Raw genomic sequence first — 226,562 nt, 5'->3', positions numbered from 1 at the left:
TTGATGCCGTCGCTGGTGGCGAAGACGACGCACTCCACGTCGCCCTGGATCGGTGGGCTTGTAGTTGCGGCGCTGATGCTCAGTGGCGCGGCGGCGGTCCTACAGGGGCTGCGCCACCCGGCGATCCGCTCCTTGAAGCTGGGTGCCGTGATGCTTGCTGGCGGCCTGCTACTCGTGCTCGTCGGCGAAGTGATCGGTTCGGGCGCCTGGTTGCTTGGCGCGTCGATCATTACGGGTGCGGGCTTCGGCGCCTCGTTCCTTGGCGCCGTTCGCAGCGTGATGCCGCGCGCCGAACCGCATGAGCGCAGCCGGCTCATGGCCGCGTTCTATATCCAGAGCTACCTGGCTTTCAGCGTGCCGACCATCGCCGTTGGCGCGCTGGCACAGCACTACGGTCTGTCGGCGGCGATCCATCTGTACGGCGGCGTGATCGTGGCGCTAACGCTTGCCGGGCTGGTGTGGATCACGGCGCGTGCGCATCACGTGCACGCGCCGGTGACCCCGTAAGCGTCTTAGCCGGCCGGGTGCGCGAGGGCGTAATCGATCGCCGCACGCACGGCAGCTACCTGCGCATCGTTGCATTCCTTCGGCGTGGCACGCGGGCTGTCCGGATACACCTCGGTGGTGGTGCAGTAGCGCGCCGGGGTGATGCCGGCGCACAGGCCGAGCGGCTTCAACGCATATTCGATGACGCCGTGCGCGACTTCGGGTGAGCCGATGATTTCGCCGTTGGCATCCGCCGGCGCGATGTGGGTGACCTTGGCCACCGCTTCGATCACCGCTTTCTGGAACTCGGGCTGCGGCTTGTCGGCGTCGTCGACGAGGTAGAAACCATCCGGCACTTCGCCCGGCTCGTACTCCTTGCCATCGCGCGCGGAGAGCGCCGGGCGGAATTCGGATTCGTCCGTATCGGTGGTCTCGTGCAGGTCGATGTGCATGAGCACTTTGTCGGCGATCGGTGCCAGCAGGCTCACCAGCGCCGCCGACTCCGCCGCCGGGCTGCCTTCACGGAAATTGCGGTTCGGGTCGATCGCATCGTAGTTCCAGCGATGGATGCGCTCGTAGGCCCACGGGCTGACGCACGGTACGACGAGTACGTTGGCGCGGCCGGCGTAGTCGTTGCCGTGTTCGCGCAGGAACTGCAGCGCACCGTGCACACCGCTGGTTTCATAGCCGTGCACGCCGCCCGTTACGACCATCACCGGCAGCTCATCGCGCCAGTCGCGAGTGCGTAGGGCATGGAAGGTGTACGTCTCGCCGGCATAGTTCACCGAGCCATAGTTTTCGACATCGAAGGCGCCGCTCAGGCCATCGATCGCCTTCTCCACTTCGTCCGCGTAGCTGCGCTGTTTCGCCTGGGTCGCACGCCACGCTGTGAACTCAGCCGGGCCCCAGGGCTGGCCGGGGGTACCGATGGGATAAGGCGCGGGGTGGTTCATGGCGTTGGCTTCTACGGCTGCGGAAGGCCCGATTGTATACGCCGGAGGGAAGTCTCAGTCCGCGTGGAGCGGCGCTGTCGTGGCACCGACGGCGTCGCCAGCGCGCGATACCTGGTTAAGCATGAAGACGCGGCTCAGGCGGAAGCCGAGGCGTTCGTAAAGGGCGATGGCCGACTGGTTGCCGCCGAACACGTGCAGGAACGGGATCTCGCCGCGGCGTTCGATCTCGTCGCGTAGCACGTTGATAAGCAGGGCGGCGAGGCCGCGCCCGCGCTGGGCCGGGTCCACGCAGACCGCGCTCACCTCGGTATAGCCAGGCACGCGCATGCGTTCGCCGGCCATGGCGATGAGCTTCCCCTCTTCACGTAGCCCGATATACCGGCCCATCGCGTTAGTGCGGCGAGCGAAGGGACCAGGTTTGGTTAGCTGGGTGAGTGCGAGCATGTCGTCGACATCGGCGTCGGTCAGCTCAAGGATCCCCGCGCCGAAGCCTGCGGCCGGATCAATGCGCGACTCGGCGACCATCTGGTGCACGGCACCTAGCGGTGTGGAGCGCAGGCCGGGTGGCAGGGCGAGTGGCTCGCGCGAGAGGACGGCGGCGATCTCGCCCGGGCGCATCAGCTCGGCGAGGGCATCGAAAGCTTCCGGCAGCTCCTCCGCGACGGCGGCGAAAGGTGCCACATCCGCCTGATAGCGCCGGGCCAGCACGTTGGCTTCGCCAAGGTGCGCCTGCCGCGTGCCCAGCGCCTGCCAGATCGGGGTGGAAAGCTCTGCGTGCGGTTCGTTGCCCGGGTCGCTCACCATCCACCTCCTCGATCAGTCGCACACCGTGCGTGGCTTCTGCATTGTAACCGCCGCGGCGTATAGTGCCGCAGGCTCACAGGGGATGGATCATGCCGGCGCACCACAGGTGGTGGGTGGGTGTTGTTTCTTTTTTGTTTCTCGCCAGCGCTACGGCCGGCGAACTGCACGACATACCTGGCCCCGCGCATCGTGGCGATTTCGTGAATGGCCATGATTTCAGGATGACGCCCGTGGTAGCGGTGGACGCTTCCGGGCAACCCATCACCGACATGCCGGCCTACCGCCTCGGTTACCGGGATACCGATGGAAACTGGCAGGAGGTAGGTCCGCCGACGCCGGTCGATATCACTATCCCCCCCGATTTGCGCGACCGGCTCATGCTCGTCTTCACGGGAGCCTGGGCGTTGATGCCGCGCGGGTGGCGGCCCAGCATGGTTATGCTGACCAGCAATAGCACGATGGGTATCGAGTTCGATGCGCCCGGTGGTTCGGCACATGGTTGGCTGTTTGACGGGATGGTTTTAAGCGCGTGGAGCGCGATGGAGGAGGCCGCGCCGTTCTTTCCGCACGTGCGCAAGGAAATGCTGGCCAATGACATGGCTCAGCCAGGACAGCGTTTTGCGATGCGGGAGCACGTGGTCCGTCTCTCGCACCCTGATGCCTGCACGGCCATCTACGATTACGTTGAGAAGGATTCCCCGCTGGTGCATGCGTGGATGAACTTTGTCGGTATAGAAAATGGAGAGCTCTATACCTTCGCCATCGACATGCCCGAGTCGGACAAGCGATTGCGTGATGCCGTGTTCGCGTCGCACACGACGGCGCAGGGGCCGTGCCCATCCAGTCGCCAAAAGGCGGGCCCGTAGCGATCAGCCTTCGGGCACGGCTGTCGTCGACCCGCGTGCGCGCGGTGCTTTCGCTGCCCAGACGCTGCACGGATCCCCCGCGACCGCCCGCCGCCGCGTCGCCACGGCCAGCCAGCCGAAGCCCGCGCCCATCGCCATGGCCACCAGATCGACGCCGAGTACCTCGTAACGGCCCTCTGCCAGGGTGCGGCTCAGCCGTTCGCCGTGCAGCGCGATGTCGAGTACACCCACCGCGACCGATGTCACCGCCGTGGCCCACAACAGGTCCACAGCGGCCTTGGCCGGCCGCCGCCAGAACGTCCAGGCGATGGCGGCGAAGAAGGTGATGAAACAGACCGGTTGCACGACATGGGTAGGTTCGGCGCCCAGGTACGGCGCGAGGTGATTGGCGATGAACATCACCGAGATGGCGAAGCAGGTGCCGAGGCAGACACCGACCGTGGCTGTCGCCATCGCGCGCACCTTCATCGGCTGCTCGGCCTGGCGGCGCTTACGTCGGGTTTCGATGTAGAGCAGGTTGCCCGAATAAAACAGGAAGGCGCCGGCCAGCCCCAGGACGAAATAGAGCCAGCGGAGCGAGAGGCTGCCGAACGTGCCGAAGTGCAGGCCGAAGATCGCCGAGTACGTCGCATGGTTCGCATCGCGCGCGCCGGTGAGCTGCATGTTGATGATGCGGCCGGTGCTCGCATCGAGCGCGACCATGCCGTACTCGCCGAGGGTTTTTTCCGAGGTGCCGCGCACTTCCGCCGCCGCGCCCGGCTGGCCGTAGTGCACGTAGCGCATGTAATCAGGTTCGAAGTTGGCGGCACCGGCGGCGATCGCCGCCTTCCGTGCGATGGCGCCAAGTTCGGCCGGTGCGAGCATCGGCACCGTGCCGTCACTCTTCGGCGCGGCCGCGGTCATCGCCGCCGTATCCGGCAGCGCACTAGTCATGCGTTCAAACGCACTCATCAGCTTGCCGTCGAAGATCACCGTATTGAACGCCATCAGCGCCACCAGGGTGAGGCAGAGCAAGGCGCCGGTCACGGCAAAGATGATGTGGAAGGGCAGGCTAAGGATGCCGATGACGTTGTGGGCGTCCTGCCACAAGCGTTTCAGGTTGTGACCCGGGCGTAGGGCGAACAGTTCGCGCAGCAGGTTCGGCAGGTGGATCAGCACGCCGGTGAGCAGGGCCAGGCCATAGATGACGCTGACGATACCCATGAGGTAGATGCCGATCTCGGGAATGCCGAGGTCGTAATGCAGTTCGTAGACGAAGTCGGCGAGGCCGTGCTCGTGATCTTCCGCATCGTGCGCACCGGCATCGTCGATGGCCTGGGTCATCCAGGTGCCATCCTTCTCCATCCAGTACGCCGACACCTCGTGCGAGGGATGGCCCGCCGCATAGGTGACGCCGATCGATTCGCGCGCCGCCGGGTGCTTCGCCACGATGTCGGCCATCATCGCGCCGGCCTTGTCCATCACCTGCGCATCGGCCAGCTCGGCCTTCGGGAGGGCCCAGACATCAATCGGGTCATGGAACATGGTGATCGCGCCCGCGTAGAACGCGATGAACAGCGCGAAGCCGGCGAGCAGGCCCGTCCAGGTGTGCACGGTGGTGAAGGTGCGGAGGGTGCTGGACTTCATGGCTCAGATACCGGGCAGGGTGTGCTTGGCGAGGAACAGCGCGGCAAACGCGCCCACGTTGGCGATGGCCAGCCAGGCCCATGCCCTCACCCCGGTGCGGAACATATAAGTAGCGGCGATCACCACCGTCCATAGCGGGAAGAACCCCGCGAGCCAGGGGATCAGCACGGACTCGGTCGACCCTGGCCACAGGTAGGCACCCAGCCCGACGATGGCCATGCACAGCGGCAAGCCCAAGAGAATTCCGGCGAAGGTCTTGGCAAGCATCAGCGGGGTTTCCGTTCGGCTGCCGGTTTCAGGAGCCAGAGCACGTAGGGGAACACCACCGCGCCGAACATCAGGGCGGTCAGCGTTGAGAAAATTCCCGGAAGCGTGGTTTCACCGGCCACCCAGCAGACCAGGGCCAGCACCGTCAGCACCGCCGCTACCAGCTTGCCGCCACGGCCCAGCGGCCGCGCCAGCGCGCGCTGGTTGCGGGAGGAAAGGTAAGCGAGCGCCATGGCGGCGAACGCCAGCAGGCAGCCAAGGACATTCATGGCGCGACCGGTCGGGTGAGTTATTGATAATTGTTATCATTTGCCGCTGGCGGGTCAAACCCGTTGGCCCCGCGCCATGCCGCTTTCCGGCTGGCTCACACGCTGGCTGGTCAAAAAATGCCCAGCGCTCAAGTTTTGACCAACCCATCCGCTAACTGAATATGGGGGTTTGGTAAAACTAGCGTTAACCCCTCTCGTTAGTTTAGAGTTAACCCCTCATTCGATCAGCGTGGTGCGCGATCTCGGTGCGCCGCGAGACAGGAAAACAGCGTAACTACTTGATGTAAATGCCATGTTGACTATCGCCCTCCTCAGCACCGTCCTTGTCGCCAGCGTCCTCACGGTCGCCTCGTTCAAGCGTGTGCCGGAAGGACAGGTCTTCAGCGTGCGTCGCATCGGTCGTAGCCCCGCCCTCCTGTCGGCCGGCACCCACGTGGTGCTGCCCTTCCTCGATCGCATTACCCACAAGATCGACCTCGGCGGCCAGGTGCTGCGCTTCGAGGGTGGCACTGTCTATTGGCAGGTGCTCGAGCCGGAAGCGGCCGATCCGGTGATCGATGAAGCCCCGGAACTCATCCGCAGCAACGTTGTTGCCGCCCTGCGCGATTCCGCCACGGCCCACGCCGCGGATCGCCGCGCGGTCGGCACCCAGCTCAAGCACGCCGTGAATGGCTCGCTTCGCGCCCGCGGCATGCTGGTTACCCGTGTCGAGCTCGACGCGGCTTAAGCACATAAGAAGAGAACGCGTGTGCGTTTTTTAGAAGGCGACGGCAACGTCGCCTTTTTTTATGTCACGGCCGGATGCGCGCATCGAACGTGAACTTGCCCAGGTTCTCGGCTTTCAGCTGATCGGCGTGAGCGTGCAATGGATTGATGAGGATGTTCTGCTCGAGTGGCACGACCACCGAGGGCACGGCGTGCAGGCAGCTGCTGCCGCGCTTGATCCAGTCTTCGCCAAAGCGTCGCGCCGTCAGGCCAGCCGGTTCGGCATCCCAGCCAGCGGGAGCCGTATCCTGGTTAATCGCTTCGCGGGCATCCCATACCGGATCGGGCACGGCGATCCGGATGATGTAGCGGTTGAGCGGTATGGGTGCGCGGGGCAGGTGGACCACCACCTCGAGCGCGGCCAGGGCGAGCGACGTAGCCGCGTACACCATTGGCGTGCCTTTCTGGTTCCAGCGGCCGCCGGTGAGTTCGGCACCCTTGCCGGTCATATCGTCAGCTGTATATGCGGCGGCCTCGGTGGCGATCCGCCACAGGAACACCGTCACGCAAACGCCCCGGACTGCATCTGCCCGACCAGCTGCAGGACCGTCTCCTGCCCGTACGGGTTATCCATGAAATCGAGCGGAGGGTGCCCGCCCAGCGCGGCGACCGGTTCGCGCAGCCAGACGCCCACCCACTCGGCGGTGTCAAAGTCCTTCAGCTGCTCCGGGTCGCCACTTTCAGCGAGAATGCGCTCAATTTCGCCGACGATGCGCGCCAGACCGAGCGCTACGGCGCTTTCCCCGCTCGACAGCGCTTCGTGGTTCTTTGCCTTGCGGGTAAACGTGCTGCGTGCGATGCCCATCGAATCGGTGAGCACCGATTGATCAATGGCCAGGTCATGAGCCATCTGCTTCACGAACGCGGGCGACAGGCCCTTCCGGACCATGGTCGACTTTTCGCTTGGCGAACTCAGGGCGATCGAGCGGTACTCGATGTTCAGCCGGTACATCGGGCTGCTATCAGCGACGCTCCGAACGCGACGCGCCCGGGTCTTCGTGCCTTTCTTCTCGCTCTCGGCCATGGTTGCCAGCTCCGTAAGCCATTTGAGTGTTCAATATAGCTCATTTAAGCTTCGTGTGGGTCGTGGTGTGCCCGGCTGCTTACGGCGATAATTTCCGCTTCGTAGACGATGTTCAGGCCATGACTGCCCGCGACGACCTCAAATCCCTGCTCGAACGCGGCATTGCCCAGCTCGACGTGACCCTGCCCGAAGGCGCCGTGGAGCGCCTGCTCGATTACCGCGAGCTGCTCGAGCGCTGGAATTCGGCCTACAACCTCACCGCGATCCGCGAGGACCGGGCTCAGATCAATCTCCATCTGCTCGATTCCCTGGCCATCCTTCCCTACGTACATGGCCGTTCGCTGGCCGACCTGGGCACGGGCCCCGGCCTGCCCGGCATCCCGCTGTCGATCGCCGAACCGGCGCGCGAAGTGCTGATGGTGGATTCGAACGGGAAGAAGGTGCGCTTCCTGCGCGAGGCCATCCGTTCGTTGAAGCTGGGCAACGCGAAGGCGCTGCAGAGCCGGGTGGAAGACGTGGAAGGCACCTTCGAGTGCATCACCGCCCGCGCGTTTGCCTCACTGGCCGACATGCTCGGCTGGGGTGGGCACCTGCTGGCGCCGGGCGGAACCTGGCTGGCGATGAAGGGGAAGCATCCCGAGGACGAGCTGGCGGGCGTGCCGGCGGGCTTCTCGGTGGAGGCTATCCATACGCTTTCCGTGCCGGGGGTCGACGGCGAGCGGCATCTGGTCGTTATCCGGCGCGATTGAGCGTCGGCGCTGGCGCAATCGCGTGCAAGCGCGCTCCCACGGGAGTGGCCGCATGGGGTGGCCTGCAGGGTTTACGCGCTAGATGCTACGCTAGCGCCCCTTCCGTGCACGGTAGCTAGCGACTTTCCATGGCCCGCATCATCGCAGTCGCCAACCAGAAGGGCGGCGTCGGCAAGACCACCACCTCCGTGAACCTCGCCGCGGCGCTTGCTGCCGCGAAGCGTAAGGTGCTGCTTGTCGACTTCGATCCGCAGGGCAACGCCACCATGGCGTCGGGTGTGGATAAGCACGAAGCCAAGCCCAACGGCTGCGAAGTGCTGCTGGGTGAAGTCGGTATCGCCGAGGTGCTGGTCCGTACGGAGGCCGGTTACGACCTGCTGCCGGGCAATGGCGACCTCACCGCCGCCGAGCTCAAGCTCATGGACGGCATGGCCCGCGAGCAGCGCCTGAAAGAGCAGCTGGCCAAGGTGGCCGACCGTTACGACACCATCCTTATCGACTGCCCGCCCTCGCTGCACCTGCTGACGCTTAACGCGCTCACGGCGGCCGATGGCGTGCTGATTCCGGTGCAGTGCGAGTACTTCGCGCTCGAAGGCCTTTCCAGCCTGCTGGATACCATCTCGGCCGTGCGCCAGCGGCTGAACCCGGCGCTGGAAGTGGAAGGCCTGCTGCGCACCATGTACGACGTGCGCAACAACCTCGGTAACGAGGTCTCGGCGCAGCTCACCACGCACTTCGGCGACAAGGTGCTCCGCTCGATCATTCCGCGCAACGTGCGCCTTGCCGAGGCGCCCAGCCACGGCCAGCCCATCCATCTTTATGACCGCGGTTCGCGCGGCGCCATCGCCTATATTGGCCTCGCCGGCGAGATCATCCGCCGCGAACGCGCCCTGGCGGGTGCCATCGCCGGTAGCGCCGAAACCGGGGAAGCCTCGGCGGACGCCACCGACGCGACCCCGACCACGCCTTAAGGAGCCACCATGGCAGCAGCGAAAAAACGTGGCCTCGGCCGTGGCCTGGATGCCCTCCTCGGCGGCGGCGCCGGTCCGGAAGCCGCGCCCTCGGTGATCGAGCAGGAAGGCGAGCTGCGCACGCTGCCCATCCACCATATCCAGGCGGGCAAGTACCAGCCGCGCCGGCACTGGAACGATGAAGCGCTCGACGAACTGGCCGCTTCGATCAAGGCCCAGGGCCTGATCCAGCCGGTAGTGGTCCGTTCCATCGGCAAGAACAGCTACGAACTCATCGCCGGCGAACGCCGCTGGCGCGCCGCCCAGCGTGCGCAGATGAGCGAGATCCCCGCGCTGGTGAAGGATGTGCCCGAGCAGTCCGTGCTCGCCATGGCGCTCATCGAGAACATCCAGCGCCAGGAGCTCACCCCGCTCGAAGAAGCCCAGGCCCTGCAGCGCCTGGTCGATGAATTCGACCTCACCCACCAGCAGGCCGCCGATGCGGTCGGCCGCTCGCGTGCGTCGGTGTCCAACCTGCTCCGCCTCAACGAGCTGCCCGCTTCGATCAAGCAGCTGCTGGACGAGGGCAAGCTGGAAATGGGCCATGCCCGCGCCCTGCTCACCCTGCCCTCGACCATCGCCGAACCGCTGGCGCGCGAAGCCGCCCGCAACGGCTGGACGGTGCGTGAACTCGAGGAAGCCGCGCGCAAGGCCCAGCTGGAGCCGAAGGGCAAGGCCAAGTCGGCCGGCCCGATGGACCCGAACGTGGCCAACCTCGAGCGTGAGCTGGCCGAACGCTTCGCCACCCGCGTCGAAGTGGCCCAGGGCCGCGGCGGCAAGGGCAAGCTCGTCATCCATTACCACAGCAACGACGAGCTGGACGGCATCCTCAGCAAGATCCGCTGAGCCAGGCCGTGGTGTAAGGAAATGGCGAAGCTCCCGGTCCAAGAGGATGTGAACCCGAAGCAGCGCCAGTACGAAGCCATGGTGCGCGCCCTCTCGGCCGACCTCTATCGGTTTGCCTGGTGGCTGACGCGCTCCGAAACGGTCGCCCAGGACCTTGTCCAGGAGACCTTCCTGCGCGCGTGGAAAAACCTCGATGCGCTCCGCGATGCGGAGTCGGCCAAGCCCTGGCTGTTCACTATCCTGCGTCGGGAACACGCCCGCCTTTACGAGCGCAAGCGGCTCGAAATCGTCGAACTGGACGACAACGTCGTCGAAGATGCCGCCTTCGCCAGCCCGGAACGCAGCGGTGACGCCGCCCAGGTTCGCGATGCGATCAGCCGCCTACCCGACAAGTATCGCGAGCCGCTCGCCATGCAGGTACTTGCCGGCATGAGCGCCGACGAGATCGCCGAAAGCACCGGCCAGAAGGCCGGCGCCGTGATGACCCAGTTGTTCCGCGCCCGCCAGCAGCTTAAGCGCCTGCTCGGCGGCCGCGCCGCGGCCGAGGGGGGCCGGACATGAACTGCCTCGAATTCCGCCGCCGGCTGACCACGGAACCGCGCTCGCGCGATCCGGAACTGCTCGCCCACCGCGATACCTGCACCGAAGGGTGCGCCGCCTTCTGGCAGCGTACCCAACGCTTCGAGGATGACATCGAGGCCGCGATGGCCGTGCCGGTGCCCGATGGGTTAGCCGATCGCATCCTGCTGGCCCAGGCCACGGGCGAGCGCCGCACGCAGCTCGGCCACCGCCGCGCGTGGATGGCCATGGCCGCCTCGGTGCTGATCGCCTTCGCCGGCGTCGGCATGCTCTGGCGCTATACCGACCAGCATTCGCTGGCTGCGATGTCCGTGGCGCATATGCCGTATGAAATGGCCTCGCTGACCCTCACGCGCCCGATGACCGACGATGACGTCGAAGCCGGCTTCATCGGCCGCGCTACCCATCTGAAGGGCCCTGCCCCGGCGATGGTCACCTACGTCCACGATTGCACGGTGGGCCAGTACCCGGCCGTGCACGCCGTCACCCGCATGGACGACGAGCCGGTCGTGGCCTTGTACATGCCCGGCAAGATGGATAGCACCCCTGGCACGTTCCACCGTGGTGGCTGGGATGGTCGCGAGGTCCAGCTCAGCGGGGGCACTCTGGTGATCCTCGCCCAGGGCGCCAGCCACAAGGCCATGGATACGGCCGAGCGCGGCTGGCGCGCCGCCATCGACGGTTCAAACCTCACAGCATCCCTGTAGGAGCGCGCCGGGTTAGCGGACCTGAACGAGTGCCGGGGGCGCGGCCTATTGCAACGTCGCATGGGCGATAATGCCGCCCGACTCCTGCTACCCGCCCCGGAACCGCGATGACCGACCTCGCCGTGGTCGTGCCCGTCTTCAACGAGCGCGACAACATCCCGCCCCTCCTCGCCGAGATCGCTGCGGCCCTGCGTGGGCGGATCGACTTCGAAATCATCTACGTCGACGACGACAGCAGCGACGACAGCCTCGCCGTGCTCAAGGCGGCCCAGAAGGATTACCCGGAGCTGCGTGTGCTCCACCACGTGACCCGCAGCGGGCAGAGCACCGCCGTGTGGAATGGCGTGCGCGCGGCGCGCGCGCCGTGGGTCGCCACGCTCGATGGCGATGGCCAGAACGACCCGGCCGATATCCCGAAGCTGCTGGCCGCCCGCGCGGGCGCGGGTGCCGATCTCAAGCTGTTCGCTGGCTGGCGCGTGACCCGCCGCGATAGCTTCAACAAGCGCATCTCCTCGAAGATCGCCAACGCGGTGCGCTCGCGCATGCTCCAGGACAGCACCCCGGATACCGGTTGCGGTCTGAAGCTGTTCGAGCGCGAGACCTTCCTGCGCCTGCCCTACTTCGACCACATGCACCGCTACCTGCCGGCGCTGGTCAAGCGCGCGGGTTACGCCAGCCAGAGCGTGCCGGTGGGCCATCGTCCGCGTACGGCGGGCACCTCGAAGTACGGCATGCTCGATCGCCTGTGGGTCGGCCTGGCCGACCTGCGCGGCGTCGCGTGGCTGATGCGCCGCGCCAAGGTCACGAAGACCGAAGAATTCTAACCCCTCGTAGGAGCCCACCCTGTGGGCGACATCTTTCGCCAAGGCGCTACAGGCCCTGCGGCTCTTTCGCGAACGGCGTCGCCCACAGGGTGGGCTCCTACGGTTTGCGGGGTGCTAGTTCTCGCGGCACCCACTTATCCAGCATCGCCTCGGTGCGCTCGCGCCCCAGTTCAATGAGCTCGCGCGCTCGATAGAACTCGTACACCGCCGAGACATTGCGCGGCAGCTCGACCAGCAGGTCGGGCTGGTACGCGGCCAGACGCAGGCGCGAAAGGTTCGCTTGCATCAGGTCCATCGCCTGCGTCATCAACTCGAACGCGCCCGGATCGCGGCGCAGTTTCGATTCAGCCGAACCCGGCAACACCTTGCCGATGAGCCGGCCCAGTTTCGCCGCATAGCCCTGGTCGGGCACGGCGGTGACATCCTTCTCCGGCGCCTTCTGCAGTTCAGCGGCACCATCCACGCTCACTGCCACCACGTAATCCGCGTCTTCGCGCATCAGCGGCAACACCGGTAACGGATTAAGCAGCGCACCATCGACGAGCCGGCGGCCTTCATGCGCATAGGGCCGGAACAAGGTCGGGATGGCGATCGAAGCGCGGATCGCATCGAACAACGGCCCACGCGTGAGCCACACCTCGCGCTCGCGGTCGATATCGGTAGCGACGGCGGTATACCCGATCGGCAGCTCTTCGATATTCACTTCGCCGATCAGCTCGCGCAGCGCGGCCATGATCCGGTCGCCCTTGATGAAGCCGCCACCGGAGAAACTCCAGTCGACAAGGCGCAGCACATCGAAGCGCGCAAGCGTCGACACCCAATCGCGGTACACGTCGAGCTTGCCCATGGCGTAGATACCGCCGACGAGCGCGCCCATGGACGTACCGGCGACCGCGACGATTTCAAAACCGCGCTCTTCCAGCGCTTCAATGGCGCCGATATGGGCAAGGCCCTTCGCCGCGCCCGCACCGAGGGCGAGCGCGACGCGGGGTTTGCGAGGTTGGCCACTCGTGGCGGGCAGGGCGCCGGGATCGGCGATATCAAAGTCGCTCATGGAACCCTGTACACGATCAGTGGTGGTTACCGTTGTTGCCGTTCTGGTAGCCGGAGAGGGCCAGCTGCAGCAGGATCTTCATTTCCTCGCGCAGCGGCAGCGGTGCGACGATCTCCGCATCCGGGCCGTACTTAAGCACGTCCATCAGCAGCTCGCGCGAATTCGAGTACGGCACCTTCAGCTCATAGCGGCCATCGGGCAGCCACTCGCCCTTCTGCTGCGAGTGCCAGTGCTCATCGGCGACCCAGCGCGCGGCGTGCGAGGAGAAGCGAATGGTCGCCCATGCCTTCGGCTTGCCGGCGAAGATGCCGTAGCTCGACGCCAGCAACTCGTTGAGCTCGGTCTCTTCCACGTCCTTCGCGCGCGCTTCCTGGGCCTGCGGCTCGGCGATGCGATCCACGGCGAAGCTGCGCAGCGCCTCGCGGTCGTGGTCCCACACATCGAGGTACCAGTTATCGCGGTAATGCGTGAGGCGCTGCGGCGACACCGTGCGGCGCGTATCGGAATTGGTGGTGCGGGCCCGGTAGCGGAAGGTGACCTGGCGACGCTCGAGCACCGCGCCCGCCACGATCCGGAACACCTGCTGGTCGAGCTTGCGTGCACCCCAGGAAATCACCCGGATGCGATCCACCGGCAGGGCCTTGCCACTGCCATGGTCCGACAACAGGCGCTCGATGCGCGCCTTGAACGGTGCGAGCGCCCCGGCCAGCACGCCGGGATCGGAACGCCCGATCAGTTCGTTGAGGGCCATGAGGGCAGCCAGTTCATCACTGGTCAGCCACAGGCCGGGTAGTTCGAAACTATCGCCCTCGCCCGCTTCATAGCGGAAGGAAGCCTGGTCGCCAGCCACGCTCTGCACCGGGGCGCCCAGCGCATCGCGCAGGAAGGCCACGTCGCGGTAGAGGGTGGCGCGCGAGCATTCCAGCTCATCCATGAGCCGCGAAAGCGGAACCGGATAATGCGCGGACTTCAGGAGTCGGTGCAGGGTAAGAATGCGCTCGTAGCGGTCCATGGGTTTCGCCGGCAGGTGGAGCTAAGCAAAGTGTGTCCGCGCGGGCGTGACGCCCGTATCTACGCGCAACAAGCATGGCGTTGGCGGGGGCCGTCCGCAAGGGTTGCCGCACTACGCCAGACGGCCAGGTGCCCGGGCCCGGGTGGCCGGCGTTTGCGCCCGGGGCCATTAGGCGCAAAAATGAACCCCTTTGCCATCGCCGAAACCCCCGACCATGGCGCAACCCGACGACGCACCTGCCGTCGCGCTGGGCCCCGATGGCCAGCCGGATGGCGGTTTGCGTGCCCAACGCCTGTTCTCCCTTCCTGCCGTGGTCGTCCAGACCGCGACCGCGACGGGGTACGGCCTGTGGATGGTCCTTGGCACCGCCGTGGCCCTGGGTTCCTACCCGGATGGCCGGGGCGACGTGCTGGTGCCGCTCTCGTTCGGGCTGGTGCTCGTGAGCCTGGGCCTGGTGGCCACGTGCCTACGCCTTGGCTTCGCCCGGGAATGGCATGGCTGGGATCCGTTCAGGCGCATGTTGCCGACCACGGAAGGCATGGTGGCGATGGCGAATTACCTGCCGATGCTGGCCCTGGGTGGGCTGGCGCGGGGGGATAACGATTTCTGGGCCACGCGGCTGGCTGGCGCGGCGCTGATGATCTGCAGCCTCGCCACGCTGATTTACACGGCGCGTGGGCTGGCGCGGGACATGCCGGCACCGCTCGCCTCGGTGGCGAACGCGCAGCCCCTGGGGCGCGCGGTATCCGCCGTGTTCGCAGGCGGGCTATGGTTCTGGCTATGCGTCGCACTACAGAGTGAGACGGTGGTCGGCCCGCTGAATCCCTGGCGGCTCAGCATGCTGGCCGTCGGTCTGGTCCTTGGCGTGATCGAGGGCATGCGTTGGCGGGCCTTGCGCCAGCTGGCGGAAGAGCGCGGCGCAGGCCGGTTCTTCGCGCCGGAAAGCGGCGTGGGCACGCTCCTGGCCTGGTGCTTCGGCATCGCCGTGCTATCCGTAGGGTTGCCTTGCACCCTGCTGGTCTCACACCCGACGGGCCCGCTGGTGGCGGTGGCCGCCGGTATGGCCGCGTTAAGCTGCGTTATCGGTCAATGCCTGGAGCAACGGCTGTATGGGCGCGCCCTGGCCCAGTTCGCCGGGCGCTGAATAAGCAGTCCACCCCCAATACCACTTTTCTTTCCACATTTCGGGTAGACGATGAAAAAGATCCTCCTCGCCTCGCTTGTCCTTGCCGCGCTGCCGTTGGCCGCCCACGCCCAGGACACCTTCTCCACCGCCAACGAGAACGGCGGCGCTGCCCCGAGCTCCGATGCCTCCAAGAACGGTGGCTGGACCGGTACCGGTGAATTCGGCTTTGCCTCCTCGCGCGGCAACTCGCGCACCGAGAACGCCAACGCCAAGCTCGGCCTGGCGCAGGAAAACGAGGTGTGGAAGAACAACTTCTACCTCAACGGCCTGCGCTCGAAGGGCGATGTCTCGGTGGTCGATTCCGAAGGCAACACCATCGACAAGTTCAGCACCACGGCCAACCGCTACGACAGCGGCGCGTCCGTGGGTTACAAGTTCGATCCGCGCAGCTACGTGGTCACCGCGGCGCGCTATGAGCATGACGATTTCGGCGCCAACCTCTGGCAGGGCATCGTCTCGGTCGGTTACGGCTACATCGCGCTGAAGAACGAGCGTGCCGAGCTCTCCTTCGAAATCGGTCCCGGTTTCAAGCGCTACCAGCCGGCGAAGACCACCGAGGACGTGGCCCAGCCCGATGGCACCACGGTCGCCGTGACCACCCAGCCCAACGCGCAGAGCGAAGTGGTCGGCCGTGGCCTGGTGAATGCCAAGTACCGCCTCACCGATAACACCGCGCTGGAAGATACGTTCCTGGTGGAAGCGGGCTCCAAGAACCAGTACTACCAGAACGATCTCGGTCTCTCGGTCAGCATGACCAAGAAGATGGCGCTGAAGCTTGGCTACCAGATCCGCTACAACAGCGACACGCAGCCGGGCACGGTCAGCACCGATAAGCTGATGACGACGAACCTCGTTTACAACTTCTGACGAGCCGTCGCTCTTTCCGTAGGAGCCCACCCTGTGGGCGACATCTTTTGCCTCACCGCCGCAGGCCCTGTGGCGCTCTCGCGAAAGGCGTCGCCCACAGGGTGGGCTCCTACGGGGGATTCCCTTAACGCTGGGGTTTGAGGAACTCGTCGGCGCCTTGCTCCAGCAGCATGGCTGCCACGGTGTGGCCCAGTTCCACCGGGTTATCGCTCGTCAGGTCCGCCTGTGCGCGGATCAGCTCGCCGGTGTGCGCATTGCCCACCAGGCCGTGCAGGGTCAGGCCAAACTCGGCCACCACGCACATCGCGCCGATCGCCACGGCGCAACTGCCGCCCAACTGTTCATTCAACGCCCGCTCTGCATCGATCGCCAGGCGCGTGTCGGCGTCGTCGATCGCCGCGAGCAGTTCGGCTACGTGGGTATCGCCGTCGCGGATCTCCACGGCGATGGCGCCCTGGCCGGGTGCCGGCAGCCAGTCGGGGCTGGCCAGACGGGTGCGGACGCGGCCCCCCATCCCGAGCCGGTCCACGCCAGCGCAGGCCAGCACGATGGCGTCGTAGTGGCCTTCATCGAGCTTGGCAATGCGGGTGTTGATGTTGCCGCGCAGGTCCAGCAACTGCAGGTCCGGGCGCAGGGCACGCAGCTGGGCCTGGCGGCGTAGCGACGATGTGCCTACCCGGGCGCCGTTTGGCAGCTCGGCGATCGTCGAGTAGGCGTTGCTGATGAAGCCATCGGCGGCGTCCGCGCGCGGCAGGATGGCCGAGAGCGCGAACCCGGGCTCCAGCACCGCCGGCACATCCTTCAGCGAATGCACGGCGATATCGGCGCGGCCCTCTTCCATCGCCACTTCCAGTTCCTTGAGGAACAGGCCCTTGCCGCCGATGGTCGCCAGCGAGCGGTCGAGCACCTCGTCGCCGCGGGTCGAGAGAGGCACCAGTTCGACGACCAGGCCGGGATGCGCCTGGCGCAGCAGGGCGGCCACGTGTTCGGCCTGCCAGAGGGCGAGCGCGCTCTTGCGGGTGGCGATGCGAAGCGGTGCGGGCATGGGGATTCCGGAGGGCACGTAGGGCAATACCCTAATTGTCCCGTAAAACGCTGTCGTCGCGCAGCGCGGTCGTAAGCCGCAAGCGGCTTACGAGTCGGCCCGCAGCATCAGCCGCACGGTGGCGAGGTTACGCCGGCTCACCTCAGGCGCGCTCTCCGTGCCGGCCAGCCGGGCGAGGACCCGCCCATCCGCCAGGGTGCGCAGGCCCACCAGCCGGTCGCGCGGCACCAGGCAATTGCGATGCAGGCGAATCACCCGCTCGCCCAGGGCCACTTCGAGCTGGCGCAGGGAATCGTCGATCAGCCGCGAGCCGCCGGTGTGCTCCACGGTCACGTACTTCTCGCCGGCGGTGAGTAACAGTACATCGGCCAGCGGAATGCGCACCTCGTCGCCACCGCTGCGCGCCCGCAGCCAGCTGCCGCGGACGGGCTGCGCGGCCACGAGGCGGGCCGCGGCACGGTCGAGCGCTTCATCGAGCCGCTCCGCGCGCACGGGCTTCAGCAGGTAATCGGTGGCGCCGAGATCAAACGCACTCAACGCGTGCTGCTCGTACGCGGTGCAGAACACCACCTGCGGCCTTACGGGCAACGCAGCCAGCTTCGCCGCCACCGCCGTGCCGGAAAGCCCGGGCATCTCCACATCCAGCAGCAACACATCGGGCCGCTCGCTGGCGCAGGCCGCGAGCGCGGCTTCGCCGTCGGCCACGCTGCCGACCAGCTGCACGTCCGCACGGCGGGCCAGCAGGCTCGCCATGCGCGCGCGGGCCAGCGGTTCGTCATCGGCGACCAGGACGCGCACTCGCTACCTCCGGCAGGAACAGGGTGACAATGAAGCGGCCATCGCGCGCTTCGGCTTTCACCGTGGCGCGCTCGCCGAAATGCAGGCGCACGCGCTCGCGCACGCTACGCAGGCCATGGCCGGTACCGGGCGTCGTCGGCCCGTCGGAAAGCGGGTTATCCACCGTGAGGGTGACGCCGCCCAGCGTATGCCGCCCACCCAGGCGCAGCACGCCGCCTTCGCGCGACGGCTGGATGCCATGGCGGATCGCGTTTTCCACCAGCGGCTGCAACAGCAGCCGGGGCATTGGCATGGCCTCGGGCACGGCGATATCGCGCTCCACGCGCAGGCGATCACCCAGCCGCAGCGATTCGATATCCAGGTAGTGATCCACCAGCCGCCACTCTTCGCCCAGCGTGCCCTGCGCACTGCCCTCGCTACCCAGCGCGGCACGGAACAGTTCCGCGAGGTTTTCCACGGTGCGTTCGGCGGCCACGGGGTCGACCGGGATCAGAGCGGCCACGGCATTCATGCTGTTGAACAGGAAATGCGGGCGGATCCGCGCCTGTAATGCGGCGACCTGTGCCTGAGCGACCGCCTCCACGCGGGCCTGCCATTGGGCGACCACGTAGAAATAGCGCAGCAAGGCGGCCCCCAGCAGCCCGGTCGCCAGCAAGGTATCGCGCACGAACCGGGCGATCGACACGGGGGTCAATCCGGAACCCAGGTTATGGTCGATCCAGGCCACGGTGAGGCTGGTGATGCCCACCATCGCCATGAGCACGCCCCAGACGCCGGCATACGGCAGCATGCCCGGTAGCCGCTGCATCAGCGGCCGCGCCTTGCACAGCACGACCGTAAGCAGCACCGAAAGCCAGGCGCTGTAGAGCACACCGACCGACAGCGAGCGAAGGTGGAGTTCACCGCCCGGGGCAAGCCACATCAGGCAGGAGGTGATCGTGCCCACCACCAGCAACGCGAACAGCGTCGGCAGGCTGCAGAAGTCCGGCAGCGGTGCCGACGCGCGAGGCGTCGTGGGTTGGTCGTGGGTCGCCCTGGGCATGCGGCGAGTATGCCGGATGCCCGGCAGGCCCGCCGCGCGTAGCGTCACGCCTCGGCGAAGATCCCGCTCATCCAGCTACGGATATCGTTGATCTCCGGCAGGCTCACCTGGTGGCCCATCGGGTAGGTATGCCAGTCGATGCGGTGACCCAGGGTTTCCAGTAGCTGGCGCGACTGCTCGCCCAGTGCGAGCGGCACGATCGGGTCGGCCACGCCGTGGCCCCAGAACATCGGGGTCGCTTGGTTCGCCCCGCTACGCTCGGCTTCGATCGTGTCGTGCAGCGGCAGGTAGGCGGAGAGCACCAGCAGGCCGGCGAGCGATGCCTTGTGACGCAGGCCCGCGGAAAGCGTCATCGCGCCACCCTGCGAGAAACCGGCCAGGATAATCCGCGAGGCAGGCACGCCCCGCTCTTCTTCGCGTGCAATGAGCTGTTCGACTTCGCCGATGGAAAGGCGGATGCCCTCGGCGTCCTGCTTGTCGGCGATGGCCAGGCCCTTGATGTCGTACCACGCACGCATCGGCACACCGTTGTTCACCGTGACCGGGCGCACCGGCGCATGCGGAAACACGAAGCGGATGGCCGGCCACGACGGATCGACCAGCTCCGGCACGATCGGCGCGAAGTCATTGCCATCGGCACCCAGGCCATGCAGCCAGATCACCGACCACTCGGGTGACGGGCGGGTTTCGTGTTCGACGGTGGGCAGGGGCATGGGGATCGGTCCGGCGTGGAGAATACCGGGATCGTACCAGTCCCCTGTTAGCGAAACAGATGCGGCACGAAGCAGCTGGTATTCCGCGTGATGCGGTCGTTGTCCTCGCGGATGCCTATGCCGGCGGGCTCATCGCCGACGATCCATGAGCCAACGAGAGCGTGGCGGCCTTCGAATACCGGCAGCGAGGCTAACGCCTGATACACGCGATGCGGTGCGACGACCGCGCCCTGCTGCGCATCGAGGATGCTGATGCCTTCGCCTTCGCGGCCCCAGAACGGCTTGGCCACCGCCTGGCCGGCGATGTCTTCGCGGCGCAGGCTGGCGGGGAGCAGGTTCGGGTGGTTCGGGAAGTATTCCCAAAGCAGAGGCAAGATGGCTTTGTTCGAGAGCAGCATCTTCCACGCCGGTTCGATAAAGCGCGTACGCGAAGGTGCAATGTGCTTCGCGAAGGCCTCGTCGAGCATCCACTCCCACGGGTACAGCTTGAACAGGCGATCAATCGGGCGATCCGCGAGGTCGATGAAGGCGCGGCCGCTCCAGCCGATCTCTTCGATATCGAGTGCCTGCACCTCGTGGCCTGCCTGCATGCAGGTGTCGAGCAGGTAGTCGGTGGTCGTGCCGTCTTCGGGGTTGTCGTAGCAGGCGGCGAAATGCACGCGGTTGCCGCCGCCCACTTTCGGCCAGCGTTCGATCAGCTTTTCATGGATCGAATTGAACTGGTCCGCATCGGGATAACACCCTTCCAGCCAGTACCACTGCACGACGGAGGCCTCGAACAGCGAGGTTGGTGTATCTGCGTTGTACTCGAGCAGCTTGGGCGGCGTGACGCCATCCCATGAAAGATCCATGCGCCCGTAAAGCGACGGCTCGCGATCGAACCAGCTGCGTTCTGCGAGCTTCGCGGCATCGTCGTTGAGGCCTAGTGCGTCGTAGCGACCATCGCGGACAATACGATCCACCGCTTCCAGGCACATCGCGTGGAGCTCAGCCGTCGCGGCTTCGACCTCGTCGATCGCGTCGGCCTCGAACACGTAGCACGCGTCCTCACGCCAGTACGCCTGGCCATCGATGGTGTGAAAGCCGAAGCCGATGGCTTCGACATCAGCCTGCCAGTTCGGCCGTGGCCGGATGGATTCGCGGCGCATCAACCACCCCGTGAACCGACGCGGCCGCTCGAGCCAAAACCGCCGCGCGAGCCGAAGTCGAAACCGGTGGGACCGTGGCCGGTAAAGCTGCTGCCACCGCTCGCGGCGCTGCGGTTCGAACGACCGGGGCCCGGATCGCCGGCTACGGTGTTCGTGCGCCAGTCGCTGCGGTACCACGGCCCGTAGTAGTGGTAGCTGCTGCCGCCGTAGCCGCCGCTGCTGCTGCCCTTCGGCTGCTCATACGTGCACTGCCCCGAGACGTAGTCCTGCTCGCAGTCTTCCTTGCTGGCGTAGCTGTTGCGCTGGACGTCGGTTTCCGGCCAAGCGGCATAGCCGACCAGGCCCATCACGCCGACGACCACGGCCGCCGAGCGCATCCGTTTCCCGCGTTCGCCGAAGTTGAACAGCGGTTCCGGCTTGCCGTTGGGATAGAACGACGGATGCCGGTAGTTCGCTGGCAGCGGAGGCTTTTTGGGCGTCTTCGCGATGGCTTTCGAACTCGACTGGCCCGACGCGGGCTTCTTCCCCTTGTTCGCCATGGCCGCTACCTCAGTAGGTCATGGCGGCGGCGTTGAGCGCGCCGACGCAGGTGGCGACCGTGGCCACGAACAACGCGACCGAGCACAGGTTCGCTTCGATCTTGCCGCGCAGGTCGCGCACCACCATGCGGAGCACGAGGTGGGTCAGCAGTTGCACGACCCAGGCCACCAGTCCCCAGAGGGCGAGGTCGACCAGGTTCACGCTATGCGCGATGGCGCTTGCCAGTGGGAGTACGAAGCCGATGGCGGCACCGGCCAGGCTGATCGCCGCGGCCAGGTTGCCCTCGCTGATCAACGCCATCTCACGCTGCGGCGTGATCCAGATGTACGTGACGATGAAAGCGATGAAATAGAGGATGCCCAGGCCGAGGTAGGCCACGAAAGCGGGCAGGGTGAACAGGTCCGATGCGAACACGAGGGCTTCCTTGGTGGGTCGCGGCTCCCCATGGCCGCGGCGCCACTATACACACGCCGCGACGAACTGAGCGCGTAGCCAATCCAGGCCCTGGTCGTGCTGGCTGCGCGGGTGCCAGGCCATGGCGAGAGCGAAGGCCGGCAAGGCGAACGGAAGCTCGACCAGGTCGACGATGGTGCGGTAGCGCTCCAGCAGGCGGCGCGGAAGCGTCGCCACGCTATCTGTCTGCGCGAGTACCAGGGCGACCTGGTTATAGCTGGGAACGGCGATGGTCACGTTCCGCTCCCGCGACAGGCTGGCAAGCACGTCATCGACGGGACTATGGAAGTGGCCGCGCTGGGACACGATGACGTGGGATAGCGTGCAGTACTCGTCGAGCGTCGCGGTCTGCGTACCGCGCGGGTGACCGATACGCTGTGCCATCACGAACGGGTCGCTCCTGAGAAAGCGCGCCTTGAGCGCCTCCGGGACTTTCACCGTGTCGCCGAGGAAAAGGTCGACCTCGGAGCGCGCCATGCGTTCGACGAGGTTGGCATCGTTCGCGGGAACAATGGCGATCTTCAGGCGCGGGTTACCGAGGCGGCTTATCGCGGCGACCACGTTCAAGCCGGCGATGGTAAACACGCTGTCGTTGGTCGCGACGACAAAGGTACGCTTTGACGTGAGTGGATCGAAGGCGGCGCCATCATCGACGGCCACCCTGAGTTGGGAGAGGGCCTCGCCTAGCCGCGCATGGACGCCGTGGGCGCGCTGGGTCAGCACCATGCCGCGGCCATTCTCGGAAGGCACGAGTAGCGGGTCACCGAACATGTCGCGCAGGCGGGCGAGCTGGCCCGAAAGTGCGGACTGGCTTAGGTTAAGCCGCGCCGCGGCGCGCGTGACATTGCGTTCTTCCAGCAACGCATCGAGCGAAATCAGCAATGGCAGGTCCGAGCGCTTGATATCCAATTTGGCGATACCTCCTATCGGGAATACGGGCTCACGGGCCGGGCGATGCGGAGCGTAGATTGCCGGCATTCCCTCTTTCCAGCCGGTGAGTCACATGCTCCAGTTTTCTTATCATCCCACACGCACGCGTCGCGGCCTGCTGAAAGCGTCCGTGCTCGCACTGGCTCTATGGGCAGGCATGGGCACCGCGCTGGCGGCCGATCAGCCCGCGCAGGCGGGTGTCTATCGCTACAAGCTCGGTGACTTCGAAATCACGGCGCTGAGCGACGGCACGGTCCCGCTGGATATGCACAAGCTGCTCAAGGGCGCGAGTGCGTCCGAGATCGATGCGGCGTTGGCGTCGTCGTTCCACGGCAATCCGGTCGAAGAATCGATCAACGGCTACGTGGTCGATACCGGCTCTCGCATCATCCTCATCGATACGGGCACGGGCGATTTCTTCGGCGAAGGCCACGGCAAGCTGGTCGCACGGCTCAAGGCGGCTGGCTACGAGCCGTCGCAGGTGGACGATATCCTGGTGACCCATCTGCACACCGATCACAGCGGTGGCCTGGTTCACGATGGGAAGATGGTGTTTCCCAAGGCTGTCGTGCATATCGGCCAGGCCGATGTGGACTTCTTCATGGCGCCGGCCAACCAGGGTGGCGTAGGCGGCTATGACAAGTCGTACTTCGTGCAGGGCACGGCAAGCCTGGCTCCGTATAAGGCTTCGGGCCACCTGGCGCCGTTCAAGGGGCCTACGCAGTTCGTGCCCGGCATTACGGGCATCCCGACTCCGGGCCATACACCCGGCCACGCCTTCTACCGCGTGGAGAGCCAGGGGCAGTCGATGACCTTCATCGGCGACGTGGTCCACGCCGAGTCGATTCAGTTTGCAAAGCCGGCCATCACGATCAGCTTCGACGTGGATCCCGCGAAAGCGGCGGCACTGCGCGCTGCGCAGTTCGATAAGTTCGCAGGCTCACGCGAACTGGTCGCTGGCGCCCACCTGCCGTTCCCAGGCATCGGCCACGTGCGGCGTGAGTCGACGGGCTACGACTTCGTGCCCGTCGACTACGCGGATCGGGACGGGCAGTAATGCCCGTTCCGCTTACTCGCCCAACCCCAACTCGTTCGCGAAGAACGTCATGGACAGCGCGGCATTACCGACACGCTGGCTGAAGGGCGCGCCGATGCCGTGGCCGGCATTCATGCGGGTGAGCAGCAGCACCGGGTTGCCCGAGGTGCTGGCATCCTGCAGCGCGGCGGCGAACTTGCGCGACTGCCACGGGGCGACGCGCGGGTCGTTGGCACCCGTGGTGAGCAGCACCGACGGATAAGCCGTGCCCTTCTTCACGTTGTACAGCGGGCCGTAGGCGCGCATGGCCTTCGCCACGGCGGGATCCTTGACCGAACCGTACTCGCTCTTGTTGTACGGGCCGTTGGCGAAGGCCGTTTCGTGGCGAGCGATGTCGTAGATACCGACCATGGCGACCACCGCGCGGAACTGCTCCGGGTGCTGGGTGAGCGAGGCGCCCATCAGCAGGCCACCGTTGCTGCCGCCCAGGATGCCGAGGTGCTTCGTGTCGGTCCACTTGTTATCGATGAGTGCCTGCGATGCCGAGAAGAAGTCATCGAACACGTTCTGCTTGCGCGTGCCCTGGCCCTGCTCATGCCACTGCTCCCCGTACTCGTTGCCGCCGCGGATGTTCGCGTAGGCAAGCACGCCGCCGCGTTCCAGCCAGGCAAGGCTCGGGCCGATGAACGAAGGCGTCACCGGGATATCGAAACCGCCGTAGCTGTACAGGATGGTCGGGCGCTTGCCGTTCGGGGTGATGCCATCCATCGAGATCACGGTGACCGGGATCTTGGTGCCGTCCTTCGACGTGCCCTCGATGCGGCTCACATGCACCTTCGAATAGTCGGCGGCCGGCTTCACTTCGAACACGGTCTTCAGCGAGCCGCTGGCGCCGTCGTATTCCGCCCAGCGGGTCGGCTGGGTCCAGCCGCCGTAGGTGATCAGCGCCTTGTCCTGGCCCTTCTCGGCAGCGACGCCGCCGATGGTGATGCCGGTGGCGGGCAGCGGCAGGCGGCGCACGAAGGCGGCCTTGGCGTCGTACTGGTCAGCCCACCAGTCCGGGCCGGCGCTGCGCACGACGAGGAAACCGCTGCCGATCGGCGTCACGCGCTGGATCGCGCCCTCGCCCTGCGGGAGCACGTCGCTCTGCTTGCCGGCCGCGTCGAATGCGACGATCTTGCCGCGCGGTGCGCCGGCGAAGGTCACGACGTACAGGTGATCGCCGACCCAATGGGCTGAGCGGACATCGGCCTCGTGACCGAGCACCTTCTTGAACGCACCATTGCCTTCGCGCAGGAACACTTCAGCTGAGCCGCCGTCGCCTTCATTGGCGAGCAGCGCGGTGGCCTTGCCGCCGTTACCCTCGAGCAGGATGTATTCGGCGATGGGCGAATAGCCCTTGCCGAAGACGACGGTGTCCTTGTCCTGGGCCTGCCCGATCACGTGGTGGGCCAGGTAGGCGTCGAATTCCTTGAGCGGCTTGTCCTTGGTCGGCGCATCGAAGCGCGCATAGGTCACGCCCTTCTCATCCGCATCCCAGGCCAGCGCCTGCGGGGTGGTGCCGCCACCGGCCCAGGCCAGCGCATCGCCGAGCGCCTTGCCGGTCTGCGTATCCAGGATGTGGATGGTGGTGAGCTCGCTACCGCCCTCGGCCGTGCCGTAGGCGAGGTAACGGCCGCTCGGCGAGGGCCAGTACTCGGTGATAGCGGTGTTGCCGTCGCCCTTGTTCAGATCGACCAGGGTGCGCACCGGGCCGTCCGGCCAGGCCTTGGCGACCAGCACCGGCTGCGGCTGGGGCGGGGTGTTTTCGAAGTAGAAGAGCGTGCCGCCGGCCAGCTCGGGTGAGGAGCGGGTGGTCGAGGTGATCGCCAGCTCGCGGATGCGGGCGGTCAGTTCCTTGCCGAGCGGCGCCTTGCCGATGGTGGCTTCGGTGTAGGCGTTCTGCGCCTCGATCCACTTGGCCACGCCGTCGCCGTCCGGGTTTTCCAGCCAGCGGTAGGCATCGACGATGGGCGCGCCACCGAGGGTGTCCTTCACCTCGTGCTTCGGCGTGGGCGGCGGGGTGGTCGTCGCGGCGTGGGCCGAGCAGGCGGCGAACAGGCTCAGGGCGAGCAGGCGGGGGGCGATGGCACGCATGGGGCAACCTCGTGGGCGGGATTTCCCGAGCGTAACAAACCCATGACGCCTGGCACCCCTGCCGCCAGTTGGGTTGGCACAGCAGTTATCCTCAGGGGATTTGCTGCTGCCGGAACCGCTCATGCGCACGCTCGCCACCGCCCTCCTCGCTGCCCTGGCCGCCGCGCCGGCCCTTGCCGCGCCGCCTCCGCCGCTGGATATGGAAACGATCATGGCCGATCCGGACTGGATCGGGCAGGCGGTGGAAGATCCGTACTGGAGCGTGGATGGCAGCCAGGTCTATTACTCGCTCAAGCGCGATGGCAGCCCGGTGCGCGAGCTGTACCGGGTGCCGGCCGCGGGCGGCGCCGCGGTCAAGCTCGACCCGGCCGGGATGGCGTCGGCCGATGGCACGAAGCAGGTCTTCGACCATGAGCACCGCCACGTCGCGTTCCTCCGCCACGGCGACGTGTTCCTGCGCGACCTCGGTACCGGTTCGACGGTCCAGGTGACCCGTTCGGCCAAGCCGGAAACCTCGCTGCACCTCTCGGCCGACGGCCGGTTGCTCACCTGGCGCTCCGGCGATGACTGGTTCGCCTATGCGACCAGCGGTGGCCCGGCATGGCAGGCCGCCGTGGTCTCGGCGAAAGACGACCCGAAGAACGACAAGCGCAGCGATCTCGAGGACCAGCAGCAGGCCCTGTTCTCCACGCTGCGCGGCATCAAGGCCGATGACAAGGCGATGAAGGACGATGCCGACGCCCAGGCGGCGGCGGATCCGTCGCACGCGCCGCAGACCTTCTACATCGGCAAGGACGTGGCCGTCGTCGACAGCTCGCTCTCGCCCGATGGCCGCTACATGCTGGTGGTGACGAAGGCGAAGGACGCGGACGGTGGCAAGGTCGCCGACCTCACCCATTACGTGACCGACTCCGGTTATGCCGAGCCGGAAGCCACGCGTTCGTACGTCGGTCGTAGCGACCCGTCGCCGCAGGCGCTGAAGCTGCTCGATCTGCGCGCGCATGCCGTCTACAACCTCGATACCACCGGCCTGCCCGGCATCCACGACGACCCGCTCGCCGATATCCGCGCGAAGACCGTGGCCGCCCTGCGCAAGGAAGGCAAGGACGACCGCGCCGATGCGCTGGCCGCGCCGAAGACCCGTCCGGTGATCGTCAACGCCGAATACAGCCCGGGCATCGTGTGGAGCGATGACGGCCACGAAGTGGCCGTGCAGCTGGAGTCGGTGGACAACAAGGATCGCTGGATCGCCACGGTGGACTTCGACCGCCACGCGCTCGTCACCCAGCACCGCCTCAGCGACAAGGCCTGGATCAACTGGGACAACAACGATTTCGGCTTCCTACGCGACGGCCGCACGCTGTGGTACCAGAGCGAAGAGAGCGGCTACGCCCACCTGTATACCCGCGCGCTGGGTGGCAAGGCGGTGGCACTTACCTCGGGTCACTTCGAAGTGGACCACCCGGTGCTCAGCGCCGATGGCAAGACGTTCTACGTGCGCTCAAACCAGGTGGCGCCGTATAGCTACGACATCTACAAGGTCGCGGTTAGCGGCGGCGCCCTCACCCGCGTGACGAAGTACGAAAGCCTCGATGATTTCGCGCTCTCGCCGAATGGTCGTGAGCTGGCCGTGCTGCATTCCTCGCCGTACGTGCCGCCGCAGCTTTCGACGGGGTCTGTCGACGGCGGCACGCCGCGTGAACTTACCCACACGGTGAAGCCTGCCTTTGCCGAGCGCGCGTGGATCGCGCCGAAGATCGTGCAGGTGCCCTCCTCGCACGGCGCCGGCACCATCTACGCGAAGTTCTACGGCCCGGCCGATGCGGCCCAGGCCGCCTCGCGCCCGGCGGTGCTCTTCGTGCATGGCGCGGGCTACCTGCAGAACGTGCACCTCTCTTACCCGTCGTACTTCCGCGAGCAGATGTTCCATAACCTGCTGGTGCAGCGTGGCTACGTAGTGCTCGACATGGATTACCGCGCATCGAAGGGCTACGGCCGCGACTGGCGTACGGCGATCTACCGCAACATGGGCCACCCGGAGCTGGAAGACCTGCTCGACGGCAAGGCCTGGCTGGTGAAGAACCAGGGCGTGGACCCGAAGCGTGTGGGCATCTATGGCGGCAGCTACGGCGGCTTCATGACCCTGATGGCGCTGCTGCGCGCGCCGGGCGAATTCGCTGCGGGTGCGGCCCTGCGCCCGGTGACGGACTGGACCTCGTACAACCACGATTACACCGCAGGCATCCTCAACGATCCGCAGCTGGACCCGGAAGCCTATGCCACCAGCTCGCCGATCCAGTACGCCGACAAGCTGCAGGATCCGCTGCTGATCGAACACGGCCTGATCGACGATAACGTGCTGGCCAGCGATTCGATCCGCCTGTACCAGCGCTTCATCGAGCTGCACAAGAAGAACTTCTGGATGTCGCTGTACCCGATGGAACGCCACGGCTTCGTCCATCCCGATTCCTGGCACGACGAATACCGCCGCATCGACGAGCTGTTCCACGACCGTCTGGGGCAATAAGCCCCACCCCGTAGGAGCCCACCCTGTGGGCGACATCTTTCGCGACAGAGCTGCAGACCCTGTGGCGACAGTACGAAAGGCGTCGCCCACAGGGTGGGCTCCTACCAAGTTCGTCGGGCCTGAAATTTACGCGGACTTTACGGCGGGCCCCGGGCCCCTTACACCGTAAATATTCGCGGGAGCGAAAAATACGCACCGTCCTTTCATGACGGAACGCTCCCGTGGAATTCCTGTACGTCCTCCTCATCGTCGTGCTCACGGCGGTGACGATCGGCTTCCTGATGATCTGCGACCGGCTGGGTCGCCGCTAAGGAAGCCGCCATGTCGCTCATCTATATCGTTGCCACCGTGATCGCCGTGGCCCTTTGCGGCTACCTGTGCGTCGCCCTGTTGAAGCCGGAGTGGTTCGAATGACCGCGAACGACTTCTTCCAGATCGGGCTATTCCTTGCCGTGTTGCTGGCGCTGGTGAAACCGGTGGGTCACTACATGGCCCTGGTGTTCGCCGACGAACCGAACCGCGTGACCCGCTTTGGTGCGCGCGCCGAACGCGTGCTCTACCGCGTCGCCGGTATCCGTGCCGATGAAGACATGGGCTGGAAGCGCTATGCGCTGGCCATGCTCGTCTTCAACGTGGCTGGCCTTGCCGTCGTCTATGTGCTCCAGCGCACCCAGCAGTGGCTGCCGCTGAACCCGCAGCACCTGGCCGCGATCACGCCGGATTCGGCGATGAACACCGCCATCAGTTTTGCCAGCAACACCAACTGGCAAGGCTATGCGGGCGAATCGACCATGAGCTATCTGACCCAGATGCTGGGCCTGGCGGTGCAGAACTTCCTCTCGGCTGCTACCGGTATCGCGGTGCTGATCGCCGTCGTCCGTGGTTTCAGCCGGCGCGGTGCACAGGCTGTGGGTAACTTCTGGGTCGACATGACCCGCACCACGCTCTACGTGCTGGTGCCGTTCTCCATCGTGATCGCGCTGCTCCTCGTATCGCAAGGCGTGGTGCAGAGCTTCGCGCCGTACGTCGACGCGCAGATGCTCCAGCACGGCACCCAGCAGCTGCCGCTCGGCCCGGTGGCCTCGCAGGAAGCGATCAAGATGCTCGGCACCAACGGCGGTGGCTTTTTCAACGCCAACTCCGCGCATCCGTTCGAAAACCCCACGCCGTTCGCCAACTTCGTCGAGATGCTGGCGATCTTCCTGATCCCCGCCTCGCTCTGCTACACCTTCGGCAGCCTGGTCGGTGACCGCCGCCAGGGCTGGGCCATCCTCGCCACGATGCTGCTGATCTTCGTGCCGCTCGCCGTGGGCCTCGTCGCTGCCGAACAAGTCGGCAATCCGGCGCTGCACGGCCTCGCTGTCGATGCGCAGGCCTCGGCCACGCAGGCCGGCGGCAACATGGAAGGCAAGGAGACCCGCTTCGGCATCGTCTCGTCGGGCCTGTTCGCCGCCATCACCACGGCCGCTTCGTGCGGTGCGGTGAACGCGATGCACGATTCGCTGACCCCGCTCGGCGGCCTCATTCCGATGTGGCTGATGCAGCTGGGTGAAGTGATCTTCGGCGGTGTGGGCTCTGGTCTGTACGGCATGCTCGCCTTCGCCGTGGTCGCGGTGTTCATCGCAGGCCTGATGGTAGGCCGCACGCCGGAATACCTTGGCAAGAAGATCGAAGCCCACGAGATGAAGATGGCCAGCCTGGCCGTACTGATCCCGTGTGCCCTCGTGGTCATCGGTACGGCCATCGCGGTGATGTCGCCGGCCGGCAAGGCGGGCGTGGCCAATCCCGGTGCGCATGGCTTCAGTGAAATGCTTTATGCCGTGACCTCGGCCGCCAATAACAACGGCAGCGCGTTCGGTGGCCTCTCCGCCAACACGCCGTTCTGGAACGTGTTGCTCGGCATCTGCATGTTCCTGGCCCGATTCCCGCTCGCCATCGCCATGCTCGCCATGGCCGGTTCGCTGGCCGCCAAGCGCCATACGCCGCCCTCCGCCGGCACCTTGCCCACGCATACGCCGTTGTTCGTCACGTTGCTTGCCTGCGTGGTCATCGTCGTCGGCGCGCTTACCTTCCTCCCGGCATTGGCCCTGGGGCCGATCGTCGAGCACCTCACCGCCGTCACGGGGCACTGATCCATGACTTCCCATGCCCATACCCCGCGCGGTTTCGATCGCGCGCTGGTGGCACGCGCCCTGCGTGACGCGTTCACCAAGCTCAATCCCCGCCTGCAGTTCCGCAACCCGGTGATGTTCGTCGTGTTCGTGTGCAGCGTCCTGACCACCCTGCTCTGGGTGCAGGGCCTGTTCGGCCACGGCGAGGCACCGACGGGCTTCATCTTCCAGATCTGCCTGTGGCTCTGGTTCACCCTGCTGTTCGCGAACTTCGCCGAAGCGCTGGCCGAAGGCCGCGGCAAGGCGCAGGCCGACGCCCTGCGCGGCTCGCGCCGCGATGTGGCGGCCAAGAAGCTCACCGCGCCGGATCGCGAGGCGCAGATCATCTTCACGCCGTCGAGCGAGCTGCGCACCGGCCACCACGTGCTGGTCGAAGCCGGTGACATCGTGCCGGGTGACGGCGAGATCGTGATCGGCGCGGCCAGCGTCGACGAGAGCGCCATCACCGGTGAATCCGCACCGGTGATCCGCGAGGCTGGCGGCGACCGCAGCGCCGTCACGGGTGGCACCCGCGTGCTATCCGACTGGCTGGTGATGCGGATTACCAGCAACCCGGGCGAGAGCTTCCTCGATCGCATGATCGCGATGGTCGAAGGCGCCTCGCGCCGCAAGACCCCCAACGAGATCGCACTGACGATCCTGCTGGCGAAGTTCACCCTGATCTTCCTGCTGGCCTGTTCCACGCTGCTGCCGTATTCGATCTACAGCGTGGAAGCCGCCGGCAGTGGTAACCCGATCACGCTTACCGTGCTCGTGGCCCTGCTGGTCTGCCTGATCCCCACCACGATCGGCGCCCTGCTCTCGGCCATCGGTATCGCCGGCATGGATCGCATGATCCGCGCCAATGTCATCGCTACGTCGGGCCGTGCGGTGGAAGCCGCGGGCGATGTGGACGTGCTGTTGCTCGATAAGACCGGCACCATCACGCTTGGCAACCGCCAGGCCGTCGCGTTCCACCCGGCGCCGGGCATCGAAGAGCGCGAGCTCGCCGAAGCCGCCGACCTTGCGTCACGCGCCGATGAAACGCCGGAAGGCCGCAGCATCGTGGCGCTCGCCGAGTCGAAGTTCAGCATCGCGGGTCGCTCGCGCCGTGACGAGGCCCGCGCCGAGTTCGTGCCGTTCACTGCGCAGACCCGCATGAGTGGCGTGAACACCGGCACCCGTCATATCCGTAAGGGCGCGATGGATGCCGTCGAGCGCTACCTGGATAGCCAGGACAGCCACATGCCGCCGCTGGTGAAGCGCATGGCCGAAGACGTCGCCCGTCGTGGTGGCACCCCGCTCATCGTGGTCGATGGCGCGCTGACTCTCGGCGTCGTCGAGCTCAAGGACATCGTGAAGGACGGTATCAAGGAGCGCTTCGCCGAGATGCGCCGCATGGGTATCCGCACGGTGATGATCACCGGCGATAACCCGCTCACCGCTGCGGCGATCGCCGCCGAAGCCGGTGTTGACGACTTCCTTGCCGAAGCCACGCCGGAAGCGAAGCTGCAGTACATCCGCGACATGCAGGCCGAGAACCGTCTGGTCGCGATGTGTGGCGACGGCACCAACGACGCGCCGGCGCTCGCCCAGGCCGACGTGGCGGTGGCCATGAACAGCGGCACCCAGGCGGCGAAAGAAGCCGGCAACATGGTCGACCTGGATTCGAACCCGACCAAGCTGATCGAGGTCGTCGCAATCGGCAAGCAAATGCTGATCACGCGTGGTGCGTTGACCACGTTCTCGATCTCCAACGATATCGCCAAGTACTTCGCGATCATCCCGGCCGCGTTCGCCACGACCTACCCGGCGTTGAACGCGCTGAACGTGATGCACCTGGCGACGCCGCAGAGCGCGATTCTGTCGGCGGTGATCTTCAACGCGCTGATCATCATCTTCCTGATCCCGCTTGCCCTAAAGGGCGTGGCGTACCGCGCGCTTGGCGCGGCCGCGCTCCTGCGCCGCAACCTGCTGGTCTACGGCCTGGGCGGCGTCATCGTGCCCTTCATCGGCATCAAGCTCATCGACATGTTGCTGGTCCTTTGTGGGCTGGCCTGAACCGAGGTTCCCCATGCATACCGTGAAACTCACCGTGCTTATCGACGACCCGGGCGACATCGACATGGAAGTGCGCCTGGTGGCACCCGAAGCGGCCACCGCGGCGACCAGCGCGGCCATCACGCCACTCAAGCCGCGCGTCGTCACGACCACGACCACCACGCGCGATGCCGTGGCTGATGACTACGCACTCGGCGGCTACGCCGGTATCTGATCCCGTTTTTCCACACACACTCTCACACAAGGCGTCCCGCGAGGGACGGTTCACGATGCGCACCACTCGCTATGCCTACCTTGCCGCCCTGCTCGCGGTTGCCCCGGTCTCCCAGGCGCTCGCCGCCAGCAGCGATGACTGCTCCCAGAGCTTTGCCAGCCGTTTCGCCGCGGCCTACCGCGAGGACGCCCAGCCGGCCGATCCCAACGCAGAGGCGCCGGCACGCCGCGCCATGCCCTCGCCGTTCCCGTCGCTCCCGTTCCCCTCGGCGGAATGGCAGCTCGGCGGCGTGGCCTACCCGATCGGCGTACCCAACCTGAATTCGCAGTACCCGCTGGAAAAGGCGATGGCCTGCAATGCCTTCGGCAAGTGGATGAAGGACAACCGCATCGAGATCTACGGCTGGATCAATCCCTCGTACAACGCGAGCAGCTCGGCCAACACGAACTACCCGCTCTCGTATGCCACGCGTCCGAACCGCGTGGAGTTCAACCAGGCGCTGCTGCGCATCGAGCGTATTCCAGACACGGTGCAGACCGATCACCTGGACTGGGGTTTCCACCTCGATAACCTCTACGGTTACGACTACCACTACACGACCATGAAGGGCGTCTTCAGCAACCAGCTGCTGAACAACCCGCGCGCCAGCCAGCCGTTGAACGGCAAGACCTACGGCTACGATCCGATGCTGTTCTACGGCGATATCTATATCCCGTGGGTGGCAGAAGGCATGGTGGTACGCATCGGCCGCTACCTGTCGCTGCCGGATATCGAAGCGCAGTTCTCGCCGAACAACTACCTGGTGACGCATTCGGTGCTGTACACGGCTGACCCGTATACGCAGATGGGCATCATGACCACCACGCGGCTCAACCAGCAGTGGACGATCCAGCTGGGCATCAACGGCAGCAACGATACGGCGGTGTGGAACCACAGTGCGCGGCCGACGCTGCAGGCCTGCGTGCGCTGGGTGTCGGCCGATAACAACGACATGCTGTATCCCTGCGTGAACAACTGGAACACCTCGGACTACAACTACAACAACGTGCAGATGTACGTCGCCACCTGGGGCCACCGCTTCAGCGAGAAGGTGCACATCCTCACCGAGGGTTACTGGATGTACGGCCGCAACATCTCGGGCTTTGGCCCGGATGGCGAGCCGGGCGTCGTGGGCTCGTCGCCGTATCCGGGCAAGGCAGCGGAATACGGCGTGGTGAACTACATCAACGTCGAGATCAACCCGACCAACATGCTCTCGTTCCGCAACGAGTGGTACAACGACCAGAAGGGCCAGCGGACCGGCTACGCCACGCGCTACACCACGCATACGCTCGGCATGACCCATTGGGTGAGCCAGGATCTGGAGATCCGCCCCGAGCTCCGCTACGAGCGCTCGTACGATGTCGACGCGTACGACCACGGTAACAAGGGTTACCAGCTCACCGCGCTCGTCGACGCCATCTGGCATTACTGAGGAAAGCGGCCATGGGTACCCTGCTGCGCAATGCGCTTGTCCTGCTTCTGCTGCTTACGGCCGTTACCGGCATCGCCTATCCGGTGGTGGTCGGTGGTCTCGGCCACCTGTTGTTCTCGCATGAGGCGGGGGGCAGCCTGATCGAGAAGGACGGGAAGGTGATCGGCTCGTCGCTCATCGGCCAGACCTTTACGGCCCCGGGCTATTTCTGGGGCCGCCCGTCGGCCACCACGCCGGATCCGTATAACGCCGGTGCGTCGGGCGGCTCCAACCAGGGGCCGTCGAACCCGGCGCTTACCGAGGCCGCGAAGCAGCGCATCGCCACGCTGCACGCCGCGGATCCGGCTAACACCGCGCCTGTGCCCGTGGATCTGGTGACGGCCTCCGGTAGCGGCCTCGATCCGGAGATCAGCCCGGCCGCGGCCGAGTACCAGGTAGGCCGGGTAGCCAGGGCGCGGCATATGGAAACGGAGAAAGTGCGCGAGCTGGTGGCGGCGAATATCAAAGGCCGCCAGCTAGGCGCCCTCGGCGAGCCACGCGTCAACGTGCTGGAGCTAAACCTCGCGCTGGACCAGGCCTCGCGGTAACCCCGCCCTGTAGGAGCCCACCCTGTGGGCGACATCTTTCGCGATAGCGCCACAGACCCTGCGGCGGCTGTACGAAAGGCGTCGCCCACAGGGTGGGCTCCTACGGGAGGAAACGGGCCAACGCCGATATGACGCGCAGCCGGCCGTTAGACGCTATCACCCGCGCCTCTACTCACCCTGTATCGTTCGCCCCATGACCGACACCCGCGACGCCCGCGCCGATGCCTTGCTCAACGCCGTGAAGGACGAGGGCGGTCAGCGCCTGAAGATCTTCCTCGGCGCGGCCCCGGGCGTGGGCAAGACCTACGCCATGCTGTCCGCCGCGCGCGATCTGCGCCGGCAGGGCATCGACGTGGTCATCGGCTTCGTCGAGACACACGGCCGCGCGGAGACGGCCGCGTTGCTGGAAGGCATCGAGGTCTTGCCGACCCGCACGGTTCACTACGCGGGCCGCGACTTCCAGGAGTTCGACCTCGAAGCCGCGCTGGCCCGCAAGCCGGCCGTGCTCATCGTCGACGAACTCCCGCACACCAACCTGCCCGGTGGACGGCATACGCGCCGCTGGCAGGACATCGCCGACCTGCTTGATGCCGGGATCGAGGTGTACACCGCACTGAACGTGCAGCACCTCGAAAGCCTCAACGACCAGGTGCGCCGGATCACCAACGTGGCGGTTCGCGAAACGGTGCCGGATGCGTTCCTGGACCGCGCCCGCGACATCGTGCTGATCGACCTGCCGCCGCGTGAACTGATCACCCGGTTGAAGCAGGGCAAGGTGTACGTGCCGGAAACGGCGGCGGTCGCCCTGGATGCCTTCTTCTCGCCCACCAACCTGGCCGCCCTGCGCGAGCTGGCGGTGGAGACCGTGGCCCACCATGTCGACAGCGACCTGCGCGAACACATGCTCGCCCGCGGTGGGGCCATGCCTGTGCGTCGCCGGACCATGGCGGCGATCGATGGCCACGCGCAAAGCGAATACCTCGTGCGCATGACCCGCCGTATCGCCGAGCGTCGCGGCGGCCCATGGAGCGTGCTGTTCGTCGATACCGGCAACGTGGATGGCGAGCGTCGCGCACGCGTGGATGCGGCCATGCGTCTTGCCCGCCGCCTGGGCGGTGAACCCGTGATCCTGCGCGGCCACGCCGTGGCCGACGAGCTGCTCGCGTGGGCCGACCGCGAAGGCGTGGGCCAGATCGTCGTGGGCCGCACGCGCGAGCGACCCATTGCTCGCCGGATGGGCTTTTCGCTCACCCAGCAGCTGCTGCGCCGGGGCGCCCATCTCGAACTCACCATCGTCGCGACGCCGGCCGAACGGGCCCGCGCCCGCCATCGCCTGCGCGTTGCCGATGTCGGTACTCGCAAGGAGTATGCATTCGCCACGGCCGCCACGGCGATCGCCATGGCGCTCTCGTTCGTCGCCGATCGTTATCTTTCGGTCGCCAATCTCTCGCTGATCTTCCTCACGGCGGTACTGATCGTCGCTGCGCGTACGCGCATGGCGGTGGCAGTGTATACGGCGATCCTCTGCTTCTTCGGTTACAACTTTTTCTTCGCACCGCCGCGATACACGCTGGCGATCGCGAACGCCGACGACGTGCTGGCTGTCACGCTGTTCCTCGTCGCGGCGCTGGTCTGCAGCCGGCTGGCGACGCGTCTTGCCGGGCAGGTGCAATCGTTGCGCGCGGCGCAGGTGCGTGGCCGTGCGCTCGTCGCGCTGGGCCAGCAGCTCGCGACGAGCGCTGACGCGGAAAGCATCCGCACCGCTGGCGCACGCGCCCTCGCTCGTGCGCTCGATGCCGAGGTGGCCATGCTCGCTCGCGATGCCGGTGCGGATCTGCAGGTCGTGGCCTCGATGCCGGATGCGTTCGCCCTTTCCACCCAGGACCGCGCCGCGGCGGACTGGTGCGAGGCCCACGCCGAACCGGCTGGCCGTTACACCGATACGCTCAACGGTGCGTCCTGCTGGATGCTGCCACTCGGCAGCGAACAACGCCGCGCCGGTGTGGCTGCGTTGCGTTTCCCGTTGAACGCGCGCGAACCCGACGCGGACCGTCGTGGCCTGGCGCTGGCGATGGCCGAAGATATTGCCCTCGCGCTCGAGCGCGCACGGCTTGCGGTGGAACTGGAGAGCGCACGCGTCCAGGGTGAAACCGAGCGCTTGCGCAGCGCGCTGCTCTCATCGGTCTCGCACGACCTGCGTTCGCCGCTTGCCTCGATGATCGGGTCGGCCGGCACGCTGCTGAGCTATGACGCGCAGTTGCCGGCGGAAGAACGCCACGAACTGCTGCAGGCGATCCTCGGCGAAGGCCAGCGCCTCGATCGCTACATCCAGAACCTGCTCGACATGACACGGCTCGGCCACGGCACGCTCAAGCTCAACCGCGATTGGGTGGATGCGGGCGAGATCGTCGCCGCCGCCGTATCGCGCCTGCGCAAACTGTTCCCCGATACGCGCGTCGACGTGCACCTGCCGCCGGATACGGTGCTGCTCCATGTGCACCCGGCGCTGATCGAGCAGGCCTTGTTCAACATCCTCGAAAACGCCGCGCGCTTCTCGCCGCCGGGCGAAGCCATCCGGGTGATCGTGCGCACCGAGGCCGGCCGCCTGCTGGTGGATGTGGCCGATCGCGGCCCGGGTATCCCCGAGGACGAGCGCACGCGCATCTTCGATATGTTCTATTCGGTCTCGCGCGGCGATCGCGGCAAACAGGGCACCGGCCTGGGCCTGGCGATCTGCCGCGGCATGATCGGCGCCCATGGCGGTAGCGTGGAGGCCTTGCCCCACGCCGGCCAAGGCACGACCATCCGGGTCTCGCTGCCCTTGCCGCCGCCGCCCGACGAAACCGCATGAACCCTGCCGCCCCGCGTGTCCTGGTGATCGATGATGAAGCGCAGATCCGGCGCTTCCTCGATATCGGCCTGCGTGCCGAGGGCTACCAGGTGGTGCTCGCCGCCAATGGCGCGGAAGGCCTCGGCCTCGCGGCTACGCAATCGCCGGACCTGGTGGTGCTCGATATCGGCCTGCCCGACATGGAAGGCCACGACGTGCTGCGCGAGTTGCGCACGTGGAGCCAGGTGCCGGTGGTGATGCTCTCCGTGCGCGATGCGGAAACCGAGAAAGTGAAGGCGCTGGATAACGGCGCCAACGATTACGTCACCAAGCCGTTCGGCATCCAGGAGCTGATGGCCCGCCTGCGCGTATTGCTGCGCCAGAGCGCGAAAGCCGGACAGGCGGAAGCGCCGGTGCGCTATGACGAAGGCGGCCTGGTCGTGGACCTCGCACGCCGCGAGGTCTTCCTCGATGGCGTGGCCGTGGCGCTCACCCGCAAGGAATTCGCTGTGCTGGCCATGCTCGTGCGCCACCCCGGCCGCGTAGTGAGCCAGCAGCAGATCCTGCGCGATATCTGGGGCCCCACCCATACGCAGGACACCCACTACCTGCGCATCGTGATGGGCAAGCTCCGGCAGAAGCTCGGCGATGACGCTGCTGCCCCCCGCTGGCTGAAGACCGAACCCGGAGTCGGCTACCGCTTCCCGGCGCACTAGGGCAAACCGTCAACGGTCAAAACGTGCGTGAGGTCACAAGCGCAACGATTGGCCCGATTTCTCAGAATAGTCTGATTCCTTTCGCGGGAACGGCCCAGCAGGCTCGTCGGCCCCAGTGCTTTCGGAGCCATTCCATGCGCCGTCTCCCAGCTTTCCTGCTCTGCCTCAGCCTTTCACCCGTGTATGCGGCTACGCGCTGTACCGACGAGCGCTACGTCTTCGGCAACCACCGCTTCCCTTCCCATGCGGAAGCGCTGGCTCAGTGTTCACGCGACGAGGCCGAGATGACCCATGCCGAAACCGGCACGTACGAACGTGGCGGCGGCTGCCACGATGTGGGCGATACCGGTACGCACGATGGCTGGACGTATGGCCGCGTGGCCGTGGACGTGGTGGCGCGGGATAGCGGCGAGCCTTATACGTTTGAGGGGTTGTGGATGTGTAAGGCGGTGGTGGATTGATGTTTGGGCGGGTTAGGCGGCGGCGGCTTGTCTTGAGAGGTAGCGGCCTGGGGTGTCGCCGAAGGCTTTGCGGAACATCGCGACGAACGCGCTGGGCGTGGCGTAGCCGAGCGAATCGGCGATGGATGACACGGGCTCGCCTTCGGCCAGCCGCTCGAGCGCGCGGGTGAGCCGCGCGGTCTGCCGCCACTGCGCCACGCTGCACTGGGTCTCCTCGCGGAACAACCGGGTGAGCGTGCGCACGGACAAGCCAGCCCACGTCGCCCAATCCTCGATGCTGCGCGTGTCTTCCGGATGTTCGACCATCGCCATGGCCACGCGGCGCAGCCGGCGGTCGGTGGGCATGGGCAGATGCATGCGCTCCACCGGGGCGTGGCGGATTTCGTCCAGCAGCACGGCGAGCAGGCGTTCGCTTTCCGGCGAGGTCGGCGCATCCGGTGCCCAGGTGGCCACGCGCTTCACCACCGCGCGGAAGACGTCATCGACGCCCACGACGCAGGCATGATCGGGCAGGCCCTCGGAAGCATCGGGCGAAACGAACACGCCCCAGGCGCGGCTCGGCCCCGAAATGCTCACCGTATGCATGAGGCCAGGCGGCATCCAGCCAGCGCGATGGGGCGGTAGCAGGTAGGTACCGCGCTCCGTTCGTGTAACGATAAGGCCTTGCTCTACATAGAAAAACTGGCCGCGAACATGCTGGTGCCAGTCGATCTCGAGCAGCGCCGTATCGCGCTCCATCGCATAGGCGAGGACGGGCGGGCCATCGGCCCGGTCGAACATCTCGTGGAACGCTTCTTTTTCCATTTTGGCCGGATCTCGACACTAATTGGCCCGATAACGATATCAGGCCGATAGGGGACATGTATAACATTTGCATCCCCAAGCAACTGTCCCGCGCGCGGCATCCGCCGACAGCCCGCGTGCCGGACCTCGACGCCGGAGGTCCCCATGATCCGCCTCGTCACCACCGACTTTTCGCAGCTTAACGATGACACCGCCGCTGGCGATGCCCTGGTCACGTTCGTGGCCTGTGCCCACGCCATGCTGGATTCCACCACCTCCGAGGAGCAGCGCCGCCGCCTGGAACCTCGCTTGCTGGCCCAGTTGCCCACGCTCCGCGCCCTGGGTGTGTTCGACCTGTTCAGCATCCGTGACCCGGCTCTGGCAGCCCTGCTGGCCGACGAGGAGTAACTAGCCGCCCCTTGAAAATATCTGGCGCAATCATATTTGCCTTGACAACTATCAGTCAGGCAATAGAATGCGCGGCATGAATACCAACCTGTGCGCTTCCCCGGACGGCCGAGACAGCCTCGGCGCCCTTATCGGCATGGTCCGCGGCGAAATCGTGCGGGCTATCGAGGCTGACCTGGCCGCGCTGGGCGCCGACCTCAAGTTCACCCAGTTCCACGTGCTAAAGCGCCTCGCCAACCTGGGCCCGATGACGGCCACCGAGCTGGCGCGTGCCGTGGACCTGGACGGCGGCGCCATGACGCGCCAGCTGGACCAGCTGGAAGCCAAGGGCTACCTGCGCCGCCAGCCGCATGAGCAAGACCGCCGTGCCCTGCGCATTGAACTGACCGAGGCTGGCCTGGCGCTGTGGCGCCACCTGCACGAAAGCAACGTCGCCACGCTCCAGCGCGCGCAGAAGGATCTGTCCGCGGAAGAGCAGGGCCACCTTCTTGATTACCTGCAGCGCGTGTTGTGTGCGCTGCGCGAATCGAACTGAATTAAGAAAACCTGAGGCAAAACGCATGCGTCTGCACACACTCGTGGCGGCCATCGGTGCCGCCTTCGTCCTTTCCGGCTGTGTCACCAGCCGTGGACTGGAAACGCAGGGCCACCTGACCGACCCGGCCACCCTCCACGCCGAGAAGAGCCTCGGCCGCGGTGATGCCAGCCCCTCGGCCTGGCCGGCCGCCGATTGGTGGACAGGGCTGGGCGATGCCCGCCTGTCGTCGCTGATCGACGAAGCACTGAAGGACAGCCCGAACCTCGCCGTCGCCGACGCCCGCGTGCGCCAGGCACAGGCGCAGGCCGGCTCGGCTGACGCCGCCCGCGACCCGACCTTCAACGTCGGTGGCGGCGCCGCCGGCGCGCACCTCCCGCAGGGCCTGGTCGGTAACGAACTCGGCCACTTCAGCTGGACGAAGTACGGCTACGGCAACTTCAACTGGGATCTCGACCTGTGGGGCGGCAAGCGCGATGCGTTTGAAGCTGCGGTGGGTTCGCAGCGTGCCGCTGAAGTGGACGCCCGCGCCGCGCGCATCGAAATCTCGACCAACGTGGCCCGTGCCTATGTACAACTCGGCTACGCGTTCGATCAGATGGACGTGGCCAAGGCCGAGCTCGACCGTAGCCGTGCCTCGCGCGACCTGACCAAACAGCGTGTCGCTGCCGGCGTCGATAACCAGATCCAGGTGAAGCAGTCGGATAGCGAAGTCGCCTCGGCCGAACGCGAGATGGCCGTGGCCCAGCGCGCGATCGACACGGCGCGCACCCAGCTCGCCATGCTGCTCGGCAAGGGTCCGGATCGCGGCCTCGCCATCGAGCGCCCGACGACGCTGGCACCGTCCGCCGTCGCCGTGCCGGCCAACGTGCCGGCCGATCTGCTCGGCCACCGCGCCGACCTGGTCGCCGCGCGCTGGCGCGTCGAAGCCGCCTCGAAGGATATCGATTCGGCGAAGAAGGAGTTCCTGCCCAACGTGACGCTCGGCGTGCTCGCGGCGCAGGTCGCCGGTGGTTCGAGCAACCTGTTCTCGTCGGCTGCACGCTTCTGGCAGGTGCTGCCGGCGGTGAGCCTGCCGATCTACGACGGTGGCCGCCGCCGCGCGAACCTTGCCGGCAAGGATGCGCAGTACGACCTGGCCGTGGCGCAGTACAACCAGACCCTCGTGGGCGCGGTGAATGAAGTCGCCGACGATCTCGCTGGCCTGGATTCGCTGAACGCGCAGATGCAAGCGCAGCAGCGTGCCCACGATGCGGCCCAGCAGGCTTACGACCTGGCCCAGCAGCGTTACAAGGCGGGCGTCGGCAGCTACCTCGACTCGCTCTCGGTACGCCAGCAGCTGCTCGAGGCCGAACAGCGTCTCGTGTCCCTGCGCGCCGAGCAGGTCGATACCTCCGTGCAGCTCATCCAGGCCTTGGGTGGCGGCTTCCGCCCCGAAGCCGGCGACCAGCCCGTCGCCGACGCCGCCCACTAAGAACACACACACTTTCCAAGGCATATACCGATGTCACAAGAAACCACCGCACCGACCGGCGCCACCGTGGCGCCACCGCCGAAGAGCCGTCGTGGGTTCTTCCTCAAGCTGCTCGTCGCCCTCATCATCCTCGCGGCCATCGCGTGGACGGTGTGGTACTTCGTGGACGGCCGCTGGTACGAAGATACCGATGACGCGTACGTCAACGGCAACGTCGTGCAGATCACCCCGCAGATCGCCGGCACGGTCACCTCGATCGGCGCCGACGATGGCGACCTCGTCCACCAGGGCGATGTGCTGGTGAAGCTCGACCCGAGCGACGCCGAAGTGGCCCTGGAAAGCGCACGCGCCAACCTCGCCACCACCGTGCGCCGCGTGCGCGGCCTGTACAACAACGTGACCTCGGCCCAGGCCGATGTCTCGGTGCGCCAGACCGCCGTCGACCGTGCCCGTGCCGACTACAACCGCCGCCGCGATCTCGCGAAGACGGGTGCCATCTCGGCCGAAGAACTCTCGCACGCGCTCGATACGCTGACCTCGGCCGAAAGCAGCCTGTCGTCGGCCAAGCAGTCGTACAGCAGCAGCAAGGTGCTGGTCGATGACACCGTCGTCGCCTCGCACCCGGATGTGCGCGCCGCCGCTGCCAAGCTGCGCTCGGCTTACCTCGACTACGTGCGTTCCACCATCGTTGCCCCGACCGACGGTTACGTCGCCAAGCGCAGCGTGCAGGTCGGCCAGCGCGTGCAGCCGGGTGCCGCCCTGATGGCTGTCGTTCCGCTCCATGAGGTGTGGATCGATGCCAACTTCAAGGAAACCCAGCTGACCAAGATGCGCATCGGCCAGCCGGTGGACGTCACCGCTGACGTGTACGGTGGCGATACGGTCTACAAGGCGAAGATCCGCAGCCTCGGCGTGGGTAGCGGCAGCGCGTTCTCGATCCTGCCGGCGCAGAACGCCACCGGTAACTGGATCAAGATCGTGCAGCGCGTGCCGGTCCGCGTGGTCTTCACCGACCCGAAGCAGCTCGAAGAAAAGCCGCTGCGCCTGGGTCTGTCGACCAAGGTCACCGTGTCGCTGCACGACCAGAACGGCCCGCTGCTGGCGCAGCAGGCGCCGACCAAGCCCGAATTCTCGACCACCGTGTATGACAAGCAGCTGGCCGATGCCGACAAGGACATCGCGAGCGTCATCCACGAGAACGCGTCGGCCGGCGATGGCGCCGAGCAGCAGAAGGCGCCGAAGTAAGGGAAGGCTTTGCGGGCGCACGCGTTGAAGAACAGTGCGCCCGCGGTTCCCTCACTGCCACTCTCTAACGACCAGGCTTATCCATGAGCACCGAATTTCGACCGCCAAACCTGGCGCTGTCCACGGTCGGCCTATCGCTCGCGACGTTCATGCAGGTGCTGGACACCACCATCGCGAACGTGTCGCTGCCGACCATCGCGGGCAACCTTGGCGTCAGCTCCAACCAGAGCACCTGGGTGATCACCTCGTTCGCGGTGAGCAACGCGATCGCGCTGCCGCTCACCGGCTTCCTCACCCGTCGCTTTGGTGAAACCAAGCTGTTCGTGTGGGCCACGCTACTGTTCTCGCTGGCCTCGTTCCTGTGCGGTATCGCGCAGAGCATGAGCATGCTCATCCTGTTCCGCGCCATCCAGGGTGCGGTGGCGGGTCCGATGTATCCGATCACGCAGTCGCTGCTGATCTCAATTTATCCACCAGCAAAACGCGGCATGGCACTCGCCCTGCTCGCGATGGTCACCGTCGTTGCGCCTATCGCAGGCCCGATCCTCGGTGGCTGGATCACGGACAACTACACCTGGCCGTGGATCTTCTTCATCAACGTTCCCATCGGCATCTTCGCCTCCATGGTGGTCTCGAACCAGATGAAGGGGCGCCCGGAGCAGACCGAAAAGCCCAAGGTCGATTACGTGGGCCTGATCACGCTGATCATCGGCGTGGGTGCGCTGCAGGTGGTGCTCGATAAGGGCAACGACGAAGACTGGTTCAACTCGCCCTTCATCATCGCTACGGCGATCGTGGCAGCGATTGGCCTGGCCGTGTTCCTGATCTGGGAGCTCACGGACAAGGATCCGATCGTTAACCTGAAGCTGTTCCGCCATCGGAACTTCCGCATGGGCACCTTGTGTCTCGTGCTGGCGTACGCGGCGTTCTTCGCGATCGGCCTGCTGGTGCCGCAGTGGTTGCAACGCAACGTGGGTTACACCTCCACGTGGGCCGGCTTCGCCTCGGCACCCCTAGGTATCCTGCCCGTGATCCTTACGCCGTTCGTCGGCCGCTATGCACACAAGTTCGATCTGCGTGTGCTCGCGACGGGCGCGTTCCTGGTGATGGGCGGTACCTGCTTCATGCGTTCGGAGTTCTACCTCGAGGTGGACTTCTTCCACGTGGCGATGGTGCAGCTGATCCAGGGCCTGGGCGTGGCGTTGTTCTTCATGCCGGTGCTCTCGATCCTGCTCTCCGACCTGCAGCCGCGTGAGATTGCGGCCGGTTCGGGCCTGGCGACCTTCCTGCGTACGCTGGGCGGTAGCTTCGCGGCCTCGCTCACCACGTTCCTGTGGGATCACCGCGCCATCGTCCACCACGAACGCCTGGCGGAGAACATCACGCCGTATAACCCCAGCGCGCAGGCGGCGTTGACTCAGATCGGCAATGGCGATCCGACGTATGCCGCCGCTTCGGTGAACCAGATGATCACCCAGCAGGCGTACCAGATCTCGTTCAACGAGGTGTTCCACATCCTCGGCTTCGTGTTCATGGCGCTGATCTTCGTGGTGTGGCTCGCCAAGCCGCCGTTCGCGGCCAAGGCCGGGCCAGCGGCCTCGGGCCACTAAGGCTAAAAAAAAGGCCCGGCGTATGCCGGGCCTTTTTTTTGTGCCTCTACCGTAGGAGCCCACCCTGTGGGCGACATCTTTCGCGATACCGCTACAGGCCTTGTGGGTCTGTAGCGAACGGCGTCGCTCACAGGGTGAGCTCCTACACAGGGGATCGTGTTTCCGCGGTTAGATATCGAACCCGAGACCGATGAGCGCCATCGTCTCGCCGCGGTTCGGCTCCTTGAAGCTGCCGTTCGAGATGTGGCGGAGCTGGAAGCTGATGTTCTTCCACTGCCAGCCCAGCGTGCTTACGAACTCGTAGCCCGAGGACAGGGCCTGGGTGCGGCCACCGGCCGTGCCGGCGACCTGGAAGCTGAAGAAGAACGGGTGGTACCAGTCGCCATCCACGCCGTAGTGCAGGCGGGCGCCGGCGGCGCCGACCCAGACGTTGTTGTTTACGCCCGGGTGGGAATTTGCGTAGCGGCCCACGTCGCGGCCCTTGATGTAGCCGATCGACACGTCCGGCGACCAGGTGAAGCGGCTGGCGCCAATCTGGTAGGGGTTGAAGACCGACTCGATGAAGAAAGCATCCGTCGGGTGGCTGTCCATGTAGCTGCGGCCACCCTGGACTTCGATATGGGTGTCGGCGGCGGCCGGGAGCGAGGCAACGGTGAGGGAAAGCGCGGCGAGGACGCCGAGGGCAACGCGGGACGAGCGCATGGGGGAACAGGTCCTTATGGTGGGACGTTTATGTGTGGCGCTGGGGCGAAAAGCAAATTTCAGAACTGGATCGTTCGGTAAATAGTGTCCAGCCAGCGTGAATAAAGAGGGTAGGGAAAGAATATTTCCGCCGATTAACCGCAGGCTTGGAACGATGTGTGCCGACGGGTCATCTCAAGGGCGGACGGGAGTGGCCGATAAAGCGTATAGGCCTCGGCATACCCGGGCCTTTCAAACGGCACGGGCGAGGCACTACGGAAGTGACAGGGGCGGTGGACAAAGGAGCGACCAGGCTACGTGCGCGCCGTATCCGGCTGGCGCTCAGCGTGGCCGCAGCCGCGCTATCCATCGGCGTGGTCGCCATCGTCGGCTGGCTACAGGTGGATGCCTACCAACGCATGATCGGTGCCAGCCACCGCCAGATCGTCGGTGCCTCCGCTGGGATCATCCGCGCGCTCGACCAGGACATCGATTCGAGCCTTGGGCCGCTGCTGGCCCTGCGGAATAATGTGACGAGCGCCGACCCGGGTCCGCTCAACACGGCCCTGGCCGAGGTCCAGGCCCGGCATCCGGAATTAGGAAATTTCGTAGCCCTGGATGCCGACGGCAACGTTCTGGCCGCCACCCACTCCCGGCTTCCGACCGACTGGAAGCCGACCATGGCCGCGCCCCGGCACCAGTCCCTGGGTGCCAGCGTCCGGGTAAACGTGTCGCCGGCCCACCTGAGCCTTGGTCCCACCGTCAGGGTGCTTGTGGATTCGCGCGTCGCCGAGCCGGATTCATTCGGTGCCCGCATCGATAGCGAACGTGCCACCGAGATGCTTCGCCACGCGATGTTGAGTGCCAGCGGAGTGCTCAGCGTGTTCTCGCCGGAGGGCCATCTGTTCGCCAGCAACCGCGAATACACCGGCCAGCGCTGGACCCTCAAGTCCGTGGCCCCGGGTAGCCAGGGTACGTACGACGAGGGCGACTACATGTACGCCTGGTCGGCCTCGGCCATGTATCCGCTGATCGTTCGCGTCGGGGTGGACCGCAGTGCCATCCGTGCCGAATGGATCCGCCAGGCGGAGGCCACGGTCATCGCGACCTTGGTGCTCCTGCTGATCCTCAACGGCGTGGCCGCCTGGCTCGGCCGTGCCTACGAGCGCCAGGGTTCCCTGCTCGAAGCGCTCACCCGCAGCGCGCGCCATCTCGGCGATGTGCAGCGCAGTGGCCATATCGGCCTGTGGGAAGCCGACCTGCGCTCGCGCACCATCGTCTGGTCGGGGCACGTCTATGAGATCACGGGCCTGTCGATCGATCGCATGGGCGGCCGTTTCGGCACGTATTACCAACTGGTCCATGAAGAAGACCGGCCGGCGATCGCCGCGTGGGTCGAACGCTTCACCCACGGCGACGGCCCCTACGAGCTCGAACACCGCCTGTGCCGCCCCGATGGCCACGAACTGCGGGTGAACCTGCGCGCGGCGCGGATTACCAACGAGGAAGGCACCACCATCCTCGCGGGCACGATCAGCGAGATCACCGCGTTGCACGAGACGCGGCAGCGGTTGCGCGATTCCGACCGCGACCTGGCCGCGAGCGAAGCGGCTTACCGCAAGCTGCTCGCACGCATGCCGCTGCCCCTGCTGGTGGTGCGTGACGACTACATCGATTTCGCCAATCCGCTCGCTGAGGAGCGGCTTGGCATGCCGGGCCAGGTCCTCACGGGCCGGGGCGCGGCGGAGCTCATGGATAACGACGCACTGGCGGCGATCCGTGCGGGCAACGGCGAAAGCGCCGGTGTCATCGCCTGGCTCGAACCCATGCAGGGCATGCCGTTCGAGGCGGAGCTGGCGCTGTCCGAATACAAGGACTCGCGCGGCCGCGGCACGCTGGTGATCGTGCGTGACGTGACCGAGCAGCGCCGTTACGAAGAACGCCTGAACCACCAGGCCACCCACGATGAACTTACCGGCCTGCCGAACCGCCGCGCCTTGCGCGAGCAGCTCGACGGGTTGGTGCGCGAGTGCATCCGCGACAACACCGGCCTCATGGTGCTGTTCATCGACCTGGACCACTTCAAGTTCATCAACGACGCACTGGGCCACACGCTGGGTGACCAGGTGCTGCGTGATGTGACGCTCAAACTAGGCGATGCACTGGACGGCCTCGGCCATATTGGCCGCTTCGGTGGCGATGAATTCGTGGCGATGCTGCCTTTCAGTGGGCCACCGGCGAAGGCGCTCGATGTGTTGCCGCGGATCCAGCGTGCGATCGAAGAGCCGATGGAAGTGGGCGGCACCGTACAGCGGCTGAAGTGCAGCATCGGCGTGGCCTTCGCGACGCGTGACGGTGCCGATGCGGATACGCTGATCCGCAATGCCGATACCGCGATGTACGATGCCAAGCGCTCCGGCCGGCATACGTGGAAGCGCTATTCGGCGGATATGCACGCGACGGCGATGGCGCGTCTTACCGTCATCAGCCGGCTCGCCCCAGCCAACCTGGACCAGGAACTCGCCCTGGCCTGGCAGACCCAGCACGATAGCCTCACCGGCAAGCCGATCGGCGTGGAAGCGCTGTTGCGCTGGCCCATGGCGCCGGGCGACCTCGCGTGGCCCGACCAGTTGATTCCCTTGCTGGAAGAAACCGGCGCCATCGTGTCGGTGGGCCAGTGGGTGCTGCGCGAGGCCTGCCGCCAGCAGCGCCGCGTGGTGGAGGTGTTGGGGGAAGGTTGCCGTATCGCCGTGAACATCTCGGCGCAGCAGCTCGCTCATTCGGATCTGGTCGCCGAAGTGCGCCAGGCCTTGCGTGAAACCGGGGCCAGCGCCTCGGCGCTGGAGCTCGAGCTCACCGAGAGCGCCTTCATGAACGAGCCCGAGCGGGCCATTCGCACGCTGCACGAACTGCGCGCCATGGGCGTCAGCATCGCGCTCGATGACTTCGGTACGGGCTATTCGAACCTCACCTATCTGTCGCGCCTGCCGCTCGACAAGATGAAGGTGGATCGCCATTTCACGACCTCGCTGCTCGAAGACAAGGCGGATGCCTCGATCTGCCGTTCCATCATCTTCCTGGCCCGTAGCCTCAACCTGCGGGTAGTGGCCGAGGGCGTGGAGACGCAGAGCCAGCGCGAATGGCTCGAAAACGAGGGCTGCATCGCCATGCAGGGCTTCCTGTTCTCGCGGCCGGTGCCGCTGGACGAGCTGGGCCGGGCGCCCGCACTCGTCGGCTGAACAATCCGTTCGCGCCACGGTGATTTATCCGCGCGGCGGCGATGCCTACATTGAGTGGCATCCCCCACCCCCGCCGCCAGGCACATCGCCATGCAACGCGCACCTGCACTCTTCGTCTCCCACGGCTCCCCCACGTTCGCCCTGGAGCCCGGCCTGCTCGGCAGCCAGCTCACGACGCTCGGCGAGCGCCTGGCTGGCGCTACGGCCATCGTCGTGGTCTCGCCGCACTGGCAGACGTGCGGCGTGCGGGTCATGGGTGCACCCCGGCCCGCCACGATGCATGACTTCGGCGGTTTCTCGCCGGAGCTCTATACGTTGAGCTATCCGGCGCCCGGGCTGCCATCGCTCGCCGCCGAGACGGCAGGCCTGTTGATCGAGCACGGTTTCACCGCCCTGGTGGATGCGGAGCGCGGGCTCGATCACGGCGCGTGGGTGCCGCTGCGTTATCTACGGCCGGAGGCGGATACGCCGGTGCTGCAGGTCTCCATGCCGCACAACCTCGACGTCGACTCGGCCCTGCGGCTTGGCAAGGCGCTGGCGCCGTTACGCGACCGCGGAGTAGCCGTGCTGGGCTCGGGCAGCCTGACCCATAACACCCGGGAAGCGCGGGTTACGCGCGAGCCTGAGGATTACACCCGGCAGTTCGCGGCGTGGGCGAAGGCGGCGGTGCTCGCTGGCGATACCGAAGCGCTGCGCGACTATCGCCGGCGTGCCCCCTCGGCCTTGCGGGCCCACCCGACCGACGAACACTACCTGCCCTTGCTGGTCGCGGCGGCCGCGGCCGCTGGCGATACGCCTATGGCGATCGATGGCGGCGTAACCTATGGCGTGCTGTCGATGGATGCCTATGCCTGGGGCATCCACTGAGATATTTTACCCGGGCACTATTGACGTACAATTTTTACCGGGTAATATCTGGCGGGTCCCGGTGGAAGGAAGACCCCCATGCAGAATCATTACACCGCCTTCGATGGCACCCACCGCGTGGGTAGCGGCCCGCTCGCCGTCGTGGCCGAGCGCTGCAAGGCGCATCTCGATAGCGAACCCAACGCCAGCCCGATCATCTACGACGACAGCACCGGTCGTCCTGTGGATATCGATTACCGCGGCACTACCCACGATGTCCTGGCGCGCCTCGAGGCCATTGAGCCTGCGCCGGCCCGGCGTGGTCCAGGCCGGCCGAAGCTCGGCGTGGTCGCGCGCGAGGTCACCCTGCTGCCGCGTCACTGGGAGTGGCTCGCCGCGCAGCCCGGCGGCGCCTCGGTCGCGCTACGCCGGTTGGTCGAAAGCGCCAGCCGCGAGAACGTCGATATCGACCGCACCCGGCAGGCGAGCGAGGCCGTCGACCGGGTGATGCTGGCGCTGGCCGGCAACCTGGCCGGCTATGAAGAAGCCTCGCGCGCGTTCCATCGCCGCGAAGGCGAACGGTTCACCGCGCTGACCGAGGCGTGGCCTGGGGATGTGCGGGATTACGTGCGCGGGTTGGCCGCCGCCGTGCTGTAAGACGCGTTAGCACCGCGCGCCTTGCGCAGCTTCACCCACCGCTTGTACCGGCGCTTCAGCTTCCGCCGGTACTTGCGCTCCTTGCGGTCGTGGTTCCACAGGTAGATCGCCGGTGTGCTCAGCAGCGTCAGCAGCTGCGAGACGAGCAGCCCGCCGACGATGGCGATACCCAGCGGCCGGCGCATCTCCGAACCCACGCCGAAACCGATGGCCAGCGGCAGCGCCGCGCCCATCGCCACCAGCGTGGTCATCGTGATCGGGCGGAAGCGCACCAACGCCGCCTGGCGGATCGCCTCGACCGGCGACATCCCTTGCTCGCGCTGCGCTGTCAGCGCGAAATCCACCATCAGGATCGCGTTCTTCTTCACGATACCGATCAGCAGAAGCACCGAGATGATCGCCATCAACGTGAGCTGCGTCTGCGTGACCAGCATGGCCAGGAACGCACCGGCACCCGCTGCCGGCAGCGTGGAAAGAATCGTGAGCGGGTGGCCCAGGCTCTCGTAAAGCACGCCCAGCACGATGTACACCGCCAGGATCGCGCCGATCAGCAACACCATGCCGTTGGACTGCGCGTCACGCAGGCGCTGGTTGGCGCCGGTGAAATCCATGCGCACGCCTTCCGGCAGCGAGAGCTTCGCCACGGCCTGTTCGACGAGGGTATTGCCCTTGTCCGGCGTGATCTTCGGCGCGAGGTTGTAAGTGATATCCGCCGATTCCAGCTGGTTCTGGTGGGTCACCGCGCTAGGCGTGCTCACCGGCGCGATATGCGCCACCGCGGAAAGCGGCACCATGTTGCCCACGCTGTTCTTTACGTAGGTGTTCAACAGCGTCTCGGGCGAGAGCGACTGCGCTGCCGCCGCGGTAAGCACCACCCAATACTGGTTGATGTCCGAATAGATCACCGACACCTGGCGCTGGCCGAACGCGTTGTAAAGCGCCGTATCGATCATGCCCATGCCGATCTGCAGGCGGCTCGCGGCATCGCGATCCACCTGTAGCATCTGCTGCTTGCCCACCACGTCGAAATCGCTGCCGACGTCGCGGAACTCCTTCATGCCGCGCATCACCTGCACGAGTTTCAGCGTCCACGGCTCAAGGCTCTCGCCGCCCGTGCTGATCAGCTGGAACGAGTACTGGCCGCGGTTGCTGTTACCACCACCGCCGCCAAGGAACTGCACGGGGTTGAAGAACACCTGGACGTCGGAGATCTTCTCGTACTCCTTGCCCATGCGATCCATGATTTCCTTGATCGACTCATGGCGATGATCGGGGCCACTGCCCTTCGGCTTCAGGTCGATGAACATCAGGCCCTGGTTGCCCACCGCGCCGCCGTTGTCGCCGCCGAGGATCGCGGTGACATCGGCCACCGTCGAATCCTTGCGCATGATGTCGGCGACCTTGGTGAGACGCCGGGTCATTTCATCGGGCGAGATGTTCGCGTCCGCGGTGATCTCCGCCTGGAGCATGCCGGTATCTTCATCGGGCATGAAGTTGCCGCCGGCGGTCTTCACCACGGCCATGGCCAGCAGGAAGGTGGCGATCAACAGGGTGAGCGGCTGCCAGCGCATGATCCGGCGGTGGCGCATGGCCCAGTCCAGTGCGCGCGAATAGGTGTTCAGGAAGCCCTTGTCGAACCTCTCCAACGCTTTTTCCAGGCGTCCCGGTACGCGATCCGGCTCATCGTGCTTGAGGTAGCGCGCGCACAGCGCCGGGGTGAGCGTGAGCGAGACAACGGCCGAGATCAGCACCGCCGAGGCCAGGGTCACCGAGAACTCGCGCAGGAGCTTGGTGATCATGTTGTTGCCGAACAGCAGCGGTGCGAACACGGCCACCAGCGAGATGGTGATCGAGATGACGGTGAAGCCGATCTCGCGCACGCCCTCCAGCGAGGCCGGCATGGGCGCTGAGCCGTTCTCCATGTGGCGCACGATGTTCTCGATCACCACGATGGCATCGTCCACGACGAAGCCGATGCATAGCACCAGCGCCATCAGCGACATGGTGTTCAGCGTGTAGCCCAGGGTCCACATGACCACGAACGCGCCAGCCAGCGACAACGGCACGCTGAGGGTCGCGATGAGCGTGGGGCCCAGGCGGCGCAGGAACACCAGCATCACCAGGCAGACCATCACGATGGAGATCATCAGCGCGACCTTCACCTCGTGAAGCGCCGACTGGGTCGTCTGGGTCAGGTCGAAGATGGGTGTCACCACCGCATCCGCCGGTAGCATCGCGCGGAAGCGTGGCAGCGCGGCGCGGATCGCGTCGGCCGTCGCGATCGAGTTGGCCTCGGGCCGCTTGCTGATCTGCATGGTCACCGAGCGTTCGCCCTGGAACCACGCCTTCTGGTAGATATCCTGCTGGCCGCTGGTGACGTTGGCCACATCGGACAGACGCACCGGCACGCCGTTGCGCATCGCGATCAGGATGCGCGCGAATTCATCCGCGTCATGCAGCCCGTCGTTCGCGATCACGGTCATCTGCGAGTGGCCGTCGGAGAGCAAGCCCTGCGGCGAGTTCACGTTGGCTGCCTGCAAGGCGTTGCTCACATCGTTGGTCGTGAGCCCCTTCGACGACAGCGCATTGGTATCCAGCTCGACGCGCACCGCATGCGGCGTGCCACCGAACACCTGCACGCGCGCGACGCCGTCGATCTGCGACACGGTTGGCCGGATCAATGTATCGACCACGTCGAACAGTTTGTCCGCCGGCATCGTCTTCGAAGTGAACGAGACGAGCAGTACGGGGATCTGTCCCGTATCGAACTTGAAGTACTGCGGCGGGCTGGGCATGCCCGGCGGAAGGTCGGCGATGGACGCATTGATCGCCGCCTGCACATCGCGCGCGGCCGCGTCGGTGGAACGATCCATGTTGAAGCGCAGGCGCACGAACCCGGCACCTTCCGTGCTGTTCGAGTACATCTGGTCCACACCGGGAATCTGGCCCAGGTGGCGCTCCAGCGGCGCAATGATGGTGTTGGCCATCGTCTGCGCATTGGCGCCCGGCATCTGCGTCTGGATGAAAACCGCCGGCACCTCGATCGAGGGCAGCGCGGCCACGCCCAGCAACATGTACGCCAGTGCGCCAGCCAGCGTGAGGCCTGCCGCGAGCAGCGACGTTCCCCGGGGCCGGCGGATGAAAGGAGCAAAAAAATTCACGACACATCCTGTGACAGCGGGAACGCCCGCGCCGGGCACTTTATGCCGTCATGGCCTCCCGTGTCGCCTGTGCCACCCGTCAGCCCCTGCCGAAAGGCACGGAATGACTGTTTAAGCAGGCATATCCAATGGCACCCCCCATGCCCCGCTGTTGTAGGAGCGCGCTTGCGCGCGATAGGTGCTCGCGGCAAGACCCCATCGCGCGCAAGCGCGCTCCTACAGGGGTGTGTCAGCCCTTACGGGTTCGGCGCGAAGCGCACCGTCACGTAGTACGTGCGGCCCAGCTGGTTGTAGTACGCAGCCGTCTCATAGTGCTTGTCGGCCACATTGGCCACGCGGCCCTGCACGCTCCACGCGCTGTCCAGGTGCCAGGTGGCACGCAGGTCGGCCGTGGTGTAGCCGCCGAGGCGCGTGGTGTTGGCCGCGTCGTCGTAGCTGTAACCCGCGGCATAGACCGAGCCACCCACGGTGAACGCGCCGAGGTCTTTGTCCAGGTCCACGCGGCCGGTGCGACGCGGACGGCGCGCCAGCAGGTTGTCGTCATTCGGGCCGTTGTCGCGGTTCAGCGGCTGCTGCAGCGTGGCGTAGGCACGCACGTGCCAGCCATCGACATCGGCACCCAGCTGGCCTTCGAGGCCGCGGATGCGCGCCTGGCTCACATTAATCGGCAGGAAGTTCGCGTCAAAGCCGATCAGGTCGTCGACCTTGGTCTGGTAGGCGTTCACCGCCCAGTTCCAGATGCCCGGCGTGCCACTCAGGCCGATTTCAGCCGTGCGCGACTTCTCCGGCTTCAGCGCCACCGGGGTGCCGTACGGGTAGTACTCGTCATTGAACGTCGGCGCGTGGAAGGCAGTGCCGTACGACGCCGTGATGCGCATACCGTTATCGAAGCGGAAGCCGTAGGCCGCCGAACCCGTGTTGTGGTTACCGAACTGGGTGTTGTGGTCGTGGCGCGCCGAGAGCTGGATCTCGTGCGGGCCGAAGACGCCCTGGTACAGGGCAAACACGCCGGTGTTGTTGCGCGTGGTCTTCAGGTAATCGGTGTCGCTATCCAGCTTTTCCTGCTGGTAATCGACGCCCGCGCTCAGGGTCTGGCCCGGCGCCAGGGTGAAATCGTTCTGCCAGGCGGCCTGGTTGCGCTTGGAATACAGGTAGCCCATGCGCTGCTTGTCGGCGCCCACGTGCGGATTGAAGTCGGCGTCGTACCAGGTCTTTTCCGAACCATTGAGGTAGTTGTCGGCACGGTCCTGGTTCTGGCCCAGGCTCACCGACATGCGCCAGTCGGCCATGGCGTCGAAGCTCAGCTTGCCGCCGGCGACCTGCTGCGAGCGACGGGTCAGGTTCTGGAAGTCACCGTCGTATTCGATGGTGCCCTTGCTGCGCAGCCAGCTGCCGGTGAGTTCGGTGCCGTTATCCCAGCGGTAGCCGCCCGAGAGCGCGCCGTTGTAGGTGCGATAAGCATCGTGGTCCGGCTCATCGGTGAAGCAGCCCTTGCCCGCTTCGGCCGCGCCATCGCGGCAGGCATTGATGCCAGCCGTGTACTGGCCGCCCAGGCTGGCGTTGTACCAGCCATGGGTGGTGCCGCCGGAAACGCCGAACTGGGCGGCCTCGTAGCCGTGGCTGCCACCGGTCACCGACACCGAGGGCGTCGGCGCCTGCCCGGCCTCGCCATGGCGGGTGAAGATCTGGATGACGCCGCCGATGGCGTCCGATCCGTACAGGGTGGAGCGCGGGCCGCGGACCACTTCGATATGGTCGATCTGCTCGACCGGGAGCTGCTCGTAAGCAGGCAGGCCGGCGCCGACCGTGCCGACGCGGACGCCATCGACGAGCACCAGGGTGTGCGACGAGTTCGTGCCGCGCATGAACATGGAGGTCTGCTGGCCGATGCCGCCCGTGTTGGCCATGACCACGCCCGGCAGGCCGGTGAGCAGGTCCTGCACGCTGGTGGGCTGCAGGCGGTCGATGTCGTCACGGGTGATCACGGTGACCGGGGCGAGTACCTCGTCCAGCGGGGTGGCGGCGCGGTTCGCGGTGACCACGACGGTGGGCAGGGCTTCCGGAGCATCGGCGGCGTGCGCCAGGGTGATGGACGACAGCAGGGCCGTCGCGAGCAGGGTCTTCTTCATAGGTGGAGCGTCCTCGAGCCGGCTTGCGGCAAGTCTCAAAACAAGGACGGTCACGGGAGGGCGAACGGCGCGCGGGCAAGAGACCGGAGCTGTCCGGATCCGCCCGCCGCGAATCGTCCGAAACAGAGCCACCCCGCGGCATGCCGCAGGGATGGTCTCGGGCCGGTCTCCGGACTCGCCGCTCCCCATGCATGGAGCTCTGGCGGGCGCCTTCCCACCCCGAGGGGCAGTGGCGTTTACCGCGCCAGATCGGGGCCTGGGGCCCCAGCGGCATACCGTTGCGGGGGCAGTGCCGGCCTTGCCACGCGAGTGGCGCACCGGCTTCCCGTTTCATCCTTCCTGGCCTGACGCCAGGGCGGACACCCGAACCTGGCCATTCTAACGGGAAGTGCATCGATGGGCATGGAAAGCCCACGATTTGTTAACAAGCACTTGACGTTCGTAAAAACCTTCGATTACAAACGCTGCTGGCTGCTGTCGTACGCATTTTCTTGCGTTACGGGGAGGGTTCCCGGCCGAAACCGCCATTGGGAGTGGCGGTGCAGGGGGGAACAAGACGGTAGCCGAGAACGGGCCTGGCCCTTAGTTCTTCGTGGCCGGGCTCCTTGCAGTTCATCCGGGGAGATACAGCATGCAGCGTTCCACCCTGCTCCAAGGCGCCCTGCGCCGCACCAGTCTTTGCACCGCCGTCGCCCTTTGCCTCGCGGCTAGCGGCGGCGCCCTCGCCCAGTCCAACGCGTCAGGTACGGTCTTCGGCCGCGTGGCCCAGCCGGACGGGGCCGTCGTCCACCTGCAGAACCTCGATACCGGCCTGACCCGCGATGTGAACGTGGACTCGGAAGGCCGCTACCGCGCCAGCTCGCTGCCCGTTGGCCGTTACAAGGTCAGCGTGGAGCGCAACGGCGCCGTGGCCGAAACGCGCGATAACGTCCAGGTGAGCCTGGGCGGCGTCGACGTCTCGTTCGCTGGCGCCGCGGCCGCCTCGTCCGCCAACGCCCAGGATCTCGAAGGCGTCCAGGTCGTCGGCAATGCCTTGCCTGCCATCGACGTCTCACAGGTCGACTCGCGCACCGTGCTCACCTCCGAGCAGCTGCAGAAGCTGCCGCTGGCGCGTGACGTCACCGCCGCCGCCCTGCTGGCACCGGGCGTCATCGCCGGTGATAGCCGCTACGGTAACGTCGCCTCGTTCGGCGGTTCGTCAGCTTCGGAAAACCAGTACTACATCAACGGTTATGCGGTGACGAACGCGCTCACCGGCCTGGGTTTCACCAGCCTGCCTTACGACGCGATCGACCAGCAGCAGATCTTTACCGGCGGTTACGGTGCGGAATACGGCCGTTCCACGGGTGGCGTGATCAACATCGTCACCAAGCGCGGCGGTAACGAGTGGAAGGGTGGCTTCGGCGTCTACGTGCAGCCTGCGGCGCTGCGCCAGGATCCGCGCAACATCTACCGCCAGAACGGCACGCTGTACCAGACCCGCTCGGGCAACAAGGGCACCGACACGCAGTACACCGGCTACATCAGCGGCCCGCTGATCAAGGACAAGCTGTTCCTGTATGCCGCGGGCGACTTCACCCGTACCGATAGCCGTATCGTCAGCGTCGCCACCGCGCCGCAGAAGACGTACCAGGAAAACAAAGCCACCAAGTGGTTGGCCAAGGTTGACTGGAACATCACGGATAACCACCTGCTCGAAGTCACCGGCCTGGGCGACAAGACCAACACCGAGCGCAGCGTCTACAAGTACGACTATTCGACGGGCCATCGCGCCGGTTACATCGGTACCGATAACCTGAAGAACTTCGACGCGGGTCCGGGTTCGGCGCCGGGTGGCGATGTCTACATCGGCAAGTACACCGGTTACATCACCGATGACCTGACCATCACCGCGTTGTACGGCCACAGCAAGACCGTGCACGAGCGCGACCTCTCCTACGCTTCCAACCCGAACTGCCCGTGGATCACCGATTCCCGGTCAGTCTCCACGCCGATCGTGGGCTGCGGCCTCGTCAACGGCACGGTGCTGGGCAAGGGTGCGAAGGATGAAACGCACGGCTACCGCCTCGACGTGGAATACCGCATCGGCGACCACGACCTGCGCGTCGGTGTCGATAACCAGACGCTGAAATCCACCGCCGGCAACATCTACGAAGGCGGTTACCGCTGGGTCTACCAGGATGCCGGCGAAGTGCCGAACCGTCCGGATATCGTCCCGCCGCCGGGCGACGATTACTTCGTCGAAAAGCGCCTGTTCCAGACCGGCGCAAGCGTCAAGACCGAGCAGGAAGCGCAGTACATCGAAGACCACTGGCAGGTCACCGATCGCTGGATGGTGTATCTCGGCCTGCGTAACGAGCAGTTCAAGAACATCAACGGCGACGGCGCCACCTACGTGAAGCAGCGCCACCAGCTGGCACCGCGCCTGGGCGCCACGTGGGATGTGTTCGGTGACTCCTCGTTCAAGGTGTACGCGAACGCCGGCCGTTACCATCTCGCCATCCCGTCGAACGTCGCCATCCGCGGCGCGTCCGCGTCCACCTATTACAGCGAGTACTACTCGTACACCGGCGTGGGCCCGAACGGCGAGCCGACCGGCACCGAGCAGCTGGGCGCCCGCCGTTATCTCAATGGTGAAGACGGCACGCCGCTGGATCCGAAGACCGTGGCCGCGAGGAACATCAAGGCCTATTACCAGGACGAATACATCCTCGGCTTCGACAAGGCCCTGAGTGAGAACTGGAGCTTCGGCGCAAAGGCGACGTATCGCAAGCTGAAGAGCTCGATCGACGACTTCTGCGATTCGCGTCCGTTCGAGAAGTACGCGGAAACGCACGGCATCGATATCTCCAACGCGTCGCTGCCGGGCTGCTACCTGTTCAACCCGGGTGAGTCGAACACGTTCCTGGTCAACACCGGCGATGGCAACTACGTGCCGTTCAAGATTTCCAAGGACGACTTCACCTCGCCGGCTGGCGTGAAGTTCCCGGATCTCAAGCGCAGCTACTACTCGCTGGACCTGTACCTGGAACACCACTTCGCCAACGACTGGTACGGTCGCATCGACTACACGTTCTCGCGTAGCTACGGTAACTCCGAAGGCCAGCTGAAGTCGGATATCGGCCAGCTCGATCCGTCGGTGACGCAGGACTGGGATGCCCCGGAAATCATGCAGTACACCAACGGCCCCCTGCCGAACGATCGTACCCATCAGCTGAAGGCGTACGGTTACTGGCAGGCGACGTCGGAGTTCCTGATCGGTGCGAACCTCGCGGTGGCCACGGGCCGCCCGAAGAACTGCATCGGCGTGGACCCGGTGGATGCGATCGATTACGGCGCCTCGTACTTCGAGTGCGGCCTGAAGCCGGCGCCGCGTGGCTCGCAGGGCCGCCTGCCGTACACCTGGCAGCTGGATCTCAACGCCGAGTACCGCCCGATGTGGGCTGGCGAGAAGCAGCCGCTGGCGTTCACCGCGACGGTCTTCAACGTCACCGGCGCACAGCGCAAGGTCGCCCAGGTCGACGTGGGTGAAACCGGTGCCATCCGCAACGGCGTGCCGGTGCAGAGCATCAACTACAAGCGTGCCATTGCTTACCAGAGCCCGCGTTACGTGCGTCTTGGTATGCGCTACGACTTCTCGCTGTAAGGCGAGAACGATGGGTGCCCGCGGACCATGTATCCGCGGGCACCACGCAAACTCCCCAGATCTTGCCGGCGCGGAGCGCCGGCTATTTTTTTAGGCGGCGAAGACGCGTTCGCCGCCGATCCAGGTTTCCATCACTTCGTGCGCATCGTCCATCACCACGAAATCGGCGCGATAGCCGGCGGCAATGTGACCATGGGTGCGGGCCAGGCCAAGGAAGGCGGCCGGATAGGTCGATGCCATGCGGGCCGCTTCATCGTAGGGCACGCCCACCATGTTGACGGTGTTACGCACCGCGGCAGCCATGTCGAGCGCCGAGCCGGCGAGCGTGCCGTCCGCGGTCTGGCACACGCCATCGCGCGCGGTAATCGTTTCGCCCTTCAATACGAAGTTCGGGTTATCCGAGCCCACCGGCGGCATCGCGTCGGTGACGAGCATCATCTTGGTCGGCGCCTTGGCGGCGATAGCGACGCGCAGCGAAGCCGGGTGCACGTGGTGGCCGTCGACGATCAGGCCGCACCAGCTATCACGGTGTTCCAGCGCCGCACCGACCACGCCGGGTTCGCGGCTGGTGAACGGGGTCATGGCGTTGAACAGATGGGTGAAGCCGCGCACGCCCATCGCGAGGGCATGGTGGGTCGCGTCGTAATCCGCACCGGTATGGCCGGCGCAGACGATGACGCCATTGGCGACCAGCTGCGAGAGCACTTCGTCGCTCGCGCGCTCGGGGGCGAGCGTCAGCAAGGTCACGCCGCCGTGCCGGCGCGCGACCATCGCGATGTCATCGGCGCCGGCGATACGGAACTTGGCCGGATCGTGCACGCCCTTCCGCTCGGGTGCGATGAACGGACCTTCCAGATGCACGCCGAGCACGCCGGGCACGCCCTGCGCTACCGCGTCGTTTACCGCGTCGATAGCCCGCGACATGACGTCGGCGTCGTCGCTGATCAGCGTCGGCAGGAAGCCGGTGGTGCCGTACTTCGCGTGCGCGGTGCCGATCGCGCGGATCGCATCGACCGTCGGCTCATCGTTGAACAACACGCCACCGCCGCCGTTCACCTGGCAATCGATGAAGCCGGGCAGCAGGGTGCGCCCGCCCAGATCGTGCTTCTCGGCGGCGCGCACGCGCGGGTCCGAGGGCAACGCAAGGGCGGTGATGGTGCCGTCTTCCACCAGCACGGCAAAGCCGGTCTGGAAGCCGTTATCGGTCAGCACGCGACCGTTGACGAAGGCGAGGGTCATGGGAAGGTCCTTCGGTTTACACCAGGGATCAGACGGTTTCCGTCACCTTGTTGAGGTGCGGTGGGACATCCGGGTTAAAGCCGCGCTTGATCGCGAGTGCCGCGGTCGCACGGTAAAAACTCTGCACGGTGACGAGCGGCGCCGAGATCGGCGCGGTCGTGACGAGCGGCAGCAAGCCGTCGCCTTCGGCACCCGGCGCGGCCACCCATACGGCGGCGCCGCGCTTGCGGAACTCGGCGGCGACTTCCAGCACACCCGGCAAGGTGTCGTCGTTCTGGGCGAAGAACAGCACCGGGAAATCCGGGCCCACGAGGGCCATCGGGCCGTGCTTCACTTCCGCCGCGCTGAACGCCTCGGCGTGCAGGCCACAGGTTTCCTTGAACTTGAGCGCAGCTTCCAGCGCGCCAGCGAATCCGAAGCCACGGCCGACGACGAAAAGATTGTGCGCATCGACCAGGCCTTCGGTGAGCGAGGACCAGTCTGCATCCCAGCCCTGGCGCAGCTGCGCGGGCAGCGCGGTGAGCGCGTCGGCGATCTCGGCCTTGCCGCTCCAGCGGGCGGCGATATGCAGGATCGCGAACAGCGCACCGAGGTAGCTCTTGGTCGCGGCCACGCTCTTTTCCGGGCCGGCGTGCAGCGGTACGACGACATCGGCGATGGCCGCCAGCGGCGAATCCACCACGTTGACCAGGGCCACGACGTAAGCACCGGCGCGCTTGGCGGCCTCAGCGTTACGGACCAGGTCGGGGCTCTTGCCCGACTGCGAGACGGCGACGTACAGCGCGCCATCGAGGTGCTGGGACGCGTGGTAAATCGAGGTGACCGACGGCGAAGCGGACGCGGTGACCACGCCCAGCTGGGTTTCGAACACGTACTTGGCGTACATGGCGGCGTGGTCGGAGCTGCCGCGGGCGCAGGTGATGACCATGCGCGGCGGGTGGGCGCGCAGGCGCTCCGCCAGCGCCGTGACTACGGCTTCGTTCTGGGCCAGTTGCCGCTCGACGACCTCGGCGGTCTCGTGCGCTTCGCGGAACATCAGGGTGTCTTGCGGCTGGATAGTCATAGTGGCGGTCGGCTTGGTCAGTCGCTTTGGAGTTCCGCCACGAAATCGTAGATATCGCCGCGGTACCAGGAGTTGGTGAATTCGACGATGCGTCCGTCGTCGAGGAAGCTGCGCCGTTCGATATTCAGGCCGGCGCTGCCCACGGGCAGGCGGAGCAGGCGCAGCTGGGCGGGGCCCAGTACGACGGCACGCAGGCGTTGCAGCGCGCGCGTCGGCCGGTTGCCCAGCTGGTCGAGCGCTTCGTACAGGGAATCCTCGACCAGGTCGGGATCGGGCAGCAGGGCCAGCGGCACCGCGCTGCGTTCGATCGCCAGCGGCTCGTCACCCGCATAGCGCAGGCGGTGCAGGCGGACCACCTGGGTGCCCGGCGACAGGTTCATCGCCATGGCCTCCTCGGGGTTCACCTCGCCGATGGCCTTCTCGAAGAACTCCGAGCGCGGGTTGAGGCCGCGAGCGCGCAGATCCTCGGTGAAGCTGGTCATGCGCGAGAGCGGCTTCACGATGCGCTCGGACACGAAGGTGCCGGCGCCATGCCGCTGGGTGAGCAGGCCGTCCTCGACCAGCCCACCGATGGCCTTGCGGACCGTGACCCGGGACAGGGTGAGGGCCCTGGCCAGGTCACGTTCGCTCGGTAGCGCATGGCCCACCTGGACCTCGCCGTTCTCGATCACGTTCCGGATGGCCCGGCGCAGGCGCATGTACGCCAACGGCAGGCGGGCTGCCGGGTCGTGCTGCAGGCGCTGGTACTCGGTGACGAGGGCGGTTTCCATCAGGCGAAGATACCAATAGCTGACCACTGGGGCAAGGCGGTCTTACCGGCGGTTGGCCCCCGGTTTGACCGAACGGTTGTTTGCACGATCTAAATCAGCGCGAAAACGTTTCCGTTGTGTGATCACGAAGTTACGTGGGCACGAAGCATGGCGCGAGTGGTACGGGGCTGGTACGCCGTGGTATGACACTGGTACGATCGAGCGGAACCCCTCCGCAAACCCCTCAAGAGGCACTGTCGTGAGCGCTCCTTCCCTGCCGGTCGAACCGTTCGACCTGGTCATCTTCGGCGGCACCGGCGACCTCGCCGTGCGCAAACTCCTCCCCGCGATGTACCACCGGTTCATCGATGGCCAGATCCTGCCCAAGAGCCGGATCATCGGCGTGGCGCGCGAAGGCCTCGACGATGCGGCCTACCGCGAGCAGGTGCGCGAGGCGGTGAAGAAGGGCGTATCACATGTCGCGGAGGCCCAGCTGGATGCCTTCATCCAGATGATCGGCTACCGCTCGCTCGATGCCCGCAAGGCCGATGGATGGGAAGAGTTCGCCACCCTGATGGGTGAGCGCCCGGACCACATCCGCGTGTTCTACCTCTCGACCTCGCCGGATATCTTCACCGACATCTGCCAGCGCCTCGCTTCGCTGGGCCTCAATGGCGAGGGCGCGCGCGTCGTGCTCGAGAAGCCGATCGGCCGCGACCTGCAGAGTGCCAACGCCATCAACGATGCCGTGGCCCAGGTGTTCACCGAAGCCCAGACCTACCGTATCGACCACTACCTCGGTAAGGAGACGGTGCAGAACCTGCTGGCGCTGCGCTTCGGCAATGCGCTGTTCGAGCCGCTGTGGAATGCCCAGCACATCGACCACGTGCAGATCACCGTGGCCGAAACCGTCGGCGTCGGCCACCGTGCGGGTTACTACGACCGTGCTGGCGCGCTGCGCGACATGGTCCAGAACCACATCCTGCAGCTCCTGTGCATGCTCGCCATGGAGCCGCCGTCGTCGCTGTCGCCCGATGCGGTTCGCGATGAAAAACTCAAAGTGCTGCGTTCGCTGCGCCCCATCAATGCCAGCAACGCGGCCCAGCTCACCGTGCGCGGCCAGTACCGCGCCGGTGCAGCCGAAGGCCAGGGCGTCCCGGGTTACAGCGATGAACTCGGCAGCGACCAGTCCAAGACCGAAACCTTCGTCGCCCTCAAGGCGGAGATCGGTAACTGGCGCTGGGCCGGTGTCCCGTTCTACCTGCGCACCGGCAAGCGCCTCCCCAACCGGGTGTCGGAGATCGTGGTGACGTTCCGTGCGTTGCCGCATTCCATCTTCGACCCCGCCAGCGGCGCGCTCATGCCCAATCGCCTCACGCTGCGCCTGCAGCCGGACGAGGGCGTGAAGCTGTGGCTGACGATCAAGCATCCGGGTCCGGGCGGCCTGCGCCTGCGCCACGTGCCGCTCGATATGAGCTTCGCGGCGGCGTTCGGCGTGGAACAGCCCGATGCCTACGAGCGGCTCATCCTCGATGTCGTGCGTGGCAACCCGACCCTGTTCATGCGCCGCGACGAAGTCGAAGCCGCATGGAACTGGGCCGGTCCCATCCTCGACGCGTGGGAGGCAAGCGGCGATACGCCGAAGCCGTACACCGCAGGTACCTGGGGTCCCAGCGCCGCCGTGGCGCTTATCGAACGTGATGGCCGCACCTGGGCCGAGGACGCCGCATGAACGCCAAGATCATCCGCAACGAATACGCCGACAAGCTCACGCTCGCCGACAAGCTGGCCCGCGATATCGCCGCGAAGCTGGACGCCGCCATCAAGGCGCGCGGCAAGGCCACGCTCGCGGTCTCCGGCGGCGGTACGCCGAAGCAGATGTTCGCCGTGCTGTGCGAACAGGAAATCGACTGGTCGAAGGTGACCATCACGCTCGTCGACGAGCGCTGGGTGGATACCGATAGCGATCGCAGCAACGCCAAGCTCGTCGCCGACCACCTGCTGCACCACGAAGCGCATACCGCCACCTTCCTGCCGCTGTTCGACAAGGCGCACAAGGATGATGTGGACGCGGCGCTCGCCGATGTCGGCAAGCGCATCGATGCGCTGGGCCAGCCGCTCGATGTCGTCATCCTGGGCATGGGCCCGGACGGCCACACCGCGTCGTTCTTCCCCGGTGGCGATAACCTGGAAGAAGCCCTCGACCCGAACGGCAAGAAGGCCGTGATCTCGATGCGCGCCGGCGGCGCCGGTGAGCCGCGCATCACGCTCACCCTGCCGCGCGTGCTCGATGCCGGCACGCTCTACCTGCACATCGAAGGCAACGAGAAGAAGGAACTGCTCGCGAAAGCGGAAGCTGGCGAGGACGTGCCGATCCGTGCCGTGCTCACTCAGGATCGCGTGCCGATCCACGTCTTCTGGGCGCCGTAACACGCGCCCGTTTCCACCGGTCAAAGCCCGAGAACACACGCCATGACCCTGCACCCCGTCCTCGCCGAGGTGACCCAGCGTATCGCCGAGCGCAGCCACGCGACGCGCGCCGCTTACCTGGCCAAGATCAATCCCGCGCGCGGCCACGGCGCGAAGCGCCACCACTTGTCTTGCGGCAACCTTGCCCACGGCTTCGCCGCTTCGTGCGAGCCGGATAAGGATGCGCTGCGCAACGGCCACGCCGCGAACATCGCGATCGTCACCGCGTACAACGACATGCTCTCGGCGCACCAGCCGTACGAGGGTTACCCGGAGCGCATCCGCGCCATCGCCCGCCGTTACGGCGCCACCGCCCAGGTGGCTGGTGGCGTACCCGCGATGTGCGATGGCGTGACCCAGGGCCGCCCGGGCATGGAGCTGTCGCTGTTCTCGCGCGATCTCATCGCCATGGCCACCGCGGTCTCGCTCTCGCACGATATGTACGAAGGCGCGCTCTACCTCGGCATCTGCGACAAGATCGTCCCGGGCATGCTGATCGGCGCCCTCTCCTTCGGCCACCTGGCCAGCGCGTTCGTGCCCTCGGGCCCGATGCCGTCGGGCATCCCGAATGAAGAGAAGTCGAAGGTGCGTCAGGCGTTCGCCGCCGGCAAGGCCACGCGCGCGGAGCTGCTTGAAGCCGAGGCGCGTTCGTACCACGGCGCGGGCACCTGCACGTTCTACGGCACGGCCAACTCGAACCAGATGCTCATGGAGATCATGGGCGTGCACCTGCCGGGTTCGAGCTTCGAGCTGCCGGATACGCCGCTGCGCCACGCGCTGACCGAAGCCACCGTGGAGCGTGTGCTCGCCAGTGACTGCATGGGCGAGCACTACATGCCCATCGGCCACATCATCGACGAGCGCGCCATCGTCAACGGCGTCGTCGGCCTGCACGCCACGGGCGGTTCCACGAACCACCTGCTGCATCTCGTCGCTATCGCGCGCGCTGCCGGCATCGAACTGCGCTGGGATGATTTCGACGCGTTGTCGTCGGTGGTGCCGTTGCTGGCTCGCGTGTACCCGAACGGCTATGCCGACGTGAATCACTTCCACGATGCGGGCGGCATGGGTTTCCTCATGGACCAGCTGCTTAGCGCCGGCCTGCTGCACAACGACGTGAACACGATCATGGGCCACGGCCTCGCGGCCTACCGCAAGAAGCCCGTGCTCGAGGATGGCAAGCTCACCTGGGTACCGGTCTCGCAGGAAAGCGGTAACCGCGGCGTGCTGCGTGCGATCAGCGAACCGTTCCGTGCCGACGGTGGCCTGCGCATGCTCAAGGGCAACCTCGGCCGCGGCGTGATCAAGATCTCGTCCGTGCCGGAAGACCGCATGATCGTCGAGGCACCGGCCATCGTGTTCGACGAACAGGATGACGTGAAGGTCGCCTTCGACCGTGGCGAGCTGAACCGGGATTTCATCGCGGTCGTGCGCTTCCAGGGCCCTCGTGCGCGCGGCATGCCTGAGCTGCACAAGCTCACGCCCACGCTCAGCCTGCTGCAGGATCGCGGCTATCGCGTGGCGCTGGTCACCGACGGCCGCATGTCGGGCGCCTCGGGCCGCGTGCCTGCCGCCATCCACGTCACGCCGGAAGCGGAAGCGGGTGGTCCCATCGCGCGTATCCGCACGGGTGATCTCGTTCGGGTCGACGCGGTCGCCGGTACCGTCGAAGCCTTGGTCGATGCCGACGAATGGAATAGCCGTGTCCCGGATAACGTGGACCTGGGCGTGCACCACAGCGGCATGGGCCGCGAACTTTTCGCCATGTTCCGCCAGTCGGCCGTTGCGGCCGATCTTGGTGCGGGCGTGTTCTGATCAACGGAGTAACGATGAGCAACGAAGCAAAGCAGGCCAAGGTTGAATCCACGCTGGCACTCGCCCCGGTGGTCCCCGTCGTCATCATCGAGGACGCCTCGAAGGCCGTAGGCATGGCGCGCGCGCTGGTGGCCGGCGGCATTCCTGCGATCGAAGTGACGCTGCGCACCCCGGCCGCGCTGGAAGCCGTGCGCGCGATTGCCGCGGAAGTCGAAGGCGCCTTCGTGGGCGTGGGTACCGTGCTCGCCGCCAAGGATCTCGAAGCCGCCTTCAAGGCTGGCGCGAAGTTCGCCGTGTCGCCGGGCAGCAGCCCGCGCCTGCTCGATGCCGCTGACGACCACGAACTTCCGCTGCTGCCGGGTGCCGCGACGTCGAGCGAGGCCATGGAACTGCTCGAGCGTGGTTACCGCTTCCAGAAGTTCTTCCCGGCCGTGCCGGCCGGCGGCGCCAAGCTGATCGGTGCGTGGGCTTCCCCGCTGCCGCAGATCACCTTCTGCCCGACGGGTGGTATCAGCCTCGCCAACGCCCCGGACTTCCTCGCCCTGCCCAACGTGGCCTGCGTCGGCGGCTCGTGGCTCACCCCGGCCGACAAGCTCGCCGCTGGCGACTACGCCGCCATCGAAGCCCTGGCCCGCGAAGCCGCGCAGCTCAAGCGCCGCTAAGCCGCGATCCCCGGCGGGCGCACCCCGCTGTAGGACCCCACCCTGTGGGCTACGCCGTTCGCGCTGCCGTTGTAGGAGCCCACCCTGTGGGCGACGCCGTTCGCACTGCCGTTGTAGGAGCCCACCCTGTGGGCGACGCCGTTCGTACCGACGCCACAGGCCCTGTGGCTCTTTCGCGAAAGATGTCGCCCACAGGGTGGGCTCCTACGCGGTGCGACAAGAAAAGGCAGGCCCTTCTGGCTGGTTCGTGCGATGCTTCGCAGCCTCGTATACCGCTAATCCGGCCCCATGGTTTACATCCTTCTTGCCGTTCTCTTCAGCGTCTCGGTTTCCGTCCTGCTGAAGCTCGCCCGCCGCGCGGGCATCGACATCATCCAGGCCGTGGCCACGAACTACGTGGTTGCCTCACTGTTCGCCTGGTGGCTGCTCGGCGCCACGCCGCAGGGTGTGCTCGAAGCGAAGGCCACCTGGCCACCGCTGATTGCCCTTGGCATCCTGCTCCCCGCGATCTTCGTGGTGCTCGCGCACTCCGTGCGGACAGCGGGCATCGTGCGCACGGATGTCGCGCAGCGCTTGTCGTTGTTCGTTGGCCTGTTCGCCGCGTTCGTGTTCCTGGGCGATGTGCTCACCGGCCCCAAGGCCCTCGGTATCGGCATCGCGCTCGTCGCCGTGCTGTGCGTACTGTGGCGGAAGCGCGCAGGGACGAGCGCCGCGACGATCGACGGGGACGCTGCCGCATGGTGGGCACCGCTGCTCGTGTTCTTCGGATTCGGTGCGATCGATATCAGCTTCAAATTCGTCGCGAAAGCGGGTGCGTCGTCATCCGCTGGCCTGCTCGGTGCCTTCCTCATAGCGCTGGTACTGTGCTGGATCGTCGTCATCGTGCGCGCGGCGATGGGCAAGGCAGCGATCAACGCGCGCAACCTCGGCTTCGGCCTGGTTCTTGGCGCGTTCAACTTCGCCAACATCTACTTCTACGTGAAAGGCCACCAGACGCTTCCGACGAGCCCGTCGCTGGTCTTTGCATCGATGAACGTGGGCGTCGTTGTGCTCGGTACCCTCGCCGGAGCCATCGGCTTCCGCGAGAAGCTCAGCGTGGTGAACTGGGCGGGCATCGCGCTGGCGATCGCCGCGATCGGCGTCATGACCGCCGCCTGACCTGCCCCCTCGCGAAAAAACATCGCGCCCAACGGTAGGAGCCCACCCTGTGGGCGACATCTTTCGCGACACCGCCACAGGCCCTGTGGCTCTTTCGCGAACGGCGTCGCCCACAGGGTGGGCTCCTACGGGGGATGCGCCGCCGGGTGCGTTGGGTCAGGCGGGCGTGGGGTTGTTCGCGGTGTCTTCGGGTAGCGGCGGCAGCGTTTCGTCTACCGTCAACGGTGCGTCGCTCGCGAGGAGCTCTTTCGCTTCGGCATGGTCAGCCACGGCGGGCGGTGAGCCGCGCAGCGGCAGGCCGGCGGTTTCGGTGACGAACAACATGGTAATCACGCCGATGACGGCCGCGCCCATCAGGTAGTACGCGGGCACCATCGGGTCGCCCGTGCGCTCGACGAGCCATGCTGTCACCAGCGGCGTGGTGCCACCGAACAGCGAAACGGAAACGTTGAACGCAATCGACAAGGCGCTGTACCGCACCGGTGTGTAGAACAACGCGGGCAACGTTGCCGGCATCGTGCTGGTGAAGCACACCAACGCCACGCCAAGCAACATCAGACCCGTGAAGATCCACACATCGTTGCCCGTGCCGACAAGCAACATGCAGGGAATGGCCAGCAGGAACATCGCAGCGCACGCACCGATAATCATGGGGCGGCGGCCGAAGCGATCGCTGAAGCGACCACCGACGACGTTCAGCGGCATCATCACCAGCATCACGATCAGGATCAGAAGAAGACCCTTCGCCTCGCTGTAACCGAGTGTCACCGTGAGGTAGCTCGGCATGTAGGTGAGCAGCATGTAATCGGTCACGTTGAACACCAGCACGAGACCAATGCACTTCAGCAACTGCGATCCATGGACGGAGACCAGTTCAAGCAAGCCGATACGCGGTGCTTCGCCGGCGGCTTCCATCGCTTCCGCGTGCGCTTTGAATGCCGGGGTTTCTTCCAGCTTCATGCGCATATAGAGACCAAGCAGGCCAAGCGGCCCGGCGATCAGGAACGGTACGCGCCAGCCCCACGAGAGCATCGCATCCGCACCGAGCAGCATGCTTAGCGCGGTGACAAGGCCAGCGCCTGCGATGTATCCGCCGAGCGTGCCGAACTCGAGCCAGCTACCCATCTGGCCACGCCGTGCGTCGGTGGAATACTCCGCGATGAACGTGGCCGCGCCACCGTATTCGCCACCGGTGGAGAAGCCCTGGAGCAGGCGTGCGAGCAACAGCAGGGCAGGCGCCCACAAACCGATGCGTTCGTAGCTTGGAATCAACCCGATCGCGAACGTACCCATCGCCATCATGATCATCGTAGCGGCCAGCACACGCTGGCGGCCGAAGCGATCGCCCAGCGGGCCGAACACGATGCCGCCGATGGGGCGGACCAGGAAGGCGACGGTGAACGTCGCGAACGTGGCGATCACCTGCGCGGTCGGGCTGCTGCCCGGGAAGAACACATGGCCCAGCGTGACGGCGAGGTAGCCGTAGACACCGAAGTCGAACCATTCCATCGCGTTACCCAGCGCAGCCGCACCGACGGCGCGCTTGAGCATGGATTCGTCGACGATGGTCAGGTCGTCGGGCTTGAGATGTTTACGGCGGCGGGTGAACCATCCGAAGTGGGCGTCGTGCCCGGCAGTTTCCTGCATCGTGCTTGCTCCTGTTTCTCGCGGACGTGCAGGCACGCAAAGGCGTGGCCGGGGCCAACCGTCCTGGGGATAAGGGATGCGCAACGCGGAACGCGGCGCTCGGCGCGGTCCGCTCCATGGGGGACACGCGGGATATCCACCTCAAAGGCACACGCAAGCGGCGCGCGCAGTGGATATCCCGAAAAGCTTAACAAATGCCACGTTAAGACAATGTGCCCGGGCAGAAATCAGGCACGGTAGGACCGCGCATGCGCGCGATGGCCCTCAACCACGTCCCTCATCGCGTAGGAGCCCACCCTGTGGGCGACGCCGTTCGCGGAAGAGCCACAGGGCCTGTGGCGTTATCGCGAAAGATGTCGCCCACAGGGTGGGCTCCTACGGCACGGGTGGAATCAGAGGCGGCACGGGTGGAATCAGAGGCGGCACGGGTGGAATCAGAGGCGCCACGGGTGGAATCAGAGGCGCCACGGGTGGAATCAGAGGCGGCGCGGGCGGAATCAGAGGCGGTAGGCCTGGAATCAGAGGCGGCGGGGGGCGGTGGAGCCGCGCACCACCAGATCCGGGCTGAAGCCTTCGTTGTCGATGGCGGGTGCACCACCGTCGCGTTCGATTTCGGCGATGAGGCGCTGTGCCGCGTGGCGGCCGATATCGCCGGTGTTCTGGCGGGCCGTGGTCAACGCAGGCCACGATTGCTTGGAGAACGGGCTGTCTTCGAAGCCGGCGATGGAAAGCTCCCACGGCACGTCGACGCCACCCGAACGCGCTGCGGCGAGCACGCCCGCCGCGATCTCATCGTTCGAGCCGAAGATGGCCGTCGGCGGGTTGCGCAGCGCGAGCAACTTGCGGGCACCACGGAAGCCATCATCGAAGGAGTAATCGCCTTCCACGACCAGCGCGGTATCGACTTCGATCCCGTACTCGCGCAACGCATCCTCATAACCCTGGTAACGCTCGGGGCTGGAGCGGTGTTCCTTGCCACCCCAGAGGAAACCAATGCGCTGGTGGCCGAGCTGGATCAGGTGTTCGGTGATCGCATAGGCGGCATCGCGGTCATCCACGAAGACGCACGGCCAGCCGTCTTTCGGATCCTGCCGTGCCGAGATGATCCGCACGAAGGGCACGTTCTGCTCGGTGAGCAGCGCCAGCAGCGCGGGCTGCTCTGACATGGGCGGGCAGAGCACGAGGCCGGCCAGGCGGTTGCGCCGGACCAGGTCACCCAGTTGCTCGGCCAGCCGTGGCGCGGAGGAATCACAGGGGTGGATCTGCAGGCCGAACCCACGCTCGCGGCACACCGAGAGCACGCCGTTCTGCATGGCGATCACGTAGTGGGCGTTGGGGTTGTCGTACACCAGGCCCAGCGCATAGGTGCGCGAGCTGCGCAGGCTGCGGGCGGCCTGGTCGGGCTGGTAATCGAGCGCGTCGATAGCGCGCTGCACCTTCTCGCGGGTGCGGGCGTGCACGGAGGGTTCGTGGTTGATGACGCGGGAAACGGTCTTCAGCGAGACGCCCGCGCGCTCGGCCACGTCCTTGATGGTGGGGCTACGCAATTCACGACCCTCGATAGCAAGACGGCCATCCTAGCGGATGGCCGTCACCGAGCGAAGATGGGTTATCAGCCCTTCGTATGCTGGCCGACCTTATGGCCTGCCGCGCCGTAGTACAGGATATACAGGTAGCAAGGCACCATGATGCAGAGGAACACCAGCTGGAAGTCGTGGCCCTGCTTCAGGTGGGCAAACAGCTGCGGCATGATCGCGCCGCCGGCGATACCCATGATCATCAGCGCCGAGCCGGTTTCGGTCAGCGAACCCAGGCCCTTGATCGCGAGCGGGAAGATGGCCGGCCACATCATGGCATTGGCAAAACCCAGGGCCGCGACGAAGGCTACCGAGGTGTACCCCGTGGTGGCGTACGTGCCGATCGAGAAGAGCACGCCCAGAATGGCCGAGATCGCCAGGTACTTGTGCTGCGACACCACCTTGGGGATCAGCACCAGGCCGGCGACATAGCCCACCAGCATGGCAAACAAGGTGTACGAGGTGAAATGCTTGGTGTCTTCGGGGGTCATGCCGAAGCCCTGGCCGTAGGTGCCGATGGCATCGCCCGCCATGACTTCCACGCCCACGTACACAAACAGGCAGAGCACGCCGAGCCACAGGTGCGGGAAGCTGAAGATGCTGCCCTTGGCGTGGCCGATGGCGCGTTCGGAGTTATCGGTGGACGCGCGGATCTCCGGCAGCGAGGAGCGCACCACCCAGATCGCCAGCACCACCAGCAGCACGGCCATGGCCATGTAAGGCATGTGCACCTTCGCCGCAAACGCGTTGAGCAGGGCTTCCTTCTCGTCCGTCGAAGCCGCCGCGGCGATCTGCTTGTCGAAGCCGCCGATGTTGCTCATAACCACCCAGCCGAACACGAACGGGGCGAGCGCGCCGGCGATCTTGTTGCAGATACCCATGAAGGCGATGCGCTGCGCGGCGCTATCGATCGGGCCGAGCACCGAGATGTACGGGTTCGAAGCCGTCTGCAGCAGGGAAAGGCCGGCGCCGATGATGAACAGGCCGGTCAGTGCACCCGGGTACACGCGCATGGTGACGAACTGGCCGAAGGTGGCCGCGCCGATCGCCATCACGAACAGGCCGAGGCCCATGCCCTTCTTCATGCCCGTCTTCTTAAGGATCAGGGAGGCCGGTAGCGCCAGGAAGAAGTACGACAGGTAGAACGCGCTCGGAACGAGGAAGGCGCCCACGTCATCCAGGTTGAAGGCCAGCTTCACGAAGGTAATCAGCGGGCCGTTGAGCCAGGTGACGAAGCCGAAAATGAAAAACAGGATGCCGATGATGATCATCGGCCCGACGCTCGAATGGCGTGTCTCGCCGACGGCGGCCGTAGTGGACGACATGGGTGTTCCCCTTGGGTATTTGTCCCTTTATTGACTCGTACGCGTAACGTTGTCAATCAGCGGCCACGCGGCTTGCGGCCGGCTCAGAAAATTCCTGACTTTCGATGTCGCGCTGCCGCAAGCACCTGATCGCACGGCGCTAAGGGCTTCGCAAGCCCCTGCGGCGCAAGGTCTGCGGAAAATGCACCCGGGTTCGTAAACGTTTCCTGTTGCGACGCACGATGGGTAAGGCGATGTCCTAGCCATTTGTCCTGTTGACAACGTTGTCATACGGCTCACAGACTGCGCTGGAACTAGGGGCGTCACGGAAACTTAATGTGACGGCATCGCAAGGACACAAGGGGCGAAGCGTGGGCGAGCAGGCGAACAAGCGGGAAGCTGTGCGTACGGCGCGGGCGGAGGCGTTCATCGCCGCCGACGTGGGCGGCACGCATGCCCGTATTGGCCTGGTCCGTCCGGAACTCGCCGGTGGCACCTTCGAAGTGCTGCGTTACGAACGTTATGCCTGCGCCGACTGGCCGAGCCTTACCGCCGTCCTTAAGGACTTCGTCGGCCACCTCGAGGGGCAGTTCGCCGTGCAGCATTGCGCGGTAGCCAGCGCCGGATACGTGCTGGGCGATGCCATCGTCAACGAGAACCTGCCCTGGCCGGTCTCGATCGTGGATATCCGCGAAACCCTGCACCTCGCGGGCCTTAGCGTCGTCAACGATTTCGAAGCCGTGGCCTACGCGTGCCAGTTCCTACGCGACCACGAGACCACCGCCATCATCGAGACCGCCGCGGCCCCCGCCGCCGGCCCCATCCTGGTGATGGGTCCCGGTACGGGCCTGGGTTCCGCGGTACTCCTGCCCGGTAAGCCGCACGCCACCGTGCTGCCGACCGAAGCAGGCCAGATTTCGCTTGCGCCCGGTACGCCGCGCGAAGCCGCCATCCTCGCCGAGCTCGCCAAGAGCCGCGATTACGTTTCCTACGAGACCGCCCTTTCAGGCCCCGGGCTCGTGAACCTCTATCAAGCCATTTCGACGCTGCGCGGCACGCCCGCGACGCTCGCCGAACCCGCCGCCGTCACCACGGCCGCCCTCGCCGGGACTGATCCCGCCGCGGTCGAGGCCCTGGATGTCTTCTGCGGCCTGCTCGGCAGCTTCGTGGGCGATCTCGCCATGCTTTACGGCGCCCGCGGGGGCGTGTTCCTGGCCGGTGGGATCCTGCCTCAGGTTCGCGAATACCTCGCCACCAGCAGCTTCGCAGACAGGTTTTTCAACAAGGGCGTCATGCGCGCCTTTCTCCAGCAAGTGCCGGTACGTCTGATGGACCACGGACAGTTGGGTGTGATCGGTGCCGCCGGTCTCTACCTGCACGGTTCGTCTGCTCATTGAAGAGCGGGAAAGGAACGCAGGCTCAGTAAACCACCGGGCCGAAAGGCCCTTCGATAGCAACGAAAGCGCGGCGCGGTCGCGAAACCCGCCGTTGCTACATCCTCTGAGGGGAGGACACCATGTCGCATCGTAGGAATCTGCTCGCGGCGAGCGTTATCGCCGGACTCTGCTGTATCACCGGTACGGTTGCCGCGCAGGACGCGTCGACCCAGCAGCCGGCGCGTACGCAAACCGCCCAGGAAAAGGCTGATGCTGCCAAGGCAGCCCAGCTCGAGGGCATCACCGTTACCGGCATCCGCGCCAGTCTCGAGAAGTCTCTCGATACCAAGCGCAACGCCGATGCCATCGTCGAGGCCGTCACGGCCGAAGACATCGGCAAGTTCCCGAACACCAACGTCGCCGAAGCGATGACCCAGGTGCCGGGCGTCACCATCGATCGCCAGTTCGGCCAGGGTGACCGCGTGTCGATCGACGGCACGGACCCCAGCCTCAACCTGACGTTCCTCAACGGCCAGCCGGTGTCGCAGACGCCGTGGCAGTACGGCGCACAGCCGAACCGCGGCTTCGACTTCACCATGCTGGCCCCGGAAATCGTCGGCCGCCTGGAAGTCTACAAGTCGCCCGAAGCACGCCTCACCGAAGGTAGCCTCGGCGGTACCGTGCTACTCCACACCCTGCAGCCGCTCGACCTGCCGGCCAATACCGTGCGTGGTTCGTTCGGCCTGAACTACAACGACCAGGGCACGGCGGGCACCCGCCCGAACGGCTCGGCGCTGTACAGCTGGAAGAACCAGTCCAACACCTTCGGCATGATCGCCTCGATCCAGCATTACGAGGAAAAGATCGACCGCCAGGGCTTTGAAATCTTCAGCTACAGCCCGGTCTCGAAGTGGGCGTCGAGCCCGGCCGTGGCCTCTGGCATCGCGAACGGTTCGCTCGACCCGAACGCCAAGGTTCCCGACGAAGTGAACTCGGCGTGGTTCCAGCAGAAGCGCAAGCGCGATACCGCGACCCTCGGTTTCCAGATCCGTCCGACGGATAACTGGGAAATCAACATCAACGAACTGTTCGTCCGCGAGAACTTCGACAACTGGAACCAGTCGCTGTACCCGTTCACCGGCGCCACGCCGGGTAACGTCACCAGCTTCAACCAGGGCCCGAACGGCGTGGTCACCGGTGGCCATGTCTGCGGCAACGACGATCCGGGCTGCCCGGCCATCGCGCAGGGCACGTTCGACAGCAACATCCGCAAGTCGGTGGTGCGCACGGTCGCCCACGATCTGAAGTCCACCTTCCACGGTGATGGCTGGCAGCTTGCCGGCGCCGCCGGCTACAGCAAGGCCATCAACGACAATATCTCGCAGGCGGTGATGGAGCCGGTGTACGCCGGTGGTTACACCTGGGATATCAACAAGGGCTTCAACTTCGACAGCCCGGCCGCTGCGCGTGATCCGGCCAACTGGCACATGGGCGACGTCCCGGGCCTGGGCGGCTGGCCCGGCAACTACGGTTCGTACTCCGCGCACTCGCGTGATACGTACGCCCAGCTCGACTTCTCGAAGTACTTCGATTCGTTCATCAACGAAGTCGCCGTGGGTTACCGCTGGAACCGCCACGAAGAAGGCATGAACGCGCACGTGTATGGCGGCAATGCGCCGACCAACCTTGCCGATCTTGGCTTCGGTGGTTACACCGATACGCTCGGTGCGCTGGATGGCCTGGATGGCTCCGCCAACCACGTCATGCCGGACAAGGAAGCCCAGTACGCATGGGTGCGTAACACCAACGGTGGCAACGAAGATCCGGGTACCTACCTCAACGGTACGTACAAGCTGGTCGAGAAGACCAACGCGGCTTACCTGCAGGCGAACTTCGCTGGCGGCGGCTTCCACGGCAACTTCGGCGTCCGCTACGTGGATACCAAGACCGACGGCACCGGCTTCAACTACAGCGGCGCTCCGGTGCTGCCGGCACCGGCTGGTTCGTGGCAGACCTCGTCGCGCACCACCAAGAACTGGCTGCCCAGCCTGAACGTGGCGTACGACCTGACCGACGATATCGTGCTGCGCGCTGCTGCAGCCAAGGTGATCGCGCGTCCGCCGTACAACATGCAGGTCAACAACCTGTTCCTCAACGACTCGGTGCTGACCGGCTCTGGTGGCAACCCGAACCTGAAGGACTACAGCTCGAAGAACTACTCGGTCTCCGGTGAGTGGTACTTCGCGCCGCAGTCGTACCTGGCGCTGTCGGGCTTCCTGAAGCAGATCGACAACTACACCGTCGTCGATTCCGCCAACGAAACGCAGTTCAACTCGGGCCTGGTCAACGACCCGACGACGTTTGCCCGCCAGGTGGCCCAGGGTCTCTGCACCCCGGATGGCTTCTGCGAATACTCGATCAGCCGTCCGCGTAACACCGGCGCTGGCAAGGTCCGTGGCGGCACCATCAGCTACCAGCAGGCGTTCTGGGATACCGGCGCCGGCGTGACCGCGAGCTACACCTATGCCAAGGGCACGCTCAATTCCGGTGGCGCCCTGCCGTACAACTCGCAGAACTCGTACTCGGTCAGCCCGTACTACGAAATGGGTCCCTTCAGCGCTCGCGTCACGTACAACTGGCGCAGCAAGTACCTCGCTGGCGGTTACATCGCTGGCGCGCCGCCGGCCACCACGGCCGATTACGGCGACCTGGGTGCCACGCTGGGCTGGAAGCTCAACAAGAACGTCTCGTTCACCCTCGCGGGCATGAACCTGACGAACGAGAAGTACAAGCAGTACCTCACCGTCACCTCCATGCCGGTCGCGAAGTACACCACCGGCCGCCGCTACATGGCTTCGGTGCATTTCGACCTCTAAGCGTTAGCGTCATGGCTTGGCGGCCACGGATGGCCGCACATAACCCTCGAAGCTTCATTCCCCTCGGGCCCGTCGATTTCCTTGCCGGGCCCGCTTTTTTTGCAGGGTGATAACGGACACAATCGACCCCTCGCGTTAAATCCGATGGAGCTCTCGATGCGCCGTATCATCCTCCTCGCCATGGCCACGGGCCTTGCCGCCTGCGCCAGCCAGCCGAGGCAGAACACCGCCCCCGTCGATACGACGCCGCTTTCGCTCATACCGATGCCCGCCCAGCTGGCCCGCGTGCCGGGCCACTTCCGCATCGATGCCTCCACCAAGATCGCTACCGCCTCGGGGGATACCCAGGCGAAGAAGGTGGCCACGCAGCTCCAGGCGTGGCTGCGCCAGGCGCGTGGCGTCACCGTGCCCGTCGTCGAGGGCAAGCCGGGCTCGGGCACCATCTGGCTGCATACCGAGGCCTCCGTGAAGGGCATCGAGGCCTATGCGCTCGATGTGGATGACAAGGGCATCCGGATCACCGCCAACGATGAAACCGGCCTCTTCTATGGTGCGGTGACCCTTTGGCAGCTCGCCACCGACCCTGCCGCGCAGAATGGCGTTCCGGGCGTGCACATCGTCGATAAGCCGCGCTTCGAGTGGCGTGGCCTCATGCTGGATTCCAGCCGCCACTTCCAGTCGGTGAGCGAGATCGAGCACCTGCTCGACCAAATGGCGATGCACAAGCTCAACACCTTCCACTGGCATCTCACCGATGACCAGGGCTGGCGCCTGCAGATCGAGAAGTACCCGAAGCTGACCGAGGTGGCCTCGTGCCGCACGCCCGTGGGGCCGGACATCGCCCTCACTGGTGGTGCCGACAAGCCTTACTGCGGCTTCTACACCCAGGATGAGGCGAAGCAGATCGTGGCCTACGCCGCCGAACGCCACATCACCGTGGTGCCGGAAATCGAAATGCCAGGCCATGCGCAGGCCGCCGTCGCCGCCTATCCGCAACTGGGCTCCGGCAAGAAGCTCAAGGTCTCGGCCGACTGGGGCGTCAACACGGCCCTGTTCAACACCGAGGACAACACCTTCACCTTCCTCCAGGACGTCCTCGACGAGGTGATGGAGATCTTCCCGTCGACGTACATCCACGTCGGTGGCGACGAGGCCGCCAAGGATGAGTGGGAGCACTCGCCGAAGGTGCAGGCGAAGATGAAGTCGCTGGGCATCACCGATGAGGAGAAGATGCAGGGCTGGTTCGTCGCCCGCATCGGCAATTACCTCGAGCAGCACCACCGCCGCCTGATCGGCTGGGACGAGATCCTCGATGGCAAGGTGCCGGCGAGTGCCACGGTCATGTCGTGGCGTGGCACCTCGGGCGCGATCAAGGCCGCGAACGCTGGCCACGATGTGGTGATGGCGCCGTCGCCCAACCTCTACATGGATTACCTGCAGTCGAGCCTGCCGGATGAGCCCGCGGGCCGTCCGATCATCCAGTCGCTCGAGGATGTGTACAAGTTCGAGCCGGTGCCGGCGGGCATCCCCGCGGACAAGGCCAGCCATGTGCTGGGCGAACAGATCACCCTGTTCACCGAGTACCAGCCGAACTGGCAGCGCGTGCAGCACGCCCTGTTCCCGCGCATCGCTGCCGTGGCCGAGCGCACCTGGACGCCGATCCCTGACTGGAACAGCTTCCTCACGCGCTTGCCGGCGCAGTTCTCGCGTTACCGCGCGGCAGGCATCACGCCGGCGGATAGCGCGTTCGCTGTGGCGATCGATGCGAAGGCGTCGGGCGCTGACAAGGCCACCGTCACGCTTTCCAGCCAGACCGGCTTTGGCAAGATCCGTTACACCACCGACGGCACGCCGCCGACCGCGCAGTCGCCGCAGTACACCGCGCCGTTCGACGTGACCGTACCGAGCACGGTGCAGGCCATTACTTTCGTCAACGGGTTCGGTGTCTCCGGTCCGCGCTCGGAGGCGATCGACGCCAAGTCCCTGCTGCGCCGTAGCAGCGACCAGCTTTCCACCTGTAGCGACAAGCTGCCGATTCGCATTGAGTCGCCCACGCTCGTCGATGGCGTCCGCCCGGTCTACAAGGTGGACATCATGGATACGTGCTGGATGTGGAAGGGTGTGAAGCTCGACGGTCGCTACGGTGTCGCCATCAGCGTGAATCGCCTGCCGTACAACTACGCGCTGTGGAAGGATGCCGCCAAGGTCGTGTCGCGCAAGGCCAAGTCGCGGGATGGCGAGATCGAGATCCACCAGGACACCTGCGATGGTCCGAAGCTCACCACCATTCCGCTGGCGAAGGCCAAGGGTGGCGTGGCGACGGTCGATGGGATCCTGCCCAAGCGTGAAGGTACGCACGACCTGTGCATCGTGATTACCGGCAAGCCGGGGCCCGCGACCATCTGGGCCATCGGCGACGTGCAGTTGCGTTAACGCGCTTCACCGTAGGAGCCCACCCTGTGGGCGACATCTTTCGCCCCACCGCCGCAGGTCCTGTGGCGTTATCGCGAACGGCGTCGCCCACAGGGTGGGCTCCTACGACGATCGGTTGCGCGAAAACGCGCAGGTCCGTCGGCGATCGGTTGCGCAGATGCGTGCGGATCCGTTGGCGATCGGTTGCGCGGACACGCGGAGGTCCGTTGGTGATCGGTTACGCGGAGACGCGTAGGTCGGCCCGGCGCTGCAGCGCTGATCGCGTTACCTGCTCGTCATCACCCGCCAACTCGCCGATCACGACGAACTTCCCCGCCACCATCGCGGCCAGCGGCAGGCCATCGCGAATCGCGATGCGGTTGCCGATGTTCGCCGGCACCTTCGTACCAGCGACGATGCCACCGATCAGGTTCAGGGGATCGGTCGCGGCGATGCAGACGATCTCGCCATCGTGTTCGCGGTGGCGGATCTGCCGCAGCGCCGTCAGCGCTTCAGGCAGCGCGAACTGCTCGCCGACCAGCCCATCGACGAAACGCCCACCGCGGATTTCACCGCGCGCCTCCAGCCGGTGATACACCCGGCGCAGGTCGCGCCATGCAGGCAGCCAGGCCGCCTCGCGTTCCAGGATGCGCCAACTGACCACGCCGTAGCGGCGTAGCAGCGTACGCGCGATGTGCTCGAGTCCATCGGCATCGTTACGCTCTTCGCGCGAGCGGCGGGCAAGCGACCAGCGGCCCGCGTCTTCGATCCCGCTGAGCATGTGCCGGCGCGTACGCCGCGCACGGCCGTTGTTGCGCTTGGCCGACGGCAGCAGCAAGGCGCGCAGGCCGGCGAAGCTGTCGGCGGTGACGCGGCCGGCGGCCACCAACTCACCCAGCGCGTCTTCCAGCTCGGTGCGCAACAGCCGCGTGATCGAGGCGAGCTCGTCGAAGAACAGCGCACCCTCGTCGCGTAGCGCTTCTTCCACCGCCTCCGCGCGCGAAGACAGCTTCAGCTCATCGGACGCCGGCGGTGCGGCTGCCGACCAGATCGGCAACTGCCGGCGCGGCAGAAGCACAATCGGCGTGGCGCGCACCGGGCCGCCCGTACCCGTGCCCAGGCGCAGGCGGCTCCACACGGTACGGCCGGCGCGGCAGAGATCGTCGAGCCAACCGATGCTGTAATCGCTCACCCGTGACGGCAGCAGTTCGGATTCCCACGCGCCGGCCGCCGCTTCAAAGCCCTCGAGCTGGCCGATGACGCCAGCCAGTGCGTCCGGCCCGGCGACCTGCGACGCACGTGTCACATGCAGCCAGTCGAGCAGGAAGCGCAGGAAGTCGCGCGGCGCCACGGGTTCGATCTCCCGGCGCAGCCGCCCAATCGTGTAGCGGTGGATGCGCGCCAGCAGATGGCGCTCACACCATTCCGTGGCCGTGGCACCCGGCGAGAAGGGTCCGCGCATAACATAGCCCTCGCTCTCCAGCGAGGCGAGCGCGAGGGTGATATCTGATGCGTCGACGCCGAGCGAGGGCGCGAGATGGGGTTCTTCGACCACGCCGAGCCCGCTCAGGCGGCCACGCACGATATCGACCAGCGCGGCTTCCCGTGTCCAGGCCTGCGCGGCGTATTCCGCGGGCGCGGCGATGGCGGGCTGCATGCTGGCATCCGGGTGGATCGCCCGCCACGCCGTAAGACGCTCGGCAGCGACCCAAAGCCCAGCCTCACCGGTGGAAAGAAACGTCGCGCGTGCGTCCTTCGCGAGCGCCTGCAAGAGCTTTGCCCAGCCGTTATCCCGGGCTTCGTCGTGGGTCACGGCACCCAACAGCATCAGCGCCTCATGCATCTCGTCGGCGCTGCGTGCCTCGGGCCAGGCTTCCTCGCGTACCGAAGCAATCGCTTCGGCATCGAGCCTTCCCAGGTCATCGGCACTCTCGGCCTCGTTCCAACGACGCGACTGTACAGCTTGCGTGCGGCGCTCCTCCAGCGGAGCATCGTCGAGGAAGGCATACGGCGCGGCGCTAAGCACCTCCGCCGCCAGCGGCGACGGCGTCGCCAGATCGCGCGCGACGACGCGGATGCTGCCGCTCTCCATCCCGCGCAGTACGTCGAGCCAGCCCTCCGTATCCATGGCCTCGTGCAGGCAATCGTCCAGGGTCTGGTTGACCAGCGGGTGGTCGGGCACCTCGCGTTCGCCCACGATGTTCTCGAGGCAGGCGACCTGGTCCGGGAATACGGTGGCCAGCAGGTCTTCGCTCTTCATGCGCTGCAACTGCGGCGCTACCTTCTTGCCGCCGCTGAAGCGCGGCAGGGCCAGCGCCGTGGTCGCGTTCCAGCGCCAGCGCACGCCGAACAACGGTGCATCGAGCAACGCCTGCACCAACACGTGTTCGGCGCTTGCCGAGTGCAGGTAGCGGGAGACCTCTTCCAGCGGGAAGCTGTGACTGGTGGAGAGCGAGAGGATAATCGCGTCCTCCGTTGCCGCCGCCTGAAGTTCGAAATTGAACTTGCGGCAGAACCGCTTGCGCAATGCGAGGCCCCACGCCTTGTTGATCCGGCTGCCGAACGGCGTGTGGATGATCAGCTGGGTGCCGCCGGATTCGTCGAAGAAGCGCTCCATCACCAGCGTATCGCGCGTCGGCAGGGCGCCCAGCGCCACGCGGGCACGGAACAGGTAATCAACTACTTGCTCGGCGGCGGCCTTCACCATGCCGACTTCGTTGACCAGCCAGGCCATGGCGCCGTCGCGGCCGCCTTCATCGAACTGCGCCGAGATCTCCGTGCGCAGCCGTGCCACGCCGATCGAGAGTTCGTCCGTACGGCCCGGCGCCTCGCCCAGCCAGAACGGGATGTTCGGCGGCGCGCCTTGCGCGTCTTCCACGCGCAAGCGCCCCATCTCCACACGCAGGATGCGGTACGAGCGGTTGCCCAACTGGAACACATCACCAGCGAGGCTTTCGATCGCGAAGTCCTCGTTCACCGTACCCACGATGGTGGACTGCGGCTCGAGCAACACGTTGTAGTCGCCAGTCTCCGGGATGGTGCCGCCCGAGGTGACGGCGGTGAGCCGCGCGCCGCGACGTTCGCGCAGGCGCTTGTTCACCGCATCGCGGTGGATGTACGAGCCGCGCGGGCCGACGCGGGTGGTGAACCCGTCGGCGAGCATGCGTACCACCTCGTCAAAGGTCTGGCGCTTGAGCTCGCGAAACGGATAGGCGCGGCGGATGAGGTCGTACAGCGCATCCTCGTCCCACTCCTGGCAAGCCACTTCGGCGACGATCTGCTGTGCCAGGACGTCGAGCGGTTGGTGCGGCATGATCAGCGCATCGAGCTCACCTCGGCGCACGCAATCGAGCAGCGCCGTACATTCGACCAGATCGTCGCGGGAGGTCGGGAACAGCCGGGCCTTTGGCGTACCGCCCACGGCATGGCCAGCACGGCCGGCGCGTTGCAGGAACGCAGCGATGGAGCGTGGCGAAGCGATCTGGCAAACCAGGTCGACATCACCGATATCGATGCCCAGTTCCAGCGAGGCCGTGGCGACCAGCGCACGCAGCGAGCCCGCCTTCAGCCGTTGCTCGGCATCCAGCCGTTGCTCGCGCGAAAGGCTGCCGTGGTGCGCGGTGACGGCCTCTGCCCCGAGACGCTCGGAAAGATGGCGCGACACACGTTCTGCCATTCGCCGCGTGTTGACGAACACCAGCGTGGTGCGGTGTTGTTCGATCAGGTTACCGAGCCGGTTGTAGACCAGCTCCCACATGTCGTTCGACATCACCGCTTCAAGCGGTACCGGCGGTACTTCGAGCGCGAGATCGCGCTGACCGGCGTGGCCGATATCCACGATCGTGCAGTCATCGCCACCGGTAAGGAAGGCGGCGACCTTTTCGATGGGCTTCTGCGTGGCCGAGAGGCCGATGCGGACCAGGCGCCGTTGCGCCAGCGCTTCCAGCCGCTCGAGCGACACGGCCATGTGGCTGCCGCGCTTGCTCGCGGCAACGGCATGGATTTCATCGACGATGACTTCGCGGATGTTGCGCAGCATGGCGCGGCCTGATTCCGAGCCGAGCAGCACGTAGAGGGATTCCGGCGTGGTGACCAGGATGTGCGGCGGCCGCTTGCGCATACGCTCGCGATCGGCGGACGGGGTATCGCCGGTGCGTACCGCGGTGCGGATCTCGACGTCGGGAAGGCCCTGCTTGCGCAGCTCCTCGCGGATGCCGGCGAGCGGCGCTTCGAGGTTGATCCGGATATCGTTCGACAGCGCCTTCAACGGCGAGACGTAGAGGATGGTCGTGCGATCGCGCAGCCCGCCCTCTTCCACGCCCTCGCGCACCAGCGCATCGATCGCCGAGAGGAACGCGGTGAGTGTCTTGCCCGAGCCGGTCGGCGCGGCGACCAGCGTATGCATACCCGAACGGATCGCTGGCCACGCGGCTACCTGCGCCTCGGTGGGCGCGGGGAAGGTGGCTTCGAACCACGCGGAAACGGCGGGATGAAAGGCGCTCAGTGGCATTGACGTTTGTGAATTCATTCAATGACATAGATGGGGGCTAAGGCCTCCACCGACAAGCACTGACGGTACACCGGAAGCGTCTCGCGGGTTGCGATGAAAACGTTACTGGACCATCTTGGGCCGTTTTTCACATCTACAGGAAGCTGATCATGGCCTTGCGTCGCACCGCCCTCGCCCTTGCCACCGCCGCAGGTCTCGCCGGCCTTGCCGGTACGGCTGCAGCGGCCACGCCGGCCGCCCACCCGTGGATGGATCGCTCGCTCTCGCCGGACAAGCGCGCCGAGCTGCTCGTGGCGGCGATGACGGACGATGAGAAATTTCGCCTGATCCGCACCGACTTCGGCATGAAGAGCGACAAGCACCCGCAGCCCGAGGGCGCGCTGGGCAACGCCGGCTTCATCCCGGCCATGCCGCGCCTGGGCCTGCCGGCCGTCCAGGAGACCGATGCCGGTCTCGGCGTCACCAAGCCGGGCGTGGACAACAAGGGCGCCATCTCGCTGCCGGCGAGCCTGGCCGCGGCGGCCAGCTTCGACCCGGCGGTGGCCCACGCGGGCGGCCGCATGATCGGTGGCGAAGCGCGCGCCAAGGGTTACAACGTGCTGCTCTCGGGCGGCGTGAACCTGCTGCGCGATCCGCGCAACGGCCGCAACTTCGAATACGCTGGTGAAGACCCGGTGCTGGCGGGTTACATCGTGGGCGCCACGGTGAAGGGTGTGCAGGAACGCCAGGTGGTCGCCACCATCAAGCACTTCGCCGCCAACGACATCGAATCCGGCCGCAACACCATCAGCTCGCAGATCGATCCGGTGACGCTGCGCGAATCCGATCTGCTCGCCTTCGAGATCGGCATCGCCCACGGTGATCCGGGCTCGGTCATGTCGGCCTACAACCGGGTGAATGGCACCTACTCGGGCGAGCACGACTGGCTGCTCAATGAGGTGCTGAAGAAGGAGTGGGGCTTCAAGGGCTGGGTCATGTCCGACTGGGGCGGCGCGCACAGCGGCGCCAAGGCGGCCAATGCGGGCTTGGACCAGGAGTCGGCGGGCGAAGTGTTCGATGCCGAGGTGTTCTTCGACAAACCGCTGCGCGAGGCCGTGGCCAAGGGCGAAGTGAGCAAGGCACGCCTCGACGATATGGCGAAGCGCATCCTGCGCAGCTTCTTCGTGCACGGTGTGATCGATAACCCGGTGCCGGTGAAGGCCGGCACGGTGCCGTACGAGGCCGACCGCATGGTCGCGCGTAGCGCGCTCGAAGCGGGTGCTGTGCTCCTGCGCAACGAAAACGCACTGCTGCCGCTCGCCAAGGGCAAGTCCGTTGCCGTCATCGGTGGCCATGCGGACAAGGGCGTGATGGCGGGTGGCGGTTCGTCGTCGGTCACGGACATCAACGGCAATGCGCTGGAAGGCGCGGAGCCGACCGGCTGGCCGGGCCCGTTCAATTACCACCCGTCGGCGCCGCTCACCTTCATCGGCAAGCGCACCAGCAAGGTCACCTTCGATGCGGGTACCGATGTGGCCGCTGCGGCCAAGGCGGCAGCGGGCGCCGATGTTGCTGTGGTGTTCGTCACCAAGTGGGCGGCCGAATCGTTCGACGCGCCGGATCTCTCGCTGCCGGATAACCAGGATGCGCTGGTCGCCGCGGTGGCCAAGGCCAACCCGCACACCGTCGTGGTGCTGGAAACCAATGGCGCGGTGAAGATGCCCTGGCTCAACCAGGTCGGCGCCGTGCTGCAGGCGTGGTATCCGGGTTCGGGCGGTGGCGATGCGATCACCCGCCTGCTTTACGGTGACGTGGCACCGAGCGGCCGCCTGCCGCTGTCCTGGCCGACCGATGAATCGCAGTTGCCGCGCGCGACCATCCAGGGCGCGGGCCTCAACAGCAAGGAAAAGCCGGCCGACACCATCGACTACAACATCGAAGGCGTCGATGTCGGCTACCGCTGGTTCGAAAAGACCCAGCGCAAGCCGCTGTTCGCCTTCGGCTATGGCCTCACCTACACCTCGTTCGACTACAGCGGCTTCGAAGTCGGCAAGGGTAAGGACGGCCGCCCGGTCGCCCATGTCACGGTGAAGAACACCGGCAAGGTTGCTGGCGCCGACGTGCCGCAGGTCTACGTCACCGGCCCGCAGGGTGGCACGCGCCGTCTCGCCGGCTGGGCCAAGGTGAACCTGAAGCCGGGCGCGAGCCAGCGCGTCGATATCCCGCTGGAGCCGCTGGCACTCGCTCGCTGGGATGACGCCGGCAAGCGCTGGCACATCACCGCCGGTACGTACCAGGTGAAGCTCGGCCGCACCGCCGAGGACTTCGCCGCCGACGCGAAGCTCGATCTCCCGGAAAGCTTCCCGGTGGTCAAAGCCCCGTAAGCGCAACGCCCCGGTGATCCTGGATCACCGGGGCTCTTCGCATTGCCGCGACGCGTAAGTTCGCGACAATGCCGCGCATGAACCTGCGCCCCGCCCTCGCTGCCGCCCTGCTCCTCACTCCCACGATCGCGCTGGCCGATCCGCCCGACTTCGACCGTCCCGGCGCCGGCTTCGCCACGAGCGTCCTTCCTGCGGGCACCGTTGCGCTTGAGCAAGGCTTCCCGACTTACGAGCGCGAACGTTCGGACGGCTACCTCGACCGCACCTACACCGCCGACAGCCTCATCCGCATTGGCACCGGCGGCCCCGTGGAATTCCAGCTGGGTGGCTCGGTATGGAACCGCCTCGAAGAACGCGGCCAGGGCTCGCGCCGCCACGCAGTCGGCCACGGAGATACCAGCGTCGCCATGAAATACGCCCCCGCCGGTACAGACTCCGACGGCGCCTTCAGCTGGGCCGCGCTCGGTGAAGTCACGTTCGCGAACGGCGATGAGGATTTCGGCAACGGCGCAAAGCAGTACAGCCTCGGCACCACGATGCAGTGGGAACCCGACGACAAACGCCAGGCCACCCTCTTCGCCAATGTCGATCGCCTGAAGGGCCACAACACCTGGACCCTCGCCCCGACGTTTGGCCGCAAGTTCGGCGAAAACTGGATGGCCTATGTGGAAGCCGACGCGATCCACGACGCGGAAGACGGCAACGAGCTGCAAGCAGGCGGTGGCGTCGCGTACGACATCGGCGATCACGCGCAGCTGGATGCGTACGCCCTCCACCGCATCGGTGGACATGGCCCCTCTGTCATCGCAGGCCTGGGCTTCTCCGTCTTCTTTGGCAAAGCGCCGTAGCCGTTACCGGTTGCCGCGTCGCATGGCGCGAAACAGCAGGAATGTAAGAACGAGCCCAATGGCGAGGCCGATAACCGAGCCATAGACGGCACCCGATTTCTCACCCACCAGCCAGCCCACGCCGCAGCCAAGCAGCAGAAAAATCGGAAGTGGAAGACAGCCCATAACCTGATCCTGTGTGTCGGAATGGCCTTACAGACGACACGCAAGGCGATACCTATCGTGAAGACCCGCCCGCATTTGCCGGGTGAAGTCTATCGGCAGGTCATGGATGAGTGTTCCGAAATTTCGGTGGCGGCATGCGGCACGTTCGGAGACGTGGGCACCTCGTATCATCAATGACGTCCGGTATGCGTTCGATCATCTGCACGATTTCGATATGGTCGTGTCACGTCCCGCTCGTAAGGAACTCCCAGCGCTGTGTGTTCCCGTGCGCGTCGTCTTTGATTGCCATGTGGTCACTGAAGGAGCGTCCCTCCATGATTCGGTCGCGTCAACAGATCGCGCATCGGTATGGATCGACTCCGGCGGCAGAATGCGCATCTTCAACGATGCCCGATACATCCAGTCGCTTCGCCTGCCGGCGCTGATTAAGGGCCTGCCCCGCGGCCATACGAAGTGCTACGTCGCCAGCGCCCACAACTACATGGTCTGTGAGCAACTCGGTCGCGATGGAGTCGTGGAGTCGTATCAGGTCTATTTCGACCTCTACCGTCCTGGAACAGAAGCGCGTCTGGTGATGTACGTGCAGAGCGCCTACGTAAAAGATCAACCAGGAGCAGCTAGTCGTCGGCATGCCAAGCCTTTTGCGACGCTCTGCGCGGAGAAGGCTGGCATCGTCGCGAAAAAACCGAAAGGCAACAAAAAGGCCCCGTAGGGGGCCTTTTTGCGTCCACATAGAGCGGGTCCGATTCCTCTTACCCAGCGCTTGCTGGACCCAACGAAACGGGCGGGCGGCTCCTCCCATCGGCTAGGGAGCCTCATGGTTCGAAATGCTAACGGCTCCGAAAACAGAGTCAAGTCAGCCAGTTCCGATCCGGGTTGTAAGACATGGCCCTCGCGCTCACGCGGAGGGCCATGGTGACCGTCCCTGGGTCTGGTAGCTGAGCCACCTATGCGCGGCCCGGCGTGGCCGGCGCGACGCTATCGCCGATGAAGGGGGGGATCGATCCTGGCGCTAGGGACGGACGGCATCCTGCCGTCGGATCGGTCATCGGCGACGGTGTAAGTCTTACGTACGGTGATCCGCCAGGGATATAGGAGGATTCTTAAAAATAGGCCCAATGTGCCGTCGGGCCCTCTTGCGCATGCCTTTTGTTCAGGCTGGCGCCCGCTGATCGCGCCGCGGACGCGGCGGCTGCGGGTTGTTGGCGCCGTGGCTGGTCGGGCGAGGGGCTGGCCGGGCCTGCGGCGGAACCGGCGCACCACGGCTCGCGAGCGAGCGAAGCGCTGCGCAATCAGACGTTCCGTAGTCACGTTTTCCGGATTCTCGCTGCATGGCTCGTCTCCTGCTTATCCCGCCCGGATAAACAGGTTGAGCGCGGAAGACGAAAATTACGGTGGCACGCAGGTGAATTTTCAGTGACAGAAACTCACCCGCGGATTCGGCCATGCCGCGTTAAGGCGGTGTGGAGGCCTTGGCTGCCAAGGGTCGCGGCGGCATGCGCGAAATCAGCTCGGTGGCCAGCTGTTCGTAGTTTTCATCAAAGTGATGAGAACCGGGCTTTTTGTACACCGTGACGAACGCCGGCAGCTTCGGATCCGTGCAGCCGCTGTCATCGGCATCTTCCGCGCCGTAATAGCAGGCCATCGGTGGCTTGCCACCCAGCGCCGCGATGGGCGGCATGGCGTCGGAATGCACCACTGGATTCAGCCACTGCAGCAGGCTGTGCGTGGCGGTGGTCCACCAGCCCTGGTGCATGTAGCCCTCGAGTTCGATCTCGAAGTTCACATCGCGGCTGGCCGAGAGGAGTACCAGCTGGCTCAGTCGGCTGCGGTTATCCGTACGAAGCTTGCCGACGATCGTGGGCAGCACGTCGGCGCCAAACGAATAGCCGACCAGCAGGATCCGCGTCTTGCCCCACTGCTTCGTGTACTTATCGAGCAGGCGGTCGAGATCGTGGGCGGATTCGTCGGGCGAACGGTAATGCCAGAAATACTTGAAGGTGCTCAGCCCCACGACCGGCACGCCACGCTGGGTGAACACGGCGCCCAGGCGCTGGTCCAGATCCCACCAACCGCCGTCGCCGGAATAGATGACCACCATCAGGTCTTCCTCACCCGAGGGCGGCGCCTTCAGGGCCGGTAACTCCACCGTGGCGCTTTCCAGGGACGCGTGGCTCCACGGGTGCCAGGCCAGTACGGCCAGTGCGATCGTCACGGCCAGGATGATGCCTATGTAACGAAGGATCTTCCTCACCGGCGCACGACCCCGCCCAGGCCGCCCGAGATGAGGCTCGCCACGTTCGCCAGCGCCAGCGGCAGGGCGATGCCGCCCGGCACGGCGATGTAGCGCGGCTCCCATTCGGGATCGAACTTATCCTTGTAGCGGTGCAGGCCACGGAAGTTGTAGAAGCGCTCGCCGCGGCCAAAGACCATGGCGCCAAAGCGGCTCCACAACGGCGCGGTGCGGCGGTTCTGCAGGCCCGAGAGAGGGGCCATGCCCAGGTTGAACCAGCGATAGCCGTTGGCTTTCGCCCACGACATCAGCTCGATGAACAGGAAATCCATGATGCCGGCAGGGCCTTCGGGCAGGTGGCGCATGAGATCGACGGAGGCCTCCTCCTTCGACTCGGTAAGGAACATGTTGGCGAACGCGACGAGTTCTTCACCCTGCCAGATCACCGCCATGGGCGTGCGTGAGAGATACCGCTCATCCCACAGGCCGAGCGAGAAACGCTTCTCGCGGACCTTCTTGTCACGCATCCATGCATCGGAGATAAGTTTAAGCCTTGGCAGGATAGCCGGCACGTCTTCGATGGGAATGATCTCAAGGCGCAGGCCATCGCGTTGCAGTTTGTTCACCGTGCCGCGCAGCGTCTTCTTGGATTTGCCGTCGAGGTTGAAGGTCTCCAGGCGCACCCGGGCTTCCTCGCCGATCTTCAACAGGTTCATGCCGACTTCGAGGTAGAGGTCGAGATCTTCGGGGCGCACCTGGTAGAACAGCGGCCAGCCACCGGCGCGTTCGCATTCCTCGCGGAAGCTCCAGACCAGTTCGCGGCGTGCGTCTTCGTCTTCGCCGACCGGATCGCCCATGGCGACCCAGCTGCGGCCTTCGATGTCGTACATGATGAAGGCGCGGTCTTCCGGCGCGAACATCAGGGTCTTGTCGGCGACGAGAGCGAGGTGGGCCTGGGCCGAGCTGAACTGCTTGAGCAGCGGCATGGCGCGGGCGAGTTCCGCATCGTTCGGGCGATTGCGCCGTGGCCGTGCCGGGCGGATGAGGTTGGCCAGCGCGAACAGCATGACGACAGCAGCGGCACCCACCAGGGCGCGCAGGGCGCGCGGGGCGCCACCGTGGCGGAAGCTGAATTCCCACCACAGGTTGTTGCTGTATTCGACGTGCTTGAAGCTGAAGAACACCAGCCACGTGGCGCAGGCGAATACCGCCGCGATCGCGATCACCCAGCCCGGCGAGAACGTGGCGCGGAACAGCGAAGCGCGACGGTAGAAGTGCCGGTGGGCAGGCGCGAGGGCCAGGGCCAGCAGGGTCAGCAGGGTGGCTTCTTCGTAATCGATGCCCTTGAGCATCGAAAGCACGGCGCCGAGTACGAGGAACACCAGGGTCAGCCAGTACGCCGCATCGAGGCGGCGCTGCAGGCCGCGCGCCAGGATGAGCAGCAGCATGCCGACCACGCTGGAGAGGAAGTGCGAGACCTCGACCAGGGGCAGCGGCACGAAGCCGCGCAGGATCTCCATGCGGCCCGGGATGGCCAGCGTGGCGCCGGAGAACAACAGCACGGCGCCGCAGACGAGGGTGAGCCCGGCGAAGAACGGCGGCAGCAGCCCGGCGAACCAGGGCGTGATGAGCGCGGCATGGCGCAGGGCGCGCAGCTCGCGGATGATCACCATCAGCGTGGCGACGCACAGCGGCAGCAGGTAATAGACCGCGCGGTAGGCCGCCAGCGAACCGAGGATCGGCGCCTCGAGGCCGTGGTTGCCGGTGGCGCCGAAGCCCGCAAGCATCACGGCTTCGAACACACCCAACCCGCCCGGCACATGGCTGATCAGGCCGGCCATCTGGGCCAGCACGAAGATGGCCAGGAAGTGGCCGAAGCCGCCGACAATGGCCTCGGGCATCAGCACGTACAGCACGCCGGCAGCGAGGCCCCAATCGAACGCACCGACCAGGATCTGCCGCGCCGCGACCATCGGGGTGGGCGAGTTGATGGCCCAGCGCCACACGCGGATGGGCCGGCGCACGAACACGGCCACGGCAAACCAGGCGAGCGGCACCGCCGCCAGCACGATGGCGAGCGGGATCCGCAGGTTGGATAGCGGGACTTCGGGCGGGATCGGCACGAACAGCAGGGTCGCGCCGGTCAGCGCGGCCAGGCCCAGCCAGAAGCTGAGCGTGGTGTAGAGCACCACGCGGGCGATCTCACCCGTGGTCAGGCCGGCCTGGATATAGAAGCGGTAGCGAATGGAGCCCGACACCAGCAGGGACATGCCCAGGGCATTGGAGAAGGCGTAGCTGATGAACGAGATCAGGCCGACCCGCTTGGGCGGCAGGCGCTTGCCGACGCTCGCCAGGCCGAACCAGTCGTACAGGGTCATGACCGCGAAGCCGGCCGCCGTCAGCAACACCGCCAGGCCGATATCGGCATTGGGCAGGTTGTGCACGTAGTTGCCGATTTGGCGGTACGTGACCTCGCTGGCCATGAGATGGAGGGCCCAAAGGGCCAGGCACAGCAAGGCAACGGATAGCAGCGGGCCACCCGCCCTGCGCAGCAAGGTGGCGTATAGCGCGCGCTTTACCGGGGGAGGTGGGTTAGGCGACAGCTCCGTGCCTGATGCGTGCTCCACGGTGCCGCGGCTCCAGTTTGGCTCGTAAGGTCGTGTAGGGTGCCACAGAGCGCGCCGCGACGGCAGGGAGCAGGTTCCTGCCGCCTTTGTGCATGGGCTCGTTGAAAGCTGGCGCTAAGGTTCGGGAAAGGCAACCGTAAGCGCCCTTTCTTACGCTTTTGCGACATGCTGGCCCTACCGCCGGCCCGTTCCAACGCGAGGCCCCATGCACCTTGTTTCCCCGGCGCTGCGCCAGCGCTTCCGGCCCCTGGCCTGGTATGGCGTGTTGTTCCTCCTCGTGGCCTTCGTGGTCCGGCTCATCCTCCTGATCAAGACCGGCAAGGATGTCCCGCACTCGATCGGGGCGTGGCTGTACATCTTCGGCGTGGGTCTGGGCTACGACCTGGTCACCTTCATCTACATGGGCTGGCCCATGCTGCTGGTGTTGTGGCTCCTGCCACGCCGGGCAGCCATGTCGCCGTGGGGTCGCAAGATCTTCCTGGGCTTCGCCTGGGTGCTTGCCTTCGCCACCCTCTTCGTCGCCGTGGCCGAGCTGGTCTTCTGGGGCGAATTCAGTGCCCGCTTCAACTTCATCGCGGTGGACTACCTCGTCTACACCCATGAAGTCGTCGGCAATATCCGTGAGTCGTACCCGATCGGCACGTGGATCACGATGATCGCACTGCTCGCCGTGGGCATCGTCTGGCTTAGCCGGCCCAAGCTGGCGCTGGGCGACGACGGTTCGCGTTTCGGCGGTCGCACGCTGGTGGTGCTCGGCTGGCTGGTCGCCACGGTGGCGGTCAGCTTCGGCGTGGACGCGGCCATGAAGGATGGCCAGCGCAACCAGTACATGAACGAACTGGCTGGCGACGGTACCTACCAGTTCTTCGCCGCGTTCCGCGAAAACGAACTCGATTACGCGAAGTATTACCCCTCGCTGCCGAAGGATCAGGCCTTTGGTGAACTCCGCACCCTGCTGAAGACGCCGGACGCGACGTTCACCAGCAACGATCCGATGGACATTACCCGGCGCATCGAGAACACGGGCCCGGAAAAGAAGCTCAACGTCGTGCTGATCAGCGTCGAGAGCCTCTCGGGCGATTACGTCGAAGGGCTGTCGGTCAGCAAGCACAAACACCTGATGCCGAACCTGGATGCGCTGGCGTCGAAGAGCCTGTTCTTCACCGAGCTCTACGCGAACGGTACGCGCACGGTGCGTGGCCTCGAGGCGTTGTCGCTCTCGGTGCCGCCCACGCCAGGCGAATCCATCGTGAAGCGCCCGGGCAACGAAGGCCTGTGGTCGCTCGCCGATGTGTTCAACGAGAAGGGCTACAAGTCCGAGTTCGTGTACGGCGGTTACGGCTACTTCGACAACATGAACCACTTCTTCGCCAGCAATGGTTATGAAGCGGTCGACCGCAACGTCATCTCCGACAAGGACATCCACGCGGAGAACGTGTGGGGCGTGGCGGATGAGGATCTGTTCACCCTGGTCATGAAGCGCATGGATGACGCCTATGCGAAGGGCAAGCCGTACTTCGGCCATGTGATGACCACCTCGAACCACCGGCCGTTCACCTTCCCGGCGGGCCGCGTGCCGCTGCCGCAGGGTTCGCGCCGCGCGGCCGTGCAGTACACCGATTGGGCGATCGCCGATTTCCTGAAGCGCGCGTCCACCAAGCCTTGGTTCGACGACACGATTTTCGTGATCACCGCCGACCATTGCGCCACCAGCGCGGGCAAGACGAGCCTGCCCGTGGACCGTTACCACATCCCGCTGTACATCTACTCGCCCAAGCACGTGGCGCCGGGCCGCGTCGATCGCCTCATGAGCCAGATCGATATCCCGCCGACGCTGCTGGGCATGCTCAACTTCAGCTACACCTCGCGTTTCTACGGCTACGATCTGTTCAAGCTGGAGCCGGGCCGTGAACGCGCGTTCCTCAGCACGTACCAGGAACTGGGCTACCTGCACGGCGGCATGATGGCCTCGCTGGTCCCGCGCCAGCCGGTGAAGGAAATGCTGCCTGAGGAAATCACGGGCGATGCCAAGCCGGTGACGACCTACGACGACAAGAACGCGAAAGACGCGATCACCTACTACCAGACCGCGGCGTACCTCTTCACCAACGGCCTGATGAAGCGCAAATAAAAAAAGGGCCCCGTGAGGGGCCCTTTCGCCGGTTACGCGGCAGTGTCGACCAGGACCAGCTCGGCGTCTTCCTTCGCGGTGATGCGCAGCACGCGCTCATCGCGGACGGCGGCGCCGTCGCCCTTGTTAAGGGTCTCGCCGTTGATCTCCACGGTGCCGACGGCCGGCACCATGTAGGCATAGCGGCCTTCGCCGAGCGTGTACTCGGTGGTCTCGCCGGCCTTCAGGCTGGCGCCGAGCACGCGGGCATCGGTGCGGATCGGCAGGGCCTCGCCATCACCGGGCATACCGCTGGCCAGGGTGACGAACTGACCCGAGCGCTCGCCCTTCGGGAACGGGCGGGTGCCCCACGACGGTGCCTTGCGCTCGCCATCCGGGATGATCCAGATCTGGAAGATCCGGGTGGTGCCCGGTTCGGCGTTGTACTCGGCGTGGCGGATACCGGTACCGGCGCTCATCACCTGCACGTCGCCGGCCTCGGTGCGGCCCTTATTGCCCAGGCTGTCTTCGTGGGTGATCGCGCCTTCGCGGACATACGTGATGATTTCCATGTCCGAATGCGGGTGCGCCGGGAAGCCGGTGCCAGCGGCGATGGTGTCGTCGTTCCAGACCCGCAGCGCGCCCCAGCCCATCCGCTTCGGGTCGTGGTACGAGGCGAACGAGAAATGATGCTTCGCATCGAGCCAGCCGTGGTTGGCGCCACCAAGGGTGGAAAAGCGGCGGATGTCGATCATGTCGTGCTCCCCCGGGGTTAACCGGACTGGTTGAGTGGATGGCGCTATTTTCCGCCTCCAGACTGGCGCGTGGAGCATCGGTGGGCCGAACGGATTGTTTCCCGGATGGATCGAAACGTGGTCACGATTCTCCTAGCGTCTGATCTCGCGAACGACTCGAACGGCCGGGCACCACGCGCTGCCGTGTACGCGTGCGCCGGCGGCGATACGAGAAGCCAGCTCATTGGGCGTGTGCGACGAACAGCGCGCCACCAGCGTGTCGATCGGAAGGAGGCGGTGGCGCTCCGTGTAGAACGGCCAGTGCGGGCTCCAGGGCGAGGGCCGCTGCACGAGGCGGCTGGTCAGCCGTAGCGGCTTGCCCGTGTGCAACGCTTTCACGAAGGCCTTGGCGCGCGCGTTCTCGCTGATCCGCACGATCACCTCGGGCTGGGCGGGCGCCTCCACCGACTGGATGGCGAAGAAGCGATCCGTCTGCACAGCCTCGGCGCGTGCGTTGGCCGCAGCCAGCGCAAAGGCGAGCACGGGGATAAAACGAAGAAGCGGCATCATCGGGTGGCTCCATCCATGGGGTTCGCGCAGGTAACCACGCATGGTCGCGGGGCGTCTATCGGGCGCCGCCTGAGGTTGCCTTTGGCCGAAGGCCGCCCATATGAAAGGAATCGGTGCCCGTCGCACCCCAAGGATTTGCCTCATGATTCCGTTTTCCGTCCTCGACCTTGCCCCGGTACCGCGCGGCGCCACGCCAGGCGAGGCGCTGCGCCACTCGCGTGACCTCGCCGTCCATGCCGAGCAGCTGGGCTTCCACCGCTACTGGCTGGCCGAGCACCACAACATGACGGGTATCGCCAGCGCCGCGACGGCGGTGGTCATTGGCTATATCGCCGAGGCGACGAAGACGATCCGCGTGGGCTCGGGCGGCATCATGCTGCCCAACCACGCGCCGCTGGTAGTGGCCGAGCAGTTCGGCACCCTGGCGTCGCTGTATCCCGACCGCATCGATTTGGGCCTGGGCCGTGCGCCGGGCACCGACTACGCCACCGCCCGCGCGCTGCGCCGTTCGCTCGGCCCAAGCGATGACCGCTTCCCGGATGACGTGGTGGAGCTCCAGCACTACCTCGGGCCGCTGCAGCCGGGCCAGACGGTGCGCGCCGTCCCCGGCATGGATACCAACGTGCCGCTGTGGCTGCTGGGCTCGAGCCTGTTCAGTGCACGCCTTTCCGCCGAACTGGGCCTGCCGTTCGCGTTCGCTTCGCACTTCGCTCCCGACCTGATGATGCAGGCGCTCGATGTGTACCGCACGATGTTCCGTCCTTCCGCAGTACTGTCCAAGCCGTACGCGATGCTCGGCATCAACGTCGTCGCGGCCGATACCGACCAGGAAGCGAATCGCCTGTTTACGTCGCAGCAGCAGGCCTTCTGGAACCTGCGCCGCGGCGCGCCGGGCCAGCTGCCGCCGCCGGTGAACAGCATGGAAGGCATCTGGACGCCCATGGAAAAGGCCCAGGTGGATCACGCCCTTTCCTGCGCCGTCGTCGGCTCGCCCGATACCGTGCGCGATGGCCTTGCGGCCTTCATCGAGCGCACGCAGGCCGATGAATTGATCATCACCGCGCAGGTGTTCGATCACGAGGCACGCAAGCACTCGTACACGCTGGTGGCCGAGCAGCACGCGAAGCTTGCCGCGAGTGCCGCTGCGTGACGTTGCGGGTCGTCCTCGACACCAATGTGTGCCTCGATGCGTTCGTCTTCGCCGATCCTCGTGCCGCTGCGCTTGTCGCGGCGATCGAGGGCGGCGAAGTGGAAGCCGTCACCCGCGACGATTGCCGCGAGGAGTGGTTGGCGGTGCTGGACTACCCTGCTTTGAAGCTCGATGACACGCGGCGTGCTGCCGCCGTGTCGCGCTTCGATGCACTGGTTCGCCATTTGCCCAAGGGCGATTGCGAGAAAAAGCCGCCGCGCTGCAAGGATCCCGACGACCAGAAGTTCCTCGAACTCGCTGCGTCGTCGCGCGCCTCCATCGTGTTCTCACGCGATGCGGAAGTGCTGCGGCTGGGGCGCCGCACGAAGCGTGAAGGCCTCTTCGAAATCATGCGTCCCGAAGAGTGGCCCGATTTCCGCGATGCGGATTAGTTGAGGCTACCAGCGCCATTGCTTGCCTAGTTCTTCTACGCAGAAGTCCACGAAGTGCCGGACCTTCGGTGCGAGGTGCTGCGCGTTCGCATAGACCGCATGCAGTGGTGCCGCGGGAATCGTGAAGCCTGGCAACACGCGCACCAGCCGCCCGGTGCCGAGATCATCACCCACGTCCCAGATGGATTTCTGCACGATGCCGGCACCCGCAAGCGCGAGGCTTTGCGCGGTCTCACCATCGTTGGTGATGTAAGCCGGATCGACGCGGACCGACACGCCATCACCCTCGCGCTGGAAATGCCAGTCACGCGAGGGGTGTTCGCCGAAGACCACGCAATCGTGTTTCGCCAGGTCCGAGGGCTGCACGGGCTGGCCACGCCGTGCGAGGTACGACGGCGCGGCGCACAGCACGCGAAAACTCGGCGCGATGCGCCGCGCGATCAGCGATGAATCGGCAAGCGTGCCAAAGCGGATGGCCAGGTCGTAGCCTTCGTCGACGATATTCACCACCGCATCGGTCAGGTGCAATTGCACGGTGAGCTCCGGGTGGCGGTCGCGGAACGCAACGAGCAAGGGCGCGATGTGCGATCGGCCGAAGCCTCGCGGCGCGGTGACCCGCAGCAAGCCCATCACCACATCGCGCGTCCGGGATACCGCCGCCTCGGCTTCCTGCACTTCAGCCAGGATGCGGACACAGCGCTCATGGAAGGCGTGGCCTTCATCGGTTAGCGATTGCCGGCGCGTGGTGCGCTGGAGCAACCGCACGCCCAGCCGGGTCTCCAGCGCGGTGAGGCGCTTGCTGACCACCGCCAGTGAAAGGTCCAGGTCGCGCGCGGCGGCGCTGAGGCTGCCGGCGGCGACGATCCGGGCGAAGACGGTGAGCTCAAGCAGGTTGTCGATCATTCTTCGCTTTCCGGAAAGAGTGATTCCGCCAGGGGCATCTTTGTCAGCGGCTGGGCAAGGATCATAGTGAATCCCGTCCTTCCCATGCTTGTCGAGGTTTCCCCCATGTTCTCCTTCACTGACCAGACCGTACTTGTCGTTGGCGGTAGCTCGGGCATCGGCCTGGCCACCGCCACGGCGTTCGCCCATGCCGGCGCCCGCGTCACCATCGCCTCCCGTTCGGCCGACAAGCTGGCGGCCGCCGCCGCGCAGATCGGCCACGGCACCGAGTGGGCCGAACTGGATACTGCCGATAACGACGCGGTGGAAGCCCTGCTGGGGACGCGCCGCTGGAACCATGTGGTGGTGTCGGCCGCGCAGACGCCCTCGGGCCCTGTGCGCCAGCTCGCGCTCGACGACGCCCGCAAGGCCATGGAGAGCAAGTTCTGGGGTGCTTACCGCGTCGCTCGCGCGGCCAATATCGCCGACGGTGGCTCACTCACGCTCATCAGCGGGTTCCTTTCGGTGCGCCCCAGCGGCACGTCCGTCCTGCAGGGTGCGATCAACGCTGCACTGGAAAGCCTCGTCCGCGGGCTGGCGCTGGAGTTTTCGCCGGTGCGTGTGAACGCCGTATCCCCGGGCATGATCCGTACCCCGTTGTGGGATGGCATGGAGGGTGAGAAGCGCGAGGCACTGTTCAAGGCGGTCGCCGAGAAAGTGCCCGCGAAGCGCATTGGCGAAGCCGAAGACATCGCCAATGCGGTGCTCTACGCGGCGGCCACGCCGTTTACGACGGGCTCGACCATCCTGGTCGATGGCGGCGGCGCCATTGCCTGATCGGCGTCATCAATCCGCCGGCACGAGCGCAATGAAGTTACGCAGGCTGTAATAGCGCTCGTGCTGCGGCCAGTCGACCGAGGCGATCGCCTTGTGGCCGGCGGCCCAGGGCTCGTTATCGAGCAACACTTCCACCTGGGTCTTGCCATCGCCCACGTTGCCGTAAAACACGCGGATCCAGTGGATATCCTCCGTGAGCGGCGCCGTCGAGATGGCGGCTTCCAGCGCGGAGAGGCCGTCTTCCGGGATCTCCATCGGCGCGTCGTCTTCACCACGCAGGGTGAAATCGCCGATGTAAACGGTGAAGCGGTGCGTGCCGACGGTCAGTTCGCGCACGGCCAGCTTCTTCGGGTTCACCACGTGCCAGCAGGCCGCCAGCACCACGTGGAAATCGTTGCGCGCGAAGCTATCGAGCGCATCGCGCACGCCGGCCTTGCCGCCGCCGATGCCGCCGAAGCTCTCTTCGATGGTGCGCTCTTCGTCGAGCACGATATCCAGGTCGAGGCGGCCCATGCCGCCATCCTTGCCTTCGTGCCAGATGCCGCGAATGGCGGGGTAATCGCCATCGTCGGAGCCATCATCGTCCTGGGTGAGCAGCCAGTCTTCATCGGGCACGAGGCCGACGTCGTTTGCGGCGAAGAGATCGATGAGGCTGTTCTGGATAAGTCGGTCCATGGGGATTCCGTGGGGTAGATCGTAGGGTGGATTATGCGATGCCGGCGGCCGTCGCGAGCGCCATCGCCGCCGCGGGGTTGCGTTCCTTTGCGGCTGAGATGAAGTAGACGAACGCGTCTTTTGGGGTTTTCTTCGCCTGCGGCGCGGCCACGTGGGGCAGGTCCGTGGGATCGCCACCATCCGTCCACGCCGTCGCGCGCTTTGCCCATTCGCCGAGTGCCCTGGCGGTATAGCCGGTAGGACGGTCGGCCTCGCTACGCATCAGCCGCGCGTACACGAAGGGGCCGGTGAGGTCGGCCAGGTTGGGGTAGTCCGGTGAATCGGTATAGACCGTGGCGACGCCACGCTCGCGCGCCAGTTCGACCCAGCGTGGATCAAGGAAGCTCTCGTGGCGCACTTCCACCGCGTGGCGCAGGGCCACGCCACCCACGTTCGTAGGGAGCAGGTCGAGGAAGCCGGCGATGTCGTCGGGGTCGAATGACCGTGTGGGCAGGAATTGCCAGAGCACGGGGCCCAGCCGGTCACCGAGCTCCACGGCGCCCTCGAGGAAACGCCCTACCCGCTCGCCGGTCGTCGCCAGGGCTTTTGTCTGCACGATGTAACGCGGTGCTTTCACCGAGAACAGGAAGCCATCCGGCACGGTCGCCGCCCATTGGCGGTACACCTCCGGCGAGGGCGCGCGGTAATACGTGCCGTTGATTTCGATGCTGGTCACGTGCTGGCTGGCGTACTCGAGTTCGCGCTTCTGGGTCAGGCCCTCCGGATAGAAGACGCCGCGCCAGGGGGCGAAGTTCCAGCCGCCCATGCCGGTGCGGAGGATGCCGTGGGTGCTGGATTTCTTGACCATGGTCACTCCATGTTCGCAGGCCGTCGGTGGAGGGCATGTCGTTGCATGCCGCGTCAGGACGGATCGGCCATACTTCCGCTCCGGAACCTTGCCATCTTCGCACCATGCCCACCATCCGCATCATGACCGTCGACGACCACCCCTTACTGCGCGAAGGGATCGCCGCCGTGCTCGAAGGCCAGCCTGGCCTGGAGCTCGTGGCCGAGGCCAGCACGGGCGAGGAAGCGATTGAGCGCTACCGGGTATTACAGCCCGATCTCACGCTGATGGATCTGCAGATGCCCGGCATGGGTGGTATCGCGGCGATCGAAGCCATCCGCGCCGAATTTCCCGATGCCCGGATCCTTGTGCTCACCACGTACCGCGGCGATGTGCAGGCGTTGCGTGCGTTCCGTGCTGGCGCGCAGGGCTACCTGCTGAAGAGCGAACTGCGCAAGGACATGCTCAGCACGATCACCCAGATGATGGATGGCAAGCGGCGTATTCCTGACGAGATCGCGCACGACATGGCTGGCCATGCGAACGACGATGAGCTGACCCCGCGCGAAACCCAGGTGCTCACGCACGTGGCCACGGGCTCGGCCAATCGTGATGTCGCGGCGCACCTCGGTATTGCCGAGGAAACCGTGAAGGCGCATATGAAAAGCATCCTGGCCAAGCTCCAGGCCAACGACCGCACGCACGCGGTCGCCATCGCGCTCCGCCGCGGCATCATCGAACTCTGATCAGGTGCGGGCGTGCGCGTACCGCTTGCGGTAATCGGCGGGCGTGACACCCAGCTTGCGCATGAAGGCCCGGCGCAGGCCATTCGCATCGGCATAGCCGAGCCTGGCCGCCACGCGTTTCGGCGTGTCATGCCCTTCTTCCAGCCAGCGCCGCGCGGCCTCGACGCGCATGTTTTCAACGAACTCGGCGGGCGTCATGCCGACCTCGCGATGGAACACGCGGGCGAAGTGCCGAGCGCTCATGCCGGCACGCGATGCCATGCTTCCCACCGAGTGGTCCTCGCCCGGATGCGCCGCTACGTAGCGCTGCAGTTCCTGTAGCGCGCCCCGTCCCGCGGGGGCCGCCTCACCGTGCCGGCTGAACTGCATCTGCCCGCCGGGGCGGCGGTAGAACACCACCAGCTCCGCGGCCACGGCCATGGCGACGTCGCGGCCCAGGTCTTCCTCGACGAGCGCGATCGCAAGGTCCATCCCCGCCGTGACCCCCGCCGCGGTGCAGACAGGGCCATCGCGCACGACGAACGCGTCGGCCTCGACGGTGAGCGTGGGATGGCGGCTAGCGAGCACATCGGCCACCTTCCAGTGGGTGGTGGCCCGGCGCCCATCGAGCAGGCCCGTCTGAGCGAACAGCAGGGCGCCGCTGCAAATCGAGCCATACCGCCGTGCGCGGCCGGCGTGGCGGGCCAGCCAGTCCAGCGTGTGCAGGTCGGTGGCGGCGCTGGCCAGGTCGGGCGAGCCTGCGACGAGCAGGGTATCGAGGGCCGGGATCTCGTCCTGGGTGCTGCGGTCGGGGAGAAAGCGCATGCCGGAGGAGGAGGCGACCGCCAGCGGCGCGGTGCCGACCGTGAGCACCTTGTAGGCCTCGCGCCCGGTTTGCCGGTTGGCCTCGGCGAACACATCGGCGGGGCCGGACACGTCCAGCATCTGGACCCCTGGTGGGGCGACGATGACGATGGCCAGCGGCTTGGGCATACGCGGATTATGGCGGTATTCGCTGCTTTCTATCAAATCCAGCCGGATCGGGCGCCGAAAGCATGATGTATTTGATCTGATAATCAGTCGTATTTACGATTAGCACCTTTCGCACGATCCAAGGCTGCTCCCGATGTCCCCTCGCCCCACCGTCCTGGCCCTCGCGCTGGCCGGCGCCCTCGCCGCGCCCGCCGCCTTCGCCCAGGACAACCCGACCCCGCCGCCCTCGCCCACCAACCTCGAAGGCGTGAAGGTCGTCGGTGACTGGCTGGGCGACGCCCAGCAGAACGTGGTGCAGAACCATCCGGGTGCCCGCACGGTGGTGCGTCGCGAAGAGCTGCGCGAGGCCGGTGCGACCAATCTCCGCGACGCGCTGCGCCGCATTCCCGGTGTGCAGGTGCAGGAGAGCAACGGCACGGGCGGCAGCGATGTGTCGCTCAACGTCGGCGTGCGCGGTCTTACCTCGCGCCTTTCGCCGCGCTCCACGATTCTCCTCGATGGCGTGCCGCTCGCCGTGGCGCCGTATGGCCAGCCGCAGGTCTCGATGGCGCCGGTGGGCCTCGGCAACCTGCAGGCGGTCGACGTCGTGCGCGGTGGCGGCTCCGTGCGCTACGGGCCGCAGAACGTGGGCGGCATCATCAACTTCGTCACCCGCGATATCCCGGAGACCTTCGGCGGCAGCGCGGGCGTGCAGTTCCAGGGCAGCGAGCACGGCGGGATTCGCACGAACACGAATGCGTTCGTCGGCGGCACCACGCAGAACGGCCTGGGCCTCGCGCTGCTCTACAACGGCCTGCATGGGCCGGGGTACCGCGAGCATGAAGACAACGAGAGCATCGACGACGTGATGCTCAAGGCGAAGTACGCGTTCAGCAGCGAAGACACGCTCACGGGCAGCATCCATCACTACGATGGCCAGGCAGGCATGCCGGGTGGTCTCACCCAGGCTGACTACGATGCGGATCCGTTCCAGTCGCGCCGTCCCTACGATGACTTCCACGGCCGCCGCACGGATTACGTGGTGAAGTACAGCCACGTGGAAGACCGTCGCTCGTTCGAAGTGCAGTCGTACTACTCCGACAGCTTCCGCGGCAGCCACATCGAAACGATCACCGAGAACCCGAACGGTAGCTACACGCACCAGCTCAACGCCTATCCGCGCAACTACCACGTGTTCGCGATCGAGCCGCGCTATTCGCAGCTGTTCGACTGGGGCCAGGTAACGCACGAGATCGGCGTGGGCTACCGTTACACCAACGAAGCGATGCACGAGCAGACCTTCCGCAACAACAAGTACACCTCGAACCTCTGGTACACCCCGTTCACCGGCGATCCGTACAACGGACCTTACGTCCTGTCCGGTAACAACACCGGCGGGAACGAAGCGCACGCCCTGTACATCGACGACACGATCAACGCGGGCGACTGGACGATCACGCCGGGCCTGCGCTACGAGCGCATCCGCAGCCAGTGGCAGGCGCATCCGAGCGCGACCGTGGTGGTGAAGGGGCCGACCGAGCGCCGCGAGAACTACTCGAAGCCGCTGCCGTCGCTCAATGTGATGTACCACCTGAGCGAAGCGTGGAAGCTGTACGCCAACGCGGAGACCTCGTTCGGTTCGCTGCAGTATTTCCAGATCGGCCAGAAGGATTCGACCGGCCAGTTCGCCCAGGGCCTCGAGCCCGAATTGGCGCGTACGTATGAAATCGGCACCCGCTACGACACCAAGGCGTGGGGTGGTGAGGTCAGCCTGTTCCGCATCAACTTCGACCATGAGCTGCAGCTGGTCGGCAAGCTGCCGAACGTGCCCGACTCTTACGAGGGCTGGACCAGCCTGGGCGCCACCACGCACAAGGGCATCGAAACCTCGGCGCACCTGGATTTCGGCTCGTTCGCTGATGCGCTCGACGGGCTAACCCTGTGGGGTACGGCCACGTACACGCATGCGTTCTACAAGCATGGTTCGTTCGAAGGCAAGGACCTGCCGTTCTATTCGCGCCGCACGGCCAACCTCGGCCTGCGTTACAACGTGGCGGCGTGGACCTTCAATCTCGATGCGTTCTCGCAATCGCGCCAGCACTCGCCCGGCTCGCCGAGCTTCGACCCGGCCAACCCCACGGTGTACGTCACCGAGCCGTCGGCCGATGGCGACCTTGGCAACATCCCGGGCTGGACGACGTGGAACGCGCGCGCCGAGTACGCCTTTGGTCCTTCGTTCTCCAACCTGCGCGTCGGCGCGGGCGTGAAGAACCTCTTCGATCGCCGTTACTTCACGCGCAGCACGGATAACAACGACGGCTTGTACGTCGGCATGCCGCGCACCTACTTCGTCCAGGCCTCGGTAGATTTCTGATGACCCCACGCCCGCGCCGCTTTCGCAGCACCCTGAAGACCCTGCACCTGTGGCTGGGCCTGTCCCTCGGCCTGCTGCTGGCGCTGGTGACCCTCTCCGGCAGCGTGCTGCTATGGGAGGATCCGCTCGTGGCGGCTGGGCACCCGGAACTGACGTCGCGGCCACTGCCGGACCTGGCGACGCAGGGGCGCTCGCTTGCGATCGTGCTGGCGTCGAAGGAGGCGAAAGGCCTGCGCGGTGTTTCGTTGCCCGATGACGATATGCCGGTGTGGGAAGCGCAGGCACGTGGCGGTGATCGTTTCTACTTTGACGCGACGACGGGTGAGCCTTTGCTGACCCGGCATAAGCTGAGCGACGGCTTGCTCCTGCTGATGGATTGGCACACGCACCTGCTTTCCGGGGAGATCGGTGAAACGGTGTTGGGCGTGGTCGCGTGCACAGGCCTTTTCATGCTGTTTTCGGGTGTGTGGCTGTACTGGCCCGGCCGTCAGCGCGCGCTGAAGCACCTGAAGCCGCATACGCAGCCGCCGTTGCTGCGCTGGGCCAGCTTTCACCGCGCGGTCGGCGTCGTCGCCCTTCCCTTGCTGATCGTGATGATCGGCACGGGTACCACCATGGCGTATCGCGGTGCGGTACGTAACGGTTTGACGGCGGCGTTCGGTGAGAAGGCGCCGGCGAAGCCGCCGAAGACGGCACCGCTGGATGGCCCGGTCGACTGGGTCGCCGTGCTGGCCGCCGCGCACGCTGCGGCGCCGGATGCCGAGCTCACGCGTCTCATGTTGCCCGGCAAGGACTCTGGCACGATCGTGATGCGCGTCCGCCATGCGGGCGAATGGAATCTCGCCGGGCGTAGCTCGGTGTATATCGATGGGCATGATGCGAAGGTGCTGGGCGGCGTGGATGCCACGAAGCTGGGCACCGGCGGGCGTCTCGCGGATTCGTTGTTCCCGATTCACTCGGCGGCCGTAGGTGGCCTCGCGTGGCGCATCGTGGCTACGTTTACCGGCTTGCTCCCAAGCTTCCTGTTGGTGACGGGTTTCCTGTTCTGGCGCGCCCGTAAGCGACGCCCCGCTGCGCGGGGCTGATCGCGCGCCCGTATTTCGCCACACCATGGCCCGGCGCACGGCCGGGCCTCGCCGCTATGCTGCGCGTCCATCCACGGGGGACATCCCAATGCGCCGCGCCCTGCCCTTGCTTACCGGCCTTATCGCCCTGCCCGCTTTCGCTGCTTCACCGACGGCACCCGTGCCGGCATGGAGCGAACCCGCTACGCCGCACGTGATTTATGGCAATGCTTACCAGGTGGGCACGAAGGGTCTCTCTTCCATCCTGATCACGTCGCCACAGGGCCACATCCTCATTGATGGCACGTGGACCGGTAACGCCACGTTGATCGAAGCCAACATCCGCAAGCTCGGCTTCCGCGTGCGCGATATCAAGCTGATCCTCAACTCGCATGCGCATCATGACCATGCGGGTGCGATCGGCCAGCTGGCAAAGGACAGCGGCGCTACCGTGCGCGCGACGGCGGCAGGCGCGAAAGCCATGCGCCTGGGTGGCCAGGATCCGGATGATCCGCAATACGTCGCCGGTTCAAAAGACGCCTACCCCGTATTCCCGGTGAAGGGCGATATCACCGACGGAACGGTCGTGACGGTGGGGCCGCTGAAACTCACGGCGCACATCTCGCCGGGCCATACGCCCGGCGGTACGTCGTGGACGTGGGACAGCTGCGAAGGCAGCACCTGCAAGCACATCGCTTACGCCGACAGCCTGTTCGCGTTCTCGTCGGATACGTATCGCTACAGCGATCATCCCGCCTACGTCGCCGAATACCGCAAGACGTTCGACCGCGTGGCGGCATTGCCCTGCGACATCCTGGTGACGCCGCACCCGGAACAAGGCGAAGGCAAAACCTGCGCCGCCTACGCGCAATCCGGTCGCGACAAGCTCGAACAAAAGCTCAAGGACGAAACGAAATAAAACCGATCAGACCGGCTTGGTGAGCATCTGCGCGATGCGCTCGTCCTTTTCCGTCCATAGCTGGTTGATCCACGCCTGGAAACGCTCGCGGAACGCCGTGTCGTTTTCGTAATCGCCGCGCATGCTGTCCAGGATGGGCAGCTTGCGCACGTGGATACGCACTTCGCGAATGCGCCCCGCAATCATGTCCATCATGCTGCCAGCGCCATCGGGGTACACGATGGTCACATCGAGCATGTGGCGGATGGCATCACCCATCGCATCGACGACAAATGCCACGCCGCCGGCCTTCGGGCGGAGCAGGTGCCGGTACGGCGATTTCTGTGCGTCGTGCTTGGCCTGGGTGAAGCGGGTGCCTTCGGTGAAGTTCATGATGGCCACGGGGACATGGCGGAACTTCTCGCAGGCGCGGCGCGTGGCATCGCGGTCGCGCGACTTGAGTTCCGGATGGCGCTCGAGCTCTTCGCGCGAATGGCGCTTCATGAAGGGGAAATCCAGCGCCCACCAAGCCGGGCCAAGCAACGGCACCCAGATCAGCTGGCTCTTCAGGAAGAAGCGCATGAACGGGATACGGCGGTTGAAAACCTTTTGCAGGGCAGGAATATCGATCCAGCTCTGGTGGTTACAGACCACAAGGTAGTTATCGCGCGGCGCCAGGCCATCCACGCCTTCGATCGTCCAGCGCGTACGCGTGAATGCGCCCCACAGCCAGCTGTTTACGCTGAGCCAGCTCTCCGCGATACCGACCAGCGCGGCGCCACAGGCCTGGCGCAGGGCGCGCACCGGCAGTACCAGGCGGACCAGCGTCAGCAGGAACAGCGGCAGCACGTGCAGTACCGTGTTGACCAGCAGGAGCAGGCAGGCGAGCGGTACGCGCAGGAAGATGGGTAGCGAGGCGAACATGGGGCGTCAGGCCAGGGTGGAATTCGCCAAGTCTACAGGCCCAGCTGCGACATCACGTCATCCAGGCCCTGGCGCAGCGAGTCGATCCCCTCCCAGGGGTCCTTTTTCAAGCGTGCCAGACGCTTGGGCACGCTATGGATGGTGAAGTCCGCGCCGGAGGTGAGCTTGCCGAGGTCTTCCCAGCGCAGTGGTACAGCCACCGGCGCGCCAGCGCGAGCCCGCAGCGAATACGACGCCACGGCGGTCGCGCCCCGGCCGTTGCGCAGGTAGTCGAGGTAAATCTTGCCGCTGCGCACCTTCTTTGCCGCTGTGGCGACAAATTCGGCAGAGTGTGCCTCAGCCATGGCCTCCGCGAACCCGCGTGCAAAGGTGCGCACGGTATCCCAGTCGGCAGCGGGTGCGAGTGGCACCACGACATGGAGCCCCTTGCCGCCCGTCGTACGCACGAAGGAGGTTAGGCCTATCTGCTTGAGAAAATCCCTAATCATCCGGGCCCCCGCCACCACGCGAGCCCAGGCGACGCCGTCGCCCGGATCCAGGTCGAAAATCACCCGGTCGGCGGCATCCGGCGTCTTGACGTGCGAACCCCACGGGTGGAATTCGATCGCGCCGAATTGCACCAGTTCCAACAATCCATCGGCATCCTTCGGGTAGAGGTAGACGGCCTGCGCGCCGCTTTCCTCCTTCAATTTTGCCGAACCGACATGGTGCAGCCCGTTGATCATGTGCTTCTGGAAGAAGCACGGCTCACCGATGCCCCCAGGACAGCGCAGCATGGGCATGGGCCGGTCGGCGATCGGTGGCAGGATCCACGGCATCACCGCCTTGTAGTAGTCCGCGACCTCTTGTTTGGTGATGCCATCGTCCGGGTACACGACCCGCTCGGGGTGGGTGATGGTGATCGCATCGGCAGCCACGGGCGTCTTCCTCGTCTTGGTGCGTACGGCGGTAGTGCGGGGACGGTCGCTATCGCGCAGGTCACCAGGGGATTTATCCGCGCGCAGCGCTTTCAGGCTCGGCTGCCGCAGCAGGTGGTGGTTGCCGATGCCGCGAAAATACACCTCGGCGACCACGGTAGGCTCGACCCATAGCGCGCCGTGGAGCAGGGGATCGATACCGTCGAGCGGGATGGGCGGCTTCTTCTGGCCACCCCTGGCTAGCGATTTGCCGAGCTGGCGCAGCATGGCGTCGGTGAAACCCGTGCCCACGCGGCCCACATAGATCCATCGGCCTTTTGTGCCCGGCCTCGCCAAAAGCAGCGAGCCGAACGACAGGCGCGTGCCTTTCGCGGCCGTATAACCGACCACCGCGAACTCATCGGACTCGAGTCGCTTGATCTTCAACCAGTCATCGTTGCGGCCGCTGTGATACGCACCGTCGATGCGCTTGGACACGATGCCTTCCAGCTGTTGACGCATGGCGGCCGCGAAGGCGTCATCACCGTCGCCGACGCTGTGGGCGCTGAAGTGGAGCGGCGTCTTCACGCCTTTAAGCAAGCGCTCGAGGAGTCCCTTGCGTTCGACCAACGCCATGCGCGAGAGGTCGTAGCCCTGCAGGAAAGGCATGTCGAAAAGCATGTAAGCGAGCGGCGCGTCTGCTTCGCCGGCCAATGTTTTCTGCAGTGCATTGAAATCGCTGCGGCCGTGCGCATCGAGCGCGATCAGTTCGCCATCCAGTCGTGCGCTGTCGAGACCCAAGGCCTCGATGGCTCGCACGATGTCCGGGATGCGATCGTTCCAGGGCAGGGCGTTGCGCGACCAGAGTCGGACCTCGCCCTTCGCGATGCCTGCCAGGATGCGGTAACCATCCCACTTCACCTCGTGCAGCCAGCGATCGCCCTGCGGTGGCGTCTCGCGCAGGCGTGCAAGCTGTGGTGCGAAGAACGCTGGATCGGGCTTGCCCTTTTTCGCTCCCGCGAGTGCGGCCGCCGCGTCGGCGAGCGACCGGTTGGAGGCTTGCCTGGTCCGGGAAACCCTGGGCTTCATGGCCTTCGATCATTAAGCCGCGCCGGTGAACAGGCCGTGCAGCCGCAAGGAGCCTGCTCCAGAGTTGTCGCGGTACCGCGGGCATCGTTACGCTCGGCCTCCCACCGCGTTTACCGGATCCTCGCTCGCCATGCACGGCCGCCCCCTTGCCCCGTTCGACCCCTCCCGCCGCCGCTTCGTCCAGGGGCTGGCGGTAGCAGGCGTGGGCCTGGCGGCGGGCGTGGTGCGTGCCGGGCAGGCTGATGCGTCGATGCCCGCTATGGCCGCGCTGCAGGGCCCGGCGTTCCAGCTGGCCGTGCGCGAGGCCGCGGTGGACTTCACCGGTAAGGCCCGCACGGCAGTCACCGTGAACGGTGGCGTGCCGGGGCCGACGCTGCGCTGGCGCGAGGGTGACGACGTGCGCATCGCCATCACGAACCAGCTGGATACGGTGACATCGATTCACTGGCACGGCCTGATCGTGCCGGCGAACCAGGACGGCGTGCCGGGCCTGAGCTTCGATGGCATCCCCGCGCGTACGGCCTTCACCTACCGCTTCCCCGCGAAGCAGGCGGGCACGTACTGGTACCACGCGCACAGCCGCTTCCAGGAGCAGAGCGGGCTCTACGGTGCCATCGTGATCGAGCCCGCGAGCGGGGAACGCTATCCGGCGGATCGCGAGCACGTCATCCTGATCAGCGACTGGAGCGATGAGGATCCCGAGCGGGTCTACGCGAAGCTGCGCACGCGGTCGGATATCTACAACTACGGCCAGCCGACGCTGGCCGGCTTTCTCCGCGATGCGCGGGAGAAGGGTTTCCACGATGCGGTCGCCATGCGCCGGATGTGGAACCAGATGCGCATGAACCCCACGGACCTGGCCGATGTCTCCGGCGCCACGTACACGTACCTGGTGAACGGCAGGGCGCCCGCGGGCAACTGGACCGGCGAATTCAAGCCGGGCGAGCGCGTGCGGCTGCGTTTGATCAATGGTTCGTCGAACTCCATCTTCGACCTGCGCATTCCGGGCCTGCGCATGCAGGTCGTGGCGGCCGATGGTCAGGACGTCGTGCCGGTGGATGTGGACGAGCTGAGGCTGTCGGCGGCCGAGACGTACGATGTGATCGTCACGCCCACCGACGATCGTGCGTACACCGTGTTCGCCCAATCGATCGACCGTTCGGGCTATGCGCGCGCCACGCTAGCGCCGCGTGCCGGCATGCAGGCGGACGTACCCGCGCTCGATCCGCGCCCGCGCCTTGCGATGCGCGACATGATGGGTTCGATGGCGGGTGATTCCAGTGATGGCGACATGGTGATGGCACACCACGCCAGCACCGAGTACGGCCCGAATACCGACATGCACGTCGATATGCCGCGCACCAACCTCGATGATCCGGGTGTGGGCCTGCGCGATCGTACGCATCGCGTGCTGACCTATGCGGATCTGCATACCGTGGGCGGTTCGCTCGATACGCGCGAGCCATCGCGAACGATCGAGCTCCACCTCACGGGGAACATGGAGCGCTTTGCATGGGGCTTCGATGGCCAGAAGTATTCCGAAGCGAAGCCGATCCATTTCCGTTCGGGCGAGCGCCTGCGCGTGACCCTCGTCAACGACACGATGATGAACCACCCGATCCACCTGCACGGCATGTGGAGCGAGCTGGAGCAGCCGCACGGCGGTTTCCAGGTGCGCAAGCACACGGTGAACGTGCAGCCGGCGCAGCAGGTGAGCTACGCGGTCACCGCCGATAACCTGGGACGCTGGGCGTTTCACTGCCACATGCTGTACCACATGGAAGCGGGCATGTTCCGCGAAGTGGTGGTGTCATGAAGCGCGTGTATCTGGCTTTGATGTTGTGGCCACTTGGCGCGGCGGCACAGGACATGTCGCAGATGCAGGGCATGGACCATGGCGCGATGGATCATTCGGCTATGCACGGCCAAGCGGCTGCGCAACCTGCGCAAGCCGCGTCGCCACCGGCCACCGCACCGGCACAAGACGTCCACGCGGGCCATGACATGAGCGGCATGGATGGCATGGGCGCGATGAAGATGGGCCCGATGCAGGGCGGGAAAGCGCCCGCCGATGCGAGAAATCCTGACTATTCCGACGGCATCATGCCCGCCGCGATGCATGGCATGGCCATGCACGACATGGACGACACGGCCGCGTCTTCGATGCTGCTTATCGACAAGCTCGAAGCCTTCGCGGGGCAGGGCGGCCACGGCCAGTCGTGGGAAGCCGAGGGTTGGTATGGCAACGACACCAACAAGCTTTGGCTACGCACCGAAGGCGAACGCGAAGGCCGGCGCCCGCAGGATGGCGATGTGGAGGCGTTGTGGAGCCACGCGATCGCCACGTTCTGGGATACGCAGCTCGGTGTGCGCAGTGATTTTGGCGAAGGCCCGAAGCGCCAGTGGGCGGCCTTCGGTGTGCAAGGTCTCGCACCTTACTGGTTCGAGCTGGAAGCCACGGCTTATGTGGGGCAGGGCGGCCGTACCGCGGGCCGTGTCCGCGCGGAATACGAGTTGCGCTTCACCCAGCGGTTGATCCTGCAGCCTGAGCTCGAAGTAAATGCGTACGGCAAGGCGGACCCGCAGCGCGCGCTGCGTTCGGGCATCGCCTCGGTCGAAGGTGGACTGCGCCTGCGTTACGAGTTCGCCCGCGCATTCGCGCCCTACGTTGGCGTGGCCTGGGAGCATCTCACCGGTGGTACGGCTGATCTGGCGAGCGAGCAGGGGCGGCGCGTCACCGACCGGCGCTGGGTCGCGGGTGTCCGGCTCTGGTTCTGAGGTTGGCGCGGGTATTGACCCGCGGTCGTGACTGACGGAAGGTTCGTGACCAACGATCATGAGTCTCCGCGTATGCCCACCGATGGCCGCCTACTAGGCAACCTGAGCGTCCTCGTTTCCGTGGTGGAGACGGGCAACTTCGCCCGCGCCGCCGACGCCCTGGGCCTCTCGCCTTCGGGTGTAAGCCGCGCCATCGGCCGGCTCGAAACGCGATTGGGCGTGCGGCTGCTGCAGCGGACCACGCGCTCGGTGCACCTCACCGACGAGGGCGAGCGCCTGGTGGCTCAGGTCGGGCCGCTGCTATCGGGCATTGAAGACGCCGCGCTATCCGCCTCCGGCGATGCCCAGGCCGTGCGTGGCCGTATGCGGGTCAGCCTCGATCCGATGTTCTCGCGACTGGTGGTGGCGCCGAAGCTCGCCGGTTTCCTGGCCGCGCATCCGCAGCTGGAGATCGAGATCGTCACTCGCGATGAGCTGGGTGACCTGATCACCGAGGGCATCGACGTCGCCGTGCGCTTCGGCGTGCCCGAATCGTCCTCGCTGGTGGCGCGCAAGCTGCTCGACACCCGGGTGCTTACGGTGGCCGCGCCTTCGTACCTCGCCGCGCACGGCGCGCCACGCACGCCGAAGGACCTCGCGGGCCATGCCTGCATCCAGTTCCGCGACCCGGTGACCCGCCGCCCGTTCGAGTGGGAATTCCACCGCCGCGGCAAGATCACCACCATCGACACTACCGGCCCGATCCTGGTGACCGATTCGGCCACCATGTACGGCCTGTGCGTCGCCGGGGCGGGCGTGGCTCAGGTACTGGAAGTGAGCGTCCGCGATGCGCTGGAAGATGGCCGTCTCGTTGAACTGTTCCCCGACTACGCCGAGGAAATGTTCCCACTGTACGCGTTCTACCCGACGCGGCGGCACGCACCACCCAAGGTGCGCGCCTTCGTCGACTTCTGCGTGGCGCTGGCCCGGAAAGCGTGAACGCGGCGTTGACGCGCGCGGTGCTTCGCTAAGCGGACCGCCTTGCCGGGAGCGCCACCATGCCACCGCGCGATACCTACGACGAACCCACCACCGGCTCCGGCGACCCCAGCCACGGCCAGCCCCCAGGTCCGGTCGAACCGGTGAATACAGGCTCCGGCGACCCGCAACACAAACCCGACCCACCCCAGCACGCCCCCACCCTGTAGGAGCGTGCTTGCACGCGATGCTTACGAAGCCAGGCTCACCCAGCCGCGACCACCTCCCGCACGAAGTCCTGGTACGTCCGCGGCTCGCGCCCCAACAACGTACGCAACGTGCCGCGCGCCGCAGGCTTGGCCAGCATGCCGTCACGGTGGAAGCGCGCGAGCATCAGGCGCAGGTCATAAGCGGCCCAGGCGGGTGCGCGCTCGGCGATCGCGGCCTCAGCAGCATCGAGATTCTCGCCAACGTAGTTCACCTCGCGACCAAGCGCGTCAGCCCAAACCTTCGCCGCCGACTCGCCCGTGAATGCCTCCGGCCCAGCGAGCTCGATGACTTCACGCGGCAGCGGACCGGTGGCGCGGGCACGGCGCAGCAGCGCCGCCGCGGCGATATCTGCGATATCACGAACGTCGATCATCTCGATGCCGGCCTTGCCGAGCGCCATCGGGTAAATGCCGTGCGTGGCGGCGTCCTTCAGCGGAGCGTCGTTTTGCATGAAGTACGACGGGCGAAGAATCGTCGCGGGTAGGTCGAACTGTTCGATCATGCGTTCGATCGTGTACTTCACGGTGAAGTGCGGCACATCGGTGAAGGTCTCGGCGTTGAGCACCGAGAGGTATACGAAGCGCTGGATACCCGCATCGCGGGCGAGGGTGAGGACGGTCAGGCCCTGGTTGAGCTCATCGGGCGTCACCGGGTTAAGCAGGAAGACGGTGTCGATGCCTTGCAGGGCCGCGCGCAGCGCGTTGGGATCGGAAGCTTCACCACCGACGGCGCGGACGCCCGCCGGGCCCTGGTAGTCGGACGGACGGCGGGTCAGGGCGCGCACGTCGGCGCCAGCGGCGGCGAGGCGCTCGATGACGGCGGAACCGACGGCGCCGGTGGCGCCCGTAACGAGGATGCTCATGGTGCTAACTCCTGTGCGTTGGGAATGGACACAGGTTGCGCGTCTCGAATACGGTACGATAGCCGTCATATCGGGACGTGTCGTTCCGTCAGCGAGACGACCTCCATGGACCTCCTCGCCCTCGCCGATTTCAACGCCGTGGCCACCCACCGCGGTTTCGGCGCCGCCAGCCGCGCCACGGGACGGCCCAAGGCCACGCTTTCGCGCCGCGTGCGCGAGCTCGAGGATGCCCTGGGGATCCGCCTGGTGGAACGCGGCGCGAGGCCTTTCCGGCTTACCGAGGAAGGCACGGTGCTGCATGCGGAAACCGCAGGCGTGCTCGGCCACATCGAGACCGTCGCGGCGGACCTCGCAGCGGGAGCGGGCGGCCCACGGGGACGGTTGCGGGTCAGCGTACCGGTGCTGTTCGCTCAACGCGGCGTCGGCCGGCTCGCATCGCGCTACGCGGCCATGTATCCCGCGGTGGACCTCGAGATCGTCGCCGACGATCGCTTCGTCGATCCGCTCGCGGAAGGCTTCGACCTGATCGTGCGTGCGAATCCCAAGCCCACCACGGAACTCGCTGGCCGTTGCTTTCTGCGCGATCGCTACGTCGTGGCGGCGGTGCCGTCAGTGCCGCGTCCACGCGATGGCGAGGCCTTCCCCGCGATCGTGTTGCCCGCGACCTCGCGCGGCGATACCTGGCAAATCATCGACGGCAAGAAGCGCTACGCCATCGCACCGCGCACGGTGCTGCGGCTTTCATCGATGGCCATGGTGCACGACGCGGTCTTCGAAGGCATCGGCGCCGCCATGCTGCCAGCGTCGCTGGTGGCTGGCGAACTCGCCAGCGGCAAGCTCGTGAGCTGGGGCCTGCTCGAAGGCGGCACGACGGAAGTGTGGGCGCTCTACCCACCGCAACGCCACGTCGCGCCCAAAGTCTCCGCCTTCGTGAACCTGCTGGTCGACCACTTCAAAGACGCCTCCCCCCACCACTTCGCCACACTAACGACACCCCTGTAGGAGCGCGCTTGCGCGCGACATCTTTCGCCCCAAGGCTGAGGCCCCCGAGCTCTTCGCCCAGGAGCATCGTGCGCAAGCGCGCTCCTACAAGTGTGCTGCACGACACGCGCCGCGCGTTGACACGATCGTCTACAACAGTGAAAGTCGGTCGTCATGCCATCGCGGGGAGAGGGTGTTGAACCGACGTGATTTCGCGAAGACGCTGGCGTTCGCCGCCAGCGCAGTGGGAAGCGGTTTGTGGCCAGCGAAGCAGGTGTTCGCGCAGGCACCGAAGACAATGCGCGGCATCGCGGTGGATCCTGCGAAGTTGCGCGACCTGCAGCAAGCCTTCCTTGAGCTGCGCTTCGGTATGTTCATCCACTTGAACATGGCCACGTTCGAGGAACGCGAATGGGGTGACCCCCTTCTCTCGCCCAAGCTCTTTAATCCGAAGCACCTTGATCCCGCACAGTGGGCGAAGGCGGCGAAATCCGCGGGCATGGGTTACGCCTGCCTCACCACGAAGCACCACGATGGCTTTTGCCTGTGGCCGACGAAGACGGGTAGTGCGAACGTCATGCAGTCGTCGTATCCGCACGATGTCGTGCGCGCTTACGTCGATGCGTTCCGCAAGGCCGGCCTGAAAGTGTGCCTGTACTTTTCGATCCTCGACCTGCGCCAGGATATCCGCGCCCGTACCGTCACGCAGGAAAAGATCGCCCTGATCAAGGCGCAGATCACCGAGTTGCTAACGAACTACGGCCCGCTCACCGCGTTGATCCTCGATGGCTGGAACGCCTCGTGGTCGCGCATCTCCTACGAGCAACTGCCGTATCGCGAGATCTACGATCTGGTGAAGTCACTGCAGCCTGATTGCCTGCTCACCGATCACAACGCGGGCAGCTACCCCGGCACCGCGCTCTACTACACCGACATCAAACAGTACGAGCAGCACGCGGGGCAGAAGATTCCACCGGATAGCCCGGTGCCGTCGCAATCGGGCACCACGTTGCAGAGTGACTGGTTCTGGAAAGCCTCGTACCCGACGTCCGAACTCGCTCCGGCAAAGACCATCGTCGACGACTGGCTGAAGCCGTTCAACGACAACCATTGCAACCTCATCCTCAACGTCGCCCCCAACCGTGATGGCCGCTTCGATGACAACGCTGTGGCGCGCCTTGCCGAGATCGGCAAGCTATGGAAGCCGGAAGGCGCCGTTGCCCGCATCGAACGCCAGGTGACCATCACGACGCCGAACCTCGCTTCAGGCAAGCCGGCCTGGGCCAGCGCAAGCGACGAAGCGGTAGGCCCCGATCTCGCCTTCGACGATAACTTCCGCACCTACTGGCTCGCCGATCGCGGCAAGAGCGAAGGCTGGATCGAAGTGCGCTTCGAGAAACCCACCGAGTTCAACACGCTCTCGGTAGTAGAGCCGCGCAGCGACAAGGATTACGGCGAAGCCAGCCGTATCACCGCCTACAAAGCCCAGGTGGAGCAGGGCGGCCAGTGGGTCGACATCGCCAGCGGTAGCACACCCGCGGCGTACCAGTTCCACGAGATCCCGCGCACCACCGCCACCCGCGTCCGCCTATGGGTGCAGGGCCGCCAGCCCGGCATCACCGAATTCGGCCTGTACGACGAGCCCCGAGCCTAACCTATTGAAAAATAGGTTTATGTCCGCATGTAACGTTTATCGCGCGCAAGCGCGCTCCTACAACAGCCGCGTCCGGGAGGTGTGGTCATGGCTACCGGTTGGGCGGGTGACACCGCCGTTCAGGATCAGATCGACGCCACCGTCGATGACGCGGTGAAGCGCGTGCGCAGCCACCTTGCCAAGGGCCCGGGGCTGGAACGCTGCGAGGAATGCGACAAACCCATCCCCGAGGCACGCCGCAAGGCCGTGCCGGGTGTGCGGTTGTGCGTGGCGTGCCAGGAAGCGGCCGACCGCGATGCGGCCGCGTTCAGTGGCTATAACCGGCGCGGCAGCAAGGACAGCCAGTTGCGCTGACCGTTAAACTGCGTGTTCCCCACGCGTAGCAAAGGCCCCACGATGCTCGAACACCTGATCGTCTGCCGCCACGGCGAAACCGTCTGGAATATCGAACGCCGCGCGCAGGGCAGGGGCGATAGCCCGCTCACCGAGGCCGGAATCGGGCAGGCACAGGCACTGGGACGCGCCCTCGCGGCGCGGGGCATCGAGCACATCGTGTCTTCCACACTGGGGCGCGCCCTGCACACCGCTGAAATCGTCTCTGAGATCACCGGTTGTGCGGTATCGGTCGATGAACGCCTCGTGGAGCGCGCCTTCGGCGAACTCGAGGGCAAGCGCTTCGAGGCCATGGCGCTCGATCCGGTATGGACCGCCGTCGTGCGTTGCACCGATCCGGATGCGACCGCCCCCGGTGCGGAATCGTTGCGCGAGGTCGCCACGCGTGTCCTGGCGGCACTGCACGACATCCGTAAGCTCCCGTACCGCAGCGTGGCCGTGATCACCCATGGCCAGTCGATCTCGTCGATGCTCGCTACGCTGCGCGACGACCACAGCGACTATGCCGTGTACCGCCACGGTAACTGCGGCTACACGCCCCTCCACGTGCGCGAGGGGGGCTTTGGCATCGATGCATGGAACCTGGATCCGCTCGCCGTCGAGCTCGCGGAACGCGCCGTTGTCACAGACCAGAAATAATTGATTTCGAAGGGTTTATTAAAGTAAGGATGACAGGCTGCCGATATCCCTGCAGCCAACCCGCCATCCTTGCCATGCCCACCAGCCAGTACCCCAGCGGCCGCGAGCCGTCGCCGATCGAGCAGGTCCTCTCCGGGGACGCGCTCTCGGCTGTCTTCCAGCCGGTGATCCGGCTCGCCGATGGGGATCTGGTGGCTTACGAGGGCCTGATACGCTGCAACCTGCCGCAGCTCGACCTCACCCCCACCGACCTGCTCGACCTCGCCCGTACCCGTGGGCGCCTTGGCGAATTCGAACTGACCGCGGCACGGCGCGTCGCCGAACGCTTCGTGGAGCTGGGGCTCGAAGGCCGGTTACTGGTCAACCTCAGCGCCCAGGCAGTGATGAACGAAGGCGTTGCGGCTGAAGATGTGATCGCGGCGCTCTCCGTGCCCGGCCTCGACCTGGGCCGTGTCACGATCGAGCTGACCGAACGCGACATCGTGGAGAACGCCGCGCGGCTTGCGCATGCGCTCGGCTTTCTCCGCGCGCGCGGTGTGCGCGTGGCACTCGATGACTTCGGCAACGGTCATTCGAATTTCGAAATGTGGAACGAGGTCCACCCGGAGGTCGTGAAGATCGATCGCTACCTCATTAATGGACTCGCCCACAGCGCGGAACGCCTGGCGATCGTGCGTGCACTGTGTTCGGTCGCGGAAACGCTCGGCGCAGACCTCGTCGGCGAAGGCGTGGAAGACGAAGCCGACCTGCACATGCTGCGCGAGCTCGGCATCCCCTACGCACAAGGCTTTCTCGTGGCCCGGCCTTCCGCCGAGCCTGCCGCGACGATCCCGGAGCACGTGGCTGCCGCGTTGAGGCGCGCGCATGTACCGGTGCCCCCGCGCCCCAGTGGTCCTGTTTCGGCACGTCCGCTGACGGCGGGCCACATGCTGATCGATGCGCCTGCCGTGGCACCGCGTGAAAGCAATGATGAAGTGGCGGATATCTTCGCTACCCATCCGCGACTGCACGCCGTGGCCGTCGTGGACGCCGGCGTGCCCGTCGGCATCATCAACCGGCGTACCTTCACCGAACGCATGGCGCAGCCCTTTGCGCGCGAGCTGTTTGGCCGCAAGCCCTGCACCAGCTTCATGCACGCCGAGCCGTTGCTATGCGATGAAGAGATGCCGCTGCAAAGCATGGCGGACATTCTTCGCGGCGAAGACCAGCGCTACCTCAGCGATGGCTTCATCATCACCTCGGCCGGCCATTACCTTGGCCTCGGCACCGGCGAAGCATTGGTGCGGCGGGTGACGGAGATTCGCGTGGAAGCCGCGCGCTACGCGAATCCCTTGACCTTCCTGCCCGGCAACCTGCCCGTCACTGAACACATCGAGCGCCTGCTCGCGGCAGGCCGCCCGTTCGCGGCGGCCTATTTCGACCTCGACAACTTCAAGCCCTTCAACGACCAGTACGGCTACTTCCGCGGCGACGAGATGATCCGCCTGCTCGCGAGCGTGCTTACGGGAGACCTGCGCCACGACGCGGATTTCGTCGGCCACATCGGCGGCGACGATTTCATGGTGGTGTTCCAGGGCGGTGACTGGGCCACGCGTTGCGACGATATGCGCCGGCGGTTCAATGCGATGTCCGGCAACCTGTTCGACGACGCCGACCGCGAGCGCGGTGGCATCGAAAGCGACGACCGCCATGGCCATCGTCGCTTCTTCCCGATCACGACCGTGGCCGTCGGTGTGGCGTGGTACGCCGAGAGTTTTCCCGCAGATGCGGAATCCGTGGCGAGCCTCGCCGCCTCGGCCAAGCGACTCGCGAAAAGCGACGGGCTCGGCATGCATGTCGTGACGTGGCAGAACGACGAAAGCGTGCTCGCGTCACGCCATATTCAAGCCATTGAAATAAAAGAGTAATCTGGAAAAATAGGGCTAAAGTTGCGCGGCGCGTGGCCGATGGGTGTGCTGTCCCCCACCCCCGAGCGATCCCCCCATGCGCTTCCCCCTGAACCACCTCCCCACGCTCACCCTGCGTGCGCGGCTGGCCCTGCGGCTGGCTGGCACCATCCTGTTGCTCCTCGCCCTCTGGATCGTCGGCGGTGTCCAGCTACGCCAGGCCAATAGCCGCCTGCAGTCCGTTGTCGGCGAGACGCTGGCGCCGGTCGCCAACGTCGGCCGCATCCAGAACGACTACAACGACCTGCTCGACGCGCTCGTTCACGCGACGCTGGCGCGCCTGCCATCGGCGACTGACGATGCGGTCACCGCGATCGGTGCCAACCGCCACGATATCGATAAGCAGTGGAAGGAGCTCGAAGCCAGCGGCCTCGGGCAACAGCAGAAGAAACTCGTGGCGCTGGCTGCCGAACATCGTAAGGCTGCCGACGACGCGGTCGATGCGGTGATCGAGCTGCTTAAAGCCGAGCAATACGACATTGCGCCGCTGCAGCTCTCCAATGACGTGCAGTCGGCCGTTGGCCCGCTGAAGAGCGATTTCTCCAATCTGTTCCAGCTCGCGCTTGCCGGCGGCAAGGCCGAGGCGGAAGCGCAGCAGTCGGCAGTGAGCCACGGTGCGGTGTTCTCTGCGGTGCTTCTCGCGATCGCTTTGCTGATCGCCAGCGTCATGGATATCGCCATCATCCGTTCGCTGCAGCGGCGCCTTCGCCAGGCACGCGAAGTCGCCTCCGCGATCGCGAGCGGCACGCTTGGTGCGAAGATCGACGTCGGTCGCGACGACGAAATCGGCCAGGTGCTCGCGTCGCTGGCCGCGATGGATGCGCAGCTTGGCAATGTGGTGGTGCAGGTGCGCGATCGTGCCGACCACGTCGCGCACGTCGCCACCGGCATCGCCCAGGGCAACGATGCGCTGAACGATCGCACGCGCACGCAGGCGGAACACCTGGAGCACACCTCTTCGTCCATGCGCGACATGGCCGATGCGGTGCGCGGCGGCCTTGGCCACGCGACAGCCGCGAACCGCGCTGTCGTCGAGACGCGCAGCATGACCGACGAGGGCCACCGCGTGGCGACCGATGCCATCGAGAACATGCGCGCCATCCAGCAGAGCAGCGAGCGTATGGGCGAAGTGCTGGATCTGGTCGACCAGGTGGCGTTCCAGACCAACCTGCTGGCGCTCAACGCCGCGGTGGAAGCCGCGCGCGCGGGCGAGCATGGCCGCGGCTTCGCCGTGGTCGCCTACGAAGTGCGTGAGCTGGCCCAGCGCTGCGCAGGGGCGGCGAAAGATATCCGCACGCTGATCACGGCAAGCGATGAAGCCGTGCAGGCCGGCGTGACTTCGGTGGATCGTGCGAGCGCCGTGCTCGCTGGTATCGGTGAGCGGGTCGGTGCGCTGTCAAACCTCGTCGCCGACGTGATGGCTGCCACGCAAGGCCAGACCAGCGGCATCGAACGAGTGAATGGCGCCATCGTGGTGATCGACGAAACCACCCGCGAAAACGCGGCCCTCGTCGAACAAGCCGCCTCCGCCAGTCGCGCCATGCGCGAAAGCGCCGAAAGCCTCCGTCGCGAAGTGGCCTACTTCACCCTCGAAGCCGCCTAAGCTCTTGTAGGAGCGCGCTTGCGCGCGACATCTTTCGCCTCACCGCAACAGGCCCTGTTCCGGTGAGGTCGCACCCATCGCCCGCAATCGCCCTCCAACAGGCGATGCGGCGGCGTCCAGGGTCATGGTCGGGAACGCATGGCCCACGGCGCGGCGGAGCATCGTGGGGCTGACGTAGTGCCGGTGCACGCCACGGATGGCGCGGATGTATACGCGGCCGAACAGGTTGTGGCAGCGCACCCGCGTGCCCATGGTCACATCGACCCGGCCGTGGGTGACGCGCACGGCGATGCAAGAGCGGAACCGCAGGTGGCGATCGTTCGCGCCAAGGATGACCTGGGCGAACGAGCCATCCGCCGCGATGCGCTGCGTATGCACCGGGAAGCGACCCGCGAAGACATGCTGATCCACCGGCCCTAGTAACGACGACACCGGACATCCCAATGTCGAGGTGCGCAGGCCGAGCGGTTTGACCACCGTGTTCCGCAGCGCCATCAGCCGGGTGACGCCGCGCGGCGGGTCCTTGATGAAGCCGTCGAGCAGGGATGCCAGCAAGTGCTCCGCGCGTGCCGCATGGGGCAGGGCGCCCGCGACAGGCAGCCTGAACGTATCTTCGTGGTGGAAGCCTTCGTTCAATTCACCGCGCAGCAGCGAGTCCTGCTCGGGCTCACCCAGTTCCACCACCGTATGCCACCCGATCGTCGCGGAAAGAAAGCCGCCGGCATGGCGCAGCGATGCCAACCGTGCGCGCAAGGCACCGAGCATGCGGCGAGCAAAGCCGCAAAACCGCACCTGGAGCGAGTCCGGCGCCGCTTCCAGCGCCAGGGCCATCGTGGGCACATGCAGCTGATCGACGGGCGTACGGGCGAGCCACGCCTGCACGGCATCCGGCAGCACCTCGGTCAGCGCGGGGATGCTGGCCTCGCCGGCGAGTACGCGTTCGCGCAGGTCGGGTTCCAGTTCGCCGCCGAGCTCGTTGGTGTGGCAGGAGAGGGCGAAGAAAGCCGGATGCGAACCGCGCGTCTGCAAGGGAAGGAACTGGTGCCATGTACCACCGCCAAAGCGAACTGTGAACAGGCAGTCCGGCGGGATGGTGATATGGCGCAGGGCGCGGGCGAAGTTCGCCGGATCATCCGCCAGTTCAGTGCTGGTGGCCGTGCTGAAACGCAGCAAGGCGCCGCCGCTACCCGACACCGCCGTGAACACCCGGTGGCCGGCGTGCCGGTGGAAAGGGTGGCCCTTGGCGCCGACGGCAAAGGTGTAGAGCGACGTCGCATCGCCGTGTTCGAAGTGCGTGCCGCCAAGGCGGGCCGACGGCTCATCCAGCTCGTCGATGAACGACGCATGCGCGCGTTGCCGGGCTCCGGCCGAGGCCACCAGTTGGCTGCCAGCGCCATGCCCGATCTGGGCGATGAGATTCACCTCCACGGGCAACCCGCCGGCGGCGGGCACGATGGTGGCGGAAGGAAACGATGCGGTGGCTTGCGAACGGTACGACATGGAAACTCCCCTTTCCCGATGGCGCCGGCGCGGATCAGCCGGTGGTTTTCTTGGCGGCCAGGCGGCGCGATTCACGCTTGAGCGGCTTGCCGACCGGGCAGATCTCGAAGGCAAAACCCGTGAGCGTATTCACCAGGCTATCCCGGTTGAGCTGGTAGACCACGAACTGGCCACGCTTCTCGCTGCTGACCAGGCCGGCCGCCTCGAGCACCGAGAGGTGCCGCGAAATGGAGGGCGCGCTCATGTCGAAGCGGCTGGCGATCTCGCCGGCGGTCATCTCGGTGGCGGACAGGTAAGCCAGGATCTCCCGGCGCGGCCGGGAGGCAAGGGCTTCGAAAACCTGGTCGATGGCCATGCGTAATTCGCTATTTAGCAAAGTTGCTAATTATCTAACCGCAAGTCTCCGCCCAGGTCAAGCCCGGCTGTTGTAGGAGCGCGCTTGCGCGCGATGGGTGCTCGCGGCGACCTGGGATCGCGCGCAAGCGCGCTCCTACAAGAGCTGGCTCGACCTCAGTACTCCAGCTTCGGATACCAGTCCGGCTTGCGCCCCTCGGGCGTGCAATCCAGCACCGTCCATAGCGGCATCAGGTCCGGGGCGCCGCGCGGGTCCTGGCCCGGATCCATCGTCTCGAAGCCCATTTCGCCCGCCCAGAAGTGGCGCAGCGTGCCATCGCGCCGGGTGAACACGTTGAAGGCAGGGATATCGTTGCCGTCGACGAGCGCCTGGTAGTCACGGCTGAAGTTGCCGTTGGCATCGGTGAAGAAGCGCAGGTGCTGCCAACCGCGCTTGCGTGCGAACTCTTGCATGCGTTGCACCGGTGAGCGAGAGATCACCACCAGCGCCACGTTCTGTTCGATATCGCGGGCCTCGCCATCCCAGGAGGACAGCAGCGAGGTGCACATGGGACACGGATTCTCGCGTTCCGGACCGTACATCCAGCTATACGTCACCAGGGTCTGCTTGTCCCCGAACAGGCCCTTTAAATCGACCGGGCCGTCGGCACCGATGAACTGGTAATCACCGGTCACTTCGCCACCGGGCGGCAGCGCGCGGCGCAGTTCAGCGACGCGCTCGATCTGCCGGCGCAATTCGATTTCCTGGGCGAGCAGGGCCGTTCGCGCGGCGCGGTAGGCGGCGCTCTCGTTCGGCATGCGCGTGGGGCTACGCGCGGCGAGTTCGGCGGCGGGAACCAGCGGTTGGGCACTCATGGCGTGTCTCCTGTTCAATCGCGATCGGGCGCGCCGAGGGGGAAGAGCGCGCGGTAGGGGCGGGCTTCGTCGACGGCCCGTGCGAACGAAGGCCTTTCCAACAGCCTGCGGCGGTAAGCGTGGATATGCGCGAAGCGCGCATCGATCGGGTGCGTCCAGTCGGCGTAGAACAGCGAGGGTGCCGCGCTGCCATCAGCCAGGGTGAAGTGCTCGCCCACCGCCCAGGTGCGGCCTGCCAGGTACGGATCGAGCCAGCCGTAGGCCGTATCGAGCTGGCTGCGGTACTGGGCGACCCCGTACGGGTCGCGCTGGTGCGAGGGGCGCAGGGCATCAGCGACGATCGCCTGCAGTGGCGTGGAGATGTAGTTATCGAAAAAGCGATCGAGGTTGCGCACCTCGAGGGCCGCTTTACGGTCTTCGGGCAGGAGCCGCACGGGCCCTGGGTGGTACAGCTGCAGGTGCTCGATGATGGTGCTGGCCTCCGTCACCACCCGCTTCCCATCCACCAGTACCGGGAAGCGACGGAGCGGCCAAAGTTCGGCGAACTCCGCGTAAATCTCCGGCTTGTCGTGCGAAAGCATCTTCCACTCGAACGGCGTGCCGTTTTCGTACAGGGCGATCAGGGCCTTCTGGCAGTACGACGAGAACGGGTGGGCGTAAAGCTTCAGCGTCACGGGCGGATCCTCGCTTTGGACGGGGGTTCTCTACCTCGTCGAACGGGCCGGGGCGTTTTCGACAATGCGCCTTGCTATGCTCGGCACGAACAGGGAGGTGCCATGAAAATCGCTATCGTGGGCTACGGAACAGCGGGGCAGGCCAGTGCGATCCTGCTCTCCGCCCAAGGCCATCAGGTTACCGTTTTCGAGAAGAGCCCGTCGCTTGGGCCGGTAGGGGCAGGGTTCCTGCTCCAGCCCACGGGGTTGGCGGTGCTCGGCCGCATGGGTCTGGCCGATAAGGCCCTGGCGTTGGGCCAGCGCATCGACGAGCTGAAGGGCCACACCCCGCGCGGCCGCGCAGTGATGGATATGCGCTACGCGGATCGCCGTGAAGGCTGCTTTGGCCTTGGCATGACCCGCGGCGCGCTATTCGAGATGCTGCGCGGTGCGCATGCGGATGCAACGAGGGTGCGTACAGGCGTGCGCATCACCCAGTACGACGACCATACCCACGAACTGCTCGATGACGCGGGCGGCTTCCACGGCCCCTTCGATCTGGTAATCGCCGCCGATGGCGCGCATTCCGCCGTGCGCCCGCAGTGCACCGGCAACGTGCGCCGGGAGAAGCTCTACACGTGGGGTGCGGTGTGGTGTCTCCTGCGCGTCGACGATTGGCACGCGCCCACGACGCTGCTGCAACGTTATGCCGGCACGCGCGCCATGATCGGCATGCTCCCCGTGGGCACGCGCCCCGGCCATGAAGGCCGCTGGATCACCTTCTACTGGAGCCTGCCGGGCGATCAGGTCGATGCGTTCGACGATGCAGGCGTCGCGGCGATGAAAGCCGCGGTGCATGGCATCTGGCCCGAGATATCGCCCCATCTTGCGCATCTTGAACACGCTGACCAACTCAATCGCGCCCGCTACCGCGACGTCGTGCTGAAGGCCCCGCACCATGAACGCCTCGTCGTCATCGGCGATGCCGCGCACGCCATGAGCCCGCAGCTGGGCCAGGGCGTGAACATGGCGCTGCTCGACGCCGCCGCGCTTGCCGATGCCCTCGCCGCGCACGCCGATCTCGCGGCGGCACTGGCGGCTTACCGCAAGCAACGCCACGCGCATGTACGCATCTACCAACGCATGAGCCGCTGGCTCACGCCGATATTCCAGTCAGGCTATACACCCCTGGGCTGGGCGCGCGATGCCGTTTTCGGCCCGCTGGCACGCACGCCGGGCGCACGCTCCGCCATGCTGAGTATCCTCACGGGTGAAGCCGGTCACCGCCCGACCCTACCTTTGGATGAGGGCGGCGTACCGGGTGAAGGCAGTACCCTCGACGCCCAAAGCCCTCAGGGAGTTACCGAATGACCCGCCTGCTCGCCAGCGTGGCCTTGTTCCTGGCCCTCGCCGCCCCCGTCAGCGCCGCCGTGCCCACTTGGGGTGCGAAACAGTCGAGCCCCGCGGATACGCCGCCCTCGACGCTGAAAGCCGGCGAGTGGATCTGGGGCGGCGCGCCGATGGCTCCTGGCCCGATGGCGGTCGTCGTCAGCCTGACCGAGCAGCGCGCGTACGCGTACCGCAACGGCATCCTCGTCGGCGTCACTACGGTGAGCACCGGCAAGAAGGGCCACGAGACACCGACAGGCGTCTTCACCATCCTGCAGAAGGACAAGGACCATAAGTCCAACGTCTACAACGCGGCGCCCATGCCTTATCAGCAGCGCCTCACGTGGGATGGTGTCGCCCTGCATGCGGGCGGCCTGCCGGGTTACCCGGAATCGCACGGCTGCGTGCACATGCCTACCGAGTTCGCGAAGCTGCTGTTCGCCGCGACCAACATGGGCATGACGGTCGTGGTGGCCGAAGAAGGCACGGCGCCGGTCACCGTGGTGCACCCGAGTGCGGTAATCCCGATCGATCCGCGCAACGGCAAGGATCTCGCTGTGGCGCCGTTGATGAACGGTGACATGTACAGCTGGAACCCGGACGCTTCGCCCACGGGTCCGATCTCCATGGTGCTCAGCGTGCCCGACCAACGCGTCATCGTGCTCCGCAATGGCATCGAGATCGGCCGTGCGAAGGTTGAGGTCGCTAACCCGCTCGTCGGCACTCACGCGTACATCGTCGCCGCCGGCTACATGGCCAACTCACCCACGCGCGAAGGCCTGCGCATGCCGAACTGGATCACCATCGGCATTCCGGGCCATGGTGAGGAAGCCGGAAAGGTCGTCGACGAAGCACTCGCCGATCGCGTCGCCGCCCCGCGCGAGTTCATGGAAAAGATCCTCCCCGAACTCAAGCCTGGCGATGTGCTGCTCGCCACCGACGAGCGCATCCTGCCCTCGACCACGGGCCCCAAGCTCCAGGTCATCGATTCCAACCCGCCCGACCACGCCCCCTAATCAGCACGCAAGCACGCTCCTGTAGGAGCGCGCTTGCGCGCGACCCCCTCACCCCTTCAATTCGGCAGCGGCAGCGAAATCGCCTTCGCCTTAATGCTGCTACTCAAGGCCGGGAACGGATCAATCCCAGTCTCGTCACTGATGCTGTCAATCGACACCACCGTGCACACCGGCGTATCCACGTTCGTGCAACGCCACGCAGCCGCACCGCCCTGGGCCGGGTCGTAGATCGCCTTCCACGTGTAATTCGGGACCACGACGGCATCGCTGCCGATCGTATCCGGTGTCGCGCCATCGAAGCCCGGACCCGTCACGACGTAGATCTCGCCATCCTCCGACACCATGTTGCGCAGGCTGGTCTCGATCCGCTCCCACTTGCCGGTGTTCAGCGTGTGGTTCTGCGGCACCATGTTCGCCAGCGAGAAGCTCTCGCGCTGCGCGGTGGCATTGGGCTCATCGCCGCTCGGCGTCATGTGGCCACGGTCGTAACCACTGCCTTTGTAGTCGGCGAGTTCGGAGCGGTCTTCCTCAGGAATGCCGGTTTCCGCGTGGAATGCATCTTTGCGCGGCGTATTCGACGCATCGTCGATCTGTTGCGCGGTGAGATGTTCCGCGGACCACAGCGGGCCCTTGGTGACGCCCGATGCGATCAGTGAATACGCATCGAAGCAAAGCGTGGTGGTGCGTTCGGCAAGCGATGAATCAACGAGATCCGGTGCTTGCGAGCCCTGGAACAACTGCGGGCACGAGGTATCCGAAGCGTGTGCCGCACCGGCGAGCACAAAGACTACAACGGCGCAGAAAGCGCGCGCATGGCGTTTGAACATGGTTTTTATCCCCAAATGGAAACGAAGTCCCCTGTTCGCGAGCCACAACATTCTTGCTGCGTAACGTGACGCATGCGGGACATTTATGCGCTTTGAAGTGCGACCACGGTCACGCTTCGGGACTTATCAATCGTTTGTTCAGCGATCGAAGCCGTTTTCGCCTATGGCTTCCGCAAGGTAATTCACGAACGATGCGATGCGCGCGGAAATAGCGGTGTTGCGGTAGTACACCGCATTGATCGGCTGGCGATGTTCGATGTTCTGTTTCGGCAACACTTCGACGAGCGTCCCTGCGTGGCGATCCTGCCACGTCATGAAATCGGAGAGGCACGCGATGCCGTTGCCCGCGAGAGCCAGGTGGCGCAACGTTTCGCCGCTGGACGACGCGATCGTAGGCCTGATGTGCACGGGCTGGCGCTTCGCGTCGAGGATCGGCCATTCATTGAGTGAATCGGGCTCGGTGAAACCAAGCAGGGTGTGTTTTGCCAGATCGTCTGCTTTGCGTGGTACGCCGTGCTTCTCCAGGTACGCCGGGCTCGCAAACAAGCGGATACGGCTGCTGCCGATGGGTTTGGCATGCAGCGTCGAATCTTTCAGGCGGCCGATGCGCAGCGCCACATCGGTGCGCCGTTCGAGCAGATCGATGTAGCCCTCGCTGGTGTGAAGCTCCAGTTCCACATCGGGGAAGCGTTCGCGATAGCCGCCGACCAGTGGCGCGACGACATGCAGCATGAACGGCGTCGCCGCATCGATGCGCAGCCGGCCCGCCGGGCGTGCACGCCGGGTGGCCATGGCTTCTTCCGCGCCTTCTACCGCAGCGACGATGTCGCGTGCGCGTTCGAGGAAGGCTTCACCTTCGTCAGTCAGCTCGATACGCCGCGTGGTACGGCGGATAAGCGTGGTCTGCAGCTTCTGCTCAAGACGGCCCAGCGTGCGGCTCGCCGCGGAGACGGTCTGGTCGAGCTGCTGAGCGGCGCTGGTGATCGAGCCGGTATCGATCACGGCGATGAAGTTCTGGATCTCGTCGAGCGTGATGTTCATCGTTGCGTTCACGGAAAGTGTGATTCGCTTATACGCGGCTTTTTTGGCAAAAGTAAGCCCCGGACAATGGCGCCATCCGCACTCCTTGAGGAACTCGCGTCATGTCACTTCCCCGCTTCGGCCTCGGTACCTTCCGCCTGACCGGCCAGGCTGTCATCGATAGCGTCAGCATGGGCCTGGAGCTCGGCTACCGCGCCATCGACACCGCGCAGATCTACGGCAATGAGGCCGAGATCGGCCATGCCATCGCCCATTCGGGCGTCTCACGCGATTCGCTGTACCTCACCACCAAGATCTGGACGGACCATTACGCTCCGGACCAGCTCGCCGCCAGCCTGGAAGAAAGCCTCGCCAAGCTGCGCACCGACCGCGTCGACCTCACCCTGATCCATTGGCCGGCGCCTGGCCATGCCGTGCCGCTGGAGAAAACCGTCGAAGCACTCGCGGATGCGAAGGCCCGCGGGCTCACCCGTGCCATCGGCATCAGCAACTTCAACATCGAACAGACGCGACGCGCCATCGGCGTGGTGGGCGAGGGGGAACTGGCGACCAACCAGATCGAACTGAGCCCGTACCTGCAGAACCACAAGCTGGTGGCCTTCCTGGCCTCACGAGGCATCCCGGTCACCTCGTACATGACCCTCGGCTACGGCAAGGTGCTGTCCGATCCAGTGCTGGCACGTATCGCGCAGAAGTACGAAGCCACTGTGGCACAGGTAGCGCTGGCCTGGGCCATGCAGCTTGGGTACGCGGTGATTCCGTCGTCCACCCGCCGTGAGAACCTCGCGAGCAACCTGTTGGCGCAGGATCTCGAGCTCTCCCACGAAGACATGGCCGCCATCGGCATGCTTGAGCGGAATGGTCGTGAGGTGAATCCGGAAGGGCTGGCGCCGGTTTGGGACGACTGAAAAGAAAACACCGGCCGAAGCCGGTGTTTTGAGCCCTAAGCACCTTCGCAATGCTGCGCGCACAGAGGGAGAGTAGTGAAGACACTCTGCAGCTACCCCACGCCTATGGCAATGGAGGAAGGCCGATCGTCTGTGTAGGAGTAGGCTCACACCGTGTAGGCGAATCATTAGAAGTTCCCGGGCGGTCACCAGTGAGGCGGTCTCCTGGCGACCTTCCGTTTGGTGATTACACAACGCGGGAGCTGTGAGGCAGAAAGTTCCCAGGAGTGCACATGGGACCGGATCCAGTCCGCTTGCGAAGCAAGGCCAGCACTAGGGCGGCGCCCGTTAGATTGTGATCTTCCGTCAATTCTCAGTGGAAGAACTACGCCGATCTTCACAGCGGTCTCTTCGCGCATGCGCTTCAAGGCGGGAACCATGTCGCTGTCGTTCGATATGAGAACGGCCTGGTCGATCAGGCCACATCTAGCGTCGTGATACATCGCCAGTGCGATCGATACGTCTGTCTCTTTTTCTTCGATGCGCCAGACTCTCACCTTGTCGTCCCGGTCTGGTGGCACCTGATGCCGTAGCGCGTACGCGCCATCGATTGAAAAGCGACCTTCCGTGATGAAGATCTTTGGGTTGGTGCGCAGTGCACGAAGGTACTCTGACTGTGCGTCTGTCGACGCCTGCCCTCGACTTGAGAAACCGCCTTTGATCGGCGACGTGAAGTACTTGATGCCCACTAGCTGGGATCCAGGCGCCTCGCTAAGCAAGATTCGCGTCACCAGGGCCTCCAGGTCGAGCCACTTGTAGCCCGTGCCCTTCAGGCAGCTGAAATACAGGTTGTGTCCATCCACATACCCGACCGTGCGCATCTTTCATTCCTTGAAAAGAAAACACCGGCCGAAGCCGGTGTTTTGCCCCAAGCACCTTCGCAATACTGCGCGCACAAGGGGTGAGTAGTGAAACCATTGTGCCGTCTGCATGGGCGCCGCGCAATGACGTTTTGTCGACTCGTCGCGTAGGGTTTCACCTACCACGTGTCAGATTCCCATCCTGCTTTCCCTGCGGATAGGCGGTGCGTCAGCCGGATCTTGTCCAGGAACGCGGTGTCGTGTGACACCACCATGAGACATCCATCGTATTCCTGGAGCATCTCCTCAACGGCGGCCACCGATGCGAGGTCCAGATGATTCGTCGGCTCGTCGAGCAGCAGTAAGCGACTGGGAGGCGTGGAGAGTACGGCAAGCGCCAACGCTGCCCTTAAGCGTTCGCCTCCGCTCAGCGTATCGGTCGCCGCAGTGCTCAAGCGTGCATCAAACCCGAGCAATGCAAGCCGCGAGCGAACCTCGCCCTCGTCGACTTCGGGCGCTGTCTCACGGAGTTGCTGAACGATCGAGCGCATGGGATCGAGTTGGATCAGCCGCTGATCGAGCCAGGCGAAAGGGACGAATACCTCCGCACTGCCCGCCGCGGGTTGTACCTCGCCCGCAAGAACCTTCAGTAGCGTCGACTTTCCGCTGCCGTTCGGTCCCATGATGCCGATGCGTTGTGCGCCACTGATGGTGAGGTCGATCTGACGGAGGTGTTCGGGTACCCACGGGAGCGTGACGGCGTTCAGTCGCGCCACCCGTCCCGGGCTTGTTGCGGCAACGGGCGCTCGCAGCACCACGCTCTGGTCGCGGCCAACACGAGCCGACGCCACCCGCGCACGCTCGTTAAGTTGCTCGCGATGCACCAGCTGCTGCTCGCGCAACCGCGCGGCAGTGCCTTCGCTCTTCTCCTTCCGCCGCCCCAGTAGAATCGGCGCTTGGTTGGCGGTCTTCCCTGCACGCTCACCGCGTGCCGATCGCTGCGCTACCCGATCAGCTTGTTCGCGAAGGGCTCGCTCGCCGCGACGTCGTTCTGCCTTCGCGCTGGCAAGCTCGCGGAGAGCCGCTTCGCGTTCCTGCGCTTTCTGCGCCGCATAGAAGCTATAGCCACCGCCGTAGGCATGCAGTCCCTCGGCGTCCAGCTCCACGATGCGCGACATGCTATCGAGCAAAGCGCGGTCGTGGCTGATGACAAGAAGACCGCCTCGCCAGTCCGCTAGCCATGCCATGAGTTCGGCACGGTGCGTGCTGTCGAGATGATTGGTTGGCTCGTCGAGGATGAGATAGCCCGCGTTGGCAAGGCGTGCACCAAGCAAGGCGGCCCGCATGGCCTCGCCACCACTCAGTTCCGAAGACCGCGTATGCGCAGTGAATCGCCCAAGGCCCGCATCGGCCAGCGCATCACGGAAACGCTCGCGCATGTCCCATTGCGTGCCAACGACGTCGAAGTCGGCCACATCGACGCTACCGCGTTCGATGCGCTCCAGCGCCGCGAGCACCCGGTCGACACCGGCCAGCGAGGCAACCGTGCCGTCGCCGACCTCAGCTTGCTGCGCGAGGTAATGCACATCGACGGCGCGCTGACACCGGCCAGTGGAAGGCGACAGCAGACCAGCGCAAATCTGCCCCAGCACGGATTTGCCCACGCCATTGCCGCCCACCAAGCCGGCAGGCCGCGTATCGAAGGTTTCGAAGAGATCGTGGAAGAGCACCCTGCCATCGGGCAGGACAAACGAGACGCCTTCCAGCGTCAGGAGTGAGGAGGTCATCGAGTTCACCAGGCATGCCATACACTCCCCGCAATAAAAACGGGGCGGGAGGAGAGCGGGCCGTCAGCAGGACGGCGGCATTACTGGCGCATCGGACGCTTGCCTGTGCAGGAAGAAAGGTGGGCGCATTGTAGCGCGCCCACCTGAACGCATGTCAGCTACGGCTGATCGACGCGCCACCATCGATGAGTGAGGCGGTGCCGGTCACGAACGACGAGTCATCGGAAGCGAAGAACAGCACGGCCTTGGCCAACTCCTCCGGCGAGGCCACGCGGCGCAGGGCGTGCAGCTTCGAGATGTATTCCTGCGACTCCGGGGTGTTGTTCATTTCCAGATACATGTCCGTCTCGACGGCACCCGGGAGCACGGCGTTCACGCGGATGTTCTGCGGGCCGTATTCGGTCGCAAGCGCCTGGGTAAGGCCCACCACACCCGCCTTGCTGGCGGCGTAGGCGGCGGTGCCCGGGAAGGCGAACGAGTAGCCGACGAAGGTGGAGGTGAAGATGATCGAGCCGCCGCCGTTCTTCAGCATCTGCGCTACCTGGTGCTTGGCGCCGAGGAACGAGCCGGTGAGGTTGATATCGATGGCCTGGTTCCAGCCTTCTTCCGTGACCTCGGTAGTCGGGCCGGTCTGGCCAAGCGTGCCGGCATTGTTGAAGGCGATATCGAGGCGGCCGTAGGTCTTAACGGCAAGCTCGACCAGCGCTTTGGCGTAGCTTTCGTCGCGCACATCGCCGGGTAGCGCGACGGCCTGGCCGCCAGCGGCCTCGATCTCTGCCACGAGTGACTTCAGCTCGGCTTCGCGGCGTGCGCCGACGACGACGCGGGCGCCTTCGGCGGCAAAGAGTTTGGCGGTGGTGCGGCCGATGCCCGAACTGGCGCCGGTGACAAGGGCAACTTTGTTGGCAAGACGGGACATGGTGGATCTCCGGTGGGATGGTTGATGGAGATACGATGCGCCGCCGCCCGGGGATTGTCGTTCCATGCTGGCGGTGGGAACGTTCGACCGCGTCGAACATGACGACACGCATGCAGGAAAGGGCGCAAGCTAGGCGCTTACCCTGCTACGGCGATACCCATGCGAGCCATCGAATTCAGCGAATTTGGCGCAGCTTCGGTCCTGCAACTGGCCGACCTCCCCGAACCGGCCGTCCGGCCGCACGATCTGCTGGTGCGTGTTCGCGCGGCCGGGGTGAACCGGGCCGATGTGCTCCACCGCGAGGGCCACTACGGGCGCTCGGACTTTGGTGATTCCACCCTCATGGGCCTGGAAATCGCCGGCGAGGTCGTCGGTATGGGCAGCGAGGTGCGCCAGTGGCGGCTGGGCGACCGCGTCATGGGTATCGTGGGCGGTGGCGCCTATGCCGAGTTCGCCCGGATCGATTACCGCATGGCGCTGGCGATCCCCGGCGGCATCGACTACGTTCAGGCCGCCGCGATTCCCGAGGTCTTCGTCACGGCCCACGAAGCGCTCGTCCATCTTGGCCGGCTGGTGGCCGGGGAGAGCGTGTTGATCCATGCCGCGGCGAGTGGCGTGGGCTCGGCGGCCGTGCAGCTCGCCAAAGCCTGCGGTGCAAAAGTATTCGCCACCGCGAAATCAGCGAAGCTGGACCGCGTGCGCGAGCTGGGCGCGGATGTCGGCATCGACTACACGACCACCGATTTCGCGGAAGCGATCAAGGAAGCGACGGACGGCAACGGCGTCGACCTCATTATCGATTTCATTGGCGCGCCGTACTTCAACCGTAACCTGGCGTCGCTCGATTTCGGCGGAAGGCTGGTGCAGGTCGGCTTGCTCGGTGGCAGCACGCCGCCGGAGATCGATCTGCAGCGTCTGTTGTATCGCCACCTGCATATCTTCGGCACCGTGATGAAATCGCGGCCGCAGGCGGAAAAGCAGGCGATGACGAAGCGCTTCCGCGATACGTGGCTCGACCACTTTTCGAACGGCGAATTGCGCGCGGTCGTGGATAGCGTGTTTCCGCTTGAGAAGGCGGCGGAAGCGCATGAGCGGATGGAGAGTAACGAAAGCGTGGGAAAGATCGTTCTGACACCGTAAGACCTGCTCTTGTAGAAAGAGCCACAGACCATGCGGCGGGTCGCGAAAAGATGTCGCGCCCAAGCGCGCTCCTACATGGGGGTGCTGTTATACGAGGACGTCGTCGTTTGTGCCGGTGTCTGACAGCAGTGTTGCCAGGCGTTCCAGGCTGTATTTCAGGCGGGCGCGTTCGCGTACGCCGCCTAGCGAGATGCGGATGGCCTCGACGGCAGGCGGCGTGGCTGAGAAGGCAGACGATGGTGTGACGGCCAGGCCTTCCATGCGTGCTGCCATGGTGAGTGCTTGCGCGGTCCAGCGCGGTGGCAAGGGTAGCCACAGGTGAATGCCTTCGACCGGCGTGGTGGGATCGAGGCGCAGCGTATGCACCGCGAGGCGGCGGCGTTCGGCGGCTTCCTCACGTACGCCCTCCACGACCCGCGCGGCCGTGCCATCGTGGATCCATTGCGTGGCGAGCGAGGTCATCACCGGCGTGGACATGAGGGCGATCGAGCGCAGGCTTGTGATGAAACGCGCACGCGCTTCGCGATCAGGTGCGACCACGTAGGCCGTGCGCAAGCCAGGAGTGAGCGCCTTAGAAAGCGTGGAAACGTAGTACGTGCGCTCTGGCGCGCGTGCGGCCAACGGAGCAGGCGCCTGCGTTGCCAGAGCCCAATACGGATCATCTTCGATGATCGTCAACGCGTGCGTTTGTGCGATGGCGGCGAGTGCGTCGCGGCGTGCGGCACTCATGGTGTTTGCGGTGGGGTTGCGTAGCGTGGGGTTGAGGTAGGCCACGCGCACGCCGTCCCTCGCGGCCTCCTCGAGCGCGTCGGGGAGCATGCCGTCGTTATCCGCTGCGAGCGGCACCACGCGGCGCCCCAGTTGCGTCGCCGCGCTGAGTAAGCCGGGATAAAGCATCGGTTCGCAGGCGATCGCCTCACCCGGCACCGTCAGGGCCAGCAGCAACGCGGAAAGCGCGATCTGGGCCCCCGGTGAAATGACGATCCGCTCGGGATCCACCTTGCCCAGCGGCCGGGCCAGCCACGCGGCGCCGGCCTGGCGACCGGCTTGGGTGCCGCCACCGGAGTGATAGCTCATCAACGCATGCGTCTCGACATGGGTCAGCACCTGGTCGAAACCACGACGGAGCAGGTCGCCCAGGTCGACGCCCAGCGGCGGTGGCGGCAGGTTCATGCCGAGGTCGAGAAGCTGGGCCGTATCGAAGCGTGGCGCGGAAACAAACGACCCGAGCGCTCCGCGTGCGTGTAGCAGGTTGCGATCGCGGGCTTCCGCGTAAGCACGGGTCACGGTGGTGAGGTCCATCCCGAGCGTGCGGGCCAGATCGCGCTGTGGCGGCAAGCGGTCACCGGAACGAAGCCTGCCATCGGCGATGGCCTTCTCCATGAACCGCACGATCTGCAGGTAACGCGGGCCTGATTCCGCCAGCGCCTCCCGCCATTCGTCGTCTTGCATGGACATTGCCCGCGTCGCCTTGCTGTCGATGTATGGATTTTTCGCGGATCTAGTATGCGCCGGAACGCCAGAAAACCCATACATGGCTACAACGAAGGCGCGCACCGACGTCCGTATCGCGGGACAAGAGGCCCCTCGTATCGGGCTACTTCGCCGTGGCCCGGTCGATCGCGCGGGCGAGGTTCTCGCGATCAAACGGCTTGCCCAGGCGCATCATGCCCGGGAGATCCTCGACGGCGCGCTCGGCATAGCCCGTCGTAAGCACGATGGGCAGGCCCGGGCGGGCTGCGCGGGCGGCGAGCGCTACGTCCGCGCCGGTCAGGCCGGGCATGGCGTAGTCGGTGAGCAACAGGTCGAAGCGTTCACTGCCGCGCATCAGCTCAACCGCGCGCTCGCCTGAAGAAGCGGCCGTGACGACATGGCCCATGTCTTCGAGCAGGGCTTTCAGTGTCGATAGCACCAGCACGTCGTCATCCACCGCGAGGACGCGGAGTGCGCCCGCAGGGGCCACGATAGGTGCCGTTGCGATCAAGGGCAGGGGCTTTGGTACGGTGCCGCCCTGGGTGAGTGTCGGCAGCCAGATGTCCGCGCGCGTGCCGACGGCAGGCTGGCTGCGCAGTACCAGGCGCCCGCGCGATTGCGCGGCAAGGCCATGCACCATCGAGAGCCCAAGTCCCGTGCCCTTGCCCACGCCCTTGGTGGTGAAGAACGGTTCGGCGGCGCGCGCAAGCGTGCGCTCATCCATGCCGGGGCCATGGTCGATCACGGCAAGCCGCACGTAACGGCCATCGGGTAGACCGGGCACGTCGCCATGCGGCGCCTCGGTCATATCGGCTTCGATCGAGATGCGGCCGCCTGCTTCGCCATAGGCATCGCGCGCATTCACCACGAGGTTGAGCAGGGCGAGCTCGAGCTGGTGCGGATCGACCACGACCCGGTCCAGCCGGAACGCGAAGCGCGTGGCCAACTGGAACCGCGAGCCGAGTGCGCCATCGATCAGTTCGGACATCCCGTAAACCAGATCGACAAGATCGACCGGCTGGGGTTTCAGCTCCTGCTTGCGGGCGAAGGCGAGCATGCGCTGGGAAAGGTTCTTGCCGCGGATCACGCCGGCCTGGGCGGCACCCAGCAAGTTCTGCGTGCGCTCATCCTGCGGCAACTGGCGGCTGAGCAAATCGAGCGAACCCTGGATCGCCATGAGCAGGTTGTTGAAATCGTGCGCCATACCACCGGTAAGCTGGCCGATCGCTTCCATCTTCTGCGACTGGAACAGGGCCTCGCGCGCCTCCTCCAGCTGTTGCGCGGCCATGCGCTGCTCAGTGACATCGCGGGTGACCTTCGCAAACCCGAGGATCGCGCCGCGATCATCGAGGATCCGGTCGATCACCACATGCGCCCAGAACTGGCTGCCATCCTTGCGGACGCGCCAACCCTCGGCTTCCACCCGTCCTTCCGTCGCAGCCCGTTGCAGGTTGTGCTCGGGTTCCTGCGTGGCCTGGTCGGCATCGGTATAGAAACGGCGGTAGTGCTGGCCGATGATTTCCGCAGGCGTATAGCCCTTGATCCGTTGGGCGCCGGAGTTCCAGCTGGCGACGAAACCTTCGGGGCTGATCATGTAAATGGCGTAGTCGGCTACGCCTTCCACCAACAGGCGGAATTGCGTGTCGCTCTGGCCAAGCGGCGCCGTGCCGGCCCGGCCCTGGAGTTGCCCCTCACCCATCAGTGTCGCCCCCGTCGAACAGCGCCGAGCATGGACCGGTCCGGCAAGTTCTGCCAGCCCTTATGCCGAAAGTGTCGTAACGGTTTCCTGCCGGCTCGCCTCACGTTGAGACAACGCGTCGTGGGCCATCGTGGTGGAACCCTTCCTCTCGAGGCCGTGCCATGACCGACCACGTGTACAAGACCGTCGAGCTCACCGGTTCCTCCCCCGACGGTACGGACGCCGCCGTGCGCTGCGCGATCGAGCGCGCCTCGAAAACCATCCGCGATATCCGCTGGTTCAAGGTGATTGAGACCCGCGGCTATGTCGAAGACGGCAAGGTGGCGCACTGGCAGGTGACGCTGAAGGTGGGATTCACCCTCGAGGACTAAGCGGCGAACCGCTTACGTGCCTTCGACCAGCCGACGCACGGCTTCCATTGTCTCCGGGGTGCTCGGGTTGTAGACCATCATGGTCAGGTCCGGACGCCCCTCCACCGCGAACGTGGAAAACTCCAGCTCGATCGCGCCGAGCACCGGATGGTGCAGGCGCTTGGTGCCATCGCCGTGGCTGGCGATGTCGGTGCTGCGCCACAGCGCCTCGAATTCGGGGCTGGTGCGCGAGAGTTCTTCCACCAGCTGGGTGATCTCGGCGGTGGCGCCGGCACGCGCCGCGTCGGCACGGAAGGTAGCGACCACGTACTGGGCCACACGCAGCCAATCGTCCTGGGCGGCGCGTACGCGCTCGTTCGAGAACATCAGGCGGAGGATGTTCCGGCCATCGCGGGGCAGGGTGGAGTAATCCGTAAGAACGGTTGCCGCCGCGCGGTTCCAGGCCACCACTTCCCAGGTGGCCGTGCGCAGCATGGCCGGGCTGGTCGGCATGGCATCGAGTACGCGTTGCAGCCTGGGGCTAATGCCCTCGGGTTCCCTGTAGCGCGGCTCGGGCGGGTGGCCCAGCGCCAGGATGAACATGTGCTCGCGTTCGGGCTCGGTGAGCATCAATCCCGAGGCGAGCCGGTTGAGCACGTCGGCCGACGGCGCACCACCACGGCCCTGTTCGAGCCATGTGTACCAGGTGGGGCTGATGTTAGAGCGCTGGGCGACTTCCTCACGGCGCAGACCGGGAGTGCGCCGGCGGCCGGCGCCGAAGCCGAACGTGGCAGGGTCCAGGCGGGCGCGGCGGTCGCGCAGGAAGGTGCCGAGGGTATGGCTGCTGTCGATGGGCATGGCGAGAGGGGTGGTGGCTATACCATGATAACGCCACTACTTTAACATGGAAGTTGGCGGGGCCAGACTGGGTTATCGCAACCCACTGGAGCACCTCCCATGCGTATCTTCCTCACTGGCGCCACCGGTTTCATCGGCTCGCGCATCGTTCCCGAGCTGCTCGCCGCCGGGCATCAGGTGCTGGGTATGACCCGTTCCGACGCGGGCGCGGCCTGGCTCAACGCGGCGGGTGCGGAAGCCCACCGCGCCACGCTCGAAGACGTGGATAGCATCCGCGCCGGCGCCGCCAACGCGGATGCCGTGATCCACACCGCCTTCGACCACGACTTCTCCAACTTCGTCGCCAACTGTGAGAAGGACCGCCGGGTCATCGCCGCGCTCGGTTCCGTCCTCAAGGGCTCGAACCGCCCGCTCCTGATCACCTCGGGCACCGGCCTCGGCCAGGGCCCGGACCACGGCATCGCCCGCGAGGACATCGTCAATTTCCAGCACCCGAACCCGCGCGTGGCTTCGGAGCAGGAAGGCCAGGCCCAGCTCGAGGCCGGTGTGAATGTTGGCGTGGTGCGCCTGCCCCAGGTGCACGACACGAAGAAGCAGGGCCTGATTTCGCCGTTCATCGAGATCTCGCGGGCACAGGGCCTCGTCGGTTACGTCGGTGAAGGTCGCAACCGCTGGCCGGCCGCGCACGTCGATGACGTCGCCCACCTCTATCGCCTCGCGGTGGAACGTGCCGAGCCCGGCGCACGCTACAACGCGGTGGACGAAGAGGGCGTCGTGGTCCGCGACATCGCCACGGTGATCGCCGAAGGCCTGAACCTGCCGCTGAAGTCGCTCACGCCGGAAGAAGCGCAGGCGCACTTCGGTTGGCTCGCCATGTTCACCAGCCTCGACCTTACGGCCTCCAGCAAGCTCACCCGCGAGCGGCTGAACTGGACGCCGAAGGGGGTGAGCATGCTTGAAGACCTGCGGAACATGGACTACGCCGCTGCGGTTGCGTAACCGGCGGCAACGGGGAGGCGCCTCAGAACGGCAGCTTGCCGATCGAGGCGCCGCCATCGACGAATAGCGTCTGGCCCGTCATGAACGACGCTTCGTCGCCCAGCAGGAACGCGATGGTCGCTGCGATTTCCTCGGGTTTACCGAAGCGGTGCATCGGCACGGAGGCGAGGTAGCGCTGTTCGCCTTCGCTGCCGGGCGGGTTGTTCTCGCGGAAAAGCACCGTCTCGGTCGGGCCCGGTGCGACGGCATTAACCGTGATGCCGGTACGCGCGAGCTCAAGACCCCACGAGCGCGTGAAGCTGACCATGGCGCTCTTCGCCGCGGCATATGCGGTGCGTTCCACCATGCCAAGGATGGTGAGGCTCGAGATGTTGACGATGCGGCCCCAGCCGCGCTCGCGCATGCCCGGAAGCAGCGCCTGTACGGCTTGCACGGTGGGATGCAGGTTCACACGAAAGGTGAGGTCGAGTTCATCGAGATCGACTTCGCCGAGACGTTGCGGGCGGACGAGCGCCACGTTGTTCACCACGCCGTCGAAGTCATAGCGCGCTACAAGCGCCGCAAGACCAGCCTCGGTCGCCTCACGGTCGGCGAGATCGATAGCGACCAGCTCGCCGGGGAACGACGGATCGTTCGCGCTGCGTGCCACGCCGACGACGCGATGGCCCTGGGCCGCCAGCATCTCGGACAGTGCGCGGCCGATGCCCTTGCTGGCGCCGGTGATAAGGAAAGTACGTTGTTTCATGGATTGCCTCTTAGGAATGCTCCGCCCACCGATGCGTTGTGGGGGCCGTCGTGGCCCAACACGAGCGAACACATGCATGAAGATCATCGATTCGATCGAACATCTTTCGGGCCCCCGCATGCTAGGCGGCGTGATTGTCTAACACTCGCCGCCCCGCTTAGGCTTCCTGGATGCGTACCCCCGCCGCCAGCTTCTTCCAGCGTCTTCGCCTCCATCGTGGGGCGTGGATGCTTGTGGCGTTGGCGATGCTCATCAAGTTCGCCGCGTCGACGGCGTGCCTGCTGGATGGTCCGATAGCCGGGCCGTTGGCCGCCGAGAGCAGCGCTGTCACGGTTAACGGTACGTCCGTGGCCGACGTGAACATGAGCTTCGATGACGAGCACTGTGTGCTCGGCGAAGCGGGTGGTTGCCACTGCGCCTGTGCGCACGCGGTCACCTTGCCTGCGTATGCGTTGAGTATTTCCGCAAGCGCATGGCTGCCCGGCATCGACAGCCATCCGCCGGTCGCGCCCTTGCTGGGTGCTTCGGTTTCGCCCCTGCGCCCTCCTATCGCCTAAGCACTCGCCCTGGTGCATCGCTGCTTTCCCAGCGGTGCCGTTCGCTTGTGCCTTAGGAGAATCCACCCATGTCTGCTTTACGTGCAGCGCCCCTGGGCGCCCTGTGCGTGTGGCTCGGTGCGTGCGCTTTCGCGAACCCTGTGTTCGCTGCGCCCGCGCTGGCCACCCAACCTCCCCCTGACTTGCAGGCGGCCATTCGCACCTTATGGGCAACCAGCCCGCAGGTGCAGGCCGCCGAAGCCGAACTGCGTGCCGCGCGGGAACGAGCGCGTGCCGCCGCGCAGCCCGTCTATAACCCGTCGCTTCAGCTCGATGGCGAAAATGCGGACGTCGATCGGCGAACGGTCGGCGCGAGTTTGCCTCTCGACGTCTTCGGTAAACGTAAGGCGCGTGTCCGCGAAGGCGATGCCGCCGTTCGCGCGAGTGAGGCCGCCTACGCACTTCAACGCCGCGACGTCGCGCGCGATTGGCTGAAGGCTTGGGCGGGCGTCGTACTTATCCGTGAGCAGCGGGCGCTCGGCGAGCATCGTCTCGTGCTGATGCGCCGCTTCGACGAACTTGCCGGGCAGCGCCTGAAGGTGGGCGATATCAGCAGCCCTGAGCGGGACCTGGCTGGCCTCGCGTTGGGCGAAGCGCTGGTGGAACAAGCGGCGCTGGCTACGCAGGAAGCTGAAGCGTCAGGCGCGCTCGCTGCATTGGGTGGGGCGGAGGCGGCGCTTCCGTCGCTACCGCGAAGCTTGCCGTCGCCCGCGGCCGCGATCGTTCCCATTGAGGTGGCGGACCGTCCAGACATCCTCCAGGCCCAGTCCGAACAGGAGCGCGCAGACGCCGCGGTCAACGTGGCTGACCGGAATCGCCGTCCTGATCCGACCCTCAGCCTGACCGGTGGCCAGGTGCGCAGTGGGTCACGGACCGATCGGGTGGTGGGTATCAGCATCGCCATGCCTTTGCCGGTGCTTAACAGCGGACGCTACGAGGTCAGCGCAGCGCGCGCGGACGCCGATGCGGCCTTTGCTTCGCGCAGGGCGGTCGAACTCCGTTCCGATGCGCAACTGAGGCAAGCGCAGGCCACATACGCAGCCATGCGATCCGCCAGTGAAGCGTTCCGTCTGGGTCGGGCTGGCGCCTTCAACGAGCGCGCCGCCTTGCTAGACAAGCTTTGGCAGGCCGGCGAGATCAGTACCTCCGATTACCTCGTGCAGCTGAAGCAGAGTCTCGACACCGCGCTCTCCGGCATCGCCCTCGAAAACCAGACCTGGCAGGCGTGGTTCGACTACCTCGCCGCTTCCGGCCGTCTCAATGAATGGGTCGCCGGTGACCTGAAGGATGCATCCCCATGAACCTACGTTCCTTCCGCGCGCTCGCCATCATGCTGGCATGCGCGCTCACCGCTCCGGTGGTCTTTGCGGAGGCCACGGGCGAAACCACAGCCAACCCGCTGATGCTCGATGCCAGCGCCATCAAGGAGGCTGGGCTGGTCGTCAGCACGGCTGCACTTCGAACGCTCACGGACGAGGTGCTTGCCCCCGGCGAGGTTAAGGTCGACGCTTATTCCACCGTGCTGGTGTCGCCGCGCATCGCCTCTCAGGTTGTTAGCCGTCATGTGCAACTAGGCGACGAAGTGACGATTGGCCAGCCGCTGGTCACGCTCTCCAGCGTCGATGTCGCGGAAACCCAGGGCCAGCTGATCGTCGCCAGCCAGGACTGGGCGAGGGTCGCCTCGCTCGGCCCGCAGGCCGTATCCGCGCGCCGTTACAACGAGGCACTGGTCCAGCGCGATCAGGCGAGGGCGAAGCTGAAGGCGTACGGCCTTTCCGATGGGCAGATTAGTCATCTGATCAAGCGTGGATCTTCGGCTGCCGATGGCAGCTTCGACTTGCTGGCGCCGCGCGCAGGGCGCGTGACGACCGATGATTTCATCGTGGGCGAGCGCATCGAGCCGGGCCGCACGCTCTTCACCCTGGTGGCCGAGTCGTCCGTCTGGGTTGAAGCGCGTCTTGGCCCGGGCGTGGCGGAGCAGGTACGCCAGGGGGCGGCAGCGACCATCGCTGCCCACGGCAGTGAACTCAAGGGCCGTGTGATTCAGCGATCGCACCATACTGATGAGAAGACCCGAACGGTCAACGTACGGATCCAGGTGCCGAACGAAGATGACCTGCTGCATCCTGGCGAACTGGTCGACGCGCGCATCGCCGTCGCGACGGAAAGCCAGCGCCTGGCGGTGCCAGCGGATGCCGTGGTGCTGTTGCAGAACCAGCCCACGATCTTCGTGCGGGGTAAGCAGCCTGGCCTGTTCGAGCCTGTGGCGGTGGAAGTGGGCGACACCCGGGACGGTTGGGTCGAAGTGAAGCAGGGACTCAAGCCCGGCGCCGTTTACGTCAGTAAGGGCGCGTTCGCCCTGAAGGCGCGCATCCTCCGCTCGCAGCTGGGGGAAGAGTGATGCTGGAACGTCTTGTCGCACTCTCCCTGAAGTACAAGGTACTGGTGCTTATCGCCTTTGCCGTGGTCGCGGCGCTGGGCTACCAGGCCATCCGTAACCTGCCGATCGACGCATTCCCCGATGTCACGCCGGTGCAGGTAAACGTGTACACGGAAGCCTCGGGCCTCGCCGCCGAAGACATCGAACAGCTACTCACCACGCCCGTCGAATCGGCGCTGGCCGGCTTGCCCAAGGTGCAGGAGATTCGTTCGGTCAGTCTCTTCGGCCTGTCGTATGTCGCCGTTTACTTCGATGACGACATGGACATCTACTTCGCCCGCCAGCTCGTCAACGAGCGGCTCCAGCAGGTGGGTGAGCGGTTGCCGGCCGGTTACGGCAAGCCGGAGATGGGGCCGAACACCTCCGGTCTCGGTCAGGTCTTCTGGTACACCGTCGAACGCGCCGACGCCACGTTGAAGCGCGCATCGTCCGACATGGACCTGCGCACGCTACAGGATTGGACCGTGCGGCTGATCCTTCGCACCGCGCCCGGCGTAGACGACGTTACGTCATGGGGCGGCCAGGAGAAGCAATACCAGGTGCGGATCGACCCCATGCGCCTTATCGCCCACAACCTTGGCTTCAAGGCGGTGATCGAAGCCCTTGAAGCGAACAACGCGCAAGTCGGAGGGAACTTCATCGACGTCGGGCGCGAACAGTACCTCGTCCGAGGCCTCGGCCTGGTGAAGAACGCAAAGGACATCGGCAACATCGTGCTCAAGTCCGAGGACGGCACGCCGGTCTATGTGCGCGATGTCGCCACAGTGACTGAAGCAGGCGCACCCCGCACCGGCGCCGTGACTCGCGACGGCAAGGAAGTGGTGATGGGCCAGGCGCTCGCCCGCATCGGCGAGAACGCCAAGAGTGTCGTTGATGCGGTGAAGGCAAAACTCGAGACGGTGAAGCAGGCGCTACCTGAAGGCACGGTGGTCAAGCCGGTCTATGAGCGCACCGATCTTGTGAATGCCGCGGTGGGCACGGCCGTGCGCGCGCTCATCGAGGGCTCGATCCTCGTGGCGCTGGTGCTCTTCCTGTTTCTCGGCGAACTGCGTAGCGCCTTGATCGTGGTGGTGACGCTGCCGCTCGCCATGCTGATCGCGTTCATCTGCATGGACAAGGCCGGCCTCTCCGCCAACCTGATGTCTCTCGCCGGACTCGCCATCGGCATCGGCATGATGGTCGATGGTGCCGTGGTGATGGTCGAGAATGCCTTCCGTCTCATGGCCGAGGCGAAGGCGCACGGCGGTCGCGTCGACAAGACGGCTGCCGTGCTCCAGGCGGCGCGGGAAGTGGCTAGCCCCATCGCGTTTGCCATCCTGATCATCATCGTCGTCTTCCTGCCCCTGTTCAGCCTGCAAGGGCTGGAGGGCAAGATGTTCAAGCCCATGGCGTTCAACATCAGCTTCGCCATGGCCGGCTCGCTGGTCCTCGCGCTTACCCTGATTCCCGTGCTGGCAGCGCTGTTCCTTAAGCCGAAGGAGGAGAAGGACACACGGCTTGTTGCTTATCTAAAGCGGGGTTATGCCCGCCTCCTTGGCTGGGCGCTCGGCCATCGCAAGGCGGTGATCACGGCGGCAGGCGTAGCGCTGTGCGGCGCGCTCGGTCTGTTCCCCTTCCTCGGCAAAGAGTTCATGCCCAATCTTCGCGAGGGGGCCATCATGTGGCGCATTACCTCCATTCCCTCCGCGTCGCTGGATGAGTCGATTGATATCTCTCGCCGCGTGGCGGAGCGCATCAAGGCGAAGTTCCCGGAGGTGGATACCACGCTGGCCATGATCGGCCGTGCGGAGAAGGGTGAGACGGCGGACGTGAACTACATGGAGGTCTATACGCCGCTGAAGCCGAAGGAGACCTGGCGTGATGGCGAAACACTCGACTCCCTCCAGGAGGCGATGCAAGCCGAGCTGAGTGCCATCCTGCCGACGGCGGTGGTCAGCTATACGCAGCCTATCCAGATGCGCATTGAGGAGCTGATTTCCGGTGTGCGCGCCACGCTGGCGCTGAAACTCTATGGCGAAGATCTCGGCGAACTCGACCGGCTTAGCGCGCGCATCAAGGAAGCACTGGCTACATTGCCAGGCGTTGCCGACCTTGGGCTCGAGGCTAACCTGGGCAAGCCCCAGGTCCGTATCGAGGTGGACCGCGATGCGCTCGCGCGCTATGGCCTCAACGCGGATGACGTCCTGACGGTGGTGCGCAACGGTATCGGCGGCGAACCGGTCAGCAGCTTGCTCGATGGCGTGCGGCGATTCGACATCACGGTCCGCCTCGATGATGCCAGCAAGGCCTCGGTGCAGGCGGTCGAGCGCATCCCGCTGAATACCCCGTCGGGTGCGTTGTTGCAGTTGGGCCAGGTCGCGAAGATCAGTACTGCCGAGGGCTACTCCTTCATCCGCCGCGAGCAGTTGCAACGCTATGCCGTGATCCAGATGGATGTGCGCGGGCGCGATATCGATGGCTTCGTCCAGGAAGCGAACGCGACGATCGCCAAGGCCGTGACCCTTCCGGCTGGCTACTACACCGAGTGGGGCGGTGCCTTCGAGAACCAGCAGCGCGCATTGAAACGGCTGGCGATCATCGTGCCCGCCACCATCTTCTTCATCTTCATCTTGCTGTACACCGCGTTCAACTCGGTGCGCTACGCCGTGCTGATCCTTGCCAACGTGCCGTTCGCGACGATTGGCGGCATCGTCGGTCTATTCATCACGAGCCAGTATCTGTCCGTGCCATCGGCCATCGGGTTCATCGCCGTCTTCGGCGTGGCCATGCTTAACGGCATCGTCCTCGTCAGCTTCCTCAACGAACAGCAGCACGCGGGTCTCGGCGTCCGCGATGCCGTGCTGCGCGGCACGGCATTACGATTAAGGCCTGTACTCATGACGGCCAGCGTCGCGATTCTCGGCCTCATCCCCATGCTGCTTTCCAGCGGCGTAGGCGCCGAGACGCAACGCCCGCTCGCCACGGTGGTCGTGGGCGGGCTGGTGACCTCGACGTTGCTGACGCTCGTGTTGCTACCGGTGATCTACGACTGGATGGAGCAGCGGCGTGTGCGCCGTCAGGATCCGTCCGACTCCGCCAGCTGATCGAGGTTGGCGATCACCCGCTTCAACATGCCAATGAACTGGGTGGCTTCTTCGTCGGAGAAGCCATCCAATGCATCGCGATTGCCCTGGAACAGGGTGGTCGTGGCTTTCGGCAGGCGCCGTTTTGCCGTGCTGGTCAAGGTCACGAGGCTGCTTCGCCCATCGGCCGGATCGGGGTTGCGCTCGATCAGGCCATCGCGCTCCATCCGGGCGAGCATCTGCGCCATGGGGGGTTGCTCGACCTTCGCGAATCGGGCGAGGTCGCGTTGGGTGCTCGCCTTGCCATCCCGCAACGCGACCAGGATGGGCACGTGCCCCACACCGAAACCCAGCGGCTTCAGGCGGGCCTCGCTCAGCCGGGCAAAGCCCCGCGCGGCAAGGCTGATGAGGTGACCAGGGGTGGAAAGGACGTCTTCGTTCACGGATGGACCCTTGACGGCGAAATACATATGCACATATATATCATGCCGTCGCGCTCCTGCCACCTACCCTGAGGAATCGCCGTGTCGACCGACACCATCCCGATGATCGAACGCATGTACGCCGACTTCAACGCACGCCGCATCGACGGCGTCCTCGCCGTGCTGGCCGAAGATGTCGACTGGGCCAACGGCATGGACGGCGGCTACGTCCACGGCCACGAAGGCCTGCGCGAGTACTGGACCCGCCAGTGGTCGATGGTGAGCCCGCATGTGCAACCGGTGGCCTTCGTCCCCGAAGGCAACAACACCATCGCCGTCGAAGTCATCCAGACAGTGCATGATCTCGAAGGCAAGCCGCTCACCGGCCAGACTCATGGGTTGAAGGACAAGACGGTCTTCCACGTGTTCAACGTAGCCGGGGGCAAGATAGCCCGTTTCGATATCCGCGAGGGCTAACAAGTACGCCTACGCTGAGCGCGCTATTCGCCTACATACGTCAATGGCCGTTTAGGCTTCACTTGGCCTCGTCCAATGCATACGGACCCTCGAAGACCTAGGTCAGACCCGAACGGGTGGCAACCAGGCAGGGAAGAGAGGCGTGACAAGTCTTTCGGCGCTTCCCTCGTAGAGCCCAGGTGCTTCGGCCCTGGGCTCAGTCATTTCTGAAGATGGGCGAGGAATATCGCCTCCGCCTCGCGCCGGCCGTACACGTCAGGCATAAGAGCACTGCCGTCGTGGGCTCGTCGTGTAATTCCCGGCTCGCCAGTAACTTGCCTACCCCTACGATCCTGTCGGGCGTCACCCACAAGCGCTGGCGGAGCCCCCCGGCAGATACACCATTGTCGACATGGTGGAATCACTTAATACTAAGTGGAGGCCAGACCATGTTAATCGGGTGCTACATGACCGACCCCATCACGCTAGATGAGTTGCGCGATCTCGCGGAGACGAAAGGGGTCCTCGAGGCTATCGTCATGCCTCAGAACGGCGGCTACACCGTGCATGTGCCGCAAGATAGAGGTGAGAGACTTCTCATCAGTAAAGACGGCACAGTTATCGTCTTCGCGACCTACGAAGAAGCCATCGCGGAGCTCGATCGAACTGGGGTTCCGGAAACTATGATTACCCACGCGCAGGCGAGTGACGCTTCCTCCCATGACACATCTGCATCGGCAAGACGAATTGCTGAATCACTTGAGTACGATGACTGGGTACGCGAACGCGTCGACGAAGCGTTTCAGGACGAGGCGCTTGGTCTTTCTGATTGGAAGAGTCACGAGGAGGTTTGGGAGAACGTTCGCGCCGAGACGGAGCGAATGATCGCAGAACGTGATGCAGCCAAGGGCGCAGGGACGAAACCTGCGTCAAAAAAGAAAGGAGGCGTCTAGTGCCTCTCATCTATGCCCGCCGGGCGCATCAAGATCTCATTGAGGCTGCGGCGTTTTACGTCATATCGGGCCATCCTGATCCTTCAAGTTGCGTTGCGAGGATCCAGCAACGGATCGAGCGGCAGTACGACATTAAGAACCCCGGCATTCGAGGCCGACGCGATGGCAGCCGAGAATGGATACTCAATCCCATGCCCTACCTAGCCACGATGAACTGGAAGGAATGCGACGCCCACGTTCATCGCATCCTTCCAACGGCTAGGATAAAGCGGGCACGATATGCCAGCGGCCGTGCAAGCTAGTAGGTTAGAACACCACCTGCGCCCGCATCGACACGGTGTTACCTGCATCCGGTCCCTGGAAGCTGCCGACCTTGTTGTCGGTGTTCCAGTGCACCCAGTTCATCATCAGGCGTGACCAGTCGTTGAGGTACCAGTTAACGCCCAGGGTGTAGCTCTTGCCCTTGCCACCGCGTGGCGCGTCGGCGTAGTCGTAGTGGTCGACGCGGCCGGCGACTTCGAAGGCGCCCCAGCCACCGGAGGTGACGGGGTTGGTGACCTTCACCGCCTTCCAGCTGCCCGAGGTGCTGGAGAAGCCCGGGGCCTCGCCGGTGATCATCCAGCCCGCGGCGAACGACGACCCGTGCCGGCTGACCGAATCCGCTGTACTGGAATCAATCGTGCGCTTGCCGTACTCGTTCATCATCCAGAAATTGCGGTACACACCGCCGAGTTCGAAGCCCTTGCCGTGATCCTGGGTGGGGTTGGCAATGGAGCTTGCTGATACCGCGAGGTTGTCGTTGTAATCGGCAGCGATAGCGGGCGTGTTGTTGATGCTGGTGACGCCGTCGCTGATCTTCTCGTAGTAGTACCAGCTACCGAGATGCACGAATCCATCGGCGCCCTTCAGCGGGTTCCAGTGGGCGCGGGCGAGATACGTGGTGCTATCGGTGTTTGAGCCCGAGGTCGAGCTGTTCGGTGAGTTGCCGTTGATCGACAGGCTGAAATGCCAGCCATTGCCGTACATGCGCATCTGGCTGCCCATGCCGAAGTAGCTGACCACCGGCTGGCCCACCGCCGTCGCGGCGTTGCGCAGCATGAAGGGCACGCGCGCCGATTCGGACGAGCCTTCCGTGCCGAGATCCTTGAGGAAGTTGCCGAGGTAGAACTTGGTGCGGTTGCCGAACACCTGGGTGGTATAGGTGAGGTAGGTCTGGCGCAGAGCCACCTCGTTATCCGCGAAGTCCGCTTCCACGTGGTAGCCGAGCGCGCCGATGGTGCCTTCGCCGCCAAGGCGCGCGCTGGTGATCTGCGAACCCGTGATGTTGCGTGTCTCGAAGCCCGAGCCTGAGGTGCGGCTCACATCGAACAGCAGGCGGCCATCCGGCTTGAAGGTGAAGAAACCATCGTCGCTGCGGAACACCGGACCCGCTTCGCCGCCGCGGCCCCAGCGCGCGCCGGCCCCACCGCCGGACGAGGCGCCGGCACCGCGCGCCATCGCGACAGCCATTTCGCTCTCGCGGGTATCGGCGATGGCGTTATCCACCTGCGCCTGGCGGCGTGCGCTTTCCTCATTGACGGGCGGCGCGGTAGCGGCGGACGCGGCGGAAGCGGTCACGCCGGCGCTGGCGCCCGCCGTCGGCGCCGAAGCCACAGTCGGTGCCGACCCATGCGAGCCCTCCACCGCGGAGAGACGCTGTTTGAGTTCATTAATTTCAGCTGCCTGCGCTTTGATCAGCTTGAGCAGCTCGGCATTGGTGACTTCGTGGGCGGCAAAGGCCGGCGAGCACGCACCAGCGAACAACACGGCGGCCAGCGCCGGGTAGAGGCGAGTCTTCATGGTCATGGCGTTCACTGCGATCAGTTGTCGTCGACGCCGCTGGCATCGTCGGACGATGCGGCGGGGCTGGCCGGGGCGGTCGCCGCGGGCAGGGCGAACGGGCCCGCATCCACGGCGCTGAAGAAGCCGGCGCGGCGTGCCCACGCGGCGAACAGGCGCGGCCACGCCGAAGGTGCACTGCCCGGGTCGCCGAGACCCCAGCCATGGCCACCCTTGTCGAAGACATGCAGTTCACTGTCCACGCCGTTGCGGCGCAGGGCGTCGAACATCACGAGGCTGTTGCCGATGTTCGCGATCGGATCATCGGCGGCCTGCGCGAGGAACGTGGGCGGCGTGTCATGCGAGACATGCAGCTCCACCGAATACGCCTGCACGGCATCGCTCTGCGACGAGAGCTCGCGAAACGATCGCGTGGTGTCGTACGGCTTCTGCAGTGACACCACGGGATAGATCAGGCCAGCGAAATCCGGGCGGGCCGAGAGCTTGTCGCTCGCATCCACGGCGGGATAGAACGCATCAGCGAAGCGGGTTTCCGCGATACCGGCGAGATTGCCGCCCGCGGAGAAGCCCACCACGCCCACGCGCTTCGGATCGATGCCGAGCTCGGCAGCGTGCGCACGAACAAGGCGCACGGCGCGCTGGGCATCCTGGAATGGCGCAGCGGCGGGCCAGCGATCGGCGGGCAGGCGGTAATACAGCACGATGGGCGTAACGCCCAACGCCGCCAGCCAACGCGCGGTCGGCATCACCTCATGCCCGATGCCGATGCGGAAATAACCACCGCCACCCATCAGCACGACGGCGGCGCCGTTCGGGTTCGCCGGCTTATAAACCTCGATGCGCGGCTTGCTGATGTTCGAAACAGCACCGACACCGGTACCCGTCTGGCCGATGCGCTCCGGGCCGCTGGGACCACCGCCGCCAGGCGGGGTGCCAGGCCAGAGGTCGTAGGTGACAGGCTTGCCGGCGGCAGGCGTGGACTGAGCCAGCGCGGTGCCGGTGCAGGCCAGCGCGACGGCGGCCGCGAGCAGCGCGGTGCGGATAAGCGACATGGTTATTCCCCCTGGGTAGCGATGATCGAAGGCGTGCCGCTCTCCCCGGCACGCTGTGACAGGGCCTGGTCCAGCGCCTTGCGATCCAGCGCGCCCTCCCAGCGAGCGACCACGATGGTGGCCACGGCATTGCCCACGAAATTGGTCAGCGAGCGGCATTCGCTCATGAAGCGGTCGACACCGAGGATCAGCGCCATGCCGGCCACAGGTAGCGACGGCACGACGGACAGCGTGGCGGCCAGGGTGACGAAGCCCGCGCCCGTGACGCCGGCGGCACCCTTCGAGCTCACCATGGCCACCAGCAGCAGCGCCACCTGTTCGCCCAGCGACAGCGGCGTGTTGGTCGCCTGCGCGATAAACAGCGCGGCGAGGGTCATGTAGATGTTGGTGCCATCGAGGTTGAACGAATAGCCGGTCGGAACGACCAGGCCCACGACGGATTTGTCGCAACCGGCACGCTCCATCTTTTCCATCAGCGACGGCAGCGCCGCTTCCGAGGAGGACGTACCCAGCACGAGCAACAGTTCAGCCTTCAGGTAGCGCAGCAGCTGGAAGATGGAAAAGCCCGTCATGCGTGCCACGCTGCCAAGCACCACGATGACGAACAGCAAGGCGGTCACGTAGAACGTGGCCACGAGGAACATCAGGTTCGACAGCGAACCGATGCCATAACGGCCGATGGTGAAGGCGATGGCACCGAAGGCACCGATGGGCGCAGCCTTCATCAGCAGATGCACCAGCTTGAACACCGGCGCCGTCAGGGCTTCAAAGAACGCTATGACCGGCTTCGAGCGTTCGCCCGCCAGCGTGAGCGAGATGCCGAACAACACGGCGAACAGCAGTACCTGCAGGATGTTCCCGGAAGTGAACGCGCCGAAGACGGTATCGGGAATGATGTCGAGCAGGAAATGCGTGAGCGTCATGTCGTGCGCCTTCGAGGCGTACGTCGCGATTTCCTTGGTGGAAAGCGTGGCGGCATCGATGTTCAGCCCCGCGCCCGGCTGCACCACATTGGCCACCACCATGCCGATGATCAGCGCCAGGGTCGAGAAGACGAGGAAGTACACCATCGCCTTCAGTACCACGCGGCCCACCGCATTGAGATGCGGCATACCCGCGATGCCGGTGACCACGGTCAGGAAGATCACCGGGGCGATCACCATCTTCACCAGCTTGATGAAGGCATCGCCCAGCGGCTTCAGCTGCTCGGCGAACGCCGGGAAGAAGTGGCCGAGGATGGCGCCCAGCGCGATGGCCACCAATACCTGCACATAGGTCTGGCGGTAGAGGGGCAGGGGAGCGGTAGGGGCGGTGTTCTGCACAAGCATGGCGGACGACGGCTGACAGCGAGGGGTGTGGCTTTGTAGCCCGCTGGGCGCCGGAGCCCCATAGCACATTCCGGCTAGGGGGCCGGCCGCTGTGCGACCATGTGCCTGAAATATGGTCAGAAATCGAAATCTACGTGCCCTGTGGCTCCTGCTTCTCCTGCTCCTCGTGGCGGGTAGTGCGGCGCTGGGCGGGTGGATGGCCTGGCGGCGGGCGCTGGGCGGCATCGGCGATCAGGCCGGTGAGCGCCTGAACCTGCATGCCCTGGCCGTGCAGCGCCTGATCGACCGGTTCCGCGTGCTCCCGCGGGTCCTCGCCTTGGATCCTGAGCTGCGCGCAGCACTGGAAGGTCCGCCCGACGCGGCGAACACGGCCGCCCTGAACGCCAAGCTGGATCGCGCCAACGACGCGGTGAAGGCGTCGACGCTCACCTTGCTCGACCGGCATGGCCGGGCCCTGGCCGCCAATAATTGGAACACCCCCGAGAGCAACGTCGGCCTCGACTATGCGTTCCGGCCCTATTTCCGCGATGCGATGCGCGATGGTTACGCGACGTTTTATGCGCTCGGCGTTTCCACCAATGTGCCGGGCTACTTCATTGCCCAGGCGGTGGAGGATACGCAGGGGCGCCGCATCGGCGTCGTCGTGCTGAAGATCTCGCTGGATGCGTTGCAAGAAGACTGGGCTGGCGGCGGTGACGTGGTCTTCCTCTCCGATGCGCACAACGTGGTGTTCCTGGCGAATCATCCGGAATGGGTCTATCGCACCCTTTATCCGCTTTCACCGGCCGACGCCGCCTCCATCGCGGCTACGCGCCAATATGGAACACGGCCACTTTCCCCCATGACCTGGCGCGTGCTGGCCCCGCAGGGCGCGGATACCCTCCGTGTCCGGCTGACCTCGCCTTCGCTGGCACACGACACCATGTGGCGGTCGCTGGCCATGCCGAAGCAGGCCTGGCGACTGCACCTGCTGGCGGATACACGCCCAGCCGTCGCGGCGGCGCGCAACGCAGTCTTCGCCGTGCTGGCAGCGTGGCTTCCGGTGCTCCTGCTTGGCATGTTCTTCCAGCAGCGCGTGCGCATGGCCCGCCTGCGCCAGCGCAGCCGCGAGGAGCTCGAACGGATGGTCGCGCACCACGCCTCCGCTTTGCGCTCCGCGCAGGACAGCATCGTCGCCGCGGCCAGTGAAGCCGCGCAGGGTGGCCATGGCAGCCTGGAGCACCTGCCGCAGGGTGTGAGCGTGGTGGATGCCGAATTGCGGCTCGTGGCATGGAATACCCGCTACCAGAAGATCTTCGGCTTTCCCGATGAATACATGCGGGTGGGGCGGCCGATCGAAGACATGTTCCGCTTCAACGCACGCAAAGGCCTGCTCGGCCCAGGCGATACCGATGAAGCGATCGAGCGCCGCCTGCAGTACCTGCGCGCGGGTAGCCCGCATATGTACGAGCGCGAGCGCCCGGATGGCAGCACGCTGGAGATCCGCGGCAATCCGCTGCCGGGCGGTGGGTTCGTCACCAGCTATGCCGATATCACGGCCTACAAGGCGGCGGCGCGCGAGTTGCGCAGCCTGGCCTCGTCGCTTGAGCAGCGCGTGGAAGAGCGCACGCGTGACCTGATCGCGGCGAAGGCCGAAGCGGACAAGGCGAACCGCTCGCGCACGCGCTTCGTGGCGGCAGCGGTGCATGATCTGCTGCAGCCGCTAAATGCGGCACGAATGTTCATCGGCAGCCTGGCTTCGGGCAAGCTGGATGGCGAGGGCCGCGATCTCGTTGAACGTGTGCGTAGTGCGCTGGATACGCAGGACGAACTGCTCGCCAGTTTGCTCGACATCTCGCGTCTGGAAGGCGGCGCCGTCGCGCCGCGCATGGCCAGCGTCTCCCTCGAGCCCATGCTTGCCGAGCTGGCACGACAATCGGGCGTACTCGCTTCAACGCGTGGCCTTGAACTAGGCCACGTCCGCACAAGCCTCGTGGTACGCAGCGATGCGCTCCTGCTCCGACGCGTGCTGCAAAACTTTCTCAGCAATGCCATCCACTACACGCCGCGTGGGCGCGTGTTGCTGGGCGTGCGTCGTGCCGCCGGGCAGGCGCGCATCGAGGTATGGGATACCGGCGTGGGCATCCCGGAAGCCAAGACGCGTGCCATCTTCGACGAGTTCCTGCGCCTGGATAACGGCGTGGACCGTGACCGGCGCAGCGCGGGCCTCGGTCTTTCCATCGTCGATCGTATCGCGCGCCTCCTCGGCGCGACGGTCGCCGTGCGCTCGTGGGAAGGCCGCGGCAGTGTCTTCTCCGTCACGCTGCCTTTGGCCGATATGGCAATGGATGCACCCGCTGCCGCGCCGGCGGACGAAGACGATTCGCCCTTCGCGGGCAAACGCATCCTCGTGATCGACAACGACCCGCTCACGCGCCGTCAGGCCATGGACCTGCTGATCGGTTGGGGCTGCGAAGTGACGGGCGTGGGCAGCGAACGCGGCGCACTCCGTCATGCGGAAACCGACGACGCTCCGGCCTTGATCCTGATGGATGACCCGATGGACGGTCGCGAGGGCGGAGCGTTGCGCGCCGGGCTTGCTTCACGCTGGGGCCACCTACCGCCCACCGTCTTGATGGCTGCCGCGCCCCGCCAGGCGGATATCGAACGCGCGGCGGCTGAGGGTCTGCGTTACCTCACCAAGCCGCTGGCACCCGCGCGCCTGCGCGCGGTGATGACGCGTTTGTTGATGGTCGCCGGTTAACCGGGGTGTGAACCTTCGACGCCTTCGTCGAGGTCGAGTGACTTCACCAGCACCGCGGCTTGCGTGCGTGAGCGGCAGTCCAGCTTCGACAGTACGGCGGTCACGTGAATCTTCACCGTGTTCTCGGCGAGGCCTAGCTCGGACGCGATCTGCTTGTTGAGCAAGCCTTCAGCGACCAGCATCAGCACACGGAACTGCTGCGGCGTGAGGCTGGCGAGGCGGGCGGCGAGCTTCGCATCTTCTTCGCTCCGCTCTGCGCGGGCGCCAATGAATGCCGTGCCGCCGGCCATCACGGTCTCCACCGCTTCGCGTAGCACCTCTGAAGGCGCCGACTTCGAAACAAAGCCCGCCGCGCCGAACTGCTGCGCACGGCGTACGTTGCGCGGGTGGTCGTTCGACGACACCACGAGCACAGGGATCTCCGGATGCTCGCCGCGCAGCCACAGCAGTGACGAAAAGCCCATCGCCCCGGGCATCGTCAGGTCGAGCAGGACGAGATCGACGTGCTCGCCACGGGCTAGCACCGCTTCCATCGCGCTATGGCTACCGGCCTCCAGCGCGCGGCCATCAGTCAGCAGCGTGCCCAGGGCATGCAGCATGGCCCCGCGAAACATGGGATGGTCGTCGGCGATCAGGAGGGTAAGAGGCATGGGGCCAGTGTAGCGCGTGCCCGCTGCCTGCTAGGATCGACGCGACTCCCGGAGGCGGCCATGAACCGATGCGTGCGGCAGGTGTTCGTTGCGATAGGCATGGCGTGCGTGGCTCTGGGAGTCCAGGCCCAGGAACGCCCCAAGCTCGACTGCAACGAGGGTGGCGTGACCCGCCGCTACGGCGGAACCGATTGGGTCGCCCATAGCTGTTCCGACGGGAAGACCGTGGTGCTGGTCGCCGCGACAGGCAGCAAGGCGGCGCCTTTTATGTTCGTCCTGTTGCCCCGCGATGGCGCCTACGACGTTTCCGGCGATGGTACCGGCGACAAGGGCCTCACCGATGCCGCGTACGCGGATCTGCGCAAGCTGGGGCCCGCGCAGATTGGCAAGCTGGAAGCGGATGCCGCGAAGGCCGCGGCTGGCCACTAACGCGCGCGCAGTACCCTTTCGATGGTCATACCTTCTCTGCGACGGCAGCGACAAGATCGCGAAACCACGCCTGCGCCGGATTCGCATCGTTGCGGCGATGCCAGATCGCATGGAATGTGATCTCGGGTAGCGGTACCGGCGGCGGGAACGTCGCGATGGTACGCGCGGCGGGCGAGGCCGTGACCACCCGGCGCATGACGGTCGCGGTCATGTCCGTGCGCGCGACGACCGATGGCACGACGAACATCTGCGGCAAGGTGAGCGCGAGCTTGCGCTTCTTGCCTTGCTGGGCCAGCGCCTGATCGACGAGGCCAAAGCCATCCCCTTCCGGTGAAGCCAGCACGTGCGATAGCGAGAGGAAGGTCTTCATATCCATACCGCGCCGCGCAGCGGGATGCTCGTTGGCGATGATGGTGACGAACGTATCGCGCAACACCGGCCGGGAAAGGAAGCGCCGATCGGCCTGCGACGGCAGCACACCGATCGCGAGATCGATGGCGCCTGCGTCCAGCCTATCCACGGCCTCATCGCGGCCGGTGAACGAGTGGACGGAGAGATTCGCGCCAGGCGCGCTCTCGCGCAACGCCAGGGTGATCGCGGGCAGCAGCACGAACGCCGGGTAGTCGGGCAGGCCGAGCTTGAACGTCTGCGTTGCCGCTGCGGGATCGAACGCCGTGTCCTCCACCAGCACGGTGCGGATCCGCTCGAGTGCCTCGGCAATCGGCCCCGCGAGATCGCGGGCACGTGCCGTGGGCAAGAGGCCTGCAGCGCTGCGGTGGAACAGCGGGTCACCTGCCAGTTTGCGCAGCCGCGCCAGGGCGGCGCTCATGGCGGGCTGGCTCACCCCGACTTCGGCCGCCGCGCGCGTGACATTGCGCTCGCGCATCAGCGCGTCGAAGGCGGCCAGGAGGTTGAGGTCGATGCCATGAAAATCCATGAAATGGATATTACGGTATATCGCGTATCTGTTGGACGGATGCCATGGCGCTTCCGAGAATGAGCTCCATCAACCACCCCACACCGATGGACCTCCCATGAGCCCCACCCAGAACGACCTCCAGACCCGCCTGCTCGCCGAGCGCCAGGCCGTTGAAACCCTCTATCGCGCCTTCAGTGAAAAGAACCCTGACCTCGTCGACGCGGTGCTGACCCCGACCTGGGATGACATCCCGCTCGCCCCTGGCCAAGCCGCTGGCCCGCAAGGCATCAAGGACATCATCCGCGGCTTCGTCCAGGCCTTCCCGGATGTGAACATCACCATCCACGACATGGTCCAGGAGCCCGGCAAGGTCGGCGTCCGCGCCGAGATCACGGGCACTCACCAGGGCGAGATCTTCGGCATCCCGGCGACCGGCAAAGCGGTGAGCTTCCGCCTGCACGAATTCCACGTCCTCAAGGACCAGAAACTCACCACCACCTGGCACATGGAAGACTGGTTCGCCCTCTTCATGCAGCTAGGCCAGTTCCCGGCCATCTAAAGCGCAGACCCGTAGGAGCCCACCCTGTGGGCGACATCTTTCGCGAATCCCCCCAAGAACTCCCGCACGATGAAAGCCACCCAAATCCAAACCTACGGCGGCCCGGAAACAGTCACCGTCACCGACATCGAACCCCCGATGCCCGCCCCAGGCGAAGTCGTAATCAGCATCAAAGCGGCCGCCCTCAACCCCCTCGACCTGAAGATCATCGCCGGCTACATGCAGCAGGTCTTCCCCATCGACCTGCCTTACACCCCAGGCTCGGACTTCAGCGGCATCGTCCAAGCCGTCGGTGAAGGCGTCACGGAGGTCAATGTGGGCGACCGCGTGTTCGGTCGCACCGCGCCCACCGCAGGCGGCGCGCTAGCCGAGCAGGTGCGCCTGCCCGCCACCGATGTTCGGCGCATCCCTCCGGAGATGAGCTTCGAACAGGCCGCGTCACTACCGACAACGTACGGCACCGCGAAACAGGCCCTCACCGATGTGGCGAAGCTGCAGCACGGCGAGCGCGTATTGATTCACGGCGGCGCAGGCGGCGTAGGCACCATGGCCGTACAGATAGCGGCGCTGGCGGGTGCGCACATCATCGCCACGGCATCCGAACGCAACCACGCGCTCGTCAGGGAACTGGGTGCACACGAGGTGCTCGACTACCGCCTCGACGACTTCACCCGCCTGGAAAATATCGACGTGGTGCTCGACACGTTCGGCGGCGAGACGCTGGAGAAGTCGTGGTCCGTGCTTGGCCCGAAGGGCCGCATCGCGACGCTGGCGGATTTCTCGATCAAGGCCCGCGATGGCCACGAAGGCAGCGCCGTGTTCTTTTCCACGGCAACGCCATATCTCGCCGACGCCATCGCCCAGTTCCAACGAGGCAAGCTGCAGGTCATCACCGACGCGATCTTCGACCTCGCCGACGCCCGCGCCGCGCTAGAGAAACTCGCCACAGGTCACGCCCGCGGCAAGATCATCGTGCGCATCGGCGGCTAAACCACCGATGTGCCGGGTAACAGCACCCATGTAGGAGCGCGCTTGCGCGCGATCCGCCGGCAGGCGGCAAGCCCCCCGCAAGCACATCGCGCGCAAGCGCGCTCCTACAGGTTATTTGGCTTCCTGAACCAGATTGGCCAGCTTGCCCTTCTTGTCGAACTGGCAAGTGAAGTTCTTCTTGCCGTCCATACCGGCATCAGCCACGCCGGCGATCGAATAACCCGAATCCGCAGCCGCGATCGGCTGCAACTGGATGTAATCGTTTTTCACATCAAACTTCTTCGCCGCGGCATCCAGGCATTTGGTCGTCAGCTTGCCCGGATCGGGCCGGTCGGAAGCGGACGCCTGGAAGGTAAGAGCAAGGCCGAGCGAAGCGGCCAGCAACAGGGCGGAATGGCGCATGGGGTTTATCTCCGTACGAGGCACTGGGCCGGGGTTCTGCCGAGCTGAGCATGCCTTCGGATTCCTTGCGGGAAAGTGAATTTGGGAAAGGCCCTTTAGCCCCTCCGTTCAGGTTGTTATGGCCTAGTGAATATCATCGACCGCTGAGCCTGAGGGCAGCGCCGTAGAAGAGGGCTGGCGTTGCGCGCTCACCTTCATGCCGAATGCAAAGCGCAGGAAGGACCACCGGCGCACGATCGCCGCATAAAGGAAAACGCAGATCGCCATGCTGCTCAGGAGCACCGTGACGTACTTGGTCCACGGACTCCACGGCTCCTGGATCACGACATAGCCCATCGCCACGATCACGGTCTGGTGCAGGATATAAACCGGATAGCTCGCATCCCTCGCCCATGCGAGCAACGGATTCGCGAACGAGAGATACCGATAGCCGTAGCCCAAGAACACCATCATCCAAAGCCAGGTGAATACGTTAGCGCCCACGTGGTCAGCCACCGAATCATGCGGCACGACGCCGGCGATGAGTGCCCAGATGAGGAAGCCGAGCACCGCGCTACCGGCACCAAGCGACCAACGGCGCACATCGGCAAACCACTTCCATGCGCCGGGCATCGAGGCCAGTAGATAGCCGTAGGTGGTAAGCAGGAGGTAGTGATTGAAGATGTACCAGTCATTGACCAGCGTGTGCGCTTCAGGAAACACCGATTTCAGGCAGGCCTCGTTGATACCCAGCGGTATGCCGAGCAAGAACAGCCAGGGGCCGGGTGTCGGGCGCCACGTAACGCGCTTCCACCAAAGCATGAGCGGCAAGAGCAGCAACACGTAAATGTAGAGGTAAGCGATAAACCACAGATGGTGCCAGCTGAAATCGCCCGCCGGATAAGGCCGGAACTGCAGCACGCGAGTCGCATAGAACGCGAGGTACCCACCATGCCACTGGCCCGCGAGAAGGCGCTCGAAATAGATCTGCGGCGGCACGATAAGGAACATGCCGATGACCAATGGGATAAGCAGCTTGACCGTGCGCTCCCGCGCAAACTGACCCGCACTCCGCCGCCGAAGGGCGAACGCCATGCCTGCGCCCGCAATCACAAACAGCAGCGGCATGCGCAACCTGTGCGCGATATCCATGGGCCACGCCAGGGCAGGGATCGTCTCGTTGTTGGTGACGTGCCAGCCCCAGCCCACGAAGATCATCCCCGTGTGGAAGAAGAACAGCACGAAGATGGCGATGACGCGTAGCCAATCCAGGAAGTCGTAGCGCTCGTGCGCTTCATCGATAGCAGGCATGGTTCGACCCTCACGCTTGGTGGATGGGCCGATCCTGCGTGCGCTACGTCGTGGCTGCAGCGGAAATGGGGCGAACGGGATCTGCGGCGGGGCGACTCGGACGCTAGCGGCCCATGCGGGCGAAGAACGCATCCCGGTAGCGGCGGCTAAGCCGCAGGGTGTGGCCGTTGCGCAGATGCAGTTCGTAGTCGCCCTTGAACAGCGGCGTTAGCGAGCCAATGGCCTGCAGGTTCACGGCTGACGAGCGGTGGATGCGCACGAACCGCTCTTCGCCGAGCTGCGTAAGGAGATCTTGCAAGGTCCGTCGAAGAAGGTAACGGCGCGATGGCGTGTGCACATGGACGTAGTTGTCGTCGGCTTCGAGCCATTCCACCGTGCTGGCGTCGATGAGGTGAAGTCGTTCGCCGTCCGGGACCAGAAGACGATCGCATGAAGGCGCGCTTGAGCGGCTAGCCGCCACGGCCTTCGCACCGGATTCGTGCCCTGCGATGCGCTCACGTACGCGTGCGAGCGTGCGCATCAGCCGCTCGCGATCGTACGGCTTCAGCAGGTAATCGACGGCGTTCAGTTCGAAGGCCTTCACCGCATGCTCGTCAAAGGCCGTGACGAACACGATGAGCGGTGCCGTTGAAGGCTCCATCTGCGCCGCGACTTCCAGCCCCGACAGCGCGGGCATTTGTACATCGAGAAACACGACATCTGGTTGGAGCCGTGCGACGGCTTCCGCTGCGGACAGGCCATCCTCAGAAGAAGCCACCAGTTGGATATCCGCCTCCTCAAGGAGCCAGCGCCCGAGTTTCTCCCGGGCTGGCGCTTCGTCGTCGGCGATGACGACGCGCATCACGAGTCACGTCCGTGACGCGGCAGGGAGACGTAGGTCGCCACGCCGCCGTCCTCATCGCGAATGGCGAGGGATGCCGCGTCTCCGTAAAGGATGCGGAGCCTGTCCCGGCAGTTGCCCAGGCCGAGGCCATCCTGATGCCCGAACGCGAGGAGCGCCCCTGAGTGGTGAATCCTGATCGCCAGCGTTTCGCCTTCAGCCGTAGCCGCCACCGTGACGTGCACCGCACCCGTCGTCCGTTCGACGCCGTGTTTGAAGACGTTCTCGAGCAGGGGCTGCAGGAGCAACGCAGGCACAGGCGTATCGCCCACCGCGGGGTCGATACGCCAATCCAGCGTCACGCGGTCGCGGAAGCGTTCGCGCATGACCTCGGCGTAGAGCTGCAAGGTACGTATCTCTTCGGCGAAGGGCGTCGTCGCGTTGCCCGCCGTGCGCAGGCTGATCCGCAGGAGGTCGCCCAGTGTCGCCACGAGATGATCGGCGCGGCGCACATCGGTATGCATCAGCGACGACACCGTGTTCAAGGCGTTGAAAAGGAAGTGCGGCCGCAGTTGGCCTTGCAGATGCGCAAGCTGCGCCTCGGCCAGCGCGCGTTGTGCCTGCAACAGGCGATGGCGCTGGAGCTGCCACTGCGCGTACGAATCCATGCCGAACAGGATGCCGAGCCAGAGCCCCGCGAACAGGGCCAGCTTCACACTCTCGTAGGCGAGCACGAAGACCCAGCCAGGATGCTCGTAGTTCCGCCCGGCCGCCGCGTAAACGCCAAGGCGGATCGCGTAGACCGCTACGACGAACGTGACGGCGACAAGCGGAAACCAACGCAGGTAGCGCCCGAACCACGCCAGCGGCTGGTCTAGAAAGGGCGCGTAACGTCCCCGAACCCTCACGGCCAGCCACATCCAGCCCGACGCTACCAGCGCCGAGCTACCCTCCCAAAGCCCCGGCTCCCACCAGGCGAACCGCGGGTTGCGCAGGGCATCCTGCATGGAAGCGCAGACCATCAGGAGCCAGAACGTGACCCACAGCGCGGCTAGCGTGCCAGCGCGAAACGGTGCCACCGGGGCTTTGTCGGTCGGGTTCATGGCTGGCGAGTGTAGGCGCTAGCTGGGCCAGCGGCGCCAGATTTGTGGCGAGCGGGACAACTTAGGCGTACTTCCAGTACGGCGGCTCGCCGAACTTCTCCACGAAGAAATCGAGCACCGTTCGCACGTTGAGCGGCAGGTAGCGCGAGTGCGGATAGAGCATGGCCAGCACCTGTTCGTCCTGGCTGGGCGATAGCAGGTAGTCGGGAAGCAGTTTGACGAAGCGGCCCTGCCGCAGCAGTTCGCCCACCTGCCAGTCGGGCATCATGATGATGCCCGCGCCGCCGAGAGCCGCATTCAATAGTGTTTCGGCATTGTTCGAGGTCAGCGAACCACTGAGCGACAGCATCTCCGCCTTACCGCCGGGCCGGCGGAACCAGGCCTTCTGCGCGCCAATGACGCCCTTGTAGACCAGGCAGTTGTGTTGCAGAAGATCGCGCGGCGACGCGGGCGCACCGAAACGGTCGATGTACCCCTGCGTCGCGACCAGGTGGTACGCAGGGCGGTCGACGATGCGTGCGTGAAAGCCCGAGTCTGCAAGCGGTCCGATGCGGAAAAGAATGTCCGCGGCATCCGTCAGCGGATCGATGAAGTCGTCGGTCTGGACCAGGTCGACCTGTAACTGCGGATAGCGCGCGAACAGCTCCGAAAGCCACGGTGCGATGTGTTTCTGGCCGAAGACCACCGGTGCATTGATGCGCACGAGCCCGCCGGGCACGTCCTCGCGATCCCTCAACTGCTGGCGCGATTCATCGAGCTCGGCGACCACCCGGCGGAAACTCTCGCCGTAGTGGCGGCCCGCTTCGGTCGGAATGATGGCCCGGGTATTCCGGTAAAGGAGCTGCGTACCGAGCTCCGTCTCCAGCTGATGGATGATCCGCGACACCGACGATGGCGACATGCCCTCGCGCCGCGCCACCTCGGAGAAATTGCCGAGGTCGAGCACGTCGAGATAGAGCTGGATCGAGCGGAGATTCAACGACACCGGCTAGCCCTGTGCAAATCCTGCACAGGAATTGTGCGGTCTTTTCCGTTTTTCGAACAAGGGTCCGCGCGTAGTCTCCCGTCCTTTCCAATGCCCTTAGGCGGATCCTGTCGTGAAATTGCTCTCTATCCTGCTGGTCATCCTGGCCGGCATGGGCCTGTCCGTGGAGGCTGGCATCCTTGGCCCACTGGGTGAGCAGGTCGGCCATTACTGGGCCAGCCTGTCGCTCTTCGGTATCGAAGCGGCCCTTACCTATCTGCTGGTCCTGTTCTGGGGCCCGCGCAACCCAACCCCGTTCCTCTCGGCACCCGGCTGGCAGCTCACCGGCGGTGTCTGGGGCCCGGCCTACGTGATCATCCTGACGATCGCCACGCCCATCATCGGCATCACCCTCCTGATGACCGGCGTACTCGCGGGGCAGGTGGCGAAGAGCCTCCTGATCGATCACTACGGCTGGTTCGGCGCTGAACGGCGCCCGGTGAACCGTCGTCGCGTCATCGCCCTGGCCTGCGTGGCCGCTTCCCTCGTCCTGATCGCAGGTGGCCACTGATGCTCACGATAGTCATGGTGATTCTTGCCGTCCTCGGCGGTGCATTTCTTAGCGTGCAGGCGGCCGTCAATGGCCGGCTCGCGGCGACGCAAGGCGCCCTCCGGGCCACCTTCATCACCTTCCTCGTCGGTACGCTCGTGAGTGGGGTCCTGGTGATCTTCATCGAGCCCCCGCACGCGGTCAGCCTGCTCGACGTCCCGAAATGGCAGCTCACCGGCTCATTTCTCGGCCTGATCTACGTGCTGACCATGGGCTTCGCCGTGCAGCGCATCGGTGCGTCGATCGCCACGGTGGCGGTGATCCTCGGCCAATTGGCGATGTCCATCATCATTGATACGCTCGGCTGGCTCGGTAATACCGCCATTCCGCTCTCGATGAACCGTGTCGCCGCCGCGGTCCTTCTACTGATCGCCTTGTGGTTCATCTACACCAGCAGCGATCGCGCTCCTGCATCTTCGTCCAAAGCGAACAGCCATTAGCCCATGCCCTGGATCATCACCAAGTACCTGATCACCGCCGCCGTGGTCGTGGCCGTTTCGGAGTTGGCCAAGCGAAGCGACCGCCTCGGCGCATTGCTGGCATCGCTCCCGCTGGTGACCTTGCTGGCGCTCACGTGGCTGTACATCGAAAAGCAGCCCACGGAAAAGATCGCCAACCACGCCTGGTACACGTTCTGGTACGTGGTGCCGACCCTGCCGATGTTCCTGGCGTTCCCCTGGCTGCTGCATCGCTGGGGATTCTGGCCCGCCATGGCCATCAGCGCCTTGCTGACCATTGTCTGCTTCGGCGCGTTCGCGCTGGCCGTGAAGCCGTTCGGGATTCGCCTGCTGTAAGGCCGCTGACGGCTTTTCGCGTTTTGCCGACATCGCCCAAGCGAGGCTACGTGGGCACGACGAGGCGGCCTTCGGGTTGCGCCCGGTCGGACGCCAGGGGGACTCCGCTTCGTGCGGGGTCCCCCTGCTTTATGTGGGGCAGGCAGCGGAAGGAGGAGAAGGCCCGTGGAAGCGCGAGACCTCGGAAACACGATCAGCCTCTATCTGCCCCAGGCCGATGGCAGCCGGCAGCCGTATGCCGTGCTTCAGGAGCGCCACCGCGTCGGCGCATTTGCTTCGCAGGAAGAAGCCATTGGCTTTGCCCTGGACCTGGCGGGTGATCTTCACCGCCGCCAGGGCGTACCGGTTCGCTTGCGTGTCGAGCAGGTGGATGGCGCCTGGACGACAACGGACGCCTTGGGTAAGGCGCCCGCGTCCGTCCGCTCTACTTTCTAGCGGCTGGCATCAAGCGCAGGCCTGTGCTTCCACGGCCGTCTTCCGCGCCAGGTAGCCATTGCCCAGCACCAGCAGCAGCGAGACCAGGGCCAGCGCCGCACCAGCGATCGGCAGCACGGTGTAGCTCATGCCCGCGCCGAGGACCGCGCCACCGAGCGCCGCACCAAGCGCGTTGCCCATGTTGAACGCACCAATGTTCACCGACGAAGCGAGGCCCGGCGCACCCGCGGCGGCACGCATCACCCAGGTCTGCATCGGCGGGACGATCGCGAACGAGGCAGCGCCCCAAACCGTCAGTGCGACGCCCGCACCCCAGGTGGTCGTAGCCAGCCACGGGAACGCGAACATGATTGCAGCGAGCGAAAGCAGCACGATCACCAGCGCGCCTTCCACCGACCAGTCAGCCAGCTTGCCGCCCACCGAGTTACCGATGGTGAAGCCGACGCCGACCAACACCAGCATCGAGGTGATGAACGCCGGCGAGGCGTGGGTCAGGGCGGTAAGCAGCGGGTTCACGTAGGTGTACATGGTGAACATCGCACCCGCGCCGAGGATCGTGGCAGCAATGCCCAGCAGCACCGGCGGGCGCACCAGCTCGCGCAGTTCGGAACGGACATCAGGCGCATCACCCTTCGCACCGGCCGGCAGGGCAAAGCCCAGAGAGGCAATCGCGATCAGGCCAAGGGCCGAAATGGCGGCGAACGATTCACGCCAGCCAATCGTCTGGCTCAGCCACGTCGCGGCAGGCACACCACCCACGTTGGCCAGGGTCAGACCCATGAACATCGTTGCCACCGCGCTGGCTTGCTTCTCGCGTGGCACCAGGCTGGCCGCGACCAGCGAACCCAGGCCGAAGAACGCGCCGTGGTTAAGGCTGGTGACCAGGCGTGCACCGACCAGGCTCAGGTAGTTGGGGGCGATGGCCGAGAGGACGTTGCCGATGACGAACAGCGACATCAGCACCATCAGGGCCCGGCGCCGCGGCCAGCGGGCCAGGAACAGGGTCATGAACGGGGCACCGACCATCACGCCCGCCGCATAGGCGGAAACGAGCAAACCGGCCGTGGGAATCGTAACGCCCACGCCCTCGGCGATGTTTGGGAGCATGCCCATCGGGGCAAATTCCGTGGTGCCGATGCCGAAGGCACCGATCGCCAGGGCGAGCAAGGGAAGCCCGGCGCCGCGCTGGCCGTGGCTGGCTGCAGAAGACATGGAGAGATCCTTGGAATCGTGAATGGGCCTAGTGTGCCCGGCGCATCCTTTCCGATAAACGCACGAATCCCGAAAATACTCTTGCTTCGGGGGCGAATATCGCCCCCCCTGCCAACGCCTGGGGTTAGTTGAGCCCCAGCATCCCGCGAAGGCGCGACAAGTCTTCCGCCAGCGTATTGACCTTACCCGCCAGCATCTTCCGGTCACGGTCGCTCAGCTTCGAGTAGTCCTGGAAGCCGCCATCGGGCGTGCGGTAGCGGGCCAGGGTGTCGAAGACGGACTTGAAGTTGGCTTCGGTCTTGTCGAGGAACGGCTTGTCCTCGCGTTCGATCAGCGGGCGCAGCAGGTCGACGATTTTGTACGCGCCTTCGAAGTTGGCCTGGAAGTCCCACAGGTCGGTGTGGCTGTAGCGGTCTTCCTCGCCAGCGATCTTCGTGGCAGCGACTTCTTCCATCAGCACCGCCGCGCCGCCCACCACTTTCTCCGGCGGGAAGGTCAGGCCGGCCAGGCGCTTCTGTAGTTCGAGCACGTCGGCCAGCAGCTTATCGGCGACCGGGCCGACGTCCTTGGTGCTGTTCTGCACCCAGAGTGCATACTCGATGCGGTGGAAACCGCCGAAGCCCGGGTCCTTCTCGGCCTTCTCGTGGTCATCGGCGCGCGAGTCGATCGAGGCATCCATGTCGCTGAAGAGTTCGGCGACGGGCTCGATGCGCTCGTAGCTCATGCGGGCAGCGGGAAAGAGCTGCTTCGCCTTTTCGACGTCGCCCGCGTTCACGGCCTCGACGAACACGCGCGTGTCCTTGGCAAACTGGCGTACGTTCTGGATCACGTAGATCTTGTAATCCGAGACAGGGCCGACGAGTTCGAGCGGCGAGACCGCCGCGTTCGCGCTCGCGGTGAACAAGGTGGCGGCGGCCGCGATGAGGGAAAAGACGCTACGCGTGTTGTGAGGCTTCATGTCGTTCTACGTTCCTAAGCGTGCGCTGGCGTCTGCTGCGCGAAAAGACCGCTGGCCAACCAGTCCTGCGGGTCGCGAATGCCGGGCAGGGTGAAGAAGAAACCCCCGCCGATCGGCTTGATGTATTCCTCCAGCGGCTCGCCATCGAGGCGCTTCTGCACGGTGAGGAAACCCTTATCCAGGTCGGCCTGGTAGCAGATGAAGAGCAGGCCCATCTCCAGCTGGCCGGACTTCGTCACGCCGTTGGAGTAGTTGAAGGGCCGACGCAGGATCAGGTTGGCCTGGGTGGCCGCCGTGCGCGGATTGGCGAGGCGGATATGTGCCGTCATCGGCGTGCGCTTGCCTTCCGCGTCGGCCATGTAATCCGGTACATCGTGCTCGGTGGCTACCTTGTCGAGCGGCGATCCGGAATCCTTGCGCCGGCCCATGATGGTTTCCTGTTCCTGCAGCGGCGTGCGATCCCAGCGTTCCACGAAGTTGCGGATGATCCGCACGGCCTGGTACGAACCGCCACGCGCCCACGCGGGTTCCTCGTGGTCTTCGCCCACCCAGACGACCGCGTCCATCTGCTTCGCATCGCTGGCATCGGGATTGGCTGAGCCATCGCGGAAACCGAGGAAGTTGCGCGCGCTCTCCGCGGGCTTGCCCTTCTCGGCAGGGATGGGCGGCACGCTGCCTTCCTGCTTCCACTGCAGCACGAGCAGGTCGGGCGTGTTCTTGATGATGTCGCGCAGCGCGTTGATGTTGGTATCAGGCGTGTTCGCGCAGAACTGGATCGACAGGTCACCGTGGCAGAGCGATGCATCCAGCGCGTCGTTCGGATGGCCCTTCATCTGTTGAAGATGGCGCGGCTTCAACGAAGCGAAGCCGTAGCGGTCATCGAACAGCGAGTTGCCGACCGACACCGTGATCGCCAGCGCATCCGGCTGCACGACCGGACCAAGCAGGCCCGAGCTCGGCGGCGGAAGCTTCGGGTCAGCGACCTCTTCCTTGCCACCCTGGGTAAGAAAGGCGATACGGCGAGTGAGGATGCGGAACAGCCGCTCGAGGTCTTCGCGGTTATCCGCGAGGACGTAGAACGACGCCACCATGCCGGCACTCGGGCGAGGCGTGGTGATACCCGCCTGGTGTGCACCGAGGTAGGGCACGTGGTCGTGCGTGTGCGTGCTGACGGGCGCATCGGTAACGTGCGCCTTGGCCGTTGAAGCAGCGCCGGCACTGAACGGGCTGGCCGCAGCGCCGCCGGCCAACGCAGCACCCGCTACGCCGAGCGTACCGAGCAGGCGGCGGCGCCCCGGGGACTCTGGCGGTGGGGACATGTCTTTCATGGTGGTTACTCCAGCCCGAGCCCGGCGTTGACCTTCGCCATGGCATCAGCGAGTCCACGCACGTTGCCGCCAAGTGCCTTGCGCTGGTCGGACGTCAACGGCGCGGGCTTGAAGCCGTCGCCATCGCGATACGGATCCAACGCCGTCGAGGTCGCGGTGAACGCGCGATCGACCAGTGCTTTGGTCGGCGGCGACGACTTGGCGAGCAATGGGTCAAGCAGGTCGATGATCTTCTTCGAACCGTCCAGCGTGCCTTGCAGGTTGGAGAGTTCGACGGCCGCGTAAGCGTCCTCGCCGGTCTGCAGATGGTCCGCGATACGGCCCAGCAGGCGCGCATCTGCGCTGGCCAGTCGCTCCGGCGGCACCTGCAGTGTGTTGATGCGCTTCGCCAATGCATCGACGTCGGTGAGAAGCTCGTCGGCCACCGGCGCCAGAGCGTGCACATCACCTTGCGCCGCGTTCGCACCAAACAACGCCGACGCCACGCGATAGAACCCGCGGAACGCCGGATCGGCCTCACGCTTCTCGAAGTATTCCGGTCGCGCATCCAGGCGGGTATCCAGGTCGGCGAACAGATCGGCCATCGGCTCGATGCGCTTGTACGACTGCTGCGCAGCGGGGAATGCCGCGCGCGCTTTCGCCAGATCGCCAGCCTTGATCGCATCCGCCAGCGCCTGCGATGCATCCTGCAAGGTTCCCGCTTCCGTCACGAGGAACACGCGGTACTCAGCGAGCGCACCGACATACGCCGTCAACGATGGACGAGCGGCTTCCGCCTGCGATGCCGCAGAGGGCGTGACGTGCAGCTTGCCGCGCGGGTTGCTCAGCAAGCCGCAGGTGATATCGAAATCGCCGGGCTGAAGCTTCACCGTCATCGTCTGGGTGAAACCGGGCGCGATGTTCTCGCGCTCCTCGACCACCATTACGCCATCGAGGATTTCCCACTCGAGCGCGCGGTTGGACTGATTGACGATGTTGAACACCGTCTTGCCCGCCGGCACGGTGATCTCATTCGGCTGGCAGGTATTGCCCTGGATGGTGACGGTGACCTGCTGGTCGCCCGTGGGTGCTGGCGCCTGGCGCGCCACATGCGACGCCCACCAGAACGCACCGAAGCCGGCAGCAACGAGAAGCACCGACACCCCGAGGGCGACGCGCATGACAACGGGTGATGGAGCGTTAGACACGCGACCCCCTGGGTTAGCGTTGGGGCGCCGCGGGGCGCAGGAAGAAGTAGACGGTCACGACGAGGAAGATGAGATACAAACCTACTTCGCCGGTAACGGGCGCCTCCTGGTAACCCAGCAGGCCGGAAAGCACCGCGCCGAGCGGGCTATCTACCGGCAACGTGCCGCTGGTATCGAAGACGACCTGCTGCAGGTGGTTCCACACGCCCGCTTCGTGGAAGCGGCGCAGCGACCCAGCCAGCAGGCCCGCCGCTACGAGCAGGATGAAGAGGCCCGTAAGCCGGAAGAACCGGCGCAGGTTCAGGCGCACGCCGCCGGAATAAATGCCGTAACCCACCGCCACGGCCACCGCGACACCGCCGAGCGCACCCACCGGCGCTTCCCAGCCACTGCTCTGCTGGAAGATGGCGAGCAGGAAGAACACCGACTCCAGGCCTTCGCGCGCTACGGCCAGGAACACCATGCCGATGAGCGCCCAGCCCTGGCCATCGCCGTGGCTCAGCGCCTTCTCAACCCCGGACTGGAGTTCACCCTTGATCCGGTGCGCGGTCTTCCGCATCCAGAACACCATGGAGGTTAGCAAGGCGACGGCGATCAGACCCACGATGGCCTCGAAGAACTCCTGCTGCTTCTGCGGGAACTCGGCGGCCATGATCTGCAGGCCGGCACCGGCGAACAGCGAGAGGGCGACAGCCAGCAACACGCCCACCCACACAGCCGGCATCATGGCCTGGCGGCCGCTCTGCTGGAGGTAGCTGGCGATGATGCCGACGATGAGGGCGGCTTCGATGCCCTCGCGCAGCATGATGAGGAAGGGGACTAACATGGCGCCCGGATGACTAGATAGGAATGATTCGCATTCTATCTAGTCGTTGGGTGGGCGTCTAATCGGGCCGCCACGGCCGCGTAGGCATCGGCAAGTCGCGTACCAGCGCGCTTGAGACTCGTCTCAGACATGCCGGCATAGCTGAGCAGCAGGGTCACGTGATCGGGGGGTGTCCGGTGGAAGCGCTCGGCCGAGCGGATGCGTACGCCGCGGGCCAGCGCTTCGGCCAGCAATGCACCCGTGGCCGTGCGCGGCAGGGCGGGGAGGCTTACGAAAAGCGAGCCGCCCGCCACGCTGCCGGTCACCGCCATGGCATCGCCCAGCCGCGAAGTCAGCGCGGTATGCAGCGCCCGGTGGCGTGGTGCCAGGCCGTGGGCGATACGGCGCAGGTCGCGCAGGAACTGGCCGCTGTGGATGCAGGCCGCAAGAACGTGTTGCTGCATCGAGATGCTGCCGCGATCGGCCAGCCACTTCACGGCAAGAAAGGTTTCGCGCAGGGAGCGGGGCACGAGCATGAAGCCCAGCTGCAATGCGGGGAACATGGAACGCGCGAAGCTGCTGACGTGGATCACTCGCTCGTGCTTATCCAGCGACCACAGCGACGGCGACGTGCGCACGCCAAAACGGTGCTCGCAATCGAAATCGTCCTCGACCACACAGGCATCGTTCGCGTACGCCCATTGCAGAAGCGCCCGGCGTTGCTCATCGCCCATGACGACACCGGTGGGAAACTGGAAGGACGGCGACACGTTGAGCACGCGCGCGCCCGTCAGCGCGTCTGCATGTCGGGCGATGTCCATGCCGTTCGACCCCACCTCGCACGACACCACGCGTGCACCCACCGCCTCGAAGGTGTGCCGCACACTCCAGTGGCACGGCTCCTCCACGCCGACACGGTCGCCCTCGTCGAGCAACACCCGGGCGATGAGGTCGCGCGCCTGCTGTGCACCGCTGACGATCAGGATGTCGTCCGGATCGGCCTCGATACCGCGCTCGACGCTGAGGTAGCCCGCCACCGCCCGGCGCAGGGCCATCGCGCCCTGTAACTCCGGGAAGTCAGGCGTATCACGGCGACGGAGCAGGGCCGTCAGGTTTTGTTTCCATGCCTTGAGGCTGCGCGGGTCGGACTTCACGCGTGGCTGCGCGAGGTCGATGACGTCGCTTTCCTCGCTAAAGGCGGTGCGCTCCGGAGCTGGCGGCAACACCAGCCGCCCCGCGAGCCGGGACAGCCGCAGCGTGCCCGGCGCGTCCTGTTCTTCGACCCCGCGCGGCACGTCCGTGGCAGCCACCTCAAGGCGCGCGCTCACATAAGTGCCGCTGCCCGTGCGCGATTCGAGGTAGCCCTCGCCTTCGAGCTGCTCGTAAGCCATGAGCACCACGGTGCGCGATACCCCCAGCGCTACCGCCATAGAGCGACTACCCGGCAGGCCTGCGCCCACCTGGAACCGCCCCGAATCGATATCCCGCCGGATCGCCTCGGCGACCCGGAGATACATTGGCTCGTTTCCCTGCGACTGCAACACGCGTCATCCCCGGTGCGGTTCGAAGTGGTTACATCGAAAAAGCCCGCGACCGGTCATTTACGACTCCCCCTGCCCTGAAGATGATCATGCCATGGCAGGCAGGACGCGGGTCACGCGGCACCGGCCGCCGCGACCGCCCGTGCCGGGCCGACCAGGGAAATATCCAAGATGACTTGTCTTACATCGTCTGCTCGCAGACTGGTGGTGATGGTGGGTGGGCTGCTGTGTGCGGGGCTGGCCAGCGCCCACGGTATCGACGACCACAGTAGTGACCCGGCCTATGCCCGGTACTACCACCAGCAGCCGACCTGGGGTGCCTGCCCGCCCTCGCTCTTCACCGACGGCAGCACCATCCAGTGCGCACTCGTGACCGTCCCCGTTGACTGGGACGACCCGCGCCAGGGCGATATCACCATCGGCATCTCCCGGCCGCTGAACTCCCCGCCGTATACCCGGCTGCTGCTGGTGAACGCCGGCGGTCCGGATAACTCGAGTGCGTCACAAGCCGAACTGTTGGAGCAGCTGCACCCGCAGGTGGAAGTCGATCACCTCGTGGTCGGTGTCGACCTGCGCGGCATCACCGACGGTACGGGCACTCAGGTGAGCTGCGACTACGCCCCGCGCAGTGGTGCCGAGAACTTCATGGACGGCGATAGCCGCAACCCCACCGTGGCCAGCGTGCGAGCGCAGCAGGCGTGGTGGAACCAGTCGATGAGCGCGTGCCTGAAGCAGCACGCGGCCTTCCTCAAGGGCATCACCACCCCGAACCACGTGCGCGACCTGAACCTGGTGCGCGCCGTGCTGGGCTTCAAAAAGGCCGATCTGTTCGGCGTATCGAGCGGCAGCAGCCTCGTGGCCTATGCCACGCGCATGTTCCCGAACACCTTCGATCGCGTGGTGATCGACAGCAACATGAACTGGGTGCACCTCGACTGGCAGAAGCAGGCGGTGACGCGCATCGCCATGGACCAGCTGAACGTGCAGCAGGCGCTGATTCCCTTCATCTCCCGGCACGATGACCAGTTCCACATGGGCACCACGCCGAAGCAGGTGATGACCACGTTCCAGAAGATCTACAAGGCGACCTCGGAGCACCGCATGGGCACCGTCACGCCCGACCAGGCGCTTGCCGCAATGGACGGTACGGGCATGTGGGTGTTCTGGGATCTGCTGGTGGCACCGTCGTTGAGTGCGATGTCGCAGGCGCTGGATGGCGACCCGGCGCATATTGCCGCCGCCGAACAGATGGCAGCGGCGGTCTTCGCCGACCCGCGCACGCTTCCCAGCTTCAACCCCATGCAGTACGCCCTGCAGTGCAACGACTCGGGCTCCACCGACCCGCGCAGCATTCCGCAGAAGATCTCGGATGTGCGCTCGTACTGGGCGATCGGTGCTTCCACCCTGATCGACAACTGCCAGGGCTGGCCGTGGAAGCCGGCGATCGATCGTGGGCTGGAAGCGAGCACCTCGGTGCATGGCCTGATGGTGCAGAACGAATTCGATCCGTCGACGCCGTATTCCGAGGCGTTCAAGGATCGGCTCTTCAATGGCAACGACGTACGCATGGTGCTGGTGAACAACGCCGCCACGCATGCCGTGATGTACGACGACAACCCGTGCACCAACAACACGGAGTTTGCCTACCTGAGTCACGGAGTCATGCCAGACAGGGATGTGGTCTGCCAGGCACAGCCGATGCACTCGTTCGCCATGCAGGATAGCGTGACGTACGAGTATGGCTTCCCTGCAGGCGGCTGGTTGCTGCCACTCCCCCCGGTGGTGCAGCAAGTGAGCTGGGTGCTGGCGCCCTAACGTTCCGAGCGACATGCCTGTTGAACCCGTTGGGGCCGGGGTGACCTGGCCCTTTTTTTTCTTTCTCGTTCGTGACGCCTGCCTGCTGGGGAAGCTATGCCGCGAGCTCGCGTCGGTGAGGCAGCGAGGCGCGACAACTGTATAGAATGGGGTCAGGGCCACAAGGAAGATCGTCATGCGAGATGAGAAAGGGGAAGAACTTGGCTGGAAGCTTCTCGAAGAGGCGTGCGAACTTTTCGAGGCGGGGGAGCGGTCCAGATCCATTGAGCTTTTCCATCAGGCGGCCGACCTCGGGAGCCTGGAGGCACAGGTCAATCTCGGGAATATTTACGATGACGGCGATGGCGTAACGGCCGACTTCGAAAAAGCGCGGAAGTTGTATCTGCGCGCCATAGGTCGTGGTAGTCCGGAGGGGGCTTATAACCTCGGCATCAGCTATCGCAATCGGGGAAATTGGCGCTGGGCCCGCTACTGGCTCGGTGTGGCGAAGTCGCGAGGGGACGAATGTGCCGATGAGGAATTGCACGCGCTGAACGAATCACCCGGGGCAGGCGTTCCTTCGATCAAAAGAAAGTAATGAAGTAGATCACCAGCCGCCCGACGCCTCACCCACCACCGATGCCACCCAATCGACGAACGCGCGCACCGTCGGCGAGAGGTGGCGATTCTTCGGATAGATCACCGATAGAGGCGCCGGTGGGGCGACGAAGCGATCAAGCACCTGGCGAAGGCGGCCACTGCGTAGGTGGTCGCGCACCATGTAAGTGCCTGCGCGGATCAAACCGAGGCCTTCGAGCGCGCTGGCGACATACGCGTCGGTGTCGTTGACGACGAGGCGCTCGCGCATGCGGATCGAGCGGCTTTCACCGTCGACGATGAAGTTCCAGTCGAGCGTGCGCGCTGTGCGGCTGGAGAGATAGCCCACGGCATCGTGGTCGGCAAGGTCTTCCAGGGTGGTTGGTGTGCCACGGCAGGCCAGGTAGTCGGGTGATGCGCAGGTGACCCACTCGAACGCACCGATCTGTCTGGCCACCAGGGTAGGGGAGTCTTCAGGGATACCCGCACGAATCACGCAATCGATGCCTTCCTGCACCAGCTCGACGGTACGATCGGCCACGGTAAGGATCAGCTCGACATCGGGGAACCGGGCCTGGAAATCCTTGATGCGCGGGAGCACGACGAGCCGGGCCAGCGATAGGGTCATATCCACGCGCAGGCGGCCGCGGGGTTGCCCTGCGCTACCGGGAAACCCGGCTTCCACCGCTTCGATATCCGCGAGCAGGCGTCGGCAGTTGTCGTAGTAGAGCACGCCATCGGGCGTCAGGCTGATATGGCGCGTGGTGCGCTGGAGCAGGCGTACGCCGAGGAAGGCTTCCAGCGCCTTGACCGCGCGAGTGACACGCGAGGGTGGCAGTGAGAGGCTTTCGGCGGCCCGGCTGAAGCTCTGCATCTCGACGACGCGGGCATAGATCTGCATCGACTGTAGGCGGTCCACGGCGGTCTCCCGATTATTCCATTCAAGGCAAAAGCCTTACCCAGTTTCGTACCTAGATGGTCCCTGGTGGCGGACCCAGACTGCATGGCTTACCCACCCGAGAAACGCTCATGAAACTGTACTTCTCCCCCGGCTCATGTGGGCTCGCCTCGCAGATTGCCCTGCGCGAGGCCGGCCAGGACTTCGAACTGATCCGCGTCGACTTCGGTACCAAGCGCACGATCGAAGGCGATTACTACCAGGTAACTCCAAAAGGCTTCGTGCCCGTGCTCAAACTGGATGACGGCCAGATCCTGACCGAGGGCGCGGTGATCCTGCAGTGGATTGCCGACCGCTTCCCGGCAAAGCAGCTGCTGCCGTCGCTCGACACCATGGCGCGCTACCGGGCCATGGAATGGTTGAACTATGTGGCCACCGACCTGCACAAGGGCATGGCCGTGATGTTCTCACCGCTAGTGGATCCCGAGTCGAAGACCCGCTTCGCCGAGGGGAACCTGGCCAGCCGGTTCGACTACGTGAACGAGCACCTCGCCAGCCAACCCTACCTGCTCGGCGATACGTTCTCGGTTGCCGATGGCTATCTGTTCAATGTGCTGAGCTGGGCGCCGCGGGTGAACATCGACCTCTCGGGTTACACCGCCATCCAGGCCTTCATGGCCCGGATGAAGGAACGGCCAAGCGTGCGTGCCTCGCTGGATGCCGAGGGTGTGACCCTCGCCTAAGCAAAAGGCCCGGGAGGTGGCCCCGGGCCTTTCTCATCGCGCGCTTAGTGGTTGCCGCGCGCGATCTTGGTCTGGTCGTACAGGCGCAGCACCGGGAAATCGATATCGGTGCGGGCGACCTTCCAGAAATAGTTGGTCAGGAAGTTCAGGATGAGGTGGCCGAAGACTTCGGAGACATCCTCATCGGTCCAGCCTGCATCCTTCACGGCCTGCACTTCGGCGTTGGTCAGGTCGCCCTTGTGGCGGACCAGCAGGAGCACGAACTGCAGCAGCGCCTCTTCCTTCGGGTCGACCGACTTGCCATGGCGCGCCAGTTCAATGTCTTCATCGGTGAGCTTCTGCAGCTTCGCGATCGCCGCGAGGAGGGAGATGCAGTACTCGCAGCCGTTTTCTTCGCCAATGGCCAGGCCGATCTTGCGGGCGAGCTTCTTGTCGAAACGGCCGTCGGTCAGGTTCTGGAAGAGGGTGAGGTAGCTGTTCATCATGGCCGGCGAGTTGGTCATCGCGGACATCAGGAGCGGGTTCTTGCCGAACTTCGCCGCGGTCTTGGCAAAGATTTCCGCCTGGGCGGGGGTGGCATTGGCGGGGTCGAGGACAGGGATACGAGCCATGGTCTAGGGTTCCTTTGTTTACCGATCGTTCGGTAACAACAGGTTGGCGGGTGGCCCGTCAGGCTGTCAAGAAGAATTTTACCGATTGTTCGGTTATGATCGCCGCCAGGAGATCACCATGCCCAAGCCACGCAAAGTCGAAGATGACGAGCTGACCCTGCAACTGACCCGGATCTTCAAAGAGGTCGGCTACGACGCTGCGTCGCTGGCCGTGCTGTCCGAGGCCACCGGGTTGAAGAAGGCGAGCCTTTACCACCGCTTCCCGGGTGGCAAGGAACAGATGGCGGAGGAGGTGCTATCAGCGACGGCTGACGTGCTGGAAGCGAACCTCTTCCCCTTGCTGGAAGATGCGTCGAAGCCAGAGAAGAAGATGGCCGCGTTCGTCCGCATCATCGATACGTTCTACGCAAGCGGCAACGAATCGTGCCTGCTTAACGTGCTTGCCCCACCGCGTGGCGAGCAGAACGGGCGCGCCACCGCCATCGCCAGCATCTTCCAGCGGCTATCGCAGGGGCTGACACGCGTGGCCGAGGAAGCCGGTGCCACCAAGCGGATGGCGAAGGTCTATGCGGAGCAGGCGCTGGTGGAGTTGCATGGCGCACTGATTCTTTCGCGCGGCACGGGCGACACGCAGGTCTTCGGCCGGATGCTTACCCGGTTGCCGGCGATTATTCTGCGGCCGTCGTGAGTGGCAGGTGCAGCACGCCGTCGAGCAACGTGAGCGCACTGCCACCAATCCAGATGCCATCAGCGTCGCGCGCGATATGAATCTCTCCGGCGCGACCTAGCCTTCGTCCCTGTTGGATTACGTAGGCGTCTGGTGCCAGGCCATCCTTCGCCAGCCACATGGCGATGCCTGCTGCGAGGCTGCCGGTGACGGGGTCTTCGGGCATGGCATCGCCCGCGATGAAGGCGCGCATTTCGAACACATCATCTTCGCCGGCGAAGACGCCGACGGGGGTTTCGCCGAGCTTCGAGAAGTCGGGCGTGATGCCAAGCACGACGTCGCGCCTGGCAAGTCGAAGTGCTAACCAACCAGCCCCGTTATCGACCCATTGGGCATCGAGGACGTCTGCTTCGGTAAGGCCCAACGCGCTGCGGATGATCTGGGCTTGCGACGTATCGACGGGCCCGGAGCGCACCAGCGGCGGCGCGGTAAAAGCGAGCAGGCCACCATCGCGACGAATCCGCACGAGCCCTACGCCGCACTCCTGGATGATGTCATCGCCCTGCGGCTTGCCGCCGGCTTCGAGCCACGCATGGCAGGTACCCAGCGTGGGATGCCCCGCGAATGGCATCTCATACAGCGTGGTGAAGATCCGTACCCGGTAGTCGGCGCGCGGATGCTGCGGTGGCAACACGAACGTCGTCTCGCTGAGGTTCGTCCAGCGCGCCATGGCGGCCATGTCGTCGTCCGTCATGCCTTCGGCATCGAGCACCACCGCCACGGGGTTGCCCTTGAACGGCGTGCGGCTGAAGACATCGACTTGCTTGAATCGTCGCGGTGCCAAGGTGGCTCTCCGTGTTGCGCTGATGCCTGATTATTGCGCCTCGTGCGGATCCGTCCAGTTGGCGGCCTTCTTCGCGGCCGCTTCGACCTTCGCGTAATACGCCAGCGCCGTCTTCTGCACGACAGCGGGCAGCTCCTTGAAGTTGTCGCCAGGCTTGCTGTACAGGTCGTCGGTATCCTGGTTCGGCAGGTTGCCGCGGATCGCGTACTTCTTGTCCTTGTAGACCATGATCAGTTTCACCACGGTGCCGTCCAGGCCATCGCAGGCGATCCAATAAGGCACGGTGACCAGGGCATTGCCGTCGCCGGCATCGATCACGTTGACCAGGGGCATCAACAGCTGCAGCCCGCAGAGACCGGTGCCGTTGGTGTCCTTGATCTCCCACTTGGTGAGGTAGCCGCCGTGGTCGGCGAGCAGCCCGTAGGCGTGCAACGAAACGTAGCTCTTGTCGTCGACCGAGGGGCCGTCCTTGCTGGCGCCGAACGCGAAGATGCGCGCATTTCCGTACTCGTCCGGGTACTCGATTCCCTTCAGTAGCTGGCTGCCGTTCGTGTAATACGTCGCAGCATCCTCGCGGTCGGCCGGTGCCAGCGGTCCGACCTTGAGGCTAGCGGCGATCGCCGACCCCGCCATGGCATAGATGGCGAGGGCAGCGAGGCAGGACGTCAGGCGCATGGCGGTTCCTTTCCGCGGAGGCGAGCGGGGAAAGATAGCCGATCAGCGTCACTCAGCGGGCCACGCGAGGGGCCATGAATGTCCGCCGGGCTGTAACCGGATGAGGGAAGCGGCCACTACATCCAGTACGACCGGCCGGATGTAGTGGTTGCGGAGACCGAAGCACTCGTCAGGCGGATTCGCTAAGGGCCGCTTCGGCTACGAGGCCCTCAACGCCGCCAACGGAGCAATCCGTGAGGCCCGTCTGGCGGGGATGAAGACAGCGAGTTGCCCAAGTAGGAGGACAAGGAGCACACCTGCGAAGGTATAGATAGGGGGCATCCACGACAGTTCGAACGAGTGCATAAGGGCCACATTGAGTGCCGTGGCCAGCACGGCACCCGTAACGCATCCGCCGCCGACGATGAACAGATTTTCCATATGGAAGTAGTGGAGGATGTCGCGCTTGCGTGCACCCAGGGCACGGCGTATGCCAATGTGACGGGTGCGCTGGCTCACCCAGAAGCTCGTCAGACCGGTGATCCCGAAGCTCGTAGTCACGAGAACGATGGCGCAGACCGCAAGCAGAACCTGCGCCATGAATTCATCACGGGCGTAGGCAAGGTTACGGATACGGACGAATGGCTCTACACCACCAAGGGTGTAGCGACCGCCCGGGTCCATGACGCGTAACGGCTCTATCTCGAACAAGGCCTTGCTTGCCTCGGCCATGGCAGCGTCGAGCCGCCCAGGCTTGGCGCGCACGGCATACATGGTGGACGGCGTATCCATGCGTACGGGCAAAAGTACGGAATCCCATGCGGTAGCTTCGTGCCCACCGGAGTCTGATGTCAGAAGCCGCGCGAGCACGCCGACGATCACGCTTGGACGCATGCTGCCGTTCAAGTACACCGGTTGTCCGACGCCGTTGCCACCGGGAAATAGCTTGTCTGCGAGTGACTGGGTGATGAGTACGGCCGGCGCGTTCATGGTGGACGTGCTTGCACTGCGGACAAATTCTGTCGCGCGAAAGTCCCGACCCGCGACCAGCGCCAGGCCCAGCGTCTGTAACGCGTCTTCCCCGCCGGCGAATGTGTTGACCGTTGCCTGGGAGTGCAGGTCGTCCGGTTTCAGCGCGAGCGTACTGCTCCAGTGGTTGTGAAGCAGGGGCAGCGAAACGACCGGTGTGGCAAATGCAACATCCTTTAACCCCCGCAGTTGAGCAAGGTCTGCACGTTGCATGGCATCCAGTGTATCCGTCGCGCGGTCATCCTCACCGGCGGGCGCGTTGATGTAGCGCTGGTTGATGAGGAAAAGTTGGTCTTCGATCAGGCCAGTCGGGCGGTCTATGCGCTTGAGATGCAGGCTTACGATGAAGGCAACGTTGCACACGATCGCCAGGGTGAGAGCGACCTGCGAGGCGATGAGGATGACGCCGGTCTTGTGTTTGCGCAACGCGGCGAATGTCGGGGGAAGAGCCATGTCCGTGAATGCCTCAGCTGGTTTTCAGGTGCCATGCCGGGCGCACGCCCGCTGCCCGTAAGGCGGGATACACAGCAGCGAGGACGGTTGCGCCGATGCCTATGGCCAACGTCAGGCATAGAAGCGGTACATCGATGCGGGTCAGGCCCGACCACGTTTCGGGAAATCGCGCGCGGAGCCAGAGCATGCCCAGCCAGGTGAACAGCAGGCCGCCGAGGCTGCCCACCAGGCCGACGAGCGCGCCTTCGGTGAGAAACTGTGCGCAAATGGCAGACCGGCGCGCGCCCAGCGCACGCCGGACACCGATCTCGGCGCTACGCCGCATGAACTTCGCCAGCAACAGCCCGATCGTGTTGACGAGGCAGACGATCAGTAGGCCCACGCCGACGAGCCTCAGGATGAATACGTTGGGCGGTACGACCTTCTGGTAATCCAGCCACGCAAGCAGGCCGCGCAGCCGTGTATTGGGTGGCCATCGATAGTTGGCCTGCGCATAGGCATGCAGGTAGCTTTCGTAGCCGTGGACCGCCGTCGCGTCATCCAACTGGACGATGTAACTGATCCACGTGCAGTTGGAACGCAACAGTCCGTCGAAACCCCGCTCAGGTGCCTCGAGGCAGGGGCGTTCGCCAGCCTGCGGTACCGCCATGTCGATGGCGGTGTGGAAGGGGAGCAGGATGCCGAGCCGTTGGACCATGAAGCCACCGAACGCCGGGACATCGAAATAGACCGGTTGCGGGTTCCAGTGGTCGAGCACGCCGACGACCCGATAGGCGTGCCCCGCAATGGTGAGCGTTCGGCCGACGCTATTTCCTCCCCCAAAGATCCTCTCGTTGAGGTCGTGGCCGATAACCACCACCCGTGCCCGTGAGGCGTCGTCGTCCGCAGTCCAGCCAGAGCCGTATTCGAACGGGATGTCGAGCATGGGGAACAGTTCGCTGGATACCGCAAACCCTGAGCTCACGAAGGGATGGGCGCCGGGCTTATCCGGGATGATGGCGGGGTTCATCCAGTACGCAGGGGACTGACGACGAGCCCGGTGGTCCTTCAACAACGCGGTTGCCGTCGCATAGTCGAGCAGGTCTGAAGGTTCGTTGTCCTTGTTCCGGGCCGATGGCCCCCAGGCGTCTACCGTGGGGAAAAACAGCTGGGCTGATTTTTGGGGAATCGGATCCCGCGACATCAGATGGACCAGAGCCCAGGTGGTCATGGCCAATGCCACGCCGATGGCGATACTCAGTGCCATGAGTGCGGTGAGGCCGGGATGGCGCTTCAGGCTGCGCAGGGCAAGGTCCAGGTAGTAGCCAAACATGCCGCCTCTCCATGGTCTGTCGTATGGATGGTGGCTGCAGAACCCCGGATGGCCGAGGTCCGAGGGACGAGTCGTGGCCTTGGGGGGATGAGTCGCGGGTATCGACACCTCAGGCATAACCCGGGCCCCGCGCTTGTGGCGCGGGGCCCGGGAGCTACAGCGGGCAGATCAGATCGAAAGACGCTTCACCAGCAAAGCCGCCGCTTCCGACGACGACGCCGGGTTCTGTCCCGTGATCAGCAGGCCGTCGCTAACGACGTACGAACCCCAGTCCGGGCCCTTGGAGTAGATGCCGCCCTTCGCCTTGAGTTCGTCTTCAACGAGGAAGGGAACGACGTTGGTCAGTTCAACGGCTTCTTCTTCGGAGTTGGTGAAGCCGGTGACCTGCTTGCCTTCGACCAGCGGCTTGCCGTTCGCTGCCTTGACGTGGCGGAGCACGCCCGGTGCATGGCACACGAGAGCTGCCGGCTTGCCCGCTTCGATAAACGATTCGATCAGTGCGATCGAATGCTTATCTTCTGCGAGATCCCACAGCGGGCCGTGGCCACCCGGATAGAAGACGGCATCGAAGTCCGCCTGCGAGACGCTATCGAGACGAACGGTGTTCGCCAGCTGGGCGTTGGCTGCGGCGTCGGCTTCGAAGCGATGGGTCAGCTCGGTCTGGAACGACGGCTCGTTGCTCTTCGGATCCAGCGGCGGCTGGCCACCTTTGGGCGAGGCGAGGACCACTTCGACACCGGCATCCTTGAACGTGTAATAGGGTGCAGCGAGTTCTTCGAGCCAGAAGCCGGTCTTGCGGCCGGTGTTGCCGAGCTGGTCGTGGGAGGTCAGGACGATGAGGACTTTCATGGGTGTCTCCTTGGGTGGCGTATTGAGTAGACCAGTCGTCTACTAATGAGGCGAAAAAAAGAGCACCTCGTCGGGAGGCGCTCCTCGGCTACCCGCCCTCAGGCGGGCAGGTTCAACATCTGTCGGGTGGTGGTCATGGCCTTGAGGAAGGGCTCGGTGTTGCGGACGATCTTCACCATGACGCTGGCGCCCAGCCACAGCTGGTAGAGGCTCAGCGCCACGTCGTGTGGCGGCTGGTCGATGGACACCGAGCCATCCGCCACGCCCGCCTTGATCGCCCGGGCCATGGCATCCACGATGCCGGCGGTGCCGCGGTTCAGCGCGCCGCGCATGGCTTCGGAGAGATCAGCGACCTCAGCCCCGAGCTTCACGGCCAGGCATTTCCCCTGGCAATCCTCGAAGGACTGGTTGTCGTGCCAGGCCTGGAAGTAGTTCTCCAGCCGCTGTGACGCCGGGCCGCCAGCCTGCACGAGCATGCGGTCCATGTCGGCCAGATACTCCTCGAAGTAGCTCTCGAGCATGGCCTGGCCAAAGGCGTCCTTCGAACCGAAGTAATGGTAGAAGGAGCCCTTCGGTACCCCGGACGCCGAGAGGATCTCGTTCAACCCCACGGCCGAAAAGCCCTTGCCGCCCATGATCCGCTGGCCCGTGGCCAGGATCTTCTCGCGGACGTCGGAGGTTTCGGTGGTGGCGGCTGCTGAGCTCATGGGGTGGACGATACGCTTGATTAGACCGGTCGTCTAGTGGTCAGCGGTTCTGCCACCACTCGAGCATCTCGGGGAGTTCCGCCTCATTCGCCTCAAGCAGCACCTCGGCGAGCAGCGGCTGCTGCTGCGAAGCCGCGAGCGCGGCCAGCACACCGCGGGTGTGGAGGCTACCGCGCGGCTCGATGCATGCGCGGCCGATCAGCGGCGGAATCCGATGCCAAGCCACCGCATAGTCGGCCACGAGAAAATCGGGGATGGTGTACGACCAGGTCACGCGCCCCACTTCGATGGAGGCGATGAAGGCGAAGCAATGCCAGTGAGCCGACTCGGGATGGTTCGCTATCGCGTCGATGACATGCGGTACCGCCGCGAAACTCGCGTCGCACACTTCGCTTTGATGATTAAGCGAACCCCACAAGATATCCCACAGATCACGATCCTCGATCGATGGAGATGCTTTCAAGCGTGCAAGGACAGGAGGTATGTCGCTAGCCGAACCATACACATGTTGCAGTGTTGCCCAGCGTTCGTCTTCAAGGGAAAGCATCTGCGGCTTCCTGTAAACGTCAACGGAACACGAGTGATCGCAGCAAACTGGGTGCGCTCGCGGCACAACACGAATCGTCCTACAGACAACACGGAACGCATTTGTTACGGTGCATGCGTTGCCTCGCCGGTCACGAACTACCGAGGCAACCACCGCTCATGGCGGTGAGAGTCGCGAGGCAGGTGTGCGTCAACACACCTACCTCGCTAACCACAATCAACTCAAAGGAAGTTGCTTATGGCTGCCCCCGATCATACGGCATCCGCTCGCCCGCCGAATCCCCTCGGCGACACCCCACCGGTCAACGGACCGCCTGCATAAGCCGCAGGCACGGTTGAAGAACCGCGGCGGAGCCTTCCTGAGGTAAGACCAGATCGAATGAGGCAGGCACCACGCCTGGTAAGCCTCACGGACGGTCGCGCCGCCACCACTTCATCAATCAAGCCACCCGGCGCCTGGACACAGGCCGCCGGTGAACCCGCGATCGTATGGTCCGTGGCGCGGCAGGTCGTTGCTGACTGTCGTGCCACGTTAGATCGTTTGGTCGCGATAGCCCGGGAGGAAGGGATGAGCGAATCACGCGTGAGTTTTGAGGAAGTTCGCAGCAGCGGTGTGGAACCGAGCGAGCCATCGGTGCATGAACTGTTGAATGACGCGACGGTTTGGTTGCAGTACGCGCGGGGTGTCACGGCGACGCTTGCTGATCTGGTGCACGAGGCTGAGGGTGTTGACTGCAAGCAGTTGGCGCTGTCTTTGGAGGCTGTTGCGGCGATGATGCAGGCGGGTACGGAGAGGGTTGGGAGAGCGCATGCGCGATGGACGTGGGATGCTGGTTTGACTCAATCCTCGTCCTGAGCTGAGAAGAGGTCCCGGAACGGTGAATGTGTTCCGGGGCTCGATCAATCCGCAGTGGCCAGAAGGTCTTCCGCCGCTCGGGCGAAGTCAGGCGTCCGATACAGCTCCTCGGCAATCTCGCCAAGACGCGACGGGTGCAGCTTCGGCCCAAGGCCGTAGTACTCCTGGAAGCTCATGATGAGCGGACGCCATTTGTCGGGATCGATGCGGTTGGGATTGCCTTCCATAAGAATCGACTCGTCGACGTGCACGCGCGTAATGCGTACTTCGAAGACGGCGATATAGCCAGCGAGTGGACCATCCTGGTCGTAGCCGTGCTCGTGCTCGAGAACGGCTTCCATCTGGACGGGGCATTCCAGTATGCGCGGCGCCTCTACGGTTTCGGATGGCACTCGAGTCAGCCGCGCGATCTCGAACTTGTCGCGTTCGTAGCGATACCCACGATCGATTTTGTCCTCCGGAACGGGATAGGTACCGGTCGTCCGCGCGAGGCGATCGACGGCAGCAACCTGGTCAGGCGACGGCATGTTGATCACGAGCTCGCGAGTGCGGCGGAGGTTCTCCGGTGTCTTCGAAATGCTTTGCAAGCCAAGGAAGCAGCGATAACCGATCCAGAAGATCGAGGACATCGGGGCGAGGTTGTGGCTTCCGTCCTCGTTGACGGTGCTCAGGAGAGCGACGGGGGTTCCGAGATACAGGATCGAAGGATGGGCGACGATATGCATGGGAAAGCTCCTTGGGGTGAGGATGCTTTTTTATCGTTCGGCGCCTCGACCAGCTATCCGGTTCTTGCCGTCCACACGATGGCGATGTGTGTCCAGGTTTGGGCTTGGCGTCAACTCGGCGATGCAGCAATATTGACCCGACATGGATCATCACGAAGGAGGCAGGGGATGAAAGGTCGCACCTTTAGGGTTGGCTTGATGTTGAGCGCTGCGCTTGCGCTATCAGGCGCCGCTGCCGCGGCAGAACACCAGTCCATCACGATTCGCACAGAGACCTATCCGAGGCCGCCGTATTCCGGCGCCACGTATTACATCTACGAACGAGACGGCGCGGTCATTTGCACGAAGCTCGAGGTCTGCGACAAGTACGACGAGTGCGACACCGAATATCACGCCGGTGCATTCAAGGCGCCGGAGGATGTCGAGACGGGCAAGCCATACGGTGGATCGCCCGCTGTAGAGATTCCTGCAGCCAAGCTACGGAAGCACCAGTGCCTCGCGAAATTTGTTCCGGAAGCTCTCAAGGCGCAGTAAGGACGAAACCCCCGGTTCGGCGCGGGATCGATGAGGAGCCCAGGTGACGACCCCATACTTGGCGAAGTATCGCTAGCTGCTTGACGATGACGTGTTTAGAAACCGGGTCATCGGTTGACACTCAAGTCGTGAAAGCCTGAAGCAACATTTCCTCGAGCGTCGTCGTTGTGTGACCTTTCAGATTTCCACAATGCGTTCGTCATTAAGGACCTCAAGGTTGACGAGATCCATGACGAAGTCACTAGCAACGAGTGACAGCTTGCATGGCAGGCTGATCTATGCCCCTCAATGCGGAAAATGCGGTGGCGAGGGGGCCGGGCCTGATCAACTGCACCGATATCGAAGTGCCATGTCGCGAGACCTTCGCTGTCCAGGCCACCGCATTGCGGATCATTCTTCTTGTAGCAATTTCTTTAATGCGATCAGGTCGGCAACCACCTGATCGCCCTGCTTCTTCGCGAACGGCATGAACCTGTCAATTATGTCGACTACAGTAGCTCCAAGAGCTCTCTTGAAGAGGCGTTTGTCGATCCTTCGGGTGATAAGCGAAAAATGGATGTGCTCGAAGTAGTTCAGGACAAGAATGACCGAATTCTTCAGATCTTCATTCTTCTCAATCTCCTCAATAAGGCCGTTGTTCGATGTATCTTCTCGCGTTTCCTTTGCTCGCCTTGTGAGTTTGCGTGCTTGAAAGAGGTGCGGATCATCCCAGCTCGCGAGCAGGTGGAAAGTATTCTGAATAATGTCGGCTCTTCGCTGAACAAAGGCGTTAACTGCGGTGAAATACGTTGAAAGAATTACGCCAGATCCGCCTAGGCAAAGAAGCATCGCCTTGATCGATTCGAACAGGGCCGTGCTGCTAGGCGGGGCCGGCGTTTGATAGACCACTCTCGAAACAACCGCAGTTGCAGATAGCAAAAGTGCGACTACAACCCAAAATGCCCACCACATGCTTTTCATTAATTTCCCTGTTTTTTCTGCGCTGAGGCAGTCCGTTTGTAATCCAGGGCAGCTCCGTGTGGAGGCACGGGTGGCGTCCCAAATTTAGCGAGGGATGTTAGGCTCGCTAGTGGTAACTTTCAATGTGAATTGCGCGAATCCACAAGAAAGCGCGCATATGGAGGAGCGTCATGTTGAGGGGCTCTCGACGCGCTGGACGAAAACCTATTGTCACAAAGTGAACGCGACGGCCATTCCGTACCATCGATCGGAAAGCACCTGGCCCGTTAGGTCAAAAGATCACCAGCTAGCCGGAGCCGGTTTGAAAGGGGCGACAGCGGTTCGCGCAGCAGCGACCGAGTATCACTCGAATCTCCCTTTAGCTGCCTGCATAGATCTGTGGGAAGGTCACAGACGCTGTTTGCCGATCTGGCGAGCAGCGTCTTTCGTGAAATCTAAACCCTGCTGTATCGAAAGAAGCCCTTGATGTTCGAGGCGAGAAACGATCCTTTCGACTCAGCGGCCTTGAACGCGTTTGCTACCTGTGCGGGTACGTCGAAGTACTGGTAGACAGATCCATTCAAAAACGCTACTTCGAGGATACTCTGTTCATGGTCATATCTTGCCGACTGTACGTTTGACGACGTAAACGGGGGGAACTCTTCCCATGACATATCTGGCTCTCCTCATTACTTATTTGAAATCAGTGGATCTTGTGTCAGCCAAGCTTCCGCAAAATGGCTGTAATCAGCATGGTCTGGGTGCCGCACATTCCAGCCGCCTGGTGCCATTGATTCCTCGAGGCTGACCTCATCGCAGACGATAGGATCTTGGCTGTCAGGTAGTCTATCCTTCGGCGGCGCTTGAATCATCGTTCGCATAGGAAGTTTCACGCTTTCTCCGAGGATGATGGCCTCGCCCGTTCGAAGAATTGGAAGCATATTGGTCAGGCCTTCAAGGTTGTCTGCCAGCGCACCAGTTACATGCGACCTATCAGTTCCATTGCTGAGCCTCATGGCGAAGAATGTGCCGCATTGCGACAAGATGGTCGGATTTATCTCGGAAGGGCGTTGGCTGACTATCATCGCTCCGATGCCGTACTTCCTTCCCTCCTTTACTATGCGCTGCGTGATGATGGATGCCGATTTCGAGAAGTCGTCGTTTAGGTAGGCGTGAGCCTCCTCCATGACGACCAGAAGTGGACGTTCGCGCCCGCCCTCCGAAAGGTTTCGCGCCCAAAACAATCCGTCATACAGAACTCGAAGGATACTTCCAATGATGTCGTTCATCATTAGCGAAGGTATGCCCGAAAGATCCAGAATGGTTATAGGTTTGGAGCTGCCAAGCCATTGTTTGATTAGTTCGGCGACACCGCTCTGCGTATGGCCTGACATGTCGGGATGCCAGTTGCCGGGCTTTAGGAGGAAATCATATCGCGACATTCGGAGCTTGGCGCCGAGTGCCTCGAGCGCCCCCCGAATATTGAGGCCATCTGGAATGTAATTTATCTTCTCGAGATCGTCGCGGACATTCTTGACCTTTCTAAAGCGCGGGGGCATCCCCGTCGCAGCATCTCCGCGCAACTCGTTTCCCAGCGCATCCTTCTCGTAAGCCCAGGTGCTCGGGTCTGTCGCGCTACCAAGGCTGCTATAGAATGTGCCGAATTCTGTGCAGTAAAGGTCGTACCACAGCTTGTTCAGTGAAAATGGGATCGGGCTGTCACCATTTACTTGATCCGCCGCTAGGCCGGGTACTGGATTATTTGCAAGACTCTGCGCTTTGGCTGCGACAACGCGCTCCAGGATTAGTGTTCGAGCCTTTCCATCAGGCGGAAGATCTCCGAATGACACCTGCATGAATTCGTCAAACGTAAGCGCCCAAAACGGGATGCACAAGCGCTGCTCGTTCGCCCTCCTTGCGTCTGGACTTATCTTGAAGATGCTGGAGCGATCACTAAGTGCACGACCGTATTCTCCGTGTAAATCAAGAACGACGATTCTGGCCGATGGGAAGCGCTCGCCATCGGACAGCACGTTCAGCAGTCCGGCCACGGTTGTAGACTTCCCGGATCCTGTTGTGCCAACGATCGCGGAATGTCTTGTCACTAGCTTGTTAATATCAAGAAGCGCATCAATCGACTCGCTTCCTGCGATATGCCCTACGCGTACAAGATGATTTTGTCGTCCGGACTTTCCATAGATGACCTGAAGGTCGGCCTCAGAAACGAGGTGCACTTCGTCCTCGATGGTTGGGTACTGAGATATGCCTCGTTGAAACTTTCCAGACCGGTACCCCTCGCCGATAAGTTGAATTGTCATCCAACGCAAGCCATTCGGCATGCTTTGCGCCAGGCTCTCTGGTACGGCGCTCGCGCCCACTTGTGAAACGATGCCAAACAGGTCGACGTATCCAATAGGAATCTTAACAAAGCTGCCGATTTGTCCAATCTTGTATCCTTGACCGCGTACGAAGCTCAAGCCCGAACGATCAGTTCGCAGAGTTACGCTTATGGACGATCCGCTCACGTCCTGCACAGTTCCGATGACGGTTCCTGTGCTCTGTGCTTCAAGCGCCATGCGGCTTCTCCTCGGTCCCTGAGAGATCCCGGAGTAGCTTTCCGAAGGAGGAAAAATCTCCTAGCGTGAGTGAGACGTCGGTGCCGACTTTCTGGAGAATTCCGGGGGGTAAAGAGAGGCCTTCGATGTCTTCGGCTTTCCAATCCCCCGCATTGCGTCCAATAATCGCCTTGTCAAAGGCAAGCATGCTCAGGTTTGGGGTGTTCAGTGCGCAGTTTCTGGCCAAGTCGTACTTTCCTTCATCGAGCCCGCCATACAAGAACGCGAACATATGTGCGGTCGGATTCGCATCCAGACTTCGACAAATTACGTCGTTGATATGTTCGTCTGCGAAAGAGTAGCCGCAGACAAACATGACGGCGGAGGGCTCTAGGAGAAACGCCTTGAGGCGGTCGAGCATCGCCAAGTACGGCATTTTTCTGCTTTGGTCATACTTGAGGTGCGACGGGTAGATCAGATAGGAGTGGTTGTCCGCCTTGGCGTCGCTCCGAACAACGGATCGATTGTCCACTAGACGCCAATTGAGTGATCCATGAATCTTCCAGAGCCGAGCCCAACGCGCAGGAAGAAGGCGTTCGTCCTCGACTGCGCCAAGGTCGAAGAAGGCATTTCGGGATCCGACAAAGCCATCGAAATACGGTGCTGAACTCTCCTCAAGGGCTTGCTCCATTAGCAGATCGTAGTTCGTCGTAAACAGATGAACGGGGTACTCACGCCTAATGGACCTAGCCCAAATCGCGAGGTTGTGATACGGCGTCTCCTTGTTTGGCAGGGACCGATCAACCTCTTCGGAAATGATTCCACAAACTCCGGTATCGAGTTCATCCAGCTCGGTCGCATCCATGTCGCGGACCTTTCCCTTGCCAGCGACAGCCTTAAGGATGCGAATCTTGCTCAGGATGTGCTCAATGTTGTTTGGGTCGCCACCATCGTCAGTAACGATTTCAATCAGCCTGTTCCACGTTGATGGTGAGGCTTTGTCGGAACCACCAAGACGCGTATCGATAATCTTCGTGAGACCTGCGACGTCCCATATCAGCGGCTGATTCTCTCGGATGCCACCCTTTTCTCTCTCGACGCGCACCGCGAGCGGACAACCTGCACCAATGAGGAATGCAATTGGCTTTCGATTTTGAGACAGCGCTTGCTGGATGAAGCTAACTTGCTTGTTTGGGTCGTGCGTATGCATGCCTAGAAAATCCATGTTGGGCAGGGTGTCGAGAGCTGAGGAACATTAGGGTGGCGTGGCCCGTAAAGTGTTGGTCGTCAACGGCGGGCGCCATCTCGCCTCTGGGTGAGGGTACCGCCGACGATGACGATCGTCTGTAGGCATTTGCCTACACCCAAAGGTGGATTGATACGCTGGTCGGACGGGCAGGCATGCCGACCAACGAGGAGTCTGTATCCGAGGTGTCACGTGGACGGACTCCCATAGTTCGGGCACGACGATTCCCATAGTCGCTGCATCGGAATTTATCCGGGCGATTTGTGATCTAAAAGCACTTCGTGGTCTGCCCATTTGATGGCTGAGTTCCGTCCGGACGCAGTCAATCAGACGATCCAGATACGGCCCGGATTGCTGGTCGGTGTCCTGCCAGCCACGCGCATACCGCCGGCGAGCAGCGGAAGTCTTGCTCGGTGCCTTTAAGCTGGCGAGCGCTATCAAAATGTCGCGCTCTTTTCCTTAAGCAGCCTCACGAACGCCTCAAGCGCAGCGGATTGGCGCCTGCGCGACGGGTAATAGAAATAAAATCCGGGGAACGGTGGCGTCCAATCGTCGAGCATCTTTGCCAGCCGCCCCGCCTGCACGAATGCCTCGGCTTCGTGCTGAAGAACATAGGCCACGCCCAGCCCGTCCAGGGCAGCCTGGAGCATTACGTCGGGCTCGTTAGTGATTAGCGGCCCAGTGACGGCCACTCGCACCGGCCGGCTGTCTTTTTCGAATTCCCACGCATAGACCGAGTCGGCGGACACCATCCGGTAATTGATGCAACGGTGGCGAGCGAGGTCCTTAGGCACGATGGCCGCGGGGTGTTCGTCGAGATACGCCGGACTCGCAACCACCGCCATTCGCAGATCCGGGCTCACCCGGAGGGCGACCATATCTTCGGCGAGCTTCTCGCCCAGGCGCACGCCAGCGTCGAAGCGGTCCGCCACGATGTCCCGGAAACCGTACTCAATCAGCACTTCCACGGAAGCTTCTGGATGTCGCCTTCCGAATTCGTCCAGCATTGGCCGGATGACCGCCTCGTAAGCTTGCCGCGTGGCGGTGATGCGGATATTTCCCGTGATCCGGTCGTGAGACCGTCCCAGTCCGTCGATCGTCTCGTCGATGCTGGCCAGCGCGGGCGCGAGCGTTTCCAGCAGCCGCTGCCCCGCCTCGGTCGTGGATACGCTCCGGCTTGTCCGATTCAACAGGGCCATTCCCAGACTGCCCTCGAGCCGCTTGATGGTGTAACTGAGCATGGATGTAGAGATGCCTAGTTGCCCCGCAGCCCGGGTGAAGCTGCCGTGCTCCGCGACGGCTGCAAAGGCTGCCAGGTCCGGTAGCGAGCGAGAAGCGATCTTTTGACCAGCTTTCATGGTCCGTCCAAATTGATCACGATGATCAAATGATCTGAGCCGCGTAGGCTTTTGGTCAAGCCGTGAGACGCGGCCTCAAGCGAGGGATGAAGATGCTCAATGAAAAGGCTGTCTGGTTGATCACTGGTTGTTCCAAGGGCTTGGGTCTGGCATTTGCGCGTCAGGCCCTGGAGGCGGGGTATCGCGTCGTGGCTACCGCACGAGATGCTGGATCTCTGGTCGCCTTGACCGAGCGGTACGGCGACCAGGTGCTGGCGACGACGCTGGACGTCACCAATGAGACCCAGATCAAACGCGCCGTGGCCGAGGCCGAGCAGCACTTCGGCCATATCGATGTCCTGGTGAACAATGCCGGGTTCGGCTACTTCGGCGCTATCGAAGAAGGCGAGGATGCAGGCGTACGCGCCATGTTCGAGACCAATACGTTCGGCCCGCTCAACCTGGTCAAGGCCGTACTGCCGGGCATGCGTGCGCGGCGCACCGGCTTCCTGGTCAACATCAGCTCCATCGGCGGCTTTGTGACGTATCCGGCGGTGGGCTACTACAACATGACCAAGTTCGCGCTGGAGGCCATGTCCGAAGCGCTGTCCAAGGAACTGGCACCGCTGGGCATTGGTTCGATGGTCGTGGAACCTGGCGCCTTCCTCACGGACTTCCGGGGGCTCTCCTCCCAGAAGCAGCCGGAGACGCGGATCGCTGACTATGCGGATACCGCCGGCAAGGCTCGCGATGGCATCTTCGAGGCCCACGGCAAGCAACAGGGGGATCCCGACCGGGCTGCACGGGCGCTCATCGATGCGCTCCGGTCGCCAGAGCCTCCTGTGCGGCTGATTCTGGGAAGCGATGCGCTGGACCAGGCCCGTGCTCGCCTGACTGAGTTAGCAGAGTCGATGGATGCGTGGGAGGAAACCACGCGTGATACCAGCTTCAGGTAAACGCGGTCTAGGAATCCCTCCAGTTGCACCGCAGCAAAACCCTCCCTAAATTGGTGCAATGCATGCACCCGATCAGGCTGAGCTTCTAACGCTGCTGGGCACCGGCATTGCCGTGGTGGGCCCGGACCTGCGCGTCCTCTGGATCAACCCTGCCCTGGGCGAGGTCCTCGACGTGGGCCCGCGCACGGCGGTGGGCCAGCCCTTGGGCCTCTTGCTCAGGCAGCCCTTGCTGGCTGGCCAGCTCGAGCGAACCCTTGCCGAAGGCCGTGGCTACAACCTCCGCGGGGTCACCTTCGGGGTGGCGCGGGGGCGGGAGGTCACGGCCGATCTGGCGATGCAGCCTATCGGCGATGGCCGGGTGCTGGTGGAGGTCCACCCGCTGGCGACCGACATCAGCGGTAGCGATACCCCGCTTTCCGCGACCCTCCGCGGCTTCGCTCATGAGGTGAAGAACCCGCTGGCCGGCTTGCGCGGTGCAGCGCAGTTGCTGGAGCGGCGTCTGGCCGATAGCGACCAGCGCCAGCTGGCGGCCATGGTGATCGCGGAGGCGGACCGCCTCGCGGCGCTAGCCGATGGCCTGCTTCGCCACGGCGGGGCGGCGCGGATCGGGCCGGTGAATATCCACGAACTGCTGGAGCGCCTGGAGGGGCTGGTGACGGCCGAGGCGGAGGCGCCGCGTGTGCGCCACGACTTCGATCCGAGCCTGCCGGATACCACGGGTGATAACGATCGCCTGCTCCAGGTGCTGCTCAACCTCACCCGCAACGCCAGTGAAGCCGGCGCCCGCACGATCACCTTGCGTACCCGCATTGAGCACGGTGCCCGTCTGGGCGACCGGACGATGCGCGCGGCGTTGCGTGTCGATGTGATGGACGACGGCCCCGGCGTGGCCGATGAGATGCGTGATGTGTTGTTCCACCCGCTGGTAAGCGGCCGCCCCGATGGCACCGGCCTTGGCCTGGCGCTGTCTCGCGAGATCGCCCTGGAGCACGGCGGCGACCTGCGTTACGTGAGCCGCCCGGGCGACACGGTGTTCTCCCTCTACCTCCCCATGGAGCGCCCGCATGAGTGAGATCTGGATCGCCGACGATGACCGCGGCGTGCGCTTTGTATTGGCCGAAGCGCTGCGCGATGCCGGCCATGCCGTGCGTGAGTTCAGCGCGGGTGATGCGGTGCGTGCCGCGCTGGAAGAAAGCCGCCCGGCGTTGCTCGTGACCGATGTGCGCATGCCCGGCGAGAACGGTCTGCGACTGCTGGAAGACCTTACCCGGCGGAACATCGGCCCGGTGATCGTCATGAGCGCGTTTACCGATGTGGCCACGACAGCGGCGGCGTATCGCGCGGGCGCGGCGGATTACCTTGCCAAGCCGTTCGATCTCGATCTCGCCGTGGAAACGGTAGAACGTGCGCTAGCGGCGGCAAATGAGGAGGTCAGCATCCCGCTGCAGCGTGGCGACGCGCATGCGCTGATCGGTGAGAGCGCGGCGATGCGCGAGGTGTTTCGCCTGATCGGCCGTGTGGCGGCGAGCGACCTCAACGTGCTGATTACCGGCGAGACCGGTACGGGCAAGGAGCTGGTGGCCCGTGCGCTGCACGAAGAAAGCTCGCGCGCGGGCAAGCCGTACGTGGCGCTCAACACAGCGGCGATTCCTGCCGAGCTGCTGGAAAGCGAACTCTTCGGCCACGAGGCGGGTGCCTTCACCGGTGCGACGCGACGCGTGGCAGGCCGATTTGAACAGGCCGACGGCGGTACGCTGTTCCTCGATGAAATCGGCGACATGCCGCTCGGCCTGCAAACGCGCCTGCTGCGCGTGCTCGCTGGTGGTGAGTTCTACCGCGTAGGCGGACGTGAGCTGATGCACGGCAACGTGCGTATTATCGCGGCAACCCATCAGGATCTCGAAGCCCGCGCGGCACAGGGCCTGTTCCGTCCCGATCTGAAGCACCGCCTCGACGTCGTCCGCATCCCGCTGCCGTCGTTGCGCGAGCGGCGTGGCGATGTGCCGTTGTTGGCGCGGCACTTCCTGGCACAAGCCGCGGCGGAACTGAACCTCCCGGCGAAGCGCTTCTCGCGTGGCGCCATGAAGCTGATCGAACAGCGCGATTACCCCGGCAACGTCCGCGAGCTGGAAAACCTTTGCCGTCGCCTGGCGGTGATCTCGCCTGGCGTGGAGATCCAGGCCGCCGATCTTGGCGCTATTCCGGCGCGTGGCTCGCGCACGGGTGAATGGACCGAGGCGCTCCGTGCCTGGGCACAGGACGCGCTCGCGCAGGGCGAGGCGGATATCCACGCGCGCGCTCGCGAGGCCATGGATAAGACCTTGCTTCAGGCGGCGCTGGTCGCCAATGATGGCCACCGCCAGCAGGCGGCCATCGCGTTGGGCGTCGGCCGTAATACGCTTACACGCAAACTTGGCGCGTCGCGCAAGCGGCGGCCCTCATCGGATAGTAAACATGACGCTTGAAGTACGCCGCGCCGCCGTCGAAGACGCGGACCACATCGCTCGCTGGAACATCGCCATGGCGTGGGAGACCGAGCAGAAGGCGCTCGACCCGGCGACGATCGGGCGCGGTGTGCGTGCGGTGTTCGACGAGCCGCGCCGTGGTTTTTATCTCGTGGCGGAACTCGACGGCGTGGCGGTGGGTTGCCTGCTCGTGACCTACGAGTGGAGCGACTGGCGTTGCGGCGACTTCTGGTGGGTGCAGAGTGTTTACGTGGTGGCTGAAGCGCGCCGGCATGGCGTGTTCAAGGCGATGTACCACCATGTGAAGGCGATGGCGGAAGGCGCAGGTGCCGTGGGTTTGCGGTTGTACGTCGAGACCGAGAACGAGCGCGCGCAGGCGACGTATGGTGGGCTTGGGATGGAGCGCTGCCATTACTTCATGTACGAAGCGCCGTTGACGCAATAACGGCTCTTGTAGGAGCGCGATTGCGCGCGATTCACGTTGCCGCGAGCACCCATCGCGCGCAAGCGCGCTCCTACAAGAGCGGGTGCGTCAGGCGGTGTGGAGGCCGGTGTCTACGCGGGCTATGCGTTCTTCGAATTCGCGGGCCGGTACGGCACGGCCGAAGAGGAAGCCTTGCATCTGGGTGCAGCCGGCGTTTCCGAGGAACGCGGCTTGCTCGGTGCTTTCCACGCCTTCAGCGAGCACCATCTTGTTCATGCCTTTGCCCATCGTGATGATGGCGCTGACGATGGCGGCGCTGTCGTTATCCCAGGCCACGTCGCGGATGAACGCGCGGTCGATCTTGAGCGTATCGACCGGGAAGTGCTTGAGGTACGAGAGGCTGCAATAGCCCGTGCCGAAGTCGTCGAGGCTGAGCGAGACGCCTTGCGCCTTGATCCGGTGCAGAAGCTCGGCGATGTGGTCGCCGCCTTCCATCACCGTGCGCTCGGTGACTTCAAGCTCGAGCAGTGTGGGATGCAGGCCTGTTTCCACGAGGATCGCCTGCATCGATTCGAAGAACCGCGTGTGCTGGAACTGCAGCGCGGAAACGTTCACGGACACCGAGAGCGGGCGGTATGTCGTCGACCACGCCTGGGTCTGGCGGCAAGCCTCGCGCAGCGCCCATTCACCGATAGGCACGATCAGCCCGCAATCCTCCGCCACCGGGATGAATTGCTCGGGCGTGTACACATCTTCGCCATCGACCTGCCAACGTAGCAGGGCTTCGGCGCCGACGATGGTGCCGAGGTCGACATCGACCTTGGGTTGGTAGTGCAGGCTCAGCTCATTGCGGGCGAGGGCCTTGCGTAGCTCCACCTCGATACGCACACGGGCAGTGTTGCGCTCGTTCATGCTGGCGTTGAAGAAGCGGTAGCCGTTGCGGCCCTGCATCTTCGCTTCGTACATGGCGGTATCGGCGTTGCGCAGCATGGATTCCGCATCGAATGCGTCTTCCGGGTACAGGCTGATGCCGATGCTGAAGCTGATGGCCAGCGCCGAGGCCTCCAGGCCGATCGCTTCATTGCAGGCCTGCAGCACCTTCTCGGCGACCTCAGCCGCATCGACGCCGTCTTCCACGTGTGGAAGCAGCACGACGAACTCATCGCCACCAAGGCGGCTCACGGTGTCGTCGGCACGCACGGCCGAGCGGATACGTCGCGCCACTTCCTGCAGCAGCGCATCGCCGGCGGCATGGCCGAGGCTGTCGTTGATCTGCTTGAAATGGTCGATGTCTACGAACAACAACGCGCAGCGCTGCTTGCGTCGCGCGGCCACCGTGACCGCGAATTCCATGCGTGATTGCAGTAGCGCGCGGTTGGGCAGGCCGGTGAGCGTGTCATGGTGGGCGAGGTGGGCCATCTTCAACGCGAGGGCACGCGTTTCGCTCACGTCGTGGAACACGACCACGCCGCCGACGACATTGCCGGCATGGTCGTGGATGGGCGCGGCCGAGTCTTCAATCGGGCTATCGAAACCATTGCGATGCACGAGGATCGCATCGGTGGTGAGGCCGATGATGGTGTTCTTCTGCACTGCCGTGAGCAGCGGGTTGGCGATGGGGCGCCGGGTGAGCGGATCGCGTAGCTGGAAGATATCGTCCATGGGCCGGCCCACGGCTTCGTGACTTGACCAGCCGGTCATGGCTTCGGCGATGGGGTTGAGCGAGGTGACGCGGAGGTCCGGGTCGGTGGTGATCACCGCATCGCCGATGGATTTCAGCGTGACTTCCGCCAGTTCGCGCTCACGGAACAGCGCGTCTTCGAAGGCCTTGCGCTCGCTGATGTCCTGCACCTGCGAGACGAAGTAAAGCGGTTGACCGTGGTCGTCGCGAACCAGCGAGACGCTGAGCATCGCGTGCACGATATGGCCATCGCGGTGCAGGTAGCGTTTTTCCATGTGATACGACGCGCGTTCGCCGCTGAGCACCTGGTTCAGCAGGCCGAGATCAACGGCGAGGTCTTCCGGATGGGTGATGTCCTGGAAGCTCCGCGTGAGCAGCTCATCTTCGCGGTAGCCGAGCATGGCGCACATGGCGTCGTTGACCTGCAGCCAGCGCCCATCGGGTAGCACGAGCGCCATGCCGATGGCCGCGTGGCGAAAGGCCTGGGCGAAACGGCGCTCGCTTTCCTTGAGGCGTGCCTCAAGCGCACGGCGATCGGAGATGTCGGCGAGCACGACGAAGGCGCCGCGTACCCGGCCCTCATCATCAAGGTCAGGCGAGAAGCTGGCTTGCGCGTAACGGTGCACGTCTTCACGGCGAAGCTCGCGATCGGCGATGACCGGCGTGCCGGTGAGCGCGGCGATGACGCCCGGTTCGATCCGAGGATAGAGATCGGCCGGAATCACTTCCTTTAGCAGGCGTCCTTCAACCGCATCGTCGGTGATGCCCATCCACGCACGATACGCAGGGCTCGCATAGCGCAGCCGCTTATCGGTCCCGATGTAGGCGAGCATGGCGGGCGCGCGTTCCAGCAGGAACGCAGGCCAATCCACGGGGGTGAGCTCGTCGGGCAAGGGCATAGGAAAAGCCGAATCAGTGTTGGCTCACTCTAGTGCCTCAACGTACACCCGTACATCACCGCTCTGTGTAGGAGCCCACCCTGTGGACGACGCCGTTCGCGACACCGCTACAGGGCCTGTTGCGCGATCGCGTAAAGATATCGCCCACAGGGTGGGCTCCTACGGGTTATTAGTGCAGCGAGGGGGCCGGGGCGGTCAGAGCGCCGGTGTCGTCCAGGAGCATGCGGCCCAGGGTGTGGAGCTCGCGGTCCGTGCCGAAGCGGTGGGCCAGGGCGTCGAGCAGCGGAGCCAGCGCGTTGGGCTCCAGCGGGTAGCCGTGGGCGAGGATCCGGGCTTTACCGGGCACCGGCTGGGCCACCGTGATGGCGGCCATGCCCAGGCCGGCCGCCTCATGGGCGTAGAGCTGCGGTGCCGGCTGGGCGGGATCGGCGTCGGCCAACGCTTCGATGAGGTAACCGGCGGTGGAGGCCGGGTCGCCTTCCAGGTGCAGGGGCACGTGGTGGGCGGCGAGCAGGGCGGCGTACTGGCGCAGCTCGAACAGGGTGCCGGCCAGCTCGTGGGCGGGGTTTTCGCGCTGGATACCGTCGCGGGCGAACCAGCCGGCGATGCCCGGCACGCTGACCCGGCCTTCCGCGTAGCGCAGCGGCAGGCCGCGCGAGCCCATGGCGGTCTCGTCCCGGTACGGCGTGAGCAGGGCGGCCTCGAGCATGGTCCACAGGGGTGCCAGGTTCACGTGTTCGTATTGCACGCAGGTGAGCGCCAGCAGGTCGTCACGGCTCAGGTAGCGGGCGTGTTCCAGGCGGATGCCGAGCGTGCGCATGAGGAAATCGGCCGTGCGCTGGCCGGCTTCGCCCTTGCCCACGAGGGCGGTTTCCATGGCTTGGGTGAGCTCGTCGGCCTGGTCTTCCGGGGCCAGCAGCATCCACGGCACCAGGCGCATCGGGCCGCCGGCGTAGCGCGGATCCGGCACGAGCGGCTGGGCGGGCATGTGGCCCTCGTGGGTGCCAAAGGCCACCACACCGCCCTGGGTGGTGACCCGGGGAATGCGGCGAGCCAGCTCATCGAGCGTGGCGAACACGGGGAAACCGGGGCGGAGCAGCTCCACGCCATCGAACAGGGCGCCAGCCACGGCGAAGCGCGAGGCTTCGATATCGGGCAGCAGGGCGCGCAGGTCCTCGGCCATCAGCGCCGCCAGTTCCTGGGCTTCATCGCGGGTGAGCTCGAGGCGATCGGGGGCTTCGCCCGGGACCAGTTCCAGCGCCAGGACGGCGGGGCAGGCGATCAGCGGCTCGGACACGACGCAATTCCACAACGGCAAAGGAACGCAATTCTACCATTGCGACGTTTGCCCTTTCGTTGGAAGGGGATGCGGGTTAGCCTTGCCGATACCCGGTTCGTCGGCGAACGTCGGCGTCCGCGATCCCTTTGGCTTCGATCGTTATCCGGTCGGGCCTCATTCTTCAGGTTTTCGGACAGTCCCTTGAGCATGGAAAAGTCGCAAAAGCGCGTGGGTGTGGTCGGTGGCGTCCGCATTCCCTTCTGCCGCAACAACACCGCTTATGCGGAAGTCGGCAACTTTGGCATGTCCGTCAAGGTGTTGGGTTCCCTGGTCGAGAAATTCAGCCTGCATGGCGTGGAGCTGGGCGAGGTCGCCATGGGCGCCGTCATCAAGCACGCCTCGGACTGGAACGTGGCCCGCGAGGCGGTGCTCTCCTCCGGCCTGGCGCCGACCACGCCGGGTATCACCACGGCGCGCGCCTGCGGTACCTCGCTCGATAACGCCATCATCATCGCCAACAAGATCGCCACGGGGCAGATCGAGGCCGGTATCGCCGGCGGTTCGGATACCACCAGCGACGTGCCCATCGTCTACGGGCAGAAATTCCGCAAGCGCCTGCTGGCGCTCAACCGGGCGAAGACTCTGAAGGAGAAATTCCAGGTCGCCACGCGCGGTTTTTCGTTCAAGGAACTGAAGCCCTCGTTCCCGGGCGTGGCCGAGCCGCGCACCGGCAAGTCGATGGGCGACCACTGCGAGATGATGGCGAAGGAATGGCACATCGGTCGCGTGGAGCAGGATGAGCTGGCGCTGGCGAGCCACAAGAAGCTGGGCGCCGCTTACGATGCCGGCTTCTTCGACGACCTGGTCGTGCCGTTCCGCGGCCTCAAGCGCGATGGTTTCCTGCGCGCGGATTCCACGCTCGAGAAGCTTTCCTCGCTGAAGCCCGCGTTCGACAAGACCTCGGGCCAGGGCACGCTCACCGCCGGTAATTCCACCGGCCTCTCCGATGGCGCAGCCGCCGTGTTGCTGGCCAGCGAGGAGTGGGCGGCCGCCCGTGGCCTGCCGATCCAGGCGTATTTCCTTGATGCCGAGGTGTCGGCGGTCGACTTCGTGCACGGCGAAGGCCTGCTCATGGCCCCGACCGTCGCGGTGCCGCGCATGCTCAAGCGCCATGGCCTCACCTTGCAGGATTTCGACTTCTACGAGATCCACGAGGCGTTCGCCGCGCAGGTGTTGTGCACATTGCGTGCATGGGAGTCGGAGGATTATTGCCGGAACCGGCTGGGCCTCGATGCCCCGCTGGGGTCCATCGATCCGGCGAAGCTCAACATCAACGGTTCCAGTCTTGCCGCGGGGCACCCCTTCGCGGCCACGGGTGCGCGCATCGTCGCCACCCTGGCAAAGATGCTGGAGCAGAAGGGTTCGGGCCGCGGCCTGATCTCGATCTGCACCGCCGGTGGCATGGGTGTCACGGCGATCCTCGAACGTCCGTAAACGGCTCCGCATGCTTCTACTTCGCACCAGCACCTCGCTCAGCGCCTTCGGGCTGCTTATCGGCATCGCCGCCACGAGCTGGCTCACCGCGCTCACCTATGAGCGCGCGCCGGCGACTCGCCAGTTTGCGGAAGTGGTGATGCCGGGCACCGCGCCGGCGTTGATGCCGAAAACCGTAGGTGAGCGGCCCGCTGTGACCGCGACCCCGCCGGAACGGCTGCGCACGCGGGCGGTGGTGGATCTGGCGGCGGAGTCGGCGATGCGTCGTACCGCCGCTGCGAAGGCCCGCGCGGCCGACGCCGTGTCGTCGGAGGCTGCGCCGGTCGCCAAGGCCGAGCCGCTGGTGCCGGTGTACATGCCTTCCCCGCGTTACCCGATGGAAGCGCTGCGTGCGCACCGCGAGGGGCAGGTGGTGTTGAGTGTGACGGTTACGCCCGAGGGCGATGTCACCTCGGTGAGCGTGGGCCGTTCCAGCGGCGATCCGTCGCTGGACGATGCCGCCGAAGAAGCCGTGCGCAACTGGCGCTTCGCCGCTGCCGAGCGCGCGTCGCGTTACACCTCGGATCTGCCAATCCGCTTCGAACTCACCGATCCCCTCTGATCCTGATTTAGAGGATGCCCGAGGACGCTGAGCCGAAGGCGGTGATCATGCGGGTGTAGATGACCTTGAGCGACACGTCGACTTCGGGGAAGTCGCCGACCGGCTCATAGCACTCGAAGAACTGCGGGTCGGTCCAGCGCATGGGAATGCAGCCCGGCTTCAGTTCATAGCTGGTGGCGTAGCGGAACGGCCACAGGTCGAAGAACGGCAGGCGCTCGGAGACGTCGCCGATGAACTCGTTCACCTCGGACAGCACCGGGATCGTCTTCTGTCGCGGCCCGATGACCCAGGCATTGCCGGGTTCGGTGTCCTGCATGATCGACCCGCGCAGGCGGTCGGCGAAGCGCTTGTCGTAGATGATCACACCGGCTTCGGTGTTGTAGTGGTCGGAGCGCGGATCGAAATTGTGCGTGCCGACCATGGCGAAGGTGTCATCCACCACGATGGATTTGGCATGCAGGCCGAAGCGCACGCCGGCGGTGTACAGCGGCGCGGGACGATGGCGGGCGCTCGGCCCATAGCGCCGTCCCGCTGAAAGAAAGCCGGTGCTTTCCGAGGGCCCGTTGGCCGCAGCCGCCTGCTGTCGTTCCGCGCGAGTCATGCGCCGGCTGCCACCGCCGGAGCCCACCGGCCGGTTGATCGGCGGCGTCGCGATGGCGTTGGATTGGCCTTCGAGCGCATCCCGGTCGGCGTTCGACGGATGCGGCTTCATCTCGTAGATCTCGAAGCCGTAATCGGTGAGGTAGCGCTTGCGGTGCTTGTACGACATCGCATACACGGCGAAGGCGTCGGTCGATGCGAGCGAGTTGGTCGAGACGACGACGCGTGGCGGTTCAGGCTGCTGGTGCAGGTTGCTGAAGATCTTCTTCGCCGGTTTGCTCATCACCAGGTAGGGCGTCTGCAGCACCACCTCGCTCTTGGCATTCCGCACCAGGCCCATGATATGGCGAGTGAGGGCGCGGGCTTCGCGGCGCTTGGGTTCGTCGGTCTTGCCCGGCAGGTCGGAGAGGTATTCCACGCGATTGAGCCGCAGCGAGGCGCTCACCAGGCGTTCGTCGAGCCAGGCCGGGTCCTCGGCGTGGGCGATCAGTTCGGCGACGCGACCGGGATTGTCGTAAGTCGGCACCGTCCATTGCTTCTTGTCGTCGGTATCGGCCACCAGCTCGCGGTTCACATCGCGAAGGTGGGTCAGCGGCACGGCGCGCTTGTGGTTCCAGAACTGGTCGAAGCTGGCGCCCATGGCCTTGGCCGCAGGGCCGCCGATCATCACGTCGCGGTCGACGTAGTCGAAGACCGGGTCCCAGTCGAAGTAGCGATCCTCATAGTTGCGGCCGCCGGTAATGCCGACGAGGTCGTCGATCACGATGAGCTTGTTGTGCATGCGCTGGTTGAAGCGGAAGAAGCAGCACACGATGCCGGCCGCAAATTCCAGCGGCGGGGTGCGCGCGCTGGAGAACGTCGGGTTGTACAGGCGAATTTCCATGTTGCTGCTGGCGCGGGCCAGGCCGGCGAGCAGGCCCGGGTCGCGGAAGGAGAACAGCTGGTCAGCCAGGATGCGCACGTGGACGCCGCGGCGGGCGGCGGCCACCAGCTCATCGAGCATCAGCTTGCCGGCGTCGTCCTGCTCCCAGATGTAGGTCTGCACATCGATCGTCTGCTGGGCCGCGCGGATCAGGTTGACGCGGGCGGCGAGGGCGGCTTCGCCATCTTCCAGCAGGGTGGCCACGTGCACGGGCAGGTCCGCCGTCGAAGCACTGTTGGCCTCGCGAGCGGCGTCCATCAGTGGCGAGGGCTCGGCGCAACGATCGGGCTGGGCGCACGTCACCTGGCGGTCGACGGTAAGTGACACGACGGCATCGGCTTTCTGGATGCGGGCCGCCGAAAGCGAACAGCCGCCGGTAACCAGCGTGGCGGCAAGGGCAAGTAACACGAGGAGGCGGCGCATGCCGCGCATGATAGGGGTAATGGTGCAACGCCACGTGAGCCGCGGGTGCGGCGCAGCGTCCTAGGGTGCCTCAAGGACGATGGCCATGCCCAGGTTCACGCGATCGGACAGGGCGCCGCGACGGCCGAGCATGCCGAACTCGGTGCGGTCGATCATGCCCTGCAGTTGCAGCACGCACCCGGCCATGGCGGCCGGTTCACACTGGTTGGCCAGCAGGCGGAAGGTCACCGGCCGGGTGACGCCGCGGATGGTGAGGTCGCCAGCCACATCGCCGCCCTTGCTGAGCAGGGTGATGGGCGTGGGGTCCGAGACGAAATGGATGGTGGGGTGGTGTTCGGCATCGAAGAACTCCGGTGCCAGGACCCAGCGGCGCAGGCGCGCGGATTCCATGCGGATGCTTTCGGAATCGATATCGGCCCGGACCACCGCGGTGGCGGTGGCCGGGTCGGTCGTGAGATCGCCACGGATCCCTTCGAAGTGGCCCGTGACGGAGGTGACCCAGAGCAGGCGGACCGAGAAGTCGGCCTTCGAACGGACAGGGTCGATGCGCAGGTCGGCGGCGATCGCAGGCGACGTCAGGAAGAACATTGCGATCGCCGACAACAGGAAACGCATCAGGAACTCGACGTACGGGGACTAGTTGGGAGGCGACCAGAAGGTCTCGAGCGTGGCCTTGCCGGGTTCCAGCTTGCCCGTGAAGGCAAGGCGGGCCATGCCGGCCGGTGGCATGCCGCGATAATCCTCGGAGCGTCCCTCGACGAGGAAGGCTACCAGTTGCTCGATGCCGGGATTATGACCAACGAGCACCACGCGTTCAGCATCGCCCTGCTTATCGAGCAGGTCGTACAGATCGCCCACGGTGGCGTCGTAGATGGTGTCTTCGTAAACGGGCTCGACCTGGCCCAGGGCCAGTGCCGCCGTTTCGCGGGTGCGCTCGGCCGGTGAGCAGAGCACGCGGTCGTAGCTGATCTTGTGTTCAGAGAGCCACTGGCCCGCGGCGCGGGCTTCGTTGCGGCCGTGTTCGGTGAGTTTTCGCTCGCGGTCGTCCTTGCCTTCCTTGCCGTGGGCATCCGCCTCGGCATGGCGCAGCAAAATGAGTTCACGCATGGGTACCGTCCTCCGCTAAGGCCACTGTGAGTGGCGTGATCCTGCCGTCGCGGTTGCCTCTAACGCCTCAGGTGCTTCGCTTGATCCATCGAAGCAGTTTCGCCCAGTCGTCCTGGTGGCCGCGTACGTTTTCCGAGTGATAGTCGAAGATGCCCTTACCGAGCGCCGTGAGCAAGACGTAAGCCTGCGAATCACGCAGTTCAGCCACCACGGGGAACGGGGCCTGTTCGGCCAGATCCGCCATGGCTTGCTGGCTGGCGTTGGTCCACGGCTTCAGGCGGTTGCCCACCAGGCCCACGGGCAGCTTGCCACGCTTCACCCGGGGGATGCCTTGCAGGATCTTGAGAAAATCCAGCGTTGCGTCGAGATCGAACGTGGAAGGGAGCACCGGGACGAGGATGACATCGGCCTTGTCGAGGTAGGGCTCCATGTCCTTTTCGTCCATGCCCGCCGGCATGTCGATCATGACGCGCTGGATGTCGTCCGAGAGCCGGTCGAAGGCTTTGCGGCTGCCTTCGATGGCGGTGACCGACGGGACGTTCTCGGGGCGGCGGCCGGCCCAGCGCAGGCTGGAGTGTTGCCGGTCCGCATCGATGATGGCCGCGTGCTTGCCAGCCTGTGACCAGTACGAGGCGAGCTGGGTGACCAGCGTCGACTTACCGCAACCACCCTTGCTGCTTGCCACGAGCGTCGTAAGCATCCGCGAGCACCTGCCATGGGGAGGGCCCTAGCCTACACAGGCCGGGTGGCGGATCAAAAGAGCTTTGTACGCACCTTGGGCAAGAGCACCAGGATGAGGGTGGCCAGCGGGCCGAGGATGATGGAAAGCAGGAACCAGACGAGGCCGCTGCGGTTCTTACCCTGCGCCAGACCCGCGTTGATGAGGGACAGGGTGCCCCAGCCGACGAAAAAGCCCGCGCGTTCGCTGGCGAAGATGGCGAATTGATCCATTGTAAGCTCCTGTTCTATCGCAGGATTGATGCATCGGTCATGCGGCCGTTAGCTGGCATGTTCCCCCCGCGCTGCGTCCGATGGTAACAATGTCGCCCATGTGTGAAGCCAAAGGGCCGCAGCTTCCGTTCATCCTGCGGCCGTATCCTTGTCGTTTTATTTCACGGAGATGTCCCATGAGGGGACGGCGTGTCCTTACCCTGGCGGTCGCCAGCCTGCTTTCGCTGCCGGCGCTGGCCGCTACTTCCTGGCCTGGCGCGCCTGCGGCGGCGCCTTCCAAGGCCGAGCAGAAGGCACAGAAGGACCAGACCCAGGCCCTCCTGCAGTTCCAGAAGGACCTGGCCAGCGTGCTGGCGCTGCGTACCGAGGCCGAGCCCCTGCTGGGTGCCGCCCTGCTGGCGCGCCCGCTGGTTAACCCGCCCGAGGTGCTCAGCTACCACGCGCTGCTGGAGCGCGCGTCGCGTAATGCCGATGCCGGCCCGCGGGTGACCTGGGTGCGCCTGGCCGATTGCGATGCCAAGGCCGATAGCTGCCCCAACGCTGATGCCGTCGCCGAGCTGGAGAAGCAGGCCCCGGATAACGCCGCGGTGTGGCTTCTCAAGCTGGGCATCGATGACCACAAGGGCGATGCCAGCGCGGCCCGCGCCGACCTGGCGAAGGCTGCCAACGCCAAGACCTACGATGATTACCTTGGCGCCAGCATGAAGGCGCTCGCCAACTCGGTGAGCCAGTTGCCGCCGCCGCCCAACACCTTCAACGCCCTGCAGGGCGCCGGCGCGGCCGGTGTGCAGATGGTGATCGTGTTCGGCCTGGCCAGCGCGCAGCCGATGCCGGGATTCCAGAATACGGCGAAGTTCTGCGAGGCCAACAAGGAAAACAGCGCCATCGTCGGCGACTGCCTGAAGCTGGCCAAGGTGCTGGAGTGGGGCAGCAGCCCGCTCGGCCGTTCGCTCGGCCTGCACCTGCGCGAGACGCTTTCGTCCGACGCGGCCGACCAGCAGTCCGCGAAGACCGCCCGCCTCAACCTGATCTGGCAGATGCAGCGCTTCGCCCAGCTCAATGTCCAGGCCCAGGGTGACAAGGTCACCGCGCAGAAGCTGCTGGCGCTGGCCCGCAGCGGCGGTACCGAGATGAGCGTGGTGCTCGCCGCGCTGCGTGCCTACGGCATGCCGGCCGAGGCGCCGGCGGGGTGGGAGCCATCCCACGTGGAAAGCAGCAAATAAAAAAGGCGCCCTTCGGGGCGCCTTTTTTATTTGCGTAGGAGCCCACCCTGTGGGCGACATCTTTCGCGATACCACTTCAGGGCTTGTGGGGCTTTTGCGATACCGATTCAGGCCCTGTGGCGCTTTCGCGAACGGCGTCGCTCACAGGGTGAGCTCCTACGGCTTGGCGATTAATCGCCAAGCTGCTCGCGCATGAATTCCGGCTGGGCGAGGGCGCCCTTGTGGATATCGGCGTTGTAGTACTTGGTCGGGAAGCCCTTGCTGATGGCGCCGCGCTCGCGGAAGCCGGACAGGTCGCCGTCCTTGCGAGCCATGGTGCAGCTCCACCAGCCGGTGGGGTAGCACGGCTGCGGGAACGGCAGGGTACGCACGGCCTTGAAGCCGGCGGTGCGCATGGCCGAACGCATCGACTTGATCAGCTCGATGTGGGCCAGCGGCGATTCCGACTGCTGCACCAGGATGCCGCCGTGGCGCAGGGCCTTGAAGCAGCTGGCGTAGAACGCGGCGTTGAACAGGCCTTCGGCCGGGCCCACCGGGTCGGTCGAGTCGACGATGATCAGGTCGATCGATTCCGGATCGGCCTCGGCCATGTACTTGATGCCGTCGATGAAGAGCAGCTCGGCGCGCGGGTCGTTGTTCGAATCGCACAGCTCCGGGAAGTACTCCTCGGCCAGGCGGGTGACACGCTCGTCGATCTCCACCTGGGTGGCCTTCTCGACTTCCTCGTGCTTGAGCACCTCACGCAGGGTGCCGCAATCGCCGCCGCCAATGATGACGACGCGCTTGGCGCGGGCGTGGGTGAACAGCGCCGGGTGGGTCATCATCTCGTGGTACAGGAAGTTGTCGCGGCTGGTCAGCATGACGCAGCCGTCGATCACCATGAGGTTGCCCCAATCGGTGGTCTGGTAGATCTCGATCGTCTGCCACGGGGTCTTCTCCGCGTGCAGGAGGCGCTCGACGCGGTAACCGATGGAGGAGCCCGACGCCTGATGGGCCTCGGTAAACCAGCTGAGCTGCTGCTGCGACATGACGCTTGTTCCTGGAAACGGGTAAGGGGGCGAAACGGATGATTGTACCGGCTCTTGGGCAAAAAGCGGCCAAGTCCCTGAAAGATCGGGTGGTCCGCGTCGCCGCAGGGCGATACACGGATGTCATCCCTGCCCGCTACAATAGAAGGTCAGCCGCCGTCCGTCTTGGACGGCTGGCCCCGTCTGGTCGGCCCCGCGGCGTGCGAGGCTCCCGGCTGCCCAGGCCCGTTCTACGTCAAGGTTCGCCGCTGCGACTGTTCCGCGCCCCCTCAAGGGGACACGACAACATCACCTGGAGACCGCCTCCCCATGGCGAACTGGACCATTGATCGCGCCAAGCTGACCTACGCGATCCCCCACTGGAGCAACGGCTACGTCGACGTGGCCGGCAACGGCCACCTGCAGATGCGCCCGCGTGGCGACGAGGGCCCGGCCCTCGACCTGCCGGCCATCGTGGCCCAGGCCACGGCCGAAGGCCTGCGCCTGCCGCTGCTCGTCCGCTTCCCCGATATCCTGGCCGACCGCCTGCGCAAGCTGCAGGAAGCCTTCGGCAAAGCGATCGACGACGCCGACTACGCCGGCAGCTACACCGCGATCTACCCGATCAAGGTGAACCAGCAGCGCGGCGTCGTGGGCGAGCTGGTCGCCGCCGGCGAACAGGGCTTCGGCCTCGAGGCCGGTTCCAAGCCCGAGCTGATGGCCGTGCTGGCCTATGCCCGCCCGGGCAGCATGGTGGTCTGCAACGGCTACAAGGATCGCGAGTACGTGCGCCTGGCGTTGATCGGCCGCAAGCTCGGCCTGCGCGTGCACATCGTGATCGAAAAGCTCTCCGAGCTGGACCACGTGCTGGCCGAAGCCAAGGCGCTGGATGTCGAGCCGCTGCTCGGCGTGCGCGTGCGCCTGGCCTCGATCGGTGCCGGCAAGTGGCAGAACACCGGTGGTGACAAGGGCAAGTTCGGCCTCAGCCCCGGCCAGGTGCTGGAGCTCATCGAGCGCCTGGATGCCGCCGGCCTGAAGCACACCCTGCGCCTGCAGCACTTCCACATGGGCTCGCAGATTTCGAACGTGCGCGATATCGCGGCGGGTATGCGCGAAGCCGTGCGTTACTTCATCGAGCTGCACAAGCTGGGCGTGCCCATCGATGTGGTCGACGTCGGCGGTGGCCTGGGCGTCGATTACGAAGGTACCCGTTCGCGCAGCTTCAATTCGATCAACTACAGCATGGGCCAGTACGCGGCCAGCATCGTGCAGCCGCTGGCCGAGGCCGTGGCCGAGCACGGCATGCCCGCGCCCACGATCTTCACCGAATCCGGCCGCGCCATGACCGCGCACCACGCGGTGATGGTGGTGAACGTGAGCGAGGTGGAAGAAGTGCCGCCGGGCGCGATCGACGCGCCGCGCGCGGACGAGCCGGCCGTGCTGCGCCACCTGCGTGAAACCCACGCCGAGCTGGATGAGCGTCCGCCGCTCGAACTGTTCCACGAAGCGCAGCACCACTTCGCCGAAGGCCAGGCGCTGTACGCACTGGGCCAGCTCGACCTGCGCGACCGCGCCACGCTCGACGACCTGTTCTATGCCATCGCCAACGCCGTGCGTCCGCGCCTGCTGCCGGCGGAGCGCGCCCACCGTCAGGCGCTGGACGACCTGGACGAGAAGCTGGTCGACAAGTACTTCGTGAATTTCTCGGTGTTCGAATCGGTGCCGGATATCTGGGCCATCGACCAGATCTTCCCGATCGTGCCGATCAACCGTCTGGACGAAGAACCGACCCGTCGCGGCGTCATCGCCGATCTCACCTGCGATTCGGACGGCCGCATCGACCACTACGTGGACGCCGAAGGCGTGGACGTGAGCCTGCCGCTGCATCCGCTGAAGGATGGCGAGTCGTACCGCCTGGGCATCTTCATGGTGGGCGCGTACCAGGAGACCCTGGGCGATATCCACAACCTGTTCGGCGATACCGATGCGGTGAACGTCCGCGCTACGGCCTCGGGCTACGAGTTCGCGCACATCCGCCGTGGTGACACGACGGACCTGATGCTCGATTACGTGGGCTACGACGTGAAGGCGCTGCGCCAGACGTATGCCGACCGCATCAAGGCGGCCGGCATCGAAGGCGCGGTCGCTGACGAACTCGCCGCATCGCTCGACAAGGGCCTCACCGGCTACACCTACCTGGCGGAAACTACGCGATGACTTTGAAGGCTGCATTTATTGGGCTGGGCGCCATGGGTGCCCCGATGGCCGGCCACCTCCATGCGAAAGGCCTGCTCGCCGCGGTGAGCAACCGCACGCAGGCCCGCGCTGATGCGCTGGCGCAGGAACTGGGCGTGCAGGCGCCGGATCTCGCCTCGATCGCGTCGAGCTGCGATGTGATCGCCGTGTGCGTGAGCGCCGATGCCGATGTGATCGGCGTGGTCGAAGCGCTGGCGCCGACGCTGAAGAAGGGTGCCATCGTCGTCGACCATTCGACGGTCTCGCCGGATACGGCGAAGAAGGCGGCACGCATCATTGGCGAGGCGGGCGGCACGTTCCTCGACGCCCCGGTGTCCGGTGGCGTCGAAGGCGCGAAGAACGGCAAGCTTTCGGTGATGGTCGGCGGCGACGCTGACGTGCTGGAAACGGCACGCCCGGTGCTGGAAGCGTATGCGGCCCGCGTGACCCACATGGGTCCGGTGGGCGCCGGCCAGGCCACCAAGGCGGTGAACCAGGTGCTCGTCGCGGGTATCGCCCATGCCGTGACCGAGGGCCTGGCCCTGGGTGAAGCGCTGGGCCTCGATCCGGAACGCCTGATCCCGACGCTCGGCGCTGGCGCGGCCGGCAACTGGTTCCTCGAAAAGCGCGGCGCCACCATGCTGCGCAACGAGTTCTCGGTGGGCTTCAAGCTGGCGCTGCTGCATAAGGATCTGGGCATCGTCCGCGGCATCGCCGCCGATGCGGGCACCAACCGCACGATCATCGAGCAGTCCCTGTCGGACTTCGCCCAGCTGATGTCCGAAGGCTACGGCGACGACGACATCTCCGCGCTGATCCGCCTGAAGCGCAAGAGCTAAACAAAAAAACCCGCCGAAAGGCGGGTTTTTTCGTCAGGCGGGCAGTGGATCAGCTGCCTTCTTTCAGGGCAATGGCCTTGATGCCAGCCGACTGCAGGCGCTGCTGCGTGCCTTCCAGTTCGGTCGCCGACTTGAACGGCCCAAGGCGCACGCGGTTGTAAGTCTGCGCGCCCACCTTCACCGGCTGCACGTTGGCGATGAAGCCCTGCAGCGCGAGTTTGGCCTTCAGCGCTTCCGCATCGGCGGCGCTCGGGAACGCGCCTACCTGCAGAAGATACCCGCTGCCGCCCGACGCGGCCGGAGCCTGCTGGGTCTGTGCGGGCGTCGCCGTAACCGTCTGCGTGCTGGCCTTCGGCAGGTTGGCCGTGGCCGCATCGACCTGCTGCTTCTGCGCAGCGGCGGCGGCTGCCTGGGCTTGCTGTGCGGCCTGAGCCTGCTGCTGGGCGGCGGCCGTCTGCTGCTGGTTCTGCTGGGCCTCGGCCTTCGCCTGCGCGTGGATCTCGGCATCCGGGATCCGCACTTCCTTCTCGGAGAGCACCGAGTAGAAATCGTACGACGGCTTATGCGGCTTGTTGTCGGCCTTCTCAGGCTGGGTCTGGTCAGCCACGCCCGGATCGCTGCCCTTCTGCGCGGTGGCCTGCGGGTTGGCCTCGGGGCCATCCTTCTTCATGGGCATGAAGCTGCCCTTCATGGCGAACGCCATGAGCAGGGCACCGGCAAGGATGCCGATGAGCGCCCAGCCCCAGCCCGGCATGCCGCCGGAACTGTTGCGGACCGCCTGGCGGCCTTTGCCCTTCTTGCGTGTTGCCATTACATGCTCTCCGGGGCGCTGATGCCCAGCAGGTCGAGGCCGTTGCGAAGGACCTGCTGCGTCGCCGCCACGAGCGTAAGGCGGGCGTCGCGCTGGTCAGCGTCGTCAACGATCCATTTGTGCTCGTGATAGTAACTGTGCAGGGCGCCCGCGAGCTCGCGCAGGTATTGGGCGATCAGGTGCGGTTCCAGATTGATGCCGGCGGCCTCGACGACTTCCGGGTAACGCGACAGCTCGAACATCAGCGCCTGCTCGTGCTCGGTGTCGAGCAGGGGCAGCTTCGCGATGCCGTTGCCGCGATCGGTGGCGAGGCCACGATCGGCCAGTTCGCGGAAGACGCGGCTGGCGCGGGCATGCGCGTACTGGATGTAGTACACCGGGTTGTCGTTGGTCTGTGAACGGGCCAGGTCGATGTCGAAGACGAGCTGCGAGTCGGCCTTGCGCGCAATGAGGAAGTAGCGCGTGGCATCACGGCCCACTTCATCGATGAGATCGCGCAACGTGACGTACGAGCCGGCACGCTTGGAGATCTTCACCTCCTCGCCGCCCTTCATCACGGTGACCATCTGGTGCAGCACGTATTCCGGCCAGTTCTTCGGGATACCGGCATCGAGCGCCTGCAAGCCGGCCTTCACGCGGGCCAGCGAACCGTGGTGGTCGCTGCCCAGCTCGGTGATGGCGCGCTCGTAGCCGCGCTGCCACTTGGTGCGGTGGTAGGCGACGTCGGGCAGGAAGTAGGTGTAGGTGCCGTCGGACTTGCGCATGACGCGGTCCTTGTCGTCACCGAAATCGGTGGAGCGCAGCCACAGCGCACCGCCTTCTTCATAAGTGTGGCCATGGGCGACCAGCTCGCGCACGGTCTCGTCCACCTTGCCTTCGCTGTAGAGCGAGGACTCGAGGTAGTAGACATCGAACGACACGCCGAAGGCCTTCAGGTCCAGGTCCTGCTCGTGGCGCAGGTAGGCCACGGCGAAGCGGCGCACATCGTCGAGGTTATCGGCGTCGCCCGTGGCGGTGACCACCTCGCCATCGGCTTCGACCGATGCCTTCGCCAGGAAGGCCTGGGCCACGTCGGCGATGTAATCGCCGCGGTAGCCGCTTTCCGGCCAGCCGGCGTCATCCGGGCCGATGCCCTTGGCCCGGCACTGGGTCGAGAGCGCCAGGTTGGCGATCTGCACGCCGGCGTCGTTGTAGTAGAACTCGCGGGCGACCTTGTAGCCGGTGGCCCCGAGCAGGCGGCTGATGCTGTCGCCGATGGCCGCCGCGCGGCCGTGGCCGACATGCAGGGGGCCGGTGGGGTTGGCCGAGACGTACTCGACGCCCGCCGTGCGGCCGCCGCCGTCGTTGTTCTGGCCGTACTTTCCGGTTTCCGCCAGGGCGCGCGAGATCTCGGCGTGGAAGGCGGCCGGGGCCAGGAAGAAGTTGATAAAGCCCGGGCCGGCGATCTCGACCTTGCCCACGAGCGGGGAGGCGGGCATGGCCTCGACCAGGTCGGTGGCGATATCGCGCGGCTTACGGCCGGCAGCCTTGGCCATCATCATGGCGGCATTGGTCGCGAAATCGCCGTGCTCGCGGCTGCGGGTGCGCTCGATCACGAACACCGGGGCGACGAAATCGGACGGCAGCTTGCCGGACTCACGCAGCGCGCCGATGGCCTGCAGGACGAGTTGTTTGAGCTCTTGTTTCACGGGCTTCGCGACACGGATATGGAACCGGTAATCCTAGCAGAAAGGGCCTGTGGCGCCGGGCCTGCGGCGCGGGGGCAGGTTCTCCACAGGCCTGTGGATAACTCTGTGGGCAATCGCCCGGCCCGCCGCCCAGTGCGGCGGGGTATGGGCCGTGACATCGGCACGTAACACACTAAGCATTATCCGATCAATGACTTAGCTTGCTGACCTGTGCCGGGACAACAGCTGTGACGGCCAACTGACAAAAAGGGCTGATGTGCATAAGTCAGATAATGCAAGCCCGCCATCAGCGCGAAAGCGGCACGTCACCGCGTTGTCATCGGCCACTGTCACACTTTTTCTCGTGCCCGGTGTCTCCCCGGCCCAAGGCACGCACGGGTTATCGAAGCCCCTCCCTCGACAGGTGACCCATGACGGCGCGAGCGGCACTCGCGCCGTCTTTTTTTTGTTTCAGGCCAGGCCCCTGGCGACCATGGAAACCGGTTTGCCCGCCCCGACCACGATGTGGTCGACCAGTTTGACCTCGAGCAGGTCCAGGGCATCGCGGATGAGCTCGGTGATTTCACAATCGGCGACGCTGGGCGATGCATCGCCCGAGGGATGGTTGTGGACCAGGATGACCGCGCTGGCGTGGTGGCGCAGGCACGCCCGGACGACTTCGCGGGGGTAGACGGTGGCTTCATTGATCGTGCCTTCGGAAAGCACCTCGAAGGTGATGACCCTGTGGCGCACGTCCAGGAACAGGCAGGCGAAGATTTCATGGTTCAGGTTGCCCAGGCGGGCCTTGAGGAAGTCGTAGCAATCCTCAACGCCGCGGATGGCGGGCAGTTCGGTGAGCCCCTCGCCCAGTGAGCGCCGGGCGAGCTCCAGGGCGGCTATGAGCCGGGCCCGCTTGACCGGGCCGACGCCCGGCACATGGGCCAGCTCGGAAACGCCGGCCAAAAGCCGGCCGACGCTGCCGGCGCTGGCGAGCAGGGCCCGCCCCGTGGTGACGGCATCGGCGCCTGGGGTGCCGTTGCCCAGCAGGACGGCCACGAGTTCGGCGTCGGAGAGGGCGGCGGGGCCCTGGAGCAGGAGTCGTTCCCGCGGGCGCTCGCGGGCAGGCCAGGCGGGGATGGGTTGTGACCACGTCGTGCCCTCGGGCGTGGCGTCGCGGGCGGCGTGTTTCTTGGCGGATCGGCGCGGCATGGGGGATTCCTTTCGTGCCCCGGATGGGACGTGGGTTGGGGGCCCACCACGTTACGTTTGCCAACCCGTTCCTGACGATAGAAGGATTCCGAAAAACGCCGGGCATTCGTCACGGGGCTGCGTCAGGGAAATCCGTTAAGCTAACCCGTCTCTTTGCTATGCCTTGCTCCGCCATGACCCTCCGCCAGCGTCGCATCCTGATTGGCGTCACCGGCGGCATCGCCGCCTACAAGATCTGCGAACTCGTCCGTCGCCTGCGCGATCTCGAGGCCGAGGTGCGCATCGTCATGACGGAAGGCGCCACGCATTTCGTCACGCCCACCACGTTCCAGGCACTTTCCGGCCAGCCCGTGCGCGTCAGCCTGTGGGATGAGGCGGGTGAGGCGGCCATGGGGCATATCGAGCTGGCGAAATGGGCGGAGCGCATCCTCATCGCGCCCGCCAGCGCCGATACCATCGCGCGGCTAGCCCATGGCTTCGCCAACGACCTGCTTTCTACCGTGGTGCTGGCAACCGCCGCACCCGTGGCTATCGCACCCGCCATGAACCAGCAGATGTGGGCGCACCCGGCCGTGCAGGCCAACATCGGTACGTTGCGCGTGCGTGGCGTCCAGGTGCTCGGCCCCGCCGACGGCGACCAGGCCTGTGGCGACATTGGCTCGGGCCGCATGCTCGAACCGCATGAGCTGCGGGACATCCTGGTCGCATCGTTCGGCGAGCAGCGGCTGCGAGGCCGCCATGTGGTGGTGAGCGCGGGCCCGACGTATGAAGACATCGACCCGGTGCGCTTTATCGGCAACCGCAGCTCCGGCCGGATGGGTTTTGCCGTCGCGGCCGCCGCACGCGATGCCGGCGCCGAGGTGACCCTCGTGGCCGGTCCGGTCGCCTTGCCGACGCCGCCTGGTGTACGGCGCATCGATGTGCGCAGCGCCCGGCAGATGCACGAAGCCGTGCTGGCTGCGAGCGACGGTGCGGATATCTATATCGGTGCGGCAGCCGTCGGGGATTACCGTCCGGCGGGTATCGCCGAGCACAAGCTCAAGAAGGCCGGTGGCGAGCCGCTGCGCCTGGAGCTTGCCGAGAACCCCGACATCATTGGCTCGCTGGCCGCGCGGCCGCAGCACCCGTTTCTCGTCGGCTTTGCCGCGGAAACCCGCGACGTGGCGGACTATGCGCGCGACAAGCTGGCGCGGAAGGGCCTGGACATGATCGCCGCCAACGACGTGGGTGGCGGCCGTGGCTTCGAAGTGGCCGATAACGCGCTACATCTCTTCTGGGCCGATGGCGACGCGTCGCTGGCCCAGGCACCGAAGACGGACCTCGCGCGCCAGCTCATGGCTCACGTGGCCGATCGCTTCCTTGCTACCCATGGAATCCGCTCTTGATCGACATTGAACTCAAGGTGCTCGACGCCCGCCTGGGCGACAGCATCCCGCTGCCGGAACCTGCCACCGACGGCAGCGCTGGCATGGACCTGCGGGCTGCCGTGGAGGCGCCCATCACGCTCAAGCCCGGTGAAAGCGTCCTGGTGCCGACCGGTATGGCCATTCACATCGGCGACCCCGCCTGGTGTGCTCTGATCGTGCCGCGCTCGGGCCTCGGCCATAAGCAGGGGCTCGTCATGGGCAACCTGGTGGGTGTTATCGATGCGGATTACCAGGGACCGCTCATGATTTCGGCATGGAATCGCGGAACTGCCGATTTGACCATCGCACCGGGGGACCGGATTGCGCAATTATTGCTGGTGCCGGTCGGGCGGGCGCGTTTGCGCGTCGTCGACGGGTTCACACCGTCGCGCCGGGGTGAGGGCGGTTTTGGGTCCACCGGCGTCAACTGATACTCCGGAAGGGTAAGGGGCAACATGGCTGGGATAGCGAGAGGGGTGGGGCGGGGGCCTCGCGTCGATGTACGGAAGCTGCTCACGTTAGTGGGAGCCACCGTACTGCTTGCCGCGGGCGCTTTTTGCGCCTGGCAGGCGTGGCTGATCGCCGATGAGGAGAGCGCGGCGGCGGACGTCCGCGCCTCGCAGGCAGAGGCGGCGCGCCAGCTTTCGGCGGAATACGCGGGGCTGCGCAAGCCCTTTCTCGCTGCGCTAAACGACCCGACCTTGCTTGCCGGCATCGATGACCATGCGGCCGCTTCGGCCCGGCTCCACGCGTTGTTGCCTTCCGCCGTGGCGGTCGAGGTGTATAGCCCGGGCCTGGATGAAGTCGTCCGCGCGAATTACCGCGAGTTTGGTTACGCCAAGGCGGCCCAGCTCATGGCCGCGCTCAGTGCCAGCGAGCCGCCGCCCGCTAGTACGCAGACCAGTGACGGGAAGCGCCGGCTCAGTGTCGTCGAGCCGATCCAGGCTGGCGGTGCGTTGCGCGCCTGGGCGTGGCTGGAGTACCCGTTCGAGGGGTTTGCCAACCGGTTCGCGGCCATCTCGCCTCACGGCGGGCGGCTTGAACTTCGCCAGGGTGATGGCCCGGATAGCCTCAGCCTGATCGCCGAAGGCCGTCACAGCGGTGAACTCGGTAGCCAGGGCCTGCGTGTGGAGGGCGCGGCGCTCTACGTGTTCGCGGCCATGCCGCGAGCGTTCATCGTTATTCCGCATTCGGAAGTGCTGGCAGCGCTACTGGCGCTGGTCGGCCTGGGTGGCGGTGCTTTCCTGCTCTGGTCGCGCAGCCGGGCGGCACCCGTGGTCGAAGAAGCCCCCGAGGAAAAGGAGATCCTGGTGGCGGATGTGCAGCGCAAGCCGCGCCTGCCGCCTTCGCCGGCACAGGGCGATGCGGTTGCCGCGCGGCCGACGCTCGAGCGAGCCGCGCCGGTACCGGCACAGGCCGCCGCCGCGCCCGTGGATCCGGCCATCTTCCGTGCCTACGACATTCGCGGTGTGGTCGGTAAGACGTTGACGGCCGATACCGCACGGCAGATTGGCCAGGCGATTGGCGCGGTGATGCGCGAACGTGGCCTGCCCGAGATCGTGGTGGGACGCGATGGCCGCCTGTCCGGCCCGGAGTTGGGTGGCGCACTGATGGATGGCCTGCGCGATGCGGGCATTGATGTGATCGACCTTGGCGCGGTGCCGACGCCGCTCGTCTACTTCGCCTGCTACCAGCTTGGGACGGGCTGCGGCGTGGCCGTGACGGGCAGCCATAATCCGCCCGACTACAATGGCTTCAAGATCGTGGTGGGCGGTGAAACCCTGGCCGAAGACGCGATCGCCGACCTTTACCGGCGCATCGTCGCCGGTGGGTTGCCGACCGGCGGCCACGGCAGCTGGCGCGAGCAATCGGTGCTCGACGCCTACGTAAACCGCGTCGCCGATGACGTCTCAACGCAGCGCCGGCTCAAGATCGTCGTGGATGCGGGCAACGGCGCGGCCGGTGCGGTGGCGCCGCGTGTCCTCGAAGAGGTCGGTTGCGAGGTGGTGCCGCTGTACTGCGACGTGGATGGCCGCTTCCCGAACCATCACCCCGACCCGTCGGATCCACGCAACCTCGGCGACCTGATTGCCGCCGTGCACACTATTGGCGCGGACCTCGGCATCGCCTTTGATGGCGATGGCGACCGGCTTGGCGTGGTGACGCCGTCGGGCGAAATCATCTACCCCGACCGCCTGTTGATGCTTTACGCGCAGGACGTGCTGGCCCGCAATCCCGGTGCCACCGTGATCTACGATGTGAAGTGCACCGGCCACCTGCGCAAGGTGATCCAGGATGCCGCGGGCGTGCCGATGATGTGGCGCACCGGGCATTCGCTGATCAAGGCGAAGATGCGCGAAACCGGCGCGGCACTGGCCGGTGAAATGAGCGGCCACTTCTTCTTCGCGGACAACAACCGCTGGTATGGCTTCGACGATGGCATCTACGCCGCAGCGCGCCTGATGGAGCTCCTGGCGGCCGATCTCGAGGACCGCTCGCCATCGGAAATCTTCGAGACGTTGCCGAAGAGCGTATCGACGCCTGAAATTCGCTTGCCCATGCCGGAAGGCGCGTCCGCGCGCTTCATGGAGGCATTCCGGGCGAAGGCGACGTTCGATGACGCGCGCATCACCACGCTCGACGGCGTGCGTGCCGATTGGCCGGATGGGTGGGGGCTGGTCCGTGCGTCGAACACCTCGCCTGCGCTGGTGTTCCGTTTCGACGCCGATAGCGCCAAGGCCCTGGAGCGGGTGAAGCAGGCGTTCCGTCTGCAGCTCCACGCCGTGGACGCGAAGCTGCAGATGCCGTTCTGACCGGAACGCGTCTGACCGGCGCGGGCGGCGGCAATCAGCCGCCGTTGGCGTTGGCGGCGCGCAGCTGGCGGTAGCGCTGCACTTCGCTATCCATGTTGGTCTTGGCAGCCGCTTCCGCCGCCTGCTGGCGCTGCAGCGTCGCCCGTAGCTCGGCCACGGTATTGCGCTGTTCGCCGATGCGGGTGGTGAGATACGGGGGCACGGGCTGCTTGGCGCGCTCCATGTCGCCAGCCCGGTTCAGCAGGTCGGCCAGGGTCTTCTCCTGCCCCTGCAGGCTGAAGCGCGTGGTCTCCGCCGTCTGGTGGGCGTTGTCGACCTGCGACTGCTTGGCGGCGGTGAACGCCTGCTCCGTCGGGTAAGCGTTGAGCATCTGCGCGTCATCACGCTTGCGCTGGTCGATCACGGCCTGCGCGGCGGCTTGCTGGTCGGCGACTTTCTTGGCCGCGGCCTTCTCATCGACCGTCAGCTGGCGATTGACGTGCTGGACGACCATGCCGCGTGAATTGACGACGTCGTAACCGGCCTTCAGCGCCTCGGTGGTGAGGCTGTCGCTGAAATTGGACTGCCCGGAGGCGTCCTTCCAGCGATACCGGTAGGCGTTCGCGTTCCGGTCAGACTTTTGGGCGATGGCGGCGGACGTGGCCATGATTGCCACCGCTCCCGCCAGGATAAAACGCACTGCTCGCATTGGTTTCCCCTCCTGAGCCCGGAGTATAGCCAGCCTGCCGCTGGGTTCGGCGCACGAACGGCAACGGCAGGATGTGGCGCGTGACGCGGTCGTGGGTTTTGTCAGGCCTTCACGCCATATTGCGCGCGATAAGCGAGCAGGCGCTCGTGTTCCGCGGCGAGTTCGGTGCGCTCCCCGGCGTAGGTGAGCACGTCGGCCAGGCTGGCGATGGCGATAACGGGGATCCCGAACTGGGCTGCCACTTCCTGGGCCGCCGAGAGCTCGCCCTGGCCACGTTCCTGGCGGTCGAGCGCGATCAGCACGCCGGCCGGCTCGGCGCCCTGGGCGCGGATGAGTTCCAGCGATTCGCGCACGGCCGTGCCGGCGGTCATCACATCATCAACGATAAGGACGCGGCCCTTGAGCGGGGCGCCGACCAGGGTGCCACCTTCGCCATGGTCCTTGGCTTCCTTGCGGTTGTACGCCCACGGCACGTCGCGGTCCTGGGTGTCGGCCAGCGCGATCGCGGTAGCCGCGGCCAGCGCGATGCCCTTATAGGCCGGCCCGAACAGCATGTCGAACGCCACGCCCGAGCGGACGGCGGCAGCCGCGTACGAGCGGCCGAGGCGCGCGAGGGCCGCGCCGGAATCGATCCGGCCCATGTTGAAGAAGTACGGGCTGGTACGGCCGGATTTGAGGGTGAACTCGCCGAAGCGGAGGACGTCGCGGGCGAGCGTGAGCTCGATGAATTCGCGCTGGTAATCGTGCACGGCGGTAGGTTCCCGGTGAAAGCAAAGGCGGCCATGGTACCGCGCGACGCCCGGGTGCGCCCCGGTTGCTATCATGGGCCCATCGCTTATCGACCCGAGATCCCATGCGCATCATTTCGCTGAACGCCAACGGCATTCGTTCCGCCGCCACCAAGGGTGTGTTCGAGTGGCTCCGCAAGCAGGACGCCGACGTCGTCTGCCTGCAGGAAACCAAGGCGCAGGAAGCGCAGCTGACCGATCCGATGTTCCGCCCGGACGGCCATCACTGCTTCTATCACGATGCCCGCAGCAAAAAGGGCTACAGCGGCGTGGCCATTTATTCGAAGCGCGAGCCGGACGAAGTCCGCACGTCGCTGGGCCGCGAGGATTTCGATTGCGAGGGCCGCTATATCGAGGCGCGCTACGGCAATCTCAGCGTGGTCTCGTTCTATATTCCGTCGGGTTCGTCGGGCGACGAACGCCAGCAGTACAAGTTCCGGATCATGGAGTGGCTCACACCCATCTTCCGTGAGTGGGCCGCCAGCGGCCGCGAGTACGTGCTGTGTGGTGACTGGAACATCGTCCACACGAAGAACGACATCAAGAACTGGACCTCGAACCAGAAGAACTCCGGCTGCCTGCCCGAGGAGCGTGCATGGCTCGATCTGCTCTTCCAGGAGATCGGCTGGGTGGATAGCTTCCGCGCGCTCAAGCCCGATGCGGTCGAGTACACCTGGTGGAGCAACCGCGGCCAGGCGCGCGCGAACAACGTGGGTTGGCGCATCGATTACCAGATCGTCACGCCGGGCCTGCGCGACCGCCTGCGCGATTGCTCCATCTACCGCGACGAGCGCTTCTCTGACCATGCCCCGTTCACCGTGGACTACGCCGAGTGAGCCAAGCGCAGGAGAAGGCGCGCTACAAGGGCTGGCGCGGGTTGTTCTCCGCGTTTGCCCAGCCGGGCTCGGTGGTCATGCTCTTCCTGGGCCTGGCCTCGGGGCTGCCGTTCCTGCTGGTGGGCAACACGCTTTCCGCGTGGCTGAAAGAATCAGGTGTCGATTACGGCGCCATTGGCGTCGCGAGCTTTGTCACCTTCGCCTATAACTTCAAGTTCCTGTGGGCGCCCGCGGTCGACAAGCTGCGCCTGCCGTTGTTCTGCCGCCTTGGCCAGCGTCGCGGCTGGCTGCTGTTCGCCTTGCTGCTGCTGGCTGTCGGCTTGTTCGGCATGGCCTCGATGCCGCCCTCCGAGTCGCTGGAGAAGTTCCTTGGCATGACCCTGCTCGCCGCATTCGCGGGCGCCACGGTCGATATCGCCGTCGATGCATACCGTGTGGAAATTGCACCGCCGGAAGCTCAGGGTGCGCTCGCCGCCACCTATACGCTGGGCTACCGCCTGGGCCTGATCGCGGGTGGCGCGGGCATCCTTATCGTGGCCGACGCGCTGGGGTGGCAGAAGGGCTACATGGCCATCTGCGTGCTGCTGCTGATCCCCGTGGTGACGGTGCTGGTGGCGCGAGAGCCGGAACACCGCGTGCGTGAGCGCGTGCCGCTGTCGGTCGCCGTGCAGGAAAGCTTCATCGGCCCGTTCCGCGATTTCTTCGCCCGCTATGGCGTGGGGCTGGCGCTTGGGTTGCTGTTGTTCGTGGCGCTGTTCCGCCTGCCCGACCAGATGCTTGGCGTCATGGCCTATCCGTTCTACCTCGATGCGGGCTTCACCAAGACGCAGATCGCGGAAGTGTCCAAGGTGTATGGCGTGGTCGTCGGCATCGTGGGCGCGTTGCTCGGCGGCTGGGCGGTGACCCGGTTCGATATGCGCCGCCTGCTGGTGGTTTCGGCCATTGGCGTCGCGCTGTCGAACATGCTTTACCTGCTCATGTCAAAAAATCCGGGCGAGACATGGGCGTTCGTGGCGACGCTCTCGGGCGACAACTTTGCCCAGGGCTTTGCGGGACCCGTGCTCGTCGCTTTCATGTCGGGGCTGGTGAACCGGCGCTTCACCGCGACGCAGTACGCGCTCCTCAGCGCGCTGGCCAACCTGCCCGGCAAGCTGCTGGGTGGTTTTTCCGGCTTCCTGGTGAAGGATTCGGGCTACACCGCACTGTTCGTGGTGAGCACATTGTCTATCGTGCCTTGTCTCGCCGTCCTCGCCGTGTTGTGGCGTGGCTTGCCCATGCCGTCTGCGACCGAGGAATAGGCCGCCCGGCCAATATGCGCGCCCCCGCCGATTCTGTGTAAGATCGCCGGCACAGGGGGCATGCGCGAAGGAGGTTACGCACGTGCCGGATATCGTGGTGCGACATATCGACGAGCAGATGGCCGAGCGTATCAAGCAGCTCGCTCGGGAACGCCGCTGGTCGATCAACGAAGTGATACTGCACGCGTTGCGGTACGGGCTCGGCTTGAGTCCGGGCGACGTGTTTAACGAGCTATTGCTTGAGCCAGGCGATATCGCACACCTCACGGGTGCGTGGGATGCCGACGAGCAGGCTGCGTTCCAGGAAGCGCTTGCGGCTCTGTCGCAGGCCTCGCCCGCGTCACTTTCCGAAGCAGCAAAATCTTACGATCGCAACGCTACCGAAGAACTGCGGTAGCGCGCGTTATCAGGGGGCGGCGTACAGGGCGCCGAGCAATCGCGGACCATGCGCGCCGGTGACGGCGGGCAGGTTGCCCGGTTCGCCGCGCAAGCGGCGGAACGCGAGCCACGCAAAGCCCATGGCTTCCATGAAGTCCGGATCGATGCCGAAGGCTGTGCTTGAGTGCAGCGTGCGACCTTCGAGGCGGCTCTCGAGTGCATGCATCAATCCGGCGTTGTGCACGCCGCCACCGCAGGCCACCACATCGGTCGCGTCAGCCGCGTGCTGGCGGATGGCATCGGTGATGGATACCGCGCTGAGCGCCATGAGCGTTGCCTGCACGTCTTCCGTTGAAAGCTCGGCGACGCGCGGGTGGGCATCGAGCCACGCGAGATGGAAGTGTTCGCGCCCGGTGCTCTTGGGTGGCGGCAGCAGGAAGTAGGCATCGTCGAGCAATTCGGCGAGCAGGTCCGGATCAATCGTGCCCGCCGCGGCGAACATCCCATCGCGATCGAACGGTTCGCCCTTGTGGCGCAGGCACCACGCATCCATCAGGCCGTTCGCCGGGCCCGTGTCGAAACCGGTGACATTGCCGTCGGGCGTGAGCCGGGTGACGTTGGCGATGCCGCCCAGGTTCAGGACGACTCGCGCACCGCTGTCCGGGCGCAACACCGTCGCGTGGAACGCGGGCACCAGTGGCGCGCCCTGGCCGCCAGCAGCGACGTCGGGGCGGCGGAAGTCACCAATCGTGTCGATGCGGGTGCGCTCGGCGATCACCGAGGGGTCGCCGATCTGCAGGGTGAACGGGTATTCGCCGTCAGGGCGGTGGCGGATCGTCTGGCCGTGCGAGCCGATGGCGCGCACATCGCCCGCACGCACGCCGGCCTGCGCGAGCACCGCCGTGGCGGCATCGGCGAAGGCGCGCGCGACGGCGACATCGAGCTGGCCGTAGCCGTCGAGATCCAGGCGTTCTTCATCCTGCGCCACGGCAAGGATGCGCTGGCGCAGTTTTTCATCCCACGGATGCACAAGCCCCGCGACGAGCGCGGGGCGGGTGTCGGTGAAGCGGACCAGCGCGGCATCGATGCCGTCCGCGCTGGTACCCGAGATCAGGCCAAGGTAAAGGCCATCGGAAACATGGGGCACGTTTAGTCGTCGCTCGAGGTGGTGCCGCTCTTGGCGCTGGCCAGCTTGTAGTTGCTGTCGAGCTGGTTGAGGCGGGCGAGCTGCGGGCCGACCACTTCCTTCTTGAACTTCGCCAGCTGCGCGGCCGGCAGCGGCTCCGGCTTCGGCAGGGTCACCGTCTGCGGATCGCGCTGCACGTTGTTGACGCGGAATTCGTAGTGCAGGTGCGGGCCGGTGGCCAGGCCGGTCATGCCGACGAAGCCGATGGTGGCACCCTGGCTCACGTGCTGGCCGACGCGCAGGTTGGCGAAGCGCGACATGTGGCCATAGGCCGTGCTGATGGTGCCGTTGTGCTGGATGATCACGAAGTTGCCGTAGCCATTCATCCAGCCGCGGAACTTGATGACGCCATCGCCGGCGGCGTGGATCGGCGTGCCGGTGGGTGCGGCGTAATCAACGCCCTTGTGCGCGCGCATCTTGCCCAGGATCGGGTGCATGCGGCCTGCGCTGAACTGCGAGGAGATGCGGGTGAAGTCGACCGGGATGCGCAGGAAGGAGCCGGCGAGCGGGCGGCCTTCTTCGCTGAAGTAGCCGACCTTGCCATCCGCGCTCTTGTAGCGATACGCGGTGTAGCGCTTGCCCTGGTTCACGAACTCGGCGGCGACGATATCGCCTTCGCGCAGGTACGAGCCGTCGCTGTACACATCGTCGTAGATCACGGTGAAGCTATCGCCAACGCGCAGGTCCTGCACGAAGTCGATGTCGTACTTGAACGCTTCGGCGAGCTTCAGGACCATCGCGTTGCTCATGCCGGCCTTGGACGCGGCGGCGAACAGCGAGCCATCGATAAGGCCGTGGGCGATGTGCTCGCGGCGCTGCACGTCGCGCACCTGGGTGGTGACCTTCGCCGCATCGCCATCGAGGCGCAGCGTGGCGATGGTGGCTTCATCCTGGTCGAAGCGCACACCCTTCAATACGTGGTCGGCGCCGATCAGGAACTGGAACTCCTGGCCCGGCTTGATCTGGTGGAACACCTTGGTGCCGCCCGCGCCGTCGATGACGTGCTGCAGGTCGGTCATGTTCAGGCCTTGCGCCAGGAAGATGTCGGCGAGCGTTTGGCCGGCTTCGACCTGTACGGTCTGCCACTCTTCCGCCGGGGCGAGCGGCTTCACGGTGGCGGGATCCATCTTCGGCACGGCGAGCGACACGACGTTGTGCGCGACAGGCGTGGCCGAGGTGATCTTGGGCGACTTCATCGCACCGGCCCACGCGGGGATGACCAGGGCGGAAAGAATGACAAGCAGGAACGCGGTGCCCGCGAGGATCCAGCGCTCGCGCGACCAGCTCAGCGGTTCCGACGACGCGTTGCGACTGAAGGACCAGTGCGCCGCACGATTGTCATAGAAGTGGGAGTGGCGACGCTGCGCCTTGCGACGAATCGCTTGCTTACGCGCGCTGTGTTGCGCGCCTCGAATCTCATCCACCATTGTCTTTCTTGTATCCGCTCGCCCCGTGTTGTCGCGTACCATAACGGCCTCGTGCAAAAGACGTCAACGCCTTTCACATCAAGGCTTTGCATCGCAACTCGCGGTTAACGCACAATTAACCGCCACGCATCCTTCACATACATTTGTGAACTTGCGAAACCCATACATACGTACGTAAAGAAGAGAGCAAGCATGAACGACCTGGAGCAGTCGCTGGCGCTGATCGCGCGCGGGGCCGATGAAATCATCAAGAAGGAAGATCTCGAGGCGCGCCTCAAGACCGGCCGCCCCCTGCGGATCAAGGCGGGCTTC

Annotated in this window: 203 protein-coding genes and 1 riboswitch (2 of these 204 running past the window's edge); of the genes, 102 read left to right on the top strand and 101 right to left on the bottom strand. The window is 65.2% G+C overall.

Annotated features, from left to right (window positions below; genetic code table 11):
• Window positions 1-507, top strand: the end of a protein-coding gene (locus L2Y96_RS22590) for an MFS transporter (protein ID WP_247330752.1). 681 nt of this gene lie to the left of the window's left edge; 507 of the gene's 1,188 nt are visible here — the last part of the coding sequence; the start codon falls outside the window, past its left edge; the stop codon is at window positions 505-507.
• 5 nt (window positions 508-512) lie between these two features.
• Here the strand turns inward: L2Y96_RS22590 and L2Y96_RS22585 are convergent, their stop codons facing one another.
• On the bottom strand, window positions 513-1,439 hold the full coding sequence (locus L2Y96_RS22585) for a M14 family metallopeptidase (RefSeq protein WP_247330750.1): 927 nt from the start codon (window positions 1,437-1,439) through the stop codon (window positions 513-515).
• A 54-nt stretch (window positions 1,440-1,493) separates the two neighbouring features.
• A complete protein-coding gene (locus L2Y96_RS22580; RefSeq protein ID WP_247330749.1) occupies window positions 1,494-2,240 on the bottom strand; it encodes a GNAT family N-acetyltransferase in 747 nt (248 codons plus the stop codon).
• Window positions 2,241-2,332: 92 nt separating this feature from the next.
• Between L2Y96_RS22580 and L2Y96_RS22575 the strand changes: the two genes are divergently transcribed.
• Complete coding sequence (locus L2Y96_RS22575; RefSeq protein ID WP_247330747.1) at window positions 2,333-3,109, top strand: hypothetical protein; 777 nt, start codon at window positions 2,333-2,335, stop codon at window positions 3,107-3,109.
• A gap of 3 nt (window positions 3,110-3,112) precedes the next feature.
• Here L2Y96_RS22575 and L2Y96_RS22570 read toward each other — a convergent pair whose 3' ends face one another.
• From L2Y96_RS22570 to L2Y96_RS22560, 3 genes are read right to left on the bottom strand one after another with little or no spacing between them, the layout of a single operon-like run.
• Window positions 3,113-4,735: a PepSY-associated TM helix domain-containing protein gene (locus tag L2Y96_RS22570; protein WP_247330745.1), complete on the bottom strand. Its 1,623-nt coding sequence runs from the start codon at window positions 4,733-4,735 to the stop codon at window positions 3,113-3,115.
• Window positions 4,736-4,738: 3 nt separating this feature from the next.
• Window positions 4,739-5,002 (bottom strand): hypothetical protein, encoded by a 264-nt coding sequence (locus L2Y96_RS22565; protein ID WP_247330743.1) that lies wholly within the window; start codon window positions 5,000-5,002, stop codon window positions 4,739-4,741.
• On the bottom strand, window positions 5,002-5,271 hold the full coding sequence (locus L2Y96_RS22560) for a hypothetical protein (RefSeq protein ID WP_247330741.1): 270 nt from the start codon (window positions 5,269-5,271) through the stop codon (window positions 5,002-5,004). The genes L2Y96_RS22565 and L2Y96_RS22560 overlap by 1 nt, the downstream gene beginning before the upstream one ends.
• Before the next feature lie 292 nt (window positions 5,272-5,563).
• Here L2Y96_RS22560 and L2Y96_RS22555 point away from each other — a divergent pair, with 292 nt between their 5' ends.
• A complete protein-coding gene (locus L2Y96_RS22555; protein WP_247330739.1) occupies window positions 5,564-5,998 on the top strand; it encodes an SPFH domain-containing protein in 435 nt (144 codons plus the stop codon).
• Window positions 5,999-6,062: 64 nt separating this feature from the next.
• Here the strand turns inward: L2Y96_RS22555 and L2Y96_RS22550 are convergent, their stop codons facing one another.
• Entirely contained in the window at window positions 6,063-6,542 is a 480-nt protein-coding gene (locus L2Y96_RS22550) for an RES family NAD+ phosphorylase (RefSeq protein ID WP_247330737.1), read from the bottom strand.
• Window positions 6,539-7,060 carry an antitoxin Xre/MbcA/ParS toxin-binding domain-containing protein gene (locus L2Y96_RS22545; RefSeq protein WP_247330735.1) on the bottom strand — a complete coding sequence of 174 codons (522 nt, stop codon included), beginning with the start codon at window positions 7,058-7,060 and terminating at the stop codon, window positions 6,539-6,541. Before L2Y96_RS22545 ends, L2Y96_RS22550 begins: the two co-directional genes overlap by 4 nt.
• Window positions 7,061-7,179: 119 nt before the next feature.
• Between L2Y96_RS22545 and rsmG the strand changes: the two genes are divergently transcribed.
• The 6 genes from rsmG (at window position 7,180) to L2Y96_RS22515 (ending at window position 11,775) form a co-directional block, all read left to right on the top strand.
• Window positions 7,180-7,809, top strand: coding sequence for a 16S rRNA (guanine(527)-N(7))-methyltransferase RsmG (gene rsmG, locus L2Y96_RS22540; protein ID WP_247330733.1), 630 nt, complete (start codon window positions 7,180-7,182; stop codon window positions 7,807-7,809).
• Window positions 7,810-7,937: 128 nt separating this feature from the next.
• On the top strand, window positions 7,938-8,780 hold the full coding sequence (locus tag L2Y96_RS22535) for a ParA family protein (RefSeq protein ID WP_247330732.1): 843 nt from the start codon (window positions 7,938-7,940) through the stop codon (window positions 8,778-8,780).
• Between the two features lie 9 nt (window positions 8,781-8,789).
• Window positions 8,790-9,665: a ParB/RepB/Spo0J family partition protein gene (locus L2Y96_RS22530; protein WP_247330730.1), complete on the top strand. Its 876-nt coding sequence runs from the start codon at window positions 8,790-8,792 to the stop codon at window positions 9,663-9,665.
• Window positions 9,666-9,686: 21 nt separating this feature from the next.
• Window positions 9,687-10,226 (top strand): sigma-70 family RNA polymerase sigma factor, encoded by a 540-nt coding sequence (locus L2Y96_RS22525; protein ID WP_247330728.1) that lies wholly within the window; start codon window positions 9,687-9,689, stop codon window positions 10,224-10,226.
• On the top strand, window positions 10,223-10,951 hold the full coding sequence (locus L2Y96_RS22520; protein WP_247330726.1) for a DUF3379 family protein: 729 nt from the start codon (window positions 10,223-10,225) through the stop codon (window positions 10,949-10,951). The genes L2Y96_RS22525 and L2Y96_RS22520 overlap by 4 nt, the downstream gene beginning before the upstream one ends.
• Before the next feature lie 107 nt (window positions 10,952-11,058).
• Window positions 11,059-11,775 (top strand): glycosyltransferase family 2 protein, encoded by a 717-nt coding sequence (locus L2Y96_RS22515; RefSeq protein ID WP_247330724.1) that lies wholly within the window; start codon window positions 11,059-11,061, stop codon window positions 11,773-11,775.
• Between the two features lie 97 nt (window positions 11,776-11,872).
• Here L2Y96_RS22515 and L2Y96_RS22510 read toward each other — a convergent pair whose 3' ends face one another.
• Together L2Y96_RS22510 and L2Y96_RS22505 are read right to left on the bottom strand one after the other, a co-directional pair.
• Complete coding sequence (locus L2Y96_RS22510) at window positions 11,873-12,829, bottom strand: patatin-like phospholipase family protein (protein ID WP_247330722.1); 957 nt, start codon at window positions 12,827-12,829, stop codon at window positions 11,873-11,875.
• Between the two features lie 16 nt (window positions 12,830-12,845).
• Complete coding sequence (locus tag L2Y96_RS22505) at window positions 12,846-13,841, bottom strand: helix-turn-helix transcriptional regulator (protein ID WP_247330720.1); 996 nt, start codon at window positions 13,839-13,841, stop codon at window positions 12,846-12,848.
• A gap of 214 nt (window positions 13,842-14,055) precedes the next feature.
• Between L2Y96_RS22505 and L2Y96_RS22500 the strand changes: the two genes are divergently transcribed.
• On the top strand, window positions 14,056-14,985 hold the full coding sequence (locus L2Y96_RS22500) for a hypothetical protein (RefSeq protein ID WP_247330718.1): 930 nt from the start codon (window positions 14,056-14,058) through the stop codon (window positions 14,983-14,985).
• A gap of 51 nt (window positions 14,986-15,036) precedes the next feature.
• On the top strand, window positions 15,037-15,894 hold the full coding sequence (locus L2Y96_RS22495) for a DUF481 domain-containing protein (RefSeq protein WP_247330717.1): 858 nt from the start codon (window positions 15,037-15,039) through the stop codon (window positions 15,892-15,894).
• A gap of 124 nt (window positions 15,895-16,018) precedes the next feature.
• On the opposite strand, the gene hemC is transcribed toward L2Y96_RS22495, so the two are convergent.
• The 8 genes from hemC to L2Y96_RS22455 form a co-directional block, all read right to left on the bottom strand.
• Window positions 16,019-16,939 carry a hydroxymethylbilane synthase gene (gene hemC / locus L2Y96_RS22490; protein ID WP_247330715.1) on the bottom strand — a complete coding sequence of 307 codons (921 nt, stop codon included), beginning with the start codon at window positions 16,937-16,939 and terminating at the stop codon, window positions 16,019-16,021.
• Window positions 16,940-17,026: 87 nt separating this feature from the next.
• The gene (locus L2Y96_RS22485; RefSeq protein WP_247330713.1) at window positions 17,027-17,737 is read right to left on the bottom strand and encodes a LytR/AlgR family response regulator transcription factor; all 711 of its coding nucleotides are present in this window, start codon (window positions 17,735-17,737) and stop codon (window positions 17,027-17,029) included.
• Entirely contained in the window at window positions 17,715-18,827 is a 1,113-nt protein-coding gene (locus tag L2Y96_RS22480) for a sensor histidine kinase (protein WP_247330711.1), read from the bottom strand. The genes L2Y96_RS22485 and L2Y96_RS22480 overlap by 23 nt, the downstream gene beginning before the upstream one ends.
• Entirely contained in the window at window positions 18,824-19,492 is a 669-nt protein-coding gene (locus L2Y96_RS22475) for an alpha/beta hydrolase (RefSeq protein ID WP_247330709.1), read from the bottom strand. Before L2Y96_RS22475 ends, L2Y96_RS22480 begins: the two co-directional genes overlap by 4 nt.
• A 47-nt stretch (window positions 19,493-19,539) precedes the next feature.
• Window positions 19,540-20,640, bottom strand: coding sequence for a glutathionylspermidine synthase family protein (locus L2Y96_RS22470; protein WP_247330708.1), 1,101 nt, complete (start codon window positions 20,638-20,640; stop codon window positions 19,540-19,542).
• Window positions 20,640-21,179 carry a hypothetical protein gene (locus tag L2Y96_RS22465; protein ID WP_247330706.1) on the bottom strand — a complete coding sequence of 180 codons (540 nt, stop codon included), beginning with the start codon at window positions 21,177-21,179 and terminating at the stop codon, window positions 20,640-20,642. The genes L2Y96_RS22470 and L2Y96_RS22465 overlap by 1 nt, the downstream gene beginning before the upstream one ends.
• A 10-nt stretch (window positions 21,180-21,189) precedes the next feature.
• Window positions 21,190-21,594, bottom strand: a complete 405-nt coding sequence (locus tag L2Y96_RS22460) for a DUF350 domain-containing protein (RefSeq protein WP_247330704.1) — start codon at window positions 21,592-21,594, stop codon at window positions 21,190-21,192.
• Window positions 21,595-21,639: 45 nt separating this feature from the next.
• Window positions 21,640-22,542 (bottom strand): LysR family transcriptional regulator, encoded by a 903-nt coding sequence (locus tag L2Y96_RS22455; RefSeq protein ID WP_247330702.1) that lies wholly within the window; start codon window positions 22,540-22,542, stop codon window positions 21,640-21,642.
• A 94-nt stretch (window positions 22,543-22,636) separates the two neighbouring features.
• Here L2Y96_RS22455 and L2Y96_RS22450 point away from each other — a divergent pair, with 94 nt between their 5' ends.
• Window positions 22,637-23,620, top strand: coding sequence for an MBL fold metallo-hydrolase (locus L2Y96_RS22450; protein ID WP_247330700.1), 984 nt, complete (start codon window positions 22,637-22,639; stop codon window positions 23,618-23,620).
• A gap of 12 nt (window positions 23,621-23,632) precedes the next feature.
• On the opposite strand, the gene L2Y96_RS22445 is transcribed toward L2Y96_RS22450, so the two are convergent.
• Window positions 23,633-25,735, bottom strand: a complete 2,103-nt coding sequence (locus tag L2Y96_RS22445) for a prolyl oligopeptidase family serine peptidase (protein ID WP_247330698.1) — start codon at window positions 25,733-25,735, stop codon at window positions 23,633-23,635.
• A gap of 121 nt (window positions 25,736-25,856) precedes the next feature.
• Between L2Y96_RS22445 and L2Y96_RS22440 the strand changes: the two genes are divergently transcribed.
• The 10 genes from L2Y96_RS22440 to L2Y96_RS22395 all read left to right on the top strand — a co-directional run bounded on the left by L2Y96_RS22440 (window position 25,857) and on the right by L2Y96_RS22395 (window position 38,755).
• A complete protein-coding gene (locus L2Y96_RS22440; RefSeq protein ID WP_247330696.1) occupies window positions 25,857-28,262 on the top strand; it encodes a prolyl oligopeptidase family serine peptidase in 2,406 nt (801 codons plus the stop codon).
• 321 nt (window positions 28,263-28,583) lie between these two features.
• Window positions 28,584-28,676 (top strand): K(+)-transporting ATPase subunit F, encoded by a 93-nt coding sequence (gene kdpF, locus L2Y96_RS22435; protein ID WP_247330694.1) that lies wholly within the window; start codon window positions 28,584-28,586, stop codon window positions 28,674-28,676.
• Window positions 28,673-30,394: a potassium-transporting ATPase subunit KdpA gene (kdpA, locus tag L2Y96_RS22430; RefSeq protein WP_247330693.1), complete on the top strand. Its 1,722-nt coding sequence runs from the start codon at window positions 28,673-28,675 to the stop codon at window positions 30,392-30,394. The genes kdpF and kdpA overlap by 4 nt, the downstream gene beginning before the upstream one ends.
• Before the next feature lie 3 nt (window positions 30,395-30,397).
• On the top strand, window positions 30,398-32,473 hold the full coding sequence (gene kdpB / locus L2Y96_RS22425; RefSeq protein ID WP_247330691.1) for a potassium-transporting ATPase subunit KdpB: 2,076 nt from the start codon (window positions 30,398-30,400) through the stop codon (window positions 32,471-32,473).
• 13 nt (window positions 32,474-32,486) lie between these two features.
• The gene (locus tag L2Y96_RS22420; RefSeq protein WP_247330689.1) at window positions 32,487-32,687 is read left to right on the top strand and encodes a hypothetical protein; all 201 of its coding nucleotides are present in this window, start codon (window positions 32,487-32,489) and stop codon (window positions 32,685-32,687) included.
• A gap of 55 nt (window positions 32,688-32,742) precedes the next feature.
• Entirely contained in the window at window positions 32,743-34,161 is a 1,419-nt protein-coding gene (locus tag L2Y96_RS22415) for an outer membrane beta-barrel protein (RefSeq protein ID WP_247330687.1), read from the top strand.
• An 11-nt stretch (window positions 34,162-34,172) separates the two neighbouring features.
• On the top strand, window positions 34,173-34,748 hold the full coding sequence (gene kdpC / locus L2Y96_RS22410) for a potassium-transporting ATPase subunit KdpC (protein ID WP_247330685.1): 576 nt from the start codon (window positions 34,173-34,175) through the stop codon (window positions 34,746-34,748).
• Window positions 34,749-34,941: 193 nt separating this feature from the next.
• Window positions 34,942-37,599 carry a sensor histidine kinase gene (locus L2Y96_RS22405; protein ID WP_247330683.1) on the top strand — a complete coding sequence of 886 codons (2,658 nt, stop codon included), beginning with the start codon at window positions 34,942-34,944 and terminating at the stop codon, window positions 37,597-37,599.
• Window positions 37,596-38,294 carry a response regulator gene (locus tag L2Y96_RS22400; protein ID WP_247330681.1) on the top strand — a complete coding sequence of 233 codons (699 nt, stop codon included), beginning with the start codon at window positions 37,596-37,598 and terminating at the stop codon, window positions 38,292-38,294. The genes L2Y96_RS22405 and L2Y96_RS22400 overlap by 4 nt, the downstream gene beginning before the upstream one ends.
• Window positions 38,295-38,428: 134 nt before the next feature.
• Window positions 38,429-38,755, top strand: a complete 327-nt coding sequence (locus L2Y96_RS22395) for a hypothetical protein (RefSeq protein ID WP_247330679.1) — start codon at window positions 38,429-38,431, stop codon at window positions 38,753-38,755.
• A gap of 12 nt (window positions 38,756-38,767) precedes the next feature.
• Here L2Y96_RS22395 and L2Y96_RS22390 read toward each other — a convergent pair whose 3' ends face one another.
• On the bottom strand, window positions 38,768-39,559 hold the full coding sequence (locus L2Y96_RS22390) for an AraC family transcriptional regulator (RefSeq protein WP_247330677.1): 792 nt from the start codon (window positions 39,557-39,559) through the stop codon (window positions 38,768-38,770).
• Between the two features lie 144 nt (window positions 39,560-39,703).
• Here L2Y96_RS22390 and L2Y96_RS22385 point away from each other — a divergent pair, with 144 nt between their 5' ends.
• The 5 genes from L2Y96_RS22385 (at window position 39,704) to L2Y96_RS22365 (ending at window position 44,810) form a co-directional block, all read left to right on the top strand.
• Window positions 39,704-39,946, top strand: a complete 243-nt coding sequence (locus L2Y96_RS22385; protein ID WP_247330675.1) for a hypothetical protein — start codon at window positions 39,704-39,706, stop codon at window positions 39,944-39,946.
• Between the two features lie 76 nt (window positions 39,947-40,022).
• Entirely contained in the window at window positions 40,023-40,481 is a 459-nt protein-coding gene (locus tag L2Y96_RS22380; RefSeq protein WP_247330673.1) for a MarR family winged helix-turn-helix transcriptional regulator, read from the top strand.
• A gap of 25 nt (window positions 40,482-40,506) precedes the next feature.
• Window positions 40,507-41,955, top strand: coding sequence for an efflux transporter outer membrane subunit (locus L2Y96_RS22375; protein WP_247330671.1), 1,449 nt, complete (start codon window positions 40,507-40,509; stop codon window positions 41,953-41,955).
• Window positions 41,956-41,985: 30 nt separating this feature from the next.
• Complete coding sequence (locus L2Y96_RS22370; protein ID WP_247330670.1) at window positions 41,986-43,200, top strand: efflux RND transporter periplasmic adaptor subunit; 1,215 nt, start codon at window positions 41,986-41,988, stop codon at window positions 43,198-43,200.
• Between the two features lie 83 nt (window positions 43,201-43,283).
• A complete protein-coding gene (locus tag L2Y96_RS22365; RefSeq protein WP_247330668.1) occupies window positions 43,284-44,810 on the top strand; it encodes a DHA2 family efflux MFS transporter permease subunit in 1,527 nt (508 codons plus the stop codon).
• A gap of 168 nt (window positions 44,811-44,978) precedes the next feature.
• Here the strand turns inward: L2Y96_RS22365 and L2Y96_RS22360 are convergent, their stop codons facing one another.
• Entirely contained in the window at window positions 44,979-45,512 is a 534-nt protein-coding gene (locus tag L2Y96_RS22360; RefSeq protein ID WP_247330666.1) for an acyloxyacyl hydrolase, read from the bottom strand.
• Window positions 45,513-45,784: 272 nt separating this feature from the next.
• Here L2Y96_RS22360 and L2Y96_RS22355 point away from each other — a divergent pair, with 272 nt between their 5' ends.
• The 3 genes from L2Y96_RS22355 (at window position 45,785) to L2Y96_RS22345 (ending at window position 50,233) form a co-directional block, all read left to right on the top strand.
• Window positions 45,785-48,730, top strand: a complete 2,946-nt coding sequence (locus L2Y96_RS22355; protein ID WP_247330664.1) for a bifunctional diguanylate cyclase/phosphodiesterase — start codon at window positions 45,785-45,787, stop codon at window positions 48,728-48,730.
• 90 nt (window positions 48,731-48,820) lie between these two features.
• Window positions 48,821-49,597 carry a dioxygenase family protein gene (locus tag L2Y96_RS22350; protein WP_247330663.1) on the top strand — a complete coding sequence of 259 codons (777 nt, stop codon included), beginning with the start codon at window positions 48,821-48,823 and terminating at the stop codon, window positions 49,595-49,597.
• A 78-nt stretch (window positions 49,598-49,675) separates the two neighbouring features.
• The gene (locus tag L2Y96_RS22345) at window positions 49,676-50,233 is read left to right on the top strand and encodes a DUF2239 family protein (RefSeq protein WP_247330661.1); all 558 of its coding nucleotides are present in this window, start codon (window positions 49,676-49,678) and stop codon (window positions 50,231-50,233) included.
• On the opposite strand, the gene L2Y96_RS22340 is transcribed toward L2Y96_RS22345, so the two are convergent.
• The gene (locus L2Y96_RS22340) at window positions 50,200-53,394 is read right to left on the bottom strand and encodes an efflux RND transporter permease subunit (protein WP_247330659.1); all 3,195 of its coding nucleotides are present in this window, start codon (window positions 53,392-53,394) and stop codon (window positions 50,200-50,202) included. The genes L2Y96_RS22345 and L2Y96_RS22340 overlap by 34 nt on opposite strands.
• A gap of 236 nt (window positions 53,395-53,630) precedes the next feature.
• Window positions 53,631-55,523, bottom strand: a complete 1,893-nt coding sequence (locus L2Y96_RS22335) for a TonB-dependent receptor domain-containing protein (protein ID WP_247330657.1) — start codon at window positions 55,521-55,523, stop codon at window positions 53,631-53,633.
• Window positions 55,524-55,666: 143 nt separating this feature from the next.
• Window positions 55,667-55,905, bottom strand: a riboswitch (cobalamin riboswitch).
• A 249-nt stretch (window positions 55,906-56,154) separates the two neighbouring features.
• Here L2Y96_RS22335 and L2Y96_RS22330 point away from each other — a divergent pair.
• The gene (locus L2Y96_RS22330) at window positions 56,155-59,169 is read left to right on the top strand and encodes a TonB-dependent receptor (RefSeq protein WP_247330655.1); all 3,015 of its coding nucleotides are present in this window, start codon (window positions 56,155-56,157) and stop codon (window positions 59,167-59,169) included.
• A 90-nt stretch (window positions 59,170-59,259) separates the two neighbouring features.
• Here the strand turns inward: L2Y96_RS22330 and nagA are convergent, their stop codons facing one another.
• Genes nagA through L2Y96_RS22315 form a run of 3 tightly spaced genes read right to left on the bottom strand, consistent with a single transcriptional unit; the run spans window position 59,260 to window position 62,241 of the window.
• The gene (gene nagA, locus L2Y96_RS22325; RefSeq protein WP_247330653.1) at window positions 59,260-60,408 is read right to left on the bottom strand and encodes an N-acetylglucosamine-6-phosphate deacetylase; all 1,149 of its coding nucleotides are present in this window, start codon (window positions 60,406-60,408) and stop codon (window positions 59,260-59,262) included.
• Between the two features lie 28 nt (window positions 60,409-60,436).
• Window positions 60,437-61,492 carry an SIS domain-containing protein gene (locus tag L2Y96_RS22320; RefSeq protein WP_425492636.1) on the bottom strand — a complete coding sequence of 352 codons (1,056 nt, stop codon included), beginning with the start codon at window positions 61,490-61,492 and terminating at the stop codon, window positions 60,437-60,439.
• Window positions 61,489-62,241, bottom strand: a complete 753-nt coding sequence (locus L2Y96_RS22315; RefSeq protein WP_247330649.1) for a GntR family transcriptional regulator — start codon at window positions 62,239-62,241, stop codon at window positions 61,489-61,491. Before L2Y96_RS22315 ends, L2Y96_RS22320 begins: the two co-directional genes overlap by 4 nt.
• A gap of 238 nt (window positions 62,242-62,479) precedes the next feature.
• On the opposite strand from L2Y96_RS22315, the gene zwf reads away from it, so the two are divergent.
• From zwf to L2Y96_RS22290, 5 genes are all read left to right on the top strand, one after another.
• The gene (gene zwf, locus L2Y96_RS22310) at window positions 62,480-63,952 is read left to right on the top strand and encodes a glucose-6-phosphate dehydrogenase (RefSeq protein ID WP_247330647.1); all 1,473 of its coding nucleotides are present in this window, start codon (window positions 62,480-62,482) and stop codon (window positions 63,950-63,952) included.
• A complete protein-coding gene (pgl, locus tag L2Y96_RS22305; RefSeq protein WP_247330645.1) occupies window positions 63,949-64,650 on the top strand; it encodes a 6-phosphogluconolactonase in 702 nt (233 codons plus the stop codon). The genes zwf and pgl overlap by 4 nt, the downstream gene beginning before the upstream one ends.
• A 42-nt stretch (window positions 64,651-64,692) precedes the next feature.
• Window positions 64,693-66,504: a phosphogluconate dehydratase gene (gene edd, locus L2Y96_RS22300; protein ID WP_247330643.1), complete on the top strand. Its 1,812-nt coding sequence runs from the start codon at window positions 64,693-64,695 to the stop codon at window positions 66,502-66,504.
• Window positions 66,505-66,518: 14 nt separating this feature from the next.
• Window positions 66,519-67,166: a bifunctional 4-hydroxy-2-oxoglutarate aldolase/2-dehydro-3-deoxy-phosphogluconate aldolase gene (gene eda, locus L2Y96_RS22295; protein ID WP_247330641.1), complete on the top strand. Its 648-nt coding sequence runs from the start codon at window positions 66,519-66,521 to the stop codon at window positions 67,164-67,166.
• A gap of 288 nt (window positions 67,167-67,454) precedes the next feature.
• On the top strand, window positions 67,455-68,324 hold the full coding sequence (locus L2Y96_RS22290; RefSeq protein WP_247330639.1) for a DMT family transporter: 870 nt from the start codon (window positions 67,455-67,457) through the stop codon (window positions 68,322-68,324).
• 156 nt (window positions 68,325-68,480) lie between these two features.
• Here L2Y96_RS22290 and proP read toward each other — a convergent pair whose 3' ends face one another.
• The 3 genes from proP to L2Y96_RS22275 all read right to left on the bottom strand — a co-directional run bounded on the left by proP (window position 68,481) and on the right by L2Y96_RS22275 (window position 72,873).
• On the bottom strand, window positions 68,481-69,971 hold the full coding sequence (gene proP / locus L2Y96_RS22285) for a glycine betaine/L-proline transporter ProP (RefSeq protein ID WP_247330638.1): 1,491 nt from the start codon (window positions 69,969-69,971) through the stop codon (window positions 68,481-68,483).
• Between the two features lie 518 nt (window positions 69,972-70,489).
• A complete protein-coding gene (locus L2Y96_RS22280; protein ID WP_247330636.1) occupies window positions 70,490-71,518 on the bottom strand; it encodes a LacI family DNA-binding transcriptional regulator in 1,029 nt (342 codons plus the stop codon).
• 65 nt (window positions 71,519-71,583) lie between these two features.
• Entirely contained in the window at window positions 71,584-72,873 is a 1,290-nt protein-coding gene (locus L2Y96_RS22275; RefSeq protein ID WP_247330634.1) for a sugar MFS transporter, read from the bottom strand.
• A 350-nt stretch (window positions 72,874-73,223) separates the two neighbouring features.
• Here L2Y96_RS22275 and glk point away from each other — a divergent pair, with 350 nt between their 5' ends.
• The 3 genes from glk to L2Y96_RS22260 all read left to right on the top strand — a co-directional run bounded on the left by glk (window position 73,224) and on the right by L2Y96_RS22260 (window position 79,537).
• Window positions 73,224-74,249, top strand: coding sequence for a glucokinase (glk, locus tag L2Y96_RS22270; protein ID WP_247337203.1), 1,026 nt, complete (start codon window positions 73,224-73,226; stop codon window positions 74,247-74,249).
• A gap of 119 nt (window positions 74,250-74,368) precedes the next feature.
• Window positions 74,369-77,104 carry a TonB-dependent receptor gene (locus L2Y96_RS22265; RefSeq protein ID WP_247330632.1) on the top strand — a complete coding sequence of 912 codons (2,736 nt, stop codon included), beginning with the start codon at window positions 74,369-74,371 and terminating at the stop codon, window positions 77,102-77,104.
• Window positions 77,105-77,260: 156 nt separating this feature from the next.
• Entirely contained in the window at window positions 77,261-79,537 is a 2,277-nt protein-coding gene (locus L2Y96_RS22260; RefSeq protein ID WP_247330630.1) for a family 20 glycosylhydrolase, read from the top strand.
• 217 nt (window positions 79,538-79,754) lie between these two features.
• Here the strand turns inward: L2Y96_RS22260 and L2Y96_RS22255 are convergent, their stop codons facing one another.
• Window positions 79,755-84,026 (bottom strand): DEAD/DEAH box helicase, encoded by a 4,272-nt coding sequence (locus L2Y96_RS22255; protein ID WP_247330628.1) that lies wholly within the window; start codon window positions 84,024-84,026, stop codon window positions 79,755-79,757.
• Window positions 84,027-84,175: 149 nt separating this feature from the next.
• On the opposite strand from L2Y96_RS22255, the gene L2Y96_RS22250 reads away from it, so the two are divergent.
• Window positions 84,176-86,389 (top strand): glycoside hydrolase family 3 C-terminal domain-containing protein, encoded by a 2,214-nt coding sequence (locus L2Y96_RS22250; protein WP_247330626.1) that lies wholly within the window; start codon window positions 84,176-84,178, stop codon window positions 86,387-86,389.
• 77 nt (window positions 86,390-86,466) lie between these two features.
• Complete coding sequence (locus L2Y96_RS22245) at window positions 86,467-87,237, top strand: transporter (RefSeq protein ID WP_247330624.1); 771 nt, start codon at window positions 86,467-86,469, stop codon at window positions 87,235-87,237.
• A 3-nt stretch (window positions 87,238-87,240) separates the two neighbouring features.
• Here the strand turns inward: L2Y96_RS22245 and L2Y96_RS22240 are convergent, their stop codons facing one another.
• Entirely contained in the window at window positions 87,241-87,402 is a 162-nt protein-coding gene (locus tag L2Y96_RS22240) for a hypothetical protein (protein WP_247330622.1), read from the bottom strand.
• Between the two features lie 106 nt (window positions 87,403-87,508).
• Here L2Y96_RS22240 and L2Y96_RS22235 point away from each other — a divergent pair, with 106 nt between their 5' ends.
• Entirely contained in the window at window positions 87,509-88,114 is a 606-nt protein-coding gene (locus L2Y96_RS22235; RefSeq protein WP_247330621.1) for a hypothetical protein, read from the top strand.
• Between the two features lie 741 nt (window positions 88,115-88,855).
• Here the strand turns inward: L2Y96_RS22235 and L2Y96_RS22230 are convergent.
• Together L2Y96_RS22230 and mprF are read right to left on the bottom strand one after the other, a co-directional pair.
• Window positions 88,856-89,656 (bottom strand): virulence factor family protein, encoded by an 801-nt coding sequence (locus L2Y96_RS22230; protein WP_247330620.1) that lies wholly within the window; start codon window positions 89,654-89,656, stop codon window positions 88,856-88,858.
• The gene (gene mprF / locus L2Y96_RS22225; RefSeq protein ID WP_247330619.1) at window positions 89,653-92,262 is read right to left on the bottom strand and encodes a bifunctional lysylphosphatidylglycerol flippase/synthetase MprF; all 2,610 of its coding nucleotides are present in this window, start codon (window positions 92,260-92,262) and stop codon (window positions 89,653-89,655) included. Before mprF ends, L2Y96_RS22230 begins: the two co-directional genes overlap by 4 nt.
• A 205-nt stretch (window positions 92,263-92,467) precedes the next feature.
• Between mprF and L2Y96_RS22220 the strand changes: the two genes are divergently transcribed.
• A complete protein-coding gene (locus tag L2Y96_RS22220; RefSeq protein ID WP_247330618.1) occupies window positions 92,468-94,393 on the top strand; it encodes an LTA synthase family protein in 1,926 nt (641 codons plus the stop codon).
• Window positions 94,394-94,425: 32 nt separating this feature from the next.
• Here L2Y96_RS22220 and L2Y96_RS22215 read toward each other — a convergent pair whose 3' ends face one another.
• On the bottom strand, window positions 94,426-95,127 hold the full coding sequence (locus tag L2Y96_RS22215) for a pirin family protein (RefSeq protein WP_247330617.1): 702 nt from the start codon (window positions 95,125-95,127) through the stop codon (window positions 94,426-94,428).
• Between the two features lie 132 nt (window positions 95,128-95,259).
• The gene (locus tag L2Y96_RS22210) at window positions 95,260-95,676 is read right to left on the bottom strand and encodes a hypothetical protein (RefSeq protein WP_247330616.1); all 417 of its coding nucleotides are present in this window, start codon (window positions 95,674-95,676) and stop codon (window positions 95,260-95,262) included.
• 142 nt (window positions 95,677-95,818) lie between these two features.
• Between L2Y96_RS22210 and L2Y96_RS22205 the strand changes: the two genes are divergently transcribed.
• Window positions 95,819-96,826, top strand: coding sequence for an LLM class flavin-dependent oxidoreductase (locus L2Y96_RS22205; protein ID WP_247330615.1), 1,008 nt, complete (start codon window positions 95,819-95,821; stop codon window positions 96,824-96,826).
• Complete coding sequence (locus L2Y96_RS22200; protein ID WP_247330614.1) at window positions 96,823-97,257, top strand: putative toxin-antitoxin system toxin component, PIN family; 435 nt, start codon at window positions 96,823-96,825, stop codon at window positions 97,255-97,257. The genes L2Y96_RS22205 and L2Y96_RS22200 overlap by 4 nt, the downstream gene beginning before the upstream one ends.
• A gap of 6 nt (window positions 97,258-97,263) precedes the next feature.
• Here L2Y96_RS22200 and L2Y96_RS22195 read toward each other — a convergent pair whose 3' ends face one another.
• Window positions 97,264-98,160, bottom strand: a complete 897-nt coding sequence (locus tag L2Y96_RS22195; RefSeq protein ID WP_247330613.1) for a LysR family transcriptional regulator — start codon at window positions 98,158-98,160, stop codon at window positions 97,264-97,266.
• Window positions 98,161-98,265: 105 nt separating this feature from the next.
• On the opposite strand from L2Y96_RS22195, the gene L2Y96_RS22190 reads away from it, so the two are divergent.
• Window positions 98,266-98,976 (top strand): SDR family oxidoreductase, encoded by a 711-nt coding sequence (locus L2Y96_RS22190; RefSeq protein ID WP_247330611.1) that lies wholly within the window; start codon window positions 98,266-98,268, stop codon window positions 98,974-98,976.
• A gap of 9 nt (window positions 98,977-98,985) precedes the next feature.
• On the opposite strand, the gene L2Y96_RS22185 is transcribed toward L2Y96_RS22190, so the two are convergent.
• On the bottom strand, window positions 98,986-99,651 hold the full coding sequence (locus L2Y96_RS22185) for a DUF6348 family protein (protein ID WP_247330609.1): 666 nt from the start codon (window positions 99,649-99,651) through the stop codon (window positions 98,986-98,988).
• Window positions 99,652-99,682: 31 nt separating this feature from the next.
• Window positions 99,683-100,498, bottom strand: coding sequence for a DUF72 domain-containing protein (locus L2Y96_RS22180; RefSeq protein WP_247330607.1), 816 nt, complete (start codon window positions 100,496-100,498; stop codon window positions 99,683-99,685).
• 104 nt (window positions 100,499-100,602) lie between these two features.
• On the opposite strand from L2Y96_RS22180, the gene L2Y96_RS22175 reads away from it, so the two are divergent.
• On the top strand, window positions 100,603-101,223 hold the full coding sequence (locus L2Y96_RS22175; protein ID WP_247330605.1) for a response regulator: 621 nt from the start codon (window positions 100,603-100,605) through the stop codon (window positions 101,221-101,223).
• Here the strand turns inward: L2Y96_RS22175 and L2Y96_RS22170 are convergent, their stop codons facing one another.
• Window positions 101,224-102,195 carry a GlxA family transcriptional regulator gene (locus tag L2Y96_RS22170; RefSeq protein WP_247330603.1) on the bottom strand — a complete coding sequence of 324 codons (972 nt, stop codon included), beginning with the start codon at window positions 102,193-102,195 and terminating at the stop codon, window positions 101,224-101,226.
• Window positions 102,196-102,328: 133 nt separating this feature from the next.
• Between L2Y96_RS22170 and L2Y96_RS22165 the strand changes: the two genes are divergently transcribed.
• The 3 genes from L2Y96_RS22165 (at window position 102,329) to bla (ending at window position 106,531) form a co-directional block, all read left to right on the top strand.
• Window positions 102,329-104,548 carry a TonB-dependent receptor family protein gene (locus L2Y96_RS22165; protein ID WP_247330601.1) on the top strand — a complete coding sequence of 740 codons (2,220 nt, stop codon included), beginning with the start codon at window positions 102,329-102,331 and terminating at the stop codon, window positions 104,546-104,548.
• Complete coding sequence (locus tag L2Y96_RS22160; RefSeq protein WP_247330599.1) at window positions 104,548-105,633, top strand: PepSY-associated TM helix domain-containing protein; 1,086 nt, start codon at window positions 104,548-104,550, stop codon at window positions 105,631-105,633. Before L2Y96_RS22165 ends, L2Y96_RS22160 begins: the two co-directional genes overlap by 1 nt.
• A gap of 88 nt (window positions 105,634-105,721) precedes the next feature.
• Window positions 105,722-106,531, top strand: coding sequence for a subclass B3 metallo-beta-lactamase (gene bla, locus L2Y96_RS22155; protein ID WP_247330598.1), 810 nt, complete (start codon window positions 105,722-105,724; stop codon window positions 106,529-106,531).
• 6 nt (window positions 106,532-106,537) lie between these two features.
• Here bla and L2Y96_RS22150 read toward each other — a convergent pair whose 3' ends face one another.
• Together L2Y96_RS22150 and ligD are read right to left on the bottom strand one after the other, a co-directional pair.
• Window positions 106,538-107,434, bottom strand: a complete 897-nt coding sequence (locus L2Y96_RS22150) for an acyltransferase (protein ID WP_247330596.1) — start codon at window positions 107,432-107,434, stop codon at window positions 106,538-106,540.
• A 32-nt stretch (window positions 107,435-107,466) separates the two neighbouring features.
• On the bottom strand, window positions 107,467-109,419 hold the full coding sequence (gene ligD / locus L2Y96_RS22145) for a DNA ligase D (RefSeq protein ID WP_247330594.1): 1,953 nt from the start codon (window positions 109,417-109,419) through the stop codon (window positions 107,467-107,469).
• Window positions 109,420-109,549: 130 nt separating this feature from the next.
• Between ligD and L2Y96_RS22140 the strand changes: the two genes are divergently transcribed.
• From L2Y96_RS22140 to L2Y96_RS22125, 4 genes are read left to right on the top strand one after another with little or no spacing between them, the layout of a single operon-like run.
• Window positions 109,550-111,235, top strand: a complete 1,686-nt coding sequence (locus tag L2Y96_RS22140) for a copper resistance system multicopper oxidase (protein ID WP_247330592.1) — start codon at window positions 109,550-109,552, stop codon at window positions 111,233-111,235.
• Window positions 111,232-112,197 (top strand): copper resistance protein B, encoded by a 966-nt coding sequence (locus tag L2Y96_RS22135; RefSeq protein ID WP_247330590.1) that lies wholly within the window; start codon window positions 111,232-111,234, stop codon window positions 112,195-112,197. Before L2Y96_RS22140 ends, L2Y96_RS22135 begins: the two co-directional genes overlap by 4 nt.
• A 45-nt stretch (window positions 112,198-112,242) precedes the next feature.
• Window positions 112,243-113,175, top strand: coding sequence for a LysR family transcriptional regulator (locus L2Y96_RS22130; RefSeq protein ID WP_247330589.1), 933 nt, complete (start codon window positions 112,243-112,245; stop codon window positions 113,173-113,175).
• Between the two features lie 59 nt (window positions 113,176-113,234).
• On the top strand, window positions 113,235-113,384 hold the full coding sequence (locus L2Y96_RS22125) for a hypothetical protein (protein WP_247330587.1): 150 nt from the start codon (window positions 113,235-113,237) through the stop codon (window positions 113,382-113,384).
• A 35-nt stretch (window positions 113,385-113,419) separates the two neighbouring features.
• On the opposite strand, the gene L2Y96_RS22120 is transcribed toward L2Y96_RS22125, so the two are convergent.
• Window positions 113,420-114,286: an SDR family oxidoreductase gene (locus tag L2Y96_RS22120; protein WP_247330585.1), complete on the bottom strand. Its 867-nt coding sequence runs from the start codon at window positions 114,284-114,286 to the stop codon at window positions 113,420-113,422.
• Between the two features lie 105 nt (window positions 114,287-114,391).
• Here L2Y96_RS22120 and L2Y96_RS22115 point away from each other — a divergent pair, with 105 nt between their 5' ends.
• The 6 genes from L2Y96_RS22115 (at window position 114,392) to L2Y96_RS22090 (ending at window position 121,502) form a co-directional block, all read left to right on the top strand.
• The gene (locus tag L2Y96_RS22115) at window positions 114,392-115,288 is read left to right on the top strand and encodes a LysR family transcriptional regulator (protein ID WP_247330583.1); all 897 of its coding nucleotides are present in this window, start codon (window positions 114,392-114,394) and stop codon (window positions 115,286-115,288) included.
• 175 nt (window positions 115,289-115,463) lie between these two features.
• Window positions 115,464-116,921, top strand: a complete 1,458-nt coding sequence (locus tag L2Y96_RS22110; RefSeq protein WP_247330581.1) for an alpha-L-fucosidase — start codon at window positions 115,464-115,466, stop codon at window positions 116,919-116,921.
• Between the two features lie 87 nt (window positions 116,922-117,008).
• Window positions 117,009-117,275 carry a DksA/TraR family C4-type zinc finger protein gene (locus tag L2Y96_RS22105; RefSeq protein ID WP_247330579.1) on the top strand — a complete coding sequence of 89 codons (267 nt, stop codon included), beginning with the start codon at window positions 117,009-117,011 and terminating at the stop codon, window positions 117,273-117,275.
• Between the two features lie 42 nt (window positions 117,276-117,317).
• Window positions 117,318-117,953 carry a histidine phosphatase family protein gene (locus L2Y96_RS22100; protein ID WP_247330577.1) on the top strand — a complete coding sequence of 212 codons (636 nt, stop codon included), beginning with the start codon at window positions 117,318-117,320 and terminating at the stop codon, window positions 117,951-117,953.
• Window positions 117,954-118,027: 74 nt separating this feature from the next.
• The gene (locus tag L2Y96_RS22095) at window positions 118,028-119,860 is read left to right on the top strand and encodes a GGDEF domain-containing protein (protein WP_247330576.1); all 1,833 of its coding nucleotides are present in this window, start codon (window positions 118,028-118,030) and stop codon (window positions 119,858-119,860) included.
• 76 nt (window positions 119,861-119,936) lie between these two features.
• Complete coding sequence (locus L2Y96_RS22090; protein WP_247330575.1) at window positions 119,937-121,502, top strand: methyl-accepting chemotaxis protein; 1,566 nt, start codon at window positions 119,937-119,939, stop codon at window positions 121,500-121,502.
• A 39-nt stretch (window positions 121,503-121,541) separates the two neighbouring features.
• Here L2Y96_RS22090 and L2Y96_RS22085 read toward each other — a convergent pair whose 3' ends face one another.
• The 4 genes from L2Y96_RS22085 to L2Y96_RS22070 all read right to left on the bottom strand — a co-directional run bounded on the left by L2Y96_RS22085 (window position 121,542) and on the right by L2Y96_RS22070 (window position 124,885).
• The gene (locus L2Y96_RS22085; protein ID WP_247330573.1) at window positions 121,542-123,002 is read right to left on the bottom strand and encodes a DUF2867 domain-containing protein; all 1,461 of its coding nucleotides are present in this window, start codon (window positions 123,000-123,002) and stop codon (window positions 121,542-121,544) included.
• A 34-nt stretch (window positions 123,003-123,036) separates the two neighbouring features.
• Window positions 123,037-123,357 (bottom strand): metalloregulator ArsR/SmtB family transcription factor, encoded by a 321-nt coding sequence (locus L2Y96_RS22080; RefSeq protein WP_247330571.1) that lies wholly within the window; start codon window positions 123,355-123,357, stop codon window positions 123,037-123,039.
• 155 nt (window positions 123,358-123,512) lie between these two features.
• Window positions 123,513-124,211 (bottom strand): DUF899 family protein, encoded by a 699-nt coding sequence (locus L2Y96_RS22075; protein ID WP_247330569.1) that lies wholly within the window; start codon window positions 124,209-124,211, stop codon window positions 123,513-123,515.
• Between the two features lie 14 nt (window positions 124,212-124,225).
• Entirely contained in the window at window positions 124,226-124,885 is a 660-nt protein-coding gene (locus L2Y96_RS22070) for a glutathione S-transferase family protein (protein WP_247330567.1), read from the bottom strand.
• Window positions 124,886-124,987: 102 nt separating this feature from the next.
• Between L2Y96_RS22070 and L2Y96_RS22065 the strand changes: the two genes are divergently transcribed.
• Complete coding sequence (locus L2Y96_RS22065; protein ID WP_247330565.1) at window positions 124,988-126,235, top strand: FAD-dependent oxidoreductase; 1,248 nt, start codon at window positions 124,988-124,990, stop codon at window positions 126,233-126,235.
• Entirely contained in the window at window positions 126,232-127,269 is a 1,038-nt protein-coding gene (locus tag L2Y96_RS22060; protein ID WP_247330563.1) for a L,D-transpeptidase, read from the top strand. Before L2Y96_RS22065 ends, L2Y96_RS22060 begins: the two co-directional genes overlap by 4 nt.
• A 56-nt stretch (window positions 127,270-127,325) precedes the next feature.
• Here the strand turns inward: L2Y96_RS22060 and L2Y96_RS22055 are convergent, their stop codons facing one another.
• Window positions 127,326-128,096 (bottom strand): DNA/RNA non-specific endonuclease, encoded by a 771-nt coding sequence (locus L2Y96_RS22055; RefSeq protein ID WP_247330561.1) that lies wholly within the window; start codon window positions 128,094-128,096, stop codon window positions 127,326-127,328.
• A 138-nt stretch (window positions 128,097-128,234) separates the two neighbouring features.
• Window positions 128,235-129,137 carry a LysR family transcriptional regulator gene (locus tag L2Y96_RS22050; protein ID WP_247337200.1) on the bottom strand — a complete coding sequence of 301 codons (903 nt, stop codon included), beginning with the start codon at window positions 129,135-129,137 and terminating at the stop codon, window positions 128,235-128,237.
• A 101-nt stretch (window positions 129,138-129,238) separates the two neighbouring features.
• Between L2Y96_RS22050 and dkgB the strand changes: the two genes are divergently transcribed.
• Window positions 129,239-130,045: a 2,5-didehydrogluconate reductase DkgB gene (gene dkgB, locus L2Y96_RS22045; RefSeq protein WP_247330559.1), complete on the top strand. Its 807-nt coding sequence runs from the start codon at window positions 129,239-129,241 to the stop codon at window positions 130,043-130,045.
• A gap of 185 nt (window positions 130,046-130,230) precedes the next feature.
• On the opposite strand, the gene L2Y96_RS22040 is transcribed toward dkgB, so the two are convergent.
• The 3 genes from L2Y96_RS22040 to L2Y96_RS22030 form a co-directional block, all read right to left on the bottom strand.
• On the bottom strand, window positions 130,231-130,905 hold the full coding sequence (locus L2Y96_RS22040) for an NYN domain-containing protein (protein WP_247330557.1): 675 nt from the start codon (window positions 130,903-130,905) through the stop codon (window positions 130,231-130,233).
• 158 nt (window positions 130,906-131,063) lie between these two features.
• On the bottom strand, window positions 131,064-132,671 hold the full coding sequence (locus tag L2Y96_RS22035) for an ABC-F family ATP-binding cassette domain-containing protein (protein WP_247337197.1): 1,608 nt from the start codon (window positions 132,669-132,671) through the stop codon (window positions 131,064-131,066).
• 154 nt (window positions 132,672-132,825) lie between these two features.
• Entirely contained in the window at window positions 132,826-133,590 is a 765-nt protein-coding gene (locus L2Y96_RS22030) for an SDR family oxidoreductase (protein WP_247330556.1), read from the bottom strand.
• A gap of 159 nt (window positions 133,591-133,749) precedes the next feature.
• Between L2Y96_RS22030 and L2Y96_RS22025 the strand changes: the two genes are divergently transcribed.
• The gene (locus tag L2Y96_RS22025; protein WP_247330554.1) at window positions 133,750-134,730 is read left to right on the top strand and encodes an NAD(P)H-quinone oxidoreductase; all 981 of its coding nucleotides are present in this window, start codon (window positions 133,750-133,752) and stop codon (window positions 134,728-134,730) included.
• Between the two features lie 87 nt (window positions 134,731-134,817).
• Here the strand turns inward: L2Y96_RS22025 and L2Y96_RS22020 are convergent, their stop codons facing one another.
• Window positions 134,818-136,188: an aminotransferase-like domain-containing protein gene (locus L2Y96_RS22020; RefSeq protein WP_247330552.1), complete on the bottom strand. Its 1,371-nt coding sequence runs from the start codon at window positions 136,186-136,188 to the stop codon at window positions 134,818-134,820.
• Between the two features lie 139 nt (window positions 136,189-136,327).
• Window positions 136,328-137,902 (bottom strand): PAS domain-containing sensor histidine kinase, encoded by a 1,575-nt coding sequence (locus tag L2Y96_RS22015; RefSeq protein WP_247330550.1) that lies wholly within the window; start codon window positions 137,900-137,902, stop codon window positions 136,328-136,330.
• Between the two features lie 161 nt (window positions 137,903-138,063).
• Here L2Y96_RS22015 and L2Y96_RS22010 point away from each other — a divergent pair, with 161 nt between their 5' ends.
• Window positions 138,064-138,273, top strand: a complete 210-nt coding sequence (locus L2Y96_RS22010) for a dodecin (protein WP_247330549.1) — start codon at window positions 138,064-138,066, stop codon at window positions 138,271-138,273.
• A gap of 12 nt (window positions 138,274-138,285) precedes the next feature.
• On the opposite strand, the gene L2Y96_RS22005 is transcribed toward L2Y96_RS22010, so the two are convergent.
• Complete coding sequence (locus L2Y96_RS22005) at window positions 138,286-139,110, bottom strand: helix-turn-helix transcriptional regulator (RefSeq protein WP_247330547.1); 825 nt, start codon at window positions 139,108-139,110, stop codon at window positions 138,286-138,288.
• Between the two features lie 99 nt (window positions 139,111-139,209).
• On the opposite strand from L2Y96_RS22005, the gene L2Y96_RS22000 reads away from it, so the two are divergent.
• Window positions 139,210-140,109: an SDR family oxidoreductase gene (locus L2Y96_RS22000; RefSeq protein WP_247330545.1), complete on the top strand. Its 900-nt coding sequence runs from the start codon at window positions 139,210-139,212 to the stop codon at window positions 140,107-140,109.
• A gap of 22 nt (window positions 140,110-140,131) precedes the next feature.
• Here L2Y96_RS22000 and L2Y96_RS21995 read toward each other — a convergent pair whose 3' ends face one another.
• On the bottom strand, window positions 140,132-140,854 hold the full coding sequence (locus L2Y96_RS21995; RefSeq protein ID WP_247330544.1) for an SDR family oxidoreductase: 723 nt from the start codon (window positions 140,852-140,854) through the stop codon (window positions 140,132-140,134).
• 170 nt (window positions 140,855-141,024) lie between these two features.
• Here L2Y96_RS21995 and L2Y96_RS21990 point away from each other — a divergent pair, with 170 nt between their 5' ends.
• The 4 genes from L2Y96_RS21990 to L2Y96_RS21975 all read left to right on the top strand — a co-directional run bounded on the left by L2Y96_RS21990 (window position 141,025) and on the right by L2Y96_RS21975 (window position 146,973).
• Window positions 141,025-141,411 (top strand): hypothetical protein, encoded by a 387-nt coding sequence (locus L2Y96_RS21990; RefSeq protein WP_247330542.1) that lies wholly within the window; start codon window positions 141,025-141,027, stop codon window positions 141,409-141,411.
• 68 nt (window positions 141,412-141,479) lie between these two features.
• Entirely contained in the window at window positions 141,480-142,751 is a 1,272-nt protein-coding gene (locus tag L2Y96_RS21985) for a TolC family protein (protein ID WP_247330541.1), read from the top strand.
• Window positions 142,748-143,851, top strand: coding sequence for an efflux RND transporter periplasmic adaptor subunit (locus L2Y96_RS21980; RefSeq protein WP_247330539.1), 1,104 nt, complete (start codon window positions 142,748-142,750; stop codon window positions 143,849-143,851). Before L2Y96_RS21985 ends, L2Y96_RS21980 begins: the two co-directional genes overlap by 4 nt.
• Window positions 143,851-146,973: an efflux RND transporter permease subunit gene (locus L2Y96_RS21975; protein WP_247330537.1), complete on the top strand. Its 3,123-nt coding sequence runs from the start codon at window positions 143,851-143,853 to the stop codon at window positions 146,971-146,973. The genes L2Y96_RS21980 and L2Y96_RS21975 overlap by 1 nt, the downstream gene beginning before the upstream one ends.
• Here the strand turns inward: L2Y96_RS21975 and L2Y96_RS21970 are convergent.
• The gene (locus tag L2Y96_RS21970; RefSeq protein WP_247330535.1) at window positions 146,946-147,395 is read right to left on the bottom strand and encodes a MarR family winged helix-turn-helix transcriptional regulator; all 450 of its coding nucleotides are present in this window, start codon (window positions 147,393-147,395) and stop codon (window positions 146,946-146,948) included. The two genes, L2Y96_RS21975 and L2Y96_RS21970, sit on opposite strands and share 28 nt — an antisense overlap.
• 81 nt (window positions 147,396-147,476) lie before the next feature.
• Between L2Y96_RS21970 and L2Y96_RS21965 the strand changes: the two genes are divergently transcribed.
• Both L2Y96_RS21965 and L2Y96_RS21960 read left to right on the top strand, forming a co-directional pair.
• Entirely contained in the window at window positions 147,477-147,851 is a 375-nt protein-coding gene (locus L2Y96_RS21965) for a nuclear transport factor 2 family protein (RefSeq protein ID WP_247330534.1), read from the top strand.
• Between the two features lie 446 nt (window positions 147,852-148,297).
• Window positions 148,298-148,783 (top strand): hypothetical protein, encoded by a 486-nt coding sequence (locus L2Y96_RS21960; RefSeq protein ID WP_247330532.1) that lies wholly within the window; start codon window positions 148,298-148,300, stop codon window positions 148,781-148,783.
• A 306-nt stretch (window positions 148,784-149,089) separates the two neighbouring features.
• Here the strand turns inward: L2Y96_RS21960 and L2Y96_RS21955 are convergent, their stop codons facing one another.
• Genes L2Y96_RS21955 through L2Y96_RS21945 form a run of 3 tightly spaced genes read right to left on the bottom strand, consistent with a single transcriptional unit; the run spans window position 149,090 to window position 153,002 of the window.
• A complete protein-coding gene (locus tag L2Y96_RS21955) occupies window positions 149,090-150,628 on the bottom strand; it encodes an OprO/OprP family phosphate-selective porin (RefSeq protein WP_247330530.1) in 1,539 nt (512 codons plus the stop codon).
• A 14-nt stretch (window positions 150,629-150,642) separates the two neighbouring features.
• Window positions 150,643-151,674: an alpha/beta hydrolase gene (locus tag L2Y96_RS21950; protein WP_247330528.1), complete on the bottom strand. Its 1,032-nt coding sequence runs from the start codon at window positions 151,672-151,674 to the stop codon at window positions 150,643-150,645.
• Window positions 151,675-151,676: 2 nt separating this feature from the next.
• Window positions 151,677-153,002: a dicarboxylate/amino acid:cation symporter gene (locus L2Y96_RS21945; protein ID WP_247330526.1), complete on the bottom strand. Its 1,326-nt coding sequence runs from the start codon at window positions 153,000-153,002 to the stop codon at window positions 151,677-151,679.
• Window positions 153,003-153,114: 112 nt separating this feature from the next.
• On the opposite strand from L2Y96_RS21945, the gene L2Y96_RS21940 reads away from it, so the two are divergent.
• Window positions 153,115-155,745, top strand: a complete 2,631-nt coding sequence (locus L2Y96_RS21940; protein WP_247330524.1) for a hybrid sensor histidine kinase/response regulator — start codon at window positions 153,115-153,117, stop codon at window positions 155,743-155,745.
• Here the strand turns inward: L2Y96_RS21940 and L2Y96_RS21935 are convergent.
• Complete coding sequence (locus tag L2Y96_RS21935) at window positions 155,742-156,395, bottom strand: LuxR C-terminal-related transcriptional regulator (protein ID WP_247330522.1); 654 nt, start codon at window positions 156,393-156,395, stop codon at window positions 155,742-155,744. The two genes, L2Y96_RS21940 and L2Y96_RS21935, sit on opposite strands and share 4 nt — an antisense overlap.
• Before the next feature lie 60 nt (window positions 156,396-156,455).
• Between L2Y96_RS21935 and L2Y96_RS21930 the strand changes: the two genes are divergently transcribed.
• Window positions 156,456-156,824 carry a hypothetical protein gene (locus tag L2Y96_RS21930; RefSeq protein ID WP_247330520.1) on the top strand — a complete coding sequence of 123 codons (369 nt, stop codon included), beginning with the start codon at window positions 156,456-156,458 and terminating at the stop codon, window positions 156,822-156,824.
• 25 nt (window positions 156,825-156,849) lie between these two features.
• Here L2Y96_RS21930 and L2Y96_RS21925 read toward each other — a convergent pair whose 3' ends face one another.
• Window positions 156,850-157,761, bottom strand: coding sequence for a LysR family transcriptional regulator (locus L2Y96_RS21925; protein WP_247330518.1), 912 nt, complete (start codon window positions 157,759-157,761; stop codon window positions 156,850-156,852).
• Window positions 157,762-157,858: 97 nt separating this feature from the next.
• On the opposite strand from L2Y96_RS21925, the gene L2Y96_RS21920 reads away from it, so the two are divergent.
• Together L2Y96_RS21920 and L2Y96_RS21915 are read left to right on the top strand one after the other, a co-directional pair.
• The gene (locus L2Y96_RS21920) at window positions 157,859-158,302 is read left to right on the top strand and encodes an ester cyclase (RefSeq protein ID WP_247330517.1); all 444 of its coding nucleotides are present in this window, start codon (window positions 157,859-157,861) and stop codon (window positions 158,300-158,302) included.
• Between the two features lie 69 nt (window positions 158,303-158,371).
• Window positions 158,372-159,292 carry an NADP-dependent oxidoreductase gene (locus L2Y96_RS21915; protein WP_247330515.1) on the top strand — a complete coding sequence of 307 codons (921 nt, stop codon included), beginning with the start codon at window positions 158,372-158,374 and terminating at the stop codon, window positions 159,290-159,292.
• 111 nt (window positions 159,293-159,403) lie between these two features.
• On the opposite strand, the gene L2Y96_RS21910 is transcribed toward L2Y96_RS21915, so the two are convergent.
• The 5 genes from L2Y96_RS21910 to L2Y96_RS21890 all read right to left on the bottom strand — a co-directional run bounded on the left by L2Y96_RS21910 (window position 159,404) and on the right by L2Y96_RS21890 (window position 163,892).
• A complete protein-coding gene (locus L2Y96_RS21910) occupies window positions 159,404-159,694 on the bottom strand; it encodes a hypothetical protein (protein WP_247330513.1) in 291 nt (96 codons plus the stop codon).
• Window positions 159,695-159,817: 123 nt separating this feature from the next.
• Window positions 159,818-160,984, bottom strand: a complete 1,167-nt coding sequence (locus tag L2Y96_RS21905; protein WP_247330512.1) for an acyltransferase family protein — start codon at window positions 160,982-160,984, stop codon at window positions 159,818-159,820.
• 103 nt (window positions 160,985-161,087) lie between these two features.
• Complete coding sequence (locus L2Y96_RS21900; protein WP_247337194.1) at window positions 161,088-161,825, bottom strand: LytR/AlgR family response regulator transcription factor; 738 nt, start codon at window positions 161,823-161,825, stop codon at window positions 161,088-161,090.
• Entirely contained in the window at window positions 161,825-162,907 is a 1,083-nt protein-coding gene (locus tag L2Y96_RS21895) for a sensor histidine kinase (RefSeq protein WP_247330510.1), read from the bottom strand. Before L2Y96_RS21895 ends, L2Y96_RS21900 begins: the two co-directional genes overlap by 1 nt.
• 61 nt (window positions 162,908-162,968) lie before the next feature.
• A complete protein-coding gene (locus L2Y96_RS21890) occupies window positions 162,969-163,892 on the bottom strand; it encodes a LysR family transcriptional regulator (RefSeq protein WP_247330508.1) in 924 nt (307 codons plus the stop codon).
• Window positions 163,893-164,004: 112 nt separating this feature from the next.
• On the opposite strand from L2Y96_RS21890, the gene L2Y96_RS21885 reads away from it, so the two are divergent.
• The 4 genes from L2Y96_RS21885 to L2Y96_RS21870 all read left to right on the top strand — a co-directional run bounded on the left by L2Y96_RS21885 (window position 164,005) and on the right by L2Y96_RS21870 (window position 165,710).
• The gene (locus tag L2Y96_RS21885; protein ID WP_247330506.1) at window positions 164,005-164,442 is read left to right on the top strand and encodes a DMT family transporter; all 438 of its coding nucleotides are present in this window, start codon (window positions 164,005-164,007) and stop codon (window positions 164,440-164,442) included.
• Entirely contained in the window at window positions 164,442-164,921 is a 480-nt protein-coding gene (locus L2Y96_RS21880) for a DMT family transporter (RefSeq protein ID WP_247330504.1), read from the top strand. Before L2Y96_RS21885 ends, L2Y96_RS21880 begins: the two co-directional genes overlap by 1 nt.
• Before the next feature lie 3 nt (window positions 164,922-164,924).
• On the top strand, window positions 164,925-165,275 hold the full coding sequence (locus L2Y96_RS21875) for a DUF3147 family protein (protein WP_247330502.1): 351 nt from the start codon (window positions 164,925-164,927) through the stop codon (window positions 165,273-165,275).
• 165 nt (window positions 165,276-165,440) lie between these two features.
• A complete protein-coding gene (locus L2Y96_RS21870; RefSeq protein WP_247330499.1) occupies window positions 165,441-165,710 on the top strand; it encodes a hypothetical protein in 270 nt (89 codons plus the stop codon).
• A 9-nt stretch (window positions 165,711-165,719) separates the two neighbouring features.
• On the opposite strand, the gene L2Y96_RS21865 is transcribed toward L2Y96_RS21870, so the two are convergent.
• The 6 genes from L2Y96_RS21865 to pdxR form a co-directional block, all read right to left on the bottom strand.
• Window positions 165,720-166,922, bottom strand: coding sequence for an MFS transporter (locus tag L2Y96_RS21865; protein ID WP_247330498.1), 1,203 nt, complete (start codon window positions 166,920-166,922; stop codon window positions 165,720-165,722).
• A gap of 124 nt (window positions 166,923-167,046) precedes the next feature.
• Window positions 167,047-167,880, bottom strand: coding sequence for an iron uptake system protein EfeO (gene efeO / locus L2Y96_RS21860; RefSeq protein ID WP_247330496.1), 834 nt, complete (start codon window positions 167,878-167,880; stop codon window positions 167,047-167,049).
• 14 nt (window positions 167,881-167,894) lie between these two features.
• Window positions 167,895-169,208 carry an iron uptake transporter deferrochelatase/peroxidase subunit gene (gene efeB, locus L2Y96_RS21855; RefSeq protein WP_247330494.1) on the bottom strand — a complete coding sequence of 438 codons (1,314 nt, stop codon included), beginning with the start codon at window positions 169,206-169,208 and terminating at the stop codon, window positions 167,895-167,897.
• Between the two features lie 5 nt (window positions 169,209-169,213).
• Window positions 169,214-170,395 carry an iron uptake system protein EfeO gene (gene efeO, locus L2Y96_RS21850; protein WP_247330492.1) on the bottom strand — a complete coding sequence of 394 codons (1,182 nt, stop codon included), beginning with the start codon at window positions 170,393-170,395 and terminating at the stop codon, window positions 169,214-169,216.
• A gap of 13 nt (window positions 170,396-170,408) precedes the next feature.
• A complete protein-coding gene (efeU, locus tag L2Y96_RS21845; protein ID WP_247330490.1) occupies window positions 170,409-171,221 on the bottom strand; it encodes an iron uptake transporter permease EfeU in 813 nt (270 codons plus the stop codon).
• 35 nt (window positions 171,222-171,256) lie between these two features.
• Window positions 171,257-172,717 carry a MocR-like pyridoxine biosynthesis transcription factor PdxR gene (pdxR, locus tag L2Y96_RS21840; protein ID WP_247330489.1) on the bottom strand — a complete coding sequence of 487 codons (1,461 nt, stop codon included), beginning with the start codon at window positions 172,715-172,717 and terminating at the stop codon, window positions 171,257-171,259.
• Window positions 172,718-172,912: 195 nt separating this feature from the next.
• Here pdxR and L2Y96_RS21835 point away from each other — a divergent pair, with 195 nt between their 5' ends.
• Together L2Y96_RS21835 and L2Y96_RS21830 are read left to right on the top strand one after the other, a co-directional pair.
• On the top strand, window positions 172,913-174,556 hold the full coding sequence (locus L2Y96_RS21835) for an alpha/beta fold hydrolase (protein ID WP_247330487.1): 1,644 nt from the start codon (window positions 172,913-172,915) through the stop codon (window positions 174,554-174,556).
• A 175-nt stretch (window positions 174,557-174,731) separates the two neighbouring features.
• Window positions 174,732-175,133: a tetratricopeptide repeat protein gene (locus L2Y96_RS21830; protein ID WP_247330485.1), complete on the top strand. Its 402-nt coding sequence runs from the start codon at window positions 174,732-174,734 to the stop codon at window positions 175,131-175,133.
• A 9-nt stretch (window positions 175,134-175,142) separates the two neighbouring features.
• Here the strand turns inward: L2Y96_RS21830 and L2Y96_RS21825 are convergent, their stop codons facing one another.
• Complete coding sequence (locus L2Y96_RS21825; RefSeq protein ID WP_247330474.1) at window positions 175,143-176,051, bottom strand: LysR family transcriptional regulator; 909 nt, start codon at window positions 176,049-176,051, stop codon at window positions 175,143-175,145.
• A gap of 110 nt (window positions 176,052-176,161) precedes the next feature.
• Here L2Y96_RS21825 and gstA point away from each other — a divergent pair, with 110 nt between their 5' ends.
• The gene (gstA, locus tag L2Y96_RS21820; RefSeq protein WP_247330471.1) at window positions 176,162-176,773 is read left to right on the top strand and encodes a glutathione transferase GstA; all 612 of its coding nucleotides are present in this window, start codon (window positions 176,162-176,164) and stop codon (window positions 176,771-176,773) included.
• 44 nt (window positions 176,774-176,817) lie between these two features.
• On the opposite strand, the gene L2Y96_RS21815 is transcribed toward gstA, so the two are convergent.
• Window positions 176,818-177,384, bottom strand: a complete 567-nt coding sequence (locus tag L2Y96_RS21815; RefSeq protein WP_247330469.1) for a carboxymuconolactone decarboxylase family protein — start codon at window positions 177,382-177,384, stop codon at window positions 176,818-176,820.
• Window positions 177,385-177,502: 118 nt separating this feature from the next.
• Between L2Y96_RS21815 and L2Y96_RS21810 the strand changes: the two genes are divergently transcribed.
• A complete protein-coding gene (locus tag L2Y96_RS21810) occupies window positions 177,503-178,072 on the top strand; it encodes a TetR/AcrR family transcriptional regulator (protein ID WP_247330467.1) in 570 nt (189 codons plus the stop codon).
• Here L2Y96_RS21810 and L2Y96_RS21805 read toward each other — a convergent pair.
• The 7 genes from L2Y96_RS21805 to L2Y96_RS21775 all read right to left on the bottom strand — a co-directional run bounded on the left by L2Y96_RS21805 (window position 178,053) and on the right by L2Y96_RS21775 (window position 184,446).
• Complete coding sequence (locus L2Y96_RS21805; RefSeq protein ID WP_247330465.1) at window positions 178,053-178,895, bottom strand: PhzF family phenazine biosynthesis protein; 843 nt, start codon at window positions 178,893-178,895, stop codon at window positions 178,053-178,055. The genes L2Y96_RS21810 and L2Y96_RS21805 overlap by 20 nt on opposite strands.
• Before the next feature lie 30 nt (window positions 178,896-178,925).
• Window positions 178,926-179,570: a hypothetical protein gene (locus tag L2Y96_RS21800; RefSeq protein ID WP_247330463.1), complete on the bottom strand. Its 645-nt coding sequence runs from the start codon at window positions 179,568-179,570 to the stop codon at window positions 178,926-178,928.
• A gap of 198 nt (window positions 179,571-179,768) precedes the next feature.
• Entirely contained in the window at window positions 179,769-181,031 is a 1,263-nt protein-coding gene (locus L2Y96_RS21795; RefSeq protein ID WP_247330462.1) for an ABC transporter permease, read from the bottom strand.
• A 13-nt stretch (window positions 181,032-181,044) separates the two neighbouring features.
• Window positions 181,045-182,343, bottom strand: a complete 1,299-nt coding sequence (locus L2Y96_RS21790; protein ID WP_247330460.1) for an ABC transporter permease — start codon at window positions 182,341-182,343, stop codon at window positions 181,045-181,047.
• Between the two features lie 168 nt (window positions 182,344-182,511).
• Window positions 182,512-183,192, bottom strand: coding sequence for a type 1 glutamine amidotransferase domain-containing protein (locus L2Y96_RS21785; RefSeq protein WP_247330458.1), 681 nt, complete (start codon window positions 183,190-183,192; stop codon window positions 182,512-182,514).
• A gap of 98 nt (window positions 183,193-183,290) precedes the next feature.
• A complete protein-coding gene (locus L2Y96_RS21780; protein ID WP_247330456.1) occupies window positions 183,291-183,899 on the bottom strand; it encodes a TetR/AcrR family transcriptional regulator in 609 nt (202 codons plus the stop codon).
• Window positions 183,900-183,939: 40 nt separating this feature from the next.
• The gene (locus L2Y96_RS21775; protein WP_247330454.1) at window positions 183,940-184,446 is read right to left on the bottom strand and encodes a hypothetical protein; all 507 of its coding nucleotides are present in this window, start codon (window positions 184,444-184,446) and stop codon (window positions 183,940-183,942) included.
• Between the two features lie 567 nt (window positions 184,447-185,013).
• Between L2Y96_RS21775 and L2Y96_RS21770 the strand changes: the two genes are divergently transcribed.
• Window positions 185,014-185,301, top strand: a complete 288-nt coding sequence (locus L2Y96_RS21770; protein ID WP_247330453.1) for a hypothetical protein — start codon at window positions 185,014-185,016, stop codon at window positions 185,299-185,301.
• A 44-nt stretch (window positions 185,302-185,345) separates the two neighbouring features.
• Here the strand turns inward: L2Y96_RS21770 and L2Y96_RS21765 are convergent, their stop codons facing one another.
• Window positions 185,346-186,026 (bottom strand): flavin reductase family protein, encoded by a 681-nt coding sequence (locus L2Y96_RS21765; RefSeq protein WP_247330450.1) that lies wholly within the window; start codon window positions 186,024-186,026, stop codon window positions 185,346-185,348.
• 168 nt (window positions 186,027-186,194) lie between these two features.
• Here L2Y96_RS21765 and L2Y96_RS21760 point away from each other — a divergent pair, with 168 nt between their 5' ends.
• Window positions 186,195-186,560 carry a hypothetical protein gene (locus L2Y96_RS21760; protein ID WP_247330448.1) on the top strand — a complete coding sequence of 122 codons (366 nt, stop codon included), beginning with the start codon at window positions 186,195-186,197 and terminating at the stop codon, window positions 186,558-186,560.
• 390 nt (window positions 186,561-186,950) lie between these two features.
• Here the strand turns inward: L2Y96_RS21760 and L2Y96_RS21755 are convergent, their stop codons facing one another.
• The 5 genes from L2Y96_RS21755 to L2Y96_RS21740 form a co-directional block, all read right to left on the bottom strand.
• A complete protein-coding gene (locus L2Y96_RS21755) occupies window positions 186,951-187,520 on the bottom strand; it encodes a DUF4760 domain-containing protein (protein ID WP_247330446.1) in 570 nt (189 codons plus the stop codon).
• 434 nt (window positions 187,521-187,954) lie between these two features.
• Window positions 187,955-188,173: a KTSC domain-containing protein gene (locus tag L2Y96_RS23110; RefSeq protein ID WP_425492478.1), complete on the bottom strand. Its 219-nt coding sequence runs from the start codon at window positions 188,171-188,173 to the stop codon at window positions 187,955-187,957.
• A 15-nt stretch (window positions 188,174-188,188) separates the two neighbouring features.
• Complete coding sequence (locus tag L2Y96_RS21750) at window positions 188,189-190,075, bottom strand: ATP-binding protein (protein WP_247330444.1); 1,887 nt, start codon at window positions 190,073-190,075, stop codon at window positions 188,189-188,191.
• Complete coding sequence (locus tag L2Y96_RS21745) at window positions 190,065-191,264, bottom strand: SIR2 family NAD-dependent protein deacylase (RefSeq protein ID WP_247330442.1); 1,200 nt, start codon at window positions 191,262-191,264, stop codon at window positions 190,065-190,067. The genes L2Y96_RS21750 and L2Y96_RS21745 overlap by 11 nt, the downstream gene beginning before the upstream one ends.
• Window positions 191,265-191,737: 473 nt before the next feature.
• Window positions 191,738-192,658 carry a LysR family transcriptional regulator gene (locus tag L2Y96_RS21740; RefSeq protein ID WP_247330440.1) on the bottom strand — a complete coding sequence of 307 codons (921 nt, stop codon included), beginning with the start codon at window positions 192,656-192,658 and terminating at the stop codon, window positions 191,738-191,740.
• 86 nt (window positions 192,659-192,744) lie between these two features.
• Between L2Y96_RS21740 and L2Y96_RS21735 the strand changes: the two genes are divergently transcribed.
• The 4 genes from L2Y96_RS21735 to L2Y96_RS21720 are packed head-to-tail and all read left to right on the top strand — an operon-like array spanning window position 192,745 to window position 196,503.
• Window positions 192,745-193,593, top strand: coding sequence for an oxidoreductase (locus L2Y96_RS21735; RefSeq protein WP_343218428.1), 849 nt, complete (start codon window positions 192,745-192,747; stop codon window positions 193,591-193,593).
• Between the two features lie 58 nt (window positions 193,594-193,651).
• A complete protein-coding gene (locus L2Y96_RS21730; protein WP_247330436.1) occupies window positions 193,652-194,665 on the top strand; it encodes a two-component system sensor histidine kinase NtrB in 1,014 nt (337 codons plus the stop codon).
• A complete protein-coding gene (gene ntrC, locus L2Y96_RS21725) occupies window positions 194,658-196,058 on the top strand; it encodes a nitrogen regulation protein NR(I) (protein ID WP_247330435.1) in 1,401 nt (466 codons plus the stop codon). The genes L2Y96_RS21730 and ntrC overlap by 8 nt, the downstream gene beginning before the upstream one ends.
• Window positions 196,048-196,503 carry a GNAT family N-acetyltransferase gene (locus L2Y96_RS21720; RefSeq protein WP_247330433.1) on the top strand — a complete coding sequence of 152 codons (456 nt, stop codon included), beginning with the start codon at window positions 196,048-196,050 and terminating at the stop codon, window positions 196,501-196,503. Before ntrC ends, L2Y96_RS21720 begins: the two co-directional genes overlap by 11 nt.
• Window positions 196,504-196,590: 87 nt before the next feature.
• On the opposite strand, the gene L2Y96_RS22990 is transcribed toward L2Y96_RS21720, so the two are convergent.
• Both L2Y96_RS22990 and L2Y96_RS21700 read right to left on the bottom strand, forming a co-directional pair.
• Window positions 196,591-199,062 (bottom strand): GGDEF and EAL domain-containing protein, encoded by a 2,472-nt coding sequence (locus tag L2Y96_RS22990; RefSeq protein WP_283248856.1) that lies wholly within the window; start codon window positions 199,060-199,062, stop codon window positions 196,591-196,593.
• Between the two features lie 169 nt (window positions 199,063-199,231).
• Entirely contained in the window at window positions 199,232-200,359 is a 1,128-nt protein-coding gene (locus L2Y96_RS21700) for a hypothetical protein (RefSeq protein ID WP_247330430.1), read from the bottom strand.
• A 189-nt stretch (window positions 200,360-200,548) separates the two neighbouring features.
• Between L2Y96_RS21700 and L2Y96_RS21695 the strand changes: the two genes are divergently transcribed.
• Both L2Y96_RS21695 and L2Y96_RS21690 read left to right on the top strand, forming a co-directional pair.
• Window positions 200,549-201,835, top strand: a complete 1,287-nt coding sequence (locus L2Y96_RS21695) for an acetyl-CoA C-acetyltransferase (RefSeq protein WP_247330427.1) — start codon at window positions 200,549-200,551, stop codon at window positions 201,833-201,835.
• A gap of 10 nt (window positions 201,836-201,845) precedes the next feature.
• Window positions 201,846-202,436, top strand: coding sequence for an energy transducer TonB (locus L2Y96_RS21690; protein WP_247330425.1), 591 nt, complete (start codon window positions 201,846-201,848; stop codon window positions 202,434-202,436).
• Window positions 202,437-202,443: 7 nt separating this feature from the next.
• On the opposite strand, the gene L2Y96_RS21685 is transcribed toward L2Y96_RS21690, so the two are convergent.
• The 5 genes from L2Y96_RS21685 to L2Y96_RS21665 all read right to left on the bottom strand — a co-directional run bounded on the left by L2Y96_RS21685 (window position 202,444) and on the right by L2Y96_RS21665 (window position 206,439).
• The gene (locus L2Y96_RS21685) at window positions 202,444-204,381 is read right to left on the bottom strand and encodes a phospholipase D family protein (protein WP_343218427.1); all 1,938 of its coding nucleotides are present in this window, start codon (window positions 204,379-204,381) and stop codon (window positions 202,444-202,446) included.
• A 60-nt stretch (window positions 204,382-204,441) separates the two neighbouring features.
• A complete protein-coding gene (locus tag L2Y96_RS21680; protein ID WP_247330420.1) occupies window positions 204,442-204,996 on the bottom strand; it encodes a YceI family protein in 555 nt (184 codons plus the stop codon).
• 21 nt (window positions 204,997-205,017) lie between these two features.
• Entirely contained in the window at window positions 205,018-205,488 is a 471-nt protein-coding gene (locus tag L2Y96_RS21675; RefSeq protein WP_247330417.1) for a SixA phosphatase family protein, read from the bottom strand.
• A 67-nt stretch (window positions 205,489-205,555) separates the two neighbouring features.
• Window positions 205,556-206,188, bottom strand: coding sequence for a ParA family protein (locus tag L2Y96_RS21670; protein ID WP_247330415.1), 633 nt, complete (start codon window positions 206,186-206,188; stop codon window positions 205,556-205,558).
• A 53-nt stretch (window positions 206,189-206,241) separates the two neighbouring features.
• Window positions 206,242-206,439 carry an antitermination protein NusB gene (locus L2Y96_RS21665; RefSeq protein WP_247330413.1) on the bottom strand — a complete coding sequence of 66 codons (198 nt, stop codon included), beginning with the start codon at window positions 206,437-206,439 and terminating at the stop codon, window positions 206,242-206,244.
• Between the two features lie 176 nt (window positions 206,440-206,615).
• On the opposite strand from L2Y96_RS21665, the gene L2Y96_RS21660 reads away from it, so the two are divergent.
• The gene (locus L2Y96_RS21660) at window positions 206,616-207,662 is read left to right on the top strand and encodes a hypothetical protein (RefSeq protein WP_247330411.1); all 1,047 of its coding nucleotides are present in this window, start codon (window positions 206,616-206,618) and stop codon (window positions 207,660-207,662) included.
• A 170-nt stretch (window positions 207,663-207,832) separates the two neighbouring features.
• Here the strand turns inward: L2Y96_RS21660 and speE are convergent, their stop codons facing one another.
• Entirely contained in the window at window positions 207,833-208,690 is an 858-nt protein-coding gene (gene speE / locus L2Y96_RS21655; protein WP_247330409.1) for a polyamine aminopropyltransferase, read from the bottom strand.
• A gap of 309 nt (window positions 208,691-208,999) precedes the next feature.
• Between speE and speA the strand changes: the two genes are divergently transcribed.
• Window positions 209,000-210,886 carry an arginine decarboxylase gene (gene speA, locus L2Y96_RS21650; protein WP_247330407.1) on the top strand — a complete coding sequence of 629 codons (1,887 nt, stop codon included), beginning with the start codon at window positions 209,000-209,002 and terminating at the stop codon, window positions 210,884-210,886.
• Window positions 210,883-211,743 (top strand): NAD(P)-dependent oxidoreductase, encoded by an 861-nt coding sequence (locus L2Y96_RS21645; RefSeq protein ID WP_247330405.1) that lies wholly within the window; start codon window positions 210,883-210,885, stop codon window positions 211,741-211,743. Before speA ends, L2Y96_RS21645 begins: the two co-directional genes overlap by 4 nt.
• A 49-nt stretch (window positions 211,744-211,792) precedes the next feature.
• Here the strand turns inward: L2Y96_RS21645 and L2Y96_RS21640 are convergent, their stop codons facing one another.
• The 3 genes from L2Y96_RS21640 to radC form a co-directional block, all read right to left on the bottom strand.
• On the bottom strand, window positions 211,793-212,554 hold the full coding sequence (locus tag L2Y96_RS21640) for an SPOR domain-containing protein (RefSeq protein WP_247330403.1): 762 nt from the start codon (window positions 212,552-212,554) through the stop codon (window positions 211,793-211,795).
• On the bottom strand, window positions 212,554-214,242 hold the full coding sequence (argS, locus tag L2Y96_RS21635) for an arginine--tRNA ligase (RefSeq protein ID WP_247330402.1): 1,689 nt from the start codon (window positions 214,240-214,242) through the stop codon (window positions 212,554-212,556). The genes L2Y96_RS21640 and argS overlap by 1 nt, the downstream gene beginning before the upstream one ends.
• A 450-nt stretch (window positions 214,243-214,692) precedes the next feature.
• Window positions 214,693-215,430, bottom strand: a complete 738-nt coding sequence (gene radC, locus L2Y96_RS21630) for a RadC family protein (RefSeq protein ID WP_247330400.1) — start codon at window positions 215,428-215,430, stop codon at window positions 214,693-214,695.
• 173 nt (window positions 215,431-215,603) lie between these two features.
• Here radC and coaBC point away from each other — a divergent pair, with 173 nt between their 5' ends.
• The 3 genes from coaBC to L2Y96_RS21615 are packed head-to-tail and all read left to right on the top strand — an operon-like array spanning window position 215,604 to window position 219,649.
• A complete protein-coding gene (gene coaBC / locus L2Y96_RS21625; RefSeq protein WP_247330398.1) occupies window positions 215,604-216,815 on the top strand; it encodes a bifunctional phosphopantothenoylcysteine decarboxylase/phosphopantothenate--cysteine ligase CoaBC in 1,212 nt (403 codons plus the stop codon).
• A complete protein-coding gene (gene dut, locus L2Y96_RS21620) occupies window positions 216,812-217,267 on the top strand; it encodes a dUTP diphosphatase (RefSeq protein WP_247330395.1) in 456 nt (151 codons plus the stop codon). Before coaBC ends, dut begins: the two co-directional genes overlap by 4 nt.
• Window positions 217,268-217,291: 24 nt before the next feature.
• On the top strand, window positions 217,292-219,649 hold the full coding sequence (locus tag L2Y96_RS21615) for a phosphomannomutase/phosphoglucomutase (RefSeq protein WP_247330392.1): 2,358 nt from the start codon (window positions 217,292-217,294) through the stop codon (window positions 219,647-219,649).
• 34 nt (window positions 219,650-219,683) lie between these two features.
• Here the strand turns inward: L2Y96_RS21615 and L2Y96_RS21610 are convergent, their stop codons facing one another.
• Both L2Y96_RS21610 and pyrE read right to left on the bottom strand, forming a co-directional pair.
• Window positions 219,684-220,295: a DUF4124 domain-containing protein gene (locus tag L2Y96_RS21610; protein ID WP_247330390.1), complete on the bottom strand. Its 612-nt coding sequence runs from the start codon at window positions 220,293-220,295 to the stop codon at window positions 219,684-219,686.
• Between the two features lie 143 nt (window positions 220,296-220,438).
• Window positions 220,439-221,086 (bottom strand): orotate phosphoribosyltransferase, encoded by a 648-nt coding sequence (gene pyrE / locus L2Y96_RS21605; protein ID WP_247330387.1) that lies wholly within the window; start codon window positions 221,084-221,086, stop codon window positions 220,439-220,441.
• A gap of 104 nt (window positions 221,087-221,190) precedes the next feature.
• Here pyrE and L2Y96_RS21600 point away from each other — a divergent pair, with 104 nt between their 5' ends.
• From L2Y96_RS21600 to L2Y96_RS21590, 3 genes are all read left to right on the top strand, one after another.
• Window positions 221,191-221,961 carry an exodeoxyribonuclease III gene (locus tag L2Y96_RS21600; RefSeq protein WP_247330384.1) on the top strand — a complete coding sequence of 257 codons (771 nt, stop codon included), beginning with the start codon at window positions 221,191-221,193 and terminating at the stop codon, window positions 221,959-221,961.
• A gap of 77 nt (window positions 221,962-222,038) precedes the next feature.
• Window positions 222,039-223,259, top strand: a complete 1,221-nt coding sequence (locus tag L2Y96_RS21595) for an AmpG family muropeptide MFS transporter (protein ID WP_247337189.1) — start codon at window positions 222,039-222,041, stop codon at window positions 223,257-223,259.
• Window positions 223,260-223,341: 82 nt separating this feature from the next.
• Window positions 223,342-223,656 carry a hypothetical protein gene (locus L2Y96_RS21590; RefSeq protein WP_247330382.1) on the top strand — a complete coding sequence of 105 codons (315 nt, stop codon included), beginning with the start codon at window positions 223,342-223,344 and terminating at the stop codon, window positions 223,654-223,656.
• Window positions 223,657-223,665: 9 nt separating this feature from the next.
• Here L2Y96_RS21590 and L2Y96_RS21585 read toward each other — a convergent pair whose 3' ends face one another.
• Both L2Y96_RS21585 and L2Y96_RS21580 read right to left on the bottom strand, forming a co-directional pair.
• Window positions 223,666-224,784 carry an anhydro-N-acetylmuramic acid kinase gene (locus L2Y96_RS21585; RefSeq protein WP_247330380.1) on the bottom strand — a complete coding sequence of 373 codons (1,119 nt, stop codon included), beginning with the start codon at window positions 224,782-224,784 and terminating at the stop codon, window positions 223,666-223,668.
• A 2-nt stretch (window positions 224,785-224,786) separates the two neighbouring features.
• Window positions 224,787-226,250: an OapA family protein gene (locus tag L2Y96_RS21580; RefSeq protein WP_247330379.1), complete on the bottom strand. Its 1,464-nt coding sequence runs from the start codon at window positions 226,248-226,250 to the stop codon at window positions 224,787-224,789.
• A gap of 192 nt (window positions 226,251-226,442) precedes the next feature.
• On the opposite strand from L2Y96_RS21580, the gene tyrS reads away from it, so the two are divergent.
• A protein-coding gene (gene tyrS / locus L2Y96_RS21575; RefSeq protein ID WP_247330376.1) for a tyrosine--tRNA ligase crosses the window boundary here: on the top strand, window positions 226,443-226,562 show its 5' end (the start). Its footprint extends 1,086 nt past the window's final position; only the first 120 of its 1,206 coding nucleotides appear in the window; it begins with the start codon at window positions 226,443-226,445; the stop codon falls past the right edge of the window.

This window comes from Luteibacter aegosomaticola (assembly GCF_023078475.1).
Classification (GTDB): domain Bacteria; phylum Pseudomonadota; class Gammaproteobacteria; order Xanthomonadales; family Rhodanobacteraceae; genus Luteibacter; species Luteibacter aegosomaticola.
Note: the sequence above shows the minus strand (reverse complement) of the source record. Positions and strands in the feature narration are given on the sequence as shown.

Bases quoted from the DNA above. Each gene is read 5' to 3' on its own strand.
- L2Y96_RS22585 (WP_247330750.1), bottom strand. From the start codon at position 1,439: ATGAACCACCCCGCGCCTTATCCCATCGGTACCCCCGGCCAGCCCTGG.
- L2Y96_RS22575 (WP_247330747.1), top strand. From the start codon at position 2,333: ATGCCGGCGCACCACAGGTGGTGGGTGGGTGTTGTTTCTTTTTTGTTT.
- L2Y96_RS22570 (WP_247330745.1), bottom strand. From the start codon at position 4,735: ATGAAGTCCAGCACCCTCCGCACCTTCACCACCGTGCACACCTGGACG.
- L2Y96_RS22565 (WP_247330743.1), bottom strand. From the start codon at position 5,002: ATGCTTGCCAAGACCTTCGCCGGAATTCTCTTGGGCTTGCCGCTGTGC.
- L2Y96_RS22560 (WP_247330741.1), bottom strand. From the start codon at position 5,271: ATGAATGTCCTTGGCTGCCTGCTGGCGTTCGCCGCCATGGCGCTCGCT.
- L2Y96_RS22555 (WP_247330739.1), top strand. From the start codon at position 5,564: ATGTTGACTATCGCCCTCCTCAGCACCGTCCTTGTCGCCAGCGTCCTC.
- L2Y96_RS22545 (WP_247330735.1), bottom strand. From the start codon at position 7,060: ATGGCCGAGAGCGAGAAGAAAGGCACGAAGACCCGGGCGCGTCGCGTT.
- rsmG (WP_247330733.1), top strand. From the start codon at position 7,180: ATGACTGCCCGCGACGACCTCAAATCCCTGCTCGAACGCGGCATTGCC.
- L2Y96_RS22535 (WP_247330732.1), top strand. From the start codon at position 7,938: ATGGCCCGCATCATCGCAGTCGCCAACCAGAAGGGCGGCGTCGGCAAG.
- L2Y96_RS22530 (WP_247330730.1), top strand. From the start codon at position 8,790: ATGGCAGCAGCGAAAAAACGTGGCCTCGGCCGTGGCCTGGATGCCCTC.
- L2Y96_RS22525 (WP_247330728.1), top strand. From the start codon at position 9,687: ATGGCGAAGCTCCCGGTCCAAGAGGATGTGAACCCGAAGCAGCGCCAG.
- L2Y96_RS22520 (WP_247330726.1), top strand. From the start codon at position 10,223: ATGAACTGCCTCGAATTCCGCCGCCGGCTGACCACGGAACCGCGCTCG.
- L2Y96_RS22515 (WP_247330724.1), top strand. From the start codon at position 11,059: ATGACCGACCTCGCCGTGGTCGTGCCCGTCTTCAACGAGCGCGACAAC.
- L2Y96_RS22510 (WP_247330722.1), bottom strand. From the start codon at position 12,829: ATGAGCGACTTTGATATCGCCGATCCCGGCGCCCTGCCCGCCACGAGT.
- L2Y96_RS22505 (WP_247330720.1), bottom strand. From the start codon at position 13,841: ATGGACCGCTACGAGCGCATTCTTACCCTGCACCGACTCCTGAAGTCC.
- L2Y96_RS22500 (WP_247330718.1), top strand. From the start codon at position 14,056: ATGGCGCAACCCGACGACGCACCTGCCGTCGCGCTGGGCCCCGATGGC.
- L2Y96_RS22495 (WP_247330717.1), top strand. From the start codon at position 15,037: ATGAAAAAGATCCTCCTCGCCTCGCTTGTCCTTGCCGCGCTGCCGTTG.
- hemC (WP_247330715.1), bottom strand. From the start codon at position 16,939: ATGCCCGCACCGCTTCGCATCGCCACCCGCAAGAGCGCGCTCGCCCTC.
- L2Y96_RS22475 (WP_247330709.1), bottom strand. From the start codon at position 19,492: ATGCCCCTGCCCACCGTCGAACACGAAACCCGCCCGTCACCCGAGTGG.
- L2Y96_RS22470 (WP_247330708.1), bottom strand. From the start codon at position 20,640: ATGCGCCGCGAATCCATCCGGCCACGGCCGAACTGGCAGGCTGATGTC.
- L2Y96_RS22465 (WP_247330706.1), bottom strand. From the start codon at position 21,179: ATGGCGAACAAGGGGAAGAAGCCCGCGTCGGGCCAGTCGAGTTCGAAA.
- L2Y96_RS22450 (WP_247330700.1), top strand. From the start codon at position 22,637: ATGCTCCAGTTTTCTTATCATCCCACACGCACGCGTCGCGGCCTGCTG.
- L2Y96_RS22445 (WP_247330698.1), bottom strand. From the start codon at position 25,735: ATGCGTGCCATCGCCCCCCGCCTGCTCGCCCTGAGCCTGTTCGCCGCC.
- L2Y96_RS22440 (WP_247330696.1), top strand. From the start codon at position 25,857: ATGCGCACGCTCGCCACCGCCCTCCTCGCTGCCCTGGCCGCCGCGCCG.
- kdpF (WP_247330694.1), top strand. From the start codon at position 28,584: ATGTCGCTCATCTATATCGTTGCCACCGTGATCGCCGTGGCCCTTTGC.
- kdpA (WP_247330693.1), top strand. From the start codon at position 28,673: ATGACCGCGAACGACTTCTTCCAGATCGGGCTATTCCTTGCCGTGTTG.
- kdpB (WP_247330691.1), top strand. From the start codon at position 30,398: ATGACTTCCCATGCCCATACCCCGCGCGGTTTCGATCGCGCGCTGGTG.
- L2Y96_RS22420 (WP_247330689.1), top strand. From the start codon at position 32,487: ATGCATACCGTGAAACTCACCGTGCTTATCGACGACCCGGGCGACATC.
- L2Y96_RS22415 (WP_247330687.1), top strand. From the start codon at position 32,743: ATGCGCACCACTCGCTATGCCTACCTTGCCGCCCTGCTCGCGGTTGCC.
- kdpC (WP_247330685.1), top strand. From the start codon at position 34,173: ATGGGTACCCTGCTGCGCAATGCGCTTGTCCTGCTTCTGCTGCTTACG.
- L2Y96_RS22405 (WP_247330683.1), top strand. From the start codon at position 34,942: ATGACCGACACCCGCGACGCCCGCGCCGATGCCTTGCTCAACGCCGTG.
- L2Y96_RS22400 (WP_247330681.1), top strand. From the start codon at position 37,596: ATGAACCCTGCCGCCCCGCGTGTCCTGGTGATCGATGATGAAGCGCAG.
- L2Y96_RS22395 (WP_247330679.1), top strand. From the start codon at position 38,429: ATGCGCCGTCTCCCAGCTTTCCTGCTCTGCCTCAGCCTTTCACCCGTG.
- L2Y96_RS22390 (WP_247330677.1), bottom strand. From the start codon at position 39,559: ATGGAAAAAGAAGCGTTCCACGAGATGTTCGACCGGGCCGATGGCCCG.
- L2Y96_RS22385 (WP_247330675.1), top strand. From the start codon at position 39,704: ATGATCCGCCTCGTCACCACCGACTTTTCGCAGCTTAACGATGACACC.
- L2Y96_RS22380 (WP_247330673.1), top strand. From the start codon at position 40,023: ATGAATACCAACCTGTGCGCTTCCCCGGACGGCCGAGACAGCCTCGGC.
- L2Y96_RS22375 (WP_247330671.1), top strand. From the start codon at position 40,507: ATGCGTCTGCACACACTCGTGGCGGCCATCGGTGCCGCCTTCGTCCTT.
- L2Y96_RS22370 (WP_247330670.1), top strand. From the start codon at position 41,986: ATGTCACAAGAAACCACCGCACCGACCGGCGCCACCGTGGCGCCACCG.
- L2Y96_RS22365 (WP_247330668.1), top strand. From the start codon at position 43,284: ATGAGCACCGAATTTCGACCGCCAAACCTGGCGCTGTCCACGGTCGGC.
- L2Y96_RS22360 (WP_247330666.1), bottom strand. From the start codon at position 45,512: ATGCGCTCGTCCCGCGTTGCCCTCGGCGTCCTCGCCGCGCTTTCCCTC.
- L2Y96_RS22350 (WP_247330663.1), top strand. From the start codon at position 48,821: ATGCAACGCGCACCTGCACTCTTCGTCTCCCACGGCTCCCCCACGTTC.
- L2Y96_RS22345 (WP_247330661.1), top strand. From the start codon at position 49,676: ATGCAGAATCATTACACCGCCTTCGATGGCACCCACCGCGTGGGTAGC.
- L2Y96_RS22335 (WP_247330657.1), bottom strand. From the start codon at position 55,523: ATGAAGAAGACCCTGCTCGCGACGGCCCTGCTGTCGTCCATCACCCTG.
- L2Y96_RS22330 (WP_247330655.1), top strand. From the start codon at position 56,155: ATGCAGCGTTCCACCCTGCTCCAAGGCGCCCTGCGCCGCACCAGTCTT.
- nagA (WP_247330653.1), bottom strand. From the start codon at position 60,408: ATGACCCTCGCCTTCGTCAACGGTCGCGTGCTGACCGATAACGGCTTC.
- L2Y96_RS22315 (WP_247330649.1), bottom strand. From the start codon at position 62,241: ATGGAAACCGCCCTCGTCACCGAGTACCAGCGCCTGCAGCACGACCCG.
- pgl (WP_247330645.1), top strand. From the start codon at position 63,949: ATGAACGCCAAGATCATCCGCAACGAATACGCCGACAAGCTCACGCTC.
- edd (WP_247330643.1), top strand. From the start codon at position 64,693: ATGACCCTGCACCCCGTCCTCGCCGAGGTGACCCAGCGTATCGCCGAG.
- eda (WP_247330641.1), top strand. From the start codon at position 66,519: ATGAGCAACGAAGCAAAGCAGGCCAAGGTTGAATCCACGCTGGCACTC.
- L2Y96_RS22290 (WP_247330639.1), top strand. From the start codon at position 67,455: ATGGTTTACATCCTTCTTGCCGTTCTCTTCAGCGTCTCGGTTTCCGTC.
- proP (WP_247330638.1), bottom strand. From the start codon at position 69,971: ATGCAGGAAACTGCCGGGCACGACGCCCACTTCGGATGGTTCACCCGC.
- L2Y96_RS22275 (WP_247330634.1), bottom strand. From the start codon at position 72,873: ATGTCGTCCACTACGGCCGCCGTCGGCGAGACACGCCATTCGAGCGTC.
- L2Y96_RS22265 (WP_247330632.1), top strand. From the start codon at position 74,369: ATGTCGCATCGTAGGAATCTGCTCGCGGCGAGCGTTATCGCCGGACTC.
- L2Y96_RS22260 (WP_247330630.1), top strand. From the start codon at position 77,261: ATGCGCCGTATCATCCTCCTCGCCATGGCCACGGGCCTTGCCGCCTGC.
- L2Y96_RS22255 (WP_247330628.1), bottom strand. From the start codon at position 84,026: ATGCCACTGAGCGCCTTTCATCCCGCCGTTTCCGCGTGGTTCGAAGCC.
- L2Y96_RS22250 (WP_247330626.1), top strand. From the start codon at position 84,176: ATGGCCTTGCGTCGCACCGCCCTCGCCCTTGCCACCGCCGCAGGTCTC.
- L2Y96_RS22245 (WP_247330624.1), top strand. From the start codon at position 86,467: ATGAACCTGCGCCCCGCCCTCGCTGCCGCCCTGCTCCTCACTCCCACG.
- L2Y96_RS22240 (WP_247330622.1), bottom strand. From the start codon at position 87,402: ATGGGCTGTCTTCCACTTCCGATTTTTCTGCTGCTTGGCTGCGGCGTG.
- L2Y96_RS22235 (WP_247330621.1), top strand. From the start codon at position 87,509: ATGAGTGTTCCGAAATTTCGGTGGCGGCATGCGGCACGTTCGGAGACG.
- L2Y96_RS22220 (WP_247330618.1), top strand. From the start codon at position 92,468: ATGCACCTTGTTTCCCCGGCGCTGCGCCAGCGCTTCCGGCCCCTGGCC.
- L2Y96_RS22215 (WP_247330617.1), bottom strand. From the start codon at position 95,127: ATGATCGACATCCGCCGCTTTTCCACCCTTGGTGGCGCCAACCACGGC.
- L2Y96_RS22210 (WP_247330616.1), bottom strand. From the start codon at position 95,676: ATGATGCCGCTTCTTCGTTTTATCCCCGTGCTCGCCTTTGCGCTGGCT.
- L2Y96_RS22205 (WP_247330615.1), top strand. From the start codon at position 95,819: ATGATTCCGTTTTCCGTCCTCGACCTTGCCCCGGTACCGCGCGGCGCC.
- L2Y96_RS22195 (WP_247330613.1), bottom strand. From the start codon at position 98,160: ATGATCGACAACCTGCTTGAGCTCACCGTCTTCGCCCGGATCGTCGCC.
- L2Y96_RS22190 (WP_247330611.1), top strand. From the start codon at position 98,266: ATGTTCTCCTTCACTGACCAGACCGTACTTGTCGTTGGCGGTAGCTCG.
- L2Y96_RS22185 (WP_247330609.1), bottom strand. From the start codon at position 99,651: ATGGACCGACTTATCCAGAACAGCCTCATCGATCTCTTCGCCGCAAAC.
- L2Y96_RS22180 (WP_247330607.1), bottom strand. From the start codon at position 100,498: ATGGTCAAGAAATCCAGCACCCACGGCATCCTCCGCACCGGCATGGGC.
- L2Y96_RS22175 (WP_247330605.1), top strand. From the start codon at position 100,603: ATGCCCACCATCCGCATCATGACCGTCGACGACCACCCCTTACTGCGC.
- L2Y96_RS22170 (WP_247330603.1), bottom strand. From the start codon at position 102,195: ATGCCCAAGCCGCTGGCCATCGTCATCGTCGCCCCACCAGGGGTCCAG.
- L2Y96_RS22165 (WP_247330601.1), top strand. From the start codon at position 102,329: ATGTCCCCTCGCCCCACCGTCCTGGCCCTCGCGCTGGCCGGCGCCCTC.
- L2Y96_RS22160 (WP_247330599.1), top strand. From the start codon at position 104,548: ATGACCCCACGCCCGCGCCGCTTTCGCAGCACCCTGAAGACCCTGCAC.
- bla (WP_247330598.1), top strand. From the start codon at position 105,722: ATGCGCCGCGCCCTGCCCTTGCTTACCGGCCTTATCGCCCTGCCCGCT.
- L2Y96_RS22150 (WP_247330596.1), bottom strand. From the start codon at position 107,434: ATGTTCGCCTCGCTACCCATCTTCCTGCGCGTACCGCTCGCCTGCCTG.
- ligD (WP_247330594.1), bottom strand. From the start codon at position 109,419: ATGAAGCCCAGGGTTTCCCGGACCAGGCAAGCCTCCAACCGGTCGCTC.
- L2Y96_RS22140 (WP_247330592.1), top strand. From the start codon at position 109,550: ATGCACGGCCGCCCCCTTGCCCCGTTCGACCCCTCCCGCCGCCGCTTC.
- L2Y96_RS22135 (WP_247330590.1), top strand. From the start codon at position 111,232: ATGAAGCGCGTGTATCTGGCTTTGATGTTGTGGCCACTTGGCGCGGCG.
- L2Y96_RS22125 (WP_247330587.1), top strand. From the start codon at position 113,235: ATGCCACCGCGCGATACCTACGACGAACCCACCACCGGCTCCGGCGAC.
- L2Y96_RS22120 (WP_247330585.1), bottom strand. From the start codon at position 114,286: ATGAGCATCCTCGTTACGGGCGCCACCGGCGCCGTCGGTTCCGCCGTC.
- L2Y96_RS22115 (WP_247330583.1), top strand. From the start codon at position 114,392: ATGGACCTCCTCGCCCTCGCCGATTTCAACGCCGTGGCCACCCACCGC.
- L2Y96_RS22105 (WP_247330579.1), top strand. From the start codon at position 117,009: ATGGCTACCGGTTGGGCGGGTGACACCGCCGTTCAGGATCAGATCGAC.
- L2Y96_RS22100 (WP_247330577.1), top strand. From the start codon at position 117,318: ATGCTCGAACACCTGATCGTCTGCCGCCACGGCGAAACCGTCTGGAAT.
- L2Y96_RS22095 (WP_247330576.1), top strand. From the start codon at position 118,028: ATGCCCACCAGCCAGTACCCCAGCGGCCGCGAGCCGTCGCCGATCGAG.
- L2Y96_RS22090 (WP_247330575.1), top strand. From the start codon at position 119,937: ATGCGCTTCCCCCTGAACCACCTCCCCACGCTCACCCTGCGTGCGCGG.
- L2Y96_RS22085 (WP_247330573.1), bottom strand. From the start codon at position 123,002: ATGTCGTACCGTTCGCAAGCCACCGCATCGTTTCCTTCCGCCACCATC.
- L2Y96_RS22080 (WP_247330571.1), bottom strand. From the start codon at position 123,357: ATGGCCATCGACCAGGTTTTCGAAGCCCTTGCCTCCCGGCCGCGCCGG.
- L2Y96_RS22075 (WP_247330569.1), bottom strand. From the start codon at position 124,211: ATGAGTGCCCAACCGCTGGTTCCCGCCGCCGAACTCGCCGCGCGTAGC.
- L2Y96_RS22065 (WP_247330565.1), top strand. From the start codon at position 124,988: ATGAAAATCGCTATCGTGGGCTACGGAACAGCGGGGCAGGCCAGTGCG.
- L2Y96_RS22060 (WP_247330563.1), top strand. From the start codon at position 126,232: ATGACCCGCCTGCTCGCCAGCGTGGCCTTGTTCCTGGCCCTCGCCGCC.
- L2Y96_RS22055 (WP_247330561.1), bottom strand. From the start codon at position 128,096: ATGTTCAAACGCCATGCGCGCGCTTTCTGCGCCGTTGTAGTCTTTGTG.
- L2Y96_RS22050 (WP_247337200.1), bottom strand. From the start codon at position 129,137: ATGAACATCACGCTCGACGAGATCCAGAACTTCATCGCCGTGATCGAT.
- dkgB (WP_247330559.1), top strand. From the start codon at position 129,239: ATGTCACTTCCCCGCTTCGGCCTCGGTACCTTCCGCCTGACCGGCCAG.
- L2Y96_RS22040 (WP_247330557.1), bottom strand. From the start codon at position 130,905: ATGCGCACGGTCGGGTATGTGGATGGACACAACCTGTATTTCAGCTGC.
- L2Y96_RS22035 (WP_247337197.1), bottom strand. From the start codon at position 132,671: ATGACCTCCTCACTCCTGACGCTGGAAGGCGTCTCGTTTGTCCTGCCC.
- L2Y96_RS22030 (WP_247330556.1), bottom strand. From the start codon at position 133,590: ATGTCCCGTCTTGCCAACAAAGTTGCCCTTGTCACCGGCGCCAGTTCG.
- L2Y96_RS22025 (WP_247330554.1), top strand. From the start codon at position 133,750: ATGCGAGCCATCGAATTCAGCGAATTTGGCGCAGCTTCGGTCCTGCAA.
- L2Y96_RS22020 (WP_247330552.1), bottom strand. From the start codon at position 136,188: ATGTCCATGCAAGACGACGAATGGCGGGAGGCGCTGGCGGAATCAGGC.
- L2Y96_RS22015 (WP_247330550.1), bottom strand. From the start codon at position 137,902: ATGGGTGAGGGGCAACTCCAGGGCCGGGCCGGCACGGCGCCGCTTGGC.
- L2Y96_RS22010 (WP_247330549.1), top strand. From the start codon at position 138,064: ATGACCGACCACGTGTACAAGACCGTCGAGCTCACCGGTTCCTCCCCC.
- L2Y96_RS22005 (WP_247330547.1), bottom strand. From the start codon at position 139,110: ATGCCCATCGACAGCAGCCATACCCTCGGCACCTTCCTGCGCGACCGC.
- L2Y96_RS22000 (WP_247330545.1), top strand. From the start codon at position 139,210: ATGCGTATCTTCCTCACTGGCGCCACCGGTTTCATCGGCTCGCGCATC.
- L2Y96_RS21995 (WP_247330544.1), bottom strand. From the start codon at position 140,854: ATGAAACAACGTACTTTCCTTATCACCGGCGCCAGCAAGGGCATCGGC.
- L2Y96_RS21990 (WP_247330542.1), top strand. From the start codon at position 141,025: ATGCGTACCCCCGCCGCCAGCTTCTTCCAGCGTCTTCGCCTCCATCGT.
- L2Y96_RS21985 (WP_247330541.1), top strand. From the start codon at position 141,480: ATGTCTGCTTTACGTGCAGCGCCCCTGGGCGCCCTGTGCGTGTGGCTC.
- L2Y96_RS21980 (WP_247330539.1), top strand. From the start codon at position 142,748: ATGAACCTACGTTCCTTCCGCGCGCTCGCCATCATGCTGGCATGCGCG.
- L2Y96_RS21975 (WP_247330537.1), top strand. From the start codon at position 143,851: ATGCTGGAACGTCTTGTCGCACTCTCCCTGAAGTACAAGGTACTGGTG.
- L2Y96_RS21960 (WP_247330532.1), top strand. From the start codon at position 148,298: ATGACCGACCCCATCACGCTAGATGAGTTGCGCGATCTCGCGGAGACG.
- L2Y96_RS21955 (WP_247330530.1), bottom strand. From the start codon at position 150,628: ATGACCATGAAGACTCGCCTCTACCCGGCGCTGGCCGCCGTGTTGTTC.
- L2Y96_RS21950 (WP_247330528.1), bottom strand. From the start codon at position 151,674: ATGTCGCTTATCCGCACCGCGCTGCTCGCGGCCGCCGTCGCGCTGGCC.
- L2Y96_RS21945 (WP_247330526.1), bottom strand. From the start codon at position 153,002: ATGCTTGTGCAGAACACCGCCCCTACCGCTCCCCTGCCCCTCTACCGC.
- L2Y96_RS21940 (WP_247330524.1), top strand. From the start codon at position 153,115: ATGGTCAGAAATCGAAATCTACGTGCCCTGTGGCTCCTGCTTCTCCTG.
- L2Y96_RS21935 (WP_247330522.1), bottom strand. From the start codon at position 156,395: ATGCCTCTTACCCTCCTGATCGCCGACGACCATCCCATGTTTCGCGGG.
- L2Y96_RS21930 (WP_247330520.1), top strand. From the start codon at position 156,456: ATGAACCGATGCGTGCGGCAGGTGTTCGTTGCGATAGGCATGGCGTGC.
- L2Y96_RS21925 (WP_247330518.1), bottom strand. From the start codon at position 157,761: ATGGATTTTCATGGCATCGACCTCAACCTCCTGGCCGCCTTCGACGCG.
- L2Y96_RS21920 (WP_247330517.1), top strand. From the start codon at position 157,859: ATGAGCCCCACCCAGAACGACCTCCAGACCCGCCTGCTCGCCGAGCGC.
- L2Y96_RS21915 (WP_247330515.1), top strand. From the start codon at position 158,372: ATGAAAGCCACCCAAATCCAAACCTACGGCGGCCCGGAAACAGTCACC.
- L2Y96_RS21910 (WP_247330513.1), bottom strand. From the start codon at position 159,694: ATGCGCCATTCCGCCCTGTTGCTGGCCGCTTCGCTCGGCCTTGCTCTT.
- L2Y96_RS21905 (WP_247330512.1), bottom strand. From the start codon at position 160,984: ATGCCTGCTATCGATGAAGCGCACGAGCGCTACGACTTCCTGGATTGG.
- L2Y96_RS21900 (WP_247337194.1), bottom strand. From the start codon at position 161,825: ATGCGCGTCGTCATCGCCGACGACGAAGCGCCAGCCCGGGAGAAACTC.
- L2Y96_RS21895 (WP_247330510.1), bottom strand. From the start codon at position 162,907: ATGAACCCGACCGACAAAGCCCCGGTGGCACCGTTTCGCGCTGGCACG.
- L2Y96_RS21880 (WP_247330504.1), top strand. From the start codon at position 164,442: ATGCTCACGATAGTCATGGTGATTCTTGCCGTCCTCGGCGGTGCATTT.
- L2Y96_RS21875 (WP_247330502.1), top strand. From the start codon at position 164,925: ATGCCCTGGATCATCACCAAGTACCTGATCACCGCCGCCGTGGTCGTG.
- L2Y96_RS21865 (WP_247330498.1), bottom strand. From the start codon at position 166,922: ATGTCTTCTGCAGCCAGCCACGGCCAGCGCGGCGCCGGGCTTCCCTTG.
- efeO (WP_247330496.1), bottom strand. From the start codon at position 167,880: ATGAAGCCTCACAACACGCGTAGCGTCTTTTCCCTCATCGCGGCCGCC.
- efeB (WP_247330494.1), bottom strand. From the start codon at position 169,208: ATGAAAGACATGTCCCCACCGCCAGAGTCCCCGGGGCGCCGCCGCCTG.
- efeU (WP_247330490.1), bottom strand. From the start codon at position 171,221: ATGTTAGTCCCCTTCCTCATCATGCTGCGCGAGGGCATCGAAGCCGCC.
- pdxR (WP_247330489.1), bottom strand. From the start codon at position 172,717: ATGTATCTCCGGGTCGCCGAGGCGATCCGGCGGGATATCGATTCGGGG.
- L2Y96_RS21835 (WP_247330487.1), top strand. From the start codon at position 172,913: ATGACTTGTCTTACATCGTCTGCTCGCAGACTGGTGGTGATGGTGGGT.
- L2Y96_RS21830 (WP_247330485.1), top strand. From the start codon at position 174,732: ATGCGAGATGAGAAAGGGGAAGAACTTGGCTGGAAGCTTCTCGAAGAG.
- gstA (WP_247330471.1), top strand. From the start codon at position 176,162: ATGAAACTGTACTTCTCCCCCGGCTCATGTGGGCTCGCCTCGCAGATT.
- L2Y96_RS21815 (WP_247330469.1), bottom strand. From the start codon at position 177,384: ATGGCTCGTATCCCTGTCCTCGACCCCGCCAATGCCACCCCCGCCCAG.
- L2Y96_RS21810 (WP_247330467.1), top strand. From the start codon at position 177,503: ATGCCCAAGCCACGCAAAGTCGAAGATGACGAGCTGACCCTGCAACTG.
- L2Y96_RS21800 (WP_247330463.1), bottom strand. From the start codon at position 179,570: ATGCGCCTGACGTCCTGCCTCGCTGCCCTCGCCATCTATGCCATGGCG.
- L2Y96_RS21795 (WP_247330462.1), bottom strand. From the start codon at position 181,031: ATGGCTCTTCCCCCGACATTCGCCGCGTTGCGCAAACACAAGACCGGC.
- L2Y96_RS21790 (WP_247330460.1), bottom strand. From the start codon at position 182,343: ATGTTTGGCTACTACCTGGACCTTGCCCTGCGCAGCCTGAAGCGCCAT.
- L2Y96_RS21785 (WP_247330458.1), bottom strand. From the start codon at position 183,192: ATGAAAGTCCTCATCGTCCTGACCTCCCACGACCAGCTCGGCAACACC.
- L2Y96_RS21780 (WP_247330456.1), bottom strand. From the start codon at position 183,899: ATGAGCTCAGCAGCCGCCACCACCGAAACCTCCGACGTCCGCGAGAAG.
- L2Y96_RS21775 (WP_247330454.1), bottom strand. From the start codon at position 184,446: ATGCTTTCCCTTGAAGACGAACGCTGGGCAACACTGCAACATGTGTAT.
- L2Y96_RS21770 (WP_247330453.1), top strand. From the start codon at position 185,014: ATGAGCGAATCACGCGTGAGTTTTGAGGAAGTTCGCAGCAGCGGTGTG.
- L2Y96_RS21765 (WP_247330450.1), bottom strand. From the start codon at position 186,026: ATGCATATCGTCGCCCATCCTTCGATCCTGTATCTCGGAACCCCCGTC.
- L2Y96_RS21760 (WP_247330448.1), top strand. From the start codon at position 186,195: ATGAAAGGTCGCACCTTTAGGGTTGGCTTGATGTTGAGCGCTGCGCTT.
- L2Y96_RS21755 (WP_247330446.1), bottom strand. From the start codon at position 187,520: ATGAAAAGCATGTGGTGGGCATTTTGGGTTGTAGTCGCACTTTTGCTA.
- L2Y96_RS23110 (WP_425492478.1), bottom strand. From the start codon at position 188,173: ATGTCATGGGAAGAGTTCCCCCCGTTTACGTCGTCAAACGTACAGTCG.
- L2Y96_RS21750 (WP_247330444.1), bottom strand. From the start codon at position 190,075: ATGGCGCTTGAAGCACAGAGCACAGGAACCGTCATCGGAACTGTGCAG.
- L2Y96_RS21745 (WP_247330442.1), bottom strand. From the start codon at position 191,264: ATGCATACGCACGACCCAAACAAGCAAGTTAGCTTCATCCAGCAAGCG.
- L2Y96_RS21740 (WP_247330440.1), bottom strand. From the start codon at position 192,658: ATGAAAGCTGGTCAAAAGATCGCTTCTCGCTCGCTACCGGACCTGGCA.
- L2Y96_RS21735 (WP_343218428.1), top strand. From the start codon at position 192,745: ATGAAGATGCTCAATGAAAAGGCTGTCTGGTTGATCACTGGTTGTTCC.
- L2Y96_RS21730 (WP_247330436.1), top strand. From the start codon at position 193,652: ATGCATGCACCCGATCAGGCTGAGCTTCTAACGCTGCTGGGCACCGGC.
- ntrC (WP_247330435.1), top strand. From the start codon at position 194,658: ATGAGTGAGATCTGGATCGCCGACGATGACCGCGGCGTGCGCTTTGTA.
- L2Y96_RS21720 (WP_247330433.1), top strand. From the start codon at position 196,048: ATGACGCTTGAAGTACGCCGCGCCGCCGTCGAAGACGCGGACCACATC.
- L2Y96_RS22990 (WP_283248856.1), bottom strand. From the start codon at position 199,062: ATGCCCTTGCCCGACGAGCTCACCCCCGTGGATTGGCCTGCGTTCCTG.
- L2Y96_RS21695 (WP_247330427.1), top strand. From the start codon at position 200,549: ATGGAAAAGTCGCAAAAGCGCGTGGGTGTGGTCGGTGGCGTCCGCATT.
- L2Y96_RS21690 (WP_247330425.1), top strand. From the start codon at position 201,846: ATGCTTCTACTTCGCACCAGCACCTCGCTCAGCGCCTTCGGGCTGCTT.
- L2Y96_RS21685 (WP_343218427.1), bottom strand. From the start codon at position 204,381: ATGCGCCGCCTCCTCGTGTTACTTGCCCTTGCCGCCACGCTGGTTACC.
- L2Y96_RS21680 (WP_247330420.1), bottom strand. From the start codon at position 204,996: ATGCGTTTCCTGTTGTCGGCGATCGCAATGTTCTTCCTGACGTCGCCT.
- L2Y96_RS21675 (WP_247330417.1), bottom strand. From the start codon at position 205,488: ATGCGTGAACTCATTTTGCTGCGCCATGCCGAGGCGGATGCCCACGGC.
- L2Y96_RS21670 (WP_247330415.1), bottom strand. From the start codon at position 206,188: ATGCTTACGACGCTCGTGGCAAGCAGCAAGGGTGGTTGCGGTAAGTCG.
- L2Y96_RS21665 (WP_247330413.1), bottom strand. From the start codon at position 206,439: ATGGATCAATTCGCCATCTTCGCCAGCGAACGCGCGGGCTTTTTCGTC.
- L2Y96_RS21660 (WP_247330411.1), top strand. From the start codon at position 206,616: ATGAGGGGACGGCGTGTCCTTACCCTGGCGGTCGCCAGCCTGCTTTCG.
- speE (WP_247330409.1), bottom strand. From the start codon at position 208,690: ATGTCGCAGCAGCAGCTCAGCTGGTTTACCGAGGCCCATCAGGCGTCG.
- speA (WP_247330407.1), top strand. From the start codon at position 209,000: ATGGCGAACTGGACCATTGATCGCGCCAAGCTGACCTACGCGATCCCC.
- L2Y96_RS21645 (WP_247330405.1), top strand. From the start codon at position 210,883: ATGACTTTGAAGGCTGCATTTATTGGGCTGGGCGCCATGGGTGCCCCG.
- L2Y96_RS21640 (WP_247330403.1), bottom strand. From the start codon at position 212,554: ATGGCAACACGCAAGAAGGGCAAAGGCCGCCAGGCGGTCCGCAACAGT.
- radC (WP_247330400.1), bottom strand. From the start codon at position 215,430: ATGCCGCGCCGATCCGCCAAGAAACACGCCGCCCGCGACGCCACGCCC.
- coaBC (WP_247330398.1), top strand. From the start codon at position 215,604: ATGACCCTCCGCCAGCGTCGCATCCTGATTGGCGTCACCGGCGGCATC.
- L2Y96_RS21615 (WP_247330392.1), top strand. From the start codon at position 217,292: ATGGCTGGGATAGCGAGAGGGGTGGGGCGGGGGCCTCGCGTCGATGTA.
- L2Y96_RS21610 (WP_247330390.1), bottom strand. From the start codon at position 220,295: ATGGCCACGTCCGCCGCCATCGCCCAAAAGTCTGACCGGAACGCGAAC.
- L2Y96_RS21600 (WP_247330384.1), top strand. From the start codon at position 221,191: ATGCGCATCATTTCGCTGAACGCCAACGGCATTCGTTCCGCCGCCACC.
- L2Y96_RS21595 (WP_247337189.1), top strand. From the start codon at position 222,039: ATGCTCTTCCTGGGCCTGGCCTCGGGGCTGCCGTTCCTGCTGGTGGGC.
- L2Y96_RS21580 (WP_247330379.1), bottom strand. From the start codon at position 226,250: ATGGTGGATGAGATTCGAGGCGCGCAACACAGCGCGCGTAAGCAAGCG.